The sequence below is a fragment of the Bartonella sp. AP11XZML genome (assembly GCF_042196445.1).
Taxonomy (GTDB): Bacteria; Pseudomonadota; Alphaproteobacteria; order Rhizobiales; family Rhizobiaceae; genus Bartonella.
The window spans coordinates 1-230,686 of the sequence record NZ_JBHIQF010000042.1 but is presented as its reverse complement, the minus strand read 5'-3'; the positions used below and the strand labels follow the sequence as shown (position 1 = coordinate 230,686).

181 protein-coding genes, 1 tRNA gene, 1 other RNA gene and 7 pseudogenes (1 of these 190 cut by a window edge) are annotated in these 230,686 nt (G+C 37.5%); 80 read left to right on the top strand and 110 right to left on the bottom strand.

All coding sequences use genetic code 11. The features are described from left to right. Window positions 1-888 carry the 3' portion of a redox-regulated ATPase YchF gene (gene ychF, locus ACFIMG_RS04380; RefSeq protein WP_375612983.1) on the top strand. 216 nt of this gene lie to the left of the window's left edge, so only the last 888 of its 1,104 coding nucleotides appear in the window; its start codon lies off the left edge, out of view; the stop codon is at window positions 886-888. Window positions 889-1,047: 159 nt separating this feature from the next. Here ychF and ACFIMG_RS04375 read toward each other — a convergent pair whose 3' ends face one another. The 4 genes and pseudogenes from ACFIMG_RS04375 to petA all read right to left on the bottom strand — a co-directional run bounded on the left by ACFIMG_RS04375 (window position 1,048) and on the right by petA (window position 4,297). Next, window positions 1,048-1,488 carry a PRC-barrel domain-containing protein gene (locus ACFIMG_RS04375; RefSeq protein WP_375611176.1) on the bottom strand — a complete coding sequence of 147 codons (441 nt, stop codon included), beginning with the start codon at window positions 1,486-1,488 and terminating at the stop codon, window positions 1,048-1,050. Between the two features lie 110 nt (window positions 1,489-1,598). Continuing rightward, window positions 1,599-2,495 (bottom strand): cytochrome c1, encoded by an 897-nt coding sequence (locus tag ACFIMG_RS04370; RefSeq protein WP_375679003.1) that lies wholly within the window; start codon window positions 2,493-2,495, stop codon window positions 1,599-1,601. After that, window positions 2,489-3,744, bottom strand: a pseudogene (locus ACFIMG_RS04365) (cytochrome bc complex cytochrome b subunit). The gene ACFIMG_RS04370 and the pseudogene ACFIMG_RS04365 overlap by 7 nt, the downstream one beginning before the upstream one ends. Before the next feature lie 4 nt (window positions 3,745-3,748). Then, entirely contained in the window at window positions 3,749-4,297 is a 549-nt protein-coding gene (gene petA / locus ACFIMG_RS04360; RefSeq protein WP_375611173.1) for a ubiquinol-cytochrome c reductase iron-sulfur subunit, read from the bottom strand. A gap of 723 nt (window positions 4,298-5,020) precedes the next feature. Here petA and ACFIMG_RS04355 point away from each other — a divergent pair. Next, a complete protein-coding gene (locus ACFIMG_RS04355) occupies window positions 5,021-5,497 on the top strand; it encodes a tRNA (cytidine(34)-2'-O)-methyltransferase (RefSeq protein WP_375679001.1) in 477 nt (158 codons plus the stop codon). Window positions 5,498-5,981: 484 nt separating this feature from the next. Here the strand turns inward: ACFIMG_RS04355 and ACFIMG_RS04350 are convergent, their stop codons facing one another. Then, a complete protein-coding gene (locus ACFIMG_RS04350) occupies window positions 5,982-7,235 on the bottom strand; it encodes a CCA tRNA nucleotidyltransferase (protein WP_375679000.1) in 1,254 nt (417 codons plus the stop codon). Window positions 7,236-7,479: 244 nt separating this feature from the next. On the opposite strand from ACFIMG_RS04350, the gene ACFIMG_RS04345 reads away from it, so the two are divergent. The 5 genes from ACFIMG_RS04345 to ACFIMG_RS04325 all read left to right on the top strand — a co-directional run bounded on the left by ACFIMG_RS04345 (window position 7,480) and on the right by ACFIMG_RS04325 (window position 15,791). Next, window positions 7,480-8,511 (top strand): AAA family ATPase, encoded by a 1,032-nt coding sequence (locus tag ACFIMG_RS04345; RefSeq protein ID WP_375634232.1) that lies wholly within the window; start codon window positions 7,480-7,482, stop codon window positions 8,509-8,511. Continuing rightward, a complete protein-coding gene (locus ACFIMG_RS04340; protein WP_375678999.1) occupies window positions 8,512-9,423 on the top strand; it encodes a DUF58 domain-containing protein in 912 nt (303 codons plus the stop codon). Then, window positions 9,420-12,218 carry a DUF4159 domain-containing protein gene (locus ACFIMG_RS04335; protein ID WP_375678998.1) on the top strand — a complete coding sequence of 933 codons (2,799 nt, stop codon included), beginning with the start codon at window positions 9,420-9,422 and terminating at the stop codon, window positions 12,216-12,218. The genes ACFIMG_RS04340 and ACFIMG_RS04335 overlap by 4 nt, the downstream gene beginning before the upstream one ends. Beyond that, window positions 12,215-14,311, top strand: a complete 2,097-nt coding sequence (locus ACFIMG_RS04330; protein ID WP_375678997.1) for a glutamine amidotransferase — start codon at window positions 12,215-12,217, stop codon at window positions 14,309-14,311. Before ACFIMG_RS04335 ends, ACFIMG_RS04330 begins: the two co-directional genes overlap by 4 nt. A 595-nt stretch (window positions 14,312-14,906) precedes the next feature. Beyond that, complete coding sequence (locus tag ACFIMG_RS04325; protein WP_375678996.1) at window positions 14,907-15,791, top strand: metallophosphoesterase family protein; 885 nt, start codon at window positions 14,907-14,909, stop codon at window positions 15,789-15,791. Window positions 15,792-17,168: 1,377 nt separating this feature from the next. Here the strand turns inward: ACFIMG_RS04325 and ACFIMG_RS04320 are convergent. From ACFIMG_RS04320 to ACFIMG_RS04265, 12 genes are all read right to left on the bottom strand, one after another. After that, on the bottom strand, window positions 17,169-17,993 hold the full coding sequence (locus ACFIMG_RS04320) for an outer membrane protein (protein ID WP_375678995.1): 825 nt from the start codon (window positions 17,991-17,993) through the stop codon (window positions 17,169-17,171). 451 nt (window positions 17,994-18,444) lie between these two features. Then, entirely contained in the window at window positions 18,445-21,390 is a 2,946-nt protein-coding gene (locus ACFIMG_RS04315) for a bifunctional [glutamine synthetase] adenylyltransferase/[glutamine synthetase]-adenylyl-L-tyrosine phosphorylase (protein ID WP_375678994.1), read from the bottom strand. Between the two features lie 70 nt (window positions 21,391-21,460). Beyond that, complete coding sequence (locus tag ACFIMG_RS04310) at window positions 21,461-22,843, bottom strand: ATP-binding protein (RefSeq protein ID WP_375652306.1); 1,383 nt, start codon at window positions 22,841-22,843, stop codon at window positions 21,461-21,463. Next, on the bottom strand, window positions 22,840-23,526 hold the full coding sequence (locus tag ACFIMG_RS04305; protein WP_375678993.1) for a winged helix-turn-helix domain-containing protein: 687 nt from the start codon (window positions 23,524-23,526) through the stop codon (window positions 22,840-22,842). Before ACFIMG_RS04305 ends, ACFIMG_RS04310 begins: the two co-directional genes overlap by 4 nt. A gap of 72 nt (window positions 23,527-23,598) precedes the next feature. Continuing rightward, window positions 23,599-25,110, bottom strand: coding sequence for a Do family serine endopeptidase (locus tag ACFIMG_RS04300; RefSeq protein WP_375611163.1), 1,512 nt, complete (start codon window positions 25,108-25,110; stop codon window positions 23,599-23,601). A gap of 218 nt (window positions 25,111-25,328) precedes the next feature. Then, window positions 25,329-25,739 carry a cytochrome c-type biogenesis protein CcmH gene (locus tag ACFIMG_RS04295; protein WP_375678992.1) on the bottom strand — a complete coding sequence of 137 codons (411 nt, stop codon included), beginning with the start codon at window positions 25,737-25,739 and terminating at the stop codon, window positions 25,329-25,331. Window position 25,740: 1 nt separating this feature from the next. Then, the gene (locus ACFIMG_RS04290; RefSeq protein ID WP_375678991.1) at window positions 25,741-27,720 is read right to left on the bottom strand and encodes a heme lyase CcmF/NrfE family subunit; all 1,980 of its coding nucleotides are present in this window, start codon (window positions 27,718-27,720) and stop codon (window positions 25,741-25,743) included. Window positions 27,721-27,727: 7 nt separating this feature from the next. After that, window positions 27,728-28,207, bottom strand: coding sequence for a cytochrome c maturation protein CcmE (ccmE, locus tag ACFIMG_RS04285; RefSeq protein ID WP_375678990.1), 480 nt, complete (start codon window positions 28,205-28,207; stop codon window positions 27,728-27,730). Between the two features lie 77 nt (window positions 28,208-28,284). Then, window positions 28,285-29,055 (bottom strand): tetratricopeptide repeat protein, encoded by a 771-nt coding sequence (locus ACFIMG_RS04280; RefSeq protein ID WP_375611159.1) that lies wholly within the window; start codon window positions 29,053-29,055, stop codon window positions 28,285-28,287. A 234-nt stretch (window positions 29,056-29,289) separates the two neighbouring features. After that, window positions 29,290-30,708: an ATP-binding protein gene (locus ACFIMG_RS04275; RefSeq protein ID WP_375628213.1), complete on the bottom strand. Its 1,419-nt coding sequence runs from the start codon at window positions 30,706-30,708 to the stop codon at window positions 29,290-29,292. Then, the gene (locus ACFIMG_RS04270) at window positions 30,708-31,373 is read right to left on the bottom strand and encodes a response regulator transcription factor (RefSeq protein ID WP_375631805.1); all 666 of its coding nucleotides are present in this window, start codon (window positions 31,371-31,373) and stop codon (window positions 30,708-30,710) included. Before ACFIMG_RS04270 ends, ACFIMG_RS04275 begins: the two co-directional genes overlap by 1 nt. Window positions 31,374-31,394: 21 nt before the next feature. Beyond that, the gene (locus ACFIMG_RS04265; protein WP_375611157.1) at window positions 31,395-31,631 is read right to left on the bottom strand and encodes a hypothetical protein; all 237 of its coding nucleotides are present in this window, start codon (window positions 31,629-31,631) and stop codon (window positions 31,395-31,397) included. A 346-nt stretch (window positions 31,632-31,977) separates the two neighbouring features. Between ACFIMG_RS04265 and ACFIMG_RS04260 the strand changes: the two genes are divergently transcribed. From ACFIMG_RS04260 to ACFIMG_RS04220, 9 genes are all read left to right on the top strand, one after another. Then, complete coding sequence (locus ACFIMG_RS04260) at window positions 31,978-34,131, top strand: transglycosylase domain-containing protein (protein ID WP_375678989.1); 2,154 nt, start codon at window positions 31,978-31,980, stop codon at window positions 34,129-34,131. Window positions 34,132-34,148: 17 nt separating this feature from the next. After that, window positions 34,149-34,745 carry a DUF1214 domain-containing protein gene (locus ACFIMG_RS04255; RefSeq protein ID WP_375678988.1) on the top strand — a complete coding sequence of 199 codons (597 nt, stop codon included), beginning with the start codon at window positions 34,149-34,151 and terminating at the stop codon, window positions 34,743-34,745. After that, window positions 34,738-35,277 (top strand): hypothetical protein, encoded by a 540-nt coding sequence (locus ACFIMG_RS04250; RefSeq protein ID WP_375678987.1) that lies wholly within the window; start codon window positions 34,738-34,740, stop codon window positions 35,275-35,277. Before ACFIMG_RS04255 ends, ACFIMG_RS04250 begins: the two co-directional genes overlap by 8 nt. Window positions 35,278-35,806: 529 nt before the next feature. Beyond that, complete coding sequence (locus ACFIMG_RS04245) at window positions 35,807-36,592, top strand: DUF1499 domain-containing protein (protein WP_375678986.1); 786 nt, start codon at window positions 35,807-35,809, stop codon at window positions 36,590-36,592. A 392-nt stretch (window positions 36,593-36,984) separates the two neighbouring features. After that, window positions 36,985-37,704 carry a hypothetical protein gene (locus ACFIMG_RS04240; RefSeq protein ID WP_375678985.1) on the top strand — a complete coding sequence of 240 codons (720 nt, stop codon included), beginning with the start codon at window positions 36,985-36,987 and terminating at the stop codon, window positions 37,702-37,704. Continuing rightward, window positions 37,701-40,919, top strand: a complete 3,219-nt coding sequence (locus ACFIMG_RS04235) for an autotransporter outer membrane beta-barrel domain-containing protein (RefSeq protein ID WP_375678984.1) — start codon at window positions 37,701-37,703, stop codon at window positions 40,917-40,919. Before ACFIMG_RS04240 ends, ACFIMG_RS04235 begins: the two co-directional genes overlap by 4 nt. Next, window positions 40,870-41,805, top strand: a complete 936-nt coding sequence (locus ACFIMG_RS04230) for an HlyD family type I secretion periplasmic adaptor subunit (RefSeq protein WP_375678983.1) — start codon at window positions 40,870-40,872, stop codon at window positions 41,803-41,805. Before ACFIMG_RS04235 ends, ACFIMG_RS04230 begins: the two co-directional genes overlap by 50 nt. Window positions 41,806-41,811: 6 nt before the next feature. Next, entirely contained in the window at window positions 41,812-42,030 is a 219-nt protein-coding gene (locus tag ACFIMG_RS04225) for a toxin-activating lysine-acyltransferase (RefSeq protein WP_375678982.1), read from the top strand. Then, window positions 41,999-42,277 (top strand): toxin-activating lysine-acyltransferase, encoded by a 279-nt coding sequence (locus ACFIMG_RS04220; protein ID WP_375678981.1) that lies wholly within the window; start codon window positions 41,999-42,001, stop codon window positions 42,275-42,277. Before ACFIMG_RS04225 ends, ACFIMG_RS04220 begins: the two co-directional genes overlap by 32 nt. A 233-nt stretch (window positions 42,278-42,510) precedes the next feature. Here ACFIMG_RS04220 and ACFIMG_RS04215 read toward each other — a convergent pair. Continuing rightward, window positions 42,511-42,585, bottom strand: a tRNA-Gln gene (locus tag ACFIMG_RS04215). A gap of 862 nt (window positions 42,586-43,447) precedes the next feature. Between ACFIMG_RS04215 and ACFIMG_RS04210 the strand changes: the two genes are divergently transcribed. Then, window positions 43,448-44,050, top strand: coding sequence for a superoxide dismutase (locus tag ACFIMG_RS04210; protein WP_375678980.1), 603 nt, complete (start codon window positions 43,448-43,450; stop codon window positions 44,048-44,050). A gap of 82 nt (window positions 44,051-44,132) precedes the next feature. Here the strand turns inward: ACFIMG_RS04210 and ACFIMG_RS04205 are convergent, their stop codons facing one another. Then, a complete protein-coding gene (locus ACFIMG_RS04205) occupies window positions 44,133-46,226 on the bottom strand; it encodes a S9 family peptidase (protein ID WP_375678979.1) in 2,094 nt (697 codons plus the stop codon). An 856-nt stretch (window positions 46,227-47,082) separates the two neighbouring features. Here ACFIMG_RS04205 and ACFIMG_RS04200 point away from each other — a divergent pair. Then, complete coding sequence (locus ACFIMG_RS04200; RefSeq protein WP_012754848.1) at window positions 47,083-47,520, top strand: MucR family transcriptional regulator; 438 nt, start codon at window positions 47,083-47,085, stop codon at window positions 47,518-47,520. Window positions 47,521-47,618: 98 nt separating this feature from the next. On the opposite strand, the gene ACFIMG_RS04195 is transcribed toward ACFIMG_RS04200, so the two are convergent. Beyond that, a complete protein-coding gene (locus tag ACFIMG_RS04195; RefSeq protein ID WP_375611146.1) occupies window positions 47,619-48,029 on the bottom strand; it encodes a SufE family protein in 411 nt (136 codons plus the stop codon). 108 nt (window positions 48,030-48,137) lie between these two features. Next, window positions 48,138-48,513: pseudogene (locus ACFIMG_RS04190) on the bottom strand (DUF5330 domain-containing protein). 1,050 nt (window positions 48,514-49,563) lie between these two features. On the opposite strand from ACFIMG_RS04190, the gene ACFIMG_RS04185 reads away from it, so the two are divergent. Further along, window positions 49,564-50,397 carry a peptidoglycan-binding domain-containing protein gene (locus tag ACFIMG_RS04185; RefSeq protein WP_375678978.1) on the top strand — a complete coding sequence of 278 codons (834 nt, stop codon included), beginning with the start codon at window positions 49,564-49,566 and terminating at the stop codon, window positions 50,395-50,397. Between the two features lie 1,760 nt (window positions 50,398-52,157). Here ACFIMG_RS04185 and ppdK read toward each other — a convergent pair. The 3 genes from ppdK to ACFIMG_RS04170 all read right to left on the bottom strand — a co-directional run bounded on the left by ppdK (window position 52,158) and on the right by ACFIMG_RS04170 (window position 56,238). After that, entirely contained in the window at window positions 52,158-54,824 is a 2,667-nt protein-coding gene (gene ppdK, locus ACFIMG_RS04180) for a pyruvate, phosphate dikinase (RefSeq protein WP_375611144.1), read from the bottom strand. A 174-nt stretch (window positions 54,825-54,998) separates the two neighbouring features. Further along, window positions 54,999-55,655 (bottom strand): DsbA family protein, encoded by a 657-nt coding sequence (locus ACFIMG_RS04175; RefSeq protein WP_375611143.1) that lies wholly within the window; start codon window positions 55,653-55,655, stop codon window positions 54,999-55,001. Window positions 55,656-55,737: 82 nt separating this feature from the next. After that, complete coding sequence (locus ACFIMG_RS04170; RefSeq protein WP_375678977.1) at window positions 55,738-56,238, bottom strand: DUF721 domain-containing protein; 501 nt, start codon at window positions 56,236-56,238, stop codon at window positions 55,738-55,740. 203 nt (window positions 56,239-56,441) lie between these two features. Here ACFIMG_RS04170 and mutY point away from each other — a divergent pair, with 203 nt between their 5' ends. Beyond that, window positions 56,442-57,500: an A/G-specific adenine glycosylase gene (mutY, locus tag ACFIMG_RS04165; protein WP_375678976.1), complete on the top strand. Its 1,059-nt coding sequence runs from the start codon at window positions 56,442-56,444 to the stop codon at window positions 57,498-57,500. Window positions 57,501-58,255: 755 nt separating this feature from the next. Here mutY and ACFIMG_RS04160 read toward each other — a convergent pair. Then, on the bottom strand, window positions 58,256-59,344 hold the full coding sequence (locus ACFIMG_RS04160) for a site-specific DNA-methyltransferase (protein WP_375613050.1): 1,089 nt from the start codon (window positions 59,342-59,344) through the stop codon (window positions 58,256-58,258). Between the two features lie 371 nt (window positions 59,345-59,715). Between ACFIMG_RS04160 and ACFIMG_RS04155 the strand changes: the two genes are divergently transcribed. The 7 genes from ACFIMG_RS04155 (at window position 59,716) to ACFIMG_RS04125 (ending at window position 70,558) form a co-directional block, all read left to right on the top strand. After that, entirely contained in the window at window positions 59,716-60,411 is a 696-nt protein-coding gene (locus tag ACFIMG_RS04155) for an HAD family hydrolase (protein ID WP_375678975.1), read from the top strand. Between the two features lie 1,988 nt (window positions 60,412-62,399). Continuing rightward, window positions 62,400-62,756 (top strand): hypothetical protein, encoded by a 357-nt coding sequence (locus ACFIMG_RS04150; protein ID WP_375678974.1) that lies wholly within the window; start codon window positions 62,400-62,402, stop codon window positions 62,754-62,756. Between the two features lie 189 nt (window positions 62,757-62,945). Then, window positions 62,946-63,308 (top strand): hypothetical protein, encoded by a 363-nt coding sequence (locus tag ACFIMG_RS04145; RefSeq protein ID WP_375613016.1) that lies wholly within the window; start codon window positions 62,946-62,948, stop codon window positions 63,306-63,308. Window positions 63,309-63,517: 209 nt separating this feature from the next. After that, window positions 63,518-63,880 carry a hypothetical protein gene (locus ACFIMG_RS04140; RefSeq protein ID WP_375613017.1) on the top strand — a complete coding sequence of 121 codons (363 nt, stop codon included), beginning with the start codon at window positions 63,518-63,520 and terminating at the stop codon, window positions 63,878-63,880. Between the two features lie 638 nt (window positions 63,881-64,518). Next, window positions 64,519-65,916, top strand: coding sequence for a threonine synthase (gene thrC, locus ACFIMG_RS04135; protein ID WP_375678973.1), 1,398 nt, complete (start codon window positions 64,519-64,521; stop codon window positions 65,914-65,916). 83 nt (window positions 65,917-65,999) lie between these two features. After that, window positions 66,000-67,274: a M16 family metallopeptidase gene (locus ACFIMG_RS04130; RefSeq protein WP_375611135.1), complete on the top strand. Its 1,275-nt coding sequence runs from the start codon at window positions 66,000-66,002 to the stop codon at window positions 67,272-67,274. A gap of 398 nt (window positions 67,275-67,672) precedes the next feature. Continuing rightward, entirely contained in the window at window positions 67,673-70,558 is a 2,886-nt protein-coding gene (locus tag ACFIMG_RS04125; protein ID WP_375678972.1) for an EAL domain-containing protein, read from the top strand. Window positions 70,559-70,600: 42 nt separating this feature from the next. On the opposite strand, the gene ACFIMG_RS04120 is transcribed toward ACFIMG_RS04125, so the two are convergent. After that, complete coding sequence (locus tag ACFIMG_RS04120; RefSeq protein ID WP_375613019.1) at window positions 70,601-71,185, bottom strand: YqgE/AlgH family protein; 585 nt, start codon at window positions 71,183-71,185, stop codon at window positions 70,601-70,603. 71 nt (window positions 71,186-71,256) lie between these two features. Here ACFIMG_RS04120 and ACFIMG_RS04115 point away from each other — a divergent pair, with 71 nt between their 5' ends. Beyond that, on the top strand, window positions 71,257-72,138 hold the full coding sequence (locus tag ACFIMG_RS04115; RefSeq protein ID WP_375678971.1) for a protein-disulfide reductase DsbD domain-containing protein: 882 nt from the start codon (window positions 71,257-71,259) through the stop codon (window positions 72,136-72,138). Between the two features lie 26 nt (window positions 72,139-72,164). On the opposite strand, the gene rnhA is transcribed toward ACFIMG_RS04115, so the two are convergent. From rnhA to cyoE, 4 genes are all read right to left on the bottom strand, one after another. Then, window positions 72,165-72,632 (bottom strand): ribonuclease HI, encoded by a 468-nt coding sequence (rnhA, locus tag ACFIMG_RS04110; protein ID WP_375611132.1) that lies wholly within the window; start codon window positions 72,630-72,632, stop codon window positions 72,165-72,167. A gap of 5 nt (window positions 72,633-72,637) precedes the next feature. Then, on the bottom strand, window positions 72,638-73,597 hold the full coding sequence (locus tag ACFIMG_RS04105) for a homoserine kinase (protein ID WP_375678970.1): 960 nt from the start codon (window positions 73,595-73,597) through the stop codon (window positions 72,638-72,640). After that, entirely contained in the window at window positions 73,597-74,652 is a 1,056-nt protein-coding gene (gene ispH / locus ACFIMG_RS04100; RefSeq protein WP_375678969.1) for a 4-hydroxy-3-methylbut-2-enyl diphosphate reductase, read from the bottom strand. The genes ACFIMG_RS04105 and ispH overlap by 1 nt, the downstream gene beginning before the upstream one ends. A gap of 182 nt (window positions 74,653-74,834) precedes the next feature. Continuing rightward, window positions 74,835-75,770: a heme o synthase gene (cyoE, locus tag ACFIMG_RS04095; RefSeq protein ID WP_375613023.1), complete on the bottom strand. Its 936-nt coding sequence runs from the start codon at window positions 75,768-75,770 to the stop codon at window positions 74,835-74,837. 343 nt (window positions 75,771-76,113) lie between these two features. Between cyoE and ACFIMG_RS04090 the strand changes: the two genes are divergently transcribed. Beyond that, window positions 76,114-76,653: an invasion associated locus B family protein gene (locus tag ACFIMG_RS04090; protein WP_375611128.1), complete on the top strand. Its 540-nt coding sequence runs from the start codon at window positions 76,114-76,116 to the stop codon at window positions 76,651-76,653. A gap of 110 nt (window positions 76,654-76,763) precedes the next feature. Next, complete coding sequence (gene tldD / locus ACFIMG_RS04085) at window positions 76,764-78,188, top strand: metalloprotease TldD (RefSeq protein WP_375678968.1); 1,425 nt, start codon at window positions 76,764-76,766, stop codon at window positions 78,186-78,188. Between the two features lie 559 nt (window positions 78,189-78,747). Here tldD and ACFIMG_RS04080 read toward each other — a convergent pair. From ACFIMG_RS04080 to ACFIMG_RS04045, 8 genes are all read right to left on the bottom strand, one after another. Further along, the gene (locus ACFIMG_RS04080; protein ID WP_375678967.1) at window positions 78,748-80,001 is read right to left on the bottom strand and encodes a class I SAM-dependent RNA methyltransferase; all 1,254 of its coding nucleotides are present in this window, start codon (window positions 79,999-80,001) and stop codon (window positions 78,748-78,750) included. Further along, on the bottom strand, window positions 79,998-80,741 hold the full coding sequence (locus ACFIMG_RS04075; RefSeq protein ID WP_375678966.1) for a TlyA family RNA methyltransferase: 744 nt from the start codon (window positions 80,739-80,741) through the stop codon (window positions 79,998-80,000). Before ACFIMG_RS04075 ends, ACFIMG_RS04080 begins: the two co-directional genes overlap by 4 nt. A gap of 16 nt (window positions 80,742-80,757) precedes the next feature. Then, window positions 80,758-82,665: a 1-deoxy-D-xylulose-5-phosphate synthase gene (dxs, locus tag ACFIMG_RS04070; RefSeq protein ID WP_375678965.1), complete on the bottom strand. Its 1,908-nt coding sequence runs from the start codon at window positions 82,663-82,665 to the stop codon at window positions 80,758-80,760. Between the two features lie 240 nt (window positions 82,666-82,905). Further along, on the bottom strand, window positions 82,906-83,160 hold the full coding sequence (locus tag ACFIMG_RS04065; RefSeq protein ID WP_375611123.1) for an exodeoxyribonuclease VII small subunit: 255 nt from the start codon (window positions 83,158-83,160) through the stop codon (window positions 82,906-82,908). A gap of 7 nt (window positions 83,161-83,167) precedes the next feature. Then, window positions 83,168-84,271: a 3,4-dihydroxy-2-butanone-4-phosphate synthase gene (ribB, locus tag ACFIMG_RS04060; RefSeq protein ID WP_375678964.1), complete on the bottom strand. Its 1,104-nt coding sequence runs from the start codon at window positions 84,269-84,271 to the stop codon at window positions 83,168-83,170. 15 nt (window positions 84,272-84,286) lie between these two features. Next, window positions 84,287-85,375 (bottom strand): chorismate synthase, encoded by a 1,089-nt coding sequence (aroC, locus tag ACFIMG_RS04055; RefSeq protein ID WP_375634294.1) that lies wholly within the window; start codon window positions 85,373-85,375, stop codon window positions 84,287-84,289. A gap of 148 nt (window positions 85,376-85,523) precedes the next feature. Then, a complete protein-coding gene (gene fabI / locus ACFIMG_RS04050) occupies window positions 85,524-86,342 on the bottom strand; it encodes an enoyl-ACP reductase FabI (RefSeq protein ID WP_273787904.1) in 819 nt (272 codons plus the stop codon). A gap of 127 nt (window positions 86,343-86,469) precedes the next feature. After that, on the bottom strand, window positions 86,470-87,375 hold the full coding sequence (locus ACFIMG_RS04045) for a DnaJ C-terminal domain-containing protein (RefSeq protein ID WP_375678963.1): 906 nt from the start codon (window positions 87,373-87,375) through the stop codon (window positions 86,470-86,472). 326 nt (window positions 87,376-87,701) lie between these two features. On the opposite strand from ACFIMG_RS04045, the gene pdxH reads away from it, so the two are divergent. Beyond that, entirely contained in the window at window positions 87,702-88,325 is a 624-nt protein-coding gene (gene pdxH, locus ACFIMG_RS04040; RefSeq protein WP_375611119.1) for a pyridoxamine 5'-phosphate oxidase, read from the top strand. 237 nt (window positions 88,326-88,562) lie between these two features. Here the strand turns inward: pdxH and ubiA are convergent, their stop codons facing one another. Next, window positions 88,563-89,567, bottom strand: coding sequence for a 4-hydroxybenzoate octaprenyltransferase (gene ubiA, locus ACFIMG_RS04035; RefSeq protein ID WP_375628320.1), 1,005 nt, complete (start codon window positions 89,565-89,567; stop codon window positions 88,563-88,565). A 90-nt stretch (window positions 89,568-89,657) separates the two neighbouring features. Here ubiA and purD point away from each other — a divergent pair, with 90 nt between their 5' ends. Beyond that, window positions 89,658-90,932 carry a phosphoribosylamine--glycine ligase gene (gene purD / locus ACFIMG_RS04030; protein ID WP_375678962.1) on the top strand — a complete coding sequence of 425 codons (1,275 nt, stop codon included), beginning with the start codon at window positions 89,658-89,660 and terminating at the stop codon, window positions 90,930-90,932. A gap of 1,084 nt (window positions 90,933-92,016) precedes the next feature. On the opposite strand, the gene ACFIMG_RS04025 is transcribed toward purD, so the two are convergent. The 3 genes from ACFIMG_RS04025 to ACFIMG_RS04015 form a co-directional block, all read right to left on the bottom strand. After that, window positions 92,017-92,544: a DUF6101 family protein gene (locus tag ACFIMG_RS04025; RefSeq protein WP_375628324.1), complete on the bottom strand. Its 528-nt coding sequence runs from the start codon at window positions 92,542-92,544 to the stop codon at window positions 92,017-92,019. A gap of 144 nt (window positions 92,545-92,688) precedes the next feature. Continuing rightward, window positions 92,689-94,098, bottom strand: coding sequence for an FAD-binding oxidoreductase (locus tag ACFIMG_RS04020; protein ID WP_375678961.1), 1,410 nt, complete (start codon window positions 94,096-94,098; stop codon window positions 92,689-92,691). A 2-nt stretch (window positions 94,099-94,100) separates the two neighbouring features. After that, entirely contained in the window at window positions 94,101-95,063 is a 963-nt protein-coding gene (locus ACFIMG_RS04015; protein WP_375613034.1) for an L-threonylcarbamoyladenylate synthase, read from the bottom strand. A gap of 277 nt (window positions 95,064-95,340) precedes the next feature. Between ACFIMG_RS04015 and ACFIMG_RS04010 the strand changes: the two are divergent. Then, window positions 95,341-95,621 (top strand): annotated as a pseudogene (locus ACFIMG_RS04010) (type II toxin-antitoxin system RelB/DinJ family antitoxin). A gap of 9 nt (window positions 95,622-95,630) precedes the next feature. Then, entirely contained in the window at window positions 95,631-95,903 is a 273-nt protein-coding gene (locus ACFIMG_RS04005; protein ID WP_375640660.1) for a type II toxin-antitoxin system YafQ family toxin, read from the top strand. 61 nt (window positions 95,904-95,964) lie between these two features. Here the strand turns inward: ACFIMG_RS04005 and ACFIMG_RS04000 are convergent, their stop codons facing one another. The 28 genes and pseudogenes from ACFIMG_RS04000 to gshB form a co-directional block, all read right to left on the bottom strand. Beyond that, the gene (locus ACFIMG_RS04000) at window positions 95,965-96,183 is read right to left on the bottom strand and encodes a hypothetical protein (protein ID WP_375611113.1); all 219 of its coding nucleotides are present in this window, start codon (window positions 96,181-96,183) and stop codon (window positions 95,965-95,967) included. Next, entirely contained in the window at window positions 96,176-96,361 is a 186-nt protein-coding gene (locus ACFIMG_RS03995; RefSeq protein ID WP_375678960.1) for a hypothetical protein, read from the bottom strand. The genes ACFIMG_RS04000 and ACFIMG_RS03995 overlap by 8 nt, the downstream gene beginning before the upstream one ends. Further along, entirely contained in the window at window positions 96,315-96,542 is a 228-nt protein-coding gene (locus tag ACFIMG_RS03990; RefSeq protein ID WP_375613036.1) for a hypothetical protein, read from the bottom strand. The genes ACFIMG_RS03995 and ACFIMG_RS03990 overlap by 47 nt, the downstream gene beginning before the upstream one ends. Next, window positions 96,539-96,894, bottom strand: a pseudogene (locus ACFIMG_RS03985) (glycoside hydrolase family protein); the annotation flags it as partial. The gene ACFIMG_RS03990 and the pseudogene ACFIMG_RS03985, both read right to left, overlap by 4 nt. Then, window positions 96,889-97,904: pseudogene (locus ACFIMG_RS03980) on the bottom strand (hypothetical protein); the annotation flags it as partial. The pseudogenes ACFIMG_RS03985 and ACFIMG_RS03980, both read right to left, overlap by 6 nt. Before the next feature lie 728 nt (window positions 97,905-98,632). Further along, complete coding sequence (locus ACFIMG_RS03975; RefSeq protein ID WP_375678959.1) at window positions 98,633-99,109, bottom strand: hypothetical protein; 477 nt, start codon at window positions 99,107-99,109, stop codon at window positions 98,633-98,635. 301 nt (window positions 99,110-99,410) lie between these two features. Further along, entirely contained in the window at window positions 99,411-100,481 is a 1,071-nt protein-coding gene (locus ACFIMG_RS03970; RefSeq protein ID WP_375679342.1) for a tyrosine-type recombinase/integrase, read from the bottom strand. A 232-nt stretch (window positions 100,482-100,713) separates the two neighbouring features. Next, the gene (locus tag ACFIMG_RS03965) at window positions 100,714-100,896 is read right to left on the bottom strand and encodes a hypothetical protein (protein WP_375679341.1); all 183 of its coding nucleotides are present in this window, start codon (window positions 100,894-100,896) and stop codon (window positions 100,714-100,716) included. A 15-nt stretch (window positions 100,897-100,911) separates the two neighbouring features. Further along, entirely contained in the window at window positions 100,912-101,316 is a 405-nt protein-coding gene (locus ACFIMG_RS03960) for a hypothetical protein (RefSeq protein WP_375639946.1), read from the bottom strand. Window positions 101,317-101,639: 323 nt separating this feature from the next. Continuing rightward, window positions 101,640-102,056, bottom strand: coding sequence for a hypothetical protein (locus ACFIMG_RS03955; protein WP_375640500.1), 417 nt, complete (start codon window positions 102,054-102,056; stop codon window positions 101,640-101,642). A 20-nt stretch (window positions 102,057-102,076) separates the two neighbouring features. After that, window positions 102,077-106,216, bottom strand: a pseudogene (locus ACFIMG_RS03950) (hemagglutinin repeat-containing protein); the annotation flags it as partial. Between the two features lie 215 nt (window positions 106,217-106,431). Further along, on the bottom strand, window positions 106,432-107,313 hold the full coding sequence (locus ACFIMG_RS03945; protein ID WP_375678494.1) for an outer membrane protein: 882 nt from the start codon (window positions 107,311-107,313) through the stop codon (window positions 106,432-106,434). A gap of 181 nt (window positions 107,314-107,494) precedes the next feature. Next, window positions 107,495-107,719, bottom strand: coding sequence for an outer membrane protein (locus ACFIMG_RS03940; protein WP_375679717.1), 225 nt, complete (start codon window positions 107,717-107,719; stop codon window positions 107,495-107,497). After that, window positions 107,712-107,870 carry a hypothetical protein gene (locus tag ACFIMG_RS03935; RefSeq protein WP_375679716.1) on the bottom strand — a complete coding sequence of 53 codons (159 nt, stop codon included), beginning with the start codon at window positions 107,868-107,870 and terminating at the stop codon, window positions 107,712-107,714. The genes ACFIMG_RS03940 and ACFIMG_RS03935 overlap by 8 nt, the downstream gene beginning before the upstream one ends. 810 nt (window positions 107,871-108,680) lie before the next feature. Then, entirely contained in the window at window positions 108,681-109,514 is an 834-nt protein-coding gene (locus ACFIMG_RS03930) for a porin (RefSeq protein WP_375655152.1), read from the bottom strand. 336 nt (window positions 109,515-109,850) lie between these two features. Further along, a complete protein-coding gene (locus tag ACFIMG_RS03925; RefSeq protein WP_375678496.1) occupies window positions 109,851-110,684 on the bottom strand; it encodes an outer membrane protein in 834 nt (277 codons plus the stop codon). 1,016 nt (window positions 110,685-111,700) lie between these two features. Then, a complete protein-coding gene (locus ACFIMG_RS03920; RefSeq protein ID WP_375678497.1) occupies window positions 111,701-112,030 on the bottom strand; it encodes a hypothetical protein in 330 nt (109 codons plus the stop codon). 1,111 nt (window positions 112,031-113,141) lie between these two features. After that, the gene (locus ACFIMG_RS03915; protein WP_375661218.1) at window positions 113,142-113,762 is read right to left on the bottom strand and encodes a ribonuclease D; all 621 of its coding nucleotides are present in this window, start codon (window positions 113,760-113,762) and stop codon (window positions 113,142-113,144) included. Beyond that, window positions 113,755-115,149: a M20/M25/M40 family metallo-hydrolase gene (locus tag ACFIMG_RS03910; protein WP_375611787.1), complete on the bottom strand. Its 1,395-nt coding sequence runs from the start codon at window positions 115,147-115,149 to the stop codon at window positions 113,755-113,757. Before ACFIMG_RS03910 ends, ACFIMG_RS03915 begins: the two co-directional genes overlap by 8 nt. Window positions 115,150-115,234: 85 nt before the next feature. Then, the gene (gene mutM, locus ACFIMG_RS03905; protein WP_375613328.1) at window positions 115,235-116,110 is read right to left on the bottom strand and encodes a bifunctional DNA-formamidopyrimidine glycosylase/DNA-(apurinic or apyrimidinic site) lyase; all 876 of its coding nucleotides are present in this window, start codon (window positions 116,108-116,110) and stop codon (window positions 115,235-115,237) included. 271 nt (window positions 116,111-116,381) lie between these two features. Beyond that, window positions 116,382-117,629, bottom strand: coding sequence for an aminopeptidase (locus tag ACFIMG_RS03900; RefSeq protein WP_375678498.1), 1,248 nt, complete (start codon window positions 117,627-117,629; stop codon window positions 116,382-116,384). A 177-nt stretch (window positions 117,630-117,806) separates the two neighbouring features. Beyond that, the gene (locus ACFIMG_RS03895; RefSeq protein ID WP_375678499.1) at window positions 117,807-118,640 is read right to left on the bottom strand and encodes a cell wall hydrolase; all 834 of its coding nucleotides are present in this window, start codon (window positions 118,638-118,640) and stop codon (window positions 117,807-117,809) included. Window positions 118,641-119,190: 550 nt separating this feature from the next. Further along, the gene (gene phoU, locus ACFIMG_RS03890; protein WP_375611791.1) at window positions 119,191-119,913 is read right to left on the bottom strand and encodes a phosphate signaling complex protein PhoU; all 723 of its coding nucleotides are present in this window, start codon (window positions 119,911-119,913) and stop codon (window positions 119,191-119,193) included. Window positions 119,914-119,934: 21 nt separating this feature from the next. Beyond that, window positions 119,935-120,693, bottom strand: a complete 759-nt coding sequence (gene pstB, locus ACFIMG_RS03885) for a phosphate ABC transporter ATP-binding protein PstB (RefSeq protein WP_375625677.1) — start codon at window positions 120,691-120,693, stop codon at window positions 119,935-119,937. A gap of 51 nt (window positions 120,694-120,744) precedes the next feature. Continuing rightward, window positions 120,745-122,034, bottom strand: coding sequence for a phosphate ABC transporter permease PstA (gene pstA / locus ACFIMG_RS03880; protein ID WP_375678500.1), 1,290 nt, complete (start codon window positions 122,032-122,034; stop codon window positions 120,745-120,747). Next, complete coding sequence (gene pstC, locus ACFIMG_RS03875; RefSeq protein WP_375678501.1) at window positions 122,031-123,491, bottom strand: phosphate ABC transporter permease subunit PstC; 1,461 nt, start codon at window positions 123,489-123,491, stop codon at window positions 122,031-122,033. Before pstC ends, pstA begins: the two co-directional genes overlap by 4 nt. A gap of 75 nt (window positions 123,492-123,566) precedes the next feature. Continuing rightward, the gene (locus tag ACFIMG_RS03870; protein WP_375678502.1) at window positions 123,567-124,613 is read right to left on the bottom strand and encodes a PstS family phosphate ABC transporter substrate-binding protein; all 1,047 of its coding nucleotides are present in this window, start codon (window positions 124,611-124,613) and stop codon (window positions 123,567-123,569) included. 133 nt (window positions 124,614-124,746) lie between these two features. Then, window positions 124,747-125,694: a glutathione synthase gene (gene gshB / locus ACFIMG_RS03865; RefSeq protein ID WP_375627632.1), complete on the bottom strand. Its 948-nt coding sequence runs from the start codon at window positions 125,692-125,694 to the stop codon at window positions 124,747-124,749. 87 nt (window positions 125,695-125,781) lie between these two features. On the opposite strand from gshB, the gene ACFIMG_RS03860 reads away from it, so the two are divergent. After that, on the top strand, window positions 125,782-126,576 hold the full coding sequence (locus ACFIMG_RS03860) for a molybdopterin-synthase adenylyltransferase MoeB (protein WP_375678503.1): 795 nt from the start codon (window positions 125,782-125,784) through the stop codon (window positions 126,574-126,576). Between the two features lie 926 nt (window positions 126,577-127,502). On the opposite strand, the gene ACFIMG_RS03855 is transcribed toward ACFIMG_RS03860, so the two are convergent. Further along, entirely contained in the window at window positions 127,503-128,066 is a 564-nt protein-coding gene (locus ACFIMG_RS03855; RefSeq protein ID WP_375678504.1) for a c-type cytochrome, read from the bottom strand. A gap of 104 nt (window positions 128,067-128,170) precedes the next feature. On the opposite strand from ACFIMG_RS03855, the gene ACFIMG_RS03850 reads away from it, so the two are divergent. The 24 genes and pseudogenes from ACFIMG_RS03850 (at window position 128,171) to truB (ending at window position 154,198) form a co-directional block, all read left to right on the top strand. Next, entirely contained in the window at window positions 128,171-128,902 is a 732-nt protein-coding gene (locus ACFIMG_RS03850; RefSeq protein WP_375678505.1) for a 3-deoxy-manno-octulosonate cytidylyltransferase, read from the top strand. Then, on the top strand, window positions 128,899-129,762 hold the full coding sequence (locus ACFIMG_RS03845) for a prephenate dehydratase (RefSeq protein ID WP_375678506.1): 864 nt from the start codon (window positions 128,899-128,901) through the stop codon (window positions 129,760-129,762). Before ACFIMG_RS03850 ends, ACFIMG_RS03845 begins: the two co-directional genes overlap by 4 nt. A 537-nt stretch (window positions 129,763-130,299) precedes the next feature. Next, window positions 130,300-130,707: a hypothetical protein gene (locus ACFIMG_RS03840; protein ID WP_375632299.1), complete on the top strand. Its 408-nt coding sequence runs from the start codon at window positions 130,300-130,302 to the stop codon at window positions 130,705-130,707. A 1,598-nt stretch (window positions 130,708-132,305) separates the two neighbouring features. Next, window positions 132,306-132,403: signal recognition particle sRNA small type (ffs, locus tag ACFIMG_RS03835), an RNA gene on the top strand. 223 nt (window positions 132,404-132,626) lie between these two features. Then, window positions 132,627-134,567, top strand: coding sequence for a DNA polymerase III subunit gamma/tau (locus tag ACFIMG_RS03830; protein ID WP_375678507.1), 1,941 nt, complete (start codon window positions 132,627-132,629; stop codon window positions 134,565-134,567). 14 nt (window positions 134,568-134,581) lie between these two features. Beyond that, on the top strand, window positions 134,582-134,905 hold the full coding sequence (locus ACFIMG_RS03825; protein WP_375606797.1) for a YbaB/EbfC family nucleoid-associated protein: 324 nt from the start codon (window positions 134,582-134,584) through the stop codon (window positions 134,903-134,905). 30 nt (window positions 134,906-134,935) lie between these two features. Further along, on the top strand, window positions 134,936-135,541 hold the full coding sequence (gene recR / locus ACFIMG_RS03820) for a recombination mediator RecR (RefSeq protein WP_273790577.1): 606 nt from the start codon (window positions 134,936-134,938) through the stop codon (window positions 135,539-135,541). Window positions 135,542-135,609: 68 nt separating this feature from the next. Beyond that, the gene (locus ACFIMG_RS03815) at window positions 135,610-136,638 is read left to right on the top strand and encodes a YeiH family protein (protein ID WP_375678508.1); all 1,029 of its coding nucleotides are present in this window, start codon (window positions 135,610-135,612) and stop codon (window positions 136,636-136,638) included. A gap of 735 nt (window positions 136,639-137,373) precedes the next feature. After that, the gene (gene tsaB, locus ACFIMG_RS03810) at window positions 137,374-138,060 is read left to right on the top strand and encodes a tRNA (adenosine(37)-N6)-threonylcarbamoyltransferase complex dimerization subunit type 1 TsaB (protein ID WP_375678509.1); all 687 of its coding nucleotides are present in this window, start codon (window positions 137,374-137,376) and stop codon (window positions 138,058-138,060) included. Beyond that, complete coding sequence (rimI, locus tag ACFIMG_RS03805) at window positions 138,060-138,551, top strand: ribosomal protein S18-alanine N-acetyltransferase (RefSeq protein ID WP_375678510.1); 492 nt, start codon at window positions 138,060-138,062, stop codon at window positions 138,549-138,551. Before tsaB ends, rimI begins: the two co-directional genes overlap by 1 nt. A 31-nt stretch (window positions 138,552-138,582) precedes the next feature. Further along, window positions 138,583-139,959 carry a tRNA (N6-isopentenyl adenosine(37)-C2)-methylthiotransferase MiaB gene (gene miaB, locus ACFIMG_RS03800; protein WP_375678511.1) on the top strand — a complete coding sequence of 459 codons (1,377 nt, stop codon included), beginning with the start codon at window positions 138,583-138,585 and terminating at the stop codon, window positions 139,957-139,959. Between the two features lie 159 nt (window positions 139,960-140,118). Further along, window positions 140,119-141,243 carry a PhoH family protein gene (locus ACFIMG_RS03795; protein WP_375678545.1) on the top strand — a complete coding sequence of 375 codons (1,125 nt, stop codon included), beginning with the start codon at window positions 140,119-140,121 and terminating at the stop codon, window positions 141,241-141,243. Beyond that, on the top strand, window positions 141,240-141,707 hold the full coding sequence (ybeY, locus tag ACFIMG_RS03790) for an rRNA maturation RNase YbeY (protein ID WP_375678512.1): 468 nt from the start codon (window positions 141,240-141,242) through the stop codon (window positions 141,705-141,707). The genes ACFIMG_RS03795 and ybeY overlap by 4 nt, the downstream gene beginning before the upstream one ends. 107 nt (window positions 141,708-141,814) lie before the next feature. After that, a complete protein-coding gene (locus ACFIMG_RS03785; RefSeq protein ID WP_375613314.1) occupies window positions 141,815-142,840 on the top strand; it encodes a hemolysin family protein in 1,026 nt (341 codons plus the stop codon). Next, window positions 142,803-144,437 (top strand): apolipoprotein N-acyltransferase, encoded by a 1,635-nt coding sequence (lnt, locus tag ACFIMG_RS03780; protein ID WP_375678513.1) that lies wholly within the window; start codon window positions 142,803-142,805, stop codon window positions 144,435-144,437. The genes ACFIMG_RS03785 and lnt overlap by 38 nt, the downstream gene beginning before the upstream one ends. Before the next feature lie 148 nt (window positions 144,438-144,585). Further along, the gene (locus ACFIMG_RS03775; protein ID WP_375611810.1) at window positions 144,586-144,999 is read left to right on the top strand and encodes a helix-turn-helix domain-containing protein; all 414 of its coding nucleotides are present in this window, start codon (window positions 144,586-144,588) and stop codon (window positions 144,997-144,999) included. A gap of 130 nt (window positions 145,000-145,129) precedes the next feature. Continuing rightward, window positions 145,130-146,398, top strand: coding sequence for a methionine adenosyltransferase (gene metK / locus ACFIMG_RS03770; protein WP_375613312.1), 1,269 nt, complete (start codon window positions 145,130-145,132; stop codon window positions 146,396-146,398). After that, a pseudogene (locus ACFIMG_RS03765) lies at window positions 146,395-147,094 on the top strand (tRNA (guanine(46)-N(7))-methyltransferase TrmB). The gene metK and the pseudogene ACFIMG_RS03765 overlap by 4 nt, the downstream one beginning before the upstream one ends. Before the next feature lie 127 nt (window positions 147,095-147,221). Then, window positions 147,222-147,872 carry a ribosome maturation factor RimP gene (gene rimP, locus ACFIMG_RS03760; RefSeq protein WP_375611870.1) on the top strand — a complete coding sequence of 217 codons (651 nt, stop codon included), beginning with the start codon at window positions 147,222-147,224 and terminating at the stop codon, window positions 147,870-147,872. Window positions 147,873-147,919: 47 nt separating this feature from the next. After that, complete coding sequence (gene nusA / locus ACFIMG_RS03755; RefSeq protein ID WP_375627644.1) at window positions 147,920-149,551, top strand: transcription termination factor NusA; 1,632 nt, start codon at window positions 147,920-147,922, stop codon at window positions 149,549-149,551. Continuing rightward, entirely contained in the window at window positions 149,552-150,187 is a 636-nt protein-coding gene (locus tag ACFIMG_RS03750) for an RNA-binding protein (RefSeq protein ID WP_375611814.1), read from the top strand. Next, window positions 150,184-152,703, top strand: coding sequence for a translation initiation factor IF-2 (gene infB / locus ACFIMG_RS03745; RefSeq protein ID WP_375678515.1), 2,520 nt, complete (start codon window positions 150,184-150,186; stop codon window positions 152,701-152,703). The genes ACFIMG_RS03750 and infB overlap by 4 nt, the downstream gene beginning before the upstream one ends. A gap of 120 nt (window positions 152,704-152,823) precedes the next feature. After that, window positions 152,824-153,231: a 30S ribosome-binding factor RbfA gene (gene rbfA / locus ACFIMG_RS03740; protein WP_375613309.1), complete on the top strand. Its 408-nt coding sequence runs from the start codon at window positions 152,824-152,826 to the stop codon at window positions 153,229-153,231. A gap of 4 nt (window positions 153,232-153,235) precedes the next feature. Continuing rightward, window positions 153,236-154,198, top strand: coding sequence for a tRNA pseudouridine(55) synthase TruB (gene truB / locus ACFIMG_RS03735; protein WP_375611817.1), 963 nt, complete (start codon window positions 153,236-153,238; stop codon window positions 154,196-154,198). A gap of 457 nt (window positions 154,199-154,655) precedes the next feature. Here the strand turns inward: truB and ACFIMG_RS03730 are convergent, their stop codons facing one another. Continuing rightward, on the bottom strand, window positions 154,656-156,284 hold the full coding sequence (locus ACFIMG_RS03730; RefSeq protein ID WP_375678516.1) for an MFS transporter: 1,629 nt from the start codon (window positions 156,282-156,284) through the stop codon (window positions 154,656-154,658). Between the two features lie 314 nt (window positions 156,285-156,598). On the opposite strand from ACFIMG_RS03730, the gene rpsO reads away from it, so the two are divergent. The 3 genes from rpsO (at window position 156,599) to ACFIMG_RS03715 (ending at window position 160,381) form a co-directional block, all read left to right on the top strand. Further along, on the top strand, window positions 156,599-156,868 hold the full coding sequence (gene rpsO, locus ACFIMG_RS03725; RefSeq protein ID WP_375613306.1) for a 30S ribosomal protein S15: 270 nt from the start codon (window positions 156,599-156,601) through the stop codon (window positions 156,866-156,868). Between the two features lie 249 nt (window positions 156,869-157,117). Further along, window positions 157,118-159,313 carry a polyribonucleotide nucleotidyltransferase gene (gene pnp, locus ACFIMG_RS03720; protein ID WP_375678517.1) on the top strand — a complete coding sequence of 732 codons (2,196 nt, stop codon included), beginning with the start codon at window positions 157,118-157,120 and terminating at the stop codon, window positions 159,311-159,313. Between the two features lie 72 nt (window positions 159,314-159,385). Further along, complete coding sequence (locus ACFIMG_RS03715) at window positions 159,386-160,381, top strand: class I SAM-dependent methyltransferase (protein WP_375678518.1); 996 nt, start codon at window positions 159,386-159,388, stop codon at window positions 160,379-160,381. Window positions 160,382-160,400: 19 nt separating this feature from the next. Here ACFIMG_RS03715 and hslU read toward each other — a convergent pair whose 3' ends face one another. Both hslU and hslV read right to left on the bottom strand, forming a co-directional pair. Then, window positions 160,401-161,711 carry an ATP-dependent protease ATPase subunit HslU gene (gene hslU, locus ACFIMG_RS03710; RefSeq protein WP_375678519.1) on the bottom strand — a complete coding sequence of 437 codons (1,311 nt, stop codon included), beginning with the start codon at window positions 161,709-161,711 and terminating at the stop codon, window positions 160,401-160,403. Then, window positions 161,712-162,293, bottom strand: coding sequence for an ATP-dependent protease subunit HslV (gene hslV, locus ACFIMG_RS03705; protein ID WP_375678520.1), 582 nt, complete (start codon window positions 162,291-162,293; stop codon window positions 161,712-161,714). Window positions 162,294-162,513: 220 nt separating this feature from the next. Between hslV and ACFIMG_RS03700 the strand changes: the two genes are divergently transcribed. The 4 genes from ACFIMG_RS03700 to ACFIMG_RS03685 all read left to right on the top strand — a co-directional run bounded on the left by ACFIMG_RS03700 (window position 162,514) and on the right by ACFIMG_RS03685 (window position 167,028). Beyond that, window positions 162,514-163,503, top strand: a complete 990-nt coding sequence (locus ACFIMG_RS03700) for an asparaginase (protein ID WP_375678521.1) — start codon at window positions 162,514-162,516, stop codon at window positions 163,501-163,503. 123 nt (window positions 163,504-163,626) lie between these two features. After that, window positions 163,627-164,625 carry a type I pantothenate kinase gene (gene coaA / locus ACFIMG_RS03695; RefSeq protein WP_375678546.1) on the top strand — a complete coding sequence of 333 codons (999 nt, stop codon included), beginning with the start codon at window positions 163,627-163,629 and terminating at the stop codon, window positions 164,623-164,625. Between the two features lie 13 nt (window positions 164,626-164,638). Continuing rightward, on the top strand, window positions 164,639-166,012 hold the full coding sequence (locus ACFIMG_RS03690; protein ID WP_375678522.1) for a M17 family metallopeptidase: 1,374 nt from the start codon (window positions 164,639-164,641) through the stop codon (window positions 166,010-166,012). Between the two features lie 152 nt (window positions 166,013-166,164). Next, complete coding sequence (locus ACFIMG_RS03685) at window positions 166,165-167,028, top strand: NlpC/P60 family protein (protein WP_375678547.1); 864 nt, start codon at window positions 166,165-166,167, stop codon at window positions 167,026-167,028. A gap of 917 nt (window positions 167,029-167,945) precedes the next feature. Here the strand turns inward: ACFIMG_RS03685 and mutT are convergent. From mutT to ACFIMG_RS03670, 3 genes are all read right to left on the bottom strand, one after another. Next, a complete protein-coding gene (mutT, locus tag ACFIMG_RS03680; protein ID WP_375678523.1) occupies window positions 167,946-168,359 on the bottom strand; it encodes an 8-oxo-dGTP diphosphatase MutT in 414 nt (137 codons plus the stop codon). A gap of 125 nt (window positions 168,360-168,484) precedes the next feature. Further along, window positions 168,485-169,717, bottom strand: a complete 1,233-nt coding sequence (argJ, locus tag ACFIMG_RS03675) for a bifunctional glutamate N-acetyltransferase/amino-acid acetyltransferase ArgJ (protein WP_375632283.1) — start codon at window positions 169,715-169,717, stop codon at window positions 168,485-168,487. 129 nt (window positions 169,718-169,846) lie between these two features. Then, complete coding sequence (locus ACFIMG_RS03670; RefSeq protein ID WP_375611828.1) at window positions 169,847-170,800, bottom strand: peptidylprolyl isomerase; 954 nt, start codon at window positions 170,798-170,800, stop codon at window positions 169,847-169,849. Window positions 170,801-171,235: 435 nt separating this feature from the next. On the opposite strand from ACFIMG_RS03670, the gene secA reads away from it, so the two are divergent. The 4 genes from secA to prmC all read left to right on the top strand — a co-directional run bounded on the left by secA (window position 171,236) and on the right by prmC (window position 176,544). Beyond that, window positions 171,236-173,953 (top strand): preprotein translocase subunit SecA, encoded by a 2,718-nt coding sequence (gene secA, locus ACFIMG_RS03665; RefSeq protein WP_375678524.1) that lies wholly within the window; start codon window positions 171,236-171,238, stop codon window positions 173,951-173,953. Next, the gene (locus ACFIMG_RS03660; RefSeq protein ID WP_375693570.1) at window positions 173,892-174,404 is read left to right on the top strand and encodes a Fur family transcriptional regulator; all 513 of its coding nucleotides are present in this window, start codon (window positions 173,892-173,894) and stop codon (window positions 174,402-174,404) included. Before secA ends, ACFIMG_RS03660 begins: the two co-directional genes overlap by 62 nt. 200 nt (window positions 174,405-174,604) lie before the next feature. After that, window positions 174,605-175,681, top strand: coding sequence for a peptide chain release factor 1 (gene prfA, locus ACFIMG_RS03655; protein WP_375633948.1), 1,077 nt, complete (start codon window positions 174,605-174,607; stop codon window positions 175,679-175,681). Beyond that, window positions 175,678-176,544 (top strand): peptide chain release factor N(5)-glutamine methyltransferase, encoded by an 867-nt coding sequence (gene prmC / locus ACFIMG_RS03650; protein ID WP_375678525.1) that lies wholly within the window; start codon window positions 175,678-175,680, stop codon window positions 176,542-176,544. Before prfA ends, prmC begins: the two co-directional genes overlap by 4 nt. Here prmC and nrdF read toward each other — a convergent pair. Genes nrdF through nrdH form a run of 4 tightly spaced genes read right to left on the bottom strand, consistent with a single transcriptional unit; the run spans window position 176,541 to window position 180,281 of the window. After that, entirely contained in the window at window positions 176,541-177,515 is a 975-nt protein-coding gene (gene nrdF / locus ACFIMG_RS03645; protein WP_273722534.1) for a class 1b ribonucleoside-diphosphate reductase subunit beta, read from the bottom strand. The two genes, prmC and nrdF, sit on opposite strands and share 4 nt — an antisense overlap. Before the next feature lie 11 nt (window positions 177,516-177,526). Continuing rightward, a complete protein-coding gene (gene nrdE, locus ACFIMG_RS03640; RefSeq protein ID WP_375633944.1) occupies window positions 177,527-179,677 on the bottom strand; it encodes a class 1b ribonucleoside-diphosphate reductase subunit alpha in 2,151 nt (716 codons plus the stop codon). Then, on the bottom strand, window positions 179,659-180,057 hold the full coding sequence (gene nrdI / locus ACFIMG_RS03635) for a class Ib ribonucleoside-diphosphate reductase assembly flavoprotein NrdI (RefSeq protein WP_375613294.1): 399 nt from the start codon (window positions 180,055-180,057) through the stop codon (window positions 179,659-179,661). The genes nrdE and nrdI overlap by 19 nt, the downstream gene beginning before the upstream one ends. Beyond that, window positions 180,057-180,281 (bottom strand): glutaredoxin-like protein NrdH, encoded by a 225-nt coding sequence (nrdH, locus tag ACFIMG_RS03630; protein ID WP_005774163.1) that lies wholly within the window; start codon window positions 180,279-180,281, stop codon window positions 180,057-180,059. The genes nrdI and nrdH overlap by 1 nt, the downstream gene beginning before the upstream one ends. A gap of 680 nt (window positions 180,282-180,961) precedes the next feature. Between nrdH and ACFIMG_RS03625 the strand changes: the two genes are divergently transcribed. The 3 genes from ACFIMG_RS03625 to ACFIMG_RS03615 are packed head-to-tail and all read left to right on the top strand — an operon-like array spanning window position 180,962 to window position 183,515. Beyond that, complete coding sequence (locus ACFIMG_RS03625; RefSeq protein ID WP_375613293.1) at window positions 180,962-181,714, top strand: ABC transporter ATP-binding protein; 753 nt, start codon at window positions 180,962-180,964, stop codon at window positions 181,712-181,714. Window positions 181,715-181,717: 3 nt separating this feature from the next. Then, window positions 181,718-182,587, top strand: a complete 870-nt coding sequence (locus ACFIMG_RS03620; RefSeq protein WP_375678526.1) for a metal ABC transporter permease — start codon at window positions 181,718-181,720, stop codon at window positions 182,585-182,587. A 10-nt stretch (window positions 182,588-182,597) separates the two neighbouring features. Then, window positions 182,598-183,515, top strand: a complete 918-nt coding sequence (locus tag ACFIMG_RS03615) for a metal ABC transporter solute-binding protein, Zn/Mn family (protein WP_375678527.1) — start codon at window positions 182,598-182,600, stop codon at window positions 183,513-183,515. 1,897 nt (window positions 183,516-185,412) lie between these two features. Here ACFIMG_RS03615 and ACFIMG_RS03610 read toward each other — a convergent pair. From ACFIMG_RS03610 to ACFIMG_RS03580, 7 genes are all read right to left on the bottom strand, one after another. Next, entirely contained in the window at window positions 185,413-186,459 is a 1,047-nt protein-coding gene (locus ACFIMG_RS03610) for a sn-glycerol-3-phosphate import ATP-binding protein UgpC (protein WP_375678528.1), read from the bottom strand. A 2-nt stretch (window positions 186,460-186,461) separates the two neighbouring features. After that, the gene (ugpE, locus tag ACFIMG_RS03605; RefSeq protein WP_375613289.1) at window positions 186,462-187,313 is read right to left on the bottom strand and encodes a sn-glycerol-3-phosphate ABC transporter permease UgpE; all 852 of its coding nucleotides are present in this window, start codon (window positions 187,311-187,313) and stop codon (window positions 186,462-186,464) included. Window positions 187,314-187,323: 10 nt separating this feature from the next. After that, on the bottom strand, window positions 187,324-188,208 hold the full coding sequence (gene ugpA, locus ACFIMG_RS03600; protein WP_375627662.1) for a sn-glycerol-3-phosphate ABC transporter permease UgpA: 885 nt from the start codon (window positions 188,206-188,208) through the stop codon (window positions 187,324-187,326). Between the two features lie 95 nt (window positions 188,209-188,303). Further along, window positions 188,304-189,638 (bottom strand): sn-glycerol-3-phosphate ABC transporter substrate-binding protein UgpB, encoded by a 1,335-nt coding sequence (gene ugpB / locus ACFIMG_RS03595; RefSeq protein WP_375678529.1) that lies wholly within the window; start codon window positions 189,636-189,638, stop codon window positions 188,304-188,306. 964 nt (window positions 189,639-190,602) lie between these two features. After that, entirely contained in the window at window positions 190,603-191,325 is a 723-nt protein-coding gene (locus ACFIMG_RS03590; RefSeq protein ID WP_375678530.1) for a glycerophosphodiester phosphodiesterase, read from the bottom strand. Between the two features lie 169 nt (window positions 191,326-191,494). Continuing rightward, a complete protein-coding gene (guaA, locus tag ACFIMG_RS03585; protein WP_375678548.1) occupies window positions 191,495-193,051 on the bottom strand; it encodes a glutamine-hydrolyzing GMP synthase in 1,557 nt (518 codons plus the stop codon). A gap of 132 nt (window positions 193,052-193,183) precedes the next feature. Further along, complete coding sequence (locus tag ACFIMG_RS03580) at window positions 193,184-194,470, bottom strand: RsmB/NOP family class I SAM-dependent RNA methyltransferase (protein ID WP_375678531.1); 1,287 nt, start codon at window positions 194,468-194,470, stop codon at window positions 193,184-193,186. A gap of 468 nt (window positions 194,471-194,938) precedes the next feature. On the opposite strand from ACFIMG_RS03580, the gene ACFIMG_RS03575 reads away from it, so the two are divergent. Next, window positions 194,939-195,085 (top strand): hypothetical protein, encoded by a 147-nt coding sequence (locus ACFIMG_RS03575; RefSeq protein WP_273722522.1) that lies wholly within the window; start codon window positions 194,939-194,941, stop codon window positions 195,083-195,085. Between the two features lie 179 nt (window positions 195,086-195,264). Here ACFIMG_RS03575 and guaB read toward each other — a convergent pair whose 3' ends face one another. From guaB to ACFIMG_RS03560, 3 genes are all read right to left on the bottom strand, one after another. Beyond that, window positions 195,265-196,764: an IMP dehydrogenase gene (gene guaB, locus ACFIMG_RS03570; protein WP_375678532.1), complete on the bottom strand. Its 1,500-nt coding sequence runs from the start codon at window positions 196,762-196,764 to the stop codon at window positions 195,265-195,267. A 150-nt stretch (window positions 196,765-196,914) separates the two neighbouring features. Beyond that, complete coding sequence (locus ACFIMG_RS03565) at window positions 196,915-198,486, bottom strand: phospholipase D family protein (RefSeq protein WP_375632273.1); 1,572 nt, start codon at window positions 198,484-198,486, stop codon at window positions 196,915-196,917. Window positions 198,487-198,889: 403 nt separating this feature from the next. Further along, window positions 198,890-200,275, bottom strand: a complete 1,386-nt coding sequence (locus tag ACFIMG_RS03560; RefSeq protein WP_375678533.1) for a sigma-54-dependent transcriptional regulator — start codon at window positions 200,273-200,275, stop codon at window positions 198,890-198,892. A 253-nt stretch (window positions 200,276-200,528) separates the two neighbouring features. Between ACFIMG_RS03560 and ACFIMG_RS03555 the strand changes: the two genes are divergently transcribed. Then, window positions 200,529-200,888, top strand: coding sequence for a hypothetical protein (locus tag ACFIMG_RS03555; protein WP_375611849.1), 360 nt, complete (start codon window positions 200,529-200,531; stop codon window positions 200,886-200,888). A gap of 278 nt (window positions 200,889-201,166) precedes the next feature. Here ACFIMG_RS03555 and ACFIMG_RS03550 read toward each other — a convergent pair whose 3' ends face one another. Continuing rightward, a complete protein-coding gene (locus ACFIMG_RS03550) occupies window positions 201,167-202,159 on the bottom strand; it encodes an SIS domain-containing protein (RefSeq protein ID WP_375678534.1) in 993 nt (330 codons plus the stop codon). Window positions 202,160-202,198: 39 nt separating this feature from the next. After that, window positions 202,199-203,089 carry a UTP--glucose-1-phosphate uridylyltransferase gene (locus tag ACFIMG_RS03545; protein ID WP_375613281.1) on the bottom strand — a complete coding sequence of 297 codons (891 nt, stop codon included), beginning with the start codon at window positions 203,087-203,089 and terminating at the stop codon, window positions 202,199-202,201. Window positions 203,090-203,354: 265 nt separating this feature from the next. On the opposite strand from ACFIMG_RS03545, the gene ACFIMG_RS03540 reads away from it, so the two are divergent. Both ACFIMG_RS03540 and ACFIMG_RS03535 read left to right on the top strand, forming a co-directional pair. Then, window positions 203,355-204,611: a lytic murein transglycosylase gene (locus tag ACFIMG_RS03540; protein WP_375678535.1), complete on the top strand. Its 1,257-nt coding sequence runs from the start codon at window positions 203,355-203,357 to the stop codon at window positions 204,609-204,611. Window positions 204,612-204,625: 14 nt separating this feature from the next. Next, the gene (locus tag ACFIMG_RS03535) at window positions 204,626-205,702 is read left to right on the top strand and encodes an SGNH family hydrolase (RefSeq protein WP_375678536.1); all 1,077 of its coding nucleotides are present in this window, start codon (window positions 204,626-204,628) and stop codon (window positions 205,700-205,702) included. Between the two features lie 89 nt (window positions 205,703-205,791). On the opposite strand, the gene ACFIMG_RS03530 is transcribed toward ACFIMG_RS03535, so the two are convergent. Next, a complete protein-coding gene (locus ACFIMG_RS03530) occupies window positions 205,792-207,816 on the bottom strand; it encodes a M3 family metallopeptidase (protein WP_375678537.1) in 2,025 nt (674 codons plus the stop codon). A gap of 548 nt (window positions 207,817-208,364) precedes the next feature. Here ACFIMG_RS03530 and mgtE point away from each other — a divergent pair. The 3 genes from mgtE to ppa all read left to right on the top strand — a co-directional run bounded on the left by mgtE (window position 208,365) and on the right by ppa (window position 213,426). Continuing rightward, complete coding sequence (gene mgtE, locus ACFIMG_RS03525; protein WP_375611855.1) at window positions 208,365-209,741, top strand: magnesium transporter; 1,377 nt, start codon at window positions 208,365-208,367, stop codon at window positions 209,739-209,741. Between the two features lie 1,259 nt (window positions 209,742-211,000). Further along, window positions 211,001-212,827 (top strand): translational GTPase TypA, encoded by a 1,827-nt coding sequence (gene typA / locus ACFIMG_RS03520; protein WP_375613277.1) that lies wholly within the window; start codon window positions 211,001-211,003, stop codon window positions 212,825-212,827. 68 nt (window positions 212,828-212,895) lie between these two features. Then, window positions 212,896-213,426: an inorganic diphosphatase gene (ppa, locus tag ACFIMG_RS03515; RefSeq protein WP_375613276.1), complete on the top strand. Its 531-nt coding sequence runs from the start codon at window positions 212,896-212,898 to the stop codon at window positions 213,424-213,426. Between the two features lie 50 nt (window positions 213,427-213,476). On the opposite strand, the gene ACFIMG_RS03510 is transcribed toward ppa, so the two are convergent. The 16 genes from ACFIMG_RS03510 to ACFIMG_RS03435 all read right to left on the bottom strand — a co-directional run. Beyond that, window positions 213,477-213,791: a DUF167 domain-containing protein gene (locus ACFIMG_RS03510; protein ID WP_375611858.1), complete on the bottom strand. Its 315-nt coding sequence runs from the start codon at window positions 213,789-213,791 to the stop codon at window positions 213,477-213,479. 22 nt (window positions 213,792-213,813) lie between these two features. Continuing rightward, on the bottom strand, window positions 213,814-214,107 hold the full coding sequence (locus tag ACFIMG_RS03505; protein WP_375678538.1) for a YggT family protein: 294 nt from the start codon (window positions 214,105-214,107) through the stop codon (window positions 213,814-213,816). A 203-nt stretch (window positions 214,108-214,310) separates the two neighbouring features. Continuing rightward, the gene (locus tag ACFIMG_RS03500) at window positions 214,311-214,871 is read right to left on the bottom strand and encodes an invasion associated locus B family protein (protein ID WP_273790632.1); all 561 of its coding nucleotides are present in this window, start codon (window positions 214,869-214,871) and stop codon (window positions 214,311-214,313) included. 99 nt (window positions 214,872-214,970) lie between these two features. Next, the gene (locus ACFIMG_RS03495) at window positions 214,971-215,498 is read right to left on the bottom strand and encodes an RNA pyrophosphohydrolase (protein ID WP_375678539.1); all 528 of its coding nucleotides are present in this window, start codon (window positions 215,496-215,498) and stop codon (window positions 214,971-214,973) included. Window positions 215,499-215,537: 39 nt separating this feature from the next. Then, window positions 215,538-216,848: a S41 family peptidase gene (locus ACFIMG_RS03490; RefSeq protein WP_273790634.1), complete on the bottom strand. Its 1,311-nt coding sequence runs from the start codon at window positions 216,846-216,848 to the stop codon at window positions 215,538-215,540. Further along, the gene (locus ACFIMG_RS03485; RefSeq protein WP_375678549.1) at window positions 216,838-218,082 is read right to left on the bottom strand and encodes a murein hydrolase activator EnvC family protein; all 1,245 of its coding nucleotides are present in this window, start codon (window positions 218,080-218,082) and stop codon (window positions 216,838-216,840) included. The genes ACFIMG_RS03490 and ACFIMG_RS03485 overlap by 11 nt, the downstream gene beginning before the upstream one ends. Before the next feature lie 133 nt (window positions 218,083-218,215). Then, window positions 218,216-218,698 (bottom strand): 23S rRNA (pseudouridine(1915)-N(3))-methyltransferase RlmH, encoded by a 483-nt coding sequence (gene rlmH, locus ACFIMG_RS03480; protein ID WP_375627673.1) that lies wholly within the window; start codon window positions 218,696-218,698, stop codon window positions 218,216-218,218. A gap of 1 nt (window position 218,699) precedes the next feature. Next, complete coding sequence (gene rsfS / locus ACFIMG_RS03475) at window positions 218,700-219,086, bottom strand: ribosome silencing factor (protein WP_375646386.1); 387 nt, start codon at window positions 219,084-219,086, stop codon at window positions 218,700-218,702. A gap of 111 nt (window positions 219,087-219,197) precedes the next feature. Beyond that, window positions 219,198-219,791, bottom strand: coding sequence for a nicotinate-nucleotide adenylyltransferase (locus ACFIMG_RS03470; RefSeq protein WP_375678540.1), 594 nt, complete (start codon window positions 219,789-219,791; stop codon window positions 219,198-219,200). Between the two features lie 29 nt (window positions 219,792-219,820). Beyond that, window positions 219,821-221,077: a glutamate-5-semialdehyde dehydrogenase gene (locus ACFIMG_RS03465; protein WP_375678541.1), complete on the bottom strand. Its 1,257-nt coding sequence runs from the start codon at window positions 221,075-221,077 to the stop codon at window positions 219,821-219,823. Between the two features lie 45 nt (window positions 221,078-221,122). Next, window positions 221,123-222,262 (bottom strand): glutamate 5-kinase, encoded by a 1,140-nt coding sequence (gene proB / locus ACFIMG_RS03460; RefSeq protein ID WP_375678550.1) that lies wholly within the window; start codon window positions 222,260-222,262, stop codon window positions 221,123-221,125. 1 nt (window position 222,263) lies between these two features. Then, on the bottom strand, window positions 222,264-223,289 hold the full coding sequence (gene obgE / locus ACFIMG_RS03455; protein WP_375678542.1) for a GTPase ObgE: 1,026 nt from the start codon (window positions 223,287-223,289) through the stop codon (window positions 222,264-222,266). A 173-nt stretch (window positions 223,290-223,462) separates the two neighbouring features. Next, the gene (locus ACFIMG_RS03450) at window positions 223,463-224,191 is read right to left on the bottom strand and encodes an RlmE family RNA methyltransferase (protein ID WP_375611866.1); all 729 of its coding nucleotides are present in this window, start codon (window positions 224,189-224,191) and stop codon (window positions 223,463-223,465) included. A 29-nt stretch (window positions 224,192-224,220) separates the two neighbouring features. Continuing rightward, window positions 224,221-225,531: a Ppx/GppA phosphatase family protein gene (locus ACFIMG_RS03445; protein ID WP_375678543.1), complete on the bottom strand. Its 1,311-nt coding sequence runs from the start codon at window positions 225,529-225,531 to the stop codon at window positions 224,221-224,223. A gap of 899 nt (window positions 225,532-226,430) precedes the next feature. Then, window positions 226,431-227,036: an invasion associated locus B family protein gene (locus ACFIMG_RS03440; protein ID WP_375611868.1), complete on the bottom strand. Its 606-nt coding sequence runs from the start codon at window positions 227,034-227,036 to the stop codon at window positions 226,431-226,433. Further along, a partial coding sequence (locus ACFIMG_RS03435) for a Vomp family autotransporter (protein ID WP_375693569.1) occupies window positions 227,033-230,686 on the bottom strand: 3,654 nt, incomplete at its 5' end. The genes ACFIMG_RS03440 and ACFIMG_RS03435, both read right to left, overlap by 4 nt.

The window sequence follows — 230,686 nt, the reverse complement described above, 5'->3', positions numbered from 1 at the left end:
GATATTGCGGGGCTTGTGCGAGGAGCTTCAAAAGGCGAAGGTTTAGGAAACAAGTTTTTAGCCAATATTCGCGAAGTCGATGCCATTGTCCACGTTTTACGCTGTTTTCAAAATGAAGATATTACCCATGTAGAGGGACGTATTGATCCTGTTTGTGATGCGACAACGGTTGAAACCGAACTCATGCTTGCAGATCTTGAAAGTCTTGAGAGACGAATCATACAAATCCGTAAACGAGCAACCGGAAAAGACAAAGAAGCTCTCACAATTTTACCTATTATGGAAAAAGCATTAAACATACTGCAACAGGGAAACCCTGTCCGGTTATTACTCAAAGATATTTCTTCCGATGAACACCACATTCTTAAGAGTTTGAATCTTTTAACCTCCAAGCCTGTACTTTATGTTTGTAATGTAAGCGAAAATGACGCCGCTCGTGGAAATAGCTTTACCCAAACAGTTGAAAAAATGGCAACAGAGCAAAATGCGCAAAGCATTATCATTTCTGCTTCTATCGAAGCGGAAATTACACAACTGAGTGATGCTGAAGCATCAGAATATCTCAATGCGCTAGGACTCTTTGAACCGAGTCTCAATCGCCTCATTCGCGCTGGTTACCATTTACTTGATCTCATTACTTACTTCACCTGTGGACCTAAGGAAACACGAGCATGGACAATTACGCGTGGTACAAAAGCTCCCCAAGCAGCTGGTATTATTCATTCAGATTTTGAGCGCGGTTTCATTCGTGCCCAAACCATCAGCTATAATGACTATATTGCTCTGGGTGGAGAAAGCGGTGCAAAGGAAGCAGGAAAAGCCCGCGATGAAGGAAAGGAATACATTGTGCAAGATGGCGATATCATGTTATTTAAACATAATACTTAAATCTTCACTCTGTCTTAATAGTTTATCTTGAAAACTTTGGTAATAGCTCCTTGGAATCTTGTCGCAAAAATTCTCAAGAGTTTTTAGAACAAAAAAACTGTTGCTAGCATATGATTGTGATAGCAACAGCTTGGTCCATTAAAGAATAGAAATATAAAATTAGCGTGTCCAACGCCCTTCGTATTTAAATGTTGGAGCGTTCTTTAAAGAATCTTTTGTCGCATTTGTAATGAGTTTCCATTTACCATAATCATTTGTCATCTGGATTGTTTCTGGAGAAACGACCACATAACTCTCGCCTATGCCAAGAAAACCACCAACAGCAATAACAAACCCTGCAATATTATTTTCACGTAAAATAATATCTTTTACTTCACCAATATTCTCATCTTCTATATTATATACATTGGCGCCTATAAGACTGGAAGCTACAAAATCCGTTGCTAAAGGTGTCACATAACGCACAGACTTATCTATCCCCACCTGTACAATACCCGTCGAAGAGATCATTTCAGGTTTTGAAGGCACTTCAAAAGACTGAGCATAAGTACTAGAAACCATCAAAATTGACATAAGAGTAGTACATGCAATTTTTTTCATTTTAACATCTCCATTTTTACTTTGCTTTTACTTTATAAAACCTCAATGCATCATAAAAAGATTTGTTCCTTATGCTTTTTATACTCTATACTCTTTCGAGTCTTGTCGCTTTACCCTTTTTTCTTTATTTCGTCTTTTATTCCTTTCTCTAACTCTTCTTCTAAACCACACCAAATACGATTTTTTAAAATATAAACAAGCCCTGCAAAAATGATTAAAAATAAAATAACACGAAAACCGGTTTTTTTACGAATTTCCATATGAGGATCGGCAGCCCACATCAAAAAAGCAGAAACATCGCGCGCATAATGTTCAATGATTTCTGGGGTTCCATCTTCATAAGTAACCATACCATCACTCAAAGGAGGAGCCATAGTTAAAGAATTACCGGCAATAAAATAAGGATTATACCAATAACCATTCGCAATTTTTATCTCCTTCGGTGCCTTCTGATATCCTGTTAAAAGAGCTGTAATATAATCTGGACCAGCTGTATCATAATGAGTCAATGCATCAGTAATTAAAGCAGGAAACGGCAAAGATACCCCACGTGCACGTGCCATCAATGTCAAATCTGGAGGATAAGCACTATTCAAAATAAATCTTGCTTCTTCTTCATGTGAAAAGGGAGAAGGAAAATAATCCGTTGCAACCCCAGCACGTTTAAAAAATTTTCCTTCTCGATTAGGACCATCGCGCACTTCATATTGCCCCGCCAAAGCTTTGATCTGTTCTTGATCATACCCAAGATCTTTTAAATTGCGAAAAGCCACATATTTTAGCCCATGGCAGCTGGAACAAACTTGTCTATAAACCTTTAATCCGCGCCTCAATTGCGCCTTATCATAAAGCCCAAATGGACCTGAAAAACTCCATTCTTGTTTTTTAGGAACCTGTAAAGGAAAAGAAATAAATCCTTCTTCCTGATCAGAGGCATCACTCGCTAAACTCTGAGCAGAAAAACTCATAGCAACAATAACAACCAGCCCGACAAAAACATTTACCATAGTCTCTTTTTTTTCTGTTTTAAATCTTGCATAATTGAAGAAGGAAGAGAACAATTTTTTTCAAACGCTGGCAAAATCGGCAAAATAACCAAAAAAAATATAAAATAATAAACCGTAGCCAATTGTGTCCATAAAAGAATTTTGTCACTTATTTCTCTTGACCCCAACCAACCAAGAAAAACGACATCAATAACCAACGCCCAAAAGAAAATTTTATAAACAGGTCGATATCTTGCTGAACATATTTTAGAGCGGTCTAACCATGGCACAAAAATTAAAATGCAAATCGAACTGACGAATAAAACAAAGCCAACAAAGTTTGAAGAGAAAATACCGATATCAAAAGTTATAGCACGAAGCATCGCATAAAAAGGCAAAAAATACCATTCTGGAACCACACGAAGAGGTGCCTTTAAAGGATCTGCCACACTATAATTTTCAGCCTGCCCTATATAATCGGGCATATAAAACAAAAACCAGGCAAAGAAGATGAGAAAAACAGTAATAGCAAAAATATCTTTGATAAGCGCATAAGGCGAAAATGGAACTGTTTCCTTATCTGATTGTATAGCAAGACCCGTTGGATTGCCTTGCCCAACACAATGAATTGCCCAAATATGCAGCCCCACAAAAAGAAGCAAAATAAATGATAAAACATAATGGAAAACATAAAAACGATTCAACGTTGGTTGTCCTACGACATAACCACCCAGAAGTGTCTCATGCAACCATGTCCCCACCAAAGGTATCGTTTTTAAAAGCCCTGCAATCACTGAAGCCGCTGAAATAGACATCATCCCCCAAACAAGCACATAACCAAAAAATGCTATTGCCATCATGATGATATAAATAAAAATACCTGTAACCCATACCATTTCTCGCATATTTTTATAAGAACCATAATAAAGTCCACGTGCCAAATGGATATAAACAGCAATAAAAAAAACGAAGAGCCTACACAATGCCATGGACGAAAAAGCCAACCAAACTGCCCTTCACGCCGAAATCGTTCACTGGTTTCAAAAGCCAAATGAATATCCGGAACATAATGCATAGCCAAGACAATACCAGTCAAAAGCTGTGACACAAGCATAATGGTCAAAATACCGCCAAATGTATAAAAGTAATTAAGATTACGCGGAACAGGAAAAATCACAAATGCATTATAAAAAAAACGAGGAAGAGGAAAACGCTTATCAAACCAACGGGCAAGTGCATTTTTAGGACAATAAGGAGAAAACCTTGTCATAACCTTATCCTATTTTGAGCAAAGTATCAGAAAGAAATTGGTAAGGAGGAATAGCCAAATTATAGTTAGCTGGACCCGACCGCACTCTTCCAGCTGTATCATAAACAGACCCATGACATGGACACAACCACCCTCCAAATTTCCCAGATTGCCCAAGTGTTATACAGCCTAAATGCGTACAAAGATTAATGACGATAAGCCAATTTTCACGTCCTTTACCTGCTGAACGTGCAAAATCCGTCGCTTCTTTTTCACCTTCAAGATTAGGATTGCGCGCTTGACGATCTTTTAGAAGTCTCAATTCAGTAGCGCGCGCATCAGCAATTTCTTTTGCCGTACGATTTCGAATAACAACAGGCTGTCCTCGCCACTTTACCGTTACTGACATCCCCTCTTCAATACCAGAAAGATCAACCTCAACAGAGGAAGATGCCAAAACAGCTTCATCTGGACGCAACTGACGGATAAAAGGCCACACAACCGCTCCCATTCCAACTGCTCCTGCAACAGCTGTTACCAAAAACAGAAAATCCCGCCTCGTTTGCTCACCCATGGCCTTAACTTAAAGAGACACTTTGCTAAAACATTCTTTTACCATACCCTCTCCCATTGTACAATGCTTGATCACTCCGTTACCTCAACCATAAAAACATCCCCGTAAAAAACTCCTGCCATTTGTATGGTTTATACAAAAAACTGTTTTATAATGATAATTCATCGTTTTACAGAGTGAATGAAATCCCTAAACACCGTAAGGTTTTTTCATTTCAAACCTATTCATATTAATCAATCAAAATTACTCCCCCGCCCGTGAAAATCAGAGATAGCATGTAAATAAACACTTCTAAAGAAAGAAACATAGTCTTGTTATGACCATATCTCAGTAAACAAGTTGAGCTTATCGGTTATTTCTTTAACACATTTACAGCATCTCTCCCTCCCTCAATTCCAACTGGTTGCATGAGTATTTTTTTCGCTTCTGTTTTTGCATAAAAAGCATATTTTGTTGATTTTAATTAAAATAGATGATCTAATCTCATTAAATATCCCACTTTTCAACATGAGCCAATCCATTTCATGGATTGCTCAATAAAATGAAGTCCCTAATAGGGAGCTTCTCTCTGATCCCAAACAGACCTGTATACATAACTTTTTCCCTGAAATTTAAAGGGAATAAAAATGAACCGTAAAAAACATGTATTTCTCAAAGCATATTTTTCGAATAAATTGTAGTGCTTCTTTACAAAGTCGAAAGAAAAATCATATTACAGAGAACATGACATTTCATATAGCTCTTTTCCAACCTGATATTGCTGGTAATACTGGAACGATTTTACGTCTTAGCGCTTGCTTTGGTTTACATGTGCACATTATTGAACCTGCAGGCTTTAATCTGTCGGATCGTAATCTCAAACGCGCAGGATTGGATTATCTCGAATATGCTTCCTTAGAACGACACATTGATTGGCAACATTTTATAAGCTCCATAAAACACTTTAACCGCCGCCTATTGCTTTTAAGTACAAAAGCAAAAACATGCTATACGCAGATATGCTATCAAAGAAATGATGTTTTACTTTTTGGTCGTGAAACAGCTGGCGTTCCCGATTATGTTCATGAAGCGGCCGATTACACATTGAAAATTCCCATGCAACCACAGGCACGCTCTCTAAATCTCGCCATGAGCGTAGCCATAACAACAGGAGAAGCATTACGCCAAATTGGTTATCATGAAAAAAACTGTAATCTATAAAAACATAAATTATCACGAAAAACAATAATACAACATATAAAGAACAGTTAAAGCGTATAATGCCTATCATTTTCCAACAATTAAGTGCTGGTAAAATAAACATTTCTTAGTGCCCATCACATCCATTTCATATCACCTCATATCACCACCTATGAATGATTAAATACTCCTCATAGTAAAAATCCAGTGAACATCCCCCTCTTTATGGTCATACAAGGTGCAAACCGCTACCACTATTCTCTTTATTCGTTCTCATTTTCGAGAATCCTTATCTTTGAGATGATTCATAAGAGACATTTTCCTCTCTGTAATCATTTTTCCTCACTTGTGACGTGTAAGGCAATAACTTTGATTGATGTAATATGAACAGGTTTGAAATAACCTTACAATATTGTGAACTCTTATTTCACATGAATAATGATTATTATAAATTAATATGTTGACTTAAAAAATATAAACAACAGTGAGTTTATAAACAGAAATATTATAAATCAATTTTTTCTAATAGTGCATGACGATCCATTAAAAATCCGCTTTCAATCCATATCATTTCTAGCTCTTTAAGCTTTTTTCCTAAAAGTACACCTTTTGTAAAACCTTTCTTTATTAAATCGTTACCATTAATAGGAAAAGTTGGAATTTGCCATTTTTGGGCAAATTGATAAAGCTTGACATAACCCTCTGCTTTTTGCAAAGCATCACTTTTTTCCAGATGATCAAGATGTGATACAGCGACAGACAACGATAATTGATCTAAAACTGGCTGTCGTCCATGAAAATAAATCAGTTTTTGCACAAAATGATCAGAACAGTTTTGGTTTATTATTTCTAACTCTGCCCATTCTTTTAATCGCGTTGTTTCTTTAAGAGAAAAACGCAAGCGCTGTGCCATTTCATGAAGACGCATGGGATCAGGAGGAAGAAGGCTTTCTAGCCGTAACAATGGATCAACTTTCCAACCAAGATCCTGTTCTGTCTTCACCAATGCGTGAATTGCATCAATACCCCATCGTTCTGTTTCAGGAAAAATAAGTGCCAAAATTCTGCTTTGTCGCATCCATAAAAGAGCACGCGTTGGATCAAACGCCGCAAGAAGCTTTTTCATTTCTGCCCAAATACGTTCAGAAGAAAGTTTTTTTAAACCGTGTTTTAAACGAACACATGCCTTCAATCCTTGCACATCAGGTCGCCCTGCTCCATACCACGCAAAAAAGCGAAAAAACCGCAAAATACGCAAATAATCTTCTCCAATACGATCTTCTGCAACCCCAATAAAACGAACTGTTCGGCTAGCAATATCACTCAAACCTCCCACATCATCATAAAGGTTGCCAGCAGCATCACAATAAAGCGCGTTTATCGTAAAATCTCGCCGTTCAGCATCTTTTTTCCAATCACGACCAAATGCCACTTTTGCATGACGACCATCTGTTTCAATATCGCAGCGAAGCGTTGTAACCTCATAAGAACATGAATGAGCAACTACTGTTATTGTACCAAAAGCAATCCCTGTAGGAATAGCTTTAAATCCTGCTTCTTCTACACGTGCAATAACCTGTTGCGGCAAACAGGTTGTTGCAATATCAATATCACTAATAGGCTGCCCTAGCAGTTGATTGCGCACTGCTCCCCCTACAATACGCGCCTCTTCCCCCTCCACAGACAAAACACGAAGAAGTGTTTGGATATCACTTTGTTGTAACCACGCAACCTGTTTGAAGTTCTGTCTTATATTCACCCTTTAACCTTTCAAAAAAGTTGTATTCATTGCTTTAAAAAACTCTCTTCATAAAACAAATTTTTTAAGACATCCCTTATAAAGCACGTCTATTCTTCCAAAGAAACTTTTCTCTTCTATACGAATATAAAAAAAACGGCATATGATACTTCATTTCTTCTCATTTTCTGTTACAAACAATAAGATATCCATTATCATGCAGAGAAAATTACCATTTTTGCGACAAACGCCTTAAGGAAGAAATATGAGTCAACATGATCCATCATCCAATTCTATAAAAAAGGTCAATATCAATCATGAAGCTCAAGTCATTATTGATGATATTGATACGGCACACAAAGAATTGGATATTTTACAAAAAGAAATTGACAAAGTTATTTTTGGGCAAAATCAGGTAATCGAATATGCTTTAATCGCTATTTTTGCTGGTGGTCACGCCCTTCTTGTCGGTGCTCCAGGACTTGCAAAAACACGTCTTGTTGAAACATTGGGAACAGTCTTAGGACTTGATGAAAAACGCATCCAATTCACTCCTGACTTAATGCCATCGGATATTATTGGTTCTGAAATTATGGATTCCGATAAAGACGGTAAACGTTCTTTTCGATACATTCAAGGTCCTATTTTCACGCAACTTCTCATGGCCGATGAAATCAATCGTGCTTCTCCACGGACACAGTCAGCCCTTTTACAAGCTATGCAAGAATATCATGTTACTGTTGCAGGTAACCGTTATGATTTGCCACAACCTTTTCATGTTCTTGCAACGCAAAATCCTCTCGAACAAGAAGGGACCTATCCACTTCCTGAAGCACAACTGGATCGCTTTTTGATGCAAATCGATATTGACTATCCTGACCTCACAACAGAGCGTCGGATTATTTTAGAAACAACAAAAGAAAAAAAATCAAATGCAAAACCAATTTTATCCGGCAAAAAATTGCAAAAAATTCAAAATATCGTTCGCAAAATGCCTCTTTCAGAAAATGTGATTGAAGCTATTTTAAAAATTGTCCGCTCATCTCGCCCTCATAAAGACAATAGCCTTGCTAATACTTATGTTTCTTGGGGACCTGGTCCACGGGCATCACAAGCCCTTTCACTTTGTGTTCGCGCCCGTGCTCTTTATTATGGACGCTTAGCCCCTTCACTTGATGATGTTGAAGCATTGGCCTATCCCGTATTACAACACCGCATGGCTCTTAATTTTTCTGCCCGTGCTGAAGATATAACCGTAAAAGATATTATCAATAACCTTGTGAAAGATGCTCTTTGAATGGCACTTGGCAAAAAAGTTTTACAAAAGCCTCCATTGTCGCTGGCAAATGAACTGCATAAGGATACTGGCAAAATGCCATATTTCCTTTTACAAGCGCGTCATATCGCTAATACATTGATAACCGGGTGGCATAGACAACGTAAAAGCGGTAATGGGGAAAACTTTTGGCAATTTCGTCCCTATATGGAAGGAGAATCCATTACCCGCATTGATTGGCGTCGCTCAGCGCGTGATGAAAATACGTATCTCCGTGAACACGAATGGCAAACGACACAAACCGTTTGGCTTTGTCCTGATCAGAGCGCATCAATGCATTACTGTTCGCGCTTTTCTAAAATCTCTAAAGGTAATCATGCTATTATTCTTACCCTTACCTTGGCATCCCTTCTTGCACGCAGTGGCGAACATATTGCTATTCCCAACTTAATGTCCCCCACAATGACATCCAATGTCGTAGAACGAATAGCCTTTGCTTTAGAAAATCATTCAGATGAAAATTCATTTCCGGATTTTTCAACGATTACACGCTTTTCACATGTCATTATAATGAGTGATTTTCTCGATTATCCTGAAAAAATCATCCAACATTTAACCGTTTTAACTACAAAACAGGTGACAGCTCATTTAATTGAAATTTCTGATCCCGCAGAAGAAAGCTTTCCCTACACAGGTCACACAGAATTTTTGGATCCTGAAACGAAAGAGAAACATGTTTCCACTAAAGCAGAAGATCTTCGTAAGAGCTATTGTAAACTATATCACGCAAGGCGACAAGAATTGGTAAATTTTTGCGCACGCCAAGGATGGTCTTATCACGTTAGTACAACAGATCAACCTTTAACAGAGACCATTTTTCATCTTGCAAATACAATGAGCGACTCTCCATTGCACAAAAGGAGGGCACTTTGAGTTTTGCTGCTCCCTTTCTGTTACTAGGGCTTTTGTTCCTACCGGTCATTTGGTGGCTGTTGCGGATAACTCCTCCATCTCCGCGTAAAGAGCTTTTTCCCCCTTTTCGCTTCTTACCCAAACCAACTCATCAACAAGAAACAGCAAAACATACACCTTGGTGGTTGCTCTTGTTGCGTTTAACCATAGCGGCACTTGTTATCATAGCTCTAGCACGCCCCACTTGGAATCAAAAACCAATAAGCTTTTCTGGGTCTCAACCCCTCGCACTCATTATTGATAATGGTTGGGTTTCTGTAAAAGAATGGAAACAGCGCATCTCTATCGCTGAAATACTCCTTGCTCAGGCAGAAAAACAGCAAAAAAATATTTATCTTGTTGCAACGGCTGAAAATAATATCTCCAATATAGAGCCCCAACCAGCCAAGATTATAAAACAGCATTTAATGCATTTGCAACCGCGTCCTTGGCCTGTCAACCGTGTGCATGCCTTCAAAAAACTCAGCGAAATAACCAAAGGAAAACCTCTTGATATTGCTTATTTAAGTGATGGATTACAAACAAATGAAGATGAGCAAGCTTTTGCTCTTCTTGAAGAATTAAAACCTAGAAACTTCTTGTGGTATTTGACTGATATTTCCGATTTAACCGGCATAACATCCATAGAAAATAACAATGGAAACATGGGCGCGCGTATTATCCGCTCAACAACACACAGTAATACTCCCGCTATACTCAGCCTTTACGATTCAAATAATCAACTTCTCGGTCAATTTACGAACAATTTCTCTGAAGGAGAAACAACAGCACTTGTTCCTTTTAATGTACCACTTGAACTACGCAATGATATCGCTTGGATAAAAATAAACAATCAAAACCATGCTGCTGCAACCTTCTTGGTAGATAGCCATAACAGGATAAGCCGTGTTGCTCTTCTCTCACCCGATACCAATGAAATGGCACAGCCTTTACTTGCTCCATTTTATTACATTATCAAAGCCTTACAAGGTCATACACAGCTTATAACAGCCGGTGGAAGAGAACTTTCAACGGATATTAATCATTTGCTTAAACAAAATCCATCTGTTTTGATTATGGGTGACATTGTTAACATACCCCCAAAAGCAGAAAAAAAACTTTCTGATTTTGTGAATAAAGGGGGAACACTCATCCGCTTTGCAGGAGAAAAACTCAGTAGCGCAGAACATTACGATAACCTTCTTCCGATACCACTGCGCCCAGGTCAACGTTCCCTTGGAAGTATTATGTCTTGGACAAAACCACAAAAGCTTGCCTCTTTTGCAAAAAATAGCTTTTTCTTTGGTCTTCCCTTTCCAGGAGATGTTACTGTCTCGCGCCAAATCCTCGCAGAACCAACCCCAGATCTTTTTGAAAAAACGTGGCTTAGCCTTTCGGATGGAACCCCTCTTGTTACCGCAGCAAAACGTGGTAAAGGAACCCTCATTCTCATTCATGTTGCTCCTGACCCAACATGGTCTAACCTTCCTCTTTCTGGCTTTTTTGCACAAATGCTGCAAAAATTAATCACATTAGGTTCTAACGAAAACACAAACCTAACACACAGAGAAAAAAGAACAGTGATACAAAACCCTTGGCGAACTATAGCCGTTGACGGACAATTACAAGTACCACCCTCTGATGTTGTTCCTCTGATCTTTGACTCTCAAAATCCACCCCATCCTTCCTACCATACTCCCCCAGGACTTTATGGTACCAAAAACAATTTTTATGCACTCAATCTCTTAACTCATTCGTCGCACTTGATGAAACAATCATCATTGCCAACTTCTCTTAATAAAAGCCCTTTATCTTACGATACAAAAGAAAAAAATCTTATCGGTCCACTTTTAGGATTAGCCATCTTATTATTCGCCTTTGATAATTTTCTCATTTTATGGATGGGAGGTATTTTTTCTTTCAATAAACGGCATAATATGTTTTTCCTCCCTCTCATAATTCTTATTGCCTTGTTTGCATATGCTCCAATTCTTCATGCACAAACGATAGAAAATCATCATGATAGTGTACAAGCTGCTGGCGCAACACATCTTGCCTATGTTATAACCAATAATCATGAAATTGATACAACGAGTAAAAGTGGTCTAGAAGCGTTAAGTCAATTTATCGCAGAGCGCACAATGCTTACCCTTGGCTCTGTTACAGCACTTGATCTCGATAAAGATGAACTCTCTTTTTATCCTCTTATTTACTGGCCAATTGACGTTAAGAGTCCTATACCAACCCCCAAAAGCCTTGAAAAAATAAATAACTTTATGAAACATGGGGGAACAATTTTATTTGACACGCGCGATCAGATAAAGAGCAATCTTAATCTTGAAGGAGATGCCACTCCAGAAACGCAAAGATTACGAGATATCTTAAAAGAGTTAAATATTCCATCCATTGAGCCAGCATCAACAGATCATGTTGTTGCACGTTCTTTTTATATTATGCCAGATTTTCCTGGTCTCTACCGTGGTTCACCTTTATGGGTTGAATCCTCATCAACAAACAAAAAAAATAAAAACTCTCTTGCCAACGGCGATAACGTAAGCTCCCTTCTCATCACCGCAAATAACTTTGCCGGGGCTTGGGCACTCGATGAAAAAGGGGCATGGAAATATCCCCTTGTTCCCAATGATCCGATGCAACGTCTATGGGCATTTCGTGCAGGTTTAAATATTGTCCTTTATGTGCTTACAGGAAACTATAAAGCGGATCAAGTTCATGTTCCAGCACTCTTGGAACGCTTTAAAAGAGAAAGAAGGCAATGATATCATTTTTCACTTTTCAGCCTTTTTTACCACTCTTTTGGATTCTGCTCTTAAGCGGAATATCGATTCTTTTTGTCGTTGTTGGTCTTGTTACGCAACGGCAAGGTTCTTTATTTCGTCTGATGGCATTAAGCGCCCTTATCCTTGCTTTGCTCAATCCAATGATCATAAAAGAACAGCGCGAACCACTGAAAAGCACAGTAGGCATTGTCATTGACCGCAGCAAAAGCCAATCATTTGGAACACGTACAAATGATAGTGATGAAGCGCGCAGGCAATTAGTCGAAACACTGGCGCATTATCCACAATTTGAACCACGCTTTATTGAAGCTGGGAAACTTGCTGATAATCGATATGCACCCTCAACGAATTTGTTTGAAGCTTTAACACAAGCACTATCTGATGTACCGTTCTCTCGTTATGCAGGAACCATTTTTATCACCGATGGACAAGTGCATGACATCCCTGACCTATCAGACCTTCATCATGAAGCACCTCTCAATGCCCTGATTACAGGATACTCAGATGAATTTGATCGCCAAATCAAGTTTATTTCTCCTCCACGCTTTGCCCTTGTCAACAAACCACAAACGCTCTCCATTTTGGTAGAAGATAAAGGCCCCGCCAAAAAAACAATATCAGAGAAAGCAAATATTACACTAAGCGTCAATGGACAAGACATTGGCCATTATTCTGTAACTCCTGGCGTGATTTTTCAAACTGAAATTACCCTTCCTCATGCTGAAAAAAATATTATCCAAGTTATAACTGATCCACACAAAGGTGAACTAAGCTTGGAAAACAACCGCGCCATAACAATTATTGAAGGAATCAGAGAAAATTTACGCGTTCTTCTTATTTCAGGTGCTCCTTATAATGGAGAACGGACATGGCGAGACCTTTTGAAAGGTGACTCCAATATTGATCTTGTTCACTTTACTATTTTGCGTCCCCCCACCAAAGCAGATAATACGCCCTCAAGCCAATTATCCTTAGTGGTCTTTCCCACAAGAAAACTCTTTGTTGAAGAAATTAATAACTTTGATCTCATCATCCTTGATGGCTACCAGCACTCTACTGTTCTCCCCTTAATCTATTATGATTATATCGCCCAATATGTACAAAAGGGGGGTGCATTGTTGATGGTAACAGGACCTGAATTTACCCAAAAAAACTCACTTGCGAAAACACCTTTAATAAGCATTCTACCGGCATTGCCTAATGGAACTATTATTGAAAAACCTTTTCGCCCCACATTAACCAAAGAAGGTGAGCGCCATCCTGTCACAAGGGGTCTTGCAACACTTAACCTTCCCGCTTCTCAATGGGGGCAATGGTTGCGACAAATTGCTATTCAAAACATAAATAACGGAATCGCCCTCATGAAAGGAGCGGATGAACAACCACTTTTACTTCTCTCGCATGTTGATAAAGGACGTGTAGGCATGTTGCTTTCTGATGAAAGTTGGCTTTGGGCACGAGGTTTCGAAGGCGGTGGTCCTTATGCTGCTCTTTATCGTCGTATTGCCCATTGGCTCATGAAAGAACCAGAACTTGAGGAAGAAAAATTAAGTGCGACCAGCAGCCATCATCATTTAACAATTCGCCGCCAAACTCTAAAAGACCATCCAGAACCCGCTGAAATAATCTTTCCCTCTGGAAAAAAAGAAAATATTACTCTGACCAAAGAGAAAGAAGGCCTTTTTACTGCAACTGTGACCACTGATGAGACAGGAATTTTTAACATTAAAAATGGCGGTTTAACAATACTTTCTTCTGTAGGGATGCTCGATAATCTTGAGTTGTTTGACTTGATTTCAACACAAGAAAAACTAGCCCCCATTATTAAGCACACTGGTGGCTACATCGGACGTTTACACCCTGAAGGAAAAGAAAACATTCATCTTCCTCCATTTAAGCTGATTCAATCAAAAACAAGTCCGTCCTCTTCCCCAGCACATTCAATTGTTCTGAAAGAAGCAACAGAAACCCGTTTAATCAATACCTTTTATTTTTCGATATTTTCTGGTTTTTTTGCACTGCTTGCTTGCCTTTTACTGTTGAGCAGCATGTGGTATTATGAAGGCCGTTAAAAAGTCTGAGATTTCGTCTAATAGTTTTAAAATTCAGCTTATTCTTTTATGTATTTACTTGTCTTTTGTAATTAGATAACGTATTGATTTATAACTCAAAATACAGTGGAATTCTCCTTATTTCCAATATCCTCATATTAAAACAATAAAAAACATTCTCTTGCGTATTATTAGAAGGGATGCTGTATGGATAGAAACCATTGAAGAAAAGAGTGAAATACCTCTTATGAATCCTCTTAAAGCAAAGCAAGGATTTTCATAAAATTGGGGAAAATAGTATGATGTTTTTTATTTGCACCTTGTATAAGTGTAGAGATGGTAGTGTACAGTAAGCCCTATATAGTTCACAGAAGCTTTCCATTATAATATCGAGTACCATCGTGAAATTAGCTCAAACGCATTGAGAAATGTTTTTTTTACAAATATGTGAATCTACAACACAATGATATTTTATTAGGGATATTCTATTTGGAACATTCCGCTTGAGACATTCTTTTTTGCAAGCTAATTTTCATTTTACAATCTTTCTTGCCTTTAAGCACTAACTTATCTTATGTTTATTCTTTAAATCGTTTTTAATACTTTACGAGCTTTTATGTTTTATCTTGCCCATATATCGGATGTACATCTTTCCCCTCTCCCGCAACCTTCCCTTTTTGAACTTTCTGGGAAACGTCTTACCGGTTATCTGAACTGGCAAAAAAAACGTAAGAGTCAGATGGCAACAGATGTCCTAGAAACTTTAATAGATGCCTTGAACAAAACAAAACCTGATCACCTTGTGATCTCTGGTGATCTTGTAAATCTTGCTCTCGATAAAGAATTTGTACAAGCTCATCGTTGGCTACTTAACCTAGGAAAACCTCAAGATATTTCTTTGACATTTGGAAATCACGATGCCTATGTCCGCGGCGCTTTACAAAAAGCATGCATTCTCTTTAAACCTTGGATTACAGGTGACATCTCTCAAAAAAGTGCCTTTCCTTATATGCGCATTCGCAAAGATGTTGCCATCATAGCAGCTTCTTCGGCCATTGCGACATTGCCTTTTCAAGCTTCTGGCTATTTTGGTAAAATGCAAGCGCAAACTTTACCGCTCTTTTTAAAGGAAGCAGCACAGCGCAACCTTTTTCGTGTCGTCATGATTCACCACCCCCCCTTTCCAAAGGCAACGTCTTGGCATAAAAAACTACGGGATATAAAACGTTTTCTAGACGTTATCAAATACCACGGTTGTGAGCTTATTCTTCACGGACATACTCATTTACCCACATTGAATTACATTGAAGGACCAATTAAAAAAATTCCTATTGTTGGTGTTCCTTCCGCATCACAAGCTTTTGGTGATAAAAAACCGCCCGCAGGCTTTAATTTATTTTCCATTGAACGCTTACAAAATCAATGGCATTGCCAATTACAACGTTATAGCATTATCAACCCCAAAAACGAGATTGCATGTACTGAAACAATTAATCTTTAAACACCTTCATAGTTGCCCAAACAACCAAAAATAAAAATATTTTTATTTCATATCCCTTTGGAAATCATAATTCTTATTTCCCTTTTTCTCCTTAAAAGATAAAGTTTCACCTTCTCTGTCAATAGATCAATTTTTCTCAGACAGTTCCATCTGCTGCCCCAACTTATGTGACTAGCTTTTTACAAACTTATCGGTTTTCTTCCTTCCCGCTCTAAAGGACGAAAATTCTACCACATCTGATTTATAAATAATTCGGATTCTTGTCTCACGGGTTCCAGCTGCTAATTGCGCATGTGATTTACTTCACAAAGCTCTACACATAAACCCTGCTTTGAATTTCATCATCCACTCCTCCAAAAGCATCTAATGCGTAAAATCCTTATATTACTACAATGATGATATTTTATAGAATAATAGAGAAGCTCATTCAGCTTCTATACCTGAAAATCAATGGCTAAAAAAGCCAAATAATAACTAAAGTATATAATTTAAATAACCCAACCTACTTGTGATTCATAAACAAATGATGTTGAATGATTTATCGTAAATAGATTTGAAATGATCCATTACTATTTCACTCAAAATTTATTATCGTACATTAAAAAATTAGGAAAAATAATAGATTATATTTCGATAACAGACATAGGTAATAATGTTTTTTATGTCTCAATAAATTCCTAATTTTCTCTCTATTTTTTCCTATAAATCACTTTATAATACTCTTTATAATTATTTTATTATTGAGTTATATTGCGGATGTAATTTTACGTTCTTTAGAATTTTTTGCGAGCTTTTTGTTATTAAATAAAATATTTTACGATACCGCAAAACAGAAAAGTTGATTGTATGAAAGATCTTTCAAATAAAATAAAATGCCATTAGCTTGCCAATTCACATGTTGGTTTAAAAAAGCATCTTTTAAAGCACCCAAACCCATTTCCCGACGGTACCTATGAATGATGTAATGTTAAGTCCATTTAGCAACACCATCTTCACGTTTATGGAAAAGCAAGCTAGTATCAAAATCTCACACTTTGCCACCCCCTAATGTAGCGACAGCCTTTAGCACTTAAGATGGTTCATAAGAAGCATTTTTATTCTTTCTTTAATGTTTTTATCTCACGACGCCCCCTCTTTTTGACGTGCAAAAAACATGGTTTTGATTGGTTCAATATGGTATAGGTTTAAAATGAGAAAATCTTATGACACTTGGGTCTCTCACTCAACATGACAAAAAGTAATTTATATTTACAAATCAAAGTATTGTTCGAATAAAATAGTAGCTCTTTTGAGTAAAGGATATTTACTAGAACATATCTGAAAAATAAAAGCCTCATTCGAAAATGAGACTTTTGAAGTGTTTAATTCTGCAAAAAATTAAAATTTATAAGCTACACCCACACGAAAATCATTTGTCTTGTAGCCCATTTCAAATTTATCCTGTATGAACTTCTTTTTGCCAAAATCTGAATAACGATATTCTGCACGTACAATAATATTATCAGTCATTGCAAAATCAATACCACCTCCAAGGGTATAACCAATCATGGTCTTTTTTTCATCATGCAACCAATCAGAAAAATCAACTTCTCCATTTTTGCTATCAGTAACTAACCCAAAAATATTCTGAAGCTGCGTATAAGCAATCCCTCCAGAAATATAAGGCATCATACGCTCAATCGCAAAACCAACTCTCACCCGTGTAGCACCAGCCCATTTTTGTTTTAAAGTATGACGTACAGCTTTAATAGGTGTTGTCGAATCCTCCTCATGCAAATCTCTTGTTAGACTTGTTTTTTCTACAAGTTTTGGTGTTTCTTCAGTTGGACTTTTTTTCGGTAGATTGACATCTTTAGAATCCTTTTTACCAGACCACATAATATCTGTATCAATACCTATAATAAAACTATTATCGATATCAATATTGGAACCCGCATAAACTCCCCCGATAAAACCAGAAAGTTTAGGTAAATTCTCCTTTCCAATTGGATTCCATATCCCTGTCTCATGTTTTAAATAACTTGCAGTTGTTTTACCTGAAAAATTACCAATCTGTCCTCCAAGATAAAATCCTGTCCAAGACAAAGCAGGCGCTGGAATAACAGGAACAGGTTGTTCAGAAATAACGATATCCGACGCCTGTACTACAGAAATTGAAATTAAAGAAAATATAGATGTTGAGGCTAAATACTTTGTAATCATAATTGCTCCCCTAAAAGCTAATGTGATACATAAATAATGATAAATCGTTTCACAATTTTTTGAAAAAATCTATAGCAAAAATGACACAGTTAAAAAATTAAAATTAGTTTTAAATAAAGCTTAAATATTATTTATAATTTCCAGAAGCTATTAATCTATGGTAGCTTTTATAGCTTCATATTGATCATTATTATCTGGAATAATATAAATAATTATAATGTCAATTTTTTGAAAAAATGAGATAACGCTCATAAAAAATATGATTCACTAAATTAATCACTCATCGCTTTTTGTATAAAGAATGATACCTAGAATGGAGAATTTTTTCATCACACTTGAAAAAACAGTAGAGAACTTCACTCTAACCCTCTCAAGCGTCTATGAAATGAAAGACAAAAATTAATATATAAAAATGGAATTAATAATTTTTATTTATTCTTATAGAATTATTTTAATATTTCATGATTTTTGTAAAAACTGAACAGACCAATTGCTCAGTTTCTGCAATTAATTTTTCCACACGAAGCAAATCAGGTTCCCCAACACTATTCAACAAAAGGTCACTTAATCCAGGTGGCATGTCATTGGGATCAAGAGAATCATTTAAGCAAAGCCGTATAATTTGACTCAAATTTGTATAAAGACGATAGGCATAATGTAAATCAGCAATACATGACTGATTAAGAAAACTGTTTGGTAAGTGATCTAAAATATCCGCTGTCGTTGCTCCAATTTGAAACTCAATGACATGCGTAATAAGAGAAAATTGAGCAATAAACTCCAAATCCATAATACCACCAGACATCGTTTTTAAATCCCATTGATTTTTTGGCGGCTTTTCTTTTGCAATCAAGGCACGCATTTCACATACTTCTTTTGCAACTTCCTTCTTATCACGAGAAATAGCAATAATTGCACACACTTCATTTTCTAGCTTTTGTAAAAAATCAGGGTCTCCTGCAATGCCTCGAGCCCTTGTTAAAGCAAGATATTCCCATATCCATGCTTCTTGGCGATAATACTTTTTAAAAAATGGAAAAGAAACAGCAATAGGTCCTTTATTGCCTAATGGCCGTAACCTTAAATCAACGACATAAAGAATACCTTGGCTTGTAAGAGTGGATAAAGCAGAAACGAGGCGTTGTGCTAAACGCGTATAATATTGAGAGATATAAAGAGGCTTTTCTCCATCAGATATTTCTGCATCATCATCGTGTTCATAAAGCAAAACGAGGTCAACATCGGAATCTGCTGTTAATTCGCGACTTCCAAGCTTCCCCATACCCAATATGCCAACACGCCCTCCTTTAATACGACCATGAAGACGAGAAAATTCCTCTTGAACGGTAGCAAATGTTTTTGTAATCATAAGATCAGCAAGCGCAGTAAAAGCAAAACCCGCTCTTTCTCCTGTAATTGTACCGTTTAAAATTCGAATACCAATCAAAAAACGTTGTTCATCTGCAAAAATCCTTAAATGGTCAAGAATTTCCTCATAAGAAAGAACATTTTCAAGAAAATATTCAAGCCGTTTTTCTAAGTACGTTTTGGTCGGTAATTCTGAAAGAATATTCGGATCTAACATTCCATCAAAAACATGGGACCTGCGTGTAATAATTTCTGCAAGACGTGGAGCAGCCCCCATAATAAGGACAAGCATATCCAAAAGAGAAGGATTAGACTGCAAAAGACTAAAAAGCTGAATTCCTGAAGGTAAGCCCTGTAAAAAACCATCAAAACGCAACATCGCCTCATCAGCTCGTTTTGTCCCACCAAAAGCTTTCAAAAGAGCTGGTGTTAATTCCGTTAATCTCTCGCGTGCTTCGGCTGATTGCGTTGCTTTATAACGACCAAAATGGAGCGTGCGCATAATACGACAAATATCACTTGCTCTTTCGAAGCCTAAACGGCTTAACGTTATTAATGTCTCCGGATCATCTTCTTCACCGGTAAAAACTAAATTACCAATTTCTAAACCAAGTTCTTGCTCATTCTCAAACAGTGCAGCATAATGTTTTTCAACAATCTGAAGTGTTTTTAATAAATCACGGATAAAACTGCTACTGTCTTGATAACCCATTAAATAGGCAACACTCGTGAATTGAGCAGTATCATTTGGAAGAAGATGTGTTTGTTCATCGAAAAGCATTTGAATACGATGTTCCACATTTCGAAGAAAAGCATAACTTTTTATAAGGCTATTTCTCGTTTTCTCACTGATCCAACCAAGCGTGTGAAGTTCTGCTAACATTGCAACTGTCTGACGTCCACGTAATTGAGGAAAACGTCCACCAGCAATGAGCTGCTGTGTCTGAACAAAAAACTCAATCTCACGAATACCACCACGACCTAACTTTATATTATGCCCATAAGCTGCAATTTGACCGTAATTTTTATGCGCATGAATTTGACGTTTGATCGAATGAATATCAGCAATAGCAGCATAATCTAAATATTTCCGCCACACATAGGGAAAAAGCTCTTTGAGAAAGTTAAAACCTGCCCTCTTATCACCAGCAACTGGACGTGCTTTAATCATGGCTGCTCGTTCCCAATTTTGCCCACGCCCTTCGTAATAACGCAATGCAGTCCTTACTGGTAAGGCCAAAGGGGTTGAACCTGGATCTGGACGAAGACGAAAATCAAGACGAAAAACATATCCTTCCGCAGTGCGTTCTTGAATGATACGGATTAATCGGCGTACCATTTTAGAAAATACGTCAACACTTTCAGAAAGATTACCAATATGAGGTGATGTTTCATCAATGAAAACAATAAGATCAATATCAGAAGAATAATTAAGTTCCCCTGCTCCTAACTTTCCCATCCCTAAAATAATTAAACCACAGTCTTTTTCTGGATTCTCACGGCTTAATAAATTGATCTTACCATGATCATGCGCTTCTCTTAATAGAAAACGTAGTGCTACACTTAATGCTGCTTCGCCCAAACGTGTCAACCAAGCACATGAAACTTCGTAAGTAAAAACACCACCCAAATCAGCTAAAGCAATAAGAACATGCGCTTCTCGTTTTTTGCGCCTTAAAGCAGCCATCAATGAAGTTTCATTTATAGCTTCATCCTTATCAATAGCTGTAATATCATCTATAATTTCGCTCAGCCTTGTTTCTATATCAACATTTAATAAAGCACTAAGATATGATGGGTTGGTAATTAAAACCTCACGCAAAAAAGGAGATAAGGTCATAACCGAACTGATAAAATCAATCTGCGTTCCACTCTCTGAAATGATGGCAACAAGCGATTCTAAACCTTCTTTCCTTGCTTGTTCTTCCATGTCTTTTAACCATTGGGAACCACTTTTATCGAGAGGACATAAAGGGAGAAGCTGTGTTTTTAAAAAAGCTTGTTTCGTCTGTGCTCCCTTGAAAAGCATTTTGCTTTCCTTTCTATTGCTTTATACTTTTAAAATAGTTGTTACGTATGAAAAGTGAAGAAAAATATCTTTAAGGAAATAACAAAACAGCCCTAAGCCCTGGATTTGCATTTTCAAGTAACAATTCACCCCCGTGAAGCTTCATAACCGCTTTTGCTATACTTAAACCAATCCCAAACCCAGGTTGTGTGCGGCTTTCTTCAAGACGAACAAATCGTTCTGTCACTTTTTCACGTTTATCCTCTGCTATTCCTGGTCCATTATCGCTCACAACAACTAATAAATGTTCATCACGATATTCCATTGATAAGCAAACCTTCGCTTGCCTTCCACCTTTAGGCGCATATTTAATTGCATTATCTATAAGATTAAAAATTGATTGCGCAACAAGCTCACGATTCAATTTTAGCTCTTTATCAAATATATCTCCCAACTGAAGTAAAACACCTGACTCTTCAGCAAAAGGTTCGTAAAGCTCAACAGCATCCTCAAGGATCAGTTTCATATTCATCATTTCAAGATGTTCAATTGCACTGCTGGCCTCAATACGTGAAATCATTAAAATCGCATTGAACGTACAAATAAGTTGATCTGATTCTGCAATAACCCTATCAAGGACCTGACGATATTCAAGCTTTGTCTTATTTCCTGAAAGCGCCTCTTCAGCGCGATTTCTAAGACGCGTTAACGGCGTTTTCAGATCATGAGCAATATTATCTGATACTTGACGTAAACCAATATTTAACTCTTCAATGCGGTCTAACATAACATTAAGATTGGTTGACAATCGATCAAACTCATCCCCTACTCCAGAAACAGGTAAACGCCCACTGAAATCACCATCCATCAAGCGCTGTGATGCAGCCGTTACATGATCAATCCTTTGTAAAGCTCTCCTGCCAACAAAAAACCATATGAGTAAAGCGCCTCCAACCATTGCAGCAAGTGCAATGATCACAGCTTTGCGAATAACAACAGCAAAACGTTCTGGCTCATCCAAATCACGTCCTATAAGAATCTTCATAGCATTAGGTAAATCAACAATAACCGCCAAAGCACGATGTTCACTTGTTTTGCCATGTTCTCCAAAACGGGAATACAAAAAAGAGGTAGAAATAAAACCACTCTGATTCAAAAGACCTAATTCAATACGTGCTACATTTCCTGCTAAAATACGCCCCATAGAATCTGTAACAAGATAAAGAAATGCTCCTGGTTGTCTTGAACGATAATCAATAGTGCGCATTAATAAGGATAATCCCCCATAATTATAAGCATTTTCAATATACTTTAATTCTTCATGTAAAGCCTGTTCAGTTTGCTCTGTTAACAATGAAGCAGAAAATGCCGTCATATAAATAGAAAGTCCTGTTGCCACCAATCCAAACAATAAAATGTAAAGTGCTGAAAGCCTTAGCGCCGTCGTGCGCATTATATTAATCAAACGATTCATGCTTTGTTATCTGGTACTTTCAGCATATATCCAGCTCCACGCACTGTATGGAGAAGGGGAACATTAAAATCTTTTTCAATTTTGGCTCTCAAACGAGAGATATGGACATCAATGACATTCGTTTGTGGATCAAAATGGTAATTCCAAACGTTTTCCAAAAGCATAGTGCGTGTAACAACCTGCCCCGCATAACGCATCAAATATTCAAGTAAACGAAACTCTCGTGGTTGCAATAGAATGTTTCTATCACCTCGTTTTACCGTATGTGCTAACCGATCAAGCTCAAGATTACCTACACAGTAAACAGTTTCTGCTTCTTTAGGATTTTTCCGCCGTTGTAAAACTTCAACACGCGCAAGAAGTTCAGAAAAAGCATAAGGCTTTGTCAAATAATCATCTCCCCCTGCACGCAGCCCCGTTACACGATCATTAACTTGCCCTAAAGCAGACAGAATAAGAACCGGTGTTTCATTGCCTTTAGCGCGCAATTCAGCAATAATAGAAAGACCATCACGATGCAAAAGCATTCGGTCAACAACCATAACGTCATAATTTTCCGTGGTTGCTAAAGCGTATCCCGTATCTCCATCATAAGCAACATCAACAGAATGCCCTACTTCCAAAAATGCTTTTTCGAGATAATGCCCCGTCTCATGATCATCTTCAATAACGAGTATCTTCATAAAACGTATCTCCATTATTTTATTATGTTGTAGGACAAATATTTAATAAACATTTGTCCTACAACTAAAGCCTTATTTTTTGAAAATTGGAAGAGCAACAAAACGATTTTGATCATTTGTTCGCACTTGTAAGAGTATAGCCTTTCGTCCTAACTGCTGAGCATTTTTGATTGTGTTAATAATATCAGAGACTCGTTTAACTGGTTTATTATTTACTGTCACAATGATATCACCAGGGCGTATCCCTTTATCTGCAGCATCTGAATCGGTATCGACATCCGTTACGACAACCCCTACACCATCATCAGAAGGCATAACAATCAAACCATAATCTTCCAATGTTTCATCTAAATCACTCTGTCCATTTGAATATTTTGAAGTCTCTTTCTTACTTTCATCTTCAGACATTGAAGCGAGTTTAACCTTTATACTCTCCTCCTTACCTGATCTCCAAATCCCTATGGTTACCATTTCTCCTGGTTTAATATTTGCAATACGTTTCGCCAGCTCACGCGCATCAGCAACTTTTTCATTATTCACTGAAATAATTACATCACCCGCTTTAATACCAGCCTTTTCTGCCGGTCCTTTTAACGGATCAGTAACCAAAGCACCTTTGGCTTCTTTCAATCCTATTGAATCGGAAATCTCCTTTGTTACCGGCTGGATCTGAACACCTAACCAACCACGTTGAACTGAACCTTTTTCAATAAGTTGTTGTACAACCTGTTTTACAGTCGCTGCTGGAATAGCAAAAGCAATCCCAACATTTCCTCCAGAAGGAGAAAAAATTGCTGTATTAACCCCAACAACCTTTCCATTAAGATCAAACGTTGGACCACCAGAGTTTCCTCTATTAACAGCAGCATCAATCTGAATAAAATCATCGTACACACCAGTGCCAATATCACGTCCACGTGCAGAAACAATACCTGCTGTCACAGTTCCACCAAGACCAAATGGATTCCCAATGGCAACAACCCAATCCCCAACACGAAGCTTTGAATCATCACCAAAATCAACATAAGAAAATTTTCTTTTATCATTCACTTTTAATACGGCAAGGTCGGTTTTTGGGTCTTTCCCAATGAGCTTTGCGTTCAATTCTGTACCATCATCAAGAACAACAGTATAACTTGTTCCGTCAGAAATCACATGATCATTGGTCACAATGTAACCATCAGATGAAATAAAAAAACCCGATCCAAAAGCAACAGGACGGAGTCTCTGCGATTGGTGCGGAAATTTATTTTTAGGTTTATCAAAATCATAAAACTCTTTAAAAAATCTTTTTAAAGGATGCTGATCTGGTAATTGATCAAGTCCTGGACCACTAAAAAAGTTGCTAAAGAACCTATCTTCTTTCTTTTTATTGCTCTTTACTTGTACTGCTACAACGGCTGGTTTCACTTGAGCAACAATATCGGCAAATCCCTGTTGTTGCATTAATGAAGTAAATACAGAACTTGCATGAGCCTTTGTCATCCACAAGCTTGATGTACATCCACTAAAAAACAGTGCACTTTCCAATATCGCAGAAAAACTCACTGCGACAAATGTTTTAAAGAAAGCCTTTTTAACCATTTATTCTATGCTCCTATTCAATCATACCTTTATTTCAATTCCGATCACTTATAAAATACCAGACCTTACCGTTTTCTGTCTAAATTATTAAAGTTTTGTAAGGTTTCAGTATTCCCTAATATAATTACAATAAGATTGTCTGCTCATTGCAGATGATCTGATTTTTTTCTTTTATGTAACATTTTTTTTAATGCAATGACATTTTTGACTGTTCTTTTTCATTCACATAACGCATGATTATTTCGTTTGAAGTGGAAAAATATGATACTTACGCCAATGATAATAATGATCAAAGGCGAGAACCATAAAAACCAAGTTATCTTATTCAATGGTGGTTTCAAGAGAATAAATTCACCATATCGCTCAACAAGAAAGTCAGTGACTTGCTGATTACTATAGCCCATTTTTAGCCTTTCCCGAATTAAAAGCCGTAAATCACGTGCTAAAGCAGCATCTGAATCATCAATTGATTGATTTTGACAAACAGGACAACGTAAATGCGATGAAATATGGCGTGCTCGCGCTTCAAGAATCTTATTCTTTAAAATCTCATCCGGCTCTACTGCTATTGCTAATCGAAAAGGAAACGTTGCAATTAAAAAAAATACAATCCAAAGAATTTTTTTCATCTCAATGTCTTTTCCAAAAATTTAAAGCAAGCACTACCCTATTGTACATGCCAATGCGAAACCAATACCCCAAAAGAGAAAGACATCCCCCCATAGCCATCATGAATGCCCCTAACCAAATACATATTACATAAGGCTTCCACCATACGTGCACAACGAGACCCCGATTATCAATATGTCCCGGTACAATATATAGCTGTGATAAGCCATGATTTTTAAGACCAACTTCTGTTGTTGATGTATTTTGGCTTGAATAAAATCGCTTTGAGGCTGTTACATGACCTACAATGTTTTTATTTTTATATATTTTAAAATAAAACTCCATTGTCGAATAATTCGAACCAACACCATCATACACTGCATCAAAATGAAGCGTTTTATCCGCTATCGTCACCCTATCCCCTACGTTCATGATTAAAATACGTTCTTGCCCAAAACTTGCTACGCAAACAATACCAAATAATGTAACGCCTAATCCCATATGTGCTATTGCTGCACCAAAAGTAGACCATGGCAATCCAAGAAATCTCTTAACGCGTACTGAAAAAGCTCTCTTGCCATATCCACTCTTTCCCCATAGATCCGCTAAACTGCCTAAAAAAACAAACGCTGAAAGCCCAATCCCTAAAACTACAAAAATATCACGCACAGATGTCGCATAGAATATTATAAAACAGACGATACCAACCAATACAAAAACAAACCACAAGCGTTCAAAAACTGCAAGAAAATCACCGCGTTTCCATGCCATCATTGTCCCAAATGGAACAAACAACAACAGCAAAACCATTAGCGGTCCACAGGTAAGATTAAAAAAAGCAGCCCCTACAGAAATTTTTTGCCCTGTTAATATCTCAATAAAATAAGGATAAAGCGTACCAATCAATACTGTTGCTGTTATTGTTGTCAGTAACAAGTTATTTAAAACAATAAACCCTTCACGTGAAATTGGTTGAAAAAATCTTTCTGTTTTTAAAATAGGGGTACGCAAAGCAAAAAGAAGAAAAGCAGCTCCCGTAAAAAAAAATAAAAGAGCAAGAATTGCTTGCCCGCGTGCTGGATCAACAGCAAAACTATGAACAGAAACTAAAAGCCCAGAACGCACAAGAAAAGTTCCCATCAGAGAAAGGGAAAAAGTAAGCAGCGCTAAAAACAGAGTCCAACTTTTCAATATTTCTCGTTTTTCGAGAACAAGAGCAGAATGTAAAAGAGCCGTTCCTGAAAGCCAAGGCATAAACGAAACATTTTCAACAGGATCCCAAAACCAATAGCCCCCCCATCCTAGCTCATAATAAGCCCAATAAGAGCCAACCATAATACCCAATGTCAAAAAACACCAAGCAAGTAAAAGCCACGGACGAATCCCACGCGCCCAAATTCTATCAACATGTCCCATAATCAATGCCGCAACAGCAAAAGAAAAACAAAGTGAAAAACCGACATAACCTAAATAAAGTAGCGGTGGATGAATTGCTAATGCGATATCTTGTAAAAGAGGATTGAGACCATTTCCCTGCAATGCTGGTGGATTTACGCGTAAAAATGGATTGGATACAAAAAGAATAAATAAAAGAAAAGCAGTTGTAATCCAACTTTGGCAAATTAAAACAAGCGTCTTAAAATCTTCTGGCAAATGTTGGCTAAAAAAAGCCATCAATGCGCTAAAAAAAGCAAGACTTAAAACCCATAACAACATAGAGCCTTCGTGGTTGCCCCAAACACCTGTAATTTTATAGAGCATCGGTTTTTCTGAATGAGAATTCTCAACAACGTTCAAAACAGAAAAATCAGATACAACATAAGCATAAATTATCACTAAAAAAGATAAAAGCAGTAATGTAAAAGTGATATATGTTAGAGGAACAACTGTTTGCATTAACAAACGCTCTCTCCACCAAAAACCTAAAGCAGGTAAAAATGCCCCTAATAAGCTTACTGAAAATGCTGCAGCTAAAAAAATATGACCCAGTTCGACAAGCACAATCGAATTATTTCTCCATAATGTAATGTTTTTTCAAACGATCAGCTGTTTCTTTAGGCATATAAGTTTCATCATGTTTTGCTAAAATACGCATCCCTATAAAAAAGCCCTGTTTATCGAAATGCCCTTCTACGATCACCCCCTGACCTTCACGAAAAAGATCCGGTAAGGCACCATTGAAAACTACTTTTTCATGTTTTTTGTTATCCGTTACAAAAAAAACAACACCTCTCTCTCCAACATATTGAACAGTTCCCTTTTCAACAAAGCCACCCAAACGCAAAGGGCGCTCCGTTAAAATATCTTCTCTTGTAATTTCAGAGGGCATTCTAAAAAAACTGACCGCATGACGCATTGCATACACTATGAGACTTGCTGCAATTGTTATAACCAAACAACATAATAATATGATCAGTAAGCGCTTTTTTTTTCGCTGCTCTAAAATAACCTTCCATGAGGCAGAATTCTTTAAAGATTGACTGTTCATAGACACTCTGCGAAAAAATTTTAAATACATTATAATTAAGTATCAATATTTTATTTTTTAAGAGCTTTGCACATCTTCTACATAGGTGCAAGATTTCTTTTCTTTGTATGCTCACTCGATAAATCACGTAACTGAATCATCATTTTTTTAACACGTGATTGTCCTGAAAAATTTTCAGGCATTGTATCAAGAAAGCTTTGTAAAAATTGTACTGCCTGCGCAGTTTTTCCTGCTTGATGCAATGCATCGGCCAACAATAAACGTGGATAAAAATCTGTTGGCGCTAAATCTGCTGCTTTTTGAAAAGCATTTTGCGCTTCTTGCGTTATCACTCCCCCTTCATAACCAACCAATGCTAAACCGTATCCTACAAGCCTTGGAGCTGTTTCTCCATTCAAACGAAGTGCATCTAAATAAGTATTCACTGCTTCTTGAAAAAGGCTTTCTTCGAGATACCCTACCGCTAACGCATCTGCTAGCTTGCCATCATGAGGTGCACGGAAAAAAAGCACTTGTAAACGAATAAGCTTTTCTTGCTTACTAAGAGTTTGAGGATCCTTATCCATTAATTCGCTAAAAAAATAACTTTTCACTTCTGGATTGCCTGTCAGCCCATAAATATTCCATGTCATAAGGAGAACAAACAAAATACTTAAAGCCTTAAGAATATTCCTTTTTTTATAATGCATATAAAGCTTGTTAAACTCAATCATACGCTTATGGCTTCTATAACCATCCACGGTTTGAACTTTCCATTCTTTTTTTATCTCATCGTCAAACCGTAGTGAAAGAAAAAGAACACTTGCCAGAAAAATCAGAAAAAATGCTGCAAAAATTAATAAGAGCATATCGTTTTTTTCCAATACGAACAGAGAATAACTCACTTACATTTTATCCTCTTCATGAGAAAAATGATGTGAATTAATAAAAATTCATTTTTTCATGGAGAATATTATAAAATCTATTATATACATCAATTAAACAAAGAAACTAAAAACAATGTTTCCCTACTCTTTGATGTATTGTCTGAAAATACTGCTTTACAAACTTTATAGACATTTCTTGCTTAAGGAGAAAATATGTTATTCTCCCATCTTAGGTAATAAAACTTTTGCATACAATCCACCCAAATCAGAACGTGATAAAAAGAGATTGCCACCATATTCACTGACCATATCTGAAACAATTGCTAACCCTAAGCCTGACCCTAGTTTACTTTCATTAAACCGCCGCCCTCTTTTTAATGCTTCATCAATTTTGTCTTCTGTTAAACCAGGACCATCATCTTCTACAAAGATACTAAAATATTCTGTTTCTTCAGCATTTTCTTCTAAACAACAAGAGATCAAAACCTTTGCGCGAGACCACTGAGTAGCATTTTCAATCAAATTTCCTATAATTTCTTCTAAATCTTCCTTCTCTCCAGAAAAAACAATATCATCAATATCCATAATAAATTGAATTTGTTTTTCAGGATTAAGCTTTTTCATAACCCGCACCAAGCGTTCAAGCACACTGCGAACAGACGTATGATAGACAACACTATCGCATTGTGCTGCAATCCGCGCACGTTGAAGATAATGATTGATTTGAGCTTGCATTATTTGCGTTTGCTCTCTCAACAAACTAGCCTTTTCTCCGCGCATCTTATCTGTCTCATTCATAATCACGGATAGAGGCGTCTTCAATGAATGCGCGAGATTACCAACCTGTGTGCGAAATCGCTCAATAATACGCTGATTATTATTAATGAGAGCATTCATCTCTTGTACAAGCGGCATCACTTCGCTTACTAAATCCGTATTCACATAATGAACTCTTCCTTCGCGAATATCATTCAATGCACGTCGAATAAGCTTCAACGGTTGAAAACTAAAGAAAATAATAGCAATATTAATAAGAACACTCCCGATACCGAAACTCCAAAGAAAAATTTGCAAAGTTCGCTTAAATTCCTTTACCTGGGCATGAGCTTCATCGATATTCCCAACAAGCCGAAAACGTGCAATATGATTTTTATTATCAAGAACAACATCACTCTCAATCACTTGTAGCTTTTGACCATTGTTCCCCGTTATCCGATAAGAGCGAAAGAATTTATTGTCAAAAGGTATATCAACATCACTTGGTGTAAATATCTCGCCTGTTCCCAATGAGGGAGATGTCAATCTTCCTTTTAAATTATGGGATATCGCAACAACTTCCCAATACCATCCTGTTGTTGGATCAGAATAACGAATATCATCAATCCCAGCCCCACCTATCAAAGTACCTTCCGATGACACCGTCACTGTTGCAATAAGACTGTAGAGTTGAGCAGAAAGGATACGCTCTAGGCTTTGTTCAGTCGAACGCTTATAAAATAAAATACTTACTGCAGAAATCGATAAAAGAGAAATAACAACCCATAATGTTGATAAGATCATAACACGTAAACTGAGAGATCGAGTAATTACAAAAAAGAACCTCCTATACCAATTATTCTCTTCAAAAACATTCATTAATCACCTCGCGTTCTCACGCGATATCCCATTCCTCGAATAGTTTCAATCAAATTCACTCCAAGCTTTTTCCGTAACCGACCTACAAAGACTTCCACCGTATTCGAATCCTTATCAAAATCCTGATCATAAAGATGTTCAGTAAGCTCTGTTCTTGAAATGACCCTGTCACAATGATGCATGAGATACGAAAGCAGTCTGAATTCATAAGATGTTAGTTTAATCAATTGACCATCCACAAAAACACGAGACGTCTTTGTATCCAACAAAACATTTCCGCAACATAATGCACTTGTCGCATGTCCCGTAGTGCGACGAATTAATGCTCGCAAGCGCGCCATCACTTCCTCCAAATGAAATGGCTTCACAACATAATCGTCAGCTCCAGCATCAATACCTTGCACCTTATCAGACCAACGGTCTCGCGCCGTTAGCATTAAAACAGGCATGGAGAGCCCTTCTTGACGCCACTTTTCAACAACACTAATACCATCAATCTGCGGTAAACCTATATCAAGTATCACCGCGTCGTAAGACTCTGTGCTCCCTAAAAAATAAGCCTCTTCACCATCGAAAGCACTATCGGAAACATATCCTGCACGTCTTACAGCTTCTGCTAATTGATGGTGAAGATTCCGATCATCTTCAACGATTAAGATACGCATCACAACACCATCTGCCAAAAACTAATCAGCAGGAACAAAAAATTCAACACGACGTAACTTTTCACCATTACGGGCTGGTACAACAACCACAATTGCACACATGTTCTTTCCATCCTGAACAACCGGTTTTGAACGGACGAGAACCCCGCTCTCTTGTGCGGCAGCCTTCTTACCTACTTCAGCACACCCAGAAGCTAGAACAGAATCTGCTCCTAAAAAAGCTGCTATTATTACGAACAAGAATTTTTTTTTCATCATAAATATTTCAATAACCCATCTCTTCTCTTCCTTGATAAAGGATAAAAGAAATAATGGTTTTTTTTGGTCGATTAAAAAATCACAAATGAAAACAATTTATCCTCTATTTTACAGAATAACATATTAACATTACTCCAAATTTTTAAAAAATCAAAAAAATATTTTTAATAATTAGAATAAAATTTATTCAATAAAATAATAAAATATTAATATACTATCTTACAAAAAATGCATAATTCTAAAACAAATTCTTTCTCTGTTAGAACTATAGAAAAAAAATACTTCTACTCCATATAATTATTGTAGATTTGTTTGGTTGTATTGCTTTGCCATAGGCTCTCTTTAAATGTTTGATTTTTTTAAAAAAAAGAAAGGGCAACACCGTAAGCCATTTCATAGTCCTGCTCTCATTGAATTAGACGCACGATTAGACACAGCGCTTTATCACATTCGTTCTGCTAACAGTTTTTTCTGGAAAAAGGCAAAAATCGTCTCACAAAATTTTCATCTTCAAGGATGGAAACTTTTTATCGTTGAAGTTCTCGATGAAATACTAACATTAGGGTTGATGGGATTTACTCTTTTTACCATTTTTGGCATTTCTGTTTTTGAACTGACCAAAACAGATTGGTCTTCTCCTAAAAACTTTTCCATTCTTTTTCTAGATCGCTATGGAAATTCCATTGGGCACCGTGGTGCACTGCCGGCAATCTCTGTCCCCGTTGAAGAAATGCCTGACACTGTCATTAAAGCGGTTCTCGCTACAGAAGACCGTCGTTTTTTTGATCATTGGGGCATTGATTTTCAAGGACTTACAAGGGCAATTTCACAAAATATGCAAGCTAAAGGTGTGGTGCAAGGTGGTTCAACTCTCACACAACAATTGGCTAAAAATTTATTTTTAACAAACGAAAGAACCATAACACGTAAAATCAAAGAAGCTTATCTTGCTCTTTGGCTAGAAGCAAATTTTAGCAAAAAGCAGATTTTACAACTTTACCTTGACCGAGCCTATATGGGAGGAAACAATTTTGGTATTGCCGCAGCGGCAAAATTTTATTTTGGAAAAAACATACGTCATGTCTCTTTAAGTGAATCTGCTATGTTAGCAGGACTCTTTAAAGCTCCAACAAAATATGCTCCTCATAGTCATCTCTTTGCAGCTCAAACACGTGCCAATGTCGTCCTTTCTAATCTTGTTAATAGTGGCTTTATGACGAAGAGCCAGATTATCAATGCGCATCGCCACCCTGCTAAGGCACTTCCCCAAATAGAAAATAATCAGCCAGATTATTTTCTTGATTGGGCATTCGAGGAAGTCAAAAAAATGCGCAATCAACTTCCAAGCCATAGTTTAATTATTCAAACGACCCTTGATCCGAATATTCAAAAAGCAGCAGAAGAATCAATCGCATATCATTTACATCAATATGGTCAACAATATCGCGTAACCCAAGCTGCCACCGTTATACTCGATAATAACGGTGCCGTATGCGCAATTGTTGGAGGACAAGATTATAAAAAGAGCCAATTTAACAGAGCAACACAAGGCGGACGGCAAACTGGTTCTTCATTCAAACCTTATGTTTACGCAACCGCACTGGAACACGGACTGTCTCCCTCGACAATCGTTTTAGATGCTCCTATCAATTGGGGAGGTTGGACACCAAAAAATAATTCTGGTCGTTATTTGGGAAAAATTGATTTAGCAACAGCTTTAGCTTTTTCTATTAATACAGTCCCTGTGTATCTCACCTATCAATATCTTAACCGTGATACCCAACCCATCATAGATCTCATCAAGAATATGGGGATTAACGCGCATATTTTATCACACAAAACAATGGTTCTTGGTACTTCCAACATGACCCCCATGGATCAAGCAACTGGCTTTAATGTCTTTGCGAATGGCGGGATAGCTGGTAATCGTCATGGGTTCACGCAAATCAGAACAATTGATGGGCATGTGGTATGGGATTTCGAACATAACGGAAATAAGTTACACCGAGTTCTGAGTGAACAATCAACAGCTTATATGAACCAAATGATGGTGGGTGTCACGACACGAGGATCTGGTAAGCGTGCTGCTCTGCCCATGACTCTCGTCGCAGGGAAAACTGGAACATCACAATCTTATCGTGATGCTTGGTTTGTTGGCTTTACAGGCAATTATACGGGAGCCGTATGGATGGGAAATGATAACTTTTCACCGATGAATCGTGCTTTTGGGGGTGGCGTTCCTGCCATGATATGGCATCGCATCATGCTTGCTGCACATCAAAATATCATGCTCAAACAGCTCTATGGTGTTAAAGATTCTCTCCTTCCTCCTTATCGGCCCCCAGTACTTTCTTCCCATGCAGATTCTGAATTTTTTCCCCCAATACCTTCTACGCTTTCTCCTGAAACATTGAATATTGTGCGATTGATTAACAAAGATCTGAAAAAAACATCTGTAATTTCTTTGAAAATGAAAACAACTGGAGATTCAACATTTTGAATTCAAGATATTCACTGATGTTTTTTAATATCACCATTTTCTTTTTTATCTTCGCTTTTTCCATTTTATGTGGAACACTGAGTGTCGATTATGTGCTCAATTCCTTTCCTCATTTTGGACTCTTTAGAATTGGAAAATGGAGTGCTTATCCACAAATGGGAACAGCCAATATGGATCCTTATACCCGCGCCCGCACCGCTAAACAAGGCATTGTTTCACTCGGACGCACTGAAGGTATTCAATTCCAGATTTGGCAAGATAACCAAGGGCGTCCACTCCACCCTCGCTGTCATTATTTACTCAAAGGCACCATCCCTGAAACCCGTCTTTTTACCCTTTATACAGCTGATAAATCCCTTAAACCCCATACTTCATCCAAAGAAATACCTTTTGAACTCCACACGAACGCTATTACTTATGAGCATGATGGCTCATTGCGCATCAATATTTCACCCACACCGCAAGCCGGCAATTGGCTTGCAACAGTTAGTCAAAAAGAATTCGGGCTTATTCTTACCTTATACGATACCTCAATCATCTCTGCAACGGCATTACAAAAGCTTACAATGCCATCAATAGAACAAATCCCATCAGGACAAATAAATTGTGACTAGATTTATTTATACCGCACTTCTTGCAATCATTGGCGCTATTATCGTTCATATTTGCGTTCTCTTTCTGATCCCCTATTGGGCACAGGATAATATATGGACAGCACTTAAAAAATCCGGAGCCCCTTATCAATTTGTTGCTTTTACTCCCGATAATCCTATTCAACAATCTGCTGATCCCCTCTTTCTTCTTAAAGTCTGTAGATTTAACCTTGAAAATGGACCTGTTCATTTAAAAGCTTTGAAAACACGACAATTTTGGTCATTAGCAGCCTACACACACAACGGAATTATTTTCTATAGCCTTAATGACCGAACAGCCCCTGATGCGACACTCGATCTTATCATTGGAAAACCAATACAAATCATAGAACTCAAAAAATCAAAACCTAAAAAAAATACCAATTCAGTTTTGGTTGCTAAAAATTTGAATGAAGGGTTTGTTATTTTACGTACTTTTGTCCCTTCTTCCCTTGCGAAAAAAGAAAGTGAAGCTTTCCTTTCATCTGCGACCTGCCGTATATTTTATGAATAAAAACCGACTAACCTCTCATTTGTACAACACCTTACTTTCTATACAAAATACATGAAGCCTATCAAAATGGTTATCTTTTTTCTCTATTAATTGAATATTCAAATTTATCTGATTATAAATCCCTCAATTTTTTATTGAGATATAATGAAATCTCTATTGCACATCATCATATCCTATTTGATACGCATTATCTGACAGAAAAAACTCCCCGCAATCAGAAGAGAAAAATCAAGAGTAAAGCTCTAAAAAAATATGCTGCTAACAATTGTAAAACTTGTTATTTGAGTTTATTTCTTTTTATTTACAAACATTCCCATAAAATTCGCATCAATGACATGATAAACTATAGAAGAAATACTGTTTACCTTCAATAAAGCGCTAAAATAATCGCAGAAAATTGATGAGACATTACGCATCCTTGACCTCCCAAATAAGTGCTTTACTTTTGTCTTATGAGCATAAGCTTTTTGTAAGATATACACTCTGAAAAAACTTGGCTTATAATTTACAATTGAGGGGAAAAAACTTCATGAAGAAGAGATATGTTCGGTTAATTTCAAGAGCAGCAGTATGGTCCCCTCAATTTGGTGGATTAGCATTCTTTATTTTATTATTTTCGGTCATTTTACAACGTTTTTCCGTCATTAACGTAAGCGACTTCATAATTTTGATAGGTATTTCTACTGGCTGTGTAATTATTTCTCTTTTTCTGGCTATTAAAGCACTTCATAGTTTGTGGGTCTATGGTGCTCTAGGGGGAATGAAAGCTTTAAAAGGGATCATTTATTCGTTGATAACAGCCACACCATTGATGCTCTTTTTTGGACTTTGGTTTACCTTACCGGCTCTTTACGACGTTTCTACCGATACACAAAGACCACCGGCTTTTTTTCGCACAATACGTCCCAGCGATGCTTTACCACTCAAAAGTGTTTTGACTGAACAAGCAGCAATACAGATGTCACAATGGCCAGAAATATCGGGGCGCCGTTATGATGGCTCACCTGACCGTATTCGCGAATCCGTTCTTAATGTTTTAGCTGCGTATGATTGGCCTGTTGTAGCGCAACGAGAATTCAAAGGCGAAGAAAATGAAATTTATATCGAAACGAGAACAAAAACTTTTTACCTTGGCTTTATTTTAGATATTGTTATTCGTTTAACTGATGAAGGGGATACAACTTTTGTTGATATGCGTTCTACTTCTCGTTATTTGCCAAGAGATTTGGGGACAAATGCTGCTTTTATTATCGATTTTATGGATGCACTTGATACAGAAATCGCCTCACTTCCTCTTGCTGAAGATAATGAGTAGAAACTTGTACTTACTTCCAACAGAAAAATCCCTACCAACCTGTCATTTGTTTCCACTATTATTACTTATTACTGAAAGTGCTTTTACTCTTCAAGACAAAGCTTTTAAACGAAAATATCTCAATCCTAAATTATTTCATAACAAAAATATTGTTTTCTCTCTCATTTGATGTTTTTCTTTAAAAGATTTTAAGTATTAATATATATTTAAATATTAATATACTATGTATTAAACAATAAAAATTATTTATTTTATTAAAAAGTAAATTTATAATATTTTACAAATAATAACGACTTAACTAATAGGTAAGTATTGTAATTAAAATTTTAATTGTTTATTTTTCTTACTTCTAAGCGGGGAGAACATGCGGAGCTTATAAGGGAGGAACAGCTATGTCTAAAAAATCTTTACTCTCCTGTACAGCTGTCGCAGCAATTATGCTTTTTAGCAAAAATCTCAACGTACATGCTGAATCTCTTGAAGTTGATAAAGGAGAAGTAAAAAACGTATCAAACAAGACTTATGAATATATTCAAACAACAAATGGTGGAAAAGTCATCGGTAAAAATTTAACACTGACCGGAGGTCATCCAATAAACAACGATTTGGATGCTGTAGTCCTTAGAACCAAATCTTCAATTGAGTTATGGGATACAACCATTAAAAGTGCAAACGATACTCAGCTGCATAGTGGTGTTGGAATATGGCATGGTAGTACATTTAAGATGATAGGAGGTGTTATTGCAGCCGATTATGGCGTTATATCAGACACTGATGACAGTAGCACAACGATATTGGAAAACGTGAAATTATCAAGCGGTAAAGACAACACTTCGATGAGCAAAGGAATCTCCGCTAGAAAAGGCATAATTACTTTAAAAAATGTAACCGTTAATGAAGCAGATTTATCCGTAGCAGCATCTTCTGATGCACATGTGATAATATCTGTCAGTTCCTTTGGCGGTGAGGTACAAGCTAAACAACGCAGTACCATTACTTTAAACGATAATGTCACAGTAACATCTAAAAATGACGGACTCCATGCAGATGGTGAACAATCTAAAATCACAATAACTGGAGGAACTGTAAAGGGGAAAAAAGTGCTCTGTTGACAGAAAATGGCGGATATATTGATGTCGCCGATATCACTCTCACCGCATATAACAAAGGAACAGGCGCAAAATCCACTGGTCCTAACAGCATGATTGATTTGCATAATAATGCAACCATTAAAGAGACTGTCATTGGACTTGAAGCAAAAGACAATGGTATCATTCAAATGACAGGAGGATCTATTGAGGTCACAGGCGGCCAAGCAGTAGGTGCATTATTCCTTGACACCGCAAGCAAAAAAAACACGCTGAAAGATGTGAAAATATCAAGTGGAAAAGATGGCTTTCTTATGGAAAAAGGAATAAATGCTGATAATGGAAGCACTGTTACTTTAAATAATGTAACCGTCACAAAAGCAAAACGCAGCATCTATGCAGATAACAAATCTCAAGTAATGGTTTCTAGTGGATCTTTTGAGGCAAAAGAAGATGCAATCAATGCTCAAAGCGGTAGTACCATTACTTTGGACAATGAGGCTAAAATCACATCATCTGAGGGTGATGGCTTCCATGCAATTGGTGAGCAATCAAAAATTTTTATGACAGGGGGAACTGTTACCGGTAGCAATAGTGTATTATATACAAGAGCTGGTGGATATATTAATGTTAAAGACGTTGCTCTCACAGCAAATGGAAAAGGAACAAAATTCAGCGCATTTGCAAGAGGTTCCAGTACCATTGAATTGAATGAAAACACAACAATTAAAAATGCTACGATCGGTGTTAAAGCCCAAAGTGATAATGCGACAATCAAGATGACAGGAGGATCTATTGAGGTCACAGGAAGGGAAGCAGTAGGTGCATTATTCCTTGAAACCACAAGCAAAGAAAACACGCTGAAAGATGTGAAAATATCAAGCGGTAAAGATGGCTTTCTTATGGAGAAAGGAATAAGTGCTGACAAAGGAAGCACGGTTTCTTTAAATAATGTAACCGTTAAGAATGCAGAAAAAGCTCTCTTGGCTAATGATAATTCCCAAATAACAGTAACGGGCGGAGGTTCCTTTGGTGGAGAAGTACAAACTCTGCAAGGTAGCACAATTACTTTAAATGATAATGTCACAGTAACATCTAAAAATTACGGACGCCATGTAGATGGTAAAGAAGCCAAAATCACAATGACGGTAGGGAGCGTAAGTGCAAAAGGAGCAGCATTTGTCGTAAAAGATGGCGGACATATTGATGTCACAGATATTTCTGCAAAAGCACAGCGCAATGGGATACGCTTTGATAACTCAAAAAACGATCAAACTTTAGAAATAAACCTGACCAATACAAACCTTCTCATCGAAGATGGAACGGGTATTGTTGCCAACAATTCATCAAATGGTAAACTCAACCTCAAAGATTCAGAAATCAGAGCCGATAGGTTATTCGTAGGGATAATCCATGATACACCAAAACCTAATCAAATCTTTTCACTCTCCGCAGACCGTTCTGTCTTACAAGGTGGTGTAAGAAATGACGAAAATGGACAAACAAGCTTTGATCTCAAAAACAATACAACATGGTTTGTGAACACCAGCACAAAAGAAAAAGATGATGCGGGCAAGTTACTTGATATCACTCAAAGATCACGTTCTGATGTTTCTGCACTCAACCTCAATGACAGCAAAATTGTTTTTGAAAAGCCAGTAGAAAACCATTATCACACATTACATATCGGTTCTGGTAAAAAAGATACTCCAGAGATCTATAACGCTTCTGGAAACGCAGAAATCCACTTTAACATGGCATGGAGAGATGGGGTTGCTGTAGATGATCAAAAAACCGATCGCGTTCTCATTCATGGCGATGCATCAGGTACAACAACAGTTTATATCAAGAGTGATGTAGGGGATAAAAACAGTGTAGAAAATGCTGTGGCCCCCTCGAATACAGGCGGTATTTCCCTTATCCAAGTCTCTGGAAAAGCGATGGAAGACTCCTTCAAATTAGCCAATGGTTATATCACAAGAGATGGTTTGCCTTATAAATACACACTAACTGCTTATGGACCAGAATCAAGCCATGGCACAGCCAATATTGAGCAAAACCTCTTTGATGAAAAAAATGAAAACTTCTGGGATTTTCGCTTGCATAAAGCATTTCTTGACTCCGGTGGCGGTAGCGGTTCCGGTGGCTCTGTCCCTGGTCCACATGTGGAAGCTGTCGTACCGCAAGTGGCAAGCTATATCGTGATGCCTAACGCTCTCTTCTACGCTGGTTTTACCGACATTACTAAGCAAAGCAAATTGTTAGCTGATATCCGTACAACACAAAATTATTCTTTCTTCTTTTCACCCTATGGTAGCAATGCTACCTTAACCTCTGAGCGTGGTCCCTTCAAATATGGCTATGGCGCTGATATTCCCTATGCTGCCGTACAAGCAGGTGGTGCATTAGCTGCAATGGAAAGCCAAAATATCACCATGCATTTTGGACTTATGGGAACCTATGGGAAACTCTCTTTCACACCTAAGGATATGGAGGGTGCAGACAAAAGCACACTCAATAAATGGGCGGTTACAGCTTATGGCAGTATACAACACAACAATGGCTTATATGTCGATGTCCTAACTTCCTATGGCATGATCGATGGAAATATCACTACGGCTGATATCAAGAATGCCGCAAACTTGAAGGGTGCCAAAACCTTGAGCGCTTCGGTTACCATTGGAAAAGAATTTGCTACAGGAATGGCAGGGATAGAGTTTGAGCCACAAGCACAAATTGTTTATCAACAATTGTCGTTTGACACCATGAAAGATGCTGATAATCTAGAAATTGATATGAAAAATCCTTCCCAATGGTTGGTTCGGGTTGGCGGACGTTTAACTAAAACTGTTTCTGCCGAAAGCGATTATTCCTTTTCTTTTTATGGAAAAGTGAACTTTCTTAAAACCTTTAGTGATGATGGGAAAATACAGATTGGTAAGGAATTTGACCTTGATCCTGCCGGAACTGCCATTGAAAGCGGTTTGGGCATCAATGCACAACTCTCCCACAATATCGTACTTCATGGTGATGTTAGTTACCAACAAAAGCTACAAAAAACGGGTATAACAGGAGCGAGCTTTTCTGGTGGAATACGTTTATCAGTTCTAAGAAAATGCTGTAAAGTGAGCGTTATTTTCCCATTTGCTTGCATAAAAAGGCTGGACAACTCCATACTGTGTGGCCTTTTTGATTTGCACAAACCTACCGTGGAATACCGGTTATTCTTTTCTTTATAACATACCTACAACACTTCTTGCTGAAAGCAATCCTTTGGATAAAGATTTTGTGACCAAAGGACTTGCCTATCTGCCAGTTCCTCCTTCTGGCAATCATACTGCAAGAATAGAAGGAGAAATACTTATTAGCGCTACCCTTCAATCTCTCCAAGATAAATTAAGAGCTGCAAAAAGCCTGATGGAAACAAAAGTCATTAGCCAAGCCGTTTATTTAGAGCGTTTACATGATTTTAAAAATGTCGAGCATGAAATTTTAACCAATCAAAGACGTTTGGAAGAAAATGCCGCCGAAATAAACACCCTCCGCCAACAACGGCAAAGTCTCATTTCCGATGAAATCGCCCGCTATCGGCAACTTTCGCGTGAAACAGAACTGAATCTTCAAGGATTAAAAGCAAAGCTTGATAGCACTCAATACCATCTTGACCACTTATCACTCTATGCGCCTGTTGATGGACGTATCGATGATTTAAGTATCCATACTTTGGGCGGCTTTGTAGAAGCTGGTAAAACGCTTATGCGTATTGTCCCTGATGCAGGTGGTCTTATTGTTGAAGCGTTTTTTGATAATCGAGATATTGGTTTTTTAGAAAAGGGTCAACGTGCTTACATCAAGTTTTCTGCCTTTCCACCTGAACGTTTCGGTGTTATCCACGGTACAGTCGTTAATGTAGGCGCTACAGCGCGCTATAATAAAGAAATTAATGGTGTCTACGCTGTTTTAATCAAAATTGACCAAGATCACATCACTTTGAATAACAAACAACTTAAATCTATCCCTGGCATGACTGTGACAACGGATGTCATTACCTCAAAACGGCGTCTCATTTCTTATTTCTTTGAGCCTATCACCAAAATTTTAGAACAATCTCTAAAGGAAAGATAAAGATTAATGTGTGTGCATAAAAATCCTTCATCATCATTCATAGACCCTCTTACAGCGTTAGGAGCTATGGTTGTTTTAATGCTTACATCTTCCTTATACCGCCGCTGGCGAATCTGGGATATCGAACGAAATTTAGGACCAGCTTTACAGACTAGGCAATACAAGCTCTATAAAAATGAACGTGGAGAATTTTGTGCCTTTATCACTTGGGCTTTTTTTAGATGAGAAAAATCATCAATCTATGCTTGATAAGGGAGAATTTTTACCTGATGCCAATTGGCAGAATGGAAAATACGTATGGTTTATTGATTGTGTAGCACCCTATGGCCATACTGCTCATATTGTACGCGATATGCAACGAAATATATTTCCTGATCAGCGTTATTGTTATGCTGTACGACGTAATGAAGATGGTGGAATACGAAAAATTGCACGCTGGTGTTGCTATAGAGCGCAAAATCCAGCCAAATAGTTTTTCTAAAGCAAGTGCGCATAAATCATTTACCCCTCGTCTTATAGAAAAGAATCTTTTAAAAGAGCTCTTTAAGCGATAGCTATAGTAAAAGAAAACTTTACCATATTTAGAGCTGCCCCGCTACAAATAGGTGTTTTTTAACTTACCAGACTTTCTATGAATAGCAATAGATGGTTAAGGAGGCTAATCCACTCTCAAGCTGAACTTTGATTAACTAATTTCACTAGAATTGGCTGGGGTACCTGGATTCGAACCAGGGAATGCCGGTACCAAAAACCGGTGCCTTACCGCTTGGCTATACCCCAAAAAAACACGCTTTATAGCAACTCTTGCACCTTATAGCGATTCCTGTGATTGAACGCAATATTTGAAAATCAAAGACCTTACTTTTTTATCATAAAATTTCTGAGTCTTGTATGGCATTGCCATCGATACAAATTCGTAGCAGAAACTGATATACAGTTGTGATTTTAACATAAGAAGGAACCATTTATCCATCAATTATTTTGCTCTTTGTATTGATTTTCTAGGAACATAAAATGAAAATCTTGCAGTTTACTCATGTATCTAATAAATTTGCATATGATTTACTTTTCTTGATATATTAAAATCCCATCTTGCTCAATTTAAGAAAAAAGCTGTCACCACATTGGCAACCGGTAAGTGTATGATAGTGCTGCTGTGCTCTTGCATTAAGCATAAAGATGGTAATGTCCACTAATTTTTACATTATATTATTCATGGGTAGCACCATAAAATGAAATCAAGCACATTGAAAAATAACACTTAATATTCTTTTGAAAACATTATGATACACTAGTACTCTAAAAGAGTTTTGCAAAAATTAAAAACATTTTATATGGCATTTGAAAAAATAGAGATACCAAAACAAGGAATAATCGCTATTTCCATTTACTTTTTATTCAAAAGATAATGATATTTATTACCCGCTCATAGATGTAAAAAATCTTCAGAAGCAATCTTTATGTAGACCAATACCCTTTTTGATTGATGAATATACATTTCCTAAAAGCTTCTTTTACAAAAAGAGAGACATTAAAACTAATTTCATACAAACTAGGTATTCAACATTTGCTTTTAAATTCGGTAAATGGCAAATTAGGCTTATGAAATAAGCTTAACAATTAGAATCGAGGAGATTTTTAAATGGCTTTTGAATTGCCCCCGTTGCCTTATGATTACGATGCCCTTTCGCCTTATATGTCACGCGAAACGCTTGAATATCATCATGATAAGCATCACCTTGCTTATCTTACCAACACCAATAATTTTGTGAAAGAGTTAGGCTTAGAAAATGAAAGCCTTGAAGATATTGTTAAAAAAAGTTTTGGAAAAAATATTGGTTTGTTTAATAATGCAGCGCAGTATTACAATCATAACCACTTTTGGCTTTGGATGAAAAAAAATGGTGGTGGCCAAAAACTTCCTGAAAAGTTAGCAAAAGCTATTGACGCTAATCTAGGTGGTTACGACAAATTCCGCGCTGATTTTATTGCTGCTGCTAGTGCCCAATTTGGTTCTGGATGGGCGTGGGTTGCTGTTAAAGATGGCAAGCTTGAAATTATGAAAACGCCTAATGGTGAAAATCCCTTAGTGCACAATGCTCGCCCTATTTTGGGTGTCGATGTATGGGAACATTCCTATTACATTGATTACCGCAATGCTCGACCGAAGTACCTCGAATCCTTTGTAGACCATTTAATTAATTGGGACTATGTTTTGGAACTTTATGAAGAATGTGAATTTTAAACTGTCTCAATAATTTTTTAGTGTATGAAAGTCTCTATAATCCAATAAATTATCGGAGACTTTCATACAGAGATATTATGGATTAGCAAAAGTCTTTTCCTGCTATCTTTAGAATATATGCATAGATATAGGCAACTTCTTCTAGCTTTGAAAACCGTCCAGCTGCACCAGCGTGCCCTGAATCCATATTAATACGTAATAAAATTGCATTATCGTCTGTTTTTAGGTCTCGTAATTTTGCCACCCATTTTGCAGGCTCCCAGTAAGTTACACGAGGATCTGTTAATCCTGCCATCACAAGTATAGGGGGATAGTTTTGAGCTTTGACATTATCGTAAGGGGAATAGGAAGCAATAAGCTTATAATCTTCTTCCGATTCAAGAGGGTTCCCCCATTCGGCCCATTCTGGAGGTGTGAGTGGCAATGAAGCATCTAACATTGTCGCTAAAACATCAACAAAAGGCACATTCGCTACGATCCCAGCAAAATCCCGGGGAGCTATATTGGCAATGGCTCCCATCAACATCCCCCCTGCTGAACCACCATGAGCAATCAGCCGATCGTGAGAAGTGAATTTATTGTTTACAAGGTAACGCCCACAAGCAATAAAATCTGTAAATGTATTGTGCTTAAAGAGATGTTTTCCTTTCTCATACCACCCTACTCCCTTTTCTTTTCCTCCGCGAATATGAGCAATAGCGTAAATAAAACCTCTGTTTACTAGAGAAAGTACATTACTATTGAAACTGGCAGGAATAGAAATCCCATAAGCACCATAACCGTAAAGCAGACAAGGTGCACCACCATCAAGGGGAGTGTTTTTGTGGTAAAAAAGTGAAATAGGAATCTTCTCACCATCGTCTGCTATTGCTGTAATCCGTCGTGTTACATATGCATCTTTATTATGCCCAGAGGGAATTATTTGCGTTTTTAAAAGCATTCGTTTACAATTTTTCATCTCATAATCAAACACTTGATCAGGTGTTGTCATAGACGAATAGGAAAAACGAATAGTTGGACTGTTATATTCTGCAACTCCTTGCAGACCTAAAGAATAAGCCTCTTCAGTAAAAGCGATGGAATTAACTTGTTTAGTGGTACGTTCCATTACTTTTATACGTGGAAGCCCCTCAAAACGTTCGATCCAGACAAGAAAATCTTGATAAGTATCATGGGATAATATTAGGCACCCAAGCTGATGTGGAACAAACTCAGACCAATTTTCTGATTGTGGAGATGTATATGGCGCTACCATAATTTTGAAATCTTTTGCATTATCTAAATTGGTCAGAATATAAAAGACATCACCACCTTCTGTAAGTGAATATTCAATACCTTTTTGTCGTTTCCGTACACATTGGGGAATAGTAAAAGGCGCCTCAGCAGGAATTAACCAGATCTCGGATGTTTCATGATCATGAATATTAATATAAATAACATCATTAAGCTTAGAACCGCTTACATCTAAGAAAAAACCTGGATTGTCTTCACGAAAAATAAGCTTATCTTGTGATTGATCTGTGTTTAATTGGTGATAATAGAGCTCTGAAGGTCGGTGGTTTTTATCCATCTTAGTATAGAAAAAACCTTCAGATCTAGCATCCCATACAATTTGACCAGATGTATCAGTAATTGTGTCCATACAGTCAGACAATGTCTCAAAATTACGAATTTTAGCTGTATAGAACTCTGATCCTTTGTCATCATAGGTCCATACCACATGTGTATGGTCAGGAGATTCTTGAACTGAACCAAATTTAAAATATTCTTTGCCTTCTGCCAAGACATCACCATTAAGGTACACGTTTTTTTCTCCGCCATTCCTTGGTGTCCGAAAATAATGTGGTTGTTGACCTCCGGTAACATAAGAGAATCCGTAAGCAAAAGGACCATGTTTTATAGGAACAGAACTATCATTCTCTTGGATCCTGTTTTTCATTTCGGTAAAAAGCAAATCTCGTAATGGTTTTGTATCAGCCATTTGAGCTGATTGATAAGCATTTTCTTTTTCAAGATAATGTCGAATATTGGGATCAAGACAGTTAGGATCTTTCAAAACATCTTGCCAGTTAGACGCACGTAGCCAATGATAGGGATCATCACGAAAAATACCATGATATATTTCCTTATGAGTGATTCTAGATGCTTTGGGAGGAATTGCAAAAGTGCGAGTCATACACAATCCTATATTAAAATATGTTAATAGCTTCGTTTATATGTTAGAATCACAATGATTGATGCAAGTGTAAAAACCTATAAGTTCTATTCACTTGCAAAAATAGCACCATGATAATTTTTAAAACTAATACCTTTCTGTTCATTACATATCACAGCTATTGTTTTCTAGGGATATAACACCACTTTTATAATGAAAGTGACTGGTAAAACAATTAAACTATTAGAAAAAGAATTGATTTTTTTTGAAACAGTATAATCGCATAATTTTACAGAAAGGAATAAATATATCTAAAATATTATTATTACTGTATAAAAAATAAAAATGTCCTCTCTCCTTTTAATGAATAGTTTTATATTATTAAATAATACCATTATGTCATAATTATAATATATCATGTTTTTTATTATTAAATTTTATAAATATAAACAATAAAAACAAATTTAAAACTTATTAAACATAAACTTACTAAACTATAAGTATTCAAAATAAAATATAATAATTTATATATTATATTTTTATAATTAGTAATTTTATTTTTACGTTCTCAAAAAAAATAAATAAATTTTATCATATATTTTTTTATATTTGTGATGTATTATATATTATGTATGATATGTTATAGGGTAAAAATATATTTTAGCATGTAATAATTTCGTTTTTCTTATTGTATATTATGACAAAAAATAGGTATTTATTTGATTTTTTTGTGTTTTGGCAATTTTATAGAATAATTGAATTGACAAAAAAGATTTTTGTACAATATGAAACTCATGTGCATGAGATCTTTATATCATGAGTATATGCACTATATCTCGATTTTGAATTACTCAATTTTAAATTAAAGGAAACAAGAATGGAACATCGTGCAGTCTTAGAGACTGAAAGCAATTTAGTTATTACATTGGTTGCTGATATTGTTGCTGCCTACGTGAGTAATAATTCTATTCGACCGACTGAAGTGCCAAGTTTAATTGCTGATGTCCATGCTGCTTTTCGTAAAGCAGGGAATCTAGAGTTAACAGAAGTCGAAGTTGAAAAACAAAGGCCTGCCGTTAATCCGAAGCGTTCAGTATTTCCTGATTATCTCATTTGCCTTGAAGATGGAAAGAAGTTTAAATCTCTAAAGCGTCATCTCATGACACATTATGGAATGTTGCCAGAGGAATATCGTGAAAAATGGCAGTTAGATAGTTCTTATCCTATGGTGGCGCCTAATTATGCAAAAACACGATCGGCTTTGGCCAAAGAAATGGGGCTTGGACGCAAAAGCAAACGGAAAAAAACTAAATAATCTTATTTTGCGAAAAAATGGTTTCGTGCATAAAGTTGATTTTAGTATACATGTTTTGTGTGAAGCTTTTGTATATATAGCAATTTCTACCAAGGGGATTACATATAGCTTTCGTTACGAATCCGTTTAATCATTGATTTCAAACCATTTGATCGTTGTGGTGTAAGATTTTCATTTAAACCAAGTTTTTCAAAGAGCTCTTGAGCATCAGAATTGCGAATTTCAGAAGCTTTTTTGCCTGAATAAAAAGCAAGAAGTATGTAAATGAGTCCACGCACAATATGAGCATCGGAATCACCTTGAAACGTCAATATTGGATCTTTTGAGTTATTACGTGAAGATAAAAGCCACACTTGGCTAACACAACCAGGAACTTTGTGAGCATCGTTTCGAGCGCTTTCTGGAAAAGGTGGCAATTCATAGCCAAGCTCGATGACATAACGATAACGATCTTCCCAATTATCCAAAAGCGAAAAGTTCTCTATAATATTACCGATTGTTTCCGCCATTATTTTAGTCCTGTTTCGTTTGAATAATCATTCTTGAATACACTTATAAAAAATAAATATTTATTCTTCCTAACATAAATAACACGAAGAACGTTAAAAAACCTTATTTCAAGATAACATTGCATGGTTTTGTAAGAACTCTTGTATTTCGATTTTGTAAGAAACATTAGGGGAAGTCTCTGATATCATTTTTGTTTCCTAATATGTTCCCTAAATATTCATAAGCAGCTCTTGCACCGTAATATGCGCGCTCGCCAAGTGAACTTAAAAAGGATTTTCCTACTTTGCAGGTTTTTATATTACGGTCACAAAATGCGCCTAAGTCATTTAAGGCTTCCTTAAAAGCAATAATCACATCGCTCGTTGTTGTCTCATTATTTTGGGGGCTAGAAGAATGGTTACTGCTTGGATCTGCTACAAAAAATGAAATAATGACAAAAATAAAAAATAAAAAAAATGATAATTTGATTAAAAAACGTATCATGGACAATCAATGTACCGCAGTGGTAAATACAATAAAAGAAGCATTTTATATACTGTTGCTTTATAAACAATTTATAAAATGTGCTTTTTATAAAATTGAGTATTCATGTATTGGATCTATATCATTGGCTTTTTTATAAATATGGCACAATTCCGCTGTATAAAATGGGATACATTGTCTATTCAGTAAAAAATTAACATCAAAATTATACACTTACAAGCTGGTCATGTTAATGAACATACTATGATAAAAAATGAGAGAGATAATCGTGTTGTGTACATAATTATTTTAAATAATAGTCCACCATCTTAGCTTAGTTGAAAAAGCTAAAAAGAGTAAACTCTGTTATTCTGACTCTAGTGTCGATAAAATATTTATATTATCTATAAAATTTTTACTGGAATGTTATGAAAATAGTCAACCTGTCAATAAAAACATCAAAAAATAACTACATCTCTTATGATTACATCTCAAGCCAGTTTTTTCTATAACATTGTAAACATCAATTTAATTAATACTTATGAAAATTATTTAATAGAAGGAATTTATACCAAAATATAATAATATTAAGAGATAATTATTATTACCAAACCGTTTATGGATAAGTAACCATCTATATGTAAATTATAAAGAATAGATAATGATTGTCATCTTTTTAGCGTTATAGGCAAATATTTTCAATTTTATTTTAAATAATAGGCAAACATATGCCCCAAAATGAAGAATAACGTGGCATTATTGTTTAGATAATTATATGTGATAATGCAGTTTGCAAACACCAAAATGATCTTGAATGCTAATCATTTGGTGCTCTCTTTATACACATTAAAGATTTGTATAAAATAAAATGAATAAACGTTGATAAGAACTCTTGTTGATTTATCAACTTATAAATTGATATAATGAAGCCGCTCATTTTAGGAGTTTGAAAGGAAAAATCAATAATGTCAATGCACTTCTCTCTGGCTGGAAGTAAGAACTGATTCATATTCGTTTCCTAATTTATATTTGTTTCTTTGTAAAAAATAAACGCAACTGAAAATAAAAGTAATGGCAACAAAACGAAAAACCTACCGAAAAAAAACTGTAAAATACCGTAAATACTATAGTAGTATTGTTATAACACTTCTTCTTATAACTTTTCATTTTATTTTTTGGAGTGCAAAAACTCTGTATTTCTATACACGAAAAAATACTTTATTTTTTGTTGGATCTCTTCTTTTTAGCATTAGTTTTTTATTTATTTCATTTAATGCTTTATTTTCGCAAATGACAACGCATCAAAATATTTTAACTCAAATGAAATTTTCCTCTGTTCAAAGTATAGGTAAGAGCTCTACTTTATCGGAAAAAGAAGAAAAATCACAAGAACTCTCCCGTGTAACTTCTGTACATTCTCAAAGTCATAAGCACACAAATTCACCTTTACCCTCTCAATCAGCAAGCATGCTGGAAAAGCAAAAAGAACTAGCAAAATTAGGACTTTATGATGGACCATTAGATGGACTGGAAGGACCTAAAACACGCCGAGCCATCACTTTATGGAAACAGCAAACTGCTCAGAGAATGCAAAAGAATGTTCTATCTAATCCCGCAGCAGATGAAATCGCGCTATTAATTAAGCAAAGCGAAATAGAAACAAACAATACAAAAAATATGACACACTTAAAAGAAGCTATTTTAGAGCCTTCTGTTGAAGATATTATACAAGTGCAAAAAGCTTTACATATTTTTGGGAATGAGGAGGTTATTGTCACAGGAATAGAAGATCAAAAGACGATAGAAGCCTTAAAACAGTTTCAAAAAATATTTGATCTTCCTGTAACAGGTAAAATTAATCACACAATTTTAATGAAAATGCGTGAAATTGGTTTATTAAATTGAAGCTAATCATAATAATCTCTTAATTTATAATGATAATTCATCTTTCGTTTGTTTAATGCTCCCCTCAAACATTCCTTCATCTCAAGCCCTCTTATTTTCAATCAATCAGAATGGTTTTCTTACACATTACATATTGAGCCGTATAATTTGCTTCAAAAAAACCACAACCGATTGCAGAAAAAAGAATATTGCAAAATAGCAAACGCGCTTGTTCTAGCATTTTTATTGCCTCTGATGATAAAAGGACACGAAATTTTTGTAGTATCACGTAAACCTTTCATATTATCGAACCACGAATTGTCCATATATTATCGTCAATTTGATCTTTATAAATATGATGCAAAGAATTTGTGCAAACACCTGTAAGGATAAGTAGACGTAAAGCTAATTGTGTTATGGTTGTTGTTTTGCAAAGTGTCTGGTAAAAAACCGGCACTTCTCTCCAATCTATTGCTGGAAAGTTATGTGTTTTATGACATTGTCTTCTTAAGAGAGCGTGTGCGTTTAGTATTGCCTATAAATCAACATCCAAACTTACCGCAGCAGTATGTTTGAAAAAAATGTTAAGACAGTTTAGTACTTCTCTCAGCTGTTATAGCTTTTATATGCCAAATGGAGGCAAGAATATTGCGCATCTCTGTTTGTATAATCTCTTAAAATAGGAAAACAGCCTAATTTGGGAAAAATATGAAAATTTAAGGTAAAAACCAGTTTTCATCTTTGTCATTTCCTTTTAATTTAGCTTTACGCCTTTCAAAGACATCTAAAGCAATATCTTTAAAATAACGGAGATTACCTATTGCCTCATGCTCTTATTTATCACATGTCTTTTTGGTCTCACTCGCCCTCACCTAAAACAAAATGTCCCAAACGGAATATACTTGGATTGCCATTCACGGGCTTTCTTAAAAAACATCTCTAAAGCACCCAAGACCACTTCGCAACAACGCCCGTGAATAATAATAGTAGTCCCACTGCACGCGCGCCGCGCATCATCTTTACGCTTTTTGTCAAGAAGCAAGCCGGCACCATTACACACTGTACCTACCTTCAATTTGTGACAGCTCTTGACACTTGAGACGTTTCATAAGAGGCATATCCTTGCTTTATTTTTTTACCTACAGACGCTCATCCCGCCTGTAACATACAAAAAACATGGTTTTGATTGATTCATTATAAAAGAAGTCGAAATAAGAAGATCTTATGATATTTACAGCTTTCATTCAATATGAGAAATAAAAAATTATCTTTATAAATCAATAGATTGTGTAACTTTGATATTCCTTTATAAATGTAAAGATGGGAGTGCATAATGGAGTTTATAAATTTTGGGAAGATTTTTATAAACTTACGGGGAGTTTTACATAATCCCCATTCCACGAATATCAATGTAAAATGGGGCATCCATTGAGAAATGTCTATCTCAAACAGCATTATGTGCAAAAAAAATGCATTTGTTTGCAGCATTCTATTTTGCGTGAGGAGCTCATTCCCCTATAAAAAAGCAAACGCGTAAATTGACTGCACAATAACACGTTTCTCTCTATCAAGAGGTTCGCCAATAAAAAGTGCATTAATAATACATCTTTGTCTATCCTGTGCTTTATATTTTCTCTCATAAACCTCTAAAAAAACACTTTCTCGCGTAACACAACTTATCGTGCATTTTAGAAGCATTTTTATTCCCTTTATTAAAGAAAATAAAAGAATATATAAAAATTTATTTCAGTAATAACGATACAACAAAAAATATTAACCCATTACATCCTTTTTGCTATTGCGGCCTGAGCTGCTGCTAAACGAGCAATTGGCACTCGAAAAGGAGAACACGAAACATAATCTAGGTTATTTTCTTCGCATAAAGCAATAGAGGCAGGATCGCCTCCATGTTCACCGCAAATTCCCAATTTTATTTTTGCACGCTTTGAGCGTCCACGCTGTGCAGCAATGGTAATAAGTTCCCCTACTCCATCACGGTCAATAGACACAAAAGGATCTTGCTCTAAAAGACCTTTTTGAAAATAGGTTGCCAAAAAAGGAGCTGCATCATCACGGGAAATCCCAAAAGTAGTTTGTGTCAAATCGTTTGTTCCAAATGAAAAAAATTCAGCAGTTTCAGCAATTTCATCTGCTCGAAGCGCCGCTCTTGGAAGTTCAATCATCGTCCCAACCATATATTGAATAGTGCTTCCCTTTTCTTTCATCACTTCCTCAGCAACCTGATCAATACGCGCTTTCACAAAATCGAGTTCAGATTTTAGTGCAACCAGTGGCACCATAATTTCAAGCATAACAGGAGATCCAGATTTTTGGGCAGCTTCTGCTGCTGCTTCAAAAATCGCCCGCGCTTGCATTTCTGCAATTTCAGGATAAGTAATAGCTAAACGGCATCCTCGTAATCCAAGCATAGGATTAAATTCGTGCAACTGCTGAGTGCGTTCAGCAAGCACTTCAGCAGAAACACCCATAGCTGTTGCAACATCAAGAATTTCTGCTTTTGTTTTAGGCAAAAATTCATGTAATGGTGGATCTAGCAAGCGGATAGTAACAGGTAAACCACACATAATTTCAAATAATTCACTAAAATCTGAACGCTGCATTGGCAACAGCTTATCTAGTGCTTTACGACGACCACTTTCATCATGACTTAAAATCATTTCACGCATAGCAACGATACGTTCATCAGAAAAAAACATATGCTCCGTACGGCAAAGACCTATACCTTCAGCCCCAAAAGATCGCCCCATACGGGCATCAGATGGTGTATCAGCATTAGCTCGAACTCTTATACGTCGCATCCCATCAGCCCATTCCATTAATTTTGCAAAGTCTCCGCAAAGCTGAGGCTGCAACATTGCAACTTTCCCTTTGAAAATTTCTCCACTTCCACCATCAATTGTGATAACATCACCTTTTTTTAGGCTTTCTCCTGAGGCAAACAATGTATTTGTGTTATAATCAATCCGCACACTGCCAGCACCAGAAATACATGGTTTTCCCATCCCCCGCGCAACAACAGCAGCGTGACTTGTCATACCGCCACGCGTTGTTAAAATTCCTTCTGCAGCATGCATACCATGAATATCTTCTGGGCTTGTTTCTACCCGGACCAAAATAACTTTGCGACCTTCCGCCGACACAGTTTCTGCCTCTTCTGAAGTAAAAACAATTTCACCAGTTGCGGCTCCAGGAGAAGCAGGTAAACCACGTCCTATAACAAAACGTTCTGCTTTGGGATCAAGTGTTGGATGCAAAAGTTGGTCAAGCGACTTTGCATCAATACGCATCACAGCCTCTTCACGGTTTATTAACCCCTCCTCAACCATTTCAATTGCCATCTTGAGAGCCGCACGAGCCGTGCGTTTTCCTGAACGAGTCTGAAGCATCCATAATTTACCTTTTTCAATGGTAAATTCGAGATCTTGCATATCCCGATAATGCTGCTCAAGATTCTGCGCAATCTGACATAATTTCAAAAAAGCCTCAGGCATAATTTTTTCTAACGACGGTCTATTTGAACCAGCAACAATACGCGCATTTTCTGTAATATTTTGAGGCGTTCGAATGCCCGCCACAACATCTTCCCCTTGCGCATTAACTAAAAACTCACCATAAAGTTCTTTTTTCCCTGTCGATGGATTGCGTGTAAAAGCAACGCCCGTTGCCGAATCTTCTCCCATGTTACCAAAAACCATAGCTTGCACATTAACTGCCGTTCCCCAACTTTCAGGAATGCTATGTAAACGGCGATAAGTAACTGCACGTGCTGTCATCCAACTTGAAAAAACGGCTCCAATCGCCCCCCATAACTGTTGTTCAGGATCTTGTGGAAAAGGGGTTCCTAATTTTTCTTCAACATAGGCTTTATAAGAAATAATAACATTCTTCCAATCATCTGCTGTCATTTCTGTATCAATAGTGTAACCATTGCATGCTTTTACTTCATCAAGAATCTCTTCAAAATACGAATGGTCTAGCCCCAAAACAACGTTAGAATACATTTGGATAAAACGCCGATAACTATCATAAGCAAAACGTTCATTATTGGCTTGTAAAGCAATTGCTTTTACAGTTTTATCATTCATGCCAAGGTTCAGCACTGTATCCATCATCCCTGGCATAGAAGCCCTAGCCCCTGAACGAACAGACAGCAAAAGTGGTCTTTGTTCATTCCCAAATTCACGTCCTGTTTGTTCAGCAACGTATCTTAGTGCTTGCTTAACAGATTCCTGTAGCTCTTCTGGATATGATTTGTCATGGGCATAATAAAAATTACAAACTTCTGTTGTCAGCGTAAATCCGGGTGGTACGGGCAAACCAAGATTACTCATTTCTGCCAAATTAGCCCCTTTACCTCCGAGAAGGTTACGCTCACTTGCACTTCCTTCTGCCTTTCCATCTCCAAAACTATAAACCCATTTTTTCACTGTACAAATCCTCCCATATCAGCTTCAAAACATCATTCAACCCAGGCTCACTTAAAAGCAATGATTTGATTCAAAATTGGCTCAACGATATCGCTTCATAAATGCATAATATTAATCCTTCCAAAAGAGATAATGACCAAAAGTATCACTATCCATCTTCTGGAAGATTAAGATTCAGTTTTTTAGAAAACTATCAATCACCGAAAAAAATTCTTCTACTTTCATGGCACCTTCATATTTACTACCATTAATAAAGAAAGTAGGTGTTGCTGTGACACCAAGCTCTTTACCGCGTTCAAAAGATGCATTTACTTCATCTAAAATGGACTGATTTTTCAAACACGCAGTAAAACTTTCATCTGTAAAACCAGCCATTAAGCCAATTTTCTTCAATGGTGTTAGAGCATTTTTTCCGAAAGCCCATTCATTTTGTTTTTGAAATAAAACTTCTATCAAAGGAAAATAGCGATCTTCCGGTGCACACCGTGCCAACATAAAACCTGCTGTTGCCCGAGGATCAAAAGCATATTCTCGGAAAATAAGTTTTACTTTTCCTGTTTTGATATATTTTTTACGAATTTGGGGAAGTATATCATTATAAAAATGCGCACAATGGGTACATGTCAACGAAGCATACTCAACAATGACGACTGGTGCATCCGCCTCTCCCTCAAAGCGATCCTTTACTTTACCCGACTGGAGAAGCTCTGCCATATCAACAGTTGCCACTGATTTGGGATCACGCGCTAAAGCAACTGTTACACTGTTTTGTACAATCGTTATGAAGAGAAAAATTATCCCGAAAGATAAAAAAGAACGATATTTTACCATAAATAATACTTTTCTGTTGTTATTAACGAATAGGAATCCAATGCTTTCTCATATATTAAAGAAAAATATATAAAATATCTTTCTATTTATTATTTTTTTCCAAAAAAATGCAACAGCCAAGTTGATAAAGTGCTTGGTGCAAACTTTTATCTTCAACTCCTTCAAGCATTTTTTCCACGCATTTTTTGTCTTGTTCACTCAAAGGCGGTTTTAGAGGCAAGTGATTCATAAAAACCGACATACTCCTTTGCTCAATCTTGATGCGATCAATAGCAATATAGCCAAAAAATCCGTTAATTCTATGAAGTAATTCCTCTGTTTCATGCATCAATTTTAACGCAGCAAATCCTTCACATGCGACAACAAGTGTTGCTGGCTGAAAAACTTCATCTTGATCTGCACGACGTTTCCAAATAATTTTAAGCGGCATTGTATGTTCACTGATATCATAGCCCGCAATCTGTGGCCAATGTTCTATAAGCGCTACATTAAGCCCTGTCCGTTTGCGTAAAACTGGATCAAGTATTTTGTATACCGCCTCAGAAAGAGAATAAAAGATACGTTTTTTAAGTTGTTTTCTCATTTTTAGATCATTGTTCAACCGCTTACTAAATTAAAATCATTTGTTTCATCTAAAAATTGTTGCCTCCTCAATTTATGAAATATCAACAAAATAAAAAGCCTTTTCTCATCAGAGCCTTGACAATAAAAGAGCAAAAAACATGAATTATAAAATAAATAATTTTTTCTTTTGCATTTTATATCTCCCTATGCTTGAAAGCAATCATGTATGAAATTTCTTCGCACCTCCTTGCTTGGTACGATCAAAATCACAGACATCTTCCATGGCGGATTACCCCCGAAAAGCAAAAACAAGGTATCCGTCCTGATCCTTATCAAGTTTGGCTTTCTGAAATCATGCTTCAACAAACAACCGTTGAAACAGTTAAGCCTTATTTTAAAAAGTTTCTAAAACTATGGCCTGATCTTTCCTCTTTAGCAAAAGCCTCCCAAGATGATATCATGAAAGCATGGGCTGGACTTGGTTATTATTCACGCGCACGTAATCTTAAAAAATGTGCGCGACAGCTTGTTGAAAACTACGCGGGACAATTTCCACAATCTGTAAAAGAATTGCGAACTCTAGCCGGTATTGGAGATTATACTGCCGCAGCCATTGCTGCGATTGCTTTTAACCACCCTGTAGCAGTGGTTGATGGTAATGTCGAACGTGTGGTAGCGCGACTTTTTGCTATCACTTCAATACTGCAAAAAGCAAAAGTTGAAATTAAAGAAAAAACACAAAAAATTACTGCTTTAAATCGTCCTGGTGACTTTGCTCAAGCAATGATGGATTTGGGAGCAACAATTTGTACTCCACGCAAACCATCTTGTTATACCTGCCCTCTTCAATGTTTATGCAAAGCAGAAAAGATGCAACAACCGGAGTCTTTTCCAGTTAAAGCCCCTAAAAAAGAACGCCCTTCAAAAACAGGTATTGCTTTTGTGGTCCTTAATAAAAAGAAACAAATTTATTTGGAAAAACGACAGACGCAAAAGCTCCTTGGTGGAATGACCCAAATTCCTAACAATATTGGCATAAACAACGAAAATGGGCTACAAAACGCACCCTTTACTGCCAATTGGCAATTCAAAGGACAAATTACGCATGTTTTTACTCACTTTTCTCTAAAACTTGATGTTTACTATACCGAAGATGTTCATGAAATGAATTGTGAAAATGGTTGGTGGTGTAACATTCAACATCTTGCCGAAGAAGCAATACCTACTGTTATGAAAAAAGCCATTTCCGTAGCACTTCCCAATTCTTTTAGATTTAAATAACCTTCCCTACTCATAAAAATGTTTTCTAATGGAGACTTTTGTATCTCTAGCGATCATTTACTAATCTGTAAAAGAAAAATTTTAAAAAATGAAATAACCAATTTTTTCTACAGACAAAAATTAAGGAGGGATAGAAACGCTTAGAAGCTTTAGATTTAAATTTCAGGATCTATCCTTTTTTCGCTTATGACGGAGCAAGTTAGCACCATCGTTATATTTACCAGCCCCCTCAACATCCCTTGGTACGTGAAACGGATTATAAGAGGTACTTTTAGTTCTTTCGTTAACAATTTTTATTCACACGCCAACCCCGTTTATGACATGCAAGAAAGTAATTTTCATCGATTCAATATGGAACAAATTTGAAATAAGAAAACTTGACGATATTCCGAGGGCATTTCAATATGAGTTGCGCTAAATTATCTTTATAATCAATATATTATATGCACTTTACAGATGTACGTATTCAAAAAAGCACTTAATTTTTAACTTCTGAATGAACCTTTTAATTCTGATATTTCATTTTTATAAGCTTATATTGAAACTTTACTGTTTTGGAACTAAAACGAGAACATAGAGTGAAAATTTCTCATTTTAATTTCTTCTAAAAGAAGCATAAAAATACTCGCTTGTCGCTTACAAGCGAGATTAGTGTGTCAATAAAAAACATCTAAGAAAGGCTAAAACACCCTCACGTCCATCTCAATCAAGATCAGGTACATTGGTGGTCAATAGAATGAAGCGATCAGCTTAATTCATAAAACACCCGTTTTTAACATTTGTGAACGTATGATCATTCTTAAATGATCTATGGACTTCAACCGTCCATTTTCCTCATAATACCAAAAGGTCCAACCATTACAACTCTGCGAATCTTGAGCCTTTCTTCCCATTGCGTGAATTGAGCCCGCTTCACCACCATGCATAATCGTACCATCAGCTCTTACAATAGCAGATACTTGCTTCTTACGATCATACAGAACTTCTCCAGGATAGAGTAAACCTGCTTCAAGCAAACTGTTGAATGCTACGCGCGGTTCTGCTTTTTTTCTATCCAAAATCGCTAGTTCTGGTTGCGCTAAAGGTTGAACCGCCGCAATTCTCTCACATGCTGCATCGATGTAATCTTGCTCGCGTTCAATCCCAACAAAATCACGCCCTAAAAGCTTGGCAACAGCACCTGTTGTTCCCGAACCAAAAAATGGATCGAGAATAACATCACCAGGTTTACTAGAAGCCATAATAATACGCGCTAATAACGCTTGCGGTTTTTGTGTTGGATGTAATTTACGCCCCGAATCATCCTTTAAACGTTCAGCTCCAGTGCAGAGAGGGAAAAGCCAATCTGAACGCATTTGTAGATCTTCATTTGCCGCTTTTAAGGCATCATAATTAAATGTGTACTTTTTATCTTTTTGATCTCGCACGGCCCAAATAAGCGTCTCATGAGCATTTTGAAAACGGCGCCCTCGAAAATTAGGCATCGGATTATTCTTGCGCCAAATAATATCATTAAGCATCCAAAAACCTAAATCTTGTAATGCCGTCCCAACCCGAAAAATATTATGGTAAGATCCGATAACCCAAAGTGTTCCGTTGGGTTTTAATACACGACGACAAGCAAGCAACCATGCACGAGTAAAAGCATCATAAGCAGCAAAACTCTCAAACTGATCCCATGCATCATCAACCGCATCAACAAGCGAATGATCTGGACGGTATAAAGCTCCATCCAATTGCAAATTATAGGGTGGATCCGCAAAAATCATATCAACAGAATGTTTTGGAAGTTTTTCTAAAACGGAAACACAATCTCCTTTAAAAATTTTATTGCGCCATGGCATTTGTGAGGGAGTACGAAGGAAATCTTTTTGAAGCTGAATAACTGTCATGAAAAACCCAACAAAATTAACTGAATTTGCCCTATAATCAACCAAAATAGTTTATAGGCCCGCATTACCAATCTATATTTACAAAATAGCGTAAACGTATCGTTAAAGTTCTACAAAATTGATAATTGTTTTTGTTTTTTTAGTAAAAAAAACTTTCATATGAATGAAACCTTAATTTTCTTTTTTTCAATGTACTGTTCCCATATCTTTTATTTCGTAAAAGAATTAAGAATCATTTTCAAAGCGTATTTTTATGAAATAAGATCTTCTCAATATCATTTTCATGAAAGTTGTCCATCTCGTAACATGTAAAGGAATATCTTATGCCTCAGATAGATCTTATTATTTTTGATTGTGACGGAGTTCTCGTCGACTCTGAATATCTTGCAGCAAAAATTGGATCTCAATTGCTCAAACAAACAGGATATGAAATATCACCCGAAGAATTGAGTGAGCGTTTTGCAGGGCTTATCTTTCGCGATATTCTTAAACACGTTGAACAGGAAACAGAAAAACCTATTTCTGCTCATCTCATAGATCAAATGACTAATATTTTTCGTACACAAATAAAAACTAAATTACGGGCTATTGATGATGTAAGAGAAGCTGTAGAAATTATCCAAACACGCTATCCCTACTGTATCTGCTCTAATGCAAAAAGCGTAGATATAAAAGAGATGCTCACCACGGTTGATCTCTATGACCTTTTTGAAGGTAAAATATTTTCAGCACCTGAAGTTGGAACAAAAAGAACGAAACCGGCCCCTGATGTTTTCCTTTTTGCCGCACAACAATTACAGGCAGAGCCCCAAAACACTATCGTTATAGAAGATTCACTTCATGGTGTACACGCAGCCATAGCAGTAGGCATGCGTGTCATCGGCTTTACGGGAGGATCACATAGCTATCTTGGCCACTCTAATGCACTTGCAGAAGCTGGTGCAGAAACAGTTATTGCAAAACATGTTCATTTAGGAGAAGTCTTAGAAGCAATGGCAGTATGGCGAGATCTATTATAAAAAATCTCTTGAATATATCAATTTGTAAACTCTTGTAAGAAGCATTTTTATTCAAATGTCCTGCTCTTCTCGCTGCTCCTTTTATAATAACTTCAATAAATGCGCAATTCACGACACGGGTGAATTGCATCTCAATGTGAAGGAAAAATATAGCACCTCATTGAGATCATAAGTCTGTTAACCATTGCACGTACTTAAAAAAAAAGCAAAAAACAGAGGTGCAAACTCATAAAAATTAAACCCTGCTTATCTATCTCAAATCCAATATCCCACTCCCAACCACAGTAGCTCATCCTGATAAATTATTATATTTGTCAAAAAAGAAATATTACGATGCCTTGCTCGATAAGATGTGAAAATTGCTAACCTCTTTCATCTGATCAAAAAAACACACACTATGGTAAAATTGTAAGAGATGTGCATATTGATCATGGAAAAAATATTAAAATTCGCGGTATCTATGGAACACAAGACTTTATTGAAAATGACAAATGCGTCCTTGTTGAGTTACAAAGGCTTATATTTACTCAATCCAAATCTCATAAACTTGTTGAAGGCTTATTTACTTTGCTGCTTAAATAGTATTTTAACAGCATCAATTGGTACAACCTCCCTAAGATTACAAAAAACAAAAAGAATACACTCTTATGAAGATGTGCATTTTATAAAAAACATTTCATACCAAGTAATTTACAGACAATATATTGATTTATAATCATAATTTATCATTATTCAAATTAAGCAAAAAAACCGAATATTGTAAGATTCTCTCATTTCAAACCTGGATATGCTGAATTAAATAAATAAAGAAATAAAAATGCCTTTTAATGAATCATCTCAAAAGGCAAAAATTGTAGCAACATTAGGAGCGAGAAAAGTGTATGGCAATGCCATCTTTCTTCTTTATAAACGTCAAAAATTCTGATGCCCTAAGAATTTTATATTATGGGGGCTTTATCATTATATCTATCATTGCAAAATAGGCTTGAGTACTTTGAGAACGGTTTCTTTAAAAAAGCACATAAATATGAAACATATAATCATGTTAAACAAGCGACAGAGATACCAATAGTTGCTTAAAATTTTCCGAAAGCACTTAATAGCCTTTTTAAATAAGCAATGAAATCAGATCTTTTCAAAAGTAATCCACTTTCTAAAAATAAAAGCGGCTTTTCAGTTTGGTAAAGAAGAAAGTGTTGAAAATATTATCTAATGCTGATCTTTCGGCACTCATAAATATGTCTAAATTATATTCTTCTATACACTGCCTTGCATCATAGTAATATGCTGTTCACATTGGCGATAAAAAGATAATATCATTTATCTCTATCCAATTCGAGCTCTACTTTACACTATGAGAAAATTGTACATTTTTTAGTATCTATAACATATTATTATCTATAAGATAAATGTATATATTTAATAGTAAATTAAGCAGTATTATTCTGCTATAACGATGCAATTAAATAACCATTGAATAATATATATATATAGAACATACATTCTATAATAATGACTATCTATAATAAATACTATAAATAATAAAATTTTAGCGTGTCCATTCATATTTTAATTGTTAATAATATTTTTATAACCACATCATAATTTTCATGTTTTCTATTATATTATCAATAATAAATAAATTTTTATATATTTAATATGTAAAAATTTTGATCAATTTTATTATCTATAAATGTATTTAAAAAAATATATTAATATCATTTATAAAAATTATACGACAACCATATGTTATTTTATATATAACATATAATAAAATATTGTATAAAGTTTTTAAAAAATATAATTTGTAATTATTACTGTTACTTTTTTACAATAACGTTTATAAAAATTATAGTTATATTTTTATATGTATTTTTATTATTGACTAAAAATACATATTGAACTATATGGCTTGTATATAGTGTGATATACATAAACATTATGTATATTTCTTACATATATAACTTAAAAATATTTGAGGTAAAGTTATGGTAAAAATATTTAAAAATTATATCTTAAGCATTTTTATAGCGAGCACTTTTTTTATTTCACAAACTGTAAATGTTAATGCAAACTATTTGAAAAACGATACTCCAAAAGAGGAACTTTCTGTTTTCCCAATGGAACAAGTAAAATATGCGAAATCCGATGTAGTTTCTACGACTGCTTTCTATGCTCCGTCTGTAAATTATCAAACAGAACATGGAACAATAGGTGAAGGAAAATTTGAAAAGGTCGTTGAGCCTATGACTATAGGAATGGGGCTATTGTTTACTGGATATGCAATGAGCTTTATAGGATCGATAATAAGTTGGATAAAGGACATAGTATTGATGTTCAAATAATTCAACCTCGTCTAGAACTCTATAATAATAGCTTTATTATGTGGCTATAATTCATTGTAAATAATTACATAATGAAGCTCATTATGCTACAAAATATAAATGTTGTAGATTACATCCAAATATCCAAATTATAAATTAAGTATAAATTTACGCATATATATCGAATAGTATAAATATTTGAGGTAAATTATGATTAAATTATTTAAAAATCATATATTAAGTATTTTCATTATGTCTGCCTTTTCTCTTTCTCAGGTTGTAAATGTGCATGCAAACTCTTTACAAAATAGTACTCATCGTGAGAATATTTTTGTTTCTGCAATAGAACAGAAAAGAAAGGATGCAGTCCATACCGTTTCTCTCTATAGACCTAGTCTAAATCGTGGAGTGGGTAATGAAGCTACTATTGAAGGAAAATTTGAAAAGGTTGTTGAACCTCTTACACTCGGGGCTTTTGGTATGGGGATGGCACTTGGATATGCATCAAGTACGATAGGCATGTTTTTAGGATGGATAATAAGTAAAATAATATTGTATTTTAAATCTCGTTAAAATTGAAATTTCATCAGAATAAGACCTTCTCATATGAAATATAAACTATGAACATATTCCGTGTTTATCCATTGTTGATGACAAAAACTAATGAATTATCACACTAAGAGTGAAAAAAGCTTTAAATGCTTCTGTTTCTCTCAATGTGCACTAATTCTGCTGATGCATCTATTCAATTCAGATTAAAATAAAAGTATTGGTGGTAAACTATGATTAAAGTATTGAAAACTTACGTATTAAATATTTTTATAGCAGTTGCTTTTCTGCTTTCACAAGTTATAAATGTTCATGCCAATCATTTGAAAAATGATACTCAATGGGAAACTGTCTCTTTAATAGAACAAGGAAAGAAAAAAGCTATCGATATAGCTGCTCTTTATGTCCCAAGTTTCACTCATAAAGCAAAAAGTGAATCTGCCTTTGAAGGAAAATTTGAGAAAGTGTTTGAACCAATTACGCTAGGAGTTTTTTCTACAGTAGGAGCTTTGGGTTTTGGATTCTTGACTGGATCTGTTATGGCCATATTTAGCGGGATAATCGGATGGGCAATAGGAAAAATTAAAGGCAAATAATTCAAAGATACTTAGTTATTTTTTTCTATTTAAAATGAAAATACTTTACAGCCTGCTTCCCATCATTTAGCAGGCTGTTGTATGTTTTCTATGGATAAACTTTAGGTTACCATACTGTATAGCACAAATATAATATCTATTATTATACAAAGTGATAAATTAAGCTAAAAAAGATTATTCAAAGTATAGATTTGCGCACGAAATGCCATAAAATTACCTTATAAATCTTCCAATGTGAGTTCTGAGATGTATCATTTTAACATTCAGTTTAGCAGATTTAATTGTTACAAAGTATTAAGAGCATAAAATAACTATGAATGATTGAGTTTTATACAAAAGTTCTTCAATAAATACCATTCTATCTATTTAATTTTATTATTTAAGAAGGTGTACAAGTGAAGATACGTTGTAAAATTTAAGTGAATGAATAATAGAGAAAAAAATTTTGACTGTAACAGATTTTCTGTGAACATTTGGCGTTTATATCTCAAAAATAAAAATGCTTAAGGCTATTTCCTTTCATTATTGAGTTAAAAAGAAGAAAAGAAGCTCTATCCATTTAATAATTTAAATATTATGAAAAACGTGAAATAAATAACTTCACCAATTTGCCAGAAATAAAAAAAAGGATAAGACTTATGGAATATATCAGCACGAGAGGTGAAGCTCCTGCTTTAAGCTTTACGGAAACAATCATGACAGGGTTGGCAAGTGATGGGGGACTTTATTTGCCAGATAAATTTCCTCAGCTATCATTTGATGCGTTACGAGCACTTCGTGGTCAGTCCTATACAACAATTGCTAAAACTATTCTGTGGCCCTTTGTGAATAACGAAATCGAATATACAGCTTTTGAAAATATGATCGCTGAATCTTATGCAACCTTTCACCATCCAGCAATCTGTCCGTTACGACAAACTGGAGAAGATGAATTTATCCTTGAACTCTTTCATGGTCCTACTTTAGCTTTTAAAGATGTAGCAATGCAGTTTCTTTCTCGACTGATGGATTATGTTTTGACTGAAAAAAATAGATGTGCAACGATTATTGCTGCAACATCAGGTGATACAGGAGGAGCTGCAATACAGGCTTTTGCTGGAAAAGAACACTCAGATATTTTTATTTTATTTCCTAAAGGACGTGTATCGCCTGTTCAACAACGGCAAATGACAACCAATCATTGTTCCAATGTTCATGCCATTGCCATTGAAGGAAATTTTGATGATTGCCAAGCTCTTGTCAAAGCAATGTTTAATGACCACAATTTTCGTAAAAAAAGAGCACTTTCAGGTGTTAATTCTATAAATTGGGCGCGTATCATGGCGCAAATTGTTTACTATTTTTCATCTGCACTTTCTTTAGGAGCACCTGATAGAGCTGTTTCATTTACTGTTCCTACTGGAAATTTTGGTGATATTTTTGCAGGTTATGTCGCAGCCCGTATGGGATTACCCATTGCTCAACTGGTCATCGCAACGAATGATAACGACATCCTTGTACGTACATTGACCAGTGGTACTTACAAAACACAACCAATAGTCCATACAACATCACCTTCTATGGATATTCAGGTCTCTTCTAATTTTGAACGTTTGCTCTTTGAAAGTGGCAATCGTGATCCAATGTGGATTCGCAATGCAATGGAAAACTTGAAAAAAACGGGTCTCTTTACTCTTGATGAAAAGCAACTCAAAAATATTCGTTCCCTATTTTCCGCTGGAAAAAGCAACATGGCTGCAACAGCTCAAACAATTGATAGTGTCTATAAGGAAAGTGGCTATCTTGTTGATCCACATACAGCGGTCGCTCTTCAAGTAGCGCGTGAAAACAAAAAACCGCATATTCCAATGATCGTTCTTGCCACGGCTCATCCAGCTAAATTTCCTGATACTATTAAAAGCGCTTGTGGCCTTCATGCTCCATGGCCATCTCATCTCAATGATGTAATGAAACACGAAGAACATTTTATAAATCTTGCTAATGATGAAAAAATAGTAAAAGATTATATTTCTTTAAAATCGCGTGCATCTTATTAAAGTTAGCTGCATTAATTTAAATCAAGAATATTCTGATACCCTTACAATGAGGTATTTAGCTTATTTAATGGAGTTGTAAATACATGGATGTAGATATATGTCGCCTTAGTAATGGTTTGACTATCGCCACACATACAATGCAACAAATTGATAGTGTTGCCCTCGGAATATGGGTTAAAGTGGGCTCACGCAATGAAACCTCCACACAGCATGGTATTGCTCATCTTCTTGAGCATATGGCTTTTAAAGGAACCGAAAACCGTACTGCTTTTCAAATTGCAACCGATATTGAAGATGTTGGCGGTGAAATCAATGCTACAACCAGTATTGAAACAACAGCTTACTTTGCACGTGTTCTTAAAAGCGATATCCCACTTGCTATAGATATTTTAGCCGATATTTTAATGCATTCAAAATTTGACGACGATGAACTAGAACGAGAAAAACAAGTAATCTTTCAGGAAATTGGTGCTGCCCATGACACTCCTGATGATATTGTTTTTGATCACTTTACAGAAACAGCCTTTCGTCATCAATCCCTTGGACGCTCTATTTTAGGAACAGCTAAAACTATTCAATCATTTACATCTACTGATCTCCATGATTTCATCAATAAACAATATAGTGCAGATCGTATGATTGTCGTTGCTGCAGGAGCTGTAAAGCACGAAAGTTTCTTGCGAGAAGTTGAAAGTCGTCTTGGTACTTTTCGCTCCCATTCAACCGCACCTCTTACTAATCTTGCAAATTATGTCGGTGGCGACTTTCGTGAATATCGCGATTTAATGGATACACAAGTTGTTCTAGGGTTTGAAGGGCGTGCTTATCACGCGCGTGATTTTTATGCAGCTCAAATTCTTTCTATCATTCTTGGTGGTGGTATGTCTTCACGTCTTTTTCAAGAGGTAAGAGAGAAACGTGGATTATGCTATTCTATTTATGCTTTTCATTGGGGATTTTCAGATACTGGGCTTTTTGGTGTTCACGCAGCTACCGGACAAGAAGGGCTCAAAGAACTTATTCCTGTGATTCTTGATGAACTTTCCAAGGTCAGCAAAAATATTCACGCCAACGAACTGCAACGAGCACAAACGCAATATCGTGCAAATCTGACAATGTCACAGGAAAATCCCTCTAGTCAAGCACATCTCATTGCTCGCCAAATACTCCTTTATGGTCGACCAATTCCAATATCGGAAACAATTGAACGCCTCAATCTCATCACTCCTAAAAGATTAACTGATTTAGCACATCGTCTTTTTACAAACTCCACTCCAACACTAACTGCTGTCGGACCTGTAGGACCCCTCATAAATTTTGATGATTTAACGTCAACTCTTTCATACAAGCTAAAGTAAAAACTTCTTTTCAAAGCAGCATCACAATAACATCACATATTTTATCATAAAATTTACCACAAAAGCTCTCCTCATTAAATAAGTTTTGGAAATATTGGGCAAATAGGCGTACAAAACTACCCAATTCATACTTCATGTGATAAAGATTCTAATAAGTGAAGGTATATCCGTGAAATCTGGAAATTCATGGTTTAACTTTGCCCTTTTAAAATATAAAACTTCATTCGCTTCAGGTTCCATTGAAGCAAATGGGTGTGTGGTCTATTTGTATATAAAATCACATAACTTAAGAAAAAGTGATAACAATTTATTATGTAAATAAATTATAAAAGGTGGACGTTTTTTCTCAAAAGTCGAAATGAAAATTAAACATCCTAAAATATTGAGAGTGGGACATTGTGAAGAGTTTGCGTAAAATAATTGACATCATTTTCATTGTAGTCGTTAGTTCTTTTGTCCATCTTACATCAGCACAAGCAATTGAACCAGTTAAAATTTCTTCTCAAGATGCTGCTCTTGATCTCTCAAAAGCAATTGAAATTCACCATACAAACAACTCTATTTTTCAAACAAGTACAGCACCAGGACCAGATGGTATTGTATGGCGTATTGAAGTGCAGGCAAAAAATGAAAAATTTTCCGGAAATTGGGCAGTTTTTTCTCTTGCAAATCCAACAGATGAACAAGTTGATCGTCTCATCGTTGCCCCCCATTACCGCATGGCACGTTCTGGATTTTTTTGGCCAGACCTTGGATCATCAAGGATTCAATCCATAACGCCAAGCGAAGGTTTTTCCCTCGATCGTCAACTTAGTGCAAACTCTGATATCTTTCGTATTACCCTTAACCCTGGTGCTGTTATTACATTTGTGGCCGAACTTAACTCTGCAAATCTACCGCAAATCTATTTATGGCAACCTGAAGCTTATAAAGATGCAATTAATTCTTATACGCTTTATCATGGTATTCTTCTTGGTATATCCGGTCTCTTAGCGCTTTTGTTAACTGTTCTCTTCGTCGTCCGTGGAACAGGGCTGTTTCCTGCAACAGCAGCTGTTGCTTGGGCTGTGCTTTTTTATATTGGTATTGACTTCAACTTTTTAAATAAATTCTTTTCAGTTACACTCACAACCCAACCAATCTGGCGTGCTGGTACAGAAGTAGCACTTACTGCTACACTCTTCATTTTTCTTTTTACTTATCTCAGCCTTAACCGCTGGCATTATCATTTTAGTTACGGTGCTATCGCTTGGACCATTGCCTTTAGCAGTCTAGGAGCCTTTGCTATTTATGATCCCATCAGAGCAGCTGGAATTGCGCGTTTGTCTTTTGGCCTTACCGCTGTGCTTGGTATAATATTAATCATCTATTTCTCAATCAGAAGCTATGACCGCGCCATTATGCTTATTCCAACATGGTTGCTCATTAGCTTTTGGTGTGCTGGAGCCTATGCCTGCATAGCTGGACATTTAAACAATGATATTATCCAGCCAGCATTAGCGGGAGGATTAGTGCTCATTGTTCTTCTCATAAGCTTTACTGTCCTGCAACAAACTTTTTCTAATGACGCTTTCCATGAAGGAATATTTTCCGACCTTGAACAACAAGTACTCGCAGCAAAGGGAGCTGGAAATATTATTTGGGATTGGAATATTGAGCGTGATCGTATTGTTGTACATCCAAACATGGCAACCCTTTTTGGTACTGAAATTCATAACCTCAATGGACCTATGCGCAACTGGATTTCAGCCTTGCACCATGATGATCGTGAACGCTTTCAAGCCGTATTGGATATCATTCTTAAAAATAAAAAAGGGCGCATTGATCAAATTTTTCGGCTTTCTTCCGGTGGTGGTTATTATCATTGGTTTTCTCTTCGTGCACGTCCGGCTATGCAAAAAGATGGAAAAATCACACGTGTCATTGGAACCATTGTCAATATTACTAACCATAAAAAATCCGAAGAACGCTTATTGCATGATGCAATCCACGACAGCTTAACTGGACTTCCTAACCAACAAATTTTCTTTGATAGACTACAAAATTATACCTCTTTAGCGAAAGCAAATATCAAAATTAGACCAACTGTCTTTATGATTGATTTTGACAATTTTCGCCAAATTAATCGCAAATTAGGCATAGCAGTTGGGGATACTGTACTGCTTATAATCGCACGTCGTTTAAATCGTCTCATTAACTTTCAAGACACCTTATCGCGTCTTTCAGCAGACCGCTTTGCAATTATTTTACTCAGTGAAACCGAACCACAAAAAATTGCAGCATTTGCAGATCATTTGCACAAAACAATTTCAGCACCTATTTCACTTTCAGAAAATAAAATAATCCTTTCAACCTCTATCGGATTGGTTACATGGAGTGAAAGCCGATCAACGGCTAAAGATATTTTTAATGATAGTGAGTTAGCGATGATTCGCGCAAAACAAATGGGTGGGAACCATATTGAACCTTTTCGTCCTAATTTTCGCACTTTGGGTCTCGAACATAATACTCTGGAGAAAGATGCTCGTTATGCCATAAAACGTAATGAGATGAAAATCCTCTACCATCCTATTCTTAATTTATCAGACGGACATATTATTGGTTTTGAAACAATTGTAGAATGGCATCATCCCACTTATGGAAATTTAAATGTCTCTGATTTCATAAAAATCGTAGAAAATGAACTAATTGTTATGGATTTGTCACAATTTATCATCGATAATGCCATTATTGATCTTATAAATGTACAAGAAAAGTTTTCCCAACAATCTTTCTTTATTTCAATTAATTTACCAAGCGCAGAAATGATTCATCCTCGTTTTATCAGTCAATTGCGTGCCGCTTTGCTTCGCCATCCGCTCCACAAAGGGCGTCTGATGATTGAAATATCTGAATTTGTCTTAAGAAATAATCCTGAACAATCAGCGCACTTTCTTGAACAAATTAAAACACTTGGAATGAATCTCGCACTCGATAATTTTGGAACAGGTTATTCGTCTCTGACCTATCTCGTACGTTATCCATTTGATATGGTTAAACTTGATCGTTCACTTATCTCAATCGACTCTCTTAAGAAGAAAATTGTTCTAAAGTCTATCATTAATATGGCAACAGATCTTAATTTGCAAATTATCGCAGAAGGTGTTGAAAACGAAAAAGAAGCAATCTTCCTCCGTCAAGAAGGCTGTAAATATGTTCAAAGTACACTTGTGACGAAACCGATTGCCATAGAAGAATTAATTACGCTCGTTCAGAGCCATTTCCCTTATAAAATAAAAACATAAGGGATAAAATAACGTGTAAAGTTAAAAAGCTTAGAAAAAACTCTACGCGTGTCCCATTTCAGAAGCAAGATAAGTTGGATCGATACCCATGCGTGTTAAACTTTTATCATACTTGCAGCTTAAATCGCTTTCAAAAAGAAAACTAGGTGATGTAGAACTGATTAGCCAACCATTTGTAGAAATTTCTGCCTCAAGTTGCCCCGCTTTCCATCCAGCATAGCCTAATGCGACCAGTGCATGTTGCGGACCTTGTTCGCAACTGATCGCTTTTAATATATCAATTGTCGCAGTAAAACAGATCTTATCTGCAATAAAAACAGTTTCTTCACAAGCATAATCATCTGAATGAAGGACAAAACCACGCGAAGGATCAACAGGACCACCATAGCGAACTGGAAACTGTTTTATTGGTTCAGAAAGACTTTTTTTTTGGCCACTGTCTATGATTCCTAAGTGAAGCAAAAGCTCTGGAAAATCAATGTGATGCAATTGATTGAGAATGATGCCCATCGCACCGGCATCAGAATGCGCACAAATATAAATAACAGAACGAATAAAGCGTTTGTCATTCATCCCAGGCATTGCTATGAGTAATTGTCCACCTAAAAAGCCATTACACCGCTTCATTAATCTGTTATTCTCCATAATTGACATGATAAAAATTTGTTCATTTAGCACACTAGGAAAATAAAACTCCAATGAAAAAAAGTTATATATTTACAAATTTACAAAATATCGCAACTTTCTTTTATAAAAAGCTTTTAGTTACTTTAAGCTTAACATTCATAGTTTTAGAATTACTTAACATTCCTGTAAATGCTCAAACAGAACAAAAACTCCAGCTTTTCGCAACATCTTGGTATGAATCAGATGGTGGTCGTATCCGATTAGCGATCACTGAACCTTCTCTTTCTGGAATAAGAGAAGGCATTATTGAAATTGAGCTTAAACCAGGATGGAAAACTTACTGGCGTAATCCAGGTAATTCTGGCATGGCACCATTTTTTAATTTCAACCAACAGATTTCTTATGAAATCTTTTATCCTACTCCACAGCTTTTTGAAACAGAAAATGATTGGTCATTAGGTTATAAAGATAAAGTAATATTGCCCTTCAATCTTTCTGGTTCAAGCAAAAATTTAAGTGGTGCTTTCACTCTTGGATTATGTAATAAAATCTGTCTTCCATTTACTGTTAACTTTGATTTTTCGCCATCTGCTCTTAAAAATAAACAGCTTCCTGCTTCCTTCTTAAAAAAGGCGCAAAATTCTTTGCCCCGCATGACGCAGAATGCACTAAAAATAAGTGCTGAAAAAAATAATAGTACCCTTCTTATAAAAATACAAAATAACAACAAAACCACTCCTTCCTCTCTCTTTTTAGATGGAGGAGAAATGCAAATTGGAGCAGCAAGAAAAGTCAGTGATAACGCAGAATATACACTCTTCAATGCTCCACTCTATTTCACACCAGAAGAAATAAACCAAAAAATTTTTTATACAGTTGCTTTTAAAGATCACGCCTTAAGTGGAACATTCATATTCCATACGCAGCAGCCAACCCCTCTTGCGTCTCCGTGATAAAAGAAAAAGCTCTCAAAAAGCAATTATGCTGGAAAACGTCCATTTTCACGATATTGAGTAATTGCTTTGCGAGCAAGGGCATCTGCGCGTTCATTTTCTGGATGTCCCGCATGCCCTTTTACCCAGTGCCATCTAACTGTATGACAAGAACTAGCATCCTCAAGAGCTTGCCATAGCTCCATATTTTTAACAGGATTTTTTGATGCAGTGCGCCAATTATTCTTTTTCCAATCTTCAATCCACTTAGATATACCGTTACGTACATAAACTGAGTCTGTATAAAGATCGACCAAACAGGGCTCTTTAAGCGCCTTTAATGCACAAATTGCCGCCATGAGTTCCATTTGATTGTTTGTCGTATGGACCTTACCGCCATAAAGCTCCCGTTCATGACCATTCCAGCGTAAAATTGCTCCCCATCCTCCAACTCCAGGATTCCCTGAGCAAGCACCATCTGTATAAATTTCAACGACTTTTTGTTGAGTTGCCATAAAATTTAAAAACCTAATTCACTTAGCGAATTTACATTACTGAAAAAACAAAGCTTGTGCCAATACTCCCATGGATCTTTCTTAATAACAAAGCTATTAGGCGGTGTATTAAACCAATCATATAGACGTGTGAGTAAGAAACGTAGAGATGCACCACGAGCTAATAAGACCATCTTGTCAAATTCTAAAGGGATCAATGGTCTTATTTTTTGATAATTTTCCAATAACTTACGTGCTTTGGTAAGATTATAGGAATGATCAGGCTCAAAGCACCAAGCATTTAAACAGATCGCTAAATCATAAGCAAAAAAGTCATTACAAGCAAAATAGAAATCTATCATCCCAGAAAGACGATGATTCACAAAAAAAACGTTATCATTAAATAAATCTGCATGAATAATGCCTATTGGTAAATTAAATGGCCAATTTTCCTGTAAAAAAGCCAATTCCAACTCAATTTTTTGTCCAAATTCTTTTAACAATGCATCTTCTTTGGTTTGACAACGTTGCCACAATACCTTCCAATCCATAACAGAAAGAGTATTTTTACGACTGAGTGTAAAATCCTGTCCTGCTAAATGTAATTGTGCTAACCCCGTCCCCACTTCGCCACAATGATCTATATTGGGCTGGCGGATCCACTCTCCTTCCAGAAAAGTAATAATAGCAGCAGGACGTCCTGCTAGTTCACAGATCATCATTCCATCATTTTGAATAACAGGTTGAGGACAAGGAATTCCACGCTGTCCTAAATGCTGCATCAAGCGACAAAAAAAAGGTAAATCATCTTTTGAAATACGCTTTTCATAAAGTGTTAAAATAAATCGCCCTTGTGTTGTCTCTAACATAAAATTAGAATTTTCAATCCCCTCTTCTATACCTTGATAAGACAAAAGTGATCCTATTGCATAACGTGTTAAAAACACTTTTAAATCATTTGGGTGAATATCTGTATAAACGGCCATTATTCTGCTTTCGTTGTAGACATGTCTGTATTCTGATTTTCATTTTTTGCATTATTTGCTTGACCATTAACGAAAGCCATATCTTGAGACGTTAAAATGACGTCGCGTAATTTGCGACTCACTAAAAATTTTTCCGTTTCTACCACTGTTTCAGCCAATTCTATTGTGACATCATAACGCTCACGAAATGCTGAAATAATTTCATCAATAATAATTTCAGGAGCCGAAGCCCCTGCTGAAAGACTGACTATAGAAAGAGATTTTAGGTTTTCAAAATTAATTTCATCAGCGCGCTGAACTAAAATAGCTTGCCGCGCACCAGACTTTTCGGCAACCTCTACTAAACGTCGTGAATTAGAAGAGTTTGGTGCTCCAACAATCAAAAACAAATCACTCCCCTTTGCCGCTGCTTTAACCGCATCTTGTCGATTCGTTGTAGCATAGCAAATTGATTCAGCCGCTGGTGCTGCTAATGTAGGAAAACGTTGTTGTAATATATCGATAATTCCTGCAGTATCTTCAACAGAAAGCGTTGTTTGTGTAACAAATCCTAATTTATCTGGATCATTGGGTTGATAATGCAAAGCATCTTCTATCGTTTCAATAAGCGTCACAACCCCTTCTTCAAGCTGTCCCATTGTCCCTATCACCTCAGGATGACCAGCATGACCAATCAATATAACATGACGACCATGACGTTGATGTCGTATCGCTTGTTTATGAACTTTCGAGACCAACGGACATGTTGCGTCGAGATAAAACAAATTATAGTATCGTGCTTCTTCTGAAACAGATTTTGGTACACCATGAGCAGAAAAAACAACTGGTTGATTGCGATGTTCTTCTGGAATCTCATTAAGTTCTTCGACAAAAACAGCACCCCGTTGCTGTAATCCCTCAACTACGTAGCGGTTGTGTACAATTTCATGACGAACATATACTGGAACACCATATTTTTTTAATGCAAGCAGAACAATCTGGATAGCGCGATCAACCCCTGCACAAAATCCACGTGGACCACAAAGACGTATCGTTAAAGGGGGAAGTCCAGACATAAATCATCCTTAATCTCTATAGTTTTAGCTATATATTCAAACAACCTATTATTATACATGAATAAGCAATGTAAAAAAACGTGCAATATCATCTTTTGCATAAGAACACACTCTATCGTGTTTTCTTACAGCATTTTCTTGAAGAAAAGCTCTTTTAAAATTTGCTCTTTCATTTTACGCAACTAAAGAGCGATAAAATACCAAACAAGAGATTCAATCAAAAGAATTCCAAAGATAGCTGCCAAATAAAGTAACGAAAAGAAAAACGTTTTTTTGGCCATCAAAATAGTTTCATTATGTGTATCAGCTTTCCATAAACGATAGGCAAAATAAATAAAGATAATGCTTAAAATTGTTGAAAAAATACCATAAAAAATTCCGCCAAGACCAGTAAAGCAAGGAGCAGCAGCACACAATGCCATCAAAACAGTATAAAATAAAATCTGTTTTTTTGTTGAATGTTCACCTCGTACATTAGGCATCATAGGGATACCTGCAGCCTCATAATCAAGAGATGAAAATAAAGAAAGAGCCCAAAAGTGAGGGGGGGTCCACATAAAAATGATTAAAAATAATAAAAAGCTATCAATACTCACTGTCCCTGTTGTCACGGCCCATCCAATCATTGGTGGAAAAGCCCCAGAAGCACCACCAATAACAATATTTTGTGGTGTGATACGCTTTAACCAAATTGTATAGATAACGACATAAAAGAAAATCGTAAACGCAAGAAAAAATGCCGCAAACCAATTAATGAAGCTCCCCATAACCAATACCGAGAGCATAGAAAGAACCATGCCAAAAATAAATGCCTTTTGGGAGCTGATTTTACCCATGGGAATAGGACGCTTTTTAGTCCGTTCCATCACAGCATCAATGTCAGCATCATACCACATGTTTAGTGCTCCCGCACCACCGCCACCAGCAGCAATACATAAAATTGCTAAAAAACCATACCACGGATTGATAGGAACAGGCGATACAAGCAAACCAACCAGAGCCGTAAAGACCACAAGAGACATAACACGTGGCTTTAATAATGTGATGTAATCACCAATACCGGATTTTGGTGGCGTTGATTTACCATTCACAACCGATAACTCTTCTGAAACTGACATTCCTCTCAAAGCCCTTTTCCATTTCTGTCATTCACAAATCCAATATTATCTGACAAATATTATCTAGCGTATGGAAATGACCCATTAAGACCAATCGTATTTTTGAGAAAATATGAAATATCTCTTTCGCACGTATCCCCTAAAAGTAAATGGAAATATTGGCAATAAAAATACATTTTTTCAATCAACGTTCTCTCCACATTACAAATGTATCATAAAAATATATCATATGAATTAATATATTTGGGTAAATACTGATTTTGTGTTATGGTTTTTTATGGGGAATTCATTTTTTATGTAAATCTATGCATGGTTGTGGGTGTTGAGTCGGATAGGATTTTCTGTGATACTTTATAAATTACTCAAAAAAACTTTTTTTATTGGTGCTGTTCTTTACACGCTTTATAGTAGTTTTATCAGTCATGCATTTGCACAAACACCCTATGCACAAGATGTCCCTGCTCCGCAAACCTATGGTGCATGGACAAAAGTGTGTTCTCTACCACCAGGTACACCTAACATGCAGTGTGAAGTTGTACAAAACGTTCACACACAAGGGCGTCAAGATATTACCTTGCGCGTTACATTTTATAAACTTCCTCAAAAGCAAGGTGCCTTGATGCGTGTTTTTGTTCCGATTCGCGTTGAATTACGTCCTGGCGTTGGAATTAAAATTGACGATAAAAATATGGGCAGAATGGAATATCGTCGTTGTCTTGGTGATAATTGTGTTGCTGAAGCCTTTCTTAAAGAAGACATATTGCAGCTCTTTTTAAAAGGAAAAATGGCAACCTATTTTATCTTTACAACTCCGGAACAAGGGATTGGAGGTTTTGTTGACCTTCATGGTCTTGGCGACGCCTATGCAACCTTACCGACATGAATGAAATCAATACATTTTAAACAATCAAAATCTCATCGTATATTTTGAAAGATTCTTAAAATTAGATTGATAAAAATCTTCTGAGCCCCCATAAAAATAGGATTATTCTTATGAAATCGCTGATTGATCATTTTGATATTGCTTCCTCTAAAGTGCAATCACTTATACAGGAAACACTTCATCATGCTGATGATGGTGAGCTTTACCTTGAGTACACAGAAAGCGAAGCTCTTTTATTTGATAATGGACAGCTTAAAAACGGCTCATTTCATCAAGATATGGGATTTGGACTACGCGTTGTTGCTGGAGAGGCTACTGGATATGCTCACTCTAGTGAGTTATCAGCTGCTGCACTCAAACGTGCCAGTGAAGCTGCTAAAGCTGTTACCTATAATAATCATGCAGGGACTTATAGCATAGCACCTCAACAAACAAACAAAAGGCTTTATCAACCGCATAATCCCCTTGATGCTCCATCATTTGAAGAAAAAAGTGCTCTTTTGCAAAAAATTGATGCCTATTTACGTGCTAAAAATGATAAATTGCATCAGGTGACTGTTTCTCTTTCCGGCTCGCTACAACATGTTGAAATTTTACGTGCAGATGGTTATTTGGTTCGTGATATTCGTCCCCTTGTGCGACTTTCTATATCTGTGATCGCTGCTGAAGGCAATCGTCGTGAAAATGGTTTTTATGGATGTGGAGGGAGACAAGCATTTAACCAATTTATTCATGAAGACAATTGGAAAAAAGCCGCGGATGAAGCCTTACGTATGGCTTTAACAAATTTAGAAGCAGAAGCAGCACCTGCTGGATCTTTTGATGTTGTCTTAGCTAACGGATGGCCTGGTGTTATGCTCCATGAAGCCGTAGGTCATGGTTTAGAAGGTGACTTTAACCGTAAAAAAACATCGGCTTTTGCTGGACTTTTAGGACAACAAGTTGCAGCAAAAGGTGTTACAGTTGTTGATGATGGAACAATTCCACAATGCCGTGGCTCTCTCACTGTCGATGATGAGGGGACCCCTTCAGGATATAACGTTCTCATTGAAGATGGAAAACTCGTTGGTTTTATGCAAGACAGGCTTAATGCACGGCTTATGGGAGGTAAATCAACTGGAAATGGACGACGTGAATCTTATGCTTATGCACCAATGCCACGAATGACCAATACAATCATGCTAGGAGGAGATAAAACACCTGAAGAAATCCTTTCTTCACTTAAAAGTGGTATCTATGCTGTTTCATTTGGTGGAGGACAAGTTGATATTACTTCCGGAAAATTCGTCTTTGAATGTACTGAAGCATACCGAGTAGAAAATGGCAAAATTTGTGCACCAATCAAAGGTGCAACTCTTATTGGAAATGGACCGGATGCTATGAAACGTATCACAATGATTGGTAATGATAGTAAACTAGATAATGGTATTGGTATGTGCGGAAAAGCAGGGCAAAATGTCCCTGTTGGTGTTGGTCAACCTCATCTTCGAATCAATAATATGACAATCGGTGGAACTGCGCTTATAGAGGAATAAGCTTGCTCATTCCTTCCCAGTATTGCCTCCTTCTCGTCTATTACGACCATTTTGTGAGGGGGAGATTACAATGAATTGATTTATAAAGATAATCTAGCGTTATTCATATTGTATTAGAACCTTGAATACCGCAAGATTCTCTCATTTTAAATCTGTGTCTGTTGGATCAATCAAAATCATTCGTTTATACGTTACAGGCGGGGGGAGATATATGGATAAAAACTGTACAAGAAAAGACTAAAGATTCCTCTTATGGGCCGTCTCAAGTACCAAGAGTTTTAAGAAACATTAGGGGATGGCAAATATAACGACGGCACAGGCTTATTCAGACACATCTTTTTCGTAAGATATTAGTCTTTTGTGTGGTTTTTTTGTGTGGGGAAACTTGTCTTTTATATTTCATAATAAAAAAGTTTAAAAGAAAAAAACACTTTCTACATTCAGTGTTCTTAATTCAACGAGAAAAAGGTTATTATTATAGATAAATTTTGGAAAGATTTTATAATAATACTCAGGTAAACTTTTAAAAAAATCTTCATAGCATTAAAAAAATTTTAGGCTAAAGCTTCCAACCTTTCTTTTTTTTCTTTTTGCTCAAAACAGCAATAATTTCGACATGTGGTGACCATAAAAATTGATCAATCGGTATGATTTTTTCTACTGTATACCCGCCTGCAACAAGGAGAGATAAATCACGAGCAAATGTAGTAGGATTACAGGAAATTGCTACAACACGAGATACTGTTGTCTTCGCTAATTCACGTACTTGTTGCTCTGCACCAGCGCGTGGAGGGTCAAAAACTACACACTCAAAACACTCAAGTTCCTTTACAGAAAGGGGATGTCGGAAAAGATCACGTTTTTCACAAGTGACCGTTTTTAAACCAGTCGCAAAACGTACTGCTGTATTTAGATTTTTTAATGCATCTTCATTATTTTCTACTGCATGAACATTCATCTTTTTTGCCATACGCAAGGTAAATGTTCCTACCCCTGAAAACAAATCAACAGCATTCTTTACTTTTTTTAAATGAGTCAAAATAATATTGCCCATTATATTTTCAGCTTCGCAAGTTGCTTGAAGAAAACCACCAGAAGGAAATTCAACACGGACATCTCCAAAGTAAATCTCTGGTTTTTCTCGTTCAACCAAAACTTCACCGTCAACAGATAAACGTATAATCCCATATGAAAGAGCAGCACTGATCATTTTCTGACGAAGTGATTCATGGTGCACAACACAACCGCTTAAAGCAACATCTAAACCATTTTCAACACGTGTTATCGTAACATGAAACCGCTTGGCAAAGCTCTTTAGAAAAGCACAGAGCTCTCTGATATTATGCAACTGAGAAATAAGCTCTGGATGGCTTACTGGACATTCCTCAAGATCTACAATCTTATGAGAGAGATAGCGGTTAAAACCAACTTTTTGCCCCTGTGGGGTCATGGAAGCTGTTAGAGTAATCCGCCGTCGGCTATAAGGTTTACATTCTATTAAAGGCGCAACAACATTATTAAGTCCATACTTTTTAAGAGCATCAACAACCAATTGTTGTTTCCATACGCGATAAGCATCCATACGCCAATGCTGAAGAGTACACCCTCCACATTCTCCAAAATGCTGACAAAGAGTATCAATGCGTTCTGATGATTTTTCTTTTAATGCTATATATGTTGCATATTTTCCATGAACAGTAATTTCAGCACACTCTCCTGGTAAAGTAAAAGGAACATAAACGAAACCGTAAGACGTTCTAGAAGTACCATAACCATTTGCTCCGATATGGTCGATTATGACATTGTCACTCACTCTTGTTTTTCTCCGAATAGTAAATATTCCACGTTGCCATCACCACCTGTAATAGGGGAAGAAATTAAACCTTTTGCACTCCACCCTGTTTGTGTATTTAACCAAACAAAAAGCGCCTCAGCAGTTTCTTTAGCACTTGATGGACTTAATATTCCTCCCTTACTAAAGTGTTTACGACCAACCTCAAACTGAGGCTTTACCAGTAAAACAGCTTGGGCACCCTTCTTGGCTAAAGACAACACGGGAGGCAATGCAAGTTTGAGCGAAATAAAGCTAACATCTGAAACGATAAGATCAATTTCTCGCCCACCTAAATGTTCCTGTTTAAAATCTCTGACATTCAAGCCTTCTAATAACGTTATAGCACTGTTGCCCAATAAACGTTTATCAAATTGATGATGCCCAACATCAACGGCAATGACATGATCTGCTCCACGCTCTAAGAGAACTTGCGTAAAACCACCTGTTGATGCACCAACATCAATGGCTGTCACTTTGTCCGTTACAATTGGAAATGCATCAAGTGCAGCAATCAATTTTAACGCTGCCCGAGAAACATAATTCTGCGCTGGATCACAAACGGTAATCTCTGCATCATCAAAAACGATTTGCCCAGCTTTAAAAACGATTTCTCCGTTAACTTTAACAGTTTGACGCATGACAGCATCACGTGCACGTGAACGTGTTGTAAAAAAGTTTTTTTCAACTAAGAGAATATCGAGCCTTTTTCTGGCAGCCATATCATACTCGAATTTTTTATCCTGTTCGAATCTCGCGGCCTAAAGCAGCAAAAACCGTGTTGACAATACCCATAGCATCAAGCCCAATACGTGAAAGAACTTTTTCTGGTGCACCATGATTCAAATACTCATCAGGAAGTTTTAGTGTACGAACTTTCAAACCATGCTCCAAGAGCCCTTCTTGCGCTAAAAATTGTAATATGTGCGCTCCAAAACCACCGATTGCCCCTTCTTCAATTGTCACCAATACTTCATGCTCTCGTGCCAAACGGCACATCAAATCCTTATCTAAAGGTTTCGCAAACCGTGCATCTGCAACCGTTGTAGATAATTCTTCAGCCTCTAACGCATCAGCAGCTTGCAATACTTCTAACATCCGCGTTCCAAAACAAACCAAAGCGATCCTATTTCCTTCACGCAGAATACGGCCTTTTCCAATTTCTAATAACTCACCACGTTGCGGTAAATCTATACCAATACCCTCACCACGTGGATAACGAAAAGAAATTGGTCCCTGATCATAAGCTGCAGCTGTACGAACCATATGCATCAGTTCAAGCTCATCAGAAGGTGCCATAACCACAAACTCAGGAAGAGTGGCTAAAAAAACAATATCAAAACTTCCAGCATGTGTTGCACCATCTGCCCCCACAAAACCTGCTCGGTCAATAGCAAAACGTACCGGTAATTTTTGAATTGATACATCATGAATAATTTGATCATAAGCACGCTGTAAAAAAGTAGAATAAATTGCAACAAAAGGCTTATACCCTTCACAAGCAAGTCCTGCCGCAAAAGTTACGGCATGTTGCTCAGCGATACCAACATCAAACATTTTTTCAGGAAATTTTTTCGCAAAAGAATCAAGACCCGTCCCTGTTGGCATCGCTGCTGTTATGCCAACAATCTTATCATCATGGCGAGCTTCTTCTATTAAAGCCTTAGAAAATACCTTGGTATAGGGTAGAATATTACTTGATGCTTTAACCTGTTTTCCTGTCGTAACATCAAAACGATTAACACCATGATATTTATCAGACGAGGCTTCTGCAGGTGGATATCCCTTTCCCTTGTGTGTGACAACATGCACCAAAACAGGACCATTAGGATATTCACGAACATTTTTAAAAACAGGCAATAAATGCCCCAAATTGTGCCCATCTATGGGTCCAACATAATAAAAGCCAAGCTCATCAAATAAAGTTCCCCCGACCAAAAGTCCACGCGCAAATTCCTCTGAACGACGTGCCTTATCCAAAAAAAACTTTGGCAATTTTTCGCTCAACATCTTTACGCGTTCACGCAAATGACGATAAGAAGGACGAGATACTAATCGTGCAAGATGTGCGCTCATAGCACCTGTAGGTGGTGCGATAGACATATCGTTATCATTAAGAACAACAATCAAGCGTGCATCCAAAGCACCAGCATTGTTCATTGCTTCATACGCCATGCCCGCAGACATTGCACCATCACCAATGACAGCTATGATATTGCGTCTTGTCTCTGCTTTCAAAGCACTTGCCACCGCCATGCCAAGCCCCGCTGAAATAGAAGTAGACGAATGCCCCGCTCCAAATGGATCATACACACTTTCTGAACGTTTTGTAAAACCAGATAATCCGCCCTCCTGACGTAATGTGCGAATTTTTTCTCTACGCCCCGTTAAAATCTTGTGTGGATAGGTTTGATGACCAACATCCCAAATAATCCTATCCTCTGGTGTATTAAAAATATAATGTAATGCAACAGTGAGCTCAACAACACCAAGTCCCGCCCCAAGATGACCACCTGTTACAGAAACCGCATCAATTGTTGCGGTCCGCAACTCATCAGCCAACTGTACCAAATCAGACTCAGGTAATGCCCGCAAATCTTGCGGAAAACAAACACGGTCAAGCAATGGTGTTAAGACCTGAGACAAAAAAAATCCTTCCTATTATCTTAACTCAAGAAAATACAATGATAAAAATATATCTTCTCTACTCTTTTATTTACAGTTTTGCATCTTTTTTACTGAAAATGCTCTTTTCTATTTGAGATGAGCTATAATTTCCTCATTTTTAACTTATTTTATAAAAAAGAAATCAATAAAACTTTCTGTTTATAAACTAAGGTTATTGCTTCTCTTAAGTCCCACAATAAATATCCAAAAAGATTTAAATTATTTAGCATCAAGTGGTTCCACTCCTTCTGGAAAACCTTCTTCTGAAAGCTGGATTTTTTCAACTTTAGCTTCAGCAACTCTTAAGAGTTTTTCACAATGCTTTTTAAGCGCTTCACCGCGTTCATAAATATCAATGGATTGTTCCAAAGGCACATCGCCACGTTCCAAATTTTCGACAATAACTTCAAGTTGCTTAAGCGCTTGCTCAAAGCTTAAGGTCGTAATATCCCCCTCTTGTATCTCTTTTTTCATATGAACCTCAAAAAATATCTGTTCTGGATATACGAACTCCAAAACCTTCCAAACCTACATAATGATGCTCTTTAGAAGCATAAACAATAACAGAGCCTATTCCTAAATATTTTAAAATTTGTGATCCTAAACCAATTTTGCGCCATTCTTCTTCGCGTGCAATCGCCTGCACATGGTTTTCTGAACTGTTTCTTGTCATGTTTTGAATACCAACAGTTGATTGTATAACAGATCCTTCACGCAAATAAATAAATACGCCACGTTTTTCTTTTTCCATCATACGCCGCATCATCACCATAATATCTGAAGTTTGACAAAAAACGTCACTTATAATGTTTTCATGATGTAAATGCACAGGAATATTCTCACCCTCACGGACATCACCAAAAACAATTGCAATATGCTGAACGACTTCCCAAGGGAGTTGATAACTTTGAACAATAGCGGGACCTACGAATGTTTCAATAGGCATTTCTCCAACATGCTTGATCAATATTTCCTTACGTTGGCGGTAAGCAATTAAATCTGCAACCGTTATAATATGCAACCGATGTTCTTGCGCAAATTTCATAATCTGATCGCCATGTTTAACGCTTCCATCATCATTAACTAACTCACCGATAACACCAACCGGCGGCAAATTAGCTAATTTACATAAATCAACAGCGGCCTCCGTGTGACCTGAACGCATGAGCACTCCCCCTTCATGCGCAATTAAAGGAAAAACATGCCCTGGACGAACAAAATCATCCGCACTTGCATTTGAATTCGCAAGATTACGTACAGCTAATGTACGGTCATGCGCTGAAATTCCTGTTGTTATGCCGTGTTTAAAATCAACAGTAACCGTAAATTGTGTCCCATGTGCAGAGTTATTATCTGGTACCATTGGAGAAAGATTAAACCGTTTTGCTTCTTTTTTTGGCATAGGTGTGCACACAATACCTGTTGTGTGACGAAGAATAAACGCCATCTTTTCTTCTGTACAATGCGCTGCAGAAACAGTTAAATCACCCTCATTTTCACGGTCATCATCATCTGTCACCACAACAATTTCACCGCGTTCAAAAGCTTTAAGTGCAGAAACAATTTTTTTTTCATCATACTCCATTGTTCACCTTTTCAATCACCCAACTTGACCGCGATGTCTTAGATAATGGTCAGCAATAGCACAAGCAACCATCGCTTCACCAACAGGAACGGCACGAATCCCAACACATGGATCATGACGTCCCTTTGTTATAACGTCTATATCATGACCATCAACATCAATGGAACGACGAGGTGTTAAAATTGATGAAGTAGGCTTTACAGCAAAACGCGCAACAATTGGCTGTCCACTCGATATTCCCCCTAAAATACCACCAGCATGATTGGATAAAAAAAGCGGTTTTCCATCATTTCCCATTCGCATTTCATCGGCATTTTCTTCTCCCCTCAAGCGGGCTGCCGCAAAACCATCACCAATTTCCACACCTTTTACCGCATTAATCGACATAAGTAACGAGGCAATATCTTGATCAAGCTTTGCGTAAATAGGGGCTCCTAAACCTGCCGGAACATTTTCTGCAACGATCTCAACAACCGCACCAACAGATGTCCCCTCTTTACGGAGTTTACTGATATAGTCACTAAAAATGTGAACCATCTCTGCATCAGCTGTAAAAAAAGGATTATTATCAACCTCTGACCAATCCCAACGATCACGATTAATATTATGAGGACCAATTGCTATCACTGCTCCTCGTACAATCAAACCAGGAACGATTTTACGAGCAAATGCACCTGCTGCAACACGTGCTGCCGTCTCCCGTGCAGAAGCACGTCCCCCGCCTCGAAAATCACGAATGCCATATTTAATATCATAAGTATAATCCGCATGTCCTGGACGATACTGATGAGCAATTGCTCCATAATCTTGAGAGCGTTGATCTGTGTTTCGAATCAACAGAGAAATTGGTGTACCTGTTGTCACCAATGTCGTTCCATCGTCTTGAACAACAACTCCTGAAAGGACCTCTACTTCATCTGGTTCTCGGCGCTGCGTTGTGTATTTTGATTGTCCTGGCTTGCGTTTATCAAGATAAGCTTGAACTTCTGCAAGAGTAAAAATAATTCCAGGTGGACAACCATCAATGACACAACCAAGAGCAGCACCATGACTTTCACCCCATGTTGTTACACGAAACAAATGACCAAATGTATTATGCGACATGAAAAAAGATCCATTTCTCTGTCAAATATATACAACGATAACGTATGTTGTGTGCTATACACAAAACAGCTCTTTTCTCCCAAATACTCTTGGACACCTTAAATTTGGTCAAATTACTGCTGTCTAATAAAATCTTATAAACCAAACTTTATTCTTTAACGACAGAAATGTCTGGTGCATCAACTGCCTTCATACCTATGATATTATAACCCGAATCGACATGATGGACTTCACCGGTAACAGAACGAGACAAATCTGAAAGAAAATAAAGCGCAGAATCACCAACCTCTTCAATTGTTACCGTACGACGTAATGGAGCATTATATTCATTCCATTTTAAAATATAACGAAAATCACCAATACCAGAAGCCGCTAACGTTTTAATTGGTCCAGCAGATATAGCATTAACACGAATATTTTGGGGACCTAAATCTACCGCTAAATATTTCACGCTCGCTTCAAGAGCGGCTTTGGCAACCCCCATTACATTATAATTGGGAACAACCTTTTCTGCACCATAATAGGTTAGTGTCAAGATTGAACCACCATCTGGCATCAATTTTTCTGCACGCTTCGTTAGAGCTGTTAGGGAATAAACGGAAATATTCATGGTCATCATAAAATTTGATTCGCTGATATCAATATAACGACCACTTAATTCATCTTTATCAGAAAAACCAATAGCATGAACTAAAAAATCAAGTTTTCCCCATTTCTTCTCTATTTCTCTAAAGACCGTATCAATAGAGACACTGTCAGAAACATCACAATGTCCACAAACAAATCCCTTTAATTCTTCAGCCAAAGGCTCGACACGCTTTTTCATTGCTTCACCCTGATAGGTAAAAGCAAGCTCTGCCCCTGCGCTACTTGCCGCTTTAGCGATTCCCCAAGCGATGGAGCGATTATTGGCCAACCCCAAAATTAAACCACGCTTACCGTACAATAAACCATTACCCTTAGCCATCAGCACTGCCCCATTGTTACTTAAAATTAGTATTATTCACCTGCCTATGACACAGGTCAACTTTTTCTTCAAGCAATTGGTTTAAAATCAAACAAAAACTACGCTTTTATATATAAAATTTTTAAAATTAATCTTGTTGCATTTGCAAAAACTGTTCTAGTGCGGCGGCATTTTCATCTCCCGGCAACATAATGCGAACATGCACATAAAGATCATCTCTTGTACCATTTTTTAAACGAAGCCCTTTCCCTTTCAACCGTAAAACGCGATCAGAACTTGACCACGCAGGAATCGTTAAAACCACACGCCCCTCCAACGTCTCAACTTCTTCTTTTGCTCCCAAAACAGCATGTTTAAGAGAAACTGGTAAATCAAGATGGAGTGCTCTTCCTTCAACCCGAAAACGAGGATGTTTTTGAATCTGAATGGTTATTAACGCATCTCCTGCTTGCCCGTGAGGTACCTCTTCTCCCTGACCTTTTAAACGAATAGTCTGTCCGTCTTCAATATAATCTGGCAGTTTAATTTTTAACTTTTTTCCATTTGGAAAAACAGCTTCCACCTTTTCTGCGCCAACCATCTGCTCTAATGTTATGGCAAGATTAGCACGAACATGTGCTCCTTGTTGGGGACGGTTATAGTGTGTGGAATTCGAAAAGCTACCTCCTCCTCCAAACAGATCCCGAAAAATATCACTCGCATCAAAACTTGCACCACCTGAAGAGGAAAAATCAAATCCCTTTGCTCTTCTTGAAAAGGGATTTTGTTTATTGCTAAAATTTTCACCAGCACCATAGGCTTGATAAAGCGGTTTTCCTTCCATATCAATTTCACCGCGGTCAAATTGTGCCTTTTTATCTTTATCACCTATAATTTCATAGGCTTGATTAATTTCAGCAAATTTCTCTTTAGCCTTTGTATCATCTTTATTATGGTCTGGATGATATTTCTTCGCTAATCTTCTAAATGCCGATTTAATCTCTTGCGATTTTGCGGTACGTGCCACACCCAGAATCGTGTAGGGATCACGCATATTGCCCTCTTTTCAATTTCTTCGTTTTCAAAATATCAACTGATACGTTGTTCAATATCCCTTATAGCTTCATTAGTCTATTCTAGAGAATAATTTCTTCTTTTCTCTTTATATGTCTATCAATAAACTAAAATACCAGATAAAATGAGACATTTATTTAATATAGCTCCTTGTAGTCTATGCTAAAGTAAAAAATAATTAAACTACCATAGAAATACACGATAGCATTGGCTTTTTGAAAATAAGAAAAAATAGTACTGTAACGCCTTGATGATAAAGTAAATGAGAAAATGCCTCACCCATGCTCACTGATATTTGGAGAAACTATGAGCACAAAAATACCAACAGATGATCATTTTATGAAAATGCAAAAACCTTTTGAACTTTTCGCAAAGTGGCTTGAAGAGGCAACGATAAGTGAAATAAATGATCCGAATGCTATGGCATTAGCAACAGTTGACGAAACAGGACTCCCTAATGTTCGTATGGTTCTCCTCAAAGACTACAGTCCCCAAGGATTCGTCTTCTATACCAATTATGAAAGCTGTAAAGGACAAGAAATTTTAAAATCAATGAAAGCATCCTTAGGTTTTCATTGGAAATCACTCCGTCGTCAAGTCAGAATTAGAGGAATCGTTGAAAAAGTAAGTCAACAGGAAGCCGATGCCTATTTCCAATCGCGACCACGTGGTAGTCGAATTGGTGCATGGGCCTCTAAACAATCTCAACCTTTAGACAATCGTTTTGTGCTCGAAAAAGCAATTGCTCAATATACTGCGCGTTATGCTCTAGGCAATATTCCACGACCACCTTATTGGTCTGGGTTTCGTGTTAAACCCCTTTCTATAGAGTTCTGGTGCGATCGCCCATTTCGTTTACATGATCGTTTGCTTTTTACACGGGATTGTGTTGAACACAGCGATTGGAAAAGACAAAAACTTTATCCCTAATCCTTCAAACTTCATCGTTATGAAGATTTTTTCTTCGCAACAATTAAACAAATATTTTTTATTCGAAAAATTCTAAAAGAAGATGATTTATTTTATTTAAATAGAAGAATTTTATTTTCACTGTAAAGGTTAATTGGTGATATTTTCTACTGTATTGCTTAAAAATAGATTAGCAACAAGCTTATTAAAAAAAACATACTGTATTCAGTAGAAACTATGATTTTAGCTAACTTATTTTTAGACCGCAGGATAAAATATCATCCATATACCCCCACATACTAAACCAGCAAAAATCACAAAACCAATAAGCGAATTAGATTTGAAAAGCCTGAGGCATTGTGAACTGTCATCTATATCAATGACTTTAATTTGAATAAACATATGGATACTTGCCACAAAAATCCCCAAAAAACTAAGAACAGGAACTCCAGCTAAATAAAATGCTAGACTAACGAACATCACAAAACCACCATACAAAAATACTAAAGCACGCTTGGTTGCTTTACCAAAAAGAAGAGCCGTAGAACGGACACCAACAGTAATGTCATCTTCTTTATCTTGATGTGCGTAGATTGTGTCGTATCCTATGGTCCACAAAATTGATCCCACATAAAGCAAGATTGGTGCCCAGCTTAAACTTCCAAAGACAACAGCCCACCCCATTAATGCCCCCCAATTAAATGCAACGCCTAAAAAAAACTGCGGCCAATATGTTACGCGTTTCATAAAAGGATAAAATGCAACAGCTATCAATGACGAAATACCTAGAAAAAAACTAAACCTATTAAATTGTGATAAAACGACTAAACCAACAAAACATTGCACAAGGATAAAAACTCTCGCTTGAAACCGACTCACATGACCTGTTGGCAATGGGCGAGAACGTGTCCTTTCTACCTGAGCATCAATTTTATGGTCAATAAGATCATTCCAAGTACATCCTGCCCCTCGCATAGCAATAGATCCCAGAAAAAAAAGAAAAAGATACCAAACCCAATGAAGAAACATTGATAAAAGAGTATCGTAATGCATGTTATAAGAGAAAAAAGCCATTGTTGTTGACCAAAAACAAGGCCACATCAACAATTGCCAACCGATAGGTCGATCCCAACGCGCCAATTGCGCATAAAACCATAAAGAACGGGGAAGGAAGCTGTAGACCCATTGTTTGGAAGATGCATCCATAACCCGTCCTTGGCTATCATAGGACTGAACATGCGCGATATTTTTATTTTTTTTCATCAAATGATTTACCTTTGGTCTTGCGATAGAGACATTTCATTCTTATGAGAAGGGGATGAGATTAATTATCTTTTATGAGAGGAGCAAGCAATGAATATTCTTCTTATTGGCTCAGGTGGACGAGAACATGCTTTAGCATGGAAAATAGCAGCATCACCACTGCTAACAAAGTTATATTGTGCTCCTGGAAATCCTGCAACAACAGAATTTGGTGAAAATATTAATTTAAACATTGATGACCATCCCCTTGTTATTGATTTTTGTAAGGCACATTCTATTGATCTTGTAATTGTAGGACCAGAAGCACCCTTGGTGGCGGGTATAACAGACTCTCTTAATAGCGCTAACATCTGTGTATTTGGTCCTACTCAAAAAGCTGCTCAACTAGAAGGTTCAAAAGCCTTTACAAAAGATTTATGTCGGAAGAATAACATTCCTACAGGAAGTTACCAATGCTTTAATGATGCCTCTAAAGCTAAAGCTTACATTCAGCAACAAGATGTTCCCATTGTTATTAAAGCTGATGGCTTAGCAGCTGGCAAAGGTGTCGTGGTTGCAACAACTATGGAAGAAGCGTTTAACGCAGTTGATGCCTGCTTCAAAAGTACATTTGGAGATGCAGGAAACAAAATTGTTGTAGAATCTTTTCTTGAAGGTGAAGAAGCAAGCTTCTTCTGCCTTTGTGATGGTAAAGTTGCTCTTCCTTTTGGATCTGCTCAAGATCATAAACGTGTAGGTGATGGGGATACTGGAGCAAACACCGGTGGTATGGGTGCTTATTCACCAGCGCCCATCATGACCCAAGAAATAGTGAATCGTACTCTCAAAGAAATTGTTGAACCAGCTTTAAAAAGCATGAAAGAAATGGGCGCCCCCTTTAAAGGTATTCTCTTCGTCGGATTAATGATAACGCAAAAAGGACCCGAATTAATTGAATTTAACGTACGATTCGGTGATCCTGAATGTCAAGTTTTAATGATGCGCCTCAAAGATGATATTTTGCCAATTTTTCTTGCTGCATCTCAAGGAAAACTTGAAAATAAGCCTCTTCGGTGGTCTGAAAAAACAGCTCTCACCGTTGTTATGGCTGCTAGTGGTTATCCAGACTCTCCCCAAAAAGGTACTGTTATCCGTAACGTTGATCAAGTAAACACTCTTCCCGATGTGAAAGTTTTTCAAGCTGGTACAGTGTTGCGTGATGGAGAACTCATTGCAAATGGTGGACGTGTACTCAATATAACTGCAACAGGAAAAACGATTACGCATGCACAAAAACGTGCTTATGAAGCTGTTGATTGTATTGATTGGCCAGAAGGTTTTGTTCGTCGAGATATCGGATGGAGAGCCGTTGCGCGAGAAAATTAAATCCTTTGAATATTCTTTTTTTACGATTTTATTATTTTATATAAGAGCATGATACAAAAATTTTCTCACTGTTTTACGTTGACCATAATTTTGAAAAAATAAGTGTGCTTTCCTTTGAACAATCAAATATTGTAAATAGGATATCTACTCATGATAAAATAGGAAAATTTTCTGAATCTGAAGATGTAATATAAAATAATCATTTTACTGTTGTCTTTACTTTAAACGCATTTTCTCATCATTTTTATAAACACTTTCTTTCTTATAAAATCCTGAGGAAAAACGTATATACTATTATTTCTTTTATTTATCGCGTTTTTAGTGAAATTCCGCTTTTACGAAAAATGAAATGCCCAAAAAAGATAGTTATGTTATTCACATACAAATTCTTAAACAATATCTCTCATGCTTATCATCCCATTTTACGACACTACCTGCAAATAGTATAAATCCATTCTGCCAGCTTTCTGGAATAAAAATAAAAACCTATACCATCATTGTATTTTCCAATTCTCAATTTTACGATAACCCTTTCTATCTAAATGATTTTGATTATAAAAGAGAGATGAAATAAGAATATTCTGCAATATTCAAAGCTTTCATTCAACATGGAGAAATGATTTATAAAAAAAATTCAAAAACACTTCCAGTAATCTTCTGGTGTTTTTAATAATGTGGCAAAAACCCAAAATTATACCACAAAAAAACAGTTTCTATTGTTATGAAAACCGTTTTTACCTCTCTGAAAAAAGCGTTTTACATCATCGATTCCTGCTGCCAATGTATGGTGTCAAAAAACTCTCATTTACAATCATTGACTTTCTCTTTGTTTTCAAGAACCAAAAGTCACACCAAATCCCGTCTGTAAAGGTCTGAATTCTCATTAAGCGGGTTCCTCTTGCTTCCCACTCATATGCTGCACTTACACAAAGACCTACAAGCAAACTTAAGAATATTCGCCATATCTTCTAAAAACACTTCATGTGTGAAGTTTACATGCCTTATGTTACCTCCCCAAACAACGATGTTTTACAGCACAACAAGATAAATGCTGACGGTCGTACAAAAATGAATGCATGTTAATTTACTGGAGTGCAATTCGATTCGCAATCACCAAACGCAAGCCTAACGGATTGCTATAACGAAGTAAAAAATGCTTTTGTTTAGAATGTGCTGTTGTACCAAAAAATCGATGTAAATCAGAACGATCTTTTACAACCAGAATGCGATTATCTTCATTGATCATAAGCATGGGAAGGCCATAAGTATCCGCCCATAACCGCCAATCCAGAAGAACATTATTCAAATCTCTGGAAACCAAAAGCGGTATACAAGCTTCCTCATCGGCATGAAGTAATTCTAATGCAACAGCTCTTTCTCCTGAACGCGTTTTTACAGTACGTGCTGCAATTCCTTGAAAATGATAAGGGGGTATTAAATGCGATAAGCTTGAAGGCATATCCGTTTTAAAAGAAACACCACGCTCATTTAACGAACAAATAACCTGATTACCCGTTTTGGATGAAAAATATGTCGTCGTTTGTGGCAAATGGCACGGATCTAACCGAAATTCAAGCACCGCTTTTGCCTGATTAAAGCATTGATTAGCCATATACATTATCCCAATTTATCTTAAATAACATACACCCTTTAGCAGCTTTTTCTCATTGGATTATTAAAAGTTTGAATAAAAAACAACTGGTTTCTTTTTTGGTTATTAAAATCTAAACAAAAATGCATGATCACCATTCTTGAATTATAATACTTTTCCAGGATTCATTATCCCTAAAGGATCGAGTGTTTTTTTAATCCCTTGCATAATATCCAATGCGACAGGCGATTTAAAAGAACGAAGTTCTTCGCGCTTAAGCTGACCAATTCCATGCTCAGCAGAAAATGCACCTCTATAGTCCACCACTAAACTATGAATGCGATGATTCATTGTTGACCATAACTGCAAAAACACTGTCGTATCAGCTCCTACAGGTTGTGTAATATTATAATGTAAATTTCCATCGCCCATGTGTCCAAAACAAATCACCTGTGCTCCTGGAGCAATATCTTCAACAATGAGCGCTGCCTCAGCAATAAAATCAGGAATAGAAGCAAGTGGGATTGCAATATCATGCTTAATGGACCCTCCTGCTAACTTTTGTGCTGATGATATACTTTCTCGTAATTGCCAAAAAAAATCTTGCTGTTTTAAAGATTGCGCAACAACAGCATCTTCTATCACCGCATTCTTTAAAGCTTCTTCTAAAATAGTACTCAATACCGATAACGCCTTATCATTGCCTTGCAACGATGAAATGTTCATTAATACATACCATTCATGTTTCCGCTGAAGAGGAGGCTTCTCACACATCTTATAATCTAAAGCCATTTGCAAACTGAGATTTCCCATGAGCTCAAAACCTGTCAACATCCCTCCTCCATATTCTTGAGCCAGAGATAAAAACTCTAAGGCCTTCGCCGGACTATATAATCCCACCAAAGCAACAGCTTTTCCTTTTATTTTTGGAAACATCTTCAAAACGGCTGCGGTTATAACTCCCAATGTGCCTTCTGCACCAATAAAAAGATCTTTTAAATCATAACCGCTATTGTCTTTTTTAACAAAACGCAAATCATCTAAAATACGCCCATCCGGTAAAACAACTTCTAAACCAAGACAAAGATCACGCATATTGCCATAAGCTAAAACAGCTGTCCCTCCAGCATTCGACGAAAGATTTCCTCCTACTTGGCAAGAACCTTCAGATGCCAAAGAAAGAGGGAAAAAACGACCTGATTCATCCACTTTTTTCTGTAAATCCTGTAAAATAACACCAGCCTCTACAACAACAAAATTTCCCTCAAGATTTATAGCTCTAATCTTATTTAATCGCTCCATGGATAAAAGTACGCTCCCTCCTCCTTCATCTGGTTGTTGTCCCCCCACAAGCCCTGTATTTCCACCCTGTGGCACAATCGGTGTGCGCGTTTTGCTCGCTAACTGCATAATCGATGAGACCTCTGCGCAAGAAGATGGACGTAAAAGTAAAGGTGTTTTTCCATGAAAAAGCCCACGCTCTTCAAGCAAATACGGTGCAATCAAAGCTTGATCCGTTATAGCATGCTTAGCACCAACAATTTCCCTAAACCCTTCAATTAATTCCTGCTCCATGTTCATTTCTCCTTTGGAGCCGCAGCACGTATAAGACGATCATTAATAGCCTCTCCTAATCCGTATGATGGAATAGGTTCTACTGCGATACATCTCACTTTAAATGAATCTAATTCCTTCATATATTGAAATAAATGAGAGGCTGCCTCTTCCAACTTTCCATCTTCGCTAAGGTTTAAAATAGAAACGGCATTTTCAGCCCCCATAACACGCTTTGAACCAAATGCTAAAAGCGCTTCACCATTTTCCACCTTTTCTACATTCAAACGAACCGTAGCATTGGGAGCATAATGCGATTTTAACATCCCAGGAGCTTCAATCGCCGCCCTTTGATCTATCCGTTTTAAAGGCTTCCCCACAACCTCTTCAATTTCATCAGCCGCAAGCCCCCCTGGACGCAAAAGATAAATATTTTCACCACAAATTTTAATAATCGTTGATTCCAGCCCTATTTTAGCAGGTCCTCCGTCCAATATCAAAGGAACAGATTCCCCCAAAGATGCAAAAACAGCCTCAGCTGAAGTAGGGCTAAGACGCCCCGATTGATTCGCACTAGGAGCAGCAAGTGGACGGCCAAAATGTTGTACCACTTCCGCAAAACGACTGTCTGGAAAACGAACAGCCAAGGTATTCAAACCAGAGGTTGTTAAAGGATGGATATTATGCTGTTCCTTTAAAGGCAAAACCAATGTCAAAGGCCCTGGCCAAAATTCCTCTATTAATTGGCGTGAAAGAAAGTCAATTTTAACATAACGTTCCGCCATTTCGATGCCGCTAACATGCGCAATAAGAGGATTAATTTGCGGACGACCCTTTGTAGAATAAATAGAAGAAATTGCCCTCCCATTGGTTGCATCGCCTGCTAATCCATAAACAGTTTCTGTTGGTAACGCTACTAACTTCCCTTGTTCAAGAAGCGCTATTGCCTCTCTTATCGAAGCACTATCGAGTGGTAAAATCGTCATGACACATCATTTCTATAACACTCTTTTAGTGATATTATGCTCTTTTTTATTCATATATCACATTGATTTATATGTTTTTTTAAGTATGGGGTTCATAAATAAAGGTTAGGGAATAGGATTTTCCAATATTCTTCTACAAAACATATCTTATTCTTCTAACTTTCTCTAATAATTTTTTGAATTTTGCTAAGTTCTCTTGTGAAAAGCTATTGTTGAAACTCTTGACATAGACTTAACGTGCAGTACATTGTACTACAATTGAATAGGGGATTTAGAAATGGGAAAAATTCAAGCCCGCATACCTGATCAAGTTCAAGAAATTGCAAGTGCAGTTATTAAGTCTACGGGTTTAACTGTATCGGATGCAGTACGCATGTTTATGACCCGCATTGCTAGAGATCGAACATTACCGCTTGGATCTTTCAACCAAATCCGGAAACATTACAAGCTATCGAGGATGCCGAAATGGGATGCGTCGAACGTACATCATTAGACAGCTTAAGGACCATGATACGCGAAGATAGAACCGAAATGCGTAAATCTGAAAAGAAAACCTAAGCTTGCTATATTGTCTATACGCGTTCATTCCGGTCTGACCTTAAACGTGAAAGCAAAGGTAGGTATGCTAATACACTAGAGAAGGATTTGCTGCTTGTGGTCAAAGCGTTAGCGGAGAATGAACCGCTAAAAGCGCATTGGAGAGATCATGCGCTAACAGGTCAATGGCGCAATTGTCGTGATTGTCATATCAAGCCAGATTTAGTTTTGATCTATCGAAAGCCGAATACCAAAACACTAGAGCTCTTACGACTTGGTTTGCATTCTGAACTACGCTTATGATTGGATCTCCAATTCATAGTAAAAAGAATTTTTCGAAGTTTTTGCTTGTATGACAGTTTTTCTAATTCTTTGAGAACCACTGCTTCAAATGAGCGAAGATGTTGTCTATCGCATCCATGAGGCGTGCAAAATCAAGAATAAGCAAAAAAAGAAAAAATGCTATCCACTTCATCAAGCGAGACATCATTTTCACGCTTTGATAGGTGATGATCATTTCTTGAAGCATTTCTTTTTCTGATTCTGTAAGCTCTGTGTGTTTTTTGGATTTTTTTCTAACCATGTTTCCACCCACACAAGCATTCACCTAGATTATTGTGCTTTAAGATCTCTCTTGCTAAATTGGAACTGATGGCGTTCAGATCTTGCCGGCTTAAATAAATAGGTAACCAACCAACACAAGAAGAAGCATATTTATTTGTCGTGCAACCAGTCAGAGAGAGCAGCATGCACATCAGCATCACTTTTTTGATTAACTTCACTTTCCACCTCCAGCCGTGTTGTGGCTGCTTTTAAAGCTTTTTCTGTTTGCTTTTGTTGCTCTGCTTTTTTCCCAAGAGTAAAAGCTCTTGCTAAAGCAATAAAAAAAGCCGCTAAAGCCGCACCTGTTACCATCAAGTTTCTTTTCATCCATAAGATCATAGGCGGTGCTCCTGAAAGCGTTTAGCAACAAAGAAAATACCAGTACATGCGGCTAAAACCATAATGGCGGCTAAAGCCCATTGAATGGGTCCATTGCCCACTAAAAATCCACCAAGACCAGAGAAAGAACCAATAATCGGTGCCAGTGCTTCTGCTTTGAAAGCCCCCGTTGGTGCTTGCGTTTCTACTGTTTGATAATTGGAAGAAACATAAGCCCCTTTCGCCCATAGTCCTGCCTCTGCTACACGCCGGTGTACAAGACCTTGTAAACGTTTGCCTCCCGCTTTGGTCCATTTCTGCAATTCGGTTGGTACAGATTCATAATCCCCCGATTAAGCCTTTTAAGTAGTGTTCTATAGCCTTCTTGAGAGCTTAACGTGCTGCCTATGATTTTCATGGCAAGATCTGGATATTGTGTGAGTACTTGCGCATCTTCATCGCTATACCCTTTAGAGCGTAAAAATTGCAAAGTTTGTTTATGTTGTGCGCGTTCCTTGTTGCCCTGCCGCATAAGGATAGATGCATTTGAAAAACTTTCTTGTGGTGTCTTTCCTAACACAAGCCCTGCAAAAAAAATCCATTAAATGCTCGGAAAATTCTGATTTTCTAAAACGCTCCCATAAGCTACTTGGATTTGCTCCTGTCTGAACAAAGTTATCAAGTGACTTGATATAATCTGTTTTTTGTTCAAGATCACCACTTGCTTTTAAATGCTCCTCTTCTGGTAAGTGTGCATTCAAATGTTTTTCTTCTCCTATGGGTGCCTCAAAAAGCTTTTCCTCATCATTTCCAGAATTGTTTTTCAAAGAGTTTTCCGCTATAGATTTCTCATTAAGTTGAGCAATATAATCCATCACATTTTTTTGCTGTCGCCCAGCTTCATCCCCACTAGACTGATCAATGTTCCCAACAAGTGGAGATTGAGGAATCATTGATGCAACACCTCTCTGCTCTGAAAAGTCATGTTTTTGTTGCTCTGGTACCTCTTGTATCTTAACAGTATTCTTTGACACATCCGGCAATGGAGGCATTTGGCGTTTTAAATCATCCATAGACATAATCAATTCTGCTGGCGTTTTTTCCCAGCTTGTTCTGTCCCTGCTTGAGAACCGCGAATAAGCTCTGTAGGACTCAATTTTTGCGGAGTATTATCCCCATTGCTCGCATCAAAAGGGTCTGTGCGACAAAAGCAGCCCGTTCTAAAAAACTTGGCTTGTATCGTCCTTCCAACGGCGTGCTTGGAGGCATCGAGCGTTGTTGCAATAAATATCTAGGTAACTGCGGTATAACCTGATACATTAAAGGACGCAAAAATTTTGGATCAAACAACTTTAAAAGAGAATTTGTGTTTTCTTGTTCCATCACTGCACCCTTTCCATCTCACAGCCACGCTTGCTATAATCTACATGCAAAAAACCTATCGCCTTATGCAAGAAAACAGCTTCAGGTTTTGACTTCAAAACATCTTGTGCCATCACCCCGCGATAACGCTCTGGATAGCCCCTGTAGTTATACTCATAGAGTTTGTATCCATCTCGCTGCCCTACTCGTACGATATTTTCTTTCGCTCTGATGTTGCTAAGCCCAGCAAAAGTACCAAGGATAGTTCCAACATTTCCAACAATCTCCTACGGATTAGTTTTTTTATATAACAAGATATTGATTTATAATAATAATCTAGCTCTGTGCATATTGAATTAGCCTCCCGAATAACGTAGGATTCTCTCATTTCAAATCTGTTTATCTTGAATCAATCAAAATCACTTGCTTGCACATCATAAGCGGGGCTGATGTGTGGGTAAAAACTATAGAAGAAAGGAGTAAAAATGATTCTTATGAATCGTCTTAAGAGCCAAGGGCTGTAGCAACACCCACGAGCTGGTTTTGTACACTTTCAAAAATGATATCTTTACCTGCTCCCAAGGTGATATTCCCGCTCTGCTCACCATTTGCATAAACAGGATTGGTACCAGCGATAATATCGGCTCCAACACCATGAATGCTGCCTTATTTAAAGTGTCATCAGCTTGAATAAAGAAGGAGACGGCTTTGATCCCCTACTTCATTCGTGATTTTATCCAACGACCTTTTTAACGATGGGGAGGACGCTTTGGTGATCGCTTTTGTAAAGCTTTTTGCTTTTGCTGACGTTTTCTTTCATCCTCAAAATGCGTTAGTAAAGCCCGTTCCTGTTTCGTTTTGTTGGTCACACCAAAGGTGTCATTGTCCATAAATTGCTGATATCCTGCTATCATTAAATTGCTTAGGAATGAGCCACTTTTGGGAGGTTGTGTAAAATAGATCCCTTTTGAATCTTGCAATTTATATCGGAAACCTGCTTTTTTCATGCATTCATAAACTGAGGCAAATTCACTCGCATACGTATTCATATCGTCAGGAGAAGCATAAACCGGTTTCCAACCACATTTTGACAAAGATTGTTGGATCATCGCTTTATCGGCACCTGGTTTTTCCCATAATGCTAAAGTTGATGGAGGAGGTTGGTTAATACATCCAGCTGTAGTTAAGAGAGCTATGCAGCTCAATAGTTTTAAGATTTTTTTCATTTTTCCCTCTTTCAATGGATTTATTTACAATAAAAAGGCTCTAAAGCCTGTTGATATTTTATCTCCGTTTTTCAAGACAGTTCTGAACTGAGTTGAGATGGTAGATNACCAAATATCCGACTCTAAACATACTCTGAGACGCGCGAAATTCTTTAGAAAATGGTTTCTTAATTTTGCTCGTCTCATGGAGACTATCAATAATAGCTTTACACATTTAAAACTGTTATTTTCACAGAATTGGACATATCAAATTTCTCGTCAAAATAACTAAAAAAACACTGCAGAGGTAATTGTAAAAATTCTATCCTGTTATAAATGAAGCCCACTGTTCCAAGAGAACATGTCGCTGTTCTAAAAAATCCGTTCGCATATAAGCTTTTGTCACTGAACTCCCAACTGAATGGGCAAGAACAGTTTCGGCAATCTCAAATGGTGTTGACGTTGTCTCTGCTATCCAATCCCGTAAGCTTGAACGAAAACCATGGGGACGATAAGTCAAACTACAAACTGTCATATACTTTGCCATGGTGGCATCAGAAATGGGGTTGCCTGTAAGACCAGAAAAGAGAAAACCATTTTTTTCAAAGGGAAGAGACTTTTCAATCACTTTTAAAGCTTCATTACTCAATGGTACTCGAAAATCTGAAACCTTTCCTACAATGCCCTTCATATTTTCTTTGGGTATCGTCCATATATCTTTATCTATTTGCTCAAGACGCAAATAGCGCAATGGATATGACCGTACTCCAGTCAAAATCAAGAGCTTCAGTGCTAAATTTGAAAGGATCTTATCATCCAAGCTTTGATAAAATGCCGGAACCTCTTGCCATGGCATAGCAGGAATATTTGTTGATGTCGCACGTGGTTTTCCTAAAAGAGCGCGTGCCTTCATAGAAGCCTGTAGATCAACATCTAAACCAAGAGCCGCAGCATATTTCAAGCAAATATTGATACGGTTAAGTGCTTTTCGCGCTGTGTCTGCTTTTTCATGCCAAAGGGGTGCGAGAACATTGCGAATGATATTGGCTGTTAATTTTTCTATAGGTAAATTACCTATGTGTGGAATAACGTGCAACTCTAGTGGAGAAAACCAGCGGCCGTTTTTACCTTCATTTTTCAACTCTGCTTTTTTGCTTTCAAAAGCCGCTTTTGCAATTTCTTGAAAAATATTGCTTTGCTGTTTTAAAATAGTCTGTTCTCGAAAGACAATAGGATCATTGCCTTCTTTAAGAATATCACTATAATGCCTAGCAAGCTCACGCGCTTCTTTTAAAGAGAGTTTCGTAACAGGACCAAGTCCCATTTCACGGCGCTTATTGTGGTGCGTATAGCGGAAAAACCAAGAGCGTGTATTGTCTTTTCGAACATTCAACCATAGCCCTGCCCCGTCACAATATTTACCCTGCGGAGACGTCTTTACGAATGATGCTGATACCGATGAATCGCCCTCACTTAACGTCCCCTCTCGTCCACCTTTTCAAGCATTGCTCGTCCACCTTTTGGGGTCCACCTTTTAGACCACCTTTAATTTCTGATTTGAGATTTTTTCTTTAATACTTACTTTTTTTATTGAATCATAAAAAGCTATAGACATCAATACGCCCTTACACATCTTTATATACTTTGAATCTTGTTGCTAAGCCCCTGCTTGCCGCGTCTGGGAACACATGCACCTTGCCATCAGCACCTTCTTGCAAATGCTGCTTTTCTTCATCCGTTAAACAATGTGCGTGAGAAAACAATCCCGCCATTCCAAGCAAAGGCAAGGATGGCAGATTGTTGATCATCACCAATAGCAAAACTTAAGGATAGCATTCATATTGTTCTGGATGCTTTTTACAAAAAGGGCTGTTTAAGCGCTTCTTGACACTGCGCTGTGGAACAACAGCACCTGGACGACAAATGGGCAAGTTTTCAGCTTTATGATTTCCACACCAGCCTCCCCCCACATCATATTTATAGCGAAATCCCGCTTGGAGCATGCAAGCATCAATGGTTGCATTTGCATTATTACTGAGCTTTCTACTTTCTGGATCCTTATCATAAGGGGTTGGCATACCGCATTCTAACAAGGCTTTTCCTATCTCCGTAAAATCTGCTCCTGGCTTCTCCCATGCCCCTATAGAAGATATGGGAGTTTTATTAAACTGGCACCCAGCTATACTCAATAGAGTTATCGCACTTAATAATTTTAAGATTTGTTTCATTTTTTACTCCATGATTTACTTGAAGGAACTTGTTCACGATGAGATGAGCCGTAAAGCATGTTGCACATACGCCCCGCATCTCCAAGACAGGTATGGGAGCTTATGGGATTTGTAGCCACTCTCAACCATTCTGTCCAAACGTTACTGCCAGCAGGTATTGTCCCGTAGGTATAGCCATTGCCACCAATAATTCTGCTTACAAAGTCATATCTATTCCCATCAAAGCCAACAGTGGTTTGTTTGCCATCACTCACATAACCTAACAGACCGGATGCAACTAAAACATTAAAGGCTGGTNTGTTGATCATCACCAATAGCAAAACTTAAGGATAGCATTCATATTGTTCTGGATGCTTTTTACAAAAAGGGCTGTTTAAGCGTTTCTTGACACTGCGCTGTGGAACAACAGCGCCTGGACGACAAATGGGCAAGTTTTTCTCTTTAAAAGTATAACATGGCCCTCCCGCTCTTGCTACCTCTTCATCTTTATAGCGAAACCCTGATTGAAGCATGCAAGCATAAATTGTTGCTTTTGCATTAATGCTCTGCTTTCTGTTTTCTGGATCGACATCATAAGGCGTTGGCATGCCACATTCTAACAAGGCTTTTCCTACCTCTGTAAAATTAGTAACACCATTTTTCTCCCACGCGCTCAAATACCCTCCAGGAGTTTTATTAAACTGACATCCTGCAATACCTAATAAAGTTACAGCACCTAATAGCTTTAGAGTTTGTTTCATTTTTTACTCCATTATTTAATTCAAGGTTTTTGTTCACGATGAGATGTGCCATAGCGCCATGTACACTTATCACTCGCATCTCCAAGGCAAGTATGGGAGCTTATGGGATTCATGATCACTCTCCACCATTCTTTCCACATGTTACTACCAGTAGGTATTGTCTCGTAAGTATAGCCATTGCCGCCAATAATTCTGCTTACAAAGTCATATCTATTCCCATCAAAGCCAATAGTGGTTTGTTTGCCATCACTCACATAACCTAACAGACCGGATGCAACTAAAGCATTAAAGGCTGGTCCATAGAAATTGATATTCGTGTTGTCGGCTATACCGTGAACACCTTCTTGTTTGAAAGAATTCAGCATATTCCCCAATGTCATTGTCCCGCGACTATGTNCGTTGGCTATACCGTGAACACCTTCTTGTTTGAAAGAATTCAGCATATTCCCCAATGTCATTGTCCCGCGACTATGGCCATACTCTTCCAATCCCGTGTTACCATAGCGAGACATCAGATTTTTTGCTTCTTGTGTTGAATTGGTCAAACCCCAAAAGTTATTTTCCATAAACTTCTGGTAGCCTGCTACCAGAAGTTCTGAAATAGCAGAATCGGCTTGAGGGAACACCACAAAATAAAGCGGTGCATTTTTATCCTTCGCATGTTGAACCGCATAAACAGCGGCTTCCTCTGGTGGAGTAAAGATGCCATTAAAGGACACATGCACCTTGCCATCAGCACCCTCTTGTAAATGCTGCTTTTCTTCATCCGTTAAATAATGTGCGTGAGGTATTTTTTGTCCACGAGCGTCTTTGATATACTGNGAATTGGTCAAACCCCAAAAGTTATTTTCCATAAACTTCTGATAGCCCGCGACTAGAAGTTCTGAGATAGCAGAATCGGCTTCTGGGAACACAACAAAATAAAGCGGTTCATTTTTATTCTCCGCATGTTGCTCTGCATAAACAGCGGCTTCATAGGGTGGCGTAAAGATGCCATTAAAGGACACATGCACCTTGCCATCAGCACCCTCTTGCAAATGCTGCTTTTCTTCATCCGTTAAATAATGTGCGTGAGGTATTTTTTGTCCACGAGCGTCTTTGATATACTGTCCATTTGCATCTATTTCATAGATTATATTACCCTTTTCATCACGGTCGACCACGGCAATGGGATGCTCTTTGATAAACATGGTTTTATAGGAGTCATCACTGTATTTAAACCCTTCTTCTAAAAGTTGTGTCGCCATTTCGCGATTTTCATGGACGATTTGTTCCAGCTTGCCTACATCGAGCTGTTGTACACTCTTATGGGCGCTAGCAGTATCCCGATTAAGGGAGGCGATGGCTTGCTCAACATCTTGCCCTGTTAATGCCTTCTGCCCTGCTTCATCAGTCAACACAATGGTGCCATTGCTGATAGCAGATTTGGTATATCCTTCCTCTGAATCTTTAGCTTTTGAATGATCTAAGACATTTTTAGCAATGTTTTTCCCGACACCATATTTGCCCTGATACATCGGACCACCCGCTGAAATGCTTAAACCTTGGCTGCTAGCTTGCGCATGCGCACTGTTGCTGATATCACTGGTGCTGATGCTTCCTGTGGTCAGGCTGTTTTTTTCTGCCGGCGCGGTGCTTTCAATAATACCTCCGGTTAGGGTCGTTTTATCTTTAACGTTGATATTAAAGCCGCCATCACCCGCTTTGATGCCTGATTGTTCCACAACACTATGATAATCACTAGAGGATTTATCCTTGTTCAAGGAAATATTGGTTGTGGCTGTACCATCCTTTTCTCGGCTATTATACCCAATGGAAACAGAGTTTTGCTTGCTGGAACTTTGTCCCTTATCACTGCGGCTGACAACGGTAAAATCACCCCCTACTTCCATTTCTACACGCTCTCCAGAAACCACGGCGCCTGCCAATGTGGTGTTTGCCCCACTCGTTGTGTGAACTGTGCCGGTGCCAATAATATGGCTGTTCTTCTGGTGAACCTCCTCACTGGAACCCTTGCCTTTACCAAAAGAAGCATTCCCCATCCACCCTGTACCACCGGTACCATAACTATACCCAACATTCATTGAAGCGCTTTGCGTGTGGTTTTCTGTGCTCTGCGTGTTTTGCGCACTTTCAAAGGTGATATCTTTACCTGCTTCCATGGTGATATTCCCGCTCCGTTCATCATTGCTTTGCATCGGGTTTGTACCGGCAATAATATCGGCTCCAACACCATGGATGCTACCTTTGTGGGCTTGCATATTAACAGCGCGTCCTGCTTCTATTGTACCTGTCACCGCAGTAGATGTCTGAACCGATGCCTCCTCCTTCTCTGTCTTAAAGCCCACGGTTACGCTAGCAGAAACATCAGCAATATCACGAATAGACTGTTTGTTTCCACCTTTCATCCCATTATAAAGACCTTTGCCTTTGCTATAGAGATCATAGCCTTTTAGACCAGCAATAAGACCATTGCCGATTTTGTGTTTTGTATCCCCATGACCAAAACGTTTGACTGCATCCTTTACATCTTTTACTGTACCAAGAATACCCACATTGACAGAGCCTGTCACACCAGCAAAAGACTTTTCATGTGTCTCTTTGCCGTTAGAGGTATCATAGCTTTCTGATAGGGTGATATTATTGCCGGCATCAATGTTGACATCACGATCCGCCGAAACAATGGCTGCTTGCATATTTACATCATTGTCAGCAGTAATCTGCACATCTTGGCGTGCCGTGATGTGTGATTGTGTGGAAGTGGTTTCCCATTGATCGCCCGTATCTTTGGCGCTTGCAATTCCAACCCCCAAGGAAGCACCGCTGTTGCTCTTTTCAAACTGAAACCCAAAGCCTGTACGTTCTTCCTTTGAGCTTGCCCTATGGCTATTATGACCAACAAGCACATTGACATCACGAGCTGCCGAAAGGTTAATATTCTCACCTGCAAGATCAGAGCCAACAATTGTCACATCTTTTTTCTTGGCAGTGATGGTGATATTGCCATCCGCATTGAGAGAAGAGCCTTGATGCTCAAAACTCTCTTCATTTTCTGTCTTTCCCTCACTCCCATATATCGACACAAAGCTCTTGCCTGATCCCACACCAAAACCCGTTTCATGCTCCTCTGAATGGCTGCTATGGTGATCTTGCATGCCATCAATCGTCACACTTTCTCCGCTCACATTGATATCTTGACCGGAAAGCAGATGAGAAGCAGTGATTATGGTCTCTTTGTCTGATTGCGTGATAATGTTTCCCGTTGCCCCAAGGATAGAGGAGACCGTTGTGGTATGCGATTGAGATGTATCGGACGATTCCTCATGCATAAAGCCACTTGATGACGATTGTGCTTGCTGATCCAAGTGTTCTTGGGCGCCTTTGATGACAATCTTTCCCCCAGAGTGAATGGTAATATCCGCTTGTTTCTGATCTCCTGGTGCTTTCTCTCCTGACGTTTCCTCTGCCTTACCGGCTATGAGCGTCGAGGCTACAACTTCCGTGTTGTTTCCTGAGTCAATGGCAATGCCTTCACCCCCTGTTATGCTTGATCCCACAACTTGGCGCACATCCATCTTGTTATGCTCAGATTTGCTGCTACTAAACACCCCTCCCTCTTTATGGTACGACATCTCATAATGTAAGCTATCCTCTGCATTATTGATGAGAATATCGTTGCTGGCTTTCAGCCCCACCTTGCCATCAGCCGCAATGGAACTGCCTGTGATGCTAAGGTCATGCGGTTTGCCATCCTGCCCTGCAATAACAGTGGTATCACCTCCCGATTTTATCGAAGAGCCAACGGCATGAGAGGCTTGCATATCCACTTTCGTGTTTTTGGTGCGAAGATGATACTCCATCTCATCGTTTCTCACCCCTATTGTTACCTCCCCTTGGGCGCCAAGAGCAACATTACCCTTGGCATCTATATCGGAAGCAGCCATATGGATATCGCCACCCGATAGAACAGTGGTCTCTTTTCCAGAACTTAAATGAGAGCCATTGTGCACCGCGACATGAAAGGTTTGATCCCCGCGATGGCTATTGGCACTGTTGCGTGTGGCATCAATCGAAACATTCCTCTCAGCTTGCAAGAGAAGTTTATCCGTTGCTTGAACATCAGAGCCTAAAATATTCAAATCTTTTCCAGAGGCATAAGTGAGATTGATGTACTTTGAAAAATATTTTTTTTAAACAAATGTGTGCATACACAACAACAAGTGTATTCCGTTTAGGGCGTTCTGTTTTGCATGAGGAGTATGATCCCATTAAAAATGAAGAGATTAAGAGGAATAAAATAGAGAGATAATAAAATAAAGGCCCCGTTAAACGAGGCCTTAGTATTTTTTGTGCTGATAATTTCATTTTTACGAAATTAGAATTTGTAAGCGACACCTACACGGAAGTCATTGGTTTTGTAGTTGAATTCACGTGTATCGTTGGCGAATTTCTTTTTACCAAAATCGGAGTAACGGTATTCTGCACGTAAAAGAACGTTGTCTGTCATTGCAAAGTCAACTCCACCACCAATAGTAAAACCAACCATTGTCTTCGTGTCATCAGCCCAAGTACCACCAGTCAAATCTACATTTTGCTTAACTGGTGGGTTTTCCACCACATCAGCTTTCTGCTCAACTTTAGCTCTCTCTCCTTTTCCTGCAACTGACTGAATGCCCTGTATCTGCGCATAGGCAATACCACCAGCAACATAAGGCATAATACGGTCAATAGCAGCAAAACCGATACGAACGCGTGTAGCACCAGTCCATTTTTCTTTGTAACTGTGCTTTTCCGTTACCTTGTCACCTATTTCAAACCGTTGCTGACCTTTTAATTCAACCTTAGCTTTTTCAAGGGCAGCATTAAAATCTGCTGCATTTTTTTCAGTAAGAGTCAATTCACGGGCTGTTTTTGATTCTTCACGGTCTGCCCAAACTGCATCGGTTTCAACACCGAGAATGAGACCATTTCCAAGGTCTACGTTAGATCCGGCATAAATACCACCCATGAAACCAGAAGGACTAGGTGTGTTATCTTTTTTGAAAAGTTCTTTATCTTCTCCTGGAATAGTTACTTTAGTTTTACTCGAAAAGTTACCAACTTGACCACCAAGATAAAAGCCTGTCCAAGAAAACAAAGGGGCTGCTGCGATAACTGCTGGGGCTGTTTCACGAGGGATGATAATATCAGCAGCTTGTGCTGCAGAAGCTGAAATTAAAGCGGCAATAGAAGTTGCTATTAAAGATTTTGTATTCATAATTTTGCTCCTAAATTAACTATAAAACGACCTTACAAGATTATAAATAGAAAAGCTGTAGCAAAAATGTCACAATCACACAAATAAACCCCAGAAAACAGCGGTTTTGTAAAAGTCAAGATCTCTTGAAAATTTAACTTTTTATTAATACTTTTTATTCATAATTGCACTTTTGATGAAATTAGAACTTGTAAGCGATACTTACACGAAAGTCATTGGTTGTGTAGCCTAGTTTAAGGTAATCCTTTTTATATTCCTTCTTACCAAAGTCTGAGTACCGGTACTCCGCACGAAGCAGAACATGATCTGTCATCGCCAAATCTATACCACCACCAAGGGGGAAACCCTCCATCGTTTTTATTTTATCAAATACTGTAGCAGAAACTTCTTTACTTGGCTTACCCATTTGCCAATTTTTTTGTTCCTGAAACTTTACCAACACCCTGTATTTGCGCATAAGCAATACCATCAGCCACATAAGGCATAATACTGTCAGCGATGGAAAAACCAACACGAACCCGTGTTGCACCAGACCATTTTCGTTGAAACCAATGCAATACACTGCTGTATCACCCTTTTGAAACTTTTCATTTTCATCCAATGTGACACCAGCATCTTTAAATTTATCATTAAAATCATCAATCACAAGAATCTTTGAGACCGTCTTCGTCTCTCCTCGGTCTGCCCAGACTGCATCGGTTTCAACACCTAGAATGAGGACATTTTCAAGATCTATGTTGGAACCTAAAATAAATACCACCTATGAAACCGGAAGACTTAGGTAGTGCATCTTTATCTAAAGTTTTTTTCTTTTGTCTCTAAATCAAATACATCAACTTTGACTTGAAAAGTTGCCAACTTAGCCACCAAGATAAAAATCTATCCAAGAAAATGAAGAGGCTGTGATAACTGCTGGAGCTTTTTCACGAAGAATGATAAAATCAGAAGATTTTGCCACAGAAGCTGCTGCCATAGCGATAACAAAAGTTGTTACTAAAGATTTTATATTCGTAAACTTTGCTCCTCATTTATTTACGAGCACAGTATTATACGACTACAAAAAAAAACGCTGTAGTAAAATGATACAATCATAGGAAACGAAAGTTGACGCAAGATAAAGTCATTTCATAACTTCACGTTTCACAAGAAATTGTAAGTTATAAATACGTATAATTCATTGATTTTACCGCGTAATTATTGCCTGTCGTTTATAAAAATCTTTTTAAGGAAATCTGAATAATATCTTTTACACCGCCAATAAATATGGAGTGTGTAATAATATAACAATAGAAAAATAACAGAGGCTCCGTCTTTAACAGAGCCTCATGACAATTTATTTTATCTTCATCATTTCGTTGTTTACGAAATTAGAATTTGTAAGCAACACCTACACGGAAATCATTGGTTTTGTATGCTAATTTATCCCCGTCCTTTACAAATGCTTTTTTACCATAGTCTGAGTAACGATATTCTGCACGCAATAGAACATTGTCTGTCATTGCAAAGTCAATACCACCACCTACAGTGAAACCAACCATCGTTTTCGTTTCATCAAACACTTTAGCAGAAGCAATTTCGGCACCATCAGCTGTCGCTGCCTTAAGAGAATCAACCACTTGCAGCTGTGTATAAGCAATACCACCAGCAACATAAGGCATAATGCGATCAACGGCGGCAAAACCAACACGAACGCGTGTTGCACCAGACCATTTTTCTTTTATAGAGGTGCTATCTATACGTTTGTCATCCTTCGTGACATTATCAATACTTTTTCCTGAAACAAATGTAGCTTTCGCTACTGTAAGCTTATCTTTGAAACTGTCAAGGCCTGCTTCCCCAATGACTGCTGAATGCGCTTTTGAATCTTCGCGGTCAGCCCAGACTGCATCGGTTTCAACACCTAGAATGAGGCCATTTCCAAGATCTACGTTAGAACCTACATAAATACCACCCATAAAACCGGAAGGCTTAGGTGTCCAATCTTTATCTGTAATTTTCTTTTTTGTTTCTGAATCAACTACATCAACTTTACCTGAAAAGTTACCAACTTGACCACCGATATAAAAACCTGTCCAAGAAAATGAAGGGGCTGAGATAACTGCTGGGGCTGTTTCACGAGGGATGATAACATCAGCAGCTTGTGCTGCAGAAGCTGCTGCTATAGCGATAACAGAAGTTGTTACTAAAGATTTTATATTCATAAACTTTGCTCCTAATTTATTTATGAGCACAGTGCTACAAGATTACAGAAAGAAAAGCTGTAGTAAAAATGATACAGTCACAGAAAATGGAGGGCACATCCCAGACAAAATCGCTTCATAGCTTGATTTTGTACGAGAAACCTAAAGATATATATATAAATAACTTATTGATTTTAAACGTAATTCTTGTTTATTGTCTATGATTTTTTTTAAAAAAACCTGAATAATATCTTTTCATATCCACAATAAATTATGTGTTGTGTGATAATATAGCAACAGAAAATAACAGAGGCTCTGTCAAAGACGGAGCCTCTTCGTTATTTAACTTACCATCTGTTAAAATTTGTAAGCAACACCAACGCGGAAATCATTGGTTTTGTAAGAAGTCTCATATTTATCATTTGAGAATTTCTTTTTCCCAAAATCTGAGTAACGATATTCCGCACGTACAATAATATTATTGGTCATTGCTAAATCAACACCAGCACCAAGGGTGTAACCAACAAGGGTCTTTGTTTCATCAGACAGAGTACCAGAAGCGATTACTTTGTCTGAATCTTTATCTGTTATTGAAATCAACGCACTATCTTGAAGCTGTGTATAAGCGATACCACCAGCAACATAAGGCATAATGCGTTCAGCTGCAAAACCAATACGCACGCGCGTTGCACCAGCCCACTTTTCTTTAAAAGTGAAACTGTGGGTTCGTTTAGCACCAGGTTTAAGCGCATCTTTACCAATATTAATTGCAGCGTCTTTTAATACCTTGTTAATATAATTGATGTGTTCTGGGGCAATGACATATGTTTTTCCTGTCTTCGTGTCATCTTTATTAGACCACATGATATCTGTATCAACACCTAGAATAAGGCCATTACCAAGATCAACGTTGGAACCTGCATAAAGACCACCCATGAAACCAGATAGTTTAGGCAAAAGATCATCAGGTGCTGGAATCTTTTTTCCGTTACTGAGAATATCCATTTTCGTCTTACCCGAAAAACCACCAATCTGCCCCCCAACATAAAAACCTGTCCAAGAAAAAGTTGGAGCAACAATAACGGGAGCAACAGGTGTTGGACTGGGGGGAACAATAACATCTGCTGCTTGAGCTGCTGAAGCTGAAACAAAAGCGAAAGCAGAAGCTGTTATTAACCATTTCATATTCATATTTTCTCTCCATAGCTGAATATTTATTTGAACACACCATTTCATATAGAGCCCCATCTTCAGATATCTGTAGCAAAAATGATACACTTATAAAAAAAACAAAAAGCCAATCAAAGTACCCTTAATTGCTTGATCTGTAATAAATGAGAATTAAACTATGCCTATGCACAAATGATCTCTTTTCCTCACGTTTTCTCTCCTTTATCATTTTGAAAAAAAACTGCGCCACAGTACCCTCCGTGTAAAGCGTGTGCTATTGACATAAAAATATAATATATTGATTTATAATGAAAAAATATCTTTTATATTAATTCGTCTGCAATATTGAAGATGTTCTTAATCTTAAGCCTTTTTTATTAAAGCCCCCCAGCACCTCACAAACGAGCAAGTGTGTGAATAAATAAAACTATTTAAAAGCTAAAATGCTTCCTATTAATACTCTCAATATTGTAATAGTGAAGACCGTTACAATATTGAGAGCAGCTAAATGTAACTGTTCCATTTAAATTCATACAAACAACGTTTTTAGCTTCATCCTTCGCATAACCAAATGTGAATAGCTCTTTGATTGTTTTTTCATCATTGTAAAGAACGCTTGTAGCGCACATGAACAAGATCTCCACTACCCTATGGACTGCAACAAGATTACATGCAATTTCATTACATTTGCTCTTTGTTTTTAATTTAGGCATTTATTCCTTTTTGACATACTTACCATTTTTTTCTTCTCTCAACCTTATAGTAAAGTCTTTTTCAGAGCTTCAGCCTTATTTGTAGGCTATCATTTCATACTCCTTTACAAGACGAAATTGAAAAAAATACCTAAAGACAGACAACCGGTATGATAAACATTAAAACTTATATAGAAATCTCCTTAAAGCTGAAAAAATGAGAAATCTTTCTTAAAGTTTTCAAACCACCCCTTGCTTTAAAAATCATAAATTTGGCAGAAAAAATATCCCTCTTTTTCAACTTCAAAGCATATATTATACTTCTTGATGTTGTTTTTTCACTTTTTAAAAACTCATTGGACCTCGTGCAAATAGGTTTGGCCGTCCTTTTTTCCCTGGTCTTCTTTTAGGATAATGATCTCTTTTTTTACCAGAATGTAACACAGGTACTAACTTAGCTGCTGTTATGCTTTCGCTGTTATTTGTGCAAGAAAGTTCTATCTGAAAAACTTCAGATAATAACTTGCTAAGCTGTTCACCAGTAAAAAAACCTATTGGAGGAACAGCCGAAGATGCTCTCTGTATAAGGTTTTGAGACGCTAAAAAACTTGCACCTTGAGCCATAGAGATTGAAGCAAAAGTAGCAAAAGCTGTAATAAAATATTTTATGTTCATAAATTTAACCTCATCAAATATTCATAATGGATTTTATCTAGTACCTTCATTGCAAATTTCTAGAGAAAAATAATATGTTTATAGATAAAAAGTGAAAATCCTTAAAAATAAAGCTTGGAGCATTTTTCTTTTAAAATAAAAGCAAATTGCCCTGCTCTGCCAACATAGAAATTACTTATTGAGCAATAAATAAAGGCACGAAGTATCGTCTGAAAATAATAAACTATATGAACTTCATATAATATACTGATTTATAATGCTAATTTAGCGTTATTCATATTGACTGAGAACCCTAAATACCATAAGATTCTCTCCTTCAAAATCTTTTTCATGTTGAATCAATCAAAACCATTTGTTTGCACGTTACAAGTTGGAAGAGCTGTGTGGATAAAAAACACTAAAAATGTCTCTTATGAACCGTCTCAAGTGCTAAGGACTTACACAACATTGGGAATTGGCACAGTTGTGTGGATGGTAGCGGCTTGTTAACTCTATAAGCGTAAGATGGTAGTGTTCAATAGATTTTATATTGGTATTGGAGGCTTTATCGTTATATCTTTTATGAGCGCCGCCGTAAAATGAACTTGGGTGTCGGTTTCTTTACAAAAAGTACATGAATTAGCAACACAAATATATTCCGTTTAGGGCGTTCTGTTTTACATGAAGAACGTAAATCCATTAAAAACATGAGAAACAAAAGCATGAGGCAATGCGTAATCTCTATTATTTAACAGACATTGCTTTAAATACTTTTGAAAGTCGTAAAGCAGAATTAAAAATGATGGTAAAGATGAGATTTGGTTTTTACATTTACACATTCATATTCTCCCCCAATTAGGCTGTATAACGGTTTCAGAGATTTAAGTCTTCCAACCTACCGTATGTTTCCAGCTTCTCCTCAAAATTGCTTTGTTTCAAATAAAAGCTGTTACAAAAATAAAAAATATGAATTCGCAAAAGTACCTTTATTGCCTAAACTTCAAATGAAATAGCACTTAAGAATTTATTATAATTCTTATCAGAAAAGATGAGAGGATAAAACGCCCATAATGTACAAGCATTTTGTCCTCTCACATCAATAATTAACTCTATTTAAAAGCCAATTTTAAAGTTAGCTATGCGCAAAAATATCAATTTCCGCCCATCCTAAAAGATCAAGCCTAGCTCTCATAGGCAAAAATTGAAAGCATGCCTTGGCAACATTTTCTCGCTCTTCACGTCTTAAACGTTCTTCAAATATAACCTTTAAACGATGCAAATATAACACATCCGACGCAGCATATTCAATTTGTGCCTGTGATAACGTTTCTGCCGCCCAATCCGAAGATTGTTGCTGTTTAGAAATATTCACATTCAGCAATTCATTACAAATTTCTTTCAAGCCATGACGATCCGTATAAGTGCGCGTGAGTTTCGAAGCAATCTTTGTACAAAAAATAGCCTCTGGCATAACACCAAATGTATGCGCTAAAATAGCAAGATCAAAACGCCCAAAATGAAATATTTTGGTGATTGCGTTATCTTCAAGCAATTTTATCAAATTGGGTGCACTCTTTTGTTCTTTAGCAATCTGAATAACGTCAGCAGTACCATCTCCAGAAGAAAGCTGAACAACGCATAAACGATCACGATAGGGTTGTAATCCTAAAGTCTCGGTATCAATCGCAATGGCATCAGTTTTATAATTGTCTAAGTTTGGTAAATCACCTTGATGAACGCGAATCTCAGCCATTTACCCTCCTACTTGCTAAAGCAGCAAGAATACGCGCCCAAGACCGCTGCCCCTTATGAAACGATTTTAAATTATACTTTTCATTAGGAGAATGAATACGGTCATCAGCCAGTCCAAAACCAACCAAAAGAGTTTCCATACCAAGAATTGACCGAAAATCTGCTACAATTGGGATCGAGCCCCCCATGGCTGTCAAGACAGCAGGCACTTCCCACTCTTGTGATAAGGCATCCTTCGCCTCCTTGATAAAAGATGAATCATCAGAAATCTGAAGTGCCGGAGAAGAACCGTGATTCTTAAATTCAACCTTACAATCAGCAGGAATTGAGCTACGTACATAATCACGCAACGCTTGGCGTATTTTCTCTGGATCTTGCTTATGCACCAAACGACACGATACTTTTGCACTCGCTTGAGAAGCAATAACTGTTTTCATCCCTTCCCCTTCATAGCCGCCACTAATACCATTAATTTCCATGGTAGGACGTGCCCATACAAGCTCTAAAATGCTCCGCCCTTTTTCACCAGCTGGAACGGAAAGTCCTATAGGACCAAGAAAATTTTCAGCAGTACAATTAAGTGCATTCCATGATTGTAAAATCTGTGGAGGTGTTTCTTCTACGCCATCATAAAAACCAGGAAGTGTTGCCCTATTATTTTCATCGTGAAGTCCTGCTAAGATTTTCGTTAAAATACGAATGGGATTAGCTGCTACTCCTCCAAAATAACCAGAATGTAAATCACGATTCGCTGCTGTGATAATAATCTCTTCTGCCATAATTCCCCGAAGAGAAAGAGCAATAGATGGTGTATCCGCATCCCACATTGACGTGTCACAAACCAATGCATAATCTGCCTTAAGTTCATCTGTATTTGCTTTTAAAAAAGGAATAAGGGAAGGAGAAGCACATTCTTCTTCTCCCTCAAATAAAACAGTAACTTTAATAGGAAGCTGCCCTGTTTCTTTCTTAAATGCACGACATGCTTCAATAAAAGTCATCAACTGACCTTTGTCATCTGAAGCTCCACGAGCACAAATAACTTTCTCTCCATCTCTCTCTTTTAAAGAAGGTGTAAATGGATCATCCTCCCATAAACTCAATGGATCAACAGGTTGAACATCATAATGTCCGTAAAACAACACATGCAAACAATCATCTGAAGGTCCTGGATGATGCCCAACAACCATTGGATGCCCCGGCGTATCACGGCGTGAAGCCTCAAAACCGATGCTTTTTAAATCCTCCACTAACCAATCAGCTGCTTTACGACATGCATCCTTGTAAGCCGAGTCTGTAGAAATCGATTGAAAACGTAAAAGAGAAAAAAGGCGTTCAAGGCTCTTCTCTATATTTCCATCAAGATGTGTTAGTACTTTATTCAGCATAAAAAAAAACCTTTCAAGCCTTGTGTAATTATATTATAGATGCGATGACTTTAAGCCTCTTGTAAGATTTTGCAAGACACCTTATTCATTTTTGACATTGTGAGCAGTAAAAACTTGAACGTCCAGCCTGTAAAATGCGCATAATAGGCGCTCCACATTCCAAACATTGCTTGCCTTCTCGTCCATAAACTGAAAAAGCATGCTGAAAATAACCAAGCGAACCATCTATATGCATATAATCACGTAAAGAAGAGCCACCAGACAAAATGGCTTCAGAAATCACATTGCGTATATTTTGTGCTAAAGAATCTGCAAATTCACGTGCACGTGCCGTTTTTGATGCCAATGTAAATGCACCACGTTGTGGAGACAAACGACTCCGCCAAAGTGCTTCACAAACATAAATATTCCCAAGACCTGCAACAATAGACTGATCAAGTAAAACACCCTTGAGAGACATTTTTTTATTAACAAAAGCCTTTTGTAAATAACGGCCAGAAAACGAATTACTTATAGGTTCAAGACCTAGCTTATTTAAAAGTGGATGTTCATAAAGCTTATCCGTATCGACTAAAAGCATAAACCCAAAGCGACGCACATCATTATAAATAAGACGATAAACGTCACCATTCTTTGTCTGAATATCCATGACAAAATGATCATGTTTAACTAATTTACTTGACGCTGAACAAGCTTTTCTTAAAAAATCATTCTCTATACGCCATGAACCAGACATTCCTAAATGGCTTAAAATCGTTTCATCCTGAGAAAGATGAAATAATAAATATTTCGCACGCCGACCAAGTTCTATAATTGTTCTGCCAATAAGGCGCTCAGAAAAAGCCTCAGGAAAAGGAAAGCGCAAATCTCTACGATTAAGTTTGACAGATACTATCTTTGCATCAGTTACAACGGACTCAAGTCCACGACGAACTGTCTCTACTTCAGGAAGCTCAGGCATTACTCTTCTTTAATAATTATACACTTTCCAATCGTATCACTGATAAATTGACTTCTTCGCCCCTCAAAAAACGAAGACTTCCTCTACATCTACTAAACAAATTCTTGATGAGTGGATTTTACTTGGATTCCTACTTATGTGAATCATTTAACTAAAGGCTTTATGGACAAACCCTGCCTTGAATATATACCACACACTCTAAAATACTTAACGTATCAATAAAGCTTACATCCCACCCCACCTCAAATGACCGTGTTTTATGGTAACAAAATTAAGCCCATTCACCCTTACGAAATACAGGAACTCTTACACCATCTTGGGTAATGCCATCTATGTCAATTTCACCAGAACCAATCATCCAGTCAATATGAATGACACTTTTATTCCCACCACGTGCTGCAATCTCTTCTGACGTCAATGATGCCCCATCTAAAAAGCATTTGGAATAACACTGCCCTAAAGCAATATGACATGCAGCATTTTCATCAAATAAGGTATTATAAAAAAGGAGGCCACTCTTAGAAATTGGTGAAGAATGGGGCACAAGGGCAACTTCGCCCAACCGGCTTGCACCCTCATCACTTTGCAAAACCTGCTGTAAAACTTCTTGGCCTGTTGATGCACGAGCCTCAACAATACGCCCGGCTTCAAAACGTACTTCAATATTATCAATCAGAGTTCCTTGATAGGAAAGGGGCTTTGTTGAGCGAACGAAACCTTCAACCTTATGAGCATGAGGAGTCGTGAAAACTTCTTCTGTCGGAATATTCGGATTGCAAATAACACCATTTTGAGCAACGGATGCACCACCATGCCATTCATGATCATCTGCCAAACCAACAGTTAAATCAGTCCCTGGCCCTGTAAAGTGTAAGGCAGAAAAACGCTGCTCATTAAGCCAAGATGACCGTTTCTTCAAATGTGCATTATGAACAGTCCACGCCTGCACCGGATCTTCTCCTGTAACACGTGAAGCAGAAAAAATTGCATCGGCTAATTTTTTAATCGCCTCATTAAATGGTAAAGAAGGAAACATTGCCTCAGCCCATCCTGCTGTTGGATAAGCAACAATCGACCAATTCATAGCAAAATTTGATATTTGCTTGAGTGCCGGCTGGTAAGCTATTGAAGTGGCTTTATTTAAACGTGAAACCTTATCAAAATCCTGATTGGAAAGGAGCAAAGGATTCTCACCAACAATCGCTAAACGCGCTGCCCCATTTTCAAAAGCCTTTGCCATTCCCTCATAAAGCCAAGAAGGGGCACAATCAAAACTAGCTGTATGGGCATTTTCAAACCGTGTAAGCGATAACATATCATCACTAAAAATTGGTGTAATGACACCAGCACCAACCTTATAAGCATGATATGCAATACGCCGAACAAAAGGTAACGCTGAAACTGGAGCAGTTAAAACAAGATCCTGCCCCTCTTGTAAATTCAACCCCACTTTCACTGTAATTTCTGCAAGACGATTAAGCATTTCAGGCAAAATTGTCTCATGAATATCAAAGTACATTACCAATACCCTTCTTTAAATAGAATGCGTTCTTTATGTCGTCATATTATAAATTGTTTTTCAGATCCTTTGAGTTCGCTTTCTCTACGTATATTTATGCGTATCATTATCGCTAAAATTCACTTAATTCATAAACCGCAATGGGTATATCATCCTTCTTTGGTCATGAAAAACTTACTAGTTCCTGTGTCGTTTTTCTAACATTGCAACAATTGCATTTAACTGATCAGATGAAGGTAAAGCCATAATCGTTTTATTTTCCTCTTTCCTAGCTAGATGTTGAGGTGCATAGGCAGGGATAGGAACTTTATCAAGCTGTACCATAGCAAAAGGCGCAGGATGTGCCATCTTGGACTGTGCTACTTCTGTCGAAGGAGATGTACTTTTCTCTACCTTTACGCCCCTACTCTCTAAGCCTTCATCTATAAAGCTTGGCGCATGACCAGAACGTTCTTGAGCAAAAGCATAAGCAACATCATAAGGGCGATTATTTGTAGGAACTTGAAGTTCCCCATCACGTGATCGTTTTTCATAAAAAGCATTTCCCCCTGCAACCTGAACATAATGCATGTTTTTATACGGAAAAGACAAACCAGCGGTATGAAAAAACTTAGCGTGTTTAACTTTCTTATCTCGTTCACCTCGTAAAACAGCATCAGCCGCCTCTCTTACACGAGCAACAGATGCTTTTTCCGTCATAGGACGCGTTAAAACACCAGGAGCAAATTGCCTATATTGACCAACAACACCACAAATCGTCTTAGGATAGGCAGTTGAATTAACACGATTCATAACAACCGTCCCAACGGCAATCATTCCTTCACGGCTTGTGCGATTTGATTCAAAATACATCGCTCGCATAAGACATTGACGCTCTGTCAATGGATACGTAACTGCTTTTGTCTTATTATTATTTACTTTTCCAGTATCTAAATGATTTGAAGCACACCCCACAACAACTAACGGCGCTACACAACAGGTAACAAAAACATTCCAACAATTATTTTTCATCTTATGCAACACATTCCTATAATCTCTGAGCTATTCAAATTTTGAAATGAGCTTTAAATGTATCTCTCAATAAAGTACATAGCTAATTGTTACCACTCAGTAAAATTTTAATACAAGAGGTAATCAAAAAGTATCTATGCAAAATAAAAAATAAAAAACTCTTAATTTACAGATCGATATTGTTATTCTTCATGGTTCAATATAGGCTATAATAACCCACACGTTTCAATTACAATAAAGTAACACTATCCACTTCTTCTACATACGAAAAAAATAATACAGACATCCCCTTTAATATAAAATTTTAACAAAATGATCTGAAAGGAAATTCCCCTAGAAAACTCCCCTCCTGCCACAATACGAGTGATGATATCATCCAATATACAAATATGTCAAACCAAGAGTTAACAATCTGCCATGCTTCTCTGAAAAAACTCTTTGTTGCTTCTTTGTGCTTTGCCATAAAATGGTTATCTTACTCTTCTTATAGCTGCACTGTAAGAAAATACTCATATATCTACAAACTTATTTTATACATATAAGAAAAATTTTAATCTATTTTCTTCTCACCTACCCCAACTTTATAAGTAAGGTCATCACGAGGACGATCAGAGGACATATGGTAACCCGTTATGATATAATGCAGCATTTCAGCAATATTAGTAACATGATCACCAATTCGTTCAATATTCTTTAAACAAAACAGTAAGTGCGTACAAACCGTAATATTGCGCATATCTTCCATCATATACGTCAAAAGTTCACGAAAAAGAGAAGTATACAAAGCATCAATCTTCTCATCACGCTCACGCACCGCGTCAACACGCTCTAATAGGCGACTCGTATAAGCATTTAAGACTTCTTTTAATTGATTGAGTGCTAAAGCTGTAATTGTTTCAAGCCCATGATAAACAGAAGCAGATTGACGTATTTCTGAAAGTGCAACAGTCCTTTTAGCAATGTTTTTTGCCATATCCCCAATCCGTTCAAGATCAGAAGAAATACGAATGGCTCCAATAATTTCACGCAAATCGACAGCCATCGGTTGGCGTTTGCAAATAATAGCAACCGCTTTTTCATCAATGTCACGTTCTGCTTCATCTAAAAACACATCATCGGCAATCACTGTCGTTGCAAGTTGAAGATCACTACTCACAACCGATGCGACAGAACGTTCAATCATCCTTTCTGCATGGCTCCCCATTTCTGTAATCCTTACTCTTAAATATTTTAGTTCTGCATCATAAGAACGGACAGTATGTTTCATAGACATATCTTATACTCCTCAATTCACCTATCCAAAACGCCCCGTAATATAATCTTGTGTCCGTTGCTCTTTTGGTGAGGTAAAGATCATTTCAGTCGCACCAACTTCTACCAAATGCCCTAAATGAAACATAGCCGTATATTGAGAAACACGTGCGGCCTGTTGCATGGAATGCGTTACGATAACAATTGTATAATTTTGCCGTAACGCATCGATAAGCTCTTCAATCCGTGCTGTCGCAATGGGATCAAGAGCTGAACATGGCTCATCCATCAAAATAACTTCAGGACTAACCGCAATAGCACGTGCAATACACAAACGCTGTTGTTGTCCTCCTGATAAACTTGTTCCAAGATCGTGAAGGCGATCTTTTACTTCTTCAAACAAACCTGCCTGCCTCAAACTCTTTTCAACTACATCATGCAATTCAGAGCGTGTTTTAACTAAACCATGAATGCGTGGACCATACGCAACATTCTCAAATATAGATTTTGGAAAAGGGCTGGGCTTTTGAAAAACCATTCCAACACGAGCGCGCAATTCTACAACATCAATTCTCTGGTCATAAATATTCTCCCCATCTAAGGTAATAAGACCGGTTGTTTTAGCGCCTTCAATCGTATCATTCATACGGTTAAAACAACGCAAAAAAGTTGACTTTCCGCATCCTGATGGACCAATCAAGGCTGTTACTTGATGTTCAGGAATATCAAGTGTAATACCGTGGAGTGCTTCTTTGTCTCCATAAGAAACCTTCACATCCTGACCGCGCATTTTAATCTTCATTACAAAAATTCACCTTACAAAAATCTTATCAAAGCTGTTGTTTTATTAAAATTACTGGCGGCGTTCAAATCGTCGACGTAAAAAAACCGCAGAAATATTCATGATCGCAAGAAAAATCATCAATACAATAATAGCACCTGATGTCTTTTCAACAAAAGCACGCTCTGCTTCACCCGCCCACATAAAAATTTGAACAGGCAAAGCCGTTGCTGGATCCATGGGGGTCGTAGGAATATTAACAACAAAAGCAACCATTCCAATCAAAAGCAAAGGAGCTGTTTCACCCAAAGCCTGAGCGACTCCAATAATTGTGCCTGTCAAAATGCCAGGCGCAGCTAAAGGAACAACATGATGAAAAATCATTTGTGTTTTTGATGCTCCCAACCCCAAAGCTGCAGAACGAATAGAGAGAGGAACAGCACGCAGAGCAGAACGTGTTGCAATAATGATCGTGGGAAGAGTCATGAGCGCTAAAACAAGACCACCAACAAAAGAGGCTGAACGTGGTAATCCTAAAAAATTAACAAAAAAAGAGAGTCCTAAAAGACCAAACACAATTGAAGGAACAGCTGCAAGATTATTGATATTAACCTCTATAAAATCTGTAAATTTATTTTTGCGTGCATATTCTTCTAAATAAAGAGCCGTTGCTATGCCTATCGGAAGGGAAACTAATAAAACGATGCCTATCATATAAAGAGAACCAATGATCGCAACACCTAATCCCGCAGTCTCAGGACGACTTGAAGCGCCAAATGTAAAAAAACCAATATTAAATGTTTTATAAAGTGTACCATCATGCGCTAAACGCTTTATCCATTCTATTTGTCGATTAGAAACTTTACGGTTTTTTTCTGCTACACGCAGATCAATCTGTCCCTTATAAGCAGAATCAATATCCGCAGATGCCAAAACTTTAACTTTTTGCATTGTGCCAATCAGTTTTGGATTCTTTGTCACCATTTCACGCAGTTGAACACGGACACCATTTGAAAACATACGGTTAACGTCCAAAAGAGAGGCTCGATCATTTTGATTGATATTAAGTTTCTTCGCTAAAGCATTGTGTACAAGAAGTGGATAATTCGCCGTCATGAGCACTTGTGGTTTTGTTTTACGTTGACCACTTGGATCAATGATCTTTTCATCCAAATAAATCGATAATGTCATTTCACTTTGAAAAAAAGCTGTATAACCCTGACTAATGATAGACCATAAAAGCGTAAATAAAAAAAATAAACCAATAAAAATGGCAATCAAACCATAGGCACGAAAACGACGTTCAGCCCAATACCGACGCTTGAGACTAATATTGCGACAAGGAAAAAAATCTTCATTCATTCATATTGTTCCCGATATTTACGCACAATATAAAGAGCTAGAATATTCATCAAAAGTGTCATGACAAAGAGCGTCATCCCTAAGGCAAAAGCCACCAGAGTTTGTGGAGAATTAAACTCAAAATCACCGGTCAATTGATTAACAATCTTAACAGTCATCGTAGTCATTGCTTCGAAAGGATTGAGTGTTAAGTTTGCTGCAACACCTGCCGCCAAAACCACAATCATTGTTTCTCCAATTGCACGCGATGCCGTCAACAAAATGGCCCCCATAATCCCTGGAAGCGCTGCTGGTATAACAACTTTTTTAATTGTTTCAGATTGCGTTGCGCCTAAACCATAAGAACCTTCACGTAAAATGCGTGGAACAGCCGTAATAACATCATCCGATAAAGAGGAAACAAAAGGTATCAACATAATTCCCATCACAACTCCAGCAGTCAAAACACTTTGTGCCATAATAAAACTAACCCCGTCTGAGAGAGAAGCAGAGAGATCTCGTAAAAATGGTCCCACAACCTTCAAAGCAAAAAAGCCATAAACAATCGTTGGAATGCCAGCAAGAACTTCTAACAATGGCTTCACAATTGCTCGCAATCGCGCAGAAGCATACTCCGCCATATAAAGAGCTGAAAATAGTCCTATAGGTACAGCAAAAAGCATGGCAACAAATGCAATATAAAGCGTACCAGCAAGAAGCGGTATTAAACCAAATTGTCCTACTTCATCGCTGGAACCGCTCGCGGAAAAACGCGGATCCCAAACTGTTCCTAAAAAGAAATTTGAAAAGGATACAGACTGAAAAAAGCTTACTGTCTGAAAAAGCATAGAAAGCGCAATGGCTATTGTTGTCAAGACTGCAACAATAGATGCACAAATCAATCCAATAATAATAAAAGATTCAACCTTATTACGGGCACGTTGATGAGGCGCAATTTGCATCATTCCACAGATAAAACCAAAGGACGCAATAGCAAAAAGAAAAACATAACCTATAAACTTAAGCTTTTCAGAAGAGAATACCCACGACTGTGCTATTTTGAACACATCATCCGATGCTTCATCGGATAAAATCAATCCCTTCGCGAGTAATTGTGCCTGCACTTCCTTATAGGAAGCGGTAGAAAGATTCCCCTCAAAGCGATGAATCTTTTTGACGAGACTTCGAAGTGTCTCCCAAAGTAGATCGTGATTTACAGGCTCTGTTACATGCGCACTATACGCCCCCAGCTCTCGAGAGGCATTATATTCTAAATAAATTGTACTCCCAGCATCCCAAACAATTAAAAAAATAAAAGCTGGAATAACAGTAATCAAAAATGTCCACCAGCCATAATAATACGCACGAGAATGCATTTTATGTTGTCTGTATTCAAGAATGCGTGCTCGCATATAAGAAATACCAAAGCCACAAAATCCAAAAATCAATAATAGCAATACAATGAAGGAAATGCGCATTTTATCTTTCAGTTTTTATAAAAAAATAGCACCCAAATTTCCTATCTCAGAAATCCAACAAATTTTCCCTGCAAATTATTTCAATGTCATTACTCGACCAGCAGAAAAATCAGAACGCTGTGCTTGACGTTCCTTTTCAGGAGAAACAATCAAACCATATTCAGCCAAAGGACCCTCTGGACCAATCATTTGATCAGAAAGAAAAAAATCAACATACTCTCGCAAACCTGAAATAATACCTAAATGTGCTTTCTTAATATAGAAAAAAAGCGGACGAGAAACTGGATATTGTCCACTAGAAATCGTCTCAACTGTTGGCGCAAAACCGTTAATATCGGCAACCTTTAGCCTATCAGCATTATTTTGATAAAAAGACAAACCAAAAATACCAACCCCTGTTTTATTAGAAGTTAGACGCGCAAATGTTTCAGAATAATCACCATCAATATCAACCGCTTTTCCATCCTTACGTACCGCAATACAAGCAGTGTGTATCTCCTTATCATCCATTCCTAAAGACTTCATCACCTCAACTGCCCCACTCTCTTTACACCCCTCAGTAAGTAATTTTTCCTCAAAAACTTCACGTGTCCCATGCTTCTCTCCAGGAATATACGCTGCTATCGTCCAATCAGGAAGAGCACTATTAACTGCACTCCATTTCAAAATATTATTCGGTTGCAACTTTCCGTCTATAATAATTCGAGCAGCAAGGGCTTTATAAACATCTACTGGCTGTAATTTCCAATCAGGCCCCTTAATATCAGTTGCAAAAACAATGCCATCATACCCAATACGTATTTCTTCAACATCTTTTACACCAGCATCAAAACAAGACTGTAATTCACTCGGTTTCATTGCTCGCGAAGCATTAACAATATCAACAGTGTTCTCCCCAATACCACGGCAGAATTCCTTAATACCAGCTCCTGTTCCTCCCGATTCGATAACAGGAACCTTAAAATGGGGATAAATTTCTCCAAATGTTTCAGCAACAATCTTTTGATAAGGTAAAACTGTAGATGAACCAGTAATCTGTATTTGATCGCGCGCATTGCCTCCATTTGCTGACAGCAGTAGCGCAAAAATCAATCCCACTCCAATTGATAATACTTTGTTCATCTATAAACTCCCTAAAAATTGAAAACAAAGCCTCTTAATTTATATTATACGGTCATTCTAGTTCACATTTGCAACATAACAAATATAAAAAACAACATGGATCATTTTTTTAAAACCATGTTTTTGTCCTCTGTCAAATAAATTCATTTGAACGCTTGAACTCAATAACATCCCAAAACAAATGAGCAACATCCGTACCGCAGAAGCGTTTAATTTCACGAATTCCCGTAGGAGACGTCACATTAATTTCTGTTATATAATCTCCAATCACATCAATCCCCACAAAAAGAAGACCGCGTTCCTTTAAGGCTGGACCAATGCGTTCACAAATTTCATAATCACGTTTTGTTAACTCCACATTTTCCGCGCGACCTCCAACATGCATATTAGAGCGCACATCTGTTTCTGTCGGAATTCGATTAATAGCTCCAACAGGTGTACCATCAAGCAAAATAATCCTTTTATCTCCTTTTCGTACTGCCTCTAAATAGCGCTGAACAATAAAAGGTTCGTGATAAATTTCTGCAAACATTTCTAACAATGATGCTAAATTGCGATCATCTTGTCTTAAATAAAAAATACCAGCGCCCCCATTCCCATAAAGTGGTTTAACAATAATATCGCCAAATGTCTCTCTAAAAGCTGTTATTTCTTCAATATCTTTGGTAATTAATGTTTCTGGCATCAGATCAGAAAATTCAGTAACAAAAATTTTTTCTGGACTGTTGCGTACCCATGCAGGATCATTCACAACGAGTGTTTTAGGATGAATACGCTCTAACAAATGAGTTGTTGTGATATAATTGAGATTAAAAGGTGGATCTTGGCGTAAAAGAACCACATCCATATCTGTTAATTCCGTACGAACAGGCTTTTCTAATCGATAGTGGCTTCCCTCTTTATCATGTACAATCAATGGCTCTAGTCGTGCAATCACACAACCATCGTATAGAGATAAACGATCTGGTGTATAATGGAAGAGAGAGTGTCCACGTTCTTGGGCTGCTAAAGCGAGTGCAAATGTCGTATCTCCTTGAATCCGAACTGTTGAAATATGATCCATCTGAATGGCAATTTTCATAAATAAATCCTCTCTATCCTAAAAGCAGACTGGTCTATGCATCATAAACTTAGTAAACAATAAAAGAACTATGACAAGAGAAAATTTATGACACAAGAAACAGATATAAAATTAAACAACAAAGAAATCGAACGCTATGCACGCCACATCATTCTGCCTGAGATTGGTGGTGCAGGGCAACAAAAGCTAAAAACAGCACGTGTTCTTGTTGTAGGCGCTGGTGGTCTTGGTGCTCCTGTCTTAACCTATTTGGCTGCCGCAGGTGTTGGAACTCTTGGAATTGTCGATAACGACATCGTTTCACTTTCCAATTTACAACGCCAAGTTATTCATAAAACAAATGCAATCAACAAAAGTAAAACAGACAGTGCTGAAACCACTATAAAAGCAATAAATCCCCATGTTATAGTTGAAAAACACACCCTACGCTTAGATAAAAGTAATGTGGATAAACTGCTCAATGCTTACCACATCATTGTTGATGGAAGTGATAATTTTACCACACGCTATCTTCTCGCTGATCACGCTGCCCAATGCAAAAAACCTCTAATAAGCGGTGCTGTAGAACGTTTTAATGGCTCATTAACGGTCCTTATGCCGTATAAAGACAATAATCCTCACTATCGCGATTTATTTCCCACCCCTCCAGCTCACGGGACTATCCCAACATGCGCTGAAACTGGAATCATCGGTGTTTTACCTGGCGTTATTGGGACCCTACAAGCAATGGAAGTTATTAAAATGATCACAAACATCGGAGAGCCATTAGTAGGAAAGATTCTTCTCTATAATGGATTATTAGCGCAATTTAATATTATTACTTATAAACGCTCAAATTATAAAGAAAATACCATAGTTATTAAGAAGCTTGGAGAATCATGATTATGTCCTCTCTTCCACTAATTTTTAGCACTCTCGCAATATGTATTGAAATACTAATTAATTTTATCGCAAGTCATCGAAACATTGTAACCAATGAAACCTATTAAATTTATCACAAATATGGCAAACCTTTTGTGAAAAAATAATTCTCTATAATGGATTATCAGCATAATTTCATGTCATCGTCTATAAATGGACAGAGACTCGTGGGAACGTAGCTGCTATCCGTATTCTTGTATAAAAAATTTTCGACGTAGATAAAAATACAATCAGCAGAACTCTATTCAACTATTCTACTATTCACACATAAAAATTGTTTCACATGAAAGTGCTTACTTCAAACCATAACCTATAAATAAATAATCTAAGTCATATTTTAGTGATCGATACTATAAAAGGTCAATGATCTGTCCGTACATCTCTAACCTCAAGAGAAAACGTCTATTCATCGAGCATCATAAAATGCAGCTTAGGATTATTGCACGTATAAGAACAATCAATTGTCTCTGTTCATAAGAAAAATACATGGGAATTGATGTAAAAGTACATAGGGATTGATGTGTATAGAAGGATTGAGATAAACCTCATGGAGAGCTTTAATTACATAATTATTGCATTCAGAAGCAGAAAGCTGCAGCTCATGAATTGATAATCCTTCAGCAATAATTTCACAGACAAGTATATGTAGAAAAAGTGAAGCACACAAATCTTGAAAACCAATCCACAGACGACAGTGTTAAAGAGTGCATTTTTATAAAAGATCTCTTTAAAATAAGCGAGTAAATATGCAATGTTAAATATCTTCTGTCTTGCGTGAGGGGCGTTCCCCCCTAACAAAACATCAATAAGAGCTCTTTTTATAAACTGTGAAACTAAAATTACAAAAAAATCAGACTTCTTTCTAAAATTAACATCTATGGTATAAGTTAATTTGGCTCGTTCGCTTTATTATTATCCATTGGTAAAGGAACAGGATGATCGGATAAACTGCGTAAATAAAGCAAAAGATCGGCACGATCTTGGTCATTTTTAATTCCACGAAAAGACATAATGGTCCCAGGAAAAGCTTCACGTGGAGAATGTAAATAACGATCTAACGTTACAAAATCCCATTTTTGATCAGAATGAGCACGTAATGCCCGTGAATAAGCAAAACCTGCTGCTGATGCTAAAGGGCGGTTAACAATCTCCCAGAGAACTGGACCAACACGCCCTGCTTCATTGCGTCCAGAAGTGTGGCATATGGCACATTGGCGAAAAATTTTACGGCCATTTTCAAAATTGCCTTGTTGAAGGCGGCTATTTAGTGATAGGGAAACATCAGGTGCTTTTTGTTTTTCTTGGAATATATCATTCTTGGCAACTGTATGATGATATTGGACTGATGTCGGATGATCGTAAACTATATTGCTGAGTGTGAAAATCCCCACAATAGCAACCAGCACACATAAACAAGCACAAATAAAATAAATAAATCTCGGGCGATTCATAAAAACTCAAATGTTCACGGTTTCATTACCATTTTTAGTTTAAGCTTTTTCTTTATAACACACAATATCATAAATGCATCACAGATGACATTGGGAATCTTACAATGGCTCTTGAACCAATTATTCTTATTCCTGCCCGTATGGGCTCAACCCGTCTTCCTCAAAAAGCTCTCGCTGAAATTGGCGGAAAACCGATGATTGTTCATGTCGCAGAACAAGCCAAAAAAGCTGGAATAGGACGTACAATCGTTGCAACAGATCATAATGATATCGCTAAAGCTGTTGCAGATTATGGGCATGAATATATCATAACACGAGGTGATCATAAGTCTGGATCTGATCGTATTTATGAAGCTTTAGTGCGTATTGATCCTGAACAACGCTACAACGCCATTTTAAATATACAAGGTGACTTACCAACAATAATGCCTCGTGAAATCATTCGTGCGCTACGCCCTTTAGAAAATAGCTTTACTGATATTGCAACCTTGGGTGCCAAAATCATTGAAGAAAATGAAACAAGAGATCCCAATGTTGTCAAAATCATTGGTACACCGCTTTCTCAAAATCGCCTTCGTGCTCTTTATTTTACGCGCGCCAAAGCACCTTATGGAGAGGGTCCTCTTTATCACCATATTGGAATATACGCCTATAGGCGCGAAGCACTTGAGAAATTTGTATCATTCAAACCCTCACCACTTGAGAAACGTGAAAAACTTGAACAATTACGTGCATTAGAAAACAATATGCGTATTGATGTGGAAATAGTCGATACAATTCCCTTAGGTGTAGACACACAACATGATCTCGATAGAGTTTGTGAGATTTTAACATGAAAATACTTAAAAAAACCAATAAAATTTCTTTCCAAGGAGAATACGGCGCTAATTCCCATATTGCTTGCTCCAATATGTTCCCCAATATGGATGCTGTTCCCTCTGCTACCTTCGAAGACGCTCTTAATTTAGTGGAAAGCGGGAAAGCTGATCTTGCTATGATCCCTATTGAAAATACTCTTGCGGGGCGCGTTGCAGACATTCATCATCTTTTACCGCAGTCATCTCTTTATATTATTGATGAATATTTTTTACCTATCCATTTTCAACTCATGGTTTTGCCCGGCGTTACACATGACGAAATTAAAACCGTCCACAGCCATACGCATGCCCTTGCACAATGCCGAAAAATCATACGAAACAACGGTTGGAAACCTGTTGTTTCTGCTGACACCGCTGGAGCTGCAAACTTTATTAAAAAAAATGCTAAACGTTCACAGGCTGCCTTAGCACCTTTAATCGCAGCAGAACTCTATGGACTTGATATTCTTGAAAGAGATGTTGAAGATAACCCTCATAATATTACCCGTTTTGTCATCCTTTCACGCTCCAAACGACATGTCCCCAAACCTCAAAATGGCGAAAAAATCATCACCAGTCTTCTTTTTCGAGTGCGCAATGTCCCCGCTGCTCTCTATAAAGCTATGGGAGGATTTGCAACGAATGGTATCAATATGACAAAATTAGAAAGCTATCAAATTGGTGGAAATTTCAATGCAACACAGTTCTTTGTTGATATTGAAGGACATCCTGAAGACCCGATGATGAAACTTGCCTTAGAAGAATTATCTTTCTTTTCTGCAGAACTGCGTATTATCGGTACTTATCCAGCACAAAACGATCGAACATCGTATATATAAAAGCAATTAAGCTGCTATCATTTTTTGTTGATATCAAAAAGCATCGTAAAAATTTCATAATGCAACGTATCTTGAAAGAGCTCGTTTTTTTCTACTCAACACCCTTCATAAAAACTGAAGAAGAAAAAACGGCTCATAAAAGAATATATAAATTATTTCCATAATATTTTTTCACAAATTATATCATGATAAAAAGCACTTCAACTTGTATAAAAACCAGTGTAAAAAAACACAGTAACCAAAAATAAAAACGCTTGTACCATCTATTTCCTTTTATATATTCAAAGAGAGCTTCTTGAGAAAAGTCATTTCCTCTGACAATATTCCAATAAAGATAACGAACTTCTAAATTAGCTCTCAAAATAATTCAAATTATTATATATAATAGAGCATTCAAATCTTTTAGATTAATATCATTCTAAACATGGTTTAAAACTAGAAAATGCAACTTAGCCCTGTTTTTAGCGTTAAGTTTGAGCTTTTATCTTTATAAAAATTGATTTATGATTCACCTCACTTTAGAAAAAGGAGAGGATAATGAAAAAAATCTTCATGCAAGTATTATTAGCCGCAAATATTCTCGCCTACTCTAGTGTTGCATTTGCTGGCTTTGGTGAGAAAAAATGGAATTTTGGGCTGGATGAAAGTGTTGTGATCATCCCATCCGATACAATCCATCAAGGAGCTGAATACTCTTGTAGTATCTTTAAACCGAAGAAAGTATCCTTTACTTTATCATACTCTACCCCTTCTGATTTAAACAAATTGAGAATTGCTGTTGATGATGAAAAGAAAATAACCCATGATAAAGAAAAGAAGATCTTTATCCTAAAAAATATAAAATCTCTTCATATAAGTTTTCCTTCGTCAGGACATTATATTTTTAAAAATATTACGAAGAAAAAAGTTGTTGGAACAAATTGTGACACAGGAGATTATGATTAACAATATTTCTATAACATCTAAATTTGAGTAGAGTTATTCTTTTTTCAGGTATTTTTTTCAAAATAGGGCATAATGAGCCATTAAACCTAATCGCTGAAAAGCTTATTTTTGTACTAATATGGCAAATCTTAAGCTGCTTATAAGGTTAGATATTAAAGAACTTTTGCGAAAACTAAATGACTAAAATTAAATTGTTCTGTATTTTCTACTATCAGAGCTATTTTTTTAATAAGAATATAACTTCTATCTTTGCAACTGCTTTATTTTAAGTACTATAAAGCACATCGTACCCAAATCACTTAGATAAACAGAAAAGTAAAATTTGCTCTACAGATGCATTCCTCGCTGCATTTTAAATCATACTCATTCAGCTTTTGTAAAAATTCATCTCGCTTTTCCCTCCTTATTAAAGGATATAATTATTTGAAACTATAAAATATCGCTTATATCGAATAAGAACCTTTTTTATGCTTATAAAATCAGTACCCCCTTATTTCTATAGCGTTTAATGTTGCATCTTCTCTTGCATGAGTACAGTCCCTTTAAAATATATGAAACCTTTTCTAAAATAATGAAAATTCATATATTGATCCATCTTGTGATAAACATCAATGTTTTTTAATTAAAAGAACAAGCACGCAAAAAAAGAGCGATAACATCTACTCAGTATTTATATATTTATATTATGTTAAAAGAAAAAACATTACATATTTTATATTCTCATTCACTATAGAAATGAGGTGGTACTCTTATAAGATACTTAAGATACTGGCTTATCCTTATAAGACTTTGATTTTCTTATACTGAATTAAAACCACGAATAAAGTAAGGTCCTCCCATCTTAAATCTCATATTAAATCCATTAAAATGTTTCCTTGAAAGTTACAAATGAGAGTGGTGTGTGAGTAAAAACGATTAAAAAAAGGAATAAAAATGCTTCTTATAAAGCCTCTCAAGTACAAGGGATCACAACATTGGGAGTTGTTAAATAGCATGAGGGCTAAAATTTATACTTTGTATTAAGCATAAAGAGGATAGCGCAACAATAGATTTATAACTCAAGGGAAGCATGTATACTATTTATGAGTGGAGTTTGAAATATAGTTAAGAGTATTGAGCAATCGCTCTTTAAAAAGCCTGTGAATGTATAACATTAAATGTATTCTGTTTGGGATGTTCTGTTTTGTATAGAGGAGCAACACCATTAAAGCAATATTTTATAATTATTTAAATAGCACTCTTCCCCCCTAACTTTCAAATGTTAGCCAATTACATGATCTATTTGCTTTATTTTCTTCTTTAACTGTTGTAAATTTTTGATGATTCAATTTCGTAGTTTTAAAACAGACGTGTCTATCCTAAAACTCTTACATGTTTCAGCGAATGAGAATAATTATACATTCAGACTATCTTAAGCGAAAAAATATTTTCATACCAAATAAATATGAAGAGCTACTGCTATAAAAACTGGTAAATCCACAATCTCTTTGTTGTTTATATGTCAATAAATTAAACGCAAAGGAAAATTCTTCGTCGTTCTTAGGATATTTTTCGTTTCTGATCTTGATTTTTCATTCCAAATCGACAATATGAGCTTGGGAGGTTGGTGGTGGACGAACTACTCGCCAACTGGGTCAGGTCTGGAAAGAAGCAGCCCCAACGAGTTCTGGTACGGGTCATCGTTCCAACCTCCTATTTTGCTGAAGAAATTATTTTTTATGCTGTCTTTTAGCGAGGTATTTTTAATCTTCAGAGCAGCATTTGTATGCAGCAAATAAAGGGGTTTTGTTATTTTTAAACAAATTGTCCCATAAATAATTTGATTAAGAAAAAATCCTTTTATATGAGACTACAGTATTGATCTATGCTTTTGTATTATAAAAATGTACGCATAAAGAACTTCGAAGTTGGAAATACTCATGGAAAATTTACCGGTAGAAACAGCTTATCGTGTTCTTGCTCGTAAATATCGACCAAAAAACTTCTCTAACCTCATTGGTCAGGAAGCTATGGTGCGTACTCTCACCAACGCCTTTGAAAAAGGTCGTATTGCACAAGCGTGGATGTTAACAGGGATTCGTGGCGTAGGTAAAACCACAACAGCACGTATTTTGGCACGTGCGCTTAATTATAAAACAAAAGATATTGATCAACCAACAACCGTATTGGACACTCTTGGTGAACATTGCACACAAATTATCGAAGGACGCCATATTGATGTTATAGAAATGGATGCCGCTTCTCATACGGGCATTGATGATATTCGTGAAATTATTGAACAAATACGCTATCGTCCTGTTTCTGCACGCTATAAGGTTTATATTATCGATGAAGTACATATGCTCTCAACACAAGCCTTTAATGGTTTATTGAAAACTCTTGAAGAACCACCTTCCCATGTGAAATTTATTTTTGCCACAACAGAAATTCGCAAAGTTCCTATTACAATTCTTTCGCGTTGCCAACGTTTTGATTTACGACGTATTGAATCAAAAGCTTTGAGTGCACATTTGCGTCAAATTGCGAAATATGAAAAGGTAGAAGTAGAAGATCAAGCACTCTCTATGATTGCCCGTGCTGCAGAAGGATCTGCACGTGATGCATTATCCATTTTTGATCAAGCAATCGCCCATAGCAATGGCAATGTTAATGCTATTGCGGTGCGTACAATGTTAGGATTAGCGGATCAAGCACGTATTATTGATCTTTTTGAATTTATCATGAAGGGCGATGTTGTCAATGCGTTACATGAATTACGCAGTCAATATGAAGCAGGTGCTGATCCTCTTACTATATTGACAGAACTAGCCGATTTTAATCATCTGGTCACACGTTTACGTTTTACACCAGAAATAGTGGAAGATTTTTCTCTGACTGAAGAACAACGTTTAAGAAGTTTAGACTTTTCAAAAAAACTTTCCGTTCCTGTTTTATCCCGAAACTGGCAAATGTTACTCAAAGGTTTACAGGAAGTTAATCAAACTGCACGTCCTCTTCAAGCCGCTGAAATGCTTTTAATTCGTCTTGCTCACACGGCTGACTTACCAACTCTTGATGAGGCTTTAAAAAAGCTTACGCAAGAAAAAACGCCTCTCACACTGGTTAAAAACTCTTCTCATCAAGAATCTACAAATGCAAATAATATAACAAAAGAAACAATGGACGGAGCCCATGCTTCCTCGAGCATTTCAAATACATTAGCCGATCAATCAGATTTAAAAACATCTTTGAAAAACCAATTAGATCATTCCTTACAACCAGAAAATTTAGTTAAAAATCAAAACCATGACAAAATCAACGCCCAAGAAGTAACAGAAATTCTAGAAACTTCTCCATCTACTGATCTTTCTGAAAAGATTGTAAATTTATCGCATTCTGTCACGCAAACAACAGAAAAGATTACTGAGCCTAAAACTCTCGTGATTAATTCTTTGCACGATATTGTTCAATTAGCCGAACAGCATAATGACACTCCTTTCAAACTCCTTATTAAAGAATTTGTTCATCCTGTTTCTTTTGAAGCTGGGCATATTACCTTAAGACTTTCTGAAAATACCCCACAATTTCTTGCTCATGATATAGAAAAAAAGATATCTCAATGGACAGAAAAACGCTGGACAATAACTTTTGTTAATGAAGGAGGTGGCCCAACCTTACAGGAGGAAAGTATAGCGATTCAAAAGACTCTTTTTTCTAATGCAGAAACAGATCCTGATATCGCGAAAATCCTCAATCATTTCCCAGAAGCAAAAATTGTCGATATTCGACTCAATAAAGAAGAAAATGATCTTGATTTGCTCTCCAATACCTTTAAAAATGCTGATATTTTTAAAAATAAAAATGATATCAATGATGAATAAGGATACCTATTCCTATGCGTGAAATGATGAGCATGATGAAAAAAGCCAAAGAAATGCAAGAAAAAATGCAGAAGATTCAGGAGGAAATAGCTAATCTGCAAGCTGTGGGCACCGCAGGGGGTGGTCTCGTCAATATCACTTTAAATGGCAAAAATATTATAACAGCAATTCAAATTGATCCTTCATTACTCAAACCTGAGGAAGCTGAAATTCTTGAAGATCTCATTATGGCAGCTTATAATGAAGCAAGAACAAAAATCGAAGTCGCAATAGAAGAAAAAACCAAAAGTATGACGGCAGGGCTACCACTCCCATCAGGTTTCAAGCTTCCATTTTAATGAAACGGATTTTTTCCGTGGGACAAAAATATGTCTAAATACATTGCAGGACCTGAGATTGAACGTCTCATTCAGATTTTATCACGGTTACCAGGTCTTGGTCCACGTTCAGCACGTCGTGCTGCGCTTCATCTTATCAAAAAAAAAGAGACATTGCTGGAGCCTTTGGGAGCGGCTATACAAGCAGCTATAGAAAAAGTCGGCATTTGTTCTGTTTGTGGAAATGTCGATACCATTGATCCTTGTTCAATTTGTACAGATTTGCGCCGCGATGATACAACAATCATCGTTGTTGAGGATATTGCTGATCTGTGGGCTCTTGAACGCGCAAAAACTTTAGCCGCACGTTACCATGTGTTGGGTGGACGACTCTCCCCCTTAGATGGAATAGGTCCTGACGAACTCAACATTGCCACCTTAATACAGCGTGTTGTACAAAACCCTATTACGGAAATTATTCTTGCTGTCAATGCGACTGTCGAAGGTCAAACAACTGCTCACTATATCACCGATCAGCTTTCTAATTTTCCAGTTAAAATTACGCGACTTGCTCATGGTGTTCCTGTAGGAGGCGAGCTTGATTATCTTGATGATGGAACTTTAGCAGCAGCTGTACAAGCAAGAACAAATCTTTAAAAATTTCTTTCTCTTACCTGTTATCTCGCTTTATTTACTATCATTTCTTTTTATGGGGAAATATTAAAATGATCAAAAAACATCTCTCACTTTTAAACGACTTTGGTCCTGGTATTCTAGCATGTTTACTCATATCAGCCTTAGCTTATGGCTTAGAAGTTGTAGAAAAACAGCTTTTTGGACAAGCATGGCTTGAAAGCCTTGTTTTGGCAATTCTTTTAGGATCGATTATCCGTAGTTGTTTTCCTTTGCCAACATATTTTCAAAAAGGTATCACCTTTTCTGCAAAAACACTTCTCGAAATTGCTATCGTTCTTCTAGGAGCAAGCATTAGCATTAACGCAGTCCTTTCAGCTGGTTGGAATTTGCTTGCTAGTATCATATTCGTGATATTCGTAACGATTATCCTGAGCTTTGCCATCGGCCGACTTTTCGGGCTTTCTACACATTTGGCAATGCTGGTCGCTTGTGGGAATGCTATTTGTGGCAATTCAGCTATTGTTGCCGTTGCACCTGTCATAAAAGCAAAACATGACGATGTAGCCGCGTCAATTGCCTTCACTGCTCTTTTAGGAATTCTTATTATTTTATTTTTACCCTTTTTACATCCATCTCTGAATTTGTCATTTAGCCAATATGGTGTGCTTGCTGGCATGGTTGTTTATGCTGTACCACAGGTTTTAGCAGCAACAGCATCTGTCTCTTTTCTGAGTGTTCAAATTGCAACAATTGTCAAATTAGTACGGGTTCTCATGTTAGGCCCTGTTATTTTTACTCTATCAATCATTTATCGCCGATCAGCACAAACACGCTTGCGTTTACATACCCTCGTCCCATGGTTTATCATTGGCTTTATTATCATGATGCTTGTTCGCTCAAGTGGTCTTATCCCTGAAAAGGCTATCAATCCCATCAAATTTATTGCCCAGTTGTTTACTGTTATCTCAATGGCTGCACTAGGATTAGGTGTTGATATCCGATCACTAAAAAAAGCAGGATGGCGCGTCATTTTGGCTTCAACCTGCTCCATAATTATTCTCGGTATTTGTAGCCTTATTATGATACAATTGAATGATTTAAATCATATAACATTTTAAAATGTGCATTGATTATTATTTTTTCAACGTAGTATGCAATCAACCCAAAGTCCTCATTATTATTAAAATCAGTTCTTTCATAAACCAGAAAAAGTTCTAAAATATTGCTCATTATTCTATACAAAAAATTGAAAGAGCTGATATTTAAGTGAAAACTGTCAATTTTGCTTTTCAGTCCATAATGATTTGCAACGGGGTAGTATCAAAATACGTAACTCATACAAAACAATACCATTTCTTTCATCTGCTCTCATTACGCTAAGGTTTTTATACAAAGACTGATAAAATATATTCTTATTTGGAAAAAATGTGAGATCATGACTTTTCCTCTTTTAAATTACTTTTACTTACTATGTAATAAAAGTGGCATCAACGTACTATTTGATAGCTTACAAGTTGTGACAACCCTTACATTTAAACGATTCGTGAAGGAGTTTTTATTCTTTTCTTCAACAGTTTTGATTCATACGCTAACTCCGCTTGTAATATACAAGCTAATAACTTTAATTGTTTCACCATAAGTAGACTTAAAATAAGAGAATCTTACAATACTCAAGGTACTCATTCAAAAAGTGATAAAAATAAGGATTAAATCAACATCTCGTTCTATCCCATAAAAAGATATTGTTGCTTATTGGCACTAGTAACTTTCTTACAAATGAAATATACGATAATGAAAAGATTAAAAATACAGCAGGACTTTTATTTATCGTTTTATTCAACTAAAATATTTTTATGCTTATCCTTGCTATAGATACTGCTTCAATTTATTGTGCTGTTGCGCTTATTCGTCATAAATCTGTTATTGCGCGTATCAATGAACGCATAAACAAAGGACATGCCGAAAAAATTATTGGGCAGATTACACAAATAATGACACAAGCCAATATGACGCTTGATCAAGTTGAGCGTATTGCTGTCAATATTGGACCTGGATCATTTACTGGTGTGCGTGTCGGTGTTGCAACAGCGCGCGCTTTGGCATTAGCACTTGAAATACCAGCTGTTGGAGTGAGTGCTCTTGAAGCGTTAGCAGCACAAGTCATAAACAGTAAAAGTACAGCATCGGCAATTACTGTTATCCTTGAAGCAGGGAGAGGGATGTTCTACCATCAAAATTTTCATAATGATCTCACACCTTTGGGAGCACCGGGATTAAAAACAATTGAAAATATCCTCGAAGATTTGCCAAAAAAAACCCGACTGACTGGCCCAGCTGCTGATGTCGTTGTGGAGCATGTTAAAAACCATAAAATATACGAAAAAATTGTCCTAGAAAAAATCCCCTGCGAAGCGGCCGATATTGTAAACTATGCTTATCTTGCTGCAAACAAACAATCAAAAAATTCACCTCGCCCACTCTATCTACGCAGCGCTGATGCAAAACAACAAACCAATTTTGCTTTACCACAAAAAAAATAATGCCCAAATTTTCATTGACAAAAAAGAATTTTGGAATTGCTCCGCTACAAGTTAATGATAGTGCTTCTCTTCATCAAATTCATCGGCATTGTTTTACCCCTTCTTGGGAAAAACAAGCTTTTGATAATTTCTTAACAGATCACTCTATCTTCGGATACAAAGCTTTTCTCATTGATCACTCTGATCAAATTTTAGGCTTTTGCCTATGCCGTCTCATCCTTGATGAAGCAGAAATCATCACAATTGCTGTTCATCCTCATTATCGTCAACAAGGAATTGGTACCTTTCTTATCGATCGTACAGTTCACCATCTTCACGACAAGGGCGCTATAAAATTATTCTTGGAAGTAGAAGCCACAAATCTTTCTGCTTTGAACCTTTATCAACGCTTTGAATTTCAAAAAATTTCTGAACGTCTTGCCTACTACGCGTCAAAAAATGGTCGTGGTGATGCAATTATCATGCAAAAAACTTTTAAGCAAATAGATTGAGATTTGTGTAAAAAACATTTACACATGCGCTATGAATAAAGTAAATCCTAAAAATACGCCTCCTGTTGCTCCTAAAAAGGTTTTTATCAAAACCTATGGATGTCAAATGAATGTTTATGATAGCCAACGGATGACTGATAGCCTCAGTTCGCAAGGCTATGTGACAACACAAATTCCCAATGATGCCGATCTTATTCTTGTTAATACCTGTCATATTCGTGAAAAAGCAGCAGAAAAACTTTATTCTGATCTTGGTCGTTTGCGCGTTATGCGTCAAGAGCGCACACCTGATAAACCCCTGATGGTTGGTGTAACAGGTTGTGTTGCACAAGCTGAGGGAAGTGAAATCTTGCGCCGTGCTCCAACAGTGGATATTGTTATTGGTCCGCAAATGTATCATCGCTTGCCAGAATTGTTAGAAAAAGCAAAACAAGGAAAAAAAATTATCGAAACAGACTATGCTGTTGAAGATAAATTTGCTCATTTGCCGCCCCATAATAAACATGCAGTAAGAAAACGAGGTGTTAGCGCATTTTTAACAGTACAGGAAGGTTGCGATAAATTTTGCACTTTTTGTGTTGTTCCTTACACACGCGGTGCTGAAATATCACGGTCTGTCGAGCAAATTACCGAGGAAGCCCTTCAACTCATCGAAGCGGGTGTCAAAGAAATTACGCTGCTTGGACAAAATGTCAATGGTTGGCATGGACAAAGTGCTGATGGCAAAACTTGGCGTCTTGGCGATCTTCTTTATCATCTCGCAAAACTCGATGGTTTAAAGCGTTTGCGTTACACAACCAGCCACCCACGTGATATGGATGATAGCCTTATTGCCGCGCATCGAGATCTTGATATGTTAATGCCTTACCTCCATCTTCCTGTTCAATCAGGTTCAGATCGCATCTTAAAAGCCATGAACCGACAACACAAAAGCTCTCATTATCTTCATCTTATCGAAAAAATTCGAACCGTACGGCCAGATATTGCCTTTTCAGGCGATTTTATTGTAGGGTTTCCAGGAGAAACAGATGAAGACTTTGAAGAAACCATTAAACTTATTCAACAAGTACAGTACAGTTCAGCTTATTCTTTTAAATATTCCCCCCGTCCTGGAACAGTGGGAGCCACAATGAAAAATCATGTTGATGAATCTGTAAAAGATGCCCGACTTCAACATTTACAAGCCCTTCTCCTTGAGCAACAAAATGCGTTTTTGCGTTCTAAAATTGATCAAAAAACGAACGTTCTCATCGAAAAACCTGGACGTCACTCAGGGCAAATGGTAGGGCGTTCCCCTTGGCTTTTACCTGTTGTTATCGATACAGAAGCCTCTACAGGTAGCGTGATAGAAATTCATATTAAAAATGCAAGCTCAAACAGTTTTGTTGGTGAAGTGACAAATAGATAAACATGCCTCTAATACCTTGTTCAAAAATAAATATTTTGGAAAACTCTTTTATTTTAAAAGCAAATGATTACATCTAAAGCGTGCACTTTTTGTAAAAATTGTCTTTTATAAAGTTTACTTAACAAAATGTGCAATATTTATGTAGATATGGAGAATAAGCTGAAAGCTTCAACCGAAAAAATAAAGCGTATTAGAGAAAAAGTAAATACGTCCCTTGAAAAGGCTGATACCTTGAAACAAACAAGCGCTTCAGATGTGAGCCAAGTTGTTTTGATTTTCGAAAATAATAAATATGCAAAAGCAGTTTTTGGTAAATTTGACGAAAATCTCGCTTATATCGAAAAAAAACTCGAACTTAGTATTCATCCGCGTGGTAATGAAGTCTTAATCCGTGGAAATGTTTCTGTTATAAAACGTGCGCAATATGTATTGCAGCAGCTTTATGAACGTGCCAAAACACATCAAGAGCTCACTTTATCAGATATAAAAGGAGCGATTGCTATGGCAAATATACCAAAGAAGCAGAAAGAAGACACAATAACACACAAATCTGCAACGAAACGTATACCAGCTCGGTTGAGTACCCATAAAAAAATAATTCATGCAAGAACTCCAACACAAGACGCTTACATAAGTGCTATGGAGCATACTGAACTTGTGTTTGGTGTAGGACCAGCAGGAACAGGAAAAACATATCTTGCTGTTGCTCATGCTGCAATGCTTCTAGAACGTGGTATCATTGAGCGAATTATTCTCTCACGTCCAGCTGTTGAAGCTGGAGAACATCTTGGTTTTCTTCCCGGTGATCTCAAAGAAAAAGTCGACCCATATTTACGACCACTTTATGATGCTCTTTATGATATGATGCCCGCTGAAAAAATAGAACGCATTTTAGCCTCTGGTGTCATAGAAATTGCTCCTCTCGCCTTTATGCGCGGACGAACACTTGCCCATGCTGCTGTTATTCTTGATGAGGCACAAAATACTACCCCCATGCAAATGAAGATGTTCCTCACACGTCTTGGAGAAGGAACGCGTATGATCGTTACCGGTGACGTAAGCCAAATTGATTTGCCTACAGGGCAAAAATCAGGTCTCATTGAAGCAATTCGCATTCTTTCAAATGTAGAAAATATTGCAATTGTGCATTTTGATGAAAAAGATGTTGTACGCCATCCACTTGTTGCTGCTATTGTTCGTGCTTATGATCTTGATTCCGAAATACAAAATAAAAAAAAATCATTCGCATGCGATGCATTAAAAAATGAATTTGATTCATCATGATTATTATTGATATAATGATTAAAAGCGCAGGGTGGAATGATGAGAAAATGCTTTATAATATCACTGAAAAAGCATTAATGACAACTATGCATCATGTTTCATTGGCAAATGTTGTAAGCGAGATTAGCCTGCTTTTTACGGATGATGAACATATGGCACAAATCAATGCACAATGGCGCAACAAAAACAAATCTACTAATGTATTATCCTTTCCTGCTTTTCCACTTAAAGCTGGAAATCGACCTGGTCCCATGCTCGGTGATATCATTATTGCCCGAGAAACTGTTGTTTTCGAAGCAGAGAAAGAAGGAAAAACATTTCAAGACCATTTAACACATATGATTGTTCATGGTATCTTGCATCTGCTTGGTTATGACCATGAAACTGATGATGAAGCATATAAAATGGAAAAGCTCGAAAGAGAAATTCTTCAAAAGCTTTCCATAAAAGATCCTTACGCATAATTGTCTATCAATGATAAAATTTAACTTTTAAAATCAATATTACCAGCATACCATTTAAAGCCTCTTATTTATCTGTTATAAAAGAAAGTCTAGAAGATTTCAAAACCATGGCAAACAAAATAAATGCACAAAATAATAGTCAAGCATCTTCTAATAATGAAAAAGACCCCTCTCAACAGACGAATCATACAGAGAAATATTCCCTGATGAATCATTTATTTTCATTCTTACGGGGTCGTAATTGTGCATCTACGTCACTGCGCGATGATCTTACCGTTGCACTCACGACTAACAATGAAAAAGATACCGCCCTCTTCTCACCTGAAGAACGTACTATGCTGCATAACATTTTACGCTTACGTGAAGCACGCGTGGATGATGTTATGATACCTCGTTCTGAAATCGAAGCATTAGAAATAAACACCTCTCTTGGAGAAACCCTTAAATGTTTTGCAAAAATTGGTCATTCTCGTATCCCCGTTTATGCTGAAACTTTAGATGATCCGCGCGGCATGATCCATATCCGCGATATTCTTAACTACATCACTCGCTTTATTATCAACCCAACAAAAACCGAACAAAAATCCGATTTGCTTCAATTAAACCATACAGACTTGCATACTCCAATCGGTGAATTGGATTTGATCCGAACAGTTCTCTTTGTTCCCAGTTCTATGCTTGCAAGCAAATTATTAACACGGATGCAAACTACACGAACTCAAATGGCTTTAGTTATTGATGAACATGGAGGAACAGATGGTCTCGTTTCAATGGAAGATATTGTTGAGTTAGTCGTTGGGGATATCGAAGATGAACATGATAATGTCGACAATGCTATCGTACGTGAACCAAATAATAAATGGCTCGTTGATGCAAGAACTGAACTAGAAGATGTGGAGAAAGCTCTTGGTCCTGATTTTATCGTAGGGGAATATGGTGATGAAGTTGATACTATTGGTGGTTTGATCGTCTCAATTCTTGATCGCATTCCTGCTAAAGGTGAAATTGTCGAAGCTGTACCTGGCTATAGATTTCGTATTTTAGAAGCTGATAAACGCCGGATTAAACGATTGCGCATTTTTCGCATTCCCAAAAATGAGAATCTTGAGAACAATGCCATCCCTAAAGAATAGTCCAGCATTTTTAAACAATTTCATCGTTTTTTTGTTCTCTGTTACAGGCTGGAAGCGCCAAGCATGGATATTTCTGTGTGGTGCTCTTACTTCTTTTGCACTTCCACCCTTTTATTTAACACCTCTTTGCTTTTTAACTTTCCCTCTCTTTATTGTTTTACTTGACTCAATACGGGCCACCAAAAACAATAAAAAACATTTTTTTACTTACGCTTTAAGCTGTGGAACCTTTGGTTTTAGTTATTTTATTTGCGGCCTTTGGTGGCTATGCAATGCTTTGTTAACAGATCCAGATTCTTTTGGTTGGGCAGTCCCATTAGCCATTTTATTTCCTCCACTCTACCTTTCTCTTTATTGGTTTTTTTCTGGTTTCATTGTCGGTTTATTATGGACAAAAGGAATAGCACGCTTTTTTGTTTTAGCCTTTGCATTAGGATTATCCGAGTGGTTGCGTGCGTTTTTATTCACAGGATTTCCATGGAATTCTCTTGGCTATACAGCCATGCCAACCCCAATGTTCATGCAATCTGATGCAATCGTAGGACTTTACGGAATGAATATTCTTGCTGTCTTAGCCTACAGTTTGCCAACTGTTTTATTAACGGATGAAAAAAAGAAAGTGGCACTTTCTCTTTGTTTATCACTTATATTCATTCACTGTGGTTTTGGGTTTTATCGTCTTCATACTATAGAAAACACAACTGAAGATCAAAAAAGTGCTTATTGGGTGCGCATTGTTCAACCGTCCATCCAACAAAATATAAAATTGCGTGATAATACACGAGAATCTATGTTGGAAGCGCATATGAAGCTAAGTGCAACGCCAACAACCGATCAAAATTCAGAACCCGATTTTATCGTATGGCCTGAAGCTTCCGTTCCTTACCTTCTCTATGATAAATCATCTATCACAATGCGCATTGCCTCTCTTTTAAAACCTAAACAATGGGCTATTGTTGGAGCAATACGCGCCAGCAATGATCTACCTCATTCCCAAACACAATATTTTAATACAATTGCAGTCATTAATGCTCAAGGTAATATTTTAAATACTTCCGATAAACTTCATTTGGTTCCTTTTGGTGAGTATCTCCCTTATCAGAATTTATTGAAAAAAATTGGATTGCGTACCCTTGCTGATAATATTGGTGGATATAGTGCTGCAAGTGTGCGCAAAATTGTTACAATGCCAAACGGATTTTCTTATCTACCCTTAATTTGTTATGAAGCAATATTTCCCCATGAAATGACTTTTAAAGGCTCCCCGCCTCAAGCAATTATTAATATTACAAATGATGCATGGTTTGGTGTAACACCTGGACCCTATCAACATCTTCAACAAGCACAGCTTCGTGCCGTTGAACTGGGAATCCCCCTCATACGGGCAGCCAATAATGGCATATCAGCTGTTATTGATTCTTATGGACGAATCGTTGTAGCTCTTCGACAAAATGCTGTGGGCATTATTGATTCACAAGTTCCATCATCCATTACCCCTATAGGAAGCAATGAATACAGAACTTTCTCTACTTTTATCTTATTCATCCTTATGCTATTGTGTCGTATTGGTTTTGGTTTTACAAAACAGCTTAAATGATTCAAGTGCCCTTTGTACGGTATTGTGTTGCGTGTACCAGTGATATTGGGAAAAAATATTACATATTGTTTTAATTATATGATAAATCAACTGCGCATAAATATGATGTTGGTTTAGAAGAAAAATGCTGGAAATAAAGAGTTGCATTATGACCGAAACTAGAAAAAAACCTGACCCTATAGATATCTATGTTGGAACTCGTATCCGTTTACGTCGTAATATTTTAGGACTCACTCAAGAGAAACTAGGTGAAAAATTAGGAATTACTTTTCAGCAAATCCAAAAATATGAAAAAGGAACAAACCGTATTGGTGCCAGCCGTCTTCAAGCGATAGCGGAAATTATGGATGTTCCTGTTTCTTACTTTTTTGATAAAGGTATTACCTCCCAACAAGTAGAGGGTTTTGCTGAAAGTGAACACAATTTTATAGACTTTTGTTCTAGCAGCGAAGGGATTCAGCTCATGCGCGCTTTTACAAATATATCTGATGCTAAAGTGCGTCGAAAAATTATTGACTTGGCAAAAGCACTTTCTGAGGAAGATTTGACAAATAAGTTATAAATTAAAATTATATCTTTTCTCTTTTATTCATATACATTTGCATTGACTATTTGCTGTAGAATTAGCAAATGGTGACGACTTTAGTAAGCAATTGATTAAATCGTTGGTTTTCTTTTTTGAAGGAGTTCCTATGCCGCATCAAGATTATCTTTTTACGAGCGAATCGGTATCGGAAGGACATCCTGATAAAATTTGTGATCGTATTTCCGATGAAATCGTTGATATGATCTATAAAGAAGCTGAAAAGACTGGTACTGATCCATGGTTAGTACGCGTTGCCTGTGAAACTCTCGTCAGTGTCAACCGTGTTGTTATCGCTGGTGAAGTACGTGTTCCCGATACGCTATTAAAAAAAGATAAAAATAAAGAATTCATCTATGATGAAACTAGCTTTCCACTCATTAATCCTACACGTTTTCGTACAGCAGCGCGCCGTGCTATTCGTACCATTGGCTATGAACAAGCAGGCTTCCATTGGAAAACTGTTAAAATTGATGTTCTTTTGCGCCCACAATCAGCTGATATAGCAAGAGGGGTTGATAATGCTACGGATCGGCATGGTGAAGAAGGAGCGGGTGATCAAGGTATCATGTTTGGATATGCTTGCCGTGAAACACCTGATCTCATGCCTGCGCCAATTTATTATGCGCATAAAATTCTCAAACTTCTTGCCGCAGCTCGTCATAAAGGAGAGGGAGAAACTGGAAAATTAGGACCAGATGCTAAAAGCCAAATAACCATACGTTATAAAAATGGAAAACCGATAGAGGTCACATCCATTGTTCTTTCAACGCAGCACCTTGATGAAAGCTGGGATTCCAATAAAGTACGTACAGTGGTTGAACCTTACATTCGCCAAGCTTTACATGACATTCCCATTGCAGCTCAATGCAGTTGGTATATTAACCCAACAGGAAAATTTGTCATTGGAGGCCCTCAAAGCGATGCCGGATTAACGGGACGCAAAATTATTGTGGATACTTACGGAGGTGCAGCACCCCATGGAGGCGGTGCTTTTTCAGGAAAAGATACAACAAAAGTTGATCGTTCTGCTGCCTATGCGGCACGCTATCTGGCTAAGAATATTGTTGCTGCTCATTTAGCAGAGAGATGCACCATTCAACTCTCCTATGCAATTGGTATTGCACAACCTTTATCTATTTATCTTAATCTTCATGGAACAGGAAAAGTCGATGAAAAGGTTATTGAAGAAGCCATCCGCAAAATAATGGACCTTTCACCTACCGGCATTCGAAAACATCTTGACCTCAATAAACCTATTTATGCGAAAACAGCTGCCTATGGTCACTTTGGTCGTAAACCAAAACACGATGGTTCGTTTTCATGGGAAAAAACTGATCTCGTGAAAACGCTTCAAACAATGATCCAAATCCCATGATTAAACATAATATACGTAAGAGTGAAGCATTTTTTGGACGCAGACAAGGAAAACAACTTCGAGACAGTCAGCTTACACGTATACAAATGCTTCTCCCCAGTTTGAATATTGATTTAAATGTCCCTCCTCCCTTAAACCTTACATCCTTATTTTCAAGCAAAGTAAGAGAAATTCGACTTGAAATCGGTTTTGGTGGAGGTGAACATTTACTTCATGAAATGGAATATTTTCCAAAAACCGGTTTTATCGGCGTCGAGCCCTTTATCAATGGCATGGCAAAAATATTGTCGTCTCTTGAACAGCATCAAAACCATCAAAATCGTCTTCGCCTCTATAATGATGATGCTACACGCCTTCTTGATTGGCTCCCTGATAACTCGCTTGATGGAATAGACCTCTTCTATCCTGATCCTTGGCCGAAAAAAACACTGGAAACGACGCTTCATCAATATAAAAAATCTTAACCGTTTTGCTCGTGTTCTTAAAATAGGAAAATTTTTTCGCTTTGCTAGCGATATAGACAGTTATGTAAACTGGACTTTGTACCATTGTGCACAACATGATCACTTTGAATGGAAAGCAGAAAGCCCTCAAGACTGGAAACTCCCTTATCCACTATGGAGCGGAACCCGCTATGAAGCAAAAGCTTTACGCGAAGGACGAACGCCTGCCTATCTTACCTTTATCAAGAAATAAATGATCAAGCGCTTTTCTCATAAACAACTTGAAAAATTTTGAATTTAAGAGTATCAATAGTTAAATTCTTGGTCTTATGATGAAGAGTGGGCCGTTGGACCCGCTCTTTTTTAATATCATAAAACTGATGAAACCAACTTGGATAAAATGTATGAACGAAGCTGAAAAAATAAGCAATCTTGACGAACCACGCCTGTTTGAAGAAGATGGTATCGAAGCACAGGTTGCTGCTCTTGTCATACCACTACTTAAACCTTTAGGTTTTCGTTTGGTTCGTGTGAAACTTCTTGGTCAAAATGGTTTAACACTTCAAATTATGGTTGAACGTGCTGATGGTTCTATGACCATAGAAGATTGTGAAACTGTTAGTCGAACAGTTTCTCCCCTCCTTGATGTACAAAATGTTATTGAACGCAAATATCATTTAGAAATCTCATCACCTGGAATTGATCGTCCATTGGTAAGAAAATCTGATTTTTTTCATTGGCAAGGGCATCTTGCAAAAATTGAAACCAAAATAACAATTGATGGGCGCCGAAAATTTCGTGGGACACTTACAAATATCACGCAAGATGGATTTATTTTAAACACTGATAAAGCTGCTTATGGAGAAGCCATGTATACCCCTATTTCCTTTTGTGATATCATAAATGCGCATTTAGTGCTTACCGATGAGCTTATTCGCGATGCATTGAAACAAAATAAAGATTTAAGTCAACAATTCATTGCCGAAGAGAACGCTAACGACTCTATACAGACGCTCAATTTCAAAAAATAATATCACTGGGAAATACCCATCGTGTGGCACAAAGAAGGAGAAAATTGATGGCTACAAGCGCTAACAGGCTTGAGATTCTGCAAATTGCAGATGCTGTTGCACGTGAAAAGTCAATCGACCGTGAAATTGTCATTTCTGCGATGGCTGATGCTATTCAAAAAGCAGCACGTTCTCGTTATGGTCAAGAAACCAATATTCGTGCTGAAATCAATTCTAAAACAGGTGAAATTAAATTACAGCGCCTGCTTAAAATCGTTGATGTCGTTGAAGACTATACAACGGAAATTACTTTGTCTGATGCTCTCAAACGTCAAGCAGAAGCAAAAATTGGTGATTTTTTTGCTGATCTTTTACCTCCTATGGATTTTGGACGTATCGCAGCACAATCTGCTAAACAGGTTATTGTACAAAAAGTACGCGATGCAGAGCGCGATCAGCAATATGAAGAATTCAAAAATAAAGTTGGTGAAATTATTTCTGGTACAGTTAAGCGTGTGGAATATGGTAACGTCATCGTTGATCTAGGGCGCGGTGAAGCTATTGTGCGCCGTGATGAATTAATTCCTCGTGAATCATTCCGCTATGGAGATCGCATTCGTGCTTTTGTCAATGATGTACACCGTGAAACGCGTGGTCCGCAAATTTTCCTTTCACGCACACATCCCCAATTTATGGTAAAACTTTTCACTATGGAAGTACCAGAAATTTATGATGGTATTATAGAAATCAAATCTGTTGCTCGTGATCCAGGTTCACGGGCTAAAATCGCCGTTGTTTCACGTGATGGTTCCATTGATCCTGTTGGAGCATGCGTTGGAATGCGAGGAAGTCGTGTACAAGCTGTTGTTGCTGAATTACAAGGCGAAAAAATTGATATTATTCCTTGGTCGCCTGATGCGGCAACATTTGTCGTTAATGCACTGCAACCTGCTGAAGTTTCTAAAATCATCCTTGATGAAGATGCTGAACGGATTGAAGTTATTGTGCCAGATGATCAACTTAGCCTTGCTATTGGACGACGTGGGCAAAATGTTCGCTTGGCTTCGCAACTAACAGGATGGAACATTGATATTTTAACGGAAAAGGAAGAATCTGAAAATCGTCAAAAAGAATTTACTGAACGAAGTAAATTGTTTATGGAAGCCTTAGAGGTTGACGAAATGATCGGACAGGTTATGGCATCAGAGGGTTTTTCTTCTATTGAAGAAATCGCCTATATTGATCTTGAAGAAATCGCTTCTATTGATGGTTTTGACCATGATACCGCCGCTGAAATCCAAAGTCGTGCCCGCGAATATCTTGATCATCAAGAAAAAGCACTTGATGAAAAACGCAAAAAGCTCGGAGTTTCTGACGAATTGCGAACACTTCCTGGAATGACAAGTGCTATGTTGGTTGCTGTAGGTGAGGATGGTGTAAAAACAATAGAAGACTTTGCTGGCTATGCCGTTGATGATTTAGCTGGTTGGAGAGAACGTAAAGAAGGCCAAACACAGAATTTTTCTGGTATTTTAACCCCTTTTGACATTACACGCGCAGATGCAGAAGCTATGGTTTTAGCCGCACGTGTACAAGCAGGCTGGATAGACCAAGCTGATCTTGTTACAGAAAATCCTGTAGAAGATGGAAATTCTACAGAAAATGAAAAAATAGATGATTTGGATGTGGATACACTTTAAATGAATGAACGGACTTGCATTGTGACCCGAAAAAATGCTTCAGCACAAACGCTGATCCGTTTTGTTATTGGTCCCAACAACCAAATTGTTCCTGATCTTAAAGCGAATTTACCAGGGCGTGGCGTTTGGATTTCCGCCCATCACGCTGTTATTGAGAAAGCAATAAAACAGAAAGCTTTTCATAGAAATTTTAAAACAGATGTTGAGGTTGCACCAAATCTTGTGCATGTTGTTGATACGCTTTTACTAAAAGCCGCTCTTTCAAGCCTTTCCATGGCACGAAAAGCGGGAGCAATTGTTATGGGAGCAACAAAGGTTGACGCTGCTATCCGCTCTGGTAAAGTTATTCTTGTACTTCATGCTAAAGAAACAACAGAAGATGGGAAACGAAAAATTGCACAGGCCATCCATTCAATACAACAACAAACAAATCGGACTATAAAAACCATATCTTTATTTACAAGTGATGAAATGCGAGTGGCTTTTGGCTCTAATCCTGTAATGCACGCGGCCTTACTGGACACAAAAGCTGCTGAAGGATTTCTCAAAACAACATGTAAATTGATCAGCTATCGTGACGACAAGCATAGTAAGTCTAGTGAGATGACGGCACAAGCCGTGAAGGAAGTACAATGAGTGAAAATAACAACGACAAAACAACCGTCAAGAAGACACTAACTCTCAAGAGGTCTGTCTTGGAAACGAGCACGGTTAAACAAAATTTTAGTCATGGCCGTACGAAGGCTGTCGTTGTCGAAACCAAACGGCGTAAAATTACGCGACCTGATGAAAAAGCTGAAACCCTACAGCCCATTACAAAGCCGCATGTGGCCCCCCAGCGTTCTAAACCGCGTTTTGAGGGAAAAAAGCCTCAAGAATCTGTGACCAAAAGCAATCTTTCATCAACTGAAATGGAAGCGAGGCTTCGCGCGTTAGAAGAAGCACATATCCAAGAAAAAATAACGCGAGAACAAGCCGAAGAAGAAGCAAGACGCGCTAAAGAGCGTGAAGAAATTTTACAGCAAGAAATTAAAGAAAAAGAAATACATCTCCAACAAGAAGAAGAAATATTGCCAGTACAGACTCCACCTGTTCCCCCTCTCATTGAACAGACAGATATTCCTATTGCGCCTAAACAGACAACCGTGGTTGAAAAACGCAAAATAGATGACAATAAAGAGGAAGAACGGCATAGTCGACGTGCTAATCCTGCTAAGTCAGAAATACGTGTACCAAAAGTTGTCAAAGGAGCTGATGAGCGGAGACGCGGAAAGCTAACTCTGAATAGTGCACTGGATGAAGAAGGAAGCGCACGTGGGCGCTCAATGGCTGCAATGCGGCGTAGACAGGAAAAGTTTAAGCGTGCACAAAATCAAGAACCAAGAGAAAAAATTTCTCGCGAAGTTGTTCTTCCTGAAACGATTACCATTCAAGAGCTCGCACAACGTATGACTGAGCGTTCTGTTGATGTGATTAAATTCTTGATGAAACAAGGACAAATGATGAAACCTGGCGATGTTATTGATGCAGATGTTGCCGAACTCATCGCTGTTGAATTTGGCCATACTGTTAAACGTGTTTTAGAATCTGACGTAGAAGAAGGTATCTTTAATATAATAGATAATCCTCAAAACATGCAGCAGCGTGCCCCTGTTGTAACCATTATGGGCCATGTTGACCACGGAAAAACTTCTCTTTTGGATGCTATTCGTAAAGCAAATGTTGTTTCTGGCGAAGCAGGAGGTATTACGCAGCATATTGGTGCCTATCAAGTAGAACAAAATGGTCAAAAAATTACCTTTATTGATACACCAGGTCATGCCGCATTTACGGCTATGCGTGCACGCGGAGCTCGTGTTACTGATATTGCTGTTCTCGTTGTAGCCGCTGATGATAGTGTTATGCCTCAAACGATTGAATCAATCAATCATGCGAAAGCTGCTGGTGTACCTATCATTGTTGCTATCAACAAAATTGATAAACCAGCTGCGAATGCACAAAAAGTGCGTACAGAACTTCTACAACATGAAGTGTTTGTTGAAACTATGGGTGGAGAAACTTTGGACGTTGAAGTTTCTGCTAAAACTGGTCAAAATCTTGATAAACTTCTCGAAGCTATCCTTCTTCAAGCTGAAATGCTTGATCTGAAAGCAGATCCTCAACGAACTGCAGAGGGCGTTATCATTGAAGCCAAATTGGATCGCGGACGTGGGTCTGTTGCAACAGTTCTTGTTCAAAAAGGTACATTACACCCTTCTGATATTATCGTTGCCGGAAATGAATGGGGTCGTGTGCGTGCTTTGATTGACGACCATGGCCGCCATGTCAAAGAGGCCGTTCCCTCTACACCAATTGAAATTTTAGGCATGCAAGGAACACCACAAGCCGGAGACCGTTTTGCTGTTGTCACACATGAAGCAAAAGCACGTGAAATTTCTGAATATCGGCAACGATTAGCACGTGATAAAGCTGTTGCGCGGCAAACTGGTTCGCGTGGTTCTCTTGAACAGATGATGACAAAATTGCAAACGACTGGTGTTAAGGAATTTTCTCTTATTATAAAAGGAGATGTGCAAGGATCAATTGAAGCAATCGCTTCAGCATTGGAAAAACTCGGAAATGACGAGGTTCGTGCACGTATTGTACATTCTGGTGCTGGAGGAATTACCGAAAGTGATATTTCTCTTGCAGAAGCTTCTAACTCTGCTGTAATTGGCTTTAATGTTCGAGCCAATAAGCAGGCACGTGATTTTGCTAAAACACAAGGAATTGAAATTCGTTATTACAACATCATTTATGATCTTGTTGACGATATCAAGGCTGCTATGTCTGGATTACTCTCACCAGAACAGCGTGAAACTTTCCTTGGTAATGCTGAAATTCTAGAAGTCTTTAACATTACAAAAATTGGAAAAGTTGCAGGATGTCGTGTTACAGAAGGTAAAATAGAACGAGGAGCCGGTGTTCGCCTTATCCGCGATAATATCGTTATTCACGAAGGAAAGCTGAAAACACTCAAACGCTTTAAGGATGAAGTCAATGAAGTGCAAAGTGGTCAAGAATGTGGAATAGCCTTTGAAAATTATGAAGACATGCGTGCAGGAGACATCATTGAGACCTTCCGTATCGAACATATTAATCGCACATTATAAAATAATCCAATAACTTTACTCTGTTGTGAAATGAGAAAAGTTATTAGTTTTATACACAATATTTCTTTTTGCTTATCTAAATGGTCAAAAAAGAGATCTTGTAGCAAGGATAAAACTTTGATGAAAAATGCAGGGCCATCACAACGGCAACTTAGAGTAGCAGAGCAAGTACGTCATGCAATAGCGCATATATTACAGCGTGATATTTTGCTTGATGATATCTTAAAAGATATTGTTATTTCTGTCTCTGAAGTACGCATGTCACCAGATTTAAAAATTGCTACTTGCTTTGTATCACCTCTCAGCACTCTTAAAAATGCTTCTCATACCGATGTTGTTGATACCCTCAATAAACATAGTCGTTTTCTCCGTGGAGAAATCAGTCATGCGTTGCGACAAATGAAATATATGCCAGAACTGCGTTTCCGACTTGATAATAGTTTTGATAATTTTTCAAAAATTGATGCCCTCCTTCGCTCGCCTGAGGTTGCACGCGATCTTCACCATAGTGATACAGATGAGGATTAAAGATATGGCGCGGCAACACAAGAAAAAAGGGCGTCCTGTTTCTGGCTGGGTCATATTTGATAAACCAAAAGGAATGAAATCAACAGAAGCTGTCTCACAAATCAAATGGCTCTTCCATGCTCAAAAGGCAGGACATGCGGGTACACTTGATCCTCTTGCTTCTGGTCTCCTTCCCATTGCATTGGGCGAAGCAACCAAAACCGTCCCTTACGTGATGCAAGGCAAAAAAACTTACCGTTTTCATATTGCTTGGGGGCAAGAGCGCTCAACAGATGATTTAGAAGGAGAAATAACGAAAACTTCTCTCATACGTCCAACACAAGAAGAAATACTTGCTCTTCTTCCTCAATATACAGGTGTTATTTTGCAAACACCTCCACAATTTTCAGCAATCAAAATTGCCGGAAATCGTGCCTATGATTTAGCGCGTGAAGGGGAAGTTGTTGACATTCCGCCCCGTGAAGTGGAAATAGAAACTTTCAAGTTATTAGAAATGCCTACCAAAGAGCATTCTATCTTTGAAATAACCTGCGGAAAAGGAACTTATGTGCGCTCTTTAGCACGCGATATGGGACGTGATCTCGGTTGCTATGGGCATATTGCTGATTTAAGACGTATTGCCGTCGCACCTTTTGATGAAGAAGATCTCATTACATGGGAGGAACTAAAAGCGGCCATTCCGCCAAATAAAAACACTACAGATGAGAATAATCGTTCTTTTGAAAAAAACTTCTCAACACTCGATGGGCTCTTAATTGACACAAGCGCCGCATTGGATTGCCTCCCTCACTATATCCTTAATGAAACTCAAGCACAGAGAATTATAAGAGGCCATTCTATCCTCTTGAATCATCACAAAGCACCTCTTGATGAAGAGGAAATTTGTGTCCTCTATAAGGAACAACTTCTTGCTATTGGCACTCTCGACAAAGGTCTATTTAAACCAAAGCGGATTTTCACAATTTAATCGATTCTTTTCCCAACCACCTTTTGCGGAAAGATATTTTTCTCTATCAATTAAGAAAAATATGGTGCTTTTCATTGTCTATATTTACCGTATTCATATCAAAATTTAAGTCAGTGCTATAAGCTAACACCACCACACACTTTTTCCTCTTAATGTCGCAATAATCCTTGCATTTAAAGGATTCATAAGAGGCTTTTTATTTCTTTTTCAATCGTTTTTTACTCATACTTTAGTCCTCGTTTATAATGTACAAGCAAAGATATGGACTGATCTACTCTAAATAGATTTGAAACGAGAAAAGCTTAAGATTTTCAGAACTATCACTCAACATGAAAAATGACAAGTAACCATTATAAATCAATTCATTAAATATTGAAACAGCAATTTTTTATGATTATGCTAACAAATTGATCGAAATAATATTAATATATGTAATTCTACAAAAACTGTTTTAACCCTAAGGGAGATGATCAGAGGAAACTTTTAAAAGCATCTCATTGGCTTGAGGTATTGTTTGGCGTTCAATCATGCGGTGCACTCTTATACCGTTAGGAGCACAATTTAAATGACGTAGACGCTTATTGACTTCTGCATCTGCTTTTGTACGACGATGATTATGGCGTAAATAATCTACCCATGTTGGCATATGATAAGCCTCTGTCCAATATTCAGGTCTTTCAAGATCTCGTAAAAGGACCCACTGACGCGCACCATCACGTAATCGAATATGGCGTCGACGCGTCATCACTTTGAGAAACTCTTCAAGATCATTTTCATGAATTTTATAATCGATCATTATCATGATCGGGCCACTTCTTGCTTTGAGGTCAAGTAATAATTCCGGCTCTCTAAAATGATCAAGAGGATTTAAATCTATCTGAGGAATTTCTTGAATTCTAAATTTTACCCCCGCAAGAGCACCAAAAATCAAGAATAGAGAACAAACGCTCAAAGCAATTGTTGGAGAATAACCATCAGCCAAAACTCCCCAGATTGCACTTCCAATAGCCATCCCCCCATAAGATGCCGTTTGATAAAGTGCTAAAGAACGTGCAACAACCCAGCGTGGTGTAGAGAGTTGTACAGATGTATTAAACAATGATAATGCCAAAACCCAACATAACCCTGCAGGAAATAAAGCAATATGGCTTATAATCAGTGAACGGCTTATTCCCAATAAAAAGCAAGAAAAGGCAAAACCAATAAATGCACTTGTAATAATTGTTTCTGAACGAAAATGATGCCGTACAACTGCATTAATAATACCTGCTGTCATGGCTCCTAACCCAAAACAACCGAGCAATGTACCATAAAGAAGGGCACTTCCTCCAAGAACTTTATGCGCAACAATTGGCAAAAGTGCTAAAATAGAAATTGCTCCTATACCAAAAAGGAACGCTCGAACCATAATACTCAGCAGATTAGGTGACATCGCAACATAACGCAAACCATCTGAGACAGCTCCCAACAGCCTTTCTCGTGGCAATGAGTTGTTTTCATAATTCGACTTCCAGAAAAACAACGCACCAATAAGAGGAATATAGCTTATAGCATTAAACAAAAAAGCAGCAGATGCCCCCAAAGTTGCAATGATGGCACCACCAATAGCAGGACCAACACTCCGCATCAAATTAAAGCCGACACTATTCAAACTAACAGCAGCAGGAATATTTTCCCTGCTCACAATATCTCCTATCGTTGCTTGCCAAGAAGGATTATAAAAAGCTGTACCACATCCAATCAAAAACGTAAAACATAACAAAAGCCAAGGTGTTAGAAATCCCATATAGGCTAAAACAGATAAACTCATCGATATGACCATCATCATAATCTGCGCACACAACATAATTTGACGCCGATTAAAATTATCAGCTAATGCCCCTGCCATCAAAGAAAACATAACAAGTGGTAATGTTGTGGCACTTTGAACTAGCCCAACCATGGAATGCGAAGAACTAATCAACGCCATTAACCACCCTGCTCCAACAGCCTGTATCAGCCCCCCTAAATTAGAAATAAGAGTAGATGACCATAAATTTCGAAATACCGAATTACGAAAAAGTTTTAATGTTGAAATGCTCTGCATCTTTTTCCTCCAAATCGGTATTTATCACTTTTGTTACCACATACACGCTCATAATCTTTGTATCAAAAGGATGCATAATTCTTTAAAAAACTTCTCATAAAACTCTATTTAAATCAATATTTCAAAACAAAAGCTTTTATTTAAAGAAAGACTTCAAAATGCTGTCAAGGACTAGTATTTTAACCTTCTTTCCTATATAAGAACGAAAATAGGTAAGAGTCTTCGACTTTTCCTGTTTTCTCACAGACCCTTGCTGAACGACATCTCGGCTATGGGTGACTTTATGTTTCTTCGTTTTTGGAAAGGATAATACGATGTCGATTACAGCTGAACGTAAAAAAGCTCTTGTCTCAGAATACGCAAACAAAGTTGGTGATACAGGATCACCAGAAGTGCAAATTGCTGTACTTTCTGAACGTATTTCTAATTTAACAAACCACTTTAAATCTCACAAAAAGGATAATCATTCTCGTCGTGGTCTTTTGAAGATGGTGTCTCAACGTCGGCGTCTTCTTGATTATCTTAAAGGAGTTGACCAAAATCGTTATCAGACACTTATAAAGAAGTTAGGTTTGCGTCGCTAAAAGAAAAATGGAAGTGGTATTAAAAAAAACACCCATTTTTTCAACGTGTTGCTTTTAATTAAAAATTTTAAAAACTGATAAGTTATTATGGGGTAGAACTGCTCATCGTTTCGCATTTAAGCGGTTTACTTCTCTTTTCTCGCAACAAAGATAAAAAGTATGTTGTCCACCCCAGATCTTGGAAGTATGCTACGCAAAACCAGAATGTGAGCAATCAAAGATTTAAACACTGGTCATTAAGGATAAAAAATGTTCAAAACGCACAAGATAGAAATTGAATGGGCCGGGCGTCCGCTCACCCTTGAAACAGGGAAAATAGCGCGTCAAGCTGATGGTGCAGTGATTGCTACCTATGGAGAAACGATTGTCTTAGCTACCGTTGTATCGGCCAAAATCCCAAAACCAGACCAGGACTTTTTTCCACTCACCGTTAATTATCAAGAAAAATCCTATGCTGTTGGTCGAATACCTGGGGGCTATTTAAAACGTGAAAGTCGACCAAGTGAAAATGAAACTTTGGTTTCACGTTTGATTGATCGCCCAATTCGTCCCCTTTTCGTTGATGGATATAAAAATGATACACAAGTTATTGTTTCCGTTATACAGCATGATCTCGAAAACAATCCCGATATCCTTGCGATGATTGCATCTTCTGCCGCATTGACCCTGTCAGGTGTTCCTTTCATGGGGCCTATAGCTGGTGCCCGCGTTGGCTATTGTAATGGACAATATGTTCTTAATCCTCATATCGATGAAATGCCTGAATCAAAACTTGATCTTGTTGTTGCTGGAACAGAAAGTGCTGTTTTGATGGTTGAATCAGAAGCACAAGAATTACCGGAAGATATCATGTTGGGGGCCGTAATGTTTGGTCACAAAGGCCTTCAACCTGTCCTTGATGCCATTATAAAGCTTGCTGAAGTTGCTGCAAAAGATCCTCGTGATTTTGTTCCTGAAGATCTTTCTGAGCTTGAAAAAGCGATGCAGAAAATGGCAGAACAGGATATACGAAAGGCTTACACAATTACTGATAAGCAAGAACGTTATGCTGCAATTGATGCACTAAAGACAGAAATCCTCAATAAATTTATGCCAGAACCAGAAAAAGACTGTCAATTTAGTGCAGATCAAATTGCAACCGTATTTAAACAGTTGCAAGCAAAAATTGTTCGCGGAAACATTCTTGATACCCAAAAGCGGATTGATGGACGCAATCTTTCTACCGTACGCCCTATCCAATCAGAAGTAAGTATTTTACCCCGCACACATGGATCAGCACTCTTTACCCGCGGAGAAACACAAGCGATTGTCGTTGCAACATTGGGAACTGGTGAAGATGAACAATATGTTGATTCCTTGACAGGAATGTATAAGGAAACATTCCTTCTCCATTACAATTTTCCACCATTTTCAGTGGGTGAAACGGGACGCCTTGGTTCTCCTGGTCGTCGTGAAATTGGACATGGCAAATTGGCATGGCGGGCAATTCACCCCATGTTACCAACGAAAGAATCTTTTCCTTATACCATTCGTGCTGTCTCAGAAATCACTGAATCCAATGGCTCTTCTTCTATGGCAACGGTTTGTGGAACCTCACTTGCTCTTATGGATGCTGGTGTTCCTCTAGCACGCCCTGTTGCTGGTATTGCTATGGGCTTGATTAAAGAAGGAGAACGCTTTGCTGTTCTTTCTGATATTTTAGGGGATGAAGATCATCTTGGAGATATGGATTTTAAAGTCGCAGGAACAGAAAATGGTATTACTGCCTTGCAAATGGATATCAAAATTGATGGTATTACCGAAGAGATTATGAAAATCGCGCTTGAACAAGCCAAAGGTGGACGAATCCATATCCTTAATGAGATGGCGAAAGCTTTAACCAGTGCACGTGCTGAGCTAAGTGAATTTTCTCCACGAATCGAAGTTATGAATATTTCTGTCGATAAAATCCGTGATGTTATCGGCTCTGGTGGTAAAGTTATTCGGGAAATCGTGGAACAAACGGGAGCAAAAATTAATATTGAAGATGATGGTACCATTAAAATTGCTTCTGCTGATGCTAAAACCATTGAAGCAGCAAAACGTTGGATCCATTCTATTGTCGATGAGCCTGAAGTTGGTGCTATCTACCAAGGAACAGTTGTAAAAACTGCAGAATTTGGTGCATTTATAAACTTCTTTGGTTCTCGTGATGGACTCGTTCATATCTCTCAGCTTGCATCAGAACGCGTCACCAAAACAACCGATATTGTAAAAGAAGGTGACAAAGTTTGGGTTAAATTAATGGGCTTTGATGAGCGTGGAAAAGTTCGGTTATCAATGAAGGTCGTTGATCAAACAACCGGAAAGGAAATCACCGGTGATAAAGCGATGAATGAAGAAAAGTGCGTGGATGAAAAAAAACAACCTGAAAATAAGCGCCGCCGAAAGAAAAAAGAAGAGTAAGTTTTTCCTCTTAAAGTATCATGAAATGCCATCCCAATATTGGAGTGGCATTTTTCTTTGAAAGAGTCATATGTGTTATTATTTTTGCCTTTTGAAAATCATGAACTCCCGTATCCTGATCCAAACCAGTGTTGGCTAAGTTTTGGTTTAACAGAAATCCCAGCTCCAGAATGGGCACAAAATTTAAAAGTTATTACGCCTTGGCGACCAGATTTTTTAAAATTTGTCGATACTCAATTTCACTGCTCTCCTCAAATAGATAAAACTTTCAGCTATGATGGTGCATTTTTACATTTGAGCAAATATCGTGGTTTGAACCAAAATTGTTTTCTTGATTTATTAGAATGCGTTAAACCCAATGGATGGATTGTAATCAGTGGGGATAAAACTGCTGGTGCTGCTTCAATGATGAAATGGGTCAAAACAATTGTTCCCATCACCAATAAATTGTCTAAAAATCATGGTCTTGTATTTTGGTTGCAAGTTCCTCAACAAATTGAGAGACATAACATTGCGCAATTGCGCTCACCACCGCTCACTTTTGGTAAATTTCAAACCACTTCTGGTATGTTCTCACACGGACGTATTGATCCAGGATCTGCTGCGCTTGCTTCTTATATGCTCAAAATTATTTCTGGAAAAACGGCTGATTTTGGTGCTGGATGGGGTTATCTTTCTCACGTTGCGCTTGAAAGAAGTGAAAAACTCACCGCTCTCGACCTTTATGAAGCAGACTACAACGCTTTGAGAGCAGCAAAACAGCACCTTAAATCCATAACAGCTCCTTTTCCAATTCATTTTTATTGGCATGACCTTGTACATGAACCTATCACAAATCTATATGACACAATCATTTCAAATCCACCGTTTCACACACAACAAACAACAGATGTTGTATTAGGAAAAAATTTTATTATAAATGCTGCAAAGTGCTTAAAGCCAAGCGGCAATCTGCTTTTTGTTGCAAACCGCCACCTGCCTTATGAAACATTATTAAAAAATATTTTCCGCACAGTGTTGATACATGAACAAGCCCATGGTTTCAAAATTATCGAAGCACGCAGATAAACAGAACAAGCAATAACTTTCAAAGAATAAAACGTGAAAGATCGATATCAGCAGCAAGCTCGCCAATAGATTTTCTCACGTAAGCAGCATCAATTTTAAACGATGTTCCAGCTTTATCAGGTGCAGTGAAAGAAATCTCATCCAAAACGCGCTCCATCACTGTTTGCAAACGACGTGCCCCTATATTTTCAATCCTTGCATTTAAATCTACAGCAATATCTGCTAAAGCATCAATTGCATCATCGGTAATTTCCAAATGAACCTCTTCTGTTGCCATAAGAGCAATATATTGTTTAATCAAACTAGCTTCTGGTTCCGTTAGAATGCGCCGTAAATCTTCCCTTGTTAAAGGGTTCAGCTCCACACGGATGGGCAAACGTCCTTGAAGTTCCGGTAATAAATCAGATGGCTTGGAAACATGAAATGCACCTGAGGCAATAAAAAGAATATGATCTGTTTTGATTTGCCCATATTTTGTAGCAATTGTTGTTCCTTCAACCAAAGGCAAAAGATCCCGTTGAACGCCCTCACGCGAAACCGCAACACTTGCTCCACCATCCCTGGTTGCAATTTTATCAATCTCGTCGATAAAAACAATACCGTCATTTTCAGCAACACGAAGCGCCTCTTGAATAATTTGCTCCTGATCAAGGAGTTTTTCAGATTCATCATCAATGAGCGGTTTAAAAGCATCCCTTACTGTCGTCTTACGGACTTTTGTACGACTGCCCATTTTGCCCAAAATATCTGATAAATTCATAATACCCATTTGTGCCCCAGGCATACCAGGAATATCAAAGGTTGAAGCACTATTGCTATTATTATCGGCGACTTCAATTTCAATCTCTTTCTCATCCAATTCACCTTCACGCAATTTTTTACGAAAACTATCACGGGTAGCAGGACTTGCTGTTTTACCAACAAGGGCGTCTAAAACGCGCTCTTCAGCATTCACGTGAGCCTTTTCTTTTATTTCATCCCGTTTCTTTTCACGCACAAGAGAAATGGCAATTTCAACAAGATCTCGAATAATTTGCTCAACATCACGTCCCACATAACCAACTTCAGTAAATTTAGTCGCTTCTACTTTAACGAAGGGTGCTCCAGAAAGTTTTGCTAATCGACGTGCAATACCAGTTTTACCAACTCCTGTTGGCCCTATCATTAAAATATTTTTTGGCATAACTTCTTCACGCATCGGCTCATCAAGCTGTTGCCTACGCCACCGATTGCGCAGTGCAATAGCTACAGAGCGTTTGGCATCATTTTGGCCAATAATAAAACGATCAAGTTCAGAAACAGTTTCACGAGGGGAAAATACAACACACATTTAAATAGCTTTCTCTAAAGAAGATAATTCTGCATCCAATGTTTCAATCGTAAAATGATCATTGGTGTAAACACAAATTTTAGCGGCAATAGCCATAGCTTTACGAGCAATAGTTTCTGCATCCAAATCCAAATCCATGAGTGCACGCGCTGCTGAAAGAGCAAAATTTCCTCCAGAGCCAATTGCCATAACCCCATCTTCTGGCTCTAAAACATCACCAAGCCCTGTTAGAGCCAAAGTTACTTTCTTATCAGCCACGAGCATCATTGCTTCGAGACGACGCAAATAGCGATCTGTTCTCCAATCTTTTGCAAGTTCCACACAAGCACGCATAAGCTGATCAGGATATTGTTCAAGCTTTGTTTCCAATCTCTCCAGTAATGTAAAAGCATCTGCCGTAGCACCTGCAAAACCAGCAATAACCATTCCGTTCTTTCCAAGACGACGCACTTTACGTGCATTGCCTTTCATAATTGTCTGTCCAAGAGAGACCTGACCATCACCGGCCATCACGACTTTTCCACCTTTTCGTACCGTAATAATTGTTGTACCATACATTATGTCTGGCTTATGTTCTGTCATAAGGAAACTCCTTAATATTAACTTTACTTTTTAATATTGATTTCTTTTCATACAATGTAAAACTCAATTCCTATTGTCCTATTTAAGAACATATACAGCAAAACACAATGATTCAGCACAACTCAATTTGTTGAAAATGGAAAAATGATATCATTGTTGTCAATGTAAATTACTGCTAAATAGCTTTATATAAACAGTTTGTGCTTTTTAGAGGAAAATTATGAAAAAAATAGCCATAGGGACCTTAGGTGGAACAATTGCAATGACTGCTGATAGTTTTGGTCACATGCAACCGACTTTAACTTCAGATAACCTCATAAAAAGTGTTCCTGATTTAAATAACGTTGCTGATATTAATGCACAAACATTAATGCAAATACCAAGTGGATCTTTATCGTTTCAAATGCTTTTTGAAATAATTAAGTGGGCAAAACAACAAATAACCGCTGGTGCAGAAGGTATTGTTTTAACACAAGGGACTGATACTCTGGAAGAAACAGCTTTTTTTCTTTCTCTTTATTGGAAAGAAGCCGAACCACTCATCATAACCGGTGCTATGCGCATGCCTCATGAAGCAGGCGCCGATGGCCCCGCCAACATTTTAGCAGCCACTCGTGTCGCAGCAGCCACACAAAGTCGTAACAGGGGCGTTCTCGTTGTCATAAATGATGCAATTCATTCACCTTATTGGCTCTATAAAAGCCATACAGTCAAAGTCGAAACATTTCAATCAGGTCTTGCAGGTGTTTTAGGAACTATTTTAGAGCGAAAACTTATTTATTTCAATGATCGAAAATTTTTCCCAAAAACGTTTGATCTTCCCCAAAACCATGATCATCAAATTGCACTCCTCTATTCCTCTTTATCATCTGATGCAAAATTAATGAAACTATGCCTTGAAAGTGGGTATTATGCTGGAGTTGTTATAGCTGGTTTTGGTGCAGGACACTGTAGTTTTCAAGAAGCAGACCTTGTACAACAATATGCACAAAAAATACCAATCATTATTGCTAGTCGTTGTTGTAATGGCTCAACAACTCGTATAACTTATGGCTATAAAGGCTCCGAAATCGATATGATTGCTTCTGGTGCTCTCATGTCTGGTTATTTATCAGCCGTAAAAGCGCGTCTACTTTTATGGACTTTTTTGGCGCAAGGGCACTCATTAGCACAAATCCGTGCAAACTGGAATGACTGGACTATAAGTTAATGAAAAATGATCTACTATCTTAAAAGAAGAGAGCATGCAAAACAAAATTTACTTGAAAATGAAGCCGCTCATCTGTCTACTCTTAAATCAATTGCTGCTGCAAAAAATTCTCGACCAATACAAATGATTGATACGACTATACAAAAAATTAATCAGAAAGATAATCTGATCAAATCCGTTTCTGACCGATATTCACCTTATCGCGTTTTTACTGCACAAGAATGGTCAGAGTTTCGTGCAGACACACCTCTTACTTTGACTTTTGATGAAATTAAGCGTTTACGCTCTATTGATGATCCTATTGATCTTAAAGAAGTCCAACGCATTTATCTTTCTTTATCGCGTCTATTATCATGCCATGTTGAAGCAGTACAGGAACTTTTTCACAAACGTCAGCAGTTTCTCCATCAAGAAGAGAGTAGAAAAACGCCCTTTATTATTGGAATTGCTGGTTCTGTAGCTGTAGGAAAATCAACCACGGCTCGCATTCTTCAAGAACTGTTGAAAAGATGGACATCTAGCCTTAAAGTTGATCTGATCACGACGGATGGTTTTCTCTATCCTAACGCAATCTTACAGCAAAAAAATCGAATGAATCGCAAAGGATTTCCTGATTCCTATGACATTAAAAAGTTGCTGTACTTTCTTTCGGCTATAAAAGCAGGTATCGGAAATGTCCGTGCCCCGCTTTACTCACATATGATCTATGATGTTCTAGAAAATCAGACTATTACCATTGATCGTCCTGATATTTTAATTGTTGAAGGTATTAATGTATTACAGGTCAGTGATCTTCCTAAAGATGGGAAAGCTATTCCTTTCGTATCAGATTTTTTTGATTTTTCAATCTATGTCGATGCCGAAACAGAAGTCATTCGTCACTGGTATTTGGAGCGCTTTAAACGTTTGCGTAAAACAGCTTTTCAAAATCCTGAATCCTATTTTCATCGTTATGCCCACCTCAATGAAAAAGAAGCTTCAAAAATCGCTGAGGATCTTTGGCAAACGATTAATTTAAAAAATTTACAGGAAAATATATTGCCAACACGACCACGGTCCAATCTCATTCTACGAAAGGGAAAAAATCATTTGGTCGAATATGTCGCACTTAGACGACTATAAGGATCTCATAACTATGCAGCACCACCACATTCATTTTACCTCAACACGTATCGATAACAGTTGCTCTATCATCTTGGTAAACCAAAGAACTCTTGCCAACTTATCACTTGATGCGTCAACAACAGCATGGATAAAAGTTAATGACTTTACTGGTAAAGCAGGACAAATACTCTTTATTCCTCACGAAACCGGGCATTTAAAAAAAGTTTTATTTGGAATTGGCAATGGTAACGATCCTTTTATCACAGGAGTTCTTGCTCAAAAACTTCCTGCTGGTCAATGGCATTTAGAAGGTACAACCTCTGATGAAATAAATACCTATCTTGGATTGGCATTCGGTAGCTATCAATTTAATCGCTATCGTCAAAATTCTTCTTTCAAATCATTATCTATCCATGTCAATGAGGCTATTGATCTTAATGAACTCCAACGAATTTATGAAGCTGTCTTTTTCGTCCGTGATCTCATTAATATTCCAGCCAATGATATGAACCCTGATACTCTCGAAAAAGAAGCTCGAAAACTAGGAAAAACCTATGGTGCTCATATCAAAAGTATTTGTGGAGACGATCTCTTAACCCATAACTTTCCGATGATTCATGCTGTAGGACGAGCAGGCAGCACTGCACCACGACTGATTGAGTTACTCTGGGGGCAAGAACACCATCCTAAAATAACGTTGGTGGGCAAAGGCGTAACTTTTGATACTGGAGGTCTCGATATTAAATCAGCCAATAACATGTTGCTTATGAAAAAAGACATGGGGGGTGGAGCAAACGTTTTGGGATTGGCTAAACTTATCATGGATGCAAAATTGCCTTTCCGTTTACGCGTTTTGATTCCAGCTGTAGAAAATGCAATTTCTGCGAATGCTTACCGACCAGGTGATATTCTCAAAAGTCGTAAAGGTTTAAGTGTTGAAGTAGGTAATACAGATGCTGAAGGGCGACTTGTCCTTGCCGATGCACTCGCCTATGGTGATGAAGAAAGTCCACAATTCATGCTTTGTATGGCTACTTTAACAGGGGCAGCGCGTATAGCATTAGGACCAGATCTTCCCGCATTTTATTGTAATGATTCAATATGGGCAAAACAAATTTCTGAATCTGCTCACGCTGTCTTTGATCCTCTTTGGCAAATGCCCCTTTGGAAACCTTACCAAGAGATGTTATCATCACCAATTGCCGATCTTAACAATGTAACTGGAAATAGCTTTGCTGGTTCTATAACGGCTGCTTTATTTCTTAATTCTTTTGTTGAAAAAGCTGAACATTTTGCGCATTTTGACCTTTATGGATGGGTTCCAAAAGAAAAACCAGGATACCCTATTGGTGGATCAGCACAAACTATTCGTGCCCTTTATAATATTTTTAAAAATGAATTTTGACACAAATATCCACAAAAATGGACAATTTTGCAGCTTAAAGAATAATTGGTCTTACACTGTGTTCTTAGTTTTGTTTGAGGATAAAAACCTTACCAATACAGTTTTCATGAGTTTGTTTAAAGGTAAGGAGTAACAAAATGGAAAGCAAAAAGATGATCTCTAAAGACCCAAGACTTCATGCATTCAGAGATGATCTAGCAGATCAACGTCTTGAAACAGAAATTACAGCTCAGCGCTTTGTTCAAGGTGAAAAAAGACGTGTTAATGCAGCGGTCGCTGGACTTTTTAAAGAAAATAGTAAAAAAAGTGAAAGACAAACAGAATGCTTATTGGGAGAAGAACTTCTCATTTTTGAACAAGGGGAAACATTGTCGTGGGGACAATCACTCAAAGATGGTTATGTCGGTTATATTGATACAAAAGTTCTTTGTACATCAACCATAAAACAAACACATGTGGTTTCAGTACCACGCACATTTAAATATTTACACGCTGACTTACGTGGACCAATAGTATCCCCATTATCTATGGGAAGCAAAGTCAGTGTTGTTGATGAAATTGAAGTCCGTGACACAATGTATTCTATTCTTGAAAATGGAACAGCAATCATTACGAGCCATCTCAGCCCCATTGGACGCGTATATGAAGATTATGTCACAGTTGCAGAAACCTTTATCCGTACACCTTATCTTTGGGGTGGTGTCAGCGGTTTTGGAATTGATTGTTCGGGACTCATTCAGCTCTCTATGATGATGACCGATCAAATAGTTTTACGTGACACCGATATGCAGCAAAAAACTATAGGCAATCCTCTTACAGATACTGATAAACTTCAACGAGGCGATTTAATTTTTTGGAAAGATCATGTTGCTATTATGGTCGATCACGCAAATATTATTCACGCAAATGGTTTTTCTATGGACGTTATGATTGAGCCATTGGAAAAAACAATTACGCGTATCGCTAAAAAAAATCAATATCCCATCGCAAAACGCCGTCCAATTCAAGAAACTTAATACATGCCTCCTATAAAAAATTAATTGAATGTTTTTATTATACAATAGATTGATTTATAAGGATAACTATCCATCATTCGCTCTGCATCAAGCATTCTAAATATCGTAAAATTCTCTTATTTCAAATCTGTTTTTATGTTGAATCAATCAAAATCGCTTGCTTGTTCATCACAAGCGAAATTGATGTATAAGTAAAAATGATTACGAAAAGAAAAAATATCCCTTCTGAATGCTCTCAAATGCCAAGAGCTATCATAACTAACATTGGAACCAGCTTACTCCTTCATAAGCGTAAAGATAGTGGCGCTCAATAGATTTTATCTTATAAGGCTTTACCATTATACCATTCACGAGTGCCAGCACGAAATGGGCTTTGGAATATTGCGAGATGTCTCTTTTAAACAACCCCGTAAATATGCAACACAATGGCGTTCTATATTACGTAAGGGATATGCCCCTCTTAATCAAAAGCAACATTTTTTGAAATTTTTCCTATTATCGATATCTTATGAAATAAATACTCCTAATATCTCTCGATGCATCCAAAACAATCTCTCAATAATAATCGCGAAAAGTATAAATCCATTATCTACCACCATTTTTATGCTTATGAAGCGCGCAAAGGCATCATTATACACTTTGCCAATTCTCAATGTTGCGATAACCCTTGGCTATTGAAGAGTGTTCTTTCAGCACGTATTTTATTTATTTCTGTCTTAAATAATTTTATCCACATGACCCGCCCCGCTTGGAACGTGCAAAAGAATGGTTTTGATTAATTTAACATAAAACAGATTTGAAATGAGAAATTTTTTTATGACCCTAGACTTCCCCATACAACATAAAAAAATTATAAATTATCATTATAACTCAATATATTGATTTATATTTAAACAATATTTCCTTCTTATAACACATTAAAGAAGGTGATTTTTCAATACCTGAACCAATGGTTTATCAGCATCAGGCATAGGGTATTTATCAAGATCACTAATAAAAATCCATTCTAAATTTTGCCCTTCTCGTCCTTGCGCAACGCCCTCATAATGGTCACAAAGATACAATGGCATTAAGAGATGAAATGTTTTATAGCTATGACTTGCAAATGTTAAAGGGTGTAAATTATTTGGTTGAACATAAATACCAAGCTCTTCCTCTAATTCACGAATCAATGATGCTTCCGGAGTTTCACCTTTCTCAACCTTGCCACCAGGGAACTCCCATAAACCAGCCAGTGATTTTCCTTCAGGACGCTGTGTAAGCAAAACACGATTATTCTGATCTAACAGTGCACATGCAACAACAAGAAGAATGGAACTTTTCATACACATATCACTCCCCAATAGGGAACATAAAGATAACTGACTTTTCTATCATATCCCCTCTGCTCCTAAAAGAGCTCACATACCCCATTTGCTCTGAAAAATAATAAACTGTTAAATATAAAGTGCATCCATTAACTTCTGTAATCGCTATTGATCATAACGTACTCTTTTGTTAAATCGCAAGACCAAACCGTCGCCGTACTCTTACCCAAACCGATATCAACACGAATCGTGATGTGCTTACCTTGCATATAAGTACCTATTTTCTCTTCACAATACTCAGGATCTCGTACGCCATTCACGGCCACACGATGCTCACCAAACCAAATCGTCAATAGATCACGATCGACTTCAACACCGGCCTTCCCAACTGCCATAACGACCCGCCCCCAATTCGCATCTTCACCGGCAATAGCCGTTTTTACGAGCGGTGAATTTGCAATTGATAAAGCAATAGTTTTAGCTGCATTATTTGTTGTAGCACCCACCACATTAACCTCAATTAAATGACGAGCACCTTCACCATCACAAACAACTTGTAGTGCAAGTTCATGCAGAAGTGCACTCAATTGTTTCACAAAAACCCCATAACGCGGATCAGATTTACTTGTAAGACATGGAAAATGTTCTTTTCCTGTCGCAAACAACATAAGCGTATCTGAAGTTGAGGTATCGCTATCAACAGTAATTGAATTGAAAGAACCCTCAACTGCCTCTGATAACATGGATTGGAGTGCATCCGAAGAAATGGTAGCATCACTAACCACAAATGACAGCATTGTCGCCATATCGGGTGCAATCATACCAGCACCTTTTGCAATTCCATTAATGGTAACACGCTCTCCCCCACAGTCAAAAGTGCGCGTCGCAAGTTTTGGAAATGTGTCCGTTGTCATTATGGCTTTTGCAGCTTCCAACCAATTTCCCTCTTCTGCTGTCTCTGTCATACTTGGTAAAAGATTGACAATACCCGATGCATCCATTGGCTCACCAATAACACCCGTAGAAGCTATAAAAATTTCATCTTCTCTAACCTTTAAAGCGTTCGCTGCTGCACAAATAATTGCATCGGTTGTGTGCTTTCCTTTGCTTCCTGTAAAAGCATTTGCATTTCCAGAATTCACAACAACACCCCTCGCAACCCCATGAGGAAGCGATGCACGACAATGCTCTACAGGGGAAGATGGACATTTTGAACGGGTAAAAACACCGGCCACACTCACTGGTTTATCGAATATGATGAAAAGGAGATCTGTACGATCTTTATATTTAATCCCAGCTTCAGCTGTTGCTATCCGTACACCAGATAATGGAGAAAGCTCTTGGATCTTTTGAGGCGACAAAGGAGAGATTTTCAAAACCACAATATGCTTTCTATAAAAAAATGAAATGATTGCAGATCAATAACCTCTCATAGAAAACTGCTAGGCTTTTTGAACAAAACTAACCTAGCAAATTATCTATTAAAGAGGCTATCTACTTATTTTTCCTAGCTATTCCGTATCTTCTTCATCAGATGTCTCATCGGGAAGTAGCGTCCCATTTTGATGAAGCGATTCCATGATTTTTGTAACATTAGGATCAGGGTATTTCACATCTATCTTGCTACGCAAATCAACAATCAGTTCTTGATAGCGCTTTTTTATCAGCTGTGTCCGCAACATCTCTTTAACATCATCAAATGCAGGCGGTTGTTTTACACGACGATCTTCTAATTTAATAATATGCCAACCAAAAGGACTTTCAACGGGTTGTTTTGTGTATTCGCCAACTTTCAAACCAAATGCGGCATCTTCAAAAGGCTTGACCATTTGACCATGGCTAAAATAACCAAGATCACCCCCAACGGCAGCAGAACCATCTGTTGAACTTTTCTTTGCAATCTCTTCAAAATTTTCGCCTTTATTTAAATGCTTAATGATAGCTTCTGCTTCTTTTCTCGTTTTGACCAAAATATGACGCGCTTTAACCTCATCCTCTTTAGGTAAAGCAGCAACTTCTTGCTTATAAAGAGCTTCCAAATCAGTATCCGATATTTTATCAACAATCGCCTGTTTAAAATAAAGCTGTTGAAGAACATTGTCACGCATGACTGCCATACGTTTATCGTAAGCTTCTGTCTTATCAAGACCTTTGCTTCTTGCTGCTTTTGCAAGGGCCTGCATATCTAAATAAGCTTTTAGAACCATCATACGGCGTTGTTCATCAGGAAAACGTGCTAAATTAGGATTTATTTCAAGCGCTAAATCATCCAATTGGCCTGCTGTAATATTTTTCCCATCAATAACCGCCATAACATGAGAAGGAGAAACGGCTTTTTCAGAAGCTTTCTCTAAAGTCTTTAAATCACTCGACGATGAATTCAAACCTTCTTGAGCACTCACCCCTAAACTTGTACTTGCCAATAAAGTTGATGCTAAAAAAAGCGTGATAAAGTTAAATTTCATAAATATACTCCTTAAAAATGAAGGCAGGTTCAAGATTCCAATTTTCTTTACCATAACACTTTAATCTTTAAACATAGAGAAATAAATTAGTAATTTTATTTTAAAAAAGTATAAAGTTATCCTTTTATCTCAGTTTCTCCAATCCTATCTAATGCAGATGAAAAACATGATAATAGAGAAAAATGACATATTGTATCTTAAATTACTTTGTATTGTATCAGTTAAATAGCATACTTAAAGTTGACATAAAGCGCTTAGCCTCTTATCTCTACTTTACAATTAGAGTGAAAAATTGCACACCAGCAAGTATAATGGTACCATCTGCATTTCATGATGTCACTAATGATATCAGATAACTTGAAGAAAATGTAGAGTATGGGGAGAGCGTATGAATTACCCAACAAGAGTGACAACAATTAAAAGAAAGGGCCAGAGATGGTCAGTTTAGGTGTTTTTGCCCGTAAGTTTTTTGGTTCAGCTCATGAGCGACATCTCAAAGCACTCCGCCAAAAAGTTGCACAAATTAATGCTTTGGAAGAACAATTCGTAAAATTAAGTGATGAGCAGCTTTGCCAAAAAACAGATGCCTTTCGTAAACGTCTTAGTGAAGGTGAAAGTGTTGATTTGCTCTTACCAGAAGCTTTCGCGACTGTTCGTGAAGCCGCAAAACGTGTTTATGACATGCGTCCTTTTGACGTACAACTTATTGGTGGAATGGTCCTTCACGACTGCGGCATAGCTGAAATGCGTACTGGTGAAGGTAAAACATTAATGGCAACTCTACCAATTTATCTCAATGCATTGGAAGGTAAAGGCGTTCATGTTGTGACAGTAAACGATTATCTCGCCAGTCGTGATGCTGAAACAATGGGGAAAATTTTTAGTTTTCTAGGGCTTACAACAGGCGTGATTCTTCATGATCTTGATAGTGATGCCCGCCGAGAGGCCTATGCATGCGACATCACCTATGCCACAAATAATGAACTAGGTTTTGATTATTTGCGTGATAATATGGCCTTCGATCATAGTCAAATGGTCCAACGTGGACATCATTACGCAATTGTTGATGAAGTTGATTCGATTCTTATTGATGAAGCCCGTACCCCCCTTATTATTTCTGGTCCTCTAGAAGATCGTACTGACTTCTATAACCTTATTGATACATTTATTCCTGCCTTAACTCCAGAAGACTATGAAATAGACGAAAAACAAAAAACAACGACCTTTACCGAAGTTGGTACTGAAAAAATTGAAAAAATGCTCGAACAAGCTGGGCATCTTAAAGGTGAGAGTCTTTATGACATAGAAAATGTCGCTATCGTTCATCATGTCAATAATGCTCTAAAAGCTCATAAACTGTTTGCTCGCGATAAAGATTATATTGTTCGCAATGATGAAATCGTTATTATTGACGAATTTACAGGGCGAATGATGCCTGGGCGGCGTTATTCTGAAGGACTTCATCAAGCGTTAGAAGCTAAAGAGCATGTTGCTATTCAACCAGAAAACCAGACACTTGCTTCCATCACTTTCCAAAATTACTTCCGTATGTATAGAAAATTATCTGGCATGACTGGAACTGCAACAACAGAAGCCGAAGAATTCAGAAATATTTATGGTCTTGACGTTGTCGAAGTCCCTACAAATTTGCCAATACAACGTATTGATGAAGATGATGAGATTTATCGAACAGCAGAAGAGAAATATCGGGCAATTGTGCGTGATGTCCGTCAAGCACACGAAAAAGAACAGCCTATTCTTGTTGGAACAACCTCTATTGAAAAGTCAGAACAATTGGCAGAGCGTTTGCGAAAAGAAGGCATTACCGATTTTAGAGTCTTAAATGCTCGCTATCACGAACAAGAAGCATACATCATTGCGCAAGCAGGCGTTCCTGGAGCTCTCACCATTGCAACCAACATGGCAGGACGCGGTACGGATATACAGCTTGGTGGTAATGTTGAAATGCGCATCCGACAAGAGTTACAGGATATCCCGGAAGGTCCAGAGCGGACAGCTAAAATTGAAGAAATAAAAAAAGATGTTCAGAAGCTTAAAGAAAAAGCTTTAGCGGCTGGAGGGCTTTACGTTATCGCTACTGAACGTCATGAAAGCCGTCGTATTGATAACCAGCTTCGTGGACGTTCTGGTCGCCAAGGCGATCCTGGGCGCTCAAAATTCTTTCTCTCTCTTCAAGATGATCTTATGCGTATCTTTGGCTCTAACCGTATGGATGGTATGCTGCAAAAACTGGGATTGAAAGAAAATGAAGCTATTATCCATCCATGGATTAATAAAGCCCTTGAAAAAGCACAAAAAAAGGTCGAAGCACGAAACTTTGAAATTCGTAAAAATCTGCTAAAATATGATGATGTCATGAATGATCAACGCAAGGTTATTTTTGAACAGCGTATGGAGGTCATGAATGCAGATGATTTATCAGAAATGATCCTTGAAATGCGTAATGAAGTCGTAGAGGATCTCGTAGAGGCTTATATTCCATCAGGGACATATTCTGAAAAATGGGATGCAAAAACTCTCGAAGAAGAGCTTCAACAACTCTTTAATCTTGAGCTTCCAGTGGAAGAATGGGCAAAAGAAGATGGAATTGCCGAGGAGCAAATTCTAGAGCGTGTATCAGATGCTGTTACAAAACTTGAAAATGAGCGTACTGAACGATATTCTCCAGAAGTTATGGCTTATTTTCACAAAGCAGTATTGCTCGAAACTATTGACACGTTATGGCGTGAACATCTGGTGAGTTTAGACCATTTGCGTTCTGTTGTTGGTTTTCGTGGTTATGCGCAGCGGGATCCGCTCAATGAATATAAGACAGAATCATTTGAACTCTTTCAAAGTATGTTGAGAAATTTGCGCCGAATTGTCACTTCTAAGCTTATGCGCTTTGAAATCATTCAACACCCCACAGAACCGACCATGCCTGAGAAAACTGATGCTGCTTCTTCTGTCTTTAATGATCAAAGTCAAGAAAATGCTCCCACCTTATGGGCACGATCACAAGAAAATAGATTTGTTAATCCACAAGATCGTGACCCTAACGATATAACCACATGGGGAAAAGTTGGACGTAATGAGCGTTGTCCTTGCGGTTCAGAGAAAAAATACAAACACTGTCATGGAGCCTTTGTTTGAAAAGCAAACTATGCAAATGAATAAAAAGCGAAATTATGAGCAAGAATTGCGCACCGCTGGTTTAAGAGTAACACGTCAACGACGAGTTATTCTTGATATTTTGACTGATACAAATGATCATCCCAATGCATTTGAAATTTTTCAGCGTGCAAACAAAATAGATTCGAATATTTCACTCTCAACTGTTTATCGAACCATGAAAATATTAGAAGGAAATGGAACAATTCATCGCCATAGCTTTAGTGGTGGTCCATCTCGTTTTGAGCAAGCAGATGGGCAACATCATGATCATCTCATTGATATAGAAACAGGACAAGTCATCGAGTTTCATTCTGATGTTATTGAAAAGCTACAAGAGGAAATTGCAAAATCTCTTGGCTATGATATTATTCATCACCGCCTTGAACTTTACGGAAAAAAAACTCTTAAAAAAGTGATCATATATCATTAGATAAAAAACCTCAGGCAAATCAAATTTTATAAAAATTTACCTTTAAAATATAATAGTTTTCATTGGCAAAAAAAAAGAATTGCTTTATTACCCCTCTTTGTATGATGCTATACGGTAATTCATTGCCAATATTATAACAAACAATCATTGCAACAAAATATTATAAAAATTGTATTATGAAAAATTAGGCCAATATTATCATGGTTTCCTTGCCACAAGATCGTATGAGACAGCTTGAAAAGCGCTTTGAAATAATTGAAAGCCAAATGACGACGAATCCAAATGCTGAAACATATGTCAAATTAGCTTCTGAATATGCAGAACTACAACCCGTTATTACCTCTATACGCGCATTAAATGCTCTTTACGAAGAGATTACAGAATTAGAAACGATTATCAACGATAAACAAACAGATATAGAGATGCGTAATCTTGCCCAAGAAGAGCTACCATCGTTATATAAAAAAGTGGAGCAATTTGAAAAAGAACTCCAAATTCTGCTTTTGCCTAAAGATGTTGCTGATGAAAAAAACGCTATTGTTGAAATTCGAGCAGGAACGGGTGGCTCAGAAGCAGCACTTTTTTCCGGTGATCTTTTCCGCATGTATGAACGTTATGCCCATGCTCACAATTGGAAAGTAGAAGTTATTTCACTTAGTGAGGGGGAAGTTGGCGGATATAAAGAGATTATTGCTACCATTTCAGGAAAAGGTGTCTTTTCTAAATTGAAATATGAATCAGGGGTTCATCGTGTGCAACGTATCCCTGAAACAGAGACAGGTGGACGTATCCATACATCTGCTGCTACCGTTGCTGTGCTTCCAGAAGCTGAAGATATTGATATTGATATTCGTCCTGAAGATATTCGTATCGACACAATGCGTGCATCCGGAGCAGGAGGACAGCATGTTAATACAACGGATTCAGCTGTTCGTATCACGCATATTCCAACAGGAATTATGGTCGTACAAGCAGAAAAATCACAACATCAAAACCGAGCAAGAGCCCTTCAAATTTTACGGGCACGCTTATTCGATATCGAACGACAAAAAGCGGAAAGTGAACGTTCAGCTTCTCGTAAAAGCCAAGTTGGTTCTGGTGATCGCTCAGAGCGTATTCGTACCTATAATTTTCCACAAGGACGTGTCACGGATCACCGTATTAATCTAACCTTGTATAAGCTTGATCGCATTCTAGAGGGAGATCTTGATGAGCTTCTTCATGCACTCATCTCAGATCATCAAACAACACTGCTGATGGAAATGGATAATAATTGAGCAAATATTCTTTCAAGAACGTTATCCAACAAATGCAAGAAAAATTGCGCACGAAAGGAATTGCTGAAGCCAATCTCGATGCGAAAATACTCGCTGAATGGATAACAGGAATAAATGCTGCTGAAAGAATTTCTAAACCAGATATGCATCTATCTTCTGAGCATATTATACAAATAGAACAGGCTTTACAACGGCGTATTGCAGGCGAACCCGTTTACCGTATTATAGGAGCACGAGAATTTTATGGTATATCTTTTACATTGTCTCAAGAGACGTTAGAACCTCGCCCTGATACAGAAACGCTGATAGATCTTGTTCTTCCTTTTCTCCAAAAACAGGTCGAAAATTCGAGAAAAACAACATTCCTTGATATGGGAACAGGAAGTGGCGCCATTGCTATTGCACTCCTTAAACAAATTCCCCAATCCTATGCGGTGGCAGTCGATATCTCTGAAGATGCCCTTAGAACAGCAAAAAAAAATGCAAAAAATGCTGAAGTAGCACACCGCTTCACACCTCTTCTTAGCGACTGGTTTGATTCTGTCGCAGATCGCTTTGATTTTATTGTTTCCAATCCACCTTATATTCCCGCAAAAGATATCAAAAAACTTGCAAAAGAAGTGCGCTTACATGACCCATTGCGCGCTCTGATAGGAGGGGAAGATGGACTTGATTTTTATCGAAAACTCGCCCATGAAGCAGCCAACTACTTAAAAGAAAACGGCTATGTCGCTGTTGAAATTGGTTTCTCTCAAGAAAATGAAATCTGCAATTTGTTTGAAAAAAATGGTTTTCAATGTTTAGAAGTGCGCAAAGATCTAAGTGGAATACCCCGCGCACTTCTATTTGCATGCAAACATTAAAATTCCCAATCATCATCCGTGGTAGCAACCGCCTTGCCAATGACATAAGAAGAACCTGCCCCTGAAAAAAAGTCATGATTTTCGTCAGAGTTTGGTGATAAAGCTGCCAAAATAGCGGGATTAACACGACAAACCTCAGGGGGGAAAAGAGCTTCAAAACCTAAATTCATTAAAGCCTTGTTAGCGTTATAATGAAGAAAAATTTTAACATCTTCTGTCAATCCAAGCGCATCATAAAGATCTTCAGTATATTTGCACTCGATGTTATAAAGATCAAAGAGCAGGTTAAAAGCAAAATCTTTAATTTCTTGTCTTTTGGCTTCATCAAGCTTTGCAAAGCCCAATTGGAATTTATAACCTATATAATAACCATGGACTGCTTCATCACGAATGATTAGTCGAATGAGGTCTGCTGTATTGGTCAACTTAGCGCGACTGGCCCAATACATGGGCAAATAAAAACCAGAATAAAATAAAAAGCTTTCCAGCAAAGTCGAAGCAATTTTTTTCTTAAGTGGATCATTTGCTTCATAACGCTCAAGTACTAATCTAGCCTTTTTCTGCAAATGAATATTTTCTTCTGACCATCTAAACGCATCATCAACTTCTACCGTCGAACAAAGGGTTGAAAAAATAGAGGAATAAGAACGTGCATGAACCGCTTCCATGAAGGCAATATTCGTCAAAACTGCCTCCTCATGCTCTGTTATCGCATCAGCCAGAAGCGAAATGGCTCCTACAGTGTTTTGAATTGTATCAAGAAGCGTTAGTCCTGTAAAAACACGAATCGTTAGCTTGCGTTCTTCATCCGTTAAGCTTGACCATGAGGGAATGTCATTAGAAAGCGGAACCTTCTCAGGTAACCAAAAATTCCCAGTTAAGCGGTTCCATACTTCAAGATCTTTCTCATCATGTAATCTATTCCAATTAACAGCGCACACAACAGGATTTTTGGTTGTAATCTTTGTCATATGATGATCTCCTATAAACTGCACGAAACACAGCCATCAACTTCTGTTCCACTTAATGCTACTTGCCGTAATCGTACATAGTAAATACTCTTGATACCCTTTTTCCAAGCATAAATTTGTGCGCGGTTAATATCACGTGTGGTCGCTGTATCAGGAAAAAATAATGTTAATGAAAGACCTTGATCAACATGCTGTGTTGCAGCAGCATAGGTATCTATAATTTTTTCAGGACCAATCTCATAAGCATCTTGGTAAAAATTCAAATTCGTATTATCCATATAAGGAGCGGGATAATAAACGCGCCCAATTTTTCCCTCTTTGCGAATTTCAATTTTTGAAGCAATTGGATGAATGGAAGAAGTGGCATGATTAATATAGGAAATAGATCCCGTAGGTGGAACTGCCTGCAAATTGCGGTTATAAAGCCCATACTCAATAACTAATTTTTTGAGTTCCTGCCAATCCTTTTGATCTGGAATAACAATATTATTCCGTGCAAAAAGCTCTTGCACAAGCGGAAATTGCGGTTTCCATTCTTTTTCAATATATTTTTCGAAAAAACGTCCATCTGCATAAGCTGATTTTTCAAACCCTGCAAACATTTCTTGACGTTCGTGCGCAATTAAATTGGAAGCCCGTATGGCGTGATATGTCACAATATAAAAATAGATATTGGTAAAATCAATCGCTTCTGGAGACCCATAATAGATCTGCTCACGCGCTAGAAACCCATGCAAATTCATTTGTCCCAAACCAATCGCATGACTTTCAGCATTGCCTTTCGCAATGGAAGGCACACAAGCAATATTGCTCATATCCGAAACAGCAGTAAGAGCACGAACAGCAGATTCCACGGTCTGTCCAAAATCAGGACTTTCCATTGCTTTGGCAATATTCATGGATCCAAGATTGCAGGATATATCACTTCCAATCGTGCGATAAGTTAAATCTGTCTCCAGTTCACTCGCCTCACTCACCTGCAAAATTTCTGAACATAAATTGCTCATACTTATGCGCCCAGCTATCGGATTCGATCGATTAGCAGTATCCTCAAATAAAATATAGGGATAACCGGACTCAAATTGAATTTCCGCTAATGTCTGGAAAAAAACGCGTGCACTTATTTTCTTTTTACGAATCTTTGCATTATCAACAAAAGAACGATAATGCTCCGTTAAAGAAATATCGCTAAAGGGCTTACCTGTCACACGCTCGATGTCATACGATGAGAAGAGATACATATCCTCATTATTCCGTGCAAGCTCAAAAGTAATATCAGGGATAACGACGCCAAGCGAAAGCGTTTTAATTCTAACTTTTTCATCAGCATTTTCACGCTTTGTATCCAAAAACTTCATAATATCTAAATGATGAGCATGCAAATAAACAGCTCCAGCCCCCTGTCGTGCCCCAAGCTGATTGGCGTAAGAAAAAGAATCTTCCAAGAGTTTCATCACCGGTAAAACACCTGAGGACTGATTTTCTATTTGCTTAATTGGTGCTCCAGCTTCCCGCAAATTCGTTAAACAAAGCGCCACACCTCCACCACGTTTTGAAAGCTGCAAAGCCGAATTAACCGAACGACCTATCGATTCCATATTATCTTCAACACGTAGCAAAAAACACGAAACCAATTCACCTCGTTGTTTTTTCCCAGCATTTAAAAATGTCGGTGTTGCCGGTTGAAAACGTCCTGTAATAATTTCATCCACAAAACTTTCAGCAAGAGCTTTATTCCCTTGTGCCAAATATAAAGCTACAAGACAGACGCGATCTTCATAACGTTCAAGATAACGTTTCCCATCAAAAGTCTTCAGTGTATAGCTGGTATAATACTTAAATGCGCCTAAAAAGGTAGGAAAACGAAATTTAAATGCATAAGCACGTTTAAAAAGCTTTTTAATAAAAGAAAAATCATAAAGCTCAAATAAAGCTTTTTCATAATAACCTTCTTCTATTAAGTAATCTATTTTTTCCTTCAGGTTATGAAAAAAAACTGTATTTTGATTAACATGCTGAAGAAAATATTGCCGCGCAGCAAGCCGATCCATATCAAATTGAATATGACCATTTTCATCATAAAGATTAAGCATTGCATTCAACGCATGATAATCAGTAATCTGATCCGATTTCTGCGATTGTCCTATACCAATTGTTTCCAAAATCTTTCCAATCCCTTTTTTACATAAATAACGTCTTCATCAGTTCCACGCAGCTCAAAACGATAAAGGCAAGGTACACAACATTTTTCAGCAATAATTTTACTTGCTAGATTATAATAGCGACCAAAATTACGATTCCCACCGCCAATAACACCACAAATTAATTTTCGGTTCTCAGCTTCATTAAGAAACTGGACAACGGCTTTCGGCACGGCCCCTCTTCCTTCACCATCTGCATATGTAGGAACAACCAATACATAAGGTTCACCAACCAATGCAGAAGGCTTTCTTTTATCAATTTTGAAGAGTCGTTGCCCAAGCTGCGAGACAAAATGTTCTGTATTACCCGTTGCACTCGAATAATAAACAATAAGCCCCATTAAGCACAAAGACCACTAATCATATCTGGTCTAAAACCAGACCAATGATTTTCACCACAAACAACGACAGGAACCTGACGATACCCCAGAGATTGAACAAAACTGTATGCTTGTTCATCACAGGAAATATCAACAACACGATAATGAATGCCTTTTGCATCAAAAGCGCGGCGTGTAGCATCACATTGGACACAAGATGGTTTGCTATAAATAGTGATCGACATTTTCTTCAACTTTCACAATTCCAAACAATCAACCCTGAAAGGTCAATCTAATAATTTTATAGGTACTCAAGAATAACAAAAAATAGAAATTGTACGCAAAACATGTGGTTATTTTCAAATAATACACAGCTTCCTGAACATAACAGAATTCCTCATCAAATAACTTCAAAAACTATGATGAGAATAAGCGATTATTCTACAACTTAAATGGCAACGCCCCCTAGTTATAAAACAATCTTTTGCTTGCATTACAATTCCCTCCTGCTGTCTAAAAAACTAATGTTCTAAACTACCGTTTTTCAAGAGCTCTGTTTGCTCTTTTACGGCAAAAATCAATTACAAAAACGAAAGGAAATCCTTCCAAAAGAGACCCTTCAGTAAAAATACTGCTATACCTTTGGCCAATAAACTCTTTACAATAATGGAAATAACTTAGATACCAAACGAAACACACTAACACCCTCTCTTGTGCTTATTTAGAATCACCAATCATTTTGATACTATATATAGTATATACTCTCTCTCTTTCGTCAAGGTGAATTCAATTATTATTTTTAATTTTCCACGATCTTCCCACTAAAATTTTCAGTACTCAAAACTCTGTAATAATATAACATTTTGTTGACAAACGTTATATTATTACATAGTTTCCAAAATAATAAGCAACGATGGTAAAAAATATGGATCTGCACTTCAATAAGACAACATTAGGCTATAGGAATAGAATAGCAATAAAGAACTTTTCAGCAAAGTTAAAAGCTGGTTCATTGGTTGCAATAACAGGTGATAATGGCGCTGGAAAATCGACACTGCTAAAAGCCATCGCCGGATTGATTAAACCTCTTAAAGGAAAAATTACAAAACCAAAAAAAAGCCGCATTGCTTATCTTGCTCAGCAATGTAATATAGATCAAACATTTCCAATTGATGTGAAAACGCTTGTAAAAACAGGACTGTGGTCTTTTTGTGGATTATGGAAGAATCAGCGCCCTTATGATTCTAAGATTCAAAATGCTCTTAAAATGGTTGGGCTTACAGAACTCGCACCCCGTTCGCTTGAAACATTATCAGGCGGGCAATTACAACGCGCTCTTTTTGCACGTATCATTGTACAAGATGCCAATATTATTTTACTTGATGAACCTTTCAATGGTGTAGATCATAATACCCAAAAAGACCTTCTTGCTCTGATCACATACTGGCAACAGCAAGGACGCACAATTCTCACCGCACTCCATAACCCTCTCATCGTGCAAGAATTTTTCCCCCAAATGATTCAAATTGATCAACAAAACGCCTTTTATGGAGAAACAACACAGTTTTTAAACAACACCCTTCATCACGTTATGCCACCTCTCACATCCAATTCTTTCCCTATTAGCGCACAAAAACAAAATCTTCTCATCAATGATCCTCTCTTTCTTAGGTTATAAGACGTGTATGCATTTTTTCTTGCCCCCTTTGTTGATTTCCAATTTATGCAAAACGCCCTTATCGGTTCTATTTTTCTGTCTATTAGCGCTTGTCCTGTTGGTGTGTTTTTGATGCTCCGTGGAATGAGCTTGACAGGAGATGCTATCTCTCATGCCATTCTTCCTGGTGTTGCAATTGCTTTTCTGATTTGTGGCTTTTCCCTCATATCTATGACACTTGGTGGTATCTTCGCTGGTCTTATTGTTGCTTTAGCAACCATTTTGATTTCACGAAACAGCTTTCAGAAAGAAGATGCATCCATGACCGTCTTTTATCTTATTGCACTCGCGGCAGGTGTTATTATTATCTCACTGAAAGACTCAACAATTGAGCTGCTTCATCTCTTATTCGGATCGGTTCTTGCACTTGATGCACAAGGCCTTTGGTTAATCACTACTATAATGCTGATTACACTCTGCAGCCTTTGTATTTTTTGGCGTGCACTCGTTTTAGAAAGCTTTGACCCCCTCTTTTTTAAATCACTCTCTCCATTGAGTAAATATATTCATATTTCATTGCTTGGACTTGTGGTGCTGAATCTGGTTGGAGGCTTTCAATCACTAGGAACATTACTTTCCGTTGGTATTATGATGATTCCAGCCATTACAGCCCGTTTTTGGTTTTCACGGCTAGGCCCTATTTGCGCGCTTTCCACTCTTTTTGGAATCATTTCTAGCGTATGTGGTCTCCTGCTTTCTTTTCATCTTTCACTTCCCTCCGGCCCTGCTATCATCATTGCCGCAGGATTTATTTATCTTGTTTCCTGTTTGATAAGTCCACGTGGCTTTATTGTAACATGGTTTCCCCACCTCTTTTATACCTCCTCACTTTAAGGAAAAAAATGTGCCTAAGTTTGCTCAAAAATTTGTTCTTCTTGGAGCTTTATTGCTTGCCCTTTCTCCATTTTCTGCTTCTGCACACAATAAAATCAAAGTTGTTGCGAGCTTTTCTATTCTTGCAGATCTCGTAAAAAATGTAGGAGACAACCATATCTCTATGACCACTTTTGTAGGTCCCAATGCGAATACCCACACTTATGAACCTACCCCCCATGATGCTCAGGCTCTTAGAAATGCTCAAATTATTTTCATCAACGGGCTTCATTTAGAAGGATTTATTGATCGCCTCATTACAGCAAGTGGTACAAAAGCACTTCTTGTCGAAGTTAGCGCTAACATTCCCTCCATCAAAATGAAAAATCAAGAACATAATGCCCATCACCACCACAGCGTTATTGATCCACACGCTTGGCAAACAATTCCCAATGTCAAAATCTATGTGAAGAATATCGCTGCTGCTTTTTGTAAAATCGATCCACAATCCTGTACCAGCTACAAAAAAAATGCCGAAACCTACATCCAAAAACTTAAAATAGCACAAGATACCCTGAAAACAAAAATTGCTACCATTCCTAAAGATAAACGTATCATTATCACATCTCATGATGCCTTTGGCTATTTTGCCAAGGAATATGGTTTTACTATCCTTGCCCCTCAAAGTGCTTCAACAGAAACTGAAGCAACCGCAGCCGATGTTGCTAAACTTATAAAACAAATTAAAGCGAATAAAGCAACTGCCCTATTCGTTGAAAATATCTCTAATCCCCGTCTCATAAAACAGATTGCAAAAGAAACAGGTTTAACAATTGGTGGAACACTTTATTCTGATGCATTGTCAAACAAAAATGGCCCTGCAGCAACTTATCTCGATATGATGGAACATAATGTAAATACCATCATTGACGCTATCACAAAACATTAAGATCTTCTATAAAAGAGATAAAAAAGAGTTCATAAAATCGTAAGTCTATGATTATGTTACTAATGATACCCCAACAGCTATAATTGATAACATTGATATGAAATAAAATTACTTTTACAGAGAAATTTATACTCTATAGATTCTAAGATAGATAAAGTAAGTGGATTTATTGCCTCATGGTGCCCAAACTGTCAGCAGTAGCATTCTATTTTTCAATGCTTCTTTTACAATAACTCTCGACACTTGAAACGATTCATAAGAAGAATTTGGTGTCTCTTTCTTAAAGTATTTTTATCTATCCAACTTCATTTATAACATGCAAGTAGAATTAGTGTATGAATAAAAACCACTTGAAGAAAAAATGCCTCTTATGAAGAGTCTCAACACAATAATTGTTGCAATGTTGGAGACTGAAAGAGAGTATGATGATGGCCCCAGCTTGCATTTTTATAAGCATAAAGATGGCGATACACAATGGATTTTATGTTATACTACTTATAAACGACTGCGTGAAAAAATAGTTGGAACAACCTTGCAAGATATTTTTTAAAAAAAGTGCGTAAATTGGCAACCCAATAGCCTTCTGTTTAGGTATTCTGTTTTGTATGAGAGATGCAATTCTATTACGTAAAAAAATGTGTTCGGCAATACTTAATCGCCATTATGTAAGAGACACTGGCTCAGATGTTTTTGAAAATTGCAATACTAAATTAAAAGATGATGCTAAAGACAGAATCTATTTTTTATTTGATGCTTTCATATTCTCCCTAAATTAAGCTGTCTCCTCATTTTAGAAATTACACAAGCAGATAAGCTTATTCTACTTTGGCATACAAAACTGAATACAGCACTGAACCGTCTTCATATTTGTCTCAAACATACTGCTGTATAAAGTTTAGGTTGATTTATAAGCAACAAAAAGCACGCGCTTTATAAGAAAGTAATATCATAAAACCATTAATAAACTGGCAATATATTGAAAAAATATACCAGCTTTTATAGAATGCTTTGTAAAACAATAACATAACTGCCTTTGTCCCTGCTGATTCTTATAGGTATTCGCATCGATCCCTTATGTTATATTCATAAAGATCTGTTTGAGGATGATCTACAGGCAATTTTTAACTCAAGAATATAGAAAAGATCGATGAGATGTTACAGATGTGTTTCATCTGCTTTTATCGCTAAAAGTAATGAAAATTCTAAAACAAGCACGCCTTCTATCTCTCAGTTATTTTTTTGCAACTTATCAAATACCCTCGCTGAGAATTGCATAGTGATTCACATGAGAAAAAATAAACTTGCAGCATGCGCGCATAGGTTTCTCTCTAATTTATGTGATTGGTAGAAAAAACAAATGCTTCTTATAGGAGCTCTGAAACCATTTTAGATCATATGGCCAGCGGTAAAATAGAATGCGCCTATTTTCGTACAGACTATTTAAAACAGCGTCGTATTTTGTGAATCAAATAGACTTCTTATGTTAGGGGTCAAAGCCAAGATATGGGGCGCATCCTCCCTTATCTGTGACTCATTTTTTCTCTCTATTTCTCTCATTTACTTTTATAATACACATAAATTATTACATCAAGAAACATATTATAATATGTTGTTTTTTATAACAAAATTATAAATGAGTAAAAATATGGTTAATAAAGATTTATTCTATTGTTTGAAAATTATATTCTTCTTACAGACCGTGAAAATGCAAAATTTCTTCATATAAATGTTTTGACATTCTCAGCGCTATGGGACAATAGATCATTACCAAAACTGTTAAAATTTTGTTTTTAATCCCATCGGTTACAACCTGAGTTTGTAAATGTAATTGAGCAAGTCAAAACACACCATTATCATGACGCAGCATAAAAGAGAGTCGTATCACATCAATTAATGCTTACTTATTATTTGTGCGCTTTCCTGTGTTTTTATTAAAAGTATGAAAATTCTGATGAGCAACAGTGAAACTTAGTTTTTGACCATAGTCGTGTGTCAAGCGTTCTTTTATTTCAATCGTAAAAATGATACCATTCCAACGCGTTAAAACATGGCAACCTGTTCCAATAAGCTTGATAAGCTCAATTTTTGTGTGAAAGACAGGCCCTTTATCTGGATGTTCGCCCAATAAGATTATTTCAGGTCTGAATGCTAAAAGATCAGTTTCTTCACCACAAGAAAATGAATGCCCTAAATGTTGTTCTAAGACATAGCGATCAAGAAAATTCATAGGAGGAGAACCAATAAAATCAGCAACAAATGTTGTTGCTGGAGTATCGTAAATTTCCATTGGTGTTCCAATTTGCTCGATAGCTCCTTTATTCAAAACGACTATTCTATCAGCTAATGTCATAGCTTCTAGTTGATCATGGGTAACATAGAGGCTCGTTGTTCCTAATGAACGCTGTAGTGTTTTTATTTCAATACACATTTGCGCCCGTAATTTTGCATCAAGATTTGAAAGAGGTTCATCAAAGAGAAAAACACGGGGTTGACGTACAATCACACGCCCCATTGCAACACGCTGACGTTGTCCTCCTGATAATTGTCGTGGTTTACGATCAAGAAATGGTTCTATCTCCAAAAGCTTTGCAGCATGTGCGATACGTTTTTTAATTTCTTCTTTAGGAGTTTTACGATTTTTAAGACCATATTCTAAATTTCCACGAACTGTCATATGGGGATAAAGGGCATAATTTTGAAAAACCATAGCGATATCACGATCAGCTGGTTCACGATCATTGATACATTCGTTATCAATGCATAATTCACCTGAGGTAACTTGTTCAAGTCCTGCTATAATACGTAATAAGGTCGATTTTCCGCACCCTGAAGGACCGACAAGAACAAGAAGTTCTTTATCGGCAACAGTTAAGTTTAAATCATCAATGACCAGAATGCCGTTGTCATACTGTTTTTTTATATTTGATAACTGGATTATGGCCACAATTACTTCTCCGTTTCAATAAGGCCTTTGATAAAAAGCCGCTGCATGAAGATAACAACAAGAACAGGGGGAACCATGGCAACAACCGATACTGCCATGAGTATATTCCATTGAGGATCATGTTGAAGTGATTCGACAATAAGCTGTTTTAAAATAATAAGGATCGTTTGATGATTTTGATCCGTTGTGATGATAAGAGGCCAGAGATATTGTATCCATCCATAAATGAACATGATGATAAATAAAGCAGCAATATTGCTTTTACTAAGAGGAAGAAGAATATCCTTAAAAAATTTAACTGGACCTGCACCATCAACACGTGCCGCCTCTAAGAGTTCATCTGGAACAGTCAAAAAAAACTGGCGAAATAAAAATGTAGCGGTCGCAGATGCAATAAGTGGAATAATCATTCCACTATAGGTGTTGACCATCCCCAATTTTGCAACAATCTCATAGGTTGGAAGAATACGAACTTCGACAGGGAGCATCAATGTAACAAAAATAAGAACAAAAGCAGTTTTTCGGAAGGGAAAGCGCATGTAAATAATTGCATAAGCAGACAAAAGTGAAATAATAATTTTTCCAACGCTAATCCCAAGAGCCATAATGAATGAATTCATTAAGAGTGGCCAGAGGTTGGGCAAACCCAGCTGTGCAAGGCCATCACCAAAGATTGTTTTATAATTTTCCAGAGCATATTTCCCAGGCAAAAGAGGAAGTGTTCCTGAGTTAAATGCTGCTGAACTATGAGTTGATGCAATGATAGCAACATAAACTGGAAAGCAAATAATGATAATACCAACAATGAGAATAATATGGGTTAGAAATTTCAAAACAGGGCGATTTTCAACCATAATTTGTTTCCTAATATTGTACACGGCGCTCAATCCAGCGAAACTGGATAAACGTTAAGACAATAACCATCAACATCAATATTGTTGATTGTGCTGCTGATGCACCGATTATTTGATTTCTAAAGCCATCGTCATATACTTTATAGACGAGGATGCTCGTTGCACGCGCAGGACCTCCAGAAGTTGTATTATCAATAATACCAAAAGTATCAAACATAACATAATTGACATTGACAATAAGAAGGAAAAACGTCGTTGGTGAAATTTGCGGGAAAACCACTGTCCAAAATCGTTTAAAGGGACCAGCACCATCAATGGCGGCTGCTTCTATTTGAGAACGCGGAACAGACTGAAGACCTGTAAGAAAAAAGAGAAAATTGTAAGAAATTTGTTTCCAACTAGCCGCAATGACAATAAGAATCATTGCTTGAGTGCCATTAATACGATAATTCCATAGCACCCCTATTTTCTCGAGAAAAAAAGGAATAATTCCGATGGTAGGATGAAAGATAAACAGCCACAATATACCTGCCAATACTGGAGCAACAGCATAGGGCCAGAGCAAAAGCATTGTATAAGCCTTTTTTGCACGGATGACACGATCAACACAGACAGCTAAGAGAAGTGATATTGTCATTGAAGCGACAGTAACTGAGATGGAAAATACTGCGGTTGTAAAAAGCGATTGCCGATAAGTAGGATCAGAAAGAACGGTTAGATAATTCTCAAAACCAATAAAGGTTGTTGTAAAGCCAAAAGGGTCTTCACGCTCAAAAGATGATTTTATTGCTTGAGCAGCAGGCCAAAAGAAAAACAAAAAAGTCACAAGAAGCTGAGGAAAAAGCAGTCCGTAAGAAAGTAGACTATTTTTAAAATATGCATGTTTTTCTTGCATTCATAGGGCTCTTTAAATGTAGAGACTTTAAAAAAGTAAACAAAAAGGACTCAACCGTTTTTGTTGAGTCTTTAATGTTTAACAATAAAACGAAATTAATGATTAGATCTTTCAAATTCACGCAAGAGTTTATTTCCACGTTCAACGGTCTCATCTAAACCATCTTTCGGCGTTTTTGAACCACTAAGAACAGCTTCCAACTCTTGATCAAGAATGGCACGAATTTGTGGTAAATTACCAAATCTTATCCCTTTTGAGTTAACTGTTGGTGGATTAAGATTAATCTGTTTGATAGCTATATCCGCACCTGGCGTTTTTTCATAGAAATGTTGTTTTTTGCTCAATTCATAAGTCGCTTTTGTGGTTGGGAGATAACCTGTTTCCTGATGCCATTTTGCTTGATTTTCTGTTTTTGAAAGAAATTTAAGAAAAGCGGCTGCCCCTGCATATTCCTTTGGAGTATGGCCCTTAAACGCCCAAATAGAAGCTCCCCCAATAACTGAATTTTGTGGTGCTCCTTCTGTATCCTTATAGTACGGTAGCATACCAACCCCCACATTAAACTGAGCTTCAGAAACAATTCCAGCATGTGATCCTGAAGATTGCATAAAAATTGCACAATTTTGTGCCATAAACATTGGTGTTGAATCTAATGCACCTGCTGGACCACCATAACGGAAAATACCTTGATCAGACCACTTTTTCAGGTCAGTCCACATACGCACTTGTAAAGGTCCATTAAATGTAAGTTCTGAATCAAGTCCTTTAAAGCCATTTTCCTTCGTTCCAAAAGGAACATTATGCAACGCTGAAAAATTTTCTATACCAATCCATTGAGCGGCATAAGCCATTGTAAAACCACAAGTTGCCGCTTTAGTCTTAAGAATTTTCTTGGAAAAGTTTTCTATATCTTGCCACGTTCTAGGAGGCTGTTCTGGATCAAGCCCTGCTTTTTTAAAGATATCTTTGTTATAATAAAGGATGGGTGTTGAAATATTAAATGGCATAGAGACGATACGTCCCTGTTCATCGGAGTAATAACCACTAATAGCAGGGAAATAATCTGTAGGATCAAATTCTTGTTTTGTATCAGCCATAAGTTGATAAAATGGGTAGATTGCACCTTTTGCAGCCATCATAGTTCCAGTACCAACGTCATAAATTTGAGCAAGTACTGGCTGTTTCTTTCCACGAAATGCTGCAATGAGTGAAATCAATCCCTCTTCATATTCACCGCGAAATGAAGAAACAACTTTATACTCAGATTGACTTGCATTAAAATCGTTAATGAGACTTTCAGTTTGCTTTCCTAATTCACCACTCATAGAATGCCAAAAGCTGATTTTTGTCTGTGCAAAACTTTCTGTCATCCCCGCTGTGGACATTATGATAGCAACCGTGGCCGCTATGGAAAGATAAAAACGACTCATGCTTCACCCTTTCTGAAGTGATGGAATACAAACTACCCCTAAATTTATAGTATTACACATGAACATGCTATGACAGTTTTATTTCAGAAACATATTCTCTCATTTAAACAGGATCCACCTAAAGGTCAAATGAATTTGTTTAAATTTATTTATTTTCTTTTATAAGCTTTCTTATGTATTCATGAAATACGCGTTTGTAACTATCTGAAAAAAGTGAGATGGCTTAAATAAGCAAAGTCACTTGGTAAAAAGATATGGATCGTAAATATCATTCAATGACTATTTTAATATCTGGATTTACTTCTTTAAAAAGAATTGTTTATTCTTTTATTATTTGTCTTATAACTTTCGGCTTATAACTTTAACACGATGTTGCTACTGAATTTAAAGAAGAGACAAATAGAATTTTTTTAAAATTAAGAAAATCATTTTGAAGCGCTTAATAGTCTCTTTCCCTGTAACAAGATCACACCCCTCACGCAAAACAAAATGACACTGTATAACCAATTTCCATACTGTTAAAAAATCTTTCAATACATCTACATTTCATGATAGCACCTATAAAATAAGCCCTAAAGCCTCTCCATTAAAGTATATAAGACTTTTTGTATGCCATCATTTTTACACTTCATAAAAGTGCAAAACGACATCATCATGTGCGATCCTAATGCTTCAACAAATCTTGCATTTAAAATACGTTAAATGAATATTTTTATTCTTTTCTCAATCATTTTTTATCCACACACCAACCCTGCTTGTAATGTGCAAACGAATGATTTTGATTGATTCATTGTAAAAATATTTGAAATAAGAGAATCTTACGTATTAAGGTCTCTTACTCACATGAATAAAATATTAATTATGATTATAAATCAATGTATTATTGTCATGTATTAGATAATTTTTCTTCTTGCATTACGCTAACTTTATGAAGATATATAGTTCCTTTTGTGTTGATGTATTTTTACCTTTGTGCACACAATTGCAATGCGAGATCAGGTTGATCTGTCGTAATATAATGTACAGGCATATCAAGCCAATATGATAACCGAGCTTTTCCATTAATTGTCCATACCCCTACAGTAAAACCAGCCTCAAGAGCTGCTTCAATAAAGTTCTGTGAAACAATAGAGCCATCTAAACTTAGATCAGAATAACCTAATTGCTTCCATTCAGAAAAATGACGGTACATATCACCTTCGAAATTATCAACACATGGACCAGATGGTATTCCTGCTTCAATAAAAGGACGAAGGATAAAAGGATCAAAACTAATTGCAGAAACCCGTTCTGATAAATTTCGGCTTTTTATTAGTGCAAGCGCTTTTTGGGATAATATTGTTTCACGCTCCACTTCACCACATGTTTTGATTTCAAGATGCAACGCAACATTCGTTGGTGCTAAAAGATCAAGCACTTCTTCTAATAAGGGAGGTGCTTCTTGGCTTCCTTTTACGCAGAGTTGTTTGCGTGTTTCATTATCAATGTCGTGAATATACCCCTTTTTTCCAACCAATTGGTCTAAACGGAGGTCGTGAAAGACAACCACTTCACCGCTTTTCAGCAAATGAACGTCGCATTCAACTTCATCAACACCTAACGCTATAGCATTATTAAATGCCGAAAGGGTATTTTCAGGATAAAGATGAGCTCCTCCACGGTGTGCAACAATTTTTTTCTCAGACATGCAAAATCCCACACTTCTCAATTTTAAACGATATTGACGTACAGATTGCCAGATAAAGGCTTATATCATATGAAAATACACAATCATTTTTAAATGATTTTTTCTACACTTTTCGAATATCAAACCCTCAGTCATATTTTATTCTTAAAAGACTTATCCTTCATTTTAATTATTCCCATTCAATAGTACTAGGAGGCTTTGAGGTTACATCATATACAACACGATTAATCCCTCTAACTTCGTTAATAATACGTGCTGCTGTCTTACTTAAAAACGCCATATCATAAGGATAAAAATCAGCAGTCATTCCATCTACAGATGTGACGGCGCGAAGAGCACAAACAAATTCATAAGTGCGACCATCCCCCATCACGCCAACAGTTTGAACAGGAAGAAGAACAGCAAAAGCTTGCCAAATTTCGTCATAAAGACCAGCTTTATGGATTTCCTCAAGATAAATAGCATCTGCTTCACGTAAAATTTCTAATTTTTCACGGGTCACAGTACCTGGACAGCGAATTGCAAGACCGGGACCTGGAAAAGGATGGCGACCAATAAACTGCTCCGGTAGCCCTAACTCTCGTCCTAGCGAGCGAACCTCATCCTTAAAGAGCTCACGTAACGGTTCTACAAGTTTCATCTTCATCTGTTCTGGTAGCCCACCCACATTATGATGGCTTTTAATGGTTACCGTTTCACCAATAGCAGACACACTCTCAATAACATCTGGATAAAGTGTTCCTTGTGCTAAAAACTCTGCACCTCCTATTTTTTTCGTTTCTTCTTCAAAAACTTCAATAAAAAGACGACCAATTGTTTTGCGCTTTTTTTCTGGATCTGTCTCACCTTCTAAAGCATTAAGAAATATATCGGCAGCATTAACGTGAATAAGCTCTATATTATAATGATCACGAAAGAGCGTGAGAACTTCTTTAGCTTCATTCTTGCGCATCAGCCCATGGTCTACCAAAATGCATGTCAGTTGATCTCCTATGGCTTCGTGAAGGAGTACCGCTACAACAGATGAATCCACTCCCCCTGAAAGACCACAAATCACACGACTTTTCCCAACTTTTTGTCGTATCGTAGCAATTGCCTGCTCACGATAAGAAGCCATTGACCAACTACCTTTAATAGCAGAGATCTTATGAACAAAATTTTGCAAAAGTTTTGTACCATCCGGTGTATGGATAACTTCAGGATGAAACTGTACCGCATAAAAATGTCTTTTTTCATCCGCAATAGCCGCATAGGGAGCTCCTTTTGAGGTTCCTATGACACGAAAACCTTCTGGTAAAGCTGCCACACGGTCACCATGGCTCATCCATACTTGATAACGAGAACCTTTTTCCCACACTCCATCAAAAAGGGCACTCTCTTCTTGAACTTCCAAAAAAGCACGCCCAAATTCACGCTCATGTCCAGCTTCAACCTTTCCTCCAAGCTGAATACACATGACTTGTTCACCATAGCAAATACCCAGAATCGGAACACCCGCCTCAAAAATTTCCATTGGAGCACGCGGAGAGCCCTCATCAATAACGGAATAAGGACTCCCTGATAAAATAATAGCTTTAGGATTTATGCGGCGCACAGCTTCTAAAGCCAATTGAAAAGGAGTAATTTCACAATACACTCCCATTGCTCGTACCCGTCGTGCAATAAGTTGTGTAACTTGTGAACCAAAGTCAATAATAAGAACAGTGTCTGGATGTGATATGCTCATAGAAAACCAATCAACAATTGTAAAAGAAAACTCATGAGAGTTATGATTCAATCTTTCTCTTTTCACAAGCCTGTTTTCTTAAGAAAAAGATTATTCTCGTAAAGTTTATGATAAAAAGTGTAAGAATATGGATCAATGTTTTTTTTGCAACACAGATAAAAAGAACCCATCTGTTTGTGTTGTGGCCGGCGACAAAGTAAGTCCATAATTTGAAAAAACTGGTTGCACAGGAGAAAAACTAAAATGTTTCTGCCAAAGCGCTGGCATATCTATTGGAGAAAAATGAGAATGTTGTTGAAGGAAATGGGAAATTTGTTCCTCATTTTCATCTGTAAAAAGAGAACAGGTAATATAGATTAAGCGCCCATTTGGCTTAAGATAAGCTATCGCTTCATTCAAAATAGCCCTCTGTTCTGTTTGGCGTTGTTTCACTTGTTCTAATGTTAAACGCCATTTCGCATCTGGACGACGACGCCATGTTCCTGTCCCACTACATGGTGCATCTAGTAGAACTCTATCCATCTGGCCTATTAATGGCTTCAATTCTTCTTTTTGTGCTCGTGTTTGTACATTACGAACACCAGCGCGTCGAAGACGATCAAAAATAGGAGCTAAGCGCACTTTATCGGAATCATAAGCATAAATTTGCCCACGATTGTTCATATCGGAAGCTAAAGCTAATGTTTTGCCCCCAGCACCTGCACAATAATCTAATACCTGCATGCTCTCTTGCGCTTCCACAAGGTGAGCAACAATTTGAGATCCTAAATCCTGTATTTCAAAGTGTCCTTTTTGAAAAGCTGGTTCCACTTGAACATTGGGATGACGATTAAACTTTTCAATCGGTGCAATTCTTAAAGCTTGCCCAAACCATGGAAAAGATTTAAGTTTGGTTTTTGCTAATTCTTTCAGCACCTTTTCTGGTGTTGCCTTTAGGTTATTTACCCGTAGGTCTAAAGAAGGACGCGTTGCTAACGCAGCCGCTTCAGTGATCCAATTATCACCAAATAAAGGACGCAGATGCGCTTGACACCATTGCGGAATATCACCACGAATATAGTCTGGAGCATCCACTAATTGCTGACCTTGCCACGATTTACGCTGTTTAGCCCCTAATAACTGCGGTGCAAACCGATCTTCTGTCAACTCACCGTCAATTTGCTCCAGCGTCATTTTTCCAGAATCTAATAAGGCACCAAAAACGATATCTCGGATATCATCACTCTCCATACGCCATTGTAAAGAATAACGTCGTCTTAAAACATCATAAACGATTGTACCAATAGCTGCACGATCACCTGCTCCAGCAAAGCGATGAGAAAGACCCCAATCCTTTAAAGCTTCTCCTACTGGGCGATGCTTCATTTCTATCTCTGTGAGAACATCTATTGCTGCTTGCAAACGCCCACCTAATCGCATTCATTTCTCCCATTAAAATAATAAAATTTTAAATCATCTAAAAAAATAATATTATCGCCTTCTTGCCAATGAAACCTTCTCAAAGCCATAAAAAATTTACATTCAATCTTAAAATGATCTGATCATACTTTTTTTATAAGATCCAATTTAGAGTATCTAAATTTTTCCTTTCATCTTCTGCCCATTCGTTTTTTATCCTTCTACCTCTTATACTAAAAGATACGTAGCCATCCATAAAAAACTTATTTCCGCCATGCATTACGAAAAAACCAAACTCTTTAATTTATTGGCGTAAAATAAAGTTTACGAGGATTGTCTGAACAATAGAAAAAATCTTCTCATAAAATTAAACAAGCTCATCTTACGTTCAACAAAAAATTAACTTTTTAGAAAATGCTTGGAACCACTATTTGGCATGACCGTTTTTACTCTAATGGCAACTGCCAGACAATTTTAAAGGAGAAAATAATGACTTATAATAATGGAAAAACAACTTCGTCTAAAAGCCGTCATAATACAATGCCCTCAAACAACGGAAAGAAATCCGTCCAAAGTGATCAGACAAACACTCGCCAACGTGCGTCAAAGACTGGACGGAAGACAACAAAAAGTTAATTCTAATTTTATATAACTTATTTCATATAGTCTTAACAGAAAGAATTAGAGTTTTAACCTCTAATTCTTTCCTTTTTGGGATTATTACACCAAATTACAAACAGAAAAAAGCGCAGTCTCTCTTTCTTGTTCTCGGAAAATTTTATATTTATGCAATATGATATTAGGCTCTTGTATCTTTAAACTGGCCCACGATAATTTGGACTCTCTCGTGTGATAGAAACATCATGCGTATGACTTTCATGGAGTCCCGCATTCGTAATACGTACAAACGTTGCTTTTTCACGAAACTCTACGAGATCTTTTGCTCCAACATACCCCATCGAAGCACGAAGTCCACCAGCAAGCTGATGTAGAACTGATGCTATAGGACCTTTATAAGCCACCTGCCCCTCCACACCTTCAGGAACCAACTTAAGTTCATCACGAACATCATCTTGAAAATAGCGATCTGCCGATCCTCGTGCCATAGCACCAACAGATCCCATGCCGCGATAAGCTTTAAAGGATCGTCCTTGATAAAGATAAACTTCGCCAGGACTTTCTTCTGTACCCGCTAAAAGAGAGCCAATCATAGCAGCACAAGCCCCACCTGCTAAGGCTTTAGCAAAATCACCCGAAGCTTTTATCCCCCCATCAGCAATAACGGGAATGCCCGCTTTTTCAGCAACTTCTGCAGCATTCATAATGGCTGCAAGCTGAGGAACACCAACACCTGCAACAATTCGCGTTGTGCAAATAGAACCAGGACCAATCCCCACTTTTATAGCATCCGCACCACTGTCAATCAAAGCCTGTGTTGCTTGAGCAGTCGCCACATTACCAGCAATAATAGCTGGAGAAAACGTCATTTTTTTAATACGCTCAACAGTGTCTAATACACGCTGAGAATGTCCATGTGCAGTATCAATTACTAGAATATCAACGCCTGCATCAATTAATCGTTCAGCCCGCTCAAACCCATCGTTCCCTACACTACTTGCAGCTGCAACACGCAAGCGACCTTGTGAATCTTTGGCAGCGTTTGGATTTAATTTTGCTTTTTCAATATCCTTAACTGTTATCAGTCCGACACAACGATTCTGTTCATCCACAACTAATAATTTTTCAATACGATGATGGTGTAAAAGATACTTCGCTTCATTGAGTTGAACATTTTCACGCACTGTGATTAAATTTTCATGCGTCATTAATTCATAAATTTTTTGTTTGGGATCCGATGCAAAACGCACATCCCTATTTGTCAAAATGCCAACAAGCCGTCCAGCAGTTTCACCTTTAGCACCATTTTGAACAACCGGAATACCGGAAATACCATGAGAGCGCATCAAAGATTTTGCTTCTTCAAGTGTTGCATCTGGTCCAATGGTGACTGGATTAACAACCATACCAGATTCAAACTTTTTTACTTGACGAACTTCTTCTGCCTGCTCTGCAGGAGACATATTACGATGAATAACCCCAAGACCACCAGCTTGAGCCATAGCAATTGCCAAACGCGATTCTGTTACCGTATCCATTGCCGCAGAAAGCAATGGCAAATTGAGCTTAATATCCGCTGCAATGCGCGTACTGAGATCCACTTGACTAGGCATAACAAGAGAATGACCGGGTTGTAAAAGTACATCATCAAAAGTCAGCGCCAATGCACCTGTCCCCGTTTCAACAATCTTTGCCATATCAAAATTCCTTTTATAATAAAACACCGCAAGAAGCTTTAAAATACAACTGCGGTTCTCATACATGGTAGATTGGCAAAAAATTATGCCATGCTACAAACAAAATGAAAAGAAAAATAAATATTTTTTTTAAGTGTGGTTTATAAAAATTTACAATTGTGATTCAATAGGTAACCAACTTATTATTTTTGCAAATGCGCGACGCCAAAAATTGCTTTCTGGCTCATAGTCAATGCTATATTTTTTTTCATTTTCAATAAAATCCCAATAAATACGATTATTATCACCAAGACGCAGATGATAGCTCATTTCCCCTGTGGTTTCTTCAGAAAACAACAAATCTAATCTTGCTGTAATGGGAGCACATTCAAAAAGAATGCCCATTTCTGTATTTAATGATGCTGATCTTGGATCAAAATTTAAAGATCCAATAAAAGCTGTTTTACGATCAATTAAAAAAGCTTTGGCATGTAAACTTGCCTTACTCGATCGAAACAATCGTAACCCATGAGTATTGCCTTCCGCTTTTAATTCATAAAGATTAACACCACTTTTCAACAATGCCTTACGATAAGGTACATAACCACCATGCACTAATGCTACATCAGTAGCAGCTAAAGAATTTGTCAGAATTTTGACATCAACACCCTTTGAAACCAAATTACTAAAATTCTGCGTGCCAACCTTACCAGGAACAAAATAAGGTGACGTAATCTGAACCGTTTTTTGGGCATTTCCAATAACCTTTGAAAGTGCCTTCATAAGCCAATTACTTGCTTTTTTACGCAATGCTTTTTCTGGAGGGTCAGAAAGAACAACAACTTTGTCTGCTAAAAATAACCGCTTTCCTGTTTGGATAAAACAATTAAAGTTAATGTGCTCTTTGACATAATCTAAATAAACTTTTGCAACTTTGGAATCACGAAACTTTCGTAATTTATCTTTCCAATAGCTAAGATCACTTGCGCTTTTAGGAACAACCAAAGTATGAATTGGCAAAACAACAGCACTATTCCAAAAATCATCAAAGATACTTTCTACCTTTTTAACAGAAGGACCGATTAACATCAAATCTAAATCTCGAAAATGGGATTCTTTACCAGCATCAAAATAAGAATCTGCAAGATTACGTCCTCCTACAAAAGCGACCCTGCCATCAACAATAAAAGCTTTATTATGCATTCTACGTGTTACAGTAATTGCCCGTAATATAATTTCTAAACCACGGCGTAAACCACCTTTACGCGATCGCCCTGGATTAAACATTCTCACCTCAATGTGAGGATGTTTATCTAACGCAATATAAGCTGGATCACGTGCCTGAGCATTAATATCATCCAAAAGAAGCCGTACCCGAACCCCTCGATCAGCTGCCTCAACTATTTCACTTAATAATAGGCGCCCCGTTAAATCATCATCCCAAATATAATACATCAGATCAAGGCTACGCCCAGCCTCTGCAGCTCCTATTGCACGAACACAAAACGCATCCAAATTGCTGATAATGAGAGAAAGGGCATCTTTATCAATCCCCAATCCATTTTCTTTCTCAGCTAATTGACTGACGATACGATCAAGCTTAGTTTCATCTTTCTGAAGAGGTAACGCATAAGAACATTGCCCCCTAGCATTTTTCACAAAACGCCCATAGGTGTAGATTGCCAACATAGATGCAATAAAAAAAAAGAGGACAAAACCAATAACAATCTGTAAAAGAGTCAAAGAGGGCAAACTTTCTATTTTAAACTATCACATCATCAGTAATGCAAACAATAACACTAATCACTTTATCTTAATCGTATAGCAGATAAAATGCCACTTCTTGCTTAAGAGAGTATAAATTTAATATTGATGATACAAAAATTTTAGCGGTAGTATTTAAAAGTTTTTAAAAATGCTTCTCTGTTTTAATAAATGTAAACTTAACTAAAATTGTATAAATTGAAATAAACGATTAAAATAGTCACATAAAATTTATATTTGATTTAAATCAACAAAATCATCCTCTATAGATAAATTTTACAATAAATGATTGTTTTCTTCAGCTTTCCCCCACGGACTTTATCAAAATTCACTCTATTTTTTGAAACGCATGCTTGTCATGAAGAGAAATTTGTTATGAATTTTATTTTCGTTCTTGATTTCTTATTGCTCTCAATTCTTCCATTTTTCTATAAAGTGTAGAGCGACCAATATGAAGGCGACGCGCAATCTCACTCATATGTCCTTTATAATGTTTAATCGCTTTCTCTATAATATCATGCTCCATTTCTGCAAAAGTACGTACATGCCCATCAGTATTCAAAAATTTTATCGATTCTTGCTCACTATCTTCTTGTATATTACCCTCAATGATATTGGGAACATTCATTAATGAATTTCCCATTAATTGCGGAAAGTCTCGAACAGTTAATAACGGTCCTTCACTGAGTAAAATCGCACGAAATAAAAAGGTTTCAAGCTCATTTCTATTGCCAGGCCAATCATACTGCATAAGCAAGGAAAGAGCAGAGCCTGCTAAACCATGGACATGTGATCGCCCTGTTTCTGTGATAATGCGATCAATCAAACGTTGTGTGATCTCTGGAAAATCATCCCTTAATTCTCGTAAAGCAGGAACGCTAATAGACAAGTGAGAAAATTGTTCAAACAAACTATGCAAAAAAAAGTTTTCATTAACCAAGTCCTTTAAACGCGATGTTGAAATAGCGATGATCCGAAAAGGAAAAAAATCTCCTTTTGTATCCCTTTCCCTTTCTTTAAGGTAATGAGCAAACCGTTTTTGCTGTATGGGCTCAAGTCGATCAATATCACAAAGGCAAAGTGTCCCTTTTTCAAGAGAAGAAACCAATGGTAGGAATTCTTTAAACCACTGCTGATTTTCTTCTTCTGGATCAACGATGGCTGAACATTGAAAGCGAACAAAAACACCCTCCGAAAATAATCCCTCATGATGAATAATCCGAGCTAATGTCTCACGTCCTGTTCCAGCTTCTCCCTCTATCAAAAGATTCTGTAAAGAAGTTGCTGCTTGTCTCGATTGTTCTAACACTATCTGCATAGCTCTACTTTTTACGCAAAGATCAGAAAACCGTAAATGATTCTCTTTTTTTCGCCGAATATCTCGAACCTCATGCTCCAAAGCAGAAATAAGAGCAAGGATATCCAAAGTAACTCTTACACGTAATAATGTTACTGGATGGATCCAATAATCAATAGCTCCAGCTGTTAAAGCTTTCTGGAGTAAATGCTGATTCTCTTGTTGTGCTATAACGACAATAGGAACAGAAACACCAGCAACTCTAATCATTTTAATCAAATCGCTCACACTCAAATCACTCATAACGACATCAAGGAGTGCAAGCACAATGTTTTTACGCCTGTGTAAAAGATCAATCGTACGGAGACCATTTTCTGCTTCAATGACACGATAACCAAAACCTCGCAGCATAGAAGAAAGTTCTATACGTCTTCCATAATCTTCACTCGCAACAAGAATGGGACCAACCATAATGTCAATAATCTCCTTTGAGACTACTTAGCAGCTTAATATAAAAATTGTTGTAAACCATAAGAAATATTTTACCTCTTGTGTTTCACTTACGAACTTCATCAAGCTGTCAATTAAATACAACATTAAGGCATTTTTTTCCATTTTTTTGCTTTTTCATTGATTTTTATCAAATTTTTCATATTGACTCATGGGGTAATTTAATAATGTTATAGAAACTAGAGAGCAAAATAATCTAAATAGAGTGCAATAAATGAAACATACCTATCATATTTTATGTCTTACAATTACCGCCTTGCTGTTAAGTGCCTGTAACTTTTCGCGATATTATAACTCAAATATGCCAACTGGAATTGATGGAAAATGGGTTGATGAGAATGGTATTATTTCTTCTTTCCACAATGGTGTTTTTGAAACGCATGCAGCAGATACAGAAGAAAAACTATCAGAAGGAGCATATAATTATCTCAATGCCCAAAATATAGAAATTGAAATACGCTCTATTCTCCGTGGAACAATTTCTAGAGTCAATTGTACAATGTCATATGACGCCACACAACTTCTCTGCACCTCACATACAGGAGCACAGTTTTTCCTTAAGCGGAAATCTTAAACAAAGTACAAGGGAAACCTCTCTTAAGAACAGAGGGAGCACACACATTAAGCAGGAGGCGATATCCTTTCTCCTCCTGATAGAAAATCCTCTCTAAAATACGCAAAGAGGCTAGTATAATCTTTACCCTGAAAATTTTCTAAACATTATGAAATGCGTAAAATAATCATTTTCTTCCACAAAATATCAGTAAAGCCACCTCACAATAAAATTGTAACTTTGTATCATTCAATCTATTTCAACCTAAAATAACATTTTATTTGATAGGGAAGCTTAATCTAAGCAGCGCCAATGCGCAAAAGATCATGAAAATGAACAATTCCTATCGGTTTTTTATCTTCAACCACAAAAAATGCACCAATCTGATGATCATTAATAAAAGCTGTTGCTGCACCAACAAGTGTATTTGGCTTTACAACTTTAGGAGCTTTGGTCATCACCTCGTCAACATTAAATTTTGATAAATTAAAATGAATGTTACGTGCAAGATCGCCATCAGTTACAATTCCGATTAGTTCACCTTCTTGATTCACAACACCAACACAACCAAAATGTTTTTCCACCAAAACATTCATCGCTTCAGTCATAGCTGTTCCCTGCATAACCAAAGGAATATTATCACCCTCATGCATAATATCACACACGTATTTAAGGCTTGCACCAAGAGAACCACCAGGATGATATATTTTGAAATCCGTTGCGGTAAAACCACGCATTTCTAAAAGAGAAACCGCTAATGCATCTCCCATTGCCAATTGCATAATTGTTGAAGTTGTAGGGGCTAAACCATGGGGGCAAGCCTCTTCTATCTTTGGTAATAATAGTACAATATCAGCTTGTCGTCCTAACACAGAGTGCTTACTTGATGTCATCGCAATAAGGGGGATACGAAAACGCGCCGCATAACTTATAATACCACTTAACTCTTGAGTTTCACCAGACCATGATAAAGCAAGAATAACGTCATCAGAGCCAATCATACCAAGATCACCATGGTTGGCTTCTGCAGCGTGAACAAAAAAGGCAGGTGTTCCAGTTGAGGCTAAGGTTGCTGCAATTTTTGTCCCTATATGACCACTTTTTCCAAGACCAGTAATAACCACATGTCCACGAGCATTTCTAATAGTTTGAACAGCCGCTTCAAAAGAAGAAGAAAGACTTTCCAGAAGAGCTTTTTCAAGAGCTTCAAGCCCCTGCTTTTCACTAGCAAGTGTTTTAAGCGCTGATGCTACTGCACCTTGCAAAGCCCTATGAGGAGACGATATTGTCATAATCAAATTCGATCAATAAAATTAAGTAAGAGATCTATATCACTTTTCGACATTAATGGTTTCTAGTAAATTTTTCAATGAAGCAGAAACGTGGCTGTGCATATCAGCGCGTGCCAAAGAAAATGCAACGTTGGCTTCAATAAAACCAGCTTTAGAACCGCAATCAAAAGTGCGCCCTTTTACTTGCAAACCCCAAAAATCTTGCTCATTTGAAAGCCGTATCATAGCATCTGTTAATTGAATTTCATTTCCTGTTCCCCGTTCTTGAGTGGAAAGAATATTAAAAATTTCTGGCTGCAAAATATAACGTCCATTGATGTACAAATTTGATGGCGCTGTACCTTGTGCTGGTTTCTCTACCATTTTTGTGATTTCAAAACCATTTGCAATCTGTTTGCCTTTCCCAACAATACCATATTTATGTGTTTCTCTAGGATCGCATTCCTGAACTGCTATAATATTTCCCCCACCCACCTTTTCATAAAGGCTCATCATTTCAGAAAGACAGCCCTTTTTCGCTTGTATCAACATATCCGGTAATAACAAAGCAAAAGGTTCCCCTGCAACTAATTCACGTGCACACCAAAGAGCATGCCCTAATCCCAAAGGTTGTTGTTGCCGAGTGAAAGAAGTTGACCCTGGTAATGGCTGTAAACGGTATAAATGTGCAAGATCTTCTTTCTTTCCACATTCAGCAAGTGTCGTATATAATTCAACTTGCTCATCAAAATAATCCTCAATAACGGCTTTGTTACGTCCAGTTACAAAAATAAAATGCTCAATACCAGCTTCCCTCGCCTCATCCATAACATATTGAATAACAGGTTTATCAACAACTGTTAGCATTTCTTTAGGAATCGTTTTTGTCGCAGGAAGAAAACGCGTACCAAGACCTGCTACTGGGAATACTGCTTTCCGGATTTTACGCACACTCACCCTCCTCAATGAATTCATATAACTTTTTTGTTTTATTTATCATATGTTTTTACGAAATGGTAAAAAAGATATCTTATTGTTTTGATTATCATTATAATGAGCAATAAAAATGTAAAAAGAGTCTGAGAATTTATTGAAGGGATTAAAACGTATTATTTATTTCAGTTTTTTCCTCTTCTTGATCATATTATCGATTAAACTAAATACAAAATAAAGTTATTGCACATCTAATGAATTGAATATTAATGGGAATTTCAAAATGCAAAAAACAGAATTGAAGACTTTCTCTTTTTTAGAGAAGTCAATAGCTTGGAGAACTCTTTTCACTGGCTCTGCCGTTATTTTTTCTGCTTTTTTAATGTTTTTTGCACCCCTTTCATATGCTGATAGCGGATTTAAACACTGGATTAAAGAATTTAAAAAAATAGCTATTGCTCACAATATTACCCCCTCTACGTTTCATATGGCGTTTAAAGGTGTTAATGCCATTGATCCAGAAGTTCTAAAAAGCGCCGCATACCAACCGGAATTTGTTGCTCCTTCATGGAACTATTTCGATAATCGTGTCCATGATATTGCAATTGAGGAAGGACGACGCCAAACTCAAAAATGGAACAAATGGCTTCTTCAAATTGAAAAACGTTTTGGTGTTGATCGCAATATTCTGCTTGCTATTTGGTCAATGGAAAGCAACTATGGGAAGGTTTTAGCTAATAAAAGTGTAATACGTGATACCATTCGCTCTCTTGCAACTTTAGCCTATGCTGATAAAAAACGTGCAAAATATGCATATACACAGCTGATTGCTGCTATGAAAATTCTACAAATTGGCGAAATTAAACGCTCTCAACTCACTGGATCTTGGGCCGGTGCATTGGGGCATACACAATTTATTCCAAGCAGTTATCTCGCCTATGCAGTTGATATGGACCAAGATGGACGGCGTGATATCTGGAACTCTGTTCCAGATGCTCTGGCTACTGCTGCTAACCTTCTCCACAAAAATGGCTGGCAACCTAATCTTATTTGGGGAGTAGAGGTAAAAGTGCCGCAGGGGAAAAACCTTCCTGAAGGCTGGTATTCCTTTGAACAATGGAAAAAATTAGGTGTAAAACACGCAAATGGGCACCCTCTTCCTACATCATCTGAACAAGCAATATTAAAATATCCAGATGGAGCAAAAGGACCTATATTTTTAGTCACAAAAAATTTCTTTGTTCTGAAACATTATAATAATGCAGATCGTTATGCGTTTGCTGTTGGCCTTCTTGCTGATCGCATTGCTGGACATCCTGGATTGGTAAATGATTGGCAAAGACCTTTTCAACCTCTTACTTTCCAAGAATGTAAAGAACTACAATCTCGCTTAAGTGCACTGGGCTATTATAAAGGGAATGTCGATGGAAAAATTGGAACAGCTTCTCGCAAAGCAATTAAAGCTTTTCAACTCCGTCACGGACTAAAAGCAAATGGATATCCATCATCTCAAGTGCTTTTTCTCCTTCGCAAACAATAATGGAGAATAAGGTTTTGTCTCTTTCTCGCCTGATATACTTGACATTATTGCTGTTTTCACTTTCTATTGTGGGGATCTTACAGCCATCCCCAAGTAAAGCAACGAACTTCTTCAAATGGTTGTCACAACAAAACAAACAGACACAGCAGCCACCGCAAATTATAGAACAAAAAATAGACAAGCCGCAAAAAAAGATCGTAACACAAAAAAACATACAAAAGCTAAAAAATGAGAATGCAAAGCGCATTCTTGTCATAGGGGATTTTGCAGCTTCTGCTGTTGCTGATGCACTTAAGAAATTTTTTATAAATAATAGCGATATCGTTATCATGAACAACACAATGCCAGCTTCCGGCTTAGTTCGAACGGATTATTATTCTTGGCAAAGCAATATTTCTAAACTCATTGATCAAAATAGCCCCGATGTTATTATCATGATGATCGGTGCAAATGATAATCAACCCATCACAGACTCTCATAACATGATTAACACAGATCAGTCAGAATGGATACGCATCTACAAACAAAGAATTATCGAAATTACTGAAAGTCTTCACGCCTCTGGAAAATCATGGATATGGATAGGTCAACCTTCTTTTGGAAATGACCTTTTGACACAAAAAATGAAAATTTTTAATGCGCTCTATAAACAAGAAACAGAAACAGCAGGAGGGTATTTTCTCGATATCTGGAGCGGCTTTAGTGATGAAGAAGGAAATTTTTCTTTTTCAGGCTATGATATTAATGGAAAAATAACCAAATTACGCACCAATAATGGCATGCATTTCACCCCTGAAGGAAAGAAAAAACTTGCCTCTTATTTAGAAAAACCATTGAAAAATATTTCAAATTTTTATGCCTTTTCTCATGAAAATTCTTACTCAACCGATCAAGTTATTCAAAAACTTATACAAGAATCAGAGAATCAAGAGCGGAGTAAAATTATGCGTCAGCCTCCAATGAGCCTCGATGATATGGCACAAAAAAACACTCACCTTTTAGGCAAAAGAAAGTCAAGTTTTATAAAAAAATCATGGTTTCCACCAAATGGGCATCAAAAAGATCGAGCTGATAATTTTTCTTTCCCATAATGTCTATTTAAAATACAAAATCTATTTTCCTCTATAAACAAAAAGCGAATAATATGAAAACGGCATGGTGTTAACCATACCGTTATATCTTATAGTCCACGTTTGTTAATCATTGCCTCTGGTAAAGGCATTCGTCCCCGAAAAGCTTTATAAAGCTCCTCTGGATCACGACTTCCTCCAGCGGAGTAAATAAAACGTTTCAACTTATCAGCAAGCTCTGAATTAAAAACATCTCCCGTTTCTTCAAAAGCTTGAAAAGCATCAGCATCAAGGACTTCCGACCACATATAAGAATAGTAACCAGATGCATAACCATCTCCCGCAAACACGTGCATAAAATGTGGGGGACGATGACGCATAATAATTGTATCAGGCATTTGCAGCTTTTCTAATTCTTGGCGTTCAAACACTGTTGGATCAGTGACTGTTTCGCCTTGATGAAAAGCCATATCCACTAAAGCTGATGAGATAAATTCAACGGCAGAAAATCCTGCATTAAATGTCTGTGCTACTAAGACTTTATCTATCAACTCTTGTGGCATAGGATGGCCTGTTTTTGTATGTATAGCATAAGATTTTAATATCTCTGGTACTGTTAACCAATGTTCGTAAAGTTGAGAAGGTAGCTCAACAAAATCACGTGAAACAGATGTTCCCGACACAGATGGCCATGTGACATCAGAAAGCAAACCATGCAATGCATGTCCAAATTCGTGGAAAAGCGTACGTGCATCATCAAGTGATAAAAGAGCAACTTCCCCTTTAGGTGGTTTAGCAAAATTACAAACATTGTAGATAATAGGCTTTTGTCCGCCATCCAATTTATGTTGTGATTGCAAACTACTCATCCACGCACCGGAGCGTTTTGAAGAACGTGCAAAATAATCACCAATAAAATGCCCAAGTAGACTTCCATCAGACTTTTTTACTTCCCACAAACGTGCATCAGGATGCCAAAGTGTAACAGCGTTTTTTTCTTCAAATGTAATGCTAAAGAGTTTTTCGGCTACCCCAAAAGCCGCTTTAATCATAAGATCAAGCTGAAAATAATATTTAATCTCAGCGCTATCGAAAGAAAGTTTTTCAGTGCGAAGCTTTTCAGCATAATAACGCCAATCCCAAGCAGCTAAAGATTCATTGCTGCCCTGATTGTTGGCAAAATTTTGTAAGTCAATTTGCTCAGTAGAAGCTTTCGCTCTTGCGCGCTTCCATACAGGCATAAGCAAATCCATAACGGAATCAACACTTTTAGCCATAGTATTATCGAGCTTCAAATCTGCGAAAGATTTATATCCCAATAATTTAGCCTGCTCATCTCGAAGCGCAACAATCTCTACAATAATTGTTTTATTATCATTCTTGTTATTATTTTCACCACGTTTAGCCCAAGCTTGGAATGCAACCTCACGCAAATCACGACGATCAGAGAATTTTAAAAAAGGTTCAACAATCGAACGTGCTAGTGTTAATGCATACGCTTCTTCATTGCCTCTTTCACACGCAATTTCCTTCATTGAAGCAATGAGATCTTGCGGTAAACCAGATAAGTCTGTTTGTTTTAAAAACAGAATCCATTCAGCTTCATCATTTAAGACATTTTGTCCAAAAGTAGCATTTAAAAAAGCAAGTCTTTCATTAATTTCCAAAAGCCGTTTCTTAGCTTTTTCATCGAGTTTTGCCCCATGACAAACAAACTTTTTCCACCATAATTCAAGAACACGTGTTGTTTCACTCTCAAATGTGCCCAACTGCGACTGTTTATAAAGCATATCTATTTTCGCAAATATCCGCGCATCCATCATCATTTTTGAAGAATAACGAGAAAGTTTTACAACGAACTCTTGCTCTAGCTGTTGAATTAATACATTCGTATGAGCACTGGTGCGTAAGAAAAATATTGAACAGACACGATCAAGCGCTTTGCCGCAAAGCTCAAAAGGCTGCAAAAAATTCTCAAGCGTTGGTGGTTCTTGCACCATCGCAATTGCCTCTAGTTCTTCTTCTGCTTCTTGAAATGCCTGTTCAAAAGCGGGTTTAAAATCTTCATCACTTATAGAAGAAAAATCAGGAAGACCTGAAAATCCCTTCCAGTCCAGCACTGCTGCTTTTGTCATAATACTTTATGTCTCCATTATAAATTTAAACTGTAACAATTATCTTTACGACACAAATTGATAACATACTAAAACTATTTCGTGAGTTTCAAAACTACCTTTCAAAACGCTATTGAATAAAAAACCTGAAAATCGTAAAGTTCTTTCATTCAAACCATATTATATTGAAGCAATAAAGATTATTCGCTCGCACATCACAATAGAATTGCATATTAACAAAAACACTTGGAGAAAAGCATAATCTCCACTCTTTATAAAATATTGCTTTAGATTCTTTTGAAAATCGCAAACTACATTAAAGAAATGATGGTAAAATCAGAACTGATTTTTACATTTACGTTTTTATATTATCCTCAAATTAAGCTGTATTCTCGTTTTAGTGATTCAGAAACTTGTTTATAACTTATAATTTACCCTTGACTTTACTTCAAATATTAACAATTGGGAATATAGCTGGGGAGTTTTTTTAAATCTTCCATAAACTTTTGTTTTTATCTCATCTATTATCTAGATTTACAACTCTCCAACTCTTCAGGAGGTACTTTATCATGACTGAAATCAAAACGGCCTTCGACTTCAAAAAATTTTCTCCTGAAGCTCTCGCTGAAAAGTTAAAGAACCAGCATTTTGCAGACTCTATTGATATCATCAATGACCTCGATATCATGGAACGTGTAACTATTCTTAGTCTTCTGCCTCTTGATTATGTTATCGAACTTTTTGATAAACCAGAGCTTGAGCAACCTGCTGCCATCCTAGAACTTCTCCCTATAAATCGTGCTGTTGAAATTCTTGATGGCATGTCTGCCGATGCTGCTGCAGACGTCTTTCAAGAAATGGATAAGGAAACCCGCACACGACTTTATGCCTTGCTTAACCCCTTAACGCGCGCTGAACTTAAAAAACTCACCAGTTATCCTGATCATACAGCAGGAGCACTGATGACAACAGAGTTTATAGCCGTTCCTTCAAACTGGACCATACAAAAAACTTTGGATCACATTCGTGAGGTCGAGCGAACACGTGAAACAGTTTATACCAGCTATGTAATTGACCCCAAAACAGGTACTCTTCTCAAAGCTGTTTCCCTGCGTAACCTTATTCTTGCCTCACCTGATGAACAAATTCTTAATGTCCCTACCCATGACTCGCCCATTACAATATCACCTTTCACACATCATGAAGATATCGCACGCCTTTTCCAGCGCCATGATCTTCTCTCTGTGCCTGTAGTTGACGAAAGTAACCATGTCATTGGCATTGTAACCGTTGATGACGTGCTTGATACTATGGTCGATGAAATGAATGAAGATGCCTATAAATTTGGGGGTATGGAAGCACTTAATAAGCCCTATATGCAAATTAAGTTTCCTGAAATGATGAAAAAACGCGGAGGCTGGCTCGCTTTACTCTTTATCGGTGAAATGCTGACAGCAAGCGCTATGCAACATTTCGAAACAGAACTCGAAAAAGCGATTATTCTTACACTGTTCATACCTCTCATTATGAGCTCAGGAGGAAATTCCGGCTCACAGGCTACATCCCTTATTATCCGTGCATTGGCTTTACGTGAACTCACGTTGAAAGACTGGTGGAAAGTGATCATTCGTGAAATTCCAACAGGACTATCCCTTGGTCTCTTACTAGGAATTATTGGTGTTACGCGCATTGCTCTTTGGCAAAAACTGGGTATCTACGACTATGGCCAACATTGGATTGCTATTTCGACAACAGTGGGTACAGCTTTAGTTGGAATCGTTACCTTTGGTTCTCTTTCTGGATCTATGTTGCCTTTTATTCTTAAAGGTTTAAAATTTGATCCAGCAAGTGCTTCTGCTCCTTTTGTGGCAACTTTAGTAGATGTCATGGGCATTATAATCTATTTTTCTGTAGCTTCTCTCATTTTGTCAGGAACTCTTCTTTAAACATGTAAAGTAAAAACTCTTACTTATGGAAAAATCTTGTCATGTAACCTAAGATTCTTTCCATAAGAGAATAAGCTTTATTATTTATTTTCTAGCGCACTGCTCTATAGATAATTTATTATTTTTTTGAATAACAGCTCCGAATAACGTAATCTTACCTCATCATAAAGCTTCTCATATTAAATCGATTAAAGTCATCTTCTTGCCAGACACAAACGAGATCGGTGTATGGCTAAAAACTATTCAAGAAAAAATAAAATACTTCTTATATCCTCTCTCTCTCGTATCAAAAACTGGCGCAATATTGACAGCTGAGAAAGAATAATAATGATGATACTCAACAGGCTTTATATTTCTTCACAAAGGCGTTAATAGTATACTATTCGCGTATATTATATCATTTATGAGCCCTATCATGGAATGGATGTAGGTACGTTAAGCAATCTCTCTTAAGTACATGAATATGCAACAAAAAGTATATGCTGTTTAAAGTGTTCTGTTTGGCATGAAAAGCATACTCCTATTAGAGAGTGCAATTAACAAAAGTAAGGCAATGCACTATCTCCATGGTTTAAAAGATATTACTTTAGATGCTTTTGAAATTATAAATTGGATTAACAGCAAAGATGGGAATTTTCTTTGGATGCCTTCATATTCTTTCTAAATAAGACTGTATGCCGAGTTCATAAATAAATCAAACAGATATAACTCTTGCCCTAATCTGGCATACAAAAGCTAGAACTTCTTATAAAATTCTTAATCGTCTCAATATTTACCTCAAATACACGGTTGCATTAGATCTGGATTTTGATTGACAAGTTATGGAATAAGAAAAAGCTTTATTTAGAATAAAAATATTGTAAAACTGTCAATAAATTGGCTATGGATTGAGAGATATTCCGGATTTTTATTAATCTCTTTGCAAAACAACAACAATAATATGGCTAGCTTTATACTTACTCTTACAAGAGCTCATATAAACTCCTTGTGTCATATTGATAAAAATCAAGTTGACGGTGATTTTTTGGATAATTCTTAGCTCGAGAATAGAACATACGTACTATAAAAACTTTTACGAAGCTTCAGAAATTGAAGCTCAATAGAGCCTTAAAGACTTGGATAAATAGTTTTGCCATAAAAATATTGCCTCCATCTTCCAAAATTATAAAAAAACATGTAAAAGGTTTTCTAATAGTCAGGCAAAGAATGTAAAGACTTTACCTCAAATGAAATTTCATTAAACGAAAAGAAGAAAATTTATGCAATTGCGTAACATTGCCATCATTGCCCACGTTGACCATGGGAAAACAACGCTTGTAGACGGGCTTCTCAAGCAATCAGGAAACTTCCGTGATAATCAGCGTACAAGCGAACGTATGATGGATTCAAACGATATTGAGAAAGAACGCGGAATTACAATCCTAGCGAAAGTGACATCTGTTGTTTGGAAAGATACTCGAATTAATATTGTTGATACACCAGGACACGCTGACTTTGGTGGAGAAGTTGAACGCATCCTCAATATGGTTGATGGAGCCATTGTACTTGTTGATGCTGCTGAAGGACCAATGCCACAAACAAAATTTGTCGTTGGCAAAGCATTGAAAGTAGGATTGCGCCCTATTGTTGCTATTAATAAAATTGACCGACCGGATGCACGCGTTGATGAAGTCATTAATGAGGTTTTTGACCTTTTCGCTGCTCTTGACGCAACCGATGAACAGCTTGATTTTCCTATTCTTTATGGATCTGGACGCGATGGATGGATGGCTGAAGCCCCTGAAGGACCAAAAGATCAGGGATTAGGTCCTTTATTTGATCTTGTGACGCAGCATGTCCCTTCTCCTAGTGTAGCAGAAGGACCGTTTCGCATGATTGGAACTATTCTTGAAGCGGATCCGTTTTTGGGACGAATTATTACAGGACGGATTCATTCTGGCTCTTTAAAACCCAATCAAAATGTCAAGGTTCTTGGACAAGATGGAAAACTTTTAGAAACTGGGCGTATTTCAAAAATTTTAGCGTTTCGTGGCTTAGAACGGCAACCTATTGAAGAAGGAAGTGCTGGTGATATTGTTGCGATTGCAGGTCTGCAAAAAGGTACCGTAGCTGATACTTTCTGTGATCCTACTGTCAATGAACCCCTTACTGCCCAACCAATTGATCCTCCTACTGTTACTATGAGTTTTCTCGTCAACGATAGTCCCCTTGCTGGAACTGAAGGCGATAAAGTAACAAGCCGTGTCATTCGTGACCGATTGTTAAAAGAAGCAGAAGGCAATGTCGCTCTTAAAATTGAAGAATCAGCCGATAAAGATTCTTTCTACGTTTCAGGACGAGGAGAATTACAGCTTGCAGTTCTCATTGAAAATATGCGCCGTGAAGGATTTGAACTTAGTGTTTCACGCCCACGTGTTGTTATGCAAAAAGATGAAAATGGAATAACTCTTGAGCCAATCGAAGAAGTTGTTATCGATGTTGATGAAGAATATTCCGGTATTGTTGTACAAAAAATGTCTGAACGTAAAGGCGAAATGGTGGAGTTACGTCCTTCTGGAGGTAATCGTGTCCGCCTTGTCTTTTATGCCCCAACCCGAGGACTCATTGGTTATCAATCTGAACTTTTAACGGACACACGTGGTACAGCAATTATGAATCGCCTTTTCCATGCTTATGAACCTTATAAAGGAGACATTGCTGGTCGTGTTAATGGTGTTATGATTTCAAATGACAACGGTGAATCTGTCGCTTATGCTCTTTTTAATCTTGAAGATCGTGGACCTATGATCATCGATGCGGGTGTGAAAGTCTATCAAGGTATGATTATTGGCATCCACTCACGAGATAATGACTTAGAAGTTAATGTGTTAAAAGGGAAAAAACTCACCAATATGCGCGCTTCTGGAAAAGATGAGGCCGTAAAGTTAACGCCTCCCATTAAAATGACGTTAGAACGCGCCTTATCGTGGATACAAGATGATGAGCTTGTAGAGGTAACCCCTAAAAATATTCGTCTCCGCAAGCTCTATCTTGATCCTAATGAACGTAAACGTTTTGAAAAAACACGTGCATCAATTTCAAATTAATTTCATAATCTCTTTGGTAAAATATTTAATTGTATTGAGCCTCACTATATTCCAGAAAGGATGTCTCTATGAATATTAAGGAAATACCCGTAGGCAAAAATCCACCAGAAGATATTAACGTTATTGTGGAAGTCTCCCTTGGTGGGCAGCCAATAAAATATGAGATGGATAAAAAGTCTGGTGCATTATTTGTTGACCGTTTTCTTCATACATCAATGGTTTATCCTGGAAATTACGGTTTTGTCCCTCATACGCTTTCAGATGATGGTGATCCTATTGATGTCCTTATCTGTAATACCCGTCCACTTATGCCTGGTTGTGTTATCAATGTTCGCCCCATCGGAGCTCTAATGATGGAAGATGATGGTGGTAAAGATGAAAAAATTATTGCCATTCCCACTACAAAATTAACAAAACGCTATATCAATATTCATGACTATACAGACCTGCCCGAGATTACACTCAAACAAATTGAACATTTCTTCAAGCATTACAAAGATCTGGAACCTGGAAAATGGGCTAAAATTGAAGGATGGCGTGATAAAAACTTTGCTCATGAATTAATTAAGCAAGCTGTTGAGCGCAATAACAAAATATAACGATTTAATAAAATAAAGCCTATAAAAATAGGCTTTGTTATTTATTTTTTCTACGAGATGTAATCTCTAAAGGATTGCCATATCTGTTTTAGCTCTTCTAAATGTGTTGAAAAGTAAAGTTGTTTGTAGCGAGATATTGCACCGTTTTTCAGAGAAATAGAAGAAGATGGGATTCTCCACTGCTTCGCAAGAAATTTAATGAGAGCTTTATTCGCTTTTCCATCTTCAGGAACAGCACGAAGGCGTATAACCAGATATTGTTTTTCACCATCCCTACATTCAACCCCTATTATTTTGTCAACAGATGATTTTGGAATGAGATATACAAACAAAATCAAGTTATTTTTATCAACTTGATAAAACATGTATTCGCCTCAAGTAATATTTCTATACATACATGTTTGCGTAAACGCGCCACATAAAAGTACGAATAAAATAAATAATAATGAAGACTACAACAGGTGAAATATCAATCGTTCCAAAATTTGGTAAAATTTGCCGGATACGGCTTAGAACGGGATTTGTAAGACGATATAGAAAGCTTCCTATCAAAACAACAAAGCGATTGCGCGAATTTATGATATTAAAGACATAAAGCCAAGAAAAAATGACACTCGCGATTAAAATATCAATATAAATCTCAAAAATCAAATCAATCGTTCGAAGCAATGCATAAATCATGCGTCATCCCTTTCAATCAAGGAAACAGAAGAGCGTATAGAAAACAAATATCAAAATTAAAAATAGCACATAAAATAGAAGAAACGGCAAAAAATCTGAATATCCCTTATAGGATTAATCTTAAATCTCATCGTTTTAATTATTAATTATAAAAAACAAACAAACTAAAAACGGCCTTTTAAAGGCCGCTTTTAGTTTTAAAATTATTTCTGCAAAGCAGTCAAACGATTAAGAGCACTGCTAAAACCATCTAGCTGAACAAATAAATCATTCAAAGCTGGTTCACCTGCAGCAGCAATTGTCATCGCCAACTTTAACTGTTTTCCAGAACGTAAAGCTGCTACGTGATTTTTGTCAAAAACGACAGGAACCACACAACCTGCTGGTACACAAGTCCGGATACCAGTTTCGATAACAGCTTTTCCCTCATCAACTTGTAAACGAACAGGTTTAGAAACCAAAATGCCAAAAGGAACTGTTAAATTACCAGATACAACACCCTCAGCATCGAGAGTAAGGCCCATAGCCACAACAACACGCCCCTGCTCATTTACTTCTTGACGGTGCATAAAACAAATTCTTTTCCCTTCTTGTATACCACAGTTAATAGTCCACAAACCGTAGGTTTCAGTCAAAGAAGAAGCTCCATTTGGCAATGTCGCTGCCGCATCTTTTGATGCAGGAGGCTTTGAACTTGTTGCAAATGCAACAGATGAAATACTCAAGAGAGTAAAAACTATAAGTAAATTAAATAACTTTTTCATTTTATATTCCTGTTCTTTACATAAAAGATAAACATGTTTATTATTTATTATAATATAAAGCATCTTAATAAAAAAAGCTTTCTCATAATCATATAGCTTTTATAATGGTCTAAGGCTACCTCGAAATTCGCTGACAACTTTCGTATAAACGTGCTTTTTAAAAGAAACAGCAATCAACGGAAGGATTTCTAGATCAATCCATTTCCATTGATCGAATTCCGCTTTATTGCCATCTGGTGGCGGATTAATCGCAATTTCAGAAAGCTTTCCTGTAAACTGGAAAGCAAACCATTTTTGTATTTGCCCACGATATTTATTTGTTAATGTGCACCCAATAAGTTCTTGTGGAAAATCATAATGGAACCAATTTTGTGCTTCTTTAATCAACTTTACAGATCGAATACCCGTTTCTTCATAAAGTTCACGATATGCTGCATCTAATGGTTTTTCATCTTCATCAATCCCTCCTTGAGGAAGCTGCCAACGATGAGATATGTCAATATCTGCATCTGCATGAATGGGCATCATTAAACGACGCCCAACCCACACTTTCCCCTCATGATTAAAGACAACAATCCCAACACATTTGCGATATGGAAGAATCTTCAAATTAATATCTGCATCCATTTAATATTCCTCAAAATCGCAAGCTATAGATATCAATTCTCACTTTAACACATCCTTATTGGGATCTGGTGGAAATGCTGCATTTGCCATTTCACCTCGTAACAGTTTATAGGCCTCATTCAATTGAATATCATCTTTAGGGTCTTTGGGAACAAAAGCAGCTGAACCAGATCCTTTATTACTCTCTCGTTTTCCTTTGATATGTCCTTTTAATGCAGACTCACCAACTTTTACATCATAACCTTTATATTTTTCAGGGAGTGGTTGCTCTACAATAATATCAGGTGTGATCCCTGTTCCTTGAATAGAAGTGCCTGATGGCGTGTAATAAAGTGCTGTTGTTAAGCGTAAAGCCCCATTTTCACCCAAAGGAATAATTGTTTGAACAGATCCTTTACCAAAAGACTGCGTCCCTAAAATTGTTGCACGACGATGATCTTGCAATGCACCCGCAACAATTTCAGAAGCACTTGCTGAACCACCATTAATAAGAACAATGAGCGGTTTTCCATTAATGACATCACCTGGCTTCGCATCAAATCTTGTCACATCACTCTTTTTGCGCCCACGAGTCGACACAATTTCACCTTTATTGAGAAAAGCACTCGAAACATTAACAGCTTGATCTAAAAGCCCACCCGGATTAAGCCGCAAATCAAGGACATAACCTTTTAGCTTATCTTCAGGAATTTTAGATTGGATATCTTTAATTGCCGCTAGAAGATTATTTAATGTCTGTTCAGAAAACTGGATAACTCTTAAATATCCAATATCACCTTCAACCCGATATTTCACCGCTTTTACTTTGATAATATCACGAACAATCTTCACTTCAAATGGCTTATCAACGCCAGAACGAATAATTGTTAAGGTAATTGGTGTTCCAGGAGCACCTCGCATCTTATTAACAGCTTCATTCAATGTTTGACCATTCGTTTGTACATCATCAATTTTTGAAATAAGGTCTCCTGCTAGAATACCTGCTTTTGAAGCGGGAGTATCATCCATTGGTGAAACAACTTTAATTAAGTTTTTTTCCATAGTGACCTCAATACCAAGACCTCCGAACTCTCCTTTCGTAGAATCCCGCATATCCTTGGCTTCTTCAGCATTCAAATAAGATGAATGAGGGTCCAGTGATGTGAGCATGCCATTGATAGCATTTTCAATAAGCTTTTTATCATCTGGAACTGTAACGTATTGCATACGCACACGCTCAAAAACATCGCCAAATATAGCTAGCTTTTTATATGCATTATCTTCATTATTCGCAGCAACAGACTGCACCATAATCATTGAACAGGCGCCGAGCAATACCCCAGCGACCAAAAGAATAACTTTACGAATCATTTTGGCTCCTTCTTATTTTTTCAGTCTGCCACCAAGGAGTTGGATTTACAGGTTTTCCCTGCTTTCTAAACTCAATGTAAAGCATTGGAGAAGTTTTTCCTATATCCAATGCAACACTGTTTGAAATAAATTGCATTTCCATTATACCCAGAGGCTCACCTGAAAGAACAAACTGCCCCTGTTTTACATTAATTCTCGACATTCCAGTAAGAATGATATGATAACCATTTCCAACATTGAGAATGATTAAATGTCCGTAAGAACGAAATGGCCCAGCAAAAGCAACAAAAGCATCCACAGGTGATATAACAACAGCTCCTGACTCTGTTTCTATCGTTTCACCAAAGCGCGTAATCTGCGAACTTTTGTTAGAGTGATGTATTCTTTTTCCTGAAACAGGAAAAAGTAAAGAACCTTTTCGGCTTTCAAAATTGGACTGTTCTAACAATTGCAAACTTTTCCGTACCTGTACTGATGCATCAGAGCTAAGTTTTGACTGACGGTCGAGCTCTAAAATCAATTCTTCTAAAGACTGCGCTTTTTTAGCAAGAGCAATATTTTTTTGTTGCTGTTCTGTAAGTTCTTTTTCTGATTTTTTTTGTAGTTTGTTTTTTTGGTCTAATAAAAGCTCTAGACGTTTTTGCTGCTCTGCTTGATTTTGCAGCTTTGTCTTTAATGCCTTATATTCCGTAGTAATGGAATTACTCAAATTGGTCAACTCCTTGAGTTTTTCTGTTAAATCTCGTGTTTTCTCTTGCATCTGAGGAATAACGGTACCTAATAAAACAGAACTACGTATAGAAGCCAACGCGTCCTCTGGCTGTATCATAAGAGCAGGAGGCGGATTCAATCCCATACGCTCCAAAATTGCAAGAACTTCCGCAAATTCAGCACGACGATTTTTTAAACTTTGATAGACTTGTACCCGCTTTTCTATCATTTTTTTAAGCTTTTCTTCCCTTTTAGCAATATCATCTGCTACTATACGTTCTTCTTTAGCCGCCTTTATGAGTGCATCACTCAAAACACGTTGATCTTTTTTTAAATGCTCAACTTGATGCATAAGAAAAGCAACACGCTCACGCGAAAGTGAAATATTTTGGCGAATTTCTCCTAATTCTTTATGGACTTCCGTACTCCTCATTGTATCTTCCGCATGCGATACAGAAAAGCAAAAAAATATACTCAAGAGCAGAATGACAAATATGACGCACTCCTCATATAAATATAGCATCTTTCTATGAAGAAGCTTTTTCATTTGCAAAAACCATGACACCTCATCGTATACATTAGAGATGCTTTAAATGGTGTCAGCTAAAACAATATTAATAAACATATAAATAAGTGCTAAAAATTGAACAAAAATATTAAAAACGATGATACGGATGATTATTTTCAATTGTTACAGCGCGGTAAAGTTGTTCTGTAAGAAGAATACGTGCAATTTGATGTGGCCACGTCATCAAACCAAAAGATAAAAGAAAATCAGCACGCTTCCTTATTTGTTCATTATGCCCATCAGGTCCTCCCAAAGCAATGACGACATCTCGAATGCCCTCATCACGATAACACCTCAATTTTTCAGAAAAAGAAATTGACGAAATCGATTCTCCACGCTCATCTAACACAATTAATCGACATTTTTCAGGTAAAAATTCAATAAGTTTTCTCCCCTCTTCCTCCATACGTTGATAAACTGTTTGAGCACGACTTTCTGGTATCTCTTGTAACTTTTTTAAATGAAAGCCTACATCTCCAGAAATTTTAGAAAAACGATCCAAATAATGCTGAACTAATTTTTGCTCCGCCCCACTTTTCATACGACCAACCGCAAAAATAGAAATTTGCATTTTAATGATCTCCGAAGAGAAGCAAAGCCGTATCGTTTAAATCCGGCGTCATCCATATTTTTTCTAAATTATAAAAAAGACGAATTTCTGGACGAAAAAGATGAACGATAATATCACCTGTATCAATCAATACCCAGTCACCTCCAGCAAGCCCTTCTACACGCGCAAGCCCCTGCCCACTATCTTTCCAAGTATGTAATAAATGATCAGCAACAGACGATACATGACGCTGCGAATTTGCTGAAGCTATGACCATATAATCAGCCAAAGATGACTTCCCTCGAATATCAATAGCAACAATATCTTCTGCTTTTGTATCTTCTAAACTCTTGAGAATAACTTCAAGACTCTCACTAACAGAAAAAACTTTTTTTTCTTTTGAAGGCATAATATCGTAAGAGTGTTTGTGTGCAATGTTTTTCAGATCAATATCCTTTCTTATCGTTGTGGAATCTAAAAAAGAGACTTCTCTAAAGAGAAGCAGAATCTTATGAAATGTTCAAGAAAAATCATTCTTCTTCAAACGAAGGTTTGTTGAAGATTGAAAAGATAAAGGTCCATGCAAATAAGTCCAAACTGGTGGCTTGATAAAAGGTAATCGCTTACTTTCTCTCTCATCCAAACGAAAACGGCGATAAATATGTGCCATAGGAGAGGAAAGTGCTGACCGATTGCCTAAAGGACGATCAATAATCGCAATAGGAAGCATAGAGACGATATCATGCCATCGATACCAATGATGTATCGTCGCAAAACTATCTGCCCCCATAATCCATACAAAATTTACGCCACTGTAATGAGTAAGAATATGAAAAATCGTATCTACCGATACTTTGCTCCCTATAGCTTTTTCAAAACCTGTTAAGCGAATTTTCGGATGGTCAATAAGTTTAAAACTTAATCGCATTCTCTCCTCTAAAGGGAGCAACTGTGTACAATCCTTTAAAGGATTGCCTGGACTAACCATCCACCATAACTGATCAAGATATAAACGCCGAATGGCAATTTTTGCAACAAGAAGATGCCCCGCATGCGGTGGATTAAAGGAACCACCAAAAAGACCCACAACATTAGATCTTTCAACATGTGGCATACAATTTTTCCATGGAAAAAATAGGCTTTTCAAACTCTAACCTGACCATTTCCTTTAACATGATATTGAAATGATGTTAGCTGTTCAACACCTATGGGACCACGTGCATGCATTTTTCCTGTTGCGATACCAATTTCCATTCCAAAACCAAATTCACCTCCATCAGCAAACTGTGTCGATGCATTGTGTAATAAAATAGCTGAATCTAAATGATTAAAAAAGATCTTCACCACTTCCAAATCCTCAGCAATAACCGATTCCGTATGTCCTGATGAATAACGCTTGATATGAGCAATAGCTCCCTCAACCCCCTCAACCGTTTTAACAGAAAGAATAGCATCAAGATATTCATGTGACCAATCTTCTTCAGAGGCTAATTTTACATCTGGCATAAGAAAAACAATATCTTCTGTGGCGCGAATTTCACATCCCTTCTCCTGTAAAGCAGTTAAAACAGGAAGAAACTTTTTTAATGCTTGGCTGTCAATGAGAACTGTCTCAACAGCACCGCATATCCCTGTTCGCCGCAGCTTTGCATTTAAAACAATATTGCGTGCCATATCTAAATCTGCCGATTTATCAATATAAATATGACAAAGTCCCTCCAAATGAGCAAAAATTGGAACACGTGCATCAGACTGAACGCGGGCAACAAGGCTCTTTCCACCACGTGGTACGATCACATCAATCGCTCCATCCAATCCTTTGAGCATTTCCCCAACGGCAGCACGATCTGTCATTCCAACCATTTGGATAGCATCTTTGGGTAAACCAGAGCGCTCTAAACCTTGTACCAAAGCTAAATGAAGCGCATGAGAAGAATGAAAGCTATCCGAACCACCGCGCAAAATCGCAGCATTACCTGCTTTTAAGCACAAAGCACTCGCATCAACTGTAACATTTGGACGACTTTCATAAATAATTCCAATCACACCAAGAGGTGTTCGTACACGACTTATATGAAGCCCATTTGGACGCGTCCATTCATCCATCACTTGCCCAACAGGATCAGATAAACGAGCAACTTGGCGAACACTGTCTATCATTGCACGTAAACGCAAATCATCTAATTTTAGCCGATCAATCATTGCAGCTTTCAAATTATTCTGAGCAGCATTCTCTAAATCTTGACAATTCGCCCGTAAAATTTCATCTGACTGAGCCTCTAGACTTAAAGCGATCATTTCTAATGCATTGTTCTTTTGCTCAGAAGAAGCAACGGCCAACGCTGCAGCGGCATAGCGTGCTTTTTGTCCCATATCTTTCATTTGTTCTTCTAAAGTCATCGTAACATCCACTCTGCCAAAACAATAAAAACAAAAGTAACTTTTTTAAACAGTATTGGTCAAGCAACGTACAATCATATCATTACGATGCACCATAGCAGAGCGCGCCTCATACCCAAGAATAGCTTCGATTTCTTCACTTTTATGTCCTATAATGCGTACAGCCTCATCTTTGTCATAGCTTACAAGTCCACGCGCAATCTCAACTCCATCTGTACCAACAATTGCAACCGTATCCCCACGCTGGAAATTTCCCTCAACGCCAATAACCCCTGCAGCTAATAATGATTTTCCTGATTCAAGAGCCCTAATGGCTCCTTGATCAATCGTCAAAACACCAGATGGATCTAAATGACCAGAAATCCATGTTTTCCAAGCATTGACAGATTTCTTACTTGCCGCAAAAAAACTCTTGCGTTCACCTTTGTCAATTGCAGCAAGGGGATTCATACGCTTGCCTGAGGTGATAATCATCGCCGTTCCAGCAGCATTAGCTATTTTTCCGGCTTCAAGCTTAGTCTTCATTCCTCCCCGTGAAAACTCTGAAGCAGCAACATCTGCCATTTTTTCGATATCATGCGTAATGGATGCAACAAAAGGTATAAATTCAGCCGTAGGATCACTATGGGGAGACTTTGTATAAAGACCATCAATATCGGATAAAAGTATTAAAAGATCTGCCCTCACCATTGTTGCCACACGTGCAGCTAAACGATCATTATCACCATAACGAATTTCAGTTGTTGCAACAGTATCATTCTCATTAATAACAGGCACAGCTCCCAAATATAAAAGCATCTCAATCGTTGCACGTGCATTGAGATAACGCCTTCGCTCCTCCGTATCAAATAAAGTGAGCAAAATTTGGCCTGTTTTGAGCCCATGTTGAGCAAGCGCATCACCATAGGTTTTTGCTAACTCAATTTGCCCTAAAGCAGCACATGCCTGGCTTTCTTCCAATTTCAAAGCCCCCTTAGGAAGCTGTAGCAATGTCCTTCCTAAAGCAATAGCACCTGAAGACACCAATAATATCTCTACGCCTTTTTTGTGCAATTCAACAACATCATTGATCAAGCTTTTAAGCCACTCAACCCGTAAACCTGCCTGAGGATCAACCAAAAGGGCAGATCCAATCTTGACCACAATACGTTTATAGTGTGTAAGTTTTTGCGATCCAACAGCCATCTCAATCAACCTTGCTATCCCCACTGATCTCCTCTTTGCGTGACATTTCAATAATATGTGCACCAGCACGCAGCATATTTTCTAAACCTTCGCGGCTAACCGCAGAAAACATCATAACAGGTTGATCCGTTACTTTTTGCAAAGCTTCCCGTTTAGCTTCACGCTCTTCAATCGTTAGCGTATCTATCTGGCTTAAAGCAACAATTTCAGTTTTATCACTTAGATTATTTCCATATGCCTCAAGTTCATGACGCACAATTTGATATGCTTTTGCAACATCTTCTTCTTGAGCAGAAATCAAATGAAGGAGGACACGACAACGTTCCACATGTCCTAAAAAACGGTCTCCAATTCCCACCCCTTCATGGGCTCCTTCGATTAACCCCGGAATATCAGCCAAAACAAATTCACGACCATCAATTCGTACAACACCAAGATGAGGATGTAGAGTGGTAAAAGGATAATCTGCAACTTTTGGTTTTGCAGCCGTTACAGAAGCTAAAAAAGTTGATTTTCCAGCATTGGGTAAACCAACAAGCCCCGCATCAGCAATTAACTTCAAACGAAGCCATATTGCACGCTCTTCTCCAGACAAACCTGGATTTGCACGACGCGGTGCCCGATTTGTCGATGTTGTAAAGTGAAGATTGCCAAAACCGCCATTCCCTCCTTTTGCAAGGCGATAGCGCTGTCCCACTTCCGTTAAATCACATATTAACGTTGTATTATCTTCTTCAAAAATTTGAGTCCCAACCGGAACTTTAAGGATGACATCATCACCCTTCTCACCCGTCATATTACGCCCCTTGCCATGTCCCCCTGTTTTTGCTTTAAAATGCTGTTGGTAGCGATAATCAATCAGCGTGTTAAGTCCATCAACAACAAGAGCCCAGACATCACCACCCCGTCCTCCATTCCCTCCATCAGGCCCCCCAAATTCTATGAATTTTTCACGGCGAAATGATACTGCTCCAGAACCTCCATTACCAGAACGAATATAAACTTTAGCTTGATCAAGAAATTTCATTGGAAACACTCACTGAGGAATCAATCTCTCTACCTCTATAGGCAATACATTAATTTTACCAGTTTTTCATCATTGATAACAGAAAAACTGTCACTATCGCTGATAACTCTTTGAGAAAAAAATCATCGCATTTAAATAGGTTAAGTAAAATTAAGTCTTCTTAAAAGAAGGTGCTATTCTTGTACTTTTGTTTTTCCCTTAAATTCAAGTGCTAGAAGATAAAGCTCTACTGATTCTGATCGGCTTGCGGGTGGTTTAACATGGTAAACTTTTTTAAAATGCTGTTTTAATCTTGCAAGAAGAGTGTTTTCTGCTCCCCCTTGAAAAGCCTTTGCTAAAAAATATCCCCCAGGCTTGAGAACCGAAAGAGCAAAATCAGCCGCAACTTCACATAAATAAATCGTTCTTAAATGATCCGTCTGACGATGACCTGTTGTTGGTGCTGCCATATCAGAAAGAACCACATCCGGTTTTGTCCCTAAAGTTTCAATTAATTTCTGCGGTGCATCTGTATGCAAAAAATCCATTTCCAACATGGCAACTCTAGGCAATGGATCAACATGTAAATAATCAATACCAACAACGCTAGGATCCTCATCACTTGACCCTACTATACGCTCAACCACCTGACACCAGCCTCCAGGTGCTGCTCCTAGATCAATAACCTTTTGGCCTTTTTTCAAAAACCTATAGCGCTCATTAATTTCAATGAGTTTATAAGCCGCACGCGAACGGTAACCATCTACTTTTGATTGATGGACATAAGGATCATTCAGATGCCTCTCTAACCATCGTCGTGATGAAGCTTTAATGGTTCCTGCTTTCTTTTTTACGCGCTGATATAATTCATGTGACCCTGAACCTCCATAGCCACCTCTCGGTGTTTTCGTTGTTTTTTTCATCGTTATTCATTGTCTCCATATTTAATTCTCTAACACTTGAAATCTCTGCTCTTTCTATGACGACACCATACTCCATCGCGTAACATTAGCTCTATCAAAATTCCTTCCCTTAATCCACGATCAGCAACTCTTAAACGCTGACTTGGCCAAACTTCCCGAATAACATCTAAAATTGCACAACCAGCTAAAACTAAATCTGCTCTCTCGCGTCCAATAAAAGGGCTTATGACACGTTTTTCTATATCCCATGATAATAGGCGTTGTGTCATAAGTGTAATGTCCGCATCATTCATCCAAATGCCATCCACTTTTTTCCTATCATAACGCTCTAAATTAAGATACATTCCTGCTAAAGTCGTAACCGTACCGGAGGTTCCCAAAAGATGAAACTTTGAACCTTGTGCTAACTCTCCTAATTTATGACGATCTGAAAAATTATTTAATAATCCTCGCACATAGCTTTTCATTTTTTCAAAATCGTCTAAGCTAATATCATTCCCTCCAAAACGTTCAGCAAGCGTAACAACACCAACAGGAAGAGAAGTCCAAGCGATAATTTGTCGAGCTAAACGAAAAGAACGCTTTTGAGAAACATCAAGTAGCACAATTTCTGATGATCCTCCTCCAATATCAAAAAGCACAATTGCGTCAGTATTTGGTTCAACAAGTGTACTACACCCTGTAACAGCAAAACGCGCTTCTGTTCGCCGATCAACAATTTCCAATTCAAGACCTGTCTCCTCCAAAACACGCTGAATAAAATGTCTACCATTTTCTGCAGAACGACAAGCTTCCGTTGCAATCAAGCGATAACGCTTAATATGCCTTTGTTTTAGCTTTAAATGACAAATCTTTAATGCTTCAATCGCACGATCCATAGCTTGTGTATTAAGAAAACCGTTATTTATTAAACCTTCTCCCAATCGTACAATACGAGAAAAAGCATCAACAACACGAAAATATCCAGGTTTACTGGGAGATGCGATAAGAAGACGACAATTATTTGTTCCGAGATCAAGTGCCGCATAAAGAGGTGGAGATTTTACTGAATGGAACCGTCGAAGAAAAGGTGCTTTGAGTTTTTTTGTTTTTTGAGCACCTATCATTATCTGATTATGAAACTCAAAAGCTGCCTCAGATTGAACAAAAACCTGTTTCTGTTCATAATGTTTTTTTCTCTGTTGTCTCTTTATATCAACAAGGACAGAGTATGCCTCTGTTCGTGACAATGCAGAAAGATTATTTGTATTACTACCGCACTGATCATACAACTGATCTGCTTTGGTATCGTATATTTCTCCTTGCTTTAACTCTTTTGAACCATAATTTAACGGGGTCATGTCCCTTATCCCTTGAGCGTCCCCCAATAAATAAACGCGAAAACTCTTCTGCTCATTCCTAAATAAAGCAATAATGCAGCATCAAATGATATATACAAGAAATCATTCTTTCTTTTTCTATCATTAAAATTTTCTACACTAACATCATTCAGTTTTTTGTATAATCTTTCGGTTGTTTCCGTGAAATCATGCATCTCTTTATGAACTTAAAACTATAAATTAATCGTTTACGTTCACATCAATTTTTATAAATTATGCTCTTTTCTTGATACCATTCACACGGAGCACACCTCTATTGTAACAAACCTACACTATCATACTATTTGCTGACTCTTAAGGTTACAACAACCTATACATTAGTACGGTTTATAAGAAAAAAATTTTTTTTGTTATCCACACACAAACCTCGTTTGTTATATGCAATAAAATGGCTTTGATTATGCTGGAATAAAAGTTCCGTAGTACTACAAAATGCAATTACAATAGCTGTTATTTCGTGAATACCAATAAAAACTATCGTTCAAAAAAACTCTAGAATTATAAATTTATCTGAAAAATATTAATGCTTAATCAGACCGCTTTAAAAATCCATTTTAAGCTTAAAAAAAGAATTTAGTCTACTCATTATTGTAAGGAATAAATCGAGTATTTCTAATCTTTTTTACTTTTAATAACTAACGAAATCATTCTTTAAGCATTATGGAAAACACTAACTTGATTTTCTATTACATATAAAGAACTTACTGTAACTTTATATTCAACTCTCACTCTTTCCAACAAATCACCTCGATATCATATTATATAAAACTTCTTACTTATTTGATCTTATAATTTACACTCAGAAATATAATACAACAATTTATGGAAAAATGACTCTTGTTAAAAATACTCGATGAATTCTAAGGACGGAAAGAATTAAGTGCTGCATTTAACCCTTTAAATGGTACAGTAAAAGAAAATACCTTACCTTCTTTAGTTTTATAGGAAATACGTACCTTATTGTTCTGCTCTATTTGTTTAGTCAAAACCGGCCCTACAGGTGATTGTGCCAAACAAACCGTTTCATTACATTGCGTATAATTAATAAGAACAGGTTTTTTAACACCTTTTACAAACATTTGAATCGGAACATTTATATCAGAATTTGGCAATGTTCGAAAAAGCATCACTGCTTGACCACTTGTCGTAGAAACAAGAGACCAACTAAAAATGGTATTTCCTTCTTGATCATGAACCGTCTGTGTCACATTACATATACCTTGCTTATGTTTAAGCTTTTGTTTTTCGTCACAAATCAAAGTCCAATCATAAAACTGCATAATAATTCGACGTGTTTCGCCAGGTTCTCCCTTAGGTATCGATAAGTGCGGTGGATGCACTGTATAAATATTATTGTTCTCGTTGGCAAAGCTTTCGCTCTTGCCTATTAAGGCAAGAGCAAACAGCAGAACCTTTACTAACATACTTCTCGTTTTTACAATAACAGCCATTTTTTCTATTATCATCTCAACCTCAGAGTAATTCCAGCGCCTATTCCCCAATGACCTCCAGCACTTGTCACAGATACATTCGAGCGAATATTTCCATCTTCAGATGTATAACCAGCACCAATAGCAAGTGCAGATTGACTGCGCCATAAACCACTCCCAAATGAAACACTTAAAGATCCTGGTATATCATAGTAACGTAAGTTGGACACCGCTAGACCAATAGCAGCAGCTTGTCTTGCTTCTTTCCGAACATCCTGAATAGCATAATTCAATGTCTCAAACTTCATATCCGTATAGGATTTCGACTCGTTAACACCATCATTGACAAGACTACTAACTTTCTCATCCGTATACTTATTGGCATCTTCAAGAACTATCTTCATCTGCTCTTCAGTATAATCATGCAACTGACCGCCATTAACAGCTTGCTGAGAACCTGTTTCAATCTTGCCTGCCGCTACATTGTCTATCATAACAGGTTCGCTGTCATTGCCTCCTACCAACGTAATACTATTGGTCTTTTTCCCATCACTATCTTTGTCATAGTTAACAACGCCATCTGTTACGGCTACTTCAATATCTTTCACATGTTGATCTATCGTATCTACTTTGTCTTCAACCTCTTTTACCCTCTCATTCGTGCTCCAAAGCTGACCACCATTAACAACTTCTTGCGAGCCTTCTTCTATCTTACCATCCAATACATTCGTAATCTTACTCGACTTACCACCATGCTTCGCATCATACGCGCCTTCTTCTTCATTCCAATTCAAACCATTGCTCGCCACATTCTTCTCAACATCATGAATACGCTCGTTGATACTCGTCATACCATCACTGACACCATCAAAGGCTCCTGCTACATCATGATAGATCTTCTTTTCTGACGAACTACCATCAGAATTGAATTGCGCAACCTTGAATTCCGGAGCCCTCCATTCGCCACCTTCATAGCTAGCCCCTCCTCCTAAATACAGCGCTAGCGTCTGATTCAAGGAATAAAGCTGTGAACCATTCACGGCTTCCGTCGAGCCTTTAGAAAGTGTTCCAGCTTTCACGCCAGAGAGACTACGTGTATCACCATTCATGTTTGCAATTGTGATTGCACTACCCTCTTTTTCACCACCTATCTTGATTACCTTCGTAGCATCATCCTGCTTAACAAGACTATCTCCTACAACTTTATTAATCTCATTCTGAAGCTCTTTATGAATATTCGTGAATGAATCACCAACACCAGCAAAGGCAGACGCAACATCATCATAGCTCTGCTCTTCAACGGCACTACCATCTTCTTTGACGATCTTAACTTTGAAGCTTGGAGCACTCCATTGACCTTCCTTATATTCAGCGCCACCACCTAAATAAGTTGCAACTGTCTTATTCGTATCAAAAAGCTGAGAACCATTGACCGCTTCACTTGAGCTTGCAGAAACCTCTCCATTGGCAAGAAACTTAATTTTACTGTTGCCTTTCTCATCACCCTCTCCATGTGTTGCTACAAACGCCTTTTCAGAATCACTCCACAACAACGCATTCTGCTTAATATTTTCAGTAACCTCCGTGTTGTTTTGAGTAAACTCTTTTTGAAGATTCTCAAAAGATGTTCCTACACCAGCAAATGCTTCCGATACAGTATCATACTTCTTCTCTTCAACTTTAGTACCATCCTCATTAACGATCTTAACTTTGAAACTTGGAGCCGTCCAAGCGCCACCTGCATAACTAGCATCACCACCTAAAGACTGCGCAACACTGTTACCTAGAGCATATAGCTGATTTCCTGCTACAGCATCGCTTGAGCTAGCAGTAATATCACCATTTGCAAGTGATGTGATTTTGCTGTGTGTCTTCTCACCATCTTTTTCTCCATGCAAGGCGACAAAAGCACCTTCAGCCTTGCTCCATGATAAAGAATCTTGTGCAACTCCTTCTGAAACTTCCTTAATACGAGCGTTGATAGTGCTCATGCTGTCATTAATGTCATTAAAAGCACCTGCAACATTATTACTGCTCTTCTTATCACCTTTCGTACCATCATTGCTGAAAGTCTGAATTTGGAAATCCGGATCTTGCCATTCGCCTTTCTCATTATAACCAGCACCACCACCAAAATAGCCAGCAAACTGTTTTTGCAGATCATAAATCTGTCCACCGGTAATCGCATCACTCGAGCCTGATACTATAGAGCCAGCTGCAAGTGATGTAAGCTTGCTGTTCTCTTTATTGTCCCCATGCGTCGCTACAAACGCACCTTTAGTCTTGCCCCATAACAATGCATCGCCTTGAACTGCTTGCGTAATATTCGTGATGTTTTCAGTAAGTTCATTAAACTTATTCGTTAGGTTATTATTCACATTCTTGAAATTCGTATCAATACCTTCAATGGCTAAACCAACATCACCATAGGATTTTTCTACTACCTCGCCTTTTGCATCAACACTGGATAATTTATAGGTTGGACCCGTGAAAGTACCATCTTTAAAGCTTGTACCTCCACCTAAGTATTTCGCAATATCCTGAGAAACCTTAGAAATCTGACCGCCATTAACCGCATCATGCGAATTCTCACTAATCTGACCTTCGGCAACATTATGCAAACCAACAGGTGCAGAACCCTTACCTTTACCCAAAGTCACACTCGCATAATTAGTGCTGCTATTATCATCACCTGTTTTATCATAGTGAACAACAGCCGATTCATCAGACTGAAGATTGTTAGAAAGTTCCTTCAGACTTTTATCAAGCTGACCTTTGTTAACTGCTTCATTACCTCTCACGGCTTCTTTCACACCGGAAAGAATTCTATCCCCTTTGTCTTTATTTGCGATATTGATTTCACTGCCTTCTACTTCTGTACCAATATTGATAACTTTTGTCTTTTCATCCTGCTTCGCAAGGCTATCACTGACAACATTAGTTACATCATTATGAACATTCGTGATAGAACTCGCAACTCCAGCAAATGCTTCCGATACACTACTGTAAACCTTTTCCTCACCAGCACTACCATCAGAATTGACAGTTTTAAGCTTGAAGGTAGGTGCAACCCATTCTCCCTTTTCATTATAACCTGCTCCTCCACCAAAATACGTCGCAAATGTCTGATTCATTGAATAAAGTTGGTTGCCAGTGATCGCTTCTGTTGAACCTTTAGAAATTTCTCCATCTAAAAGAAACTTCAATTTGCTATTGTTTCTGTCCTTACCTTCCCCATGAAGAGCTACAAAGGCGTTATCACCATTGCTCCACGATAAAGAATCTTGCGCAACACCTTCAGAAACTTCCTTAATCCTCTGATTGACATTCTTGATATTTGTATCAAGTCCTTCAAATGCTAAACCAACATTGGTAAAAGGTTTGGCTGTTATCTTACCATCTTTATCAATCTCCGATAAACTATAGATCGGCCCAGTAAACACACCATTATTAAAAGCTGCATTGCCTCCTAAATAAGTAACAACCTTATCATTCGTTTCAAAAAGCTGACTACCCGTTACAGCATCTGTTGATTTAGCGCTAATCTCACCATTTGCTAGAAACGTAATTCTACTGTTTTCTTGTGTCCTTACAGCTCTGCCTTGTTCTTCTTTACTCTTTTCATGACGCGCTACAAAGGCATCGGCTTCCTTGCTCCATAACAAAGAATCCTGTGCTACTCCTTC

Bases quoted from the DNA above. Each gene is read 5' to 3' on its own strand.
- ACFIMG_RS04375 (WP_375611176.1), bottom strand. From the start codon at position 1,488: ATGAAAAAAATTGCATGTACTACTCTTATGTCAATTTTGATGGTTTCT.
- ACFIMG_RS04370 (WP_375679003.1), bottom strand. From the start codon at position 2,495: ATGGTAAATGTTTTTGTCGGGCTGGTTGTTATTGTTGCTATGAGTTTT.
- petA (WP_375611173.1), bottom strand. From the start codon at position 4,297: ATGGGTGAGCAAACGAGGCGGGATTTTCTGTTTTTGGTAACAGCTGTT.
- ACFIMG_RS04355 (WP_375679001.1), top strand. From the start codon at position 5,021: ATGACATTTCATATAGCTCTTTTCCAACCTGATATTGCTGGTAATACT.
- ACFIMG_RS04345 (WP_375634232.1), top strand. From the start codon at position 7,480: ATGAGTCAACATGATCCATCATCCAATTCTATAAAAAAGGTCAATATC.
- ACFIMG_RS04340 (WP_375678999.1), top strand. From the start codon at position 8,512: ATGGCACTTGGCAAAAAAGTTTTACAAAAGCCTCCATTGTCGCTGGCA.
- ACFIMG_RS04330 (WP_375678997.1), top strand. From the start codon at position 12,215: ATGATATCATTTTTCACTTTTCAGCCTTTTTTACCACTCTTTTGGATT.
- ACFIMG_RS04325 (WP_375678996.1), top strand. From the start codon at position 14,907: ATGTTTTATCTTGCCCATATATCGGATGTACATCTTTCCCCTCTCCCG.
- ACFIMG_RS04320 (WP_375678995.1), bottom strand. From the start codon at position 17,993: ATGATTACAAAGTATTTAGCCTCAACATCTATATTTTCTTTAATTTCA.
- ACFIMG_RS04315 (WP_375678994.1), bottom strand. From the start codon at position 21,390: ATGCTTTTCAAGGGAGCACAGACGAAACAAGCTTTTTTAAAAACACAG.
- ACFIMG_RS04310 (WP_375652306.1), bottom strand. From the start codon at position 22,843: ATGAATCGTTTGATTAATATAATGCGCACGACGGCGCTAAGGCTTTCA.
- ACFIMG_RS04305 (WP_375678993.1), bottom strand. From the start codon at position 23,526: ATGAAGATACTCGTTATTGAAGATGATCATGAGACGGGGCATTATCTC.
- ACFIMG_RS04300 (WP_375611163.1), bottom strand. From the start codon at position 25,110: ATGGTTAAAAAGGCTTTCTTTAAAACATTTGTCGCAGTGAGTTTTTCT.
- ACFIMG_RS04295 (WP_375678992.1), bottom strand. From the start codon at position 25,739: ATGAAAAAAATTCTTTGGATTGTATTTTTTTTAATTGCAACGTTTCCT.
- ccmE (WP_375678990.1), bottom strand. From the start codon at position 28,207: ATGAACAGTCAATCTTTAAAGAATTCTGCCTCATGGAAGGTTATTTTA.
- ACFIMG_RS04280 (WP_375611159.1), bottom strand. From the start codon at position 29,055: ATGCTCTTATTAATTTTTGCAGCATTTTTTCTGATTTTTCTGGCAAGT.
- ACFIMG_RS04275 (WP_375628213.1), bottom strand. From the start codon at position 30,708: ATGAATGTTTTTGAAGAGAATAATTGGTATAGGAGGTTCTTTTTTGTA.
- ACFIMG_RS04270 (WP_375631805.1), bottom strand. From the start codon at position 31,373: ATGCGTATCTTAATCGTTGAAGATGATCGGAATCTTCACCATCAATTA.
- ACFIMG_RS04265 (WP_375611157.1), bottom strand. From the start codon at position 31,631: ATGATGAAAAAAAAATTCTTGTTCGTAATAATAGCAGCTTTTTTAGGA.
- ACFIMG_RS04260 (WP_375678989.1), top strand. From the start codon at position 31,978: ATGTTTGATTTTTTTAAAAAAAAGAAAGGGCAACACCGTAAGCCATTT.
- ACFIMG_RS04255 (WP_375678988.1), top strand. From the start codon at position 34,149: ATGTTTTTTAATATCACCATTTTCTTTTTTATCTTCGCTTTTTCCATT.
- ACFIMG_RS04245 (WP_375678986.1), top strand. From the start codon at position 35,807: ATGAAGAAGAGATATGTTCGGTTAATTTCAAGAGCAGCAGTATGGTCC.
- ACFIMG_RS04240 (WP_375678985.1), top strand. From the start codon at position 36,985: ATGTCTAAAAAATCTTTACTCTCCTGTACAGCTGTCGCAGCAATTATG.
- ACFIMG_RS04225 (WP_375678982.1), top strand. From the start codon at position 41,812: ATGTGTGTGCATAAAAATCCTTCATCATCATTCATAGACCCTCTTACA.
- ACFIMG_RS04210 (WP_375678980.1), top strand. From the start codon at position 43,448: ATGGCTTTTGAATTGCCCCCGTTGCCTTATGATTACGATGCCCTTTCG.
- ACFIMG_RS04205 (WP_375678979.1), bottom strand. From the start codon at position 46,226: ATGACTCGCACTTTTGCAATTCCTCCCAAAGCATCTAGAATCACTCAT.
- ACFIMG_RS04200 (WP_012754848.1), top strand. From the start codon at position 47,083: ATGGAACATCGTGCAGTCTTAGAGACTGAAAGCAATTTAGTTATTACA.
- ACFIMG_RS04195 (WP_375611146.1), bottom strand. From the start codon at position 48,029: ATGGCGGAAACAATCGGTAATATTATAGAGAACTTTTCGCTTTTGGAT.
- ACFIMG_RS04185 (WP_375678978.1), top strand. From the start codon at position 49,564: ATGGCAACAAAACGAAAAACCTACCGAAAAAAAACTGTAAAATACCGT.
- ACFIMG_RS04175 (WP_375611143.1), bottom strand. From the start codon at position 55,655: ATGGTAAAATATCGTTCTTTTTTATCTTTCGGGATAATTTTTCTCTTC.
- ACFIMG_RS04170 (WP_375678977.1), bottom strand. From the start codon at position 56,238: ATGAGAAAACAACTTAAAAAACGTATCTTTTATTCTCTTTCTGAGGCG.
- mutY (WP_375678976.1), top strand. From the start codon at position 56,442: ATGTATGAAATTTCTTCGCACCTCCTTGCTTGGTACGATCAAAATCAC.
- ACFIMG_RS04160 (WP_375613050.1), bottom strand. From the start codon at position 59,344: ATGCCATGGCGCAATAAAATTTTTAAAGGAGATTGTGTTTCCGTTTTA.
- ACFIMG_RS04155 (WP_375678975.1), top strand. From the start codon at position 59,716: ATGCCTCAGATAGATCTTATTATTTTTGATTGTGACGGAGTTCTCGTC.
- ACFIMG_RS04150 (WP_375678974.1), top strand. From the start codon at position 62,400: ATGGTAAAAATATTTAAAAATTATATCTTAAGCATTTTTATAGCGAGC.
- ACFIMG_RS04145 (WP_375613016.1), top strand. From the start codon at position 62,946: ATGATTAAATTATTTAAAAATCATATATTAAGTATTTTCATTATGTCT.
- ACFIMG_RS04140 (WP_375613017.1), top strand. From the start codon at position 63,518: ATGATTAAAGTATTGAAAACTTACGTATTAAATATTTTTATAGCAGTT.
- thrC (WP_375678973.1), top strand. From the start codon at position 64,519: ATGGAATATATCAGCACGAGAGGTGAAGCTCCTGCTTTAAGCTTTACG.
- ACFIMG_RS04130 (WP_375611135.1), top strand. From the start codon at position 66,000: ATGGATGTAGATATATGTCGCCTTAGTAATGGTTTGACTATCGCCACA.
- ACFIMG_RS04120 (WP_375613019.1), bottom strand. From the start codon at position 71,185: ATGAAGCGGTGTAATGGCTTTTTAGGTGGACAATTACTCATAGCAATG.
- ACFIMG_RS04115 (WP_375678971.1), top strand. From the start codon at position 71,257: ATGAAAAAAAGTTATATATTTACAAATTTACAAAATATCGCAACTTTC.
- rnhA (WP_375611132.1), bottom strand. From the start codon at position 72,632: ATGGCAACTCAACAAAAAGTCGTTGAAATTTATACAGATGGTGCTTGC.
- ACFIMG_RS04105 (WP_375678970.1), bottom strand. From the start codon at position 73,597: ATGGCCGTTTATACAGATATTCACCCAAATGATTTAAAAGTGTTTTTA.
- ispH (WP_375678969.1), bottom strand. From the start codon at position 74,652: ATGTCTGGACTTCCCCCTTTAACGATACGTCTTTGTGGTCCACGTGGA.
- cyoE (WP_375613023.1), bottom strand. From the start codon at position 75,770: ATGTCAGTTTCAGAAGAGTTATCGGTTGTGAATGGTAAATCAACGCCA.
- tldD (WP_375678968.1), top strand. From the start codon at position 76,764: ATGAAATCGCTGATTGATCATTTTGATATTGCTTCCTCTAAAGTGCAA.
- ACFIMG_RS04075 (WP_375678966.1), bottom strand. From the start codon at position 80,741: ATGGCTGCCAGAAAAAGGCTCGATATTCTCTTAGTTGAAAAAAACTTT.
- ACFIMG_RS04065 (WP_375611123.1), bottom strand. From the start codon at position 83,160: ATGAAAAAAGAGATACAAGAGGGGGATATTACGACCTTAAGCTTTGAG.
- ribB (WP_375678964.1), bottom strand. From the start codon at position 84,271: ATGGAGTATGATGAAAAAAAAATTGTTTCTGCACTTAAAGCTTTTGAA.
- aroC (WP_375634294.1), bottom strand. From the start codon at position 85,375: ATGTCGCATAATACATTTGGTCATTTGTTTCGTGTAACAACATGGGGT.
- fabI (WP_273787904.1), bottom strand. From the start codon at position 86,342: ATGGCTAAGGGTAATGGTTTATTGTACGGTAAGCGTGGTTTAATTTTG.
- ACFIMG_RS04045 (WP_375678963.1), bottom strand. From the start codon at position 87,375: ATGCGTGATCCCTACACGATTCTGGGTGTGGCACGTACCGCAAAATCG.
- pdxH (WP_375611119.1), top strand. From the start codon at position 87,702: ATGAGCACAAAAATACCAACAGATGATCATTTTATGAAAATGCAAAAA.
- ubiA (WP_375628320.1), bottom strand. From the start codon at position 89,567: ATGAAAAAAAATAAAAATATCGCGCATGTTCAGTCCTATGATAGCCAA.
- purD (WP_375678962.1), top strand. From the start codon at position 89,658: ATGAATATTCTTCTTATTGGCTCAGGTGGACGAGAACATGCTTTAGCA.
- ACFIMG_RS04025 (WP_375628324.1), bottom strand. From the start codon at position 92,544: ATGGCTAATCAATGCTTTAATCAGGCAAAAGCGGTGCTTGAATTTCGG.
- ACFIMG_RS04020 (WP_375678961.1), bottom strand. From the start codon at position 94,098: ATGGAGCAGGAATTAATTGAAGGGTTTAGGGAAATTGTTGGTGCTAAG.
- ACFIMG_RS04015 (WP_375613034.1), bottom strand. From the start codon at position 95,063: ATGACGATTTTACCACTCGATAGTGCTTCGATAAGAGAGGCAATAGCG.
- ACFIMG_RS04000 (WP_375611113.1), bottom strand. From the start codon at position 96,183: ATGGTTAGAAAAAAATCCAAAAAACACACAGAGCTTACAGAATCAGAA.
- ACFIMG_RS03995 (WP_375678960.1), bottom strand. From the start codon at position 96,361: ATGCTGATGTGCATGCTGCTCTCTCTGACTGGTTGCACGACAAATAAA.
- ACFIMG_RS03990 (WP_375613036.1), bottom strand. From the start codon at position 96,542: ATGATCTTATGGATGAAAAGAAACTTGATGGTAACAGGTGCGGCTTTA.
- ACFIMG_RS03975 (WP_375678959.1), bottom strand. From the start codon at position 99,109: ATGAAAAAAATCTTAAAACTATTGAGCTGCATAGCTCTCTTAACTACA.
- ACFIMG_RS03965 (WP_375679341.1), bottom strand. From the start codon at position 100,896: ATGATCAACAATCTGCCATCCTTGCCTTTGCTTGGAATGGCGGGATTG.
- ACFIMG_RS03960 (WP_375639946.1), bottom strand. From the start codon at position 101,316: ATGAAACAAATCTTAAAATTATTAAGTGCGATAACTCTATTGAGTATA.
- ACFIMG_RS03955 (WP_375640500.1), bottom strand. From the start codon at position 102,056: ATGAAACAAACTCTAAAGCTATTAGGTGCTGTAACTTTATTAGGTATT.
- ACFIMG_RS03945 (WP_375678494.1), bottom strand. From the start codon at position 107,313: ATGAATACAAAATCTTTAATAGCAACTTCTATTGCCGCTTTAATTTCA.
- ACFIMG_RS03940 (WP_375679717.1), bottom strand. From the start codon at position 107,719: ATGGGTAAGCCAAGTAAAGAAGTTTCTGCTACAGTATTTGATAAAATA.
- ACFIMG_RS03930 (WP_375655152.1), bottom strand. From the start codon at position 109,514: ATGAATATAAAATCTTTAGTAACAACTTCTGTTATCGCTATAGCAGCA.
- ACFIMG_RS03925 (WP_375678496.1), bottom strand. From the start codon at position 110,684: ATGAATATGAAATGGTTAATAACAGCTTCTGCTTTCGCTTTTGTTTCA.
- ACFIMG_RS03920 (WP_375678497.1), bottom strand. From the start codon at position 112,030: ATGAACATAAAATATTTTATTACAGCTTTTGCTACTTTTGCTTCAATC.
- ACFIMG_RS03915 (WP_375661218.1), bottom strand. From the start codon at position 113,762: ATGGCTGAGATTCGCGTTCATCAAGGTGATTTACCAAACTTAGACAAT.
- ACFIMG_RS03910 (WP_375611787.1), bottom strand. From the start codon at position 115,149: ATGCTGAATAAAGTACTAACACATCTTGATGGAAATATAGAGAAGAGC.
- mutM (WP_375613328.1), bottom strand. From the start codon at position 116,110: ATGCCTGAGCTTCCTGAAGTAGAGACAGTTCGTCGTGGACTTGAGTCC.
- ACFIMG_RS03900 (WP_375678498.1), bottom strand. From the start codon at position 117,629: ATGTACTTTGATATTCATGAGACAATTTTGCCTGAAATGCTTAATCGT.
- ACFIMG_RS03895 (WP_375678499.1), bottom strand. From the start codon at position 118,640: ATGAAAAATAATTGTTGGAATGTTTTTGTTACCTGTTGTGTAGCGCCG.
- phoU (WP_375611791.1), bottom strand. From the start codon at position 119,913: ATGTCTATGAAACATACTGTCCGTTCTTATGATGCAGAACTAAAATAT.
- pstB (WP_375625677.1), bottom strand. From the start codon at position 120,693: ATGAAGATTAAAATGCGCGGTCAGGATGTGAAGGTTTCTTATGGAGAC.
- pstA (WP_375678500.1), bottom strand. From the start codon at position 122,034: ATGAATGAAGATTTTTTTCCTTGTCGCAATATTAGTCTCAAGCGTCGG.
- pstC (WP_375678501.1), bottom strand. From the start codon at position 123,491: ATGCGCATTTCCTTCATTGTATTGCTATTATTGATTTTTGGATTTTGT.
- ACFIMG_RS03870 (WP_375678502.1), bottom strand. From the start codon at position 124,613: ATGAACAAAGTATTATCAATTGGAGTGGGATTGATTTTTGCGCTACTG.
- gshB (WP_375627632.1), bottom strand. From the start codon at position 125,694: ATGAAAATTGCCATTCAGATGGATCATATTTCAACAGTTCGGATTCAA.
- ACFIMG_RS03860 (WP_375678503.1), top strand. From the start codon at position 125,782: ATGACACAAGAAACAGATATAAAATTAAACAACAAAGAAATCGAACGC.
- ACFIMG_RS03855 (WP_375678504.1), bottom strand. From the start codon at position 128,066: ATGAATCGCCCGAGATTTATTTATTTTATTTGTGCTTGTTTATGTGTG.
- ACFIMG_RS03850 (WP_375678505.1), top strand. From the start codon at position 128,171: ATGGCTCTTGAACCAATTATTCTTATTCCTGCCCGTATGGGCTCAACC.
- ACFIMG_RS03845 (WP_375678506.1), top strand. From the start codon at position 128,899: ATGAAAATACTTAAAAAAACCAATAAAATTTCTTTCCAAGGAGAATAC.
- ACFIMG_RS03840 (WP_375632299.1), top strand. From the start codon at position 130,300: ATGAAAAAAATCTTCATGCAAGTATTATTAGCCGCAAATATTCTCGCC.
- ACFIMG_RS03830 (WP_375678507.1), top strand. From the start codon at position 132,627: ATGGAAAATTTACCGGTAGAAACAGCTTATCGTGTTCTTGCTCGTAAA.
- ACFIMG_RS03825 (WP_375606797.1), top strand. From the start codon at position 134,582: ATGCGTGAAATGATGAGCATGATGAAAAAAGCCAAAGAAATGCAAGAA.
- recR (WP_273790577.1), top strand. From the start codon at position 134,936: ATGTCTAAATACATTGCAGGACCTGAGATTGAACGTCTCATTCAGATT.
- ACFIMG_RS03815 (WP_375678508.1), top strand. From the start codon at position 135,610: ATGATCAAAAAACATCTCTCACTTTTAAACGACTTTGGTCCTGGTATT.
- tsaB (WP_375678509.1), top strand. From the start codon at position 137,374: ATGCTTATCCTTGCTATAGATACTGCTTCAATTTATTGTGCTGTTGCG.
- rimI (WP_375678510.1), top strand. From the start codon at position 138,060: ATGCCCAAATTTTCATTGACAAAAAAGAATTTTGGAATTGCTCCGCTA.
- miaB (WP_375678511.1), top strand. From the start codon at position 138,583: ATGAATAAAGTAAATCCTAAAAATACGCCTCCTGTTGCTCCTAAAAAG.
- ybeY (WP_375678512.1), top strand. From the start codon at position 141,240: ATGATTATTATTGATATAATGATTAAAAGCGCAGGGTGGAATGATGAG.
- ACFIMG_RS03785 (WP_375613314.1), top strand. From the start codon at position 141,815: ATGGCAAACAAAATAAATGCACAAAATAATAGTCAAGCATCTTCTAAT.
- lnt (WP_375678513.1), top strand. From the start codon at position 142,803: ATGAGAATCTTGAGAACAATGCCATCCCTAAAGAATAGTCCAGCATTT.
- ACFIMG_RS03775 (WP_375611810.1), top strand. From the start codon at position 144,586: ATGACCGAAACTAGAAAAAAACCTGACCCTATAGATATCTATGTTGGA.
- metK (WP_375613312.1), top strand. From the start codon at position 145,130: ATGCCGCATCAAGATTATCTTTTTACGAGCGAATCGGTATCGGAAGGA.
- rimP (WP_375611870.1), top strand. From the start codon at position 147,222: ATGAAACCAACTTGGATAAAATGTATGAACGAAGCTGAAAAAATAAGC.
- nusA (WP_375627644.1), top strand. From the start codon at position 147,920: ATGGCTACAAGCGCTAACAGGCTTGAGATTCTGCAAATTGCAGATGCT.
- ACFIMG_RS03750 (WP_375611814.1), top strand. From the start codon at position 149,552: ATGAATGAACGGACTTGCATTGTGACCCGAAAAAATGCTTCAGCACAA.
- infB (WP_375678515.1), top strand. From the start codon at position 150,184: ATGAGTGAAAATAACAACGACAAAACAACCGTCAAGAAGACACTAACT.
- rbfA (WP_375613309.1), top strand. From the start codon at position 152,824: ATGAAAAATGCAGGGCCATCACAACGGCAACTTAGAGTAGCAGAGCAA.
- truB (WP_375611817.1), top strand. From the start codon at position 153,236: ATGGCGCGGCAACACAAGAAAAAAGGGCGTCCTGTTTCTGGCTGGGTC.
- ACFIMG_RS03730 (WP_375678516.1), bottom strand. From the start codon at position 156,284: ATGCAGAGCATTTCAACATTAAAACTTTTTCGTAATTCGGTATTTCGA.
- rpsO (WP_375613306.1), top strand. From the start codon at position 156,599: ATGTCGATTACAGCTGAACGTAAAAAAGCTCTTGTCTCAGAATACGCA.
- pnp (WP_375678517.1), top strand. From the start codon at position 157,118: ATGTTCAAAACGCACAAGATAGAAATTGAATGGGCCGGGCGTCCGCTC.
- hslU (WP_375678519.1), bottom strand. From the start codon at position 161,711: ATGTGTGTTGTATTTTCCCCTCGTGAAACTGTTTCTGAACTTGATCGT.
- hslV (WP_375678520.1), bottom strand. From the start codon at position 162,293: ATGACAGAACATAAGCCAGACATAATGTATGGTACAACAATTATTACG.
- ACFIMG_RS03700 (WP_375678521.1), top strand. From the start codon at position 162,514: ATGAAAAAAATAGCCATAGGGACCTTAGGTGGAACAATTGCAATGACT.
- coaA (WP_375678546.1), top strand. From the start codon at position 163,627: ATGATTGATACGACTATACAAAAAATTAATCAGAAAGATAATCTGATC.
- ACFIMG_RS03690 (WP_375678522.1), top strand. From the start codon at position 164,639: ATGCAGCACCACCACATTCATTTTACCTCAACACGTATCGATAACAGT.
- ACFIMG_RS03685 (WP_375678547.1), top strand. From the start codon at position 166,165: ATGATCTCTAAAGACCCAAGACTTCATGCATTCAGAGATGATCTAGCA.
- mutT (WP_375678523.1), bottom strand. From the start codon at position 168,359: ATGTGTATGAAAAGTTCCATTCTTCTTGTTGTTGCATGTGCACTGTTA.
- ACFIMG_RS03670 (WP_375611828.1), bottom strand. From the start codon at position 170,800: ATGAAATTTAACTTTATCACGCTTTTTTTAGCATCAACTTTATTGGCA.
- secA (WP_375678524.1), top strand. From the start codon at position 171,236: ATGGTCAGTTTAGGTGTTTTTGCCCGTAAGTTTTTTGGTTCAGCTCAT.
- ACFIMG_RS03660 (WP_375693570.1), top strand. From the start codon at position 173,892: ATGAGCGTTGTCCTTGCGGTTCAGAGAAAAAATACAAACACTGTCATG.
- prfA (WP_375633948.1), top strand. From the start codon at position 174,605: ATGGTTTCCTTGCCACAAGATCGTATGAGACAGCTTGAAAAGCGCTTT.
- nrdF (WP_273722534.1), bottom strand. From the start codon at position 177,515: ATGACAAAGATTACAACCAAAAATCCTGTTGTGTGCGCTGTTAATTGG.
- nrdI (WP_375613294.1), bottom strand. From the start codon at position 180,057: ATGGGGCTTATTGTTTATTATTCGAGTGCAACGGGTAATACAGAACAT.
- nrdH (WP_005774163.1), bottom strand. From the start codon at position 180,281: ATGTCGATCACTATTTATAGCAAACCATCTTGTGTCCAATGTGATGCT.
- ACFIMG_RS03625 (WP_375613293.1), top strand. From the start codon at position 180,962: ATGGATCTGCACTTCAATAAGACAACATTAGGCTATAGGAATAGAATA.
- ugpE (WP_375613289.1), bottom strand. From the start codon at position 187,313: ATGGTTGAAAATCGCCCTGTTTTGAAATTTCTAACCCATATTATTCTC.
- ugpA (WP_375627662.1), bottom strand. From the start codon at position 188,208: ATGCAAGAAAAACATGCATATTTTAAAAATAGTCTACTTTCTTACGGA.
- ugpB (WP_375678529.1), bottom strand. From the start codon at position 189,638: ATGAGTCGTTTTTATCTTTCCATAGCGGCCACGGTTGCTATCATAATG.
- ACFIMG_RS03590 (WP_375678530.1), bottom strand. From the start codon at position 191,325: ATGTCTGAGAAAAAAATTGTTGCACACCGTGGAGGAGCTCATCTTTAT.
- guaA (WP_375678548.1), bottom strand. From the start codon at position 193,051: ATGAGCATATCACATCCAGACACTGTTCTTATTATTGACTTTGGTTCA.
- ACFIMG_RS03580 (WP_375678531.1), bottom strand. From the start codon at position 194,470: ATGCGATTAGGTGGGCGTTTGCAAGCAGCAATAGATGTTCTCACAGAG.
- ACFIMG_RS03575 (WP_273722522.1), top strand. From the start codon at position 194,939: ATGACTTATAATAATGGAAAAACAACTTCGTCTAAAAGCCGTCATAAT.
- guaB (WP_375678532.1), bottom strand. From the start codon at position 196,764: ATGGCAAAGATTGTTGAAACGGGGACAGGTGCATTGGCGCTGACTTTT.
- ACFIMG_RS03560 (WP_375678533.1), bottom strand. From the start codon at position 200,275: ATGGTTGGTCCCATTCTTGTTGCGAGTGAAGATTATGGAAGACGTATA.
- ACFIMG_RS03555 (WP_375611849.1), top strand. From the start codon at position 200,529: ATGAAACATACCTATCATATTTTATGTCTTACAATTACCGCCTTGCTG.
- ACFIMG_RS03550 (WP_375678534.1), bottom strand. From the start codon at position 202,159: ATGACAATATCGTCTCCTCATAGGGCTTTGCAAGGTGCAGTAGCATCA.
- ACFIMG_RS03540 (WP_375678535.1), top strand. From the start codon at position 203,355: ATGCAAAAAACAGAATTGAAGACTTTCTCTTTTTTAGAGAAGTCAATA.
- ACFIMG_RS03530 (WP_375678537.1), bottom strand. From the start codon at position 207,816: ATGACAAAAGCAGCAGTGCTGGACTGGAAGGGATTTTCAGGTCTTCCT.
- mgtE (WP_375611855.1), top strand. From the start codon at position 208,365: ATGACTGAAATCAAAACGGCCTTCGACTTCAAAAAATTTTCTCCTGAA.
- typA (WP_375613277.1), top strand. From the start codon at position 211,001: ATGCAATTGCGTAACATTGCCATCATTGCCCACGTTGACCATGGGAAA.
- ppa (WP_375613276.1), top strand. From the start codon at position 212,896: ATGAATATTAAGGAAATACCCGTAGGCAAAAATCCACCAGAAGATATT.
- ACFIMG_RS03510 (WP_375611858.1), bottom strand. From the start codon at position 213,791: ATGTTTTATCAAGTTGATAAAAATAACTTGATTTTGTTTGTATATCTC.
- ACFIMG_RS03505 (WP_375678538.1), bottom strand. From the start codon at position 214,107: ATGATTTATGCATTGCTTCGAACGATTGATTTGATTTTTGAGATTTAT.
- ACFIMG_RS03500 (WP_273790632.1), bottom strand. From the start codon at position 214,871: ATGAAAAAGTTATTTAATTTACTTATAGTTTTTACTCTCTTGAGTATT.
- ACFIMG_RS03495 (WP_375678539.1), bottom strand. From the start codon at position 215,498: ATGGATGCAGATATTAATTTGAAGATTCTTCCATATCGCAAATGTGTT.
- ACFIMG_RS03490 (WP_273790634.1), bottom strand. From the start codon at position 216,848: ATGATTCGTAAAGTTATTCTTTTGGTCGCTGGGGTATTGCTCGGCGCC.
- ACFIMG_RS03485 (WP_375678549.1), bottom strand. From the start codon at position 218,082: ATGCTATATTTATATGAGGAGTGCGTCATATTTGTCATTCTGCTCTTG.
- rlmH (WP_375627673.1), bottom strand. From the start codon at position 218,698: ATGCAAATTTCTATTTTTGCGGTTGGTCGTATGAAAAGTGGGGCGGAG.
- rsfS (WP_375646386.1), bottom strand. From the start codon at position 219,086: ATGCCTTCAAAAGAAAAAAAAGTTTTTTCTGTTAGTGAGAGTCTTGAA.
- ACFIMG_RS03470 (WP_375678540.1), bottom strand. From the start codon at position 219,791: ATGCCACATGTTGAAAGATCTAATGTTGTGGGTCTTTTTGGTGGTTCC.
- ACFIMG_RS03465 (WP_375678541.1), bottom strand. From the start codon at position 221,077: ATGACTTTAGAAGAACAAATGAAAGATATGGGACAAAAAGCACGCTAT.
- proB (WP_375678550.1), bottom strand. From the start codon at position 222,262: ATGGCTGTTGGATCGCAAAAACTTACACACTATAAACGTATTGTGGTC.
- obgE (WP_375678542.1), bottom strand. From the start codon at position 223,289: ATGAAATTTCTTGATCAAGCTAAAGTTTATATTCGTTCTGGTAATGGA.
- ACFIMG_RS03450 (WP_375611866.1), bottom strand. From the start codon at position 224,191: ATGAAAAAAACAACGAAAACACCGAGAGGTGGCTATGGAGGTTCAGGG.
- ACFIMG_RS03445 (WP_375678543.1), bottom strand. From the start codon at position 225,531: ATGACCCCGTTAAATTATGGTTCAAAAGAGTTAAAGCAAGGAGAAATA.
- ACFIMG_RS03440 (WP_375611868.1), bottom strand. From the start codon at position 227,036: ATGATAATAGAAAAAATGGCTGTTATTGTAAAAACGAGAAGTATGTTA.